This window comes from Sphingomonas sp. UV9 (assembly GCF_004101245.1).
Lineage (GTDB): Bacteria > Pseudomonadota > Alphaproteobacteria > Sphingomonadales > Sphingomonadaceae > Sphingomonas.
Window position 1 is genome coordinate 426,589 of sequence record NZ_SCIN01000001.1, and the last position, 230,686, is coordinate 657,274.

General features: G+C 66.1%; 210 protein-coding genes, 3 tRNA genes and 1 other annotated feature (3 of these 214 only partly in view). Of the genes, 94 read left to right on the forward strand and 119 right to left on the reverse strand.

Annotated features, from left to right (window positions below):
• A protein-coding gene (cysK, locus tag EQZ23_RS01665; RefSeq protein WP_128452740.1) for a cysteine synthase A crosses the window boundary here: on the reverse strand, positions 1-3 show its start. The gene continues 918 nt to the left of window position 1, outside the view; only the first 3 of its 921 coding nucleotides appear in the window; the start codon lies at positions 1-3; the stop codon falls past the left edge of the window.
• Positions 1-1,352: the 5' portion of an MFS transporter gene (locus EQZ23_RS01670; protein WP_128452741.1), read on the reverse strand. Its footprint begins 1 nt before the window's first position; the window shows 1,352 of its 1,353 coding nt (coding positions 1-1,352); it begins with the start codon at positions 1,350-1,352; its stop codon straddles the left edge of the window (only 2 of its three bases are visible, at positions 1-2). Before EQZ23_RS01670 ends, cysK begins: the two co-directional genes overlap by 4 nt.
• 220 nt (positions 1,353-1,572) lie before the next feature.
• Here EQZ23_RS01670 and pdhA point away from each other — a divergent pair, with 220 nt between their 5' ends.
• Positions 1,573-2,625, forward strand: coding sequence for a pyruvate dehydrogenase (acetyl-transferring) E1 component subunit alpha (gene pdhA / locus EQZ23_RS01675; RefSeq protein ID WP_240663116.1), 1,053 nt, complete (start codon positions 1,573-1,575; stop codon positions 2,623-2,625).
• A complete protein-coding gene (locus EQZ23_RS01680) occupies positions 2,625-4,061 on the forward strand; it encodes a pyruvate dehydrogenase complex E1 component subunit beta (RefSeq protein WP_128452742.1) in 1,437 nt (478 codons plus the stop codon). Before pdhA ends, EQZ23_RS01680 begins: the two co-directional genes overlap by 1 nt.
• Here the strand turns inward: EQZ23_RS01680 and EQZ23_RS01685 are convergent.
• From EQZ23_RS01685 to EQZ23_RS01695, 3 genes are all read right to left on the reverse strand, one after another.
• On the reverse strand, positions 4,058-4,672 hold the full coding sequence (locus EQZ23_RS01685) for a pilus assembly protein (RefSeq protein ID WP_240663118.1): 615 nt from the start codon (positions 4,670-4,672) through the stop codon (positions 4,058-4,060). The two genes, EQZ23_RS01680 and EQZ23_RS01685, sit on opposite strands and share 4 nt — an antisense overlap.
• Positions 4,673-4,734: 62 nt before the next feature.
• Complete coding sequence (locus tag EQZ23_RS01690; protein ID WP_240663120.1) at positions 4,735-5,286, reverse strand: TadE/TadG family type IV pilus assembly protein; 552 nt, start codon at positions 5,284-5,286, stop codon at positions 4,735-4,737.
• A 59-nt stretch (positions 5,287-5,345) separates the two neighbouring features.
• The gene (locus EQZ23_RS01695; protein ID WP_128452744.1) at positions 5,346-7,493 is read right to left on the reverse strand and encodes a pilus assembly protein; all 2,148 of its coding nucleotides are present in this window, start codon (positions 7,491-7,493) and stop codon (positions 5,346-5,348) included.
• Here EQZ23_RS01695 and EQZ23_RS01700 point away from each other — a divergent pair.
• Positions 7,492-8,163: a squalene/phytoene synthase family protein gene (locus tag EQZ23_RS01700; RefSeq protein WP_128452745.1), complete on the forward strand. Its 672-nt coding sequence runs from the start codon at positions 7,492-7,494 to the stop codon at positions 8,161-8,163. The genes EQZ23_RS01695 and EQZ23_RS01700 overlap by 2 nt on opposite strands.
• A 66-nt stretch (positions 8,164-8,229) precedes the next feature.
• The gene (locus EQZ23_RS01705; protein ID WP_128452746.1) at positions 8,230-8,700 is read left to right on the forward strand and encodes an EF-hand domain-containing protein; all 471 of its coding nucleotides are present in this window, start codon (positions 8,230-8,232) and stop codon (positions 8,698-8,700) included.
• On the opposite strand, the gene trmFO is transcribed toward EQZ23_RS01705, so the two are convergent.
• Positions 8,636-10,003 carry a methylenetetrahydrofolate--tRNA-(uracil(54)-C(5))-methyltransferase (FADH(2)-oxidizing) TrmFO gene (gene trmFO / locus EQZ23_RS01710; protein WP_128452747.1) on the reverse strand — a complete coding sequence of 456 codons (1,368 nt, stop codon included), beginning with the start codon at positions 10,001-10,003 and terminating at the stop codon, positions 8,636-8,638. The genes EQZ23_RS01705 and trmFO overlap by 65 nt on opposite strands.
• An 88-nt stretch (positions 10,004-10,091) precedes the next feature.
• Between trmFO and EQZ23_RS01715 the strand changes: the two genes are divergently transcribed.
• The 5 genes from EQZ23_RS01715 to EQZ23_RS01735 all read left to right on the forward strand — a co-directional run bounded on the left by EQZ23_RS01715 (position 10,092) and on the right by EQZ23_RS01735 (position 15,931).
• Entirely contained in the window at positions 10,092-10,523 is a 432-nt protein-coding gene (locus tag EQZ23_RS01715; RefSeq protein WP_128452748.1) for a DUF488 domain-containing protein, read from the forward strand.
• A 163-nt stretch (positions 10,524-10,686) separates the two neighbouring features.
• Positions 10,687-10,742 (forward strand) — a sequence feature (sul1 is cis-regulatory element that is thought to sense ions involved in sulfur or methionine metabolism; They are found in Alphaproteobacteria).
• A gap of 69 nt (positions 10,743-10,811) precedes the next feature.
• Positions 10,812-12,290: a SulP family inorganic anion transporter gene (locus EQZ23_RS01720; RefSeq protein ID WP_128452749.1), complete on the forward strand. Its 1,479-nt coding sequence runs from the start codon at positions 10,812-10,814 to the stop codon at positions 12,288-12,290.
• A gap of 70 nt (positions 12,291-12,360) precedes the next feature.
• Positions 12,361-13,287, forward strand: a complete 927-nt coding sequence (cysD, locus tag EQZ23_RS01725) for a sulfate adenylyltransferase subunit CysD (protein ID WP_128452750.1) — start codon at positions 12,361-12,363, stop codon at positions 13,285-13,287.
• A complete protein-coding gene (gene cysN / locus EQZ23_RS01730; RefSeq protein WP_128452751.1) occupies positions 13,287-15,200 on the forward strand; it encodes a sulfate adenylyltransferase subunit CysN in 1,914 nt (637 codons plus the stop codon). Before cysD ends, cysN begins: the two co-directional genes overlap by 1 nt.
• Complete coding sequence (locus EQZ23_RS01735; protein WP_128452752.1) at positions 15,197-15,931, forward strand: 3'(2'),5'-bisphosphate nucleotidase CysQ; 735 nt, start codon at positions 15,197-15,199, stop codon at positions 15,929-15,931. The genes cysN and EQZ23_RS01735 overlap by 4 nt, the downstream gene beginning before the upstream one ends.
• Positions 15,932-15,971: 40 nt before the next feature.
• On the opposite strand, the gene EQZ23_RS01740 is transcribed toward EQZ23_RS01735, so the two are convergent.
• From EQZ23_RS01740 to EQZ23_RS01780, 9 genes are all read right to left on the reverse strand, one after another.
• The gene (locus tag EQZ23_RS01740; RefSeq protein WP_128452753.1) at positions 15,972-16,307 is read right to left on the reverse strand and encodes a hypothetical protein; all 336 of its coding nucleotides are present in this window, start codon (positions 16,305-16,307) and stop codon (positions 15,972-15,974) included.
• An 11-nt stretch (positions 16,308-16,318) separates the two neighbouring features.
• Positions 16,319-17,755: a L,D-transpeptidase family protein gene (locus EQZ23_RS01745; RefSeq protein ID WP_128453537.1), complete on the reverse strand. Its 1,437-nt coding sequence runs from the start codon at positions 17,753-17,755 to the stop codon at positions 16,319-16,321.
• Between the two features lie 186 nt (positions 17,756-17,941).
• On the reverse strand, positions 17,942-18,757 hold the full coding sequence (locus EQZ23_RS01750; RefSeq protein WP_128452754.1) for an RNA methyltransferase: 816 nt from the start codon (positions 18,755-18,757) through the stop codon (positions 17,942-17,944).
• Positions 18,758-18,863: 106 nt separating this feature from the next.
• Complete coding sequence (locus EQZ23_RS01755; protein WP_128452755.1) at positions 18,864-19,139, reverse strand: HPr family phosphocarrier protein; 276 nt, start codon at positions 19,137-19,139, stop codon at positions 18,864-18,866.
• Positions 19,136-19,543 (reverse strand): PTS sugar transporter subunit IIA, encoded by a 408-nt coding sequence (locus tag EQZ23_RS01760; protein ID WP_128452756.1) that lies wholly within the window; start codon positions 19,541-19,543, stop codon positions 19,136-19,138. The genes EQZ23_RS01755 and EQZ23_RS01760 overlap by 4 nt, the downstream gene beginning before the upstream one ends.
• Positions 19,544-19,559: 16 nt before the next feature.
• On the reverse strand, positions 19,560-20,474 hold the full coding sequence (rapZ, locus tag EQZ23_RS01765) for an RNase adapter RapZ (RefSeq protein ID WP_128452757.1): 915 nt from the start codon (positions 20,472-20,474) through the stop codon (positions 19,560-19,562).
• Between the two features lie 10 nt (positions 20,475-20,484).
• The gene (locus EQZ23_RS01770) at positions 20,485-20,916 is read right to left on the reverse strand and encodes an aldolase (protein ID WP_128452758.1); all 432 of its coding nucleotides are present in this window, start codon (positions 20,914-20,916) and stop codon (positions 20,485-20,487) included.
• A gap of 9 nt (positions 20,917-20,925) precedes the next feature.
• Positions 20,926-22,509 (reverse strand): stimulus-sensing domain-containing protein, encoded by a 1,584-nt coding sequence (locus EQZ23_RS01775; protein ID WP_128452759.1) that lies wholly within the window; start codon positions 22,507-22,509, stop codon positions 20,926-20,928.
• Positions 22,478-23,185, reverse strand: coding sequence for a response regulator transcription factor (locus tag EQZ23_RS01780; RefSeq protein ID WP_128452760.1), 708 nt, complete (start codon positions 23,183-23,185; stop codon positions 22,478-22,480). Before EQZ23_RS01780 ends, EQZ23_RS01775 begins: the two co-directional genes overlap by 32 nt.
• Before the next feature lie 178 nt (positions 23,186-23,363).
• Between EQZ23_RS01780 and EQZ23_RS01785 the strand changes: the two genes are divergently transcribed.
• On the forward strand, positions 23,364-24,974 hold the full coding sequence (locus EQZ23_RS01785; protein ID WP_128452761.1) for a phosphoenolpyruvate carboxykinase: 1,611 nt from the start codon (positions 23,364-23,366) through the stop codon (positions 24,972-24,974).
• A gap of 160 nt (positions 24,975-25,134) precedes the next feature.
• On the opposite strand, the gene EQZ23_RS01790 is transcribed toward EQZ23_RS01785, so the two are convergent.
• A complete protein-coding gene (locus EQZ23_RS01790) occupies positions 25,135-25,572 on the reverse strand; it encodes an NfeD family protein (protein WP_128453538.1) in 438 nt (145 codons plus the stop codon).
• Positions 25,572-26,558, reverse strand: coding sequence for an SPFH domain-containing protein (locus EQZ23_RS01795; protein WP_128452762.1), 987 nt, complete (start codon positions 26,556-26,558; stop codon positions 25,572-25,574). Before EQZ23_RS01795 ends, EQZ23_RS01790 begins: the two co-directional genes overlap by 1 nt.
• A gap of 118 nt (positions 26,559-26,676) precedes the next feature.
• Here EQZ23_RS01795 and guaB point away from each other — a divergent pair, with 118 nt between their 5' ends.
• The 3 genes from guaB to EQZ23_RS01810 all read left to right on the forward strand — a co-directional run bounded on the left by guaB (position 26,677) and on the right by EQZ23_RS01810 (position 30,355).
• The gene (guaB, locus tag EQZ23_RS01800; RefSeq protein ID WP_128453539.1) at positions 26,677-28,134 is read left to right on the forward strand and encodes an IMP dehydrogenase; all 1,458 of its coding nucleotides are present in this window, start codon (positions 26,677-26,679) and stop codon (positions 28,132-28,134) included.
• Between the two features lie 470 nt (positions 28,135-28,604).
• Positions 28,605-29,798 carry an RsmB/NOP family class I SAM-dependent RNA methyltransferase gene (locus tag EQZ23_RS01805; RefSeq protein ID WP_128452763.1) on the forward strand — a complete coding sequence of 398 codons (1,194 nt, stop codon included), beginning with the start codon at positions 28,605-28,607 and terminating at the stop codon, positions 29,796-29,798.
• A gap of 56 nt (positions 29,799-29,854) precedes the next feature.
• Complete coding sequence (locus EQZ23_RS01810) at positions 29,855-30,355, forward strand: hypothetical protein (protein ID WP_128452764.1); 501 nt, start codon at positions 29,855-29,857, stop codon at positions 30,353-30,355.
• A gap of 121 nt (positions 30,356-30,476) precedes the next feature.
• Here EQZ23_RS01810 and rsmA read toward each other — a convergent pair whose 3' ends face one another.
• The 4 genes from rsmA to lptD all read right to left on the reverse strand — a co-directional run bounded on the left by rsmA (position 30,477) and on the right by lptD (position 36,115).
• Positions 30,477-31,304 (reverse strand): 16S rRNA (adenine(1518)-N(6)/adenine(1519)-N(6))-dimethyltransferase RsmA, encoded by an 828-nt coding sequence (gene rsmA, locus EQZ23_RS01815; protein WP_240663122.1) that lies wholly within the window; start codon positions 31,302-31,304, stop codon positions 30,477-30,479.
• The gene (pdxA, locus tag EQZ23_RS01820) at positions 31,301-32,311 is read right to left on the reverse strand and encodes a 4-hydroxythreonine-4-phosphate dehydrogenase PdxA (RefSeq protein ID WP_128452765.1); all 1,011 of its coding nucleotides are present in this window, start codon (positions 32,309-32,311) and stop codon (positions 31,301-31,303) included. The genes rsmA and pdxA overlap by 4 nt, the downstream gene beginning before the upstream one ends.
• Before the next feature lie 21 nt (positions 32,312-32,332).
• Positions 32,333-33,754 carry a peptidylprolyl isomerase gene (locus EQZ23_RS01825; RefSeq protein WP_240663124.1) on the reverse strand — a complete coding sequence of 474 codons (1,422 nt, stop codon included), beginning with the start codon at positions 33,752-33,754 and terminating at the stop codon, positions 32,333-32,335.
• Between the two features lie 93 nt (positions 33,755-33,847).
• Complete coding sequence (lptD, locus tag EQZ23_RS01830; protein ID WP_240663126.1) at positions 33,848-36,115, reverse strand: LPS assembly protein LptD; 2,268 nt, start codon at positions 36,113-36,115, stop codon at positions 33,848-33,850.
• Positions 36,116-36,295: 180 nt separating this feature from the next.
• On the opposite strand from lptD, the gene EQZ23_RS01835 reads away from it, so the two are divergent.
• The 4 genes from EQZ23_RS01835 to EQZ23_RS01850 all read left to right on the forward strand — a co-directional run bounded on the left by EQZ23_RS01835 (position 36,296) and on the right by EQZ23_RS01850 (position 39,351).
• Positions 36,296-37,771 carry a leucyl aminopeptidase gene (locus tag EQZ23_RS01835; protein WP_128452766.1) on the forward strand — a complete coding sequence of 492 codons (1,476 nt, stop codon included), beginning with the start codon at positions 36,296-36,298 and terminating at the stop codon, positions 37,769-37,771.
• Between the two features lie 120 nt (positions 37,772-37,891).
• Complete coding sequence (locus EQZ23_RS01840; protein WP_128452767.1) at positions 37,892-38,338, forward strand: DNA polymerase III subunit chi; 447 nt, start codon at positions 37,892-37,894, stop codon at positions 38,336-38,338.
• Between the two features lie 72 nt (positions 38,339-38,410).
• Positions 38,411-38,833: a nucleoside-diphosphate kinase gene (gene ndk, locus EQZ23_RS01845; RefSeq protein WP_128452768.1), complete on the forward strand. Its 423-nt coding sequence runs from the start codon at positions 38,411-38,413 to the stop codon at positions 38,831-38,833.
• Entirely contained in the window at positions 38,833-39,351 is a 519-nt protein-coding gene (locus EQZ23_RS01850) for a GNAT family N-acetyltransferase (RefSeq protein ID WP_128452769.1), read from the forward strand. Before ndk ends, EQZ23_RS01850 begins: the two co-directional genes overlap by 1 nt.
• Before the next feature lie 97 nt (positions 39,352-39,448).
• On the opposite strand, the gene EQZ23_RS01855 is transcribed toward EQZ23_RS01850, so the two are convergent.
• The 4 genes from EQZ23_RS01855 to purM are packed head-to-tail and all read right to left on the reverse strand — an operon-like array spanning position 39,449 to position 42,096.
• Positions 39,449-40,057: a hypothetical protein gene (locus EQZ23_RS01855; RefSeq protein WP_128452770.1), complete on the reverse strand. Its 609-nt coding sequence runs from the start codon at positions 40,055-40,057 to the stop codon at positions 39,449-39,451.
• Entirely contained in the window at positions 40,054-40,419 is a 366-nt protein-coding gene (locus EQZ23_RS01860; RefSeq protein WP_128452771.1) for an MmcQ/YjbR family DNA-binding protein, read from the reverse strand. Before EQZ23_RS01860 ends, EQZ23_RS01855 begins: the two co-directional genes overlap by 4 nt.
• A complete protein-coding gene (purN, locus tag EQZ23_RS01865; RefSeq protein WP_128452772.1) occupies positions 40,416-40,988 on the reverse strand; it encodes a phosphoribosylglycinamide formyltransferase in 573 nt (190 codons plus the stop codon). Before purN ends, EQZ23_RS01860 begins: the two co-directional genes overlap by 4 nt.
• Positions 40,981-42,096 (reverse strand): phosphoribosylformylglycinamidine cyclo-ligase, encoded by a 1,116-nt coding sequence (gene purM, locus EQZ23_RS01870; RefSeq protein ID WP_128452773.1) that lies wholly within the window; start codon positions 42,094-42,096, stop codon positions 40,981-40,983. The genes purN and purM overlap by 8 nt, the downstream gene beginning before the upstream one ends.
• Positions 42,097-42,160: 64 nt before the next feature.
• Here purM and EQZ23_RS01875 point away from each other — a divergent pair, with 64 nt between their 5' ends.
• The 4 genes from EQZ23_RS01875 to EQZ23_RS01890 are packed head-to-tail and all read left to right on the forward strand — an operon-like array spanning position 42,161 to position 47,751.
• A complete protein-coding gene (locus EQZ23_RS01875; RefSeq protein ID WP_128452774.1) occupies positions 42,161-43,405 on the forward strand; it encodes a heavy-metal-associated domain-containing protein in 1,245 nt (414 codons plus the stop codon).
• 11 nt (positions 43,406-43,416) lie between these two features.
• On the forward strand, positions 43,417-44,061 hold the full coding sequence (locus EQZ23_RS01880; RefSeq protein ID WP_128452775.1) for a DnaA/Hda family protein: 645 nt from the start codon (positions 43,417-43,419) through the stop codon (positions 44,059-44,061).
• A 16-nt stretch (positions 44,062-44,077) separates the two neighbouring features.
• Positions 44,078-46,243: an RNA degradosome polyphosphate kinase gene (locus EQZ23_RS01885; protein WP_128452776.1), complete on the forward strand. Its 2,166-nt coding sequence runs from the start codon at positions 44,078-44,080 to the stop codon at positions 46,241-46,243.
• 2 nt (positions 46,244-46,245) lie between these two features.
• Positions 46,246-47,751: a Ppx/GppA family phosphatase gene (locus EQZ23_RS01890; protein ID WP_128452777.1), complete on the forward strand. Its 1,506-nt coding sequence runs from the start codon at positions 46,246-46,248 to the stop codon at positions 47,749-47,751.
• A gap of 27 nt (positions 47,752-47,778) precedes the next feature.
• Here the strand turns inward: EQZ23_RS01890 and EQZ23_RS01895 are convergent, their stop codons facing one another.
• Both EQZ23_RS01895 and rnd read right to left on the reverse strand, forming a co-directional pair.
• The gene (locus EQZ23_RS01895; protein ID WP_128452778.1) at positions 47,779-48,075 is read right to left on the reverse strand and encodes an I78 family peptidase inhibitor; all 297 of its coding nucleotides are present in this window, start codon (positions 48,073-48,075) and stop codon (positions 47,779-47,781) included.
• Entirely contained in the window at positions 48,072-49,247 is a 1,176-nt protein-coding gene (rnd, locus tag EQZ23_RS01900) for a ribonuclease D (RefSeq protein ID WP_128452779.1), read from the reverse strand. Before rnd ends, EQZ23_RS01895 begins: the two co-directional genes overlap by 4 nt.
• 90 nt (positions 49,248-49,337) lie before the next feature.
• Between rnd and aspS the strand changes: the two genes are divergently transcribed.
• Together aspS and EQZ23_RS01910 are read left to right on the forward strand one after the other, a co-directional pair.
• Positions 49,338-51,161 (forward strand): aspartate--tRNA ligase, encoded by a 1,824-nt coding sequence (gene aspS / locus EQZ23_RS01905; protein ID WP_206364146.1) that lies wholly within the window; start codon positions 49,338-49,340, stop codon positions 51,159-51,161.
• Between the two features lie 79 nt (positions 51,162-51,240).
• On the forward strand, positions 51,241-52,017 hold the full coding sequence (locus tag EQZ23_RS01910; protein WP_128452781.1) for a polyphosphate kinase: 777 nt from the start codon (positions 51,241-51,243) through the stop codon (positions 52,015-52,017).
• 4 nt (positions 52,018-52,021) lie between these two features.
• On the opposite strand, the gene EQZ23_RS01915 is transcribed toward EQZ23_RS01910, so the two are convergent.
• Positions 52,022-52,663, reverse strand: coding sequence for a carbonic anhydrase (locus EQZ23_RS01915; RefSeq protein ID WP_240663128.1), 642 nt, complete (start codon positions 52,661-52,663; stop codon positions 52,022-52,024).
• Between the two features lie 178 nt (positions 52,664-52,841).
• On the opposite strand from EQZ23_RS01915, the gene lipA reads away from it, so the two are divergent.
• Complete coding sequence (lipA, locus tag EQZ23_RS01920; protein ID WP_128452782.1) at positions 52,842-53,768, forward strand: lipoyl synthase; 927 nt, start codon at positions 52,842-52,844, stop codon at positions 53,766-53,768.
• A complete protein-coding gene (locus EQZ23_RS01925; RefSeq protein ID WP_128452783.1) occupies positions 53,768-54,241 on the forward strand; it encodes a type II toxin-antitoxin system RatA family toxin in 474 nt (157 codons plus the stop codon). Before lipA ends, EQZ23_RS01925 begins: the two co-directional genes overlap by 1 nt.
• Here the strand turns inward: EQZ23_RS01925 and EQZ23_RS01930 are convergent.
• The 3 genes from EQZ23_RS01930 to EQZ23_RS01940 are packed head-to-tail and all read right to left on the reverse strand — an operon-like array spanning position 54,187 to position 56,374.
• The gene (locus EQZ23_RS01930) at positions 54,187-54,702 is read right to left on the reverse strand and encodes a CinA family protein (RefSeq protein WP_128452784.1); all 516 of its coding nucleotides are present in this window, start codon (positions 54,700-54,702) and stop codon (positions 54,187-54,189) included. The genes EQZ23_RS01925 and EQZ23_RS01930 overlap by 55 nt on opposite strands.
• Positions 54,702-55,226 (reverse strand): hypothetical protein, encoded by a 525-nt coding sequence (locus EQZ23_RS01935; protein ID WP_128452785.1) that lies wholly within the window; start codon positions 55,224-55,226, stop codon positions 54,702-54,704. Before EQZ23_RS01935 ends, EQZ23_RS01930 begins: the two co-directional genes overlap by 1 nt.
• Positions 55,223-56,374: a bifunctional 2-C-methyl-D-erythritol 4-phosphate cytidylyltransferase/2-C-methyl-D-erythritol 2,4-cyclodiphosphate synthase gene (locus EQZ23_RS01940; protein WP_128452786.1), complete on the reverse strand. Its 1,152-nt coding sequence runs from the start codon at positions 56,372-56,374 to the stop codon at positions 55,223-55,225. Before EQZ23_RS01940 ends, EQZ23_RS01935 begins: the two co-directional genes overlap by 4 nt.
• Positions 56,375-56,465: 91 nt before the next feature.
• Between EQZ23_RS01940 and dusB the strand changes: the two genes are divergently transcribed.
• The 7 genes from dusB (at position 56,466) to hflX (ending at position 65,620) form a co-directional block, all read left to right on the forward strand.
• A complete protein-coding gene (dusB, locus tag EQZ23_RS01945) occupies positions 56,466-57,464 on the forward strand; it encodes a tRNA dihydrouridine synthase DusB (RefSeq protein ID WP_128452787.1) in 999 nt (332 codons plus the stop codon).
• Positions 57,451-58,515: an ATP-binding protein gene (locus tag EQZ23_RS01950; protein ID WP_128452788.1), complete on the forward strand. Its 1,065-nt coding sequence runs from the start codon at positions 57,451-57,453 to the stop codon at positions 58,513-58,515. The genes dusB and EQZ23_RS01950 overlap by 14 nt, the downstream gene beginning before the upstream one ends.
• Positions 58,512-59,963 (forward strand): nitrogen regulation protein NR(I), encoded by a 1,452-nt coding sequence (gene ntrC / locus EQZ23_RS01955; RefSeq protein ID WP_128452789.1) that lies wholly within the window; start codon positions 58,512-58,514, stop codon positions 59,961-59,963. Before EQZ23_RS01950 ends, ntrC begins: the two co-directional genes overlap by 4 nt.
• A 52-nt stretch (positions 59,964-60,015) precedes the next feature.
• Positions 60,016-62,286: an ATP-binding protein gene (locus EQZ23_RS01960; RefSeq protein ID WP_128452790.1), complete on the forward strand. Its 2,271-nt coding sequence runs from the start codon at positions 60,016-60,018 to the stop codon at positions 62,284-62,286.
• Positions 62,287-62,290: 4 nt separating this feature from the next.
• Positions 62,291-63,667: a sigma-54 dependent transcriptional regulator gene (locus EQZ23_RS01965; protein WP_128452791.1), complete on the forward strand. Its 1,377-nt coding sequence runs from the start codon at positions 62,291-62,293 to the stop codon at positions 63,665-63,667.
• Between the two features lie 88 nt (positions 63,668-63,755).
• Positions 63,756-64,331, forward strand: coding sequence for an RNA chaperone Hfq (gene hfq, locus EQZ23_RS01970; RefSeq protein WP_128452792.1), 576 nt, complete (start codon positions 63,756-63,758; stop codon positions 64,329-64,331).
• The gene (gene hflX / locus EQZ23_RS01975; RefSeq protein ID WP_128452793.1) at positions 64,328-65,620 is read left to right on the forward strand and encodes a GTPase HflX; all 1,293 of its coding nucleotides are present in this window, start codon (positions 64,328-64,330) and stop codon (positions 65,618-65,620) included. Before hfq ends, hflX begins: the two co-directional genes overlap by 4 nt.
• Here the strand turns inward: hflX and mazG are convergent.
• From mazG to EQZ23_RS02015, 8 genes are all read right to left on the reverse strand, one after another.
• Complete coding sequence (gene mazG, locus EQZ23_RS01980) at positions 65,601-66,335, reverse strand: nucleoside triphosphate pyrophosphohydrolase (RefSeq protein WP_128452794.1); 735 nt, start codon at positions 66,333-66,335, stop codon at positions 65,601-65,603. The two genes, hflX and mazG, sit on opposite strands and share 20 nt — an antisense overlap.
• Before the next feature lie 69 nt (positions 66,336-66,404).
• The gene (locus tag EQZ23_RS01985; RefSeq protein WP_128452795.1) at positions 66,405-66,992 is read right to left on the reverse strand and encodes a TIGR02281 family clan AA aspartic protease; all 588 of its coding nucleotides are present in this window, start codon (positions 66,990-66,992) and stop codon (positions 66,405-66,407) included.
• A complete protein-coding gene (locus tag EQZ23_RS01990) occupies positions 66,989-67,753 on the reverse strand; it encodes an MBL fold metallo-hydrolase (protein WP_128452796.1) in 765 nt (254 codons plus the stop codon). The genes EQZ23_RS01985 and EQZ23_RS01990 overlap by 4 nt, the downstream gene beginning before the upstream one ends.
• Positions 67,750-68,544 carry a TatD family hydrolase gene (locus EQZ23_RS01995; RefSeq protein WP_128452797.1) on the reverse strand — a complete coding sequence of 265 codons (795 nt, stop codon included), beginning with the start codon at positions 68,542-68,544 and terminating at the stop codon, positions 67,750-67,752. The genes EQZ23_RS01990 and EQZ23_RS01995 overlap by 4 nt, the downstream gene beginning before the upstream one ends.
• The gene (gene metG, locus EQZ23_RS02000; protein WP_128452798.1) at positions 68,544-70,091 is read right to left on the reverse strand and encodes a methionine--tRNA ligase; all 1,548 of its coding nucleotides are present in this window, start codon (positions 70,089-70,091) and stop codon (positions 68,544-68,546) included. Before metG ends, EQZ23_RS01995 begins: the two co-directional genes overlap by 1 nt.
• A gap of 50 nt (positions 70,092-70,141) precedes the next feature.
• Positions 70,142-71,119: an AAA family ATPase gene (locus EQZ23_RS02005; RefSeq protein ID WP_128452799.1), complete on the reverse strand. Its 978-nt coding sequence runs from the start codon at positions 71,117-71,119 to the stop codon at positions 70,142-70,144.
• A 28-nt stretch (positions 71,120-71,147) separates the two neighbouring features.
• Complete coding sequence (locus EQZ23_RS02010; protein ID WP_128452800.1) at positions 71,148-72,311, reverse strand: D-alanyl-D-alanine carboxypeptidase family protein; 1,164 nt, start codon at positions 72,309-72,311, stop codon at positions 71,148-71,150.
• Between the two features lie 106 nt (positions 72,312-72,417).
• Positions 72,418-73,422, reverse strand: a complete 1,005-nt coding sequence (locus EQZ23_RS02015; protein ID WP_164913359.1) for a lytic murein transglycosylase — start codon at positions 73,420-73,422, stop codon at positions 72,418-72,420.
• Between the two features lie 219 nt (positions 73,423-73,641).
• Between EQZ23_RS02015 and EQZ23_RS02020 the strand changes: the two genes are divergently transcribed.
• Positions 73,642-73,718 (forward strand) — tRNA-Pro (locus tag EQZ23_RS02020).
• Between the two features lie 78 nt (positions 73,719-73,796).
• Here EQZ23_RS02020 and poxB read toward each other — a convergent pair.
• On the reverse strand, positions 73,797-75,545 hold the full coding sequence (gene poxB, locus EQZ23_RS02025; RefSeq protein ID WP_128452802.1) for a ubiquinone-dependent pyruvate dehydrogenase: 1,749 nt from the start codon (positions 75,543-75,545) through the stop codon (positions 73,797-73,799).
• Positions 75,546-75,992: 447 nt separating this feature from the next.
• On the opposite strand from poxB, the gene EQZ23_RS02030 reads away from it, so the two are divergent.
• A complete protein-coding gene (locus EQZ23_RS02030; protein WP_128452803.1) occupies positions 75,993-76,952 on the forward strand; it encodes a nitronate monooxygenase family protein in 960 nt (319 codons plus the stop codon).
• An 82-nt stretch (positions 76,953-77,034) separates the two neighbouring features.
• On the opposite strand, the gene EQZ23_RS02035 is transcribed toward EQZ23_RS02030, so the two are convergent.
• Entirely contained in the window at positions 77,035-77,496 is a 462-nt protein-coding gene (locus tag EQZ23_RS02035) for a DUF1465 family protein (RefSeq protein ID WP_164913360.1), read from the reverse strand.
• A gap of 110 nt (positions 77,497-77,606) precedes the next feature.
• A complete protein-coding gene (locus tag EQZ23_RS02040) occupies positions 77,607-77,804 on the reverse strand; it encodes a DUF465 domain-containing protein (protein WP_206364147.1) in 198 nt (65 codons plus the stop codon).
• Positions 77,805-78,030: 226 nt separating this feature from the next.
• Here EQZ23_RS02040 and EQZ23_RS02045 point away from each other — a divergent pair, with 226 nt between their 5' ends.
• On the forward strand, positions 78,031-78,186 hold the full coding sequence (locus EQZ23_RS02045) for a YdcH family protein (RefSeq protein ID WP_128452805.1): 156 nt from the start codon (positions 78,031-78,033) through the stop codon (positions 78,184-78,186).
• Between the two features lie 139 nt (positions 78,187-78,325).
• Here EQZ23_RS02045 and EQZ23_RS02050 read toward each other — a convergent pair whose 3' ends face one another.
• The 4 genes from EQZ23_RS02050 to EQZ23_RS02065 all read right to left on the reverse strand — a co-directional run bounded on the left by EQZ23_RS02050 (position 78,326) and on the right by EQZ23_RS02065 (position 81,092).
• Positions 78,326-78,640, reverse strand: a complete 315-nt coding sequence (locus EQZ23_RS02050; RefSeq protein ID WP_128452806.1) for a PilZ domain-containing protein — start codon at positions 78,638-78,640, stop codon at positions 78,326-78,328.
• A 173-nt stretch (positions 78,641-78,813) separates the two neighbouring features.
• The gene (gene dksA / locus EQZ23_RS02055; RefSeq protein WP_240663329.1) at positions 78,814-79,263 is read right to left on the reverse strand and encodes an RNA polymerase-binding protein DksA; all 450 of its coding nucleotides are present in this window, start codon (positions 79,261-79,263) and stop codon (positions 78,814-78,816) included.
• A gap of 1,015 nt (positions 79,264-80,278) precedes the next feature.
• Positions 80,279-80,560 (reverse strand): hypothetical protein, encoded by a 282-nt coding sequence (locus EQZ23_RS19715; protein ID WP_164913361.1) that lies wholly within the window; start codon positions 80,558-80,560, stop codon positions 80,279-80,281.
• 91 nt (positions 80,561-80,651) lie between these two features.
• On the reverse strand, positions 80,652-81,092 hold the full coding sequence (locus EQZ23_RS02065) for a host attachment family protein (RefSeq protein ID WP_128452809.1): 441 nt from the start codon (positions 81,090-81,092) through the stop codon (positions 80,652-80,654).
• Positions 81,093-81,204: 112 nt separating this feature from the next.
• Between EQZ23_RS02065 and serS the strand changes: the two genes are divergently transcribed.
• The 5 genes from serS (at position 81,205) to EQZ23_RS02090 (ending at position 86,209) form a co-directional block, all read left to right on the forward strand.
• Positions 81,205-82,482 (forward strand): serine--tRNA ligase, encoded by a 1,278-nt coding sequence (gene serS / locus EQZ23_RS02070; RefSeq protein ID WP_128452810.1) that lies wholly within the window; start codon positions 81,205-81,207, stop codon positions 82,480-82,482.
• Entirely contained in the window at positions 82,482-83,246 is a 765-nt protein-coding gene (gene surE / locus EQZ23_RS02075) for a 5'/3'-nucleotidase SurE (protein ID WP_128452811.1), read from the forward strand. The genes serS and surE overlap by 1 nt, the downstream gene beginning before the upstream one ends.
• Complete coding sequence (locus EQZ23_RS02080) at positions 83,246-84,400, forward strand: M23 family metallopeptidase (protein WP_240663134.1); 1,155 nt, start codon at positions 83,246-83,248, stop codon at positions 84,398-84,400. Before surE ends, EQZ23_RS02080 begins: the two co-directional genes overlap by 1 nt.
• 161 nt (positions 84,401-84,561) lie before the next feature.
• Positions 84,562-85,785, forward strand: a complete 1,224-nt coding sequence (gene tyrS / locus EQZ23_RS02085; RefSeq protein WP_128452812.1) for a tyrosine--tRNA ligase — start codon at positions 84,562-84,564, stop codon at positions 85,783-85,785.
• A gap of 106 nt (positions 85,786-85,891) precedes the next feature.
• Positions 85,892-86,209, forward strand: coding sequence for a PilZ domain-containing protein (locus EQZ23_RS02090; RefSeq protein WP_128452813.1), 318 nt, complete (start codon positions 85,892-85,894; stop codon positions 86,207-86,209).
• 2 nt (positions 86,210-86,211) lie between these two features.
• Here EQZ23_RS02090 and EQZ23_RS02095 read toward each other — a convergent pair whose 3' ends face one another.
• Both EQZ23_RS02095 and recG read right to left on the reverse strand, forming a co-directional pair.
• Complete coding sequence (locus EQZ23_RS02095; protein WP_128452814.1) at positions 86,212-86,652, reverse strand: DMT family transporter; 441 nt, start codon at positions 86,650-86,652, stop codon at positions 86,212-86,214.
• Positions 86,653-86,704: 52 nt separating this feature from the next.
• Positions 86,705-88,756 (reverse strand): ATP-dependent DNA helicase RecG, encoded by a 2,052-nt coding sequence (gene recG, locus EQZ23_RS02100; protein ID WP_128452815.1) that lies wholly within the window; start codon positions 88,754-88,756, stop codon positions 86,705-86,707.
• 72 nt (positions 88,757-88,828) lie between these two features.
• Here recG and EQZ23_RS02105 point away from each other — a divergent pair, with 72 nt between their 5' ends.
• Together EQZ23_RS02105 and mfd are read left to right on the forward strand one after the other, a co-directional pair.
• A complete protein-coding gene (locus tag EQZ23_RS02105; protein WP_056410591.1) occupies positions 88,829-89,095 on the forward strand; it encodes a succinate dehydrogenase assembly factor 2 in 267 nt (88 codons plus the stop codon).
• A gap of 120 nt (positions 89,096-89,215) precedes the next feature.
• A complete protein-coding gene (gene mfd, locus EQZ23_RS02110; RefSeq protein ID WP_128452816.1) occupies positions 89,216-92,686 on the forward strand; it encodes a transcription-repair coupling factor in 3,471 nt (1,156 codons plus the stop codon).
• A gap of 172 nt (positions 92,687-92,858) precedes the next feature.
• On the opposite strand, the gene EQZ23_RS02115 is transcribed toward mfd, so the two are convergent.
• The 4 genes from EQZ23_RS02115 to EQZ23_RS02130 form a co-directional block, all read right to left on the reverse strand.
• Positions 92,859-93,485, reverse strand: a complete 627-nt coding sequence (locus tag EQZ23_RS02115; RefSeq protein WP_128452817.1) for a hypothetical protein — start codon at positions 93,483-93,485, stop codon at positions 92,859-92,861.
• Between the two features lie 123 nt (positions 93,486-93,608).
• Positions 93,609-94,025 (reverse strand): secondary thiamine-phosphate synthase enzyme YjbQ, encoded by a 417-nt coding sequence (locus tag EQZ23_RS02120; RefSeq protein WP_128452818.1) that lies wholly within the window; start codon positions 94,023-94,025, stop codon positions 93,609-93,611.
• A 264-nt stretch (positions 94,026-94,289) separates the two neighbouring features.
• Positions 94,290-97,028, reverse strand: a complete 2,739-nt coding sequence (gene secA / locus EQZ23_RS02125; protein ID WP_128452819.1) for a preprotein translocase subunit SecA — start codon at positions 97,026-97,028, stop codon at positions 94,290-94,292.
• Between the two features lie 99 nt (positions 97,029-97,127).
• On the reverse strand, positions 97,128-97,379 hold the full coding sequence (locus EQZ23_RS02130) for a hypothetical protein (protein WP_128452820.1): 252 nt from the start codon (positions 97,377-97,379) through the stop codon (positions 97,128-97,130).
• A 129-nt stretch (positions 97,380-97,508) separates the two neighbouring features.
• Here EQZ23_RS02130 and argJ point away from each other — a divergent pair, with 129 nt between their 5' ends.
• The gene (gene argJ / locus EQZ23_RS02135) at positions 97,509-98,729 is read left to right on the forward strand and encodes a bifunctional glutamate N-acetyltransferase/amino-acid acetyltransferase ArgJ (RefSeq protein WP_128452821.1); all 1,221 of its coding nucleotides are present in this window, start codon (positions 97,509-97,511) and stop codon (positions 98,727-98,729) included.
• Here the strand turns inward: argJ and EQZ23_RS02140 are convergent, their stop codons facing one another.
• The 8 genes from EQZ23_RS02140 to EQZ23_RS02175 form a co-directional block, all read right to left on the reverse strand.
• A complete protein-coding gene (locus EQZ23_RS02140) occupies positions 98,730-99,014 on the reverse strand; it encodes a virulence factor (RefSeq protein ID WP_128452822.1) in 285 nt (94 codons plus the stop codon). It lies immediately after the preceding gene.
• A gap of 91 nt (positions 99,015-99,105) precedes the next feature.
• Positions 99,106-99,429, reverse strand: a complete 324-nt coding sequence (trxA, locus tag EQZ23_RS02145) for a thioredoxin TrxA (RefSeq protein WP_055877560.1) — start codon at positions 99,427-99,429, stop codon at positions 99,106-99,108.
• A gap of 64 nt (positions 99,430-99,493) precedes the next feature.
• A complete protein-coding gene (addA, locus tag EQZ23_RS02150) occupies positions 99,494-102,937 on the reverse strand; it encodes a double-strand break repair helicase AddA (protein WP_164913362.1) in 3,444 nt (1,147 codons plus the stop codon).
• Positions 102,921-105,899, reverse strand: coding sequence for a double-strand break repair protein AddB (gene addB / locus EQZ23_RS02155; protein ID WP_128452824.1), 2,979 nt, complete (start codon positions 105,897-105,899; stop codon positions 102,921-102,923). Before addB ends, addA begins: the two co-directional genes overlap by 17 nt.
• Positions 105,892-106,647: a nucleotidyltransferase family protein gene (locus tag EQZ23_RS02160; protein ID WP_240663138.1), complete on the reverse strand. Its 756-nt coding sequence runs from the start codon at positions 106,645-106,647 to the stop codon at positions 105,892-105,894. The genes addB and EQZ23_RS02160 overlap by 8 nt, the downstream gene beginning before the upstream one ends.
• Positions 106,644-107,624 carry a phosphotransferase gene (locus EQZ23_RS02165; protein ID WP_128453546.1) on the reverse strand — a complete coding sequence of 327 codons (981 nt, stop codon included), beginning with the start codon at positions 107,622-107,624 and terminating at the stop codon, positions 106,644-106,646. Before EQZ23_RS02165 ends, EQZ23_RS02160 begins: the two co-directional genes overlap by 4 nt.
• The gene (gene tsaE / locus EQZ23_RS02170; RefSeq protein ID WP_128452826.1) at positions 107,621-108,061 is read right to left on the reverse strand and encodes a tRNA (adenosine(37)-N6)-threonylcarbamoyltransferase complex ATPase subunit type 1 TsaE; all 441 of its coding nucleotides are present in this window, start codon (positions 108,059-108,061) and stop codon (positions 107,621-107,623) included. The genes EQZ23_RS02165 and tsaE overlap by 4 nt, the downstream gene beginning before the upstream one ends.
• 115 nt (positions 108,062-108,176) lie before the next feature.
• Positions 108,177-110,540: a PAS domain-containing sensor histidine kinase gene (locus EQZ23_RS02175; protein ID WP_128452827.1), complete on the reverse strand. Its 2,364-nt coding sequence runs from the start codon at positions 110,538-110,540 to the stop codon at positions 108,177-108,179.
• A gap of 315 nt (positions 110,541-110,855) precedes the next feature.
• On the opposite strand from EQZ23_RS02175, the gene EQZ23_RS02180 reads away from it, so the two are divergent.
• Together EQZ23_RS02180 and EQZ23_RS02185 are read left to right on the forward strand one after the other, a co-directional pair.
• A complete protein-coding gene (locus EQZ23_RS02180; RefSeq protein WP_128452828.1) occupies positions 110,856-113,870 on the forward strand; it encodes a TonB-dependent receptor in 3,015 nt (1,004 codons plus the stop codon).
• A gap of 124 nt (positions 113,871-113,994) precedes the next feature.
• Entirely contained in the window at positions 113,995-114,396 is a 402-nt protein-coding gene (locus EQZ23_RS02185; protein WP_128452829.1) for a hypothetical protein, read from the forward strand.
• A 78-nt stretch (positions 114,397-114,474) separates the two neighbouring features.
• On the opposite strand, the gene ahcY is transcribed toward EQZ23_RS02185, so the two are convergent.
• Both ahcY and EQZ23_RS02195 read right to left on the reverse strand, forming a co-directional pair.
• On the reverse strand, positions 114,475-115,908 hold the full coding sequence (gene ahcY / locus EQZ23_RS02190) for an adenosylhomocysteinase (protein ID WP_128452830.1): 1,434 nt from the start codon (positions 115,906-115,908) through the stop codon (positions 114,475-114,477).
• A 223-nt stretch (positions 115,909-116,131) separates the two neighbouring features.
• Entirely contained in the window at positions 116,132-116,692 is a 561-nt protein-coding gene (locus EQZ23_RS02195) for a YqgE/AlgH family protein (RefSeq protein ID WP_128452831.1), read from the reverse strand.
• Between the two features lie 107 nt (positions 116,693-116,799).
• On the opposite strand from EQZ23_RS02195, the gene EQZ23_RS02200 reads away from it, so the two are divergent.
• From EQZ23_RS02200 to EQZ23_RS02210, 3 genes are all read left to right on the forward strand, one after another.
• On the forward strand, positions 116,800-117,279 hold the full coding sequence (locus EQZ23_RS02200; RefSeq protein ID WP_128452832.1) for a peroxiredoxin: 480 nt from the start codon (positions 116,800-116,802) through the stop codon (positions 117,277-117,279).
• Positions 117,280-117,465: 186 nt separating this feature from the next.
• Positions 117,466-118,902, forward strand: a complete 1,437-nt coding sequence (locus EQZ23_RS02205) for an AMP nucleosidase (protein WP_128452833.1) — start codon at positions 117,466-117,468, stop codon at positions 118,900-118,902.
• Positions 118,903-118,979: 77 nt separating this feature from the next.
• Positions 118,980-119,519, forward strand: a complete 540-nt coding sequence (locus tag EQZ23_RS02210) for a hypothetical protein (RefSeq protein WP_128452834.1) — start codon at positions 118,980-118,982, stop codon at positions 119,517-119,519.
• 262 nt (positions 119,520-119,781) lie between these two features.
• Here EQZ23_RS02210 and EQZ23_RS02215 read toward each other — a convergent pair whose 3' ends face one another.
• The 6 genes from EQZ23_RS02215 to EQZ23_RS02240 form a co-directional block, all read right to left on the reverse strand.
• Positions 119,782-121,626: a M2 family metallopeptidase gene (locus tag EQZ23_RS02215; protein ID WP_128452835.1), complete on the reverse strand. Its 1,845-nt coding sequence runs from the start codon at positions 121,624-121,626 to the stop codon at positions 119,782-119,784.
• A 118-nt stretch (positions 121,627-121,744) separates the two neighbouring features.
• Complete coding sequence (locus tag EQZ23_RS02220) at positions 121,745-122,464, reverse strand: alpha/beta fold hydrolase (protein WP_240663331.1); 720 nt, start codon at positions 122,462-122,464, stop codon at positions 121,745-121,747.
• Between the two features lie 185 nt (positions 122,465-122,649).
• Positions 122,650-127,749 carry a YadA-like family protein gene (locus EQZ23_RS02225; RefSeq protein WP_164913363.1) on the reverse strand — a complete coding sequence of 1,700 codons (5,100 nt, stop codon included), beginning with the start codon at positions 127,747-127,749 and terminating at the stop codon, positions 122,650-122,652.
• Between the two features lie 551 nt (positions 127,750-128,300).
• Positions 128,301-129,326 carry an aspartate-semialdehyde dehydrogenase gene (locus EQZ23_RS02230; protein WP_128452838.1) on the reverse strand — a complete coding sequence of 342 codons (1,026 nt, stop codon included), beginning with the start codon at positions 129,324-129,326 and terminating at the stop codon, positions 128,301-128,303.
• A 323-nt stretch (positions 129,327-129,649) separates the two neighbouring features.
• The gene (locus EQZ23_RS02235) at positions 129,650-130,366 is read right to left on the reverse strand and encodes an MgtC/SapB family protein (protein ID WP_128452839.1); all 717 of its coding nucleotides are present in this window, start codon (positions 130,364-130,366) and stop codon (positions 129,650-129,652) included.
• Positions 130,367-130,372: 6 nt separating this feature from the next.
• Complete coding sequence (locus EQZ23_RS02240) at positions 130,373-132,694, reverse strand: S9 family peptidase (protein ID WP_128452840.1); 2,322 nt, start codon at positions 132,692-132,694, stop codon at positions 130,373-130,375.
• Between the two features lie 249 nt (positions 132,695-132,943).
• On the opposite strand from EQZ23_RS02240, the gene EQZ23_RS02245 reads away from it, so the two are divergent.
• From EQZ23_RS02245 to EQZ23_RS02275, 7 genes are all read left to right on the forward strand, one after another.
• Positions 132,944-133,624, forward strand: coding sequence for a hypothetical protein (locus EQZ23_RS02245; RefSeq protein ID WP_240663140.1), 681 nt, complete (start codon positions 132,944-132,946; stop codon positions 133,622-133,624).
• Between the two features lie 67 nt (positions 133,625-133,691).
• On the forward strand, positions 133,692-134,546 hold the full coding sequence (locus tag EQZ23_RS02250; protein ID WP_128452841.1) for a MoxR family ATPase: 855 nt from the start codon (positions 133,692-133,694) through the stop codon (positions 134,544-134,546).
• A 36-nt stretch (positions 134,547-134,582) separates the two neighbouring features.
• The gene (locus EQZ23_RS02255) at positions 134,583-136,046 is read left to right on the forward strand and encodes a hypothetical protein (RefSeq protein WP_128452842.1); all 1,464 of its coding nucleotides are present in this window, start codon (positions 134,583-134,585) and stop codon (positions 136,044-136,046) included.
• Between the two features lie 48 nt (positions 136,047-136,094).
• The gene (locus EQZ23_RS02260; protein WP_128452843.1) at positions 136,095-136,661 is read left to right on the forward strand and encodes a CHAP domain-containing protein; all 567 of its coding nucleotides are present in this window, start codon (positions 136,095-136,097) and stop codon (positions 136,659-136,661) included.
• 87 nt (positions 136,662-136,748) lie between these two features.
• A complete protein-coding gene (locus EQZ23_RS02265) occupies positions 136,749-138,662 on the forward strand; it encodes a CocE/NonD family hydrolase (RefSeq protein ID WP_128452844.1) in 1,914 nt (637 codons plus the stop codon).
• 12 nt (positions 138,663-138,674) lie between these two features.
• Positions 138,675-139,847 carry a VWA domain-containing protein gene (locus EQZ23_RS02270; protein WP_128452845.1) on the forward strand — a complete coding sequence of 391 codons (1,173 nt, stop codon included), beginning with the start codon at positions 138,675-138,677 and terminating at the stop codon, positions 139,845-139,847.
• A gap of 98 nt (positions 139,848-139,945) precedes the next feature.
• Complete coding sequence (locus EQZ23_RS02275) at positions 139,946-140,257, forward strand: hypothetical protein (protein WP_128452846.1); 312 nt, start codon at positions 139,946-139,948, stop codon at positions 140,255-140,257.
• 209 nt (positions 140,258-140,466) lie between these two features.
• Here the strand turns inward: EQZ23_RS02275 and EQZ23_RS02280 are convergent, their stop codons facing one another.
• Positions 140,467-141,555 (reverse strand): anhydro-N-acetylmuramic acid kinase, encoded by a 1,089-nt coding sequence (locus EQZ23_RS02280; protein WP_128452847.1) that lies wholly within the window; start codon positions 141,553-141,555, stop codon positions 140,467-140,469.
• A 95-nt stretch (positions 141,556-141,650) separates the two neighbouring features.
• On the opposite strand from EQZ23_RS02280, the gene rimO reads away from it, so the two are divergent.
• Entirely contained in the window at positions 141,651-143,003 is a 1,353-nt protein-coding gene (rimO, locus tag EQZ23_RS02285; protein WP_128452848.1) for a 30S ribosomal protein S12 methylthiotransferase RimO, read from the forward strand.
• Positions 143,004-143,098: 95 nt separating this feature from the next.
• Here rimO and EQZ23_RS02290 read toward each other — a convergent pair whose 3' ends face one another.
• Positions 143,099-143,245, reverse strand: coding sequence for a lmo0937 family membrane protein (locus EQZ23_RS02290; protein ID WP_128452849.1), 147 nt, complete (start codon positions 143,243-143,245; stop codon positions 143,099-143,101).
• A 162-nt stretch (positions 143,246-143,407) separates the two neighbouring features.
• Here EQZ23_RS02290 and EQZ23_RS02295 point away from each other — a divergent pair, with 162 nt between their 5' ends.
• Entirely contained in the window at positions 143,408-144,802 is a 1,395-nt protein-coding gene (locus EQZ23_RS02295; RefSeq protein WP_128452850.1) for a serine hydrolase domain-containing protein, read from the forward strand.
• Positions 144,799-146,187, forward strand: coding sequence for a leucyl aminopeptidase family protein (locus EQZ23_RS02300; RefSeq protein ID WP_128452851.1), 1,389 nt, complete (start codon positions 144,799-144,801; stop codon positions 146,185-146,187). Before EQZ23_RS02295 ends, EQZ23_RS02300 begins: the two co-directional genes overlap by 4 nt.
• Positions 146,188-146,294: 107 nt before the next feature.
• Here EQZ23_RS02300 and EQZ23_RS02305 read toward each other — a convergent pair whose 3' ends face one another.
• Complete coding sequence (locus EQZ23_RS02305; RefSeq protein ID WP_240663142.1) at positions 146,295-146,942, reverse strand: hypothetical protein; 648 nt, start codon at positions 146,940-146,942, stop codon at positions 146,295-146,297.
• Positions 146,943-147,118: 176 nt separating this feature from the next.
• Positions 147,119-147,862 carry a triose-phosphate isomerase gene (tpiA, locus tag EQZ23_RS02310; RefSeq protein WP_128452853.1) on the reverse strand — a complete coding sequence of 248 codons (744 nt, stop codon included), beginning with the start codon at positions 147,860-147,862 and terminating at the stop codon, positions 147,119-147,121.
• 173 nt (positions 147,863-148,035) lie between these two features.
• Between tpiA and EQZ23_RS02315 the strand changes: the two genes are divergently transcribed.
• Positions 148,036-149,985: a peptidylprolyl isomerase gene (locus EQZ23_RS02315; RefSeq protein ID WP_128452854.1), complete on the forward strand. Its 1,950-nt coding sequence runs from the start codon at positions 148,036-148,038 to the stop codon at positions 149,983-149,985.
• A gap of 7 nt (positions 149,986-149,992) precedes the next feature.
• The gene (gene trpE / locus EQZ23_RS02320) at positions 149,993-151,483 is read left to right on the forward strand and encodes an anthranilate synthase component I (RefSeq protein ID WP_128452855.1); all 1,491 of its coding nucleotides are present in this window, start codon (positions 149,993-149,995) and stop codon (positions 151,481-151,483) included.
• 78 nt (positions 151,484-151,561) lie between these two features.
• Here trpE and EQZ23_RS02325 read toward each other — a convergent pair whose 3' ends face one another.
• Positions 151,562-151,966 (reverse strand): hypothetical protein, encoded by a 405-nt coding sequence (locus EQZ23_RS02325; protein ID WP_128452856.1) that lies wholly within the window; start codon positions 151,964-151,966, stop codon positions 151,562-151,564.
• 213 nt (positions 151,967-152,179) lie between these two features.
• Between EQZ23_RS02325 and EQZ23_RS02330 the strand changes: the two genes are divergently transcribed.
• The 4 genes from EQZ23_RS02330 (at position 152,180) to moaC (ending at position 155,162) form a co-directional block, all read left to right on the forward strand.
• Positions 152,180-152,776 (forward strand): aminodeoxychorismate/anthranilate synthase component II, encoded by a 597-nt coding sequence (locus EQZ23_RS02330; protein ID WP_128452857.1) that lies wholly within the window; start codon positions 152,180-152,182, stop codon positions 152,774-152,776.
• 136 nt (positions 152,777-152,912) lie between these two features.
• Positions 152,913-153,905, forward strand: coding sequence for an anthranilate phosphoribosyltransferase (gene trpD / locus EQZ23_RS02335; protein WP_128452858.1), 993 nt, complete (start codon positions 152,913-152,915; stop codon positions 153,903-153,905).
• A 1-nt stretch (position 153,906) separates the two neighbouring features.
• Complete coding sequence (gene trpC, locus EQZ23_RS02340; RefSeq protein WP_128452859.1) at positions 153,907-154,698, forward strand: indole-3-glycerol phosphate synthase TrpC; 792 nt, start codon at positions 153,907-153,909, stop codon at positions 154,696-154,698.
• Positions 154,695-155,162: a cyclic pyranopterin monophosphate synthase MoaC gene (gene moaC, locus EQZ23_RS02345; RefSeq protein WP_128452860.1), complete on the forward strand. Its 468-nt coding sequence runs from the start codon at positions 154,695-154,697 to the stop codon at positions 155,160-155,162. Before trpC ends, moaC begins: the two co-directional genes overlap by 4 nt.
• Before the next feature lie 85 nt (positions 155,163-155,247).
• Here moaC and EQZ23_RS02350 read toward each other — a convergent pair whose 3' ends face one another.
• Positions 155,248-155,982: an energy transducer TonB gene (locus tag EQZ23_RS02350; RefSeq protein ID WP_128452861.1), complete on the reverse strand. Its 735-nt coding sequence runs from the start codon at positions 155,980-155,982 to the stop codon at positions 155,248-155,250.
• A gap of 461 nt (positions 155,983-156,443) precedes the next feature.
• Here EQZ23_RS02350 and EQZ23_RS02355 point away from each other — a divergent pair, with 461 nt between their 5' ends.
• Positions 156,444-157,628, forward strand: a complete 1,185-nt coding sequence (locus EQZ23_RS02355) for a molybdopterin molybdotransferase MoeA (RefSeq protein WP_128452862.1) — start codon at positions 156,444-156,446, stop codon at positions 157,626-157,628.
• A gap of 68 nt (positions 157,629-157,696) precedes the next feature.
• Complete coding sequence (gene lexA / locus EQZ23_RS02360; protein WP_128452863.1) at positions 157,697-158,371, forward strand: transcriptional repressor LexA; 675 nt, start codon at positions 157,697-157,699, stop codon at positions 158,369-158,371.
• 232 nt (positions 158,372-158,603) lie between these two features.
• Here lexA and EQZ23_RS02365 read toward each other — a convergent pair whose 3' ends face one another.
• Positions 158,604-160,706: a ComEC/Rec2 family competence protein gene (locus tag EQZ23_RS02365; RefSeq protein WP_240663333.1), complete on the reverse strand. Its 2,103-nt coding sequence runs from the start codon at positions 160,704-160,706 to the stop codon at positions 158,604-158,606.
• A gap of 183 nt (positions 160,707-160,889) precedes the next feature.
• Between EQZ23_RS02365 and gltX the strand changes: the two genes are divergently transcribed.
• The 3 genes from gltX to EQZ23_RS02380 are packed head-to-tail and all read left to right on the forward strand — an operon-like array spanning position 160,890 to position 163,832.
• Positions 160,890-162,320, forward strand: coding sequence for a glutamate--tRNA ligase (gene gltX, locus EQZ23_RS02370; RefSeq protein ID WP_240663143.1), 1,431 nt, complete (start codon positions 160,890-160,892; stop codon positions 162,318-162,320).
• A 25-nt stretch (positions 162,321-162,345) separates the two neighbouring features.
• A complete protein-coding gene (locus EQZ23_RS02375; RefSeq protein ID WP_128452864.1) occupies positions 162,346-163,629 on the forward strand; it encodes a citrate synthase in 1,284 nt (427 codons plus the stop codon).
• Complete coding sequence (locus EQZ23_RS02380; RefSeq protein ID WP_056478923.1) at positions 163,629-163,832, forward strand: hypothetical protein; 204 nt, start codon at positions 163,629-163,631, stop codon at positions 163,830-163,832. Before EQZ23_RS02375 ends, EQZ23_RS02380 begins: the two co-directional genes overlap by 1 nt.
• On the opposite strand, the gene EQZ23_RS02385 is transcribed toward EQZ23_RS02380, so the two are convergent.
• The 3 genes from EQZ23_RS02385 to EQZ23_RS02395 are packed head-to-tail and all read right to left on the reverse strand — an operon-like array spanning position 163,794 to position 167,493.
• Positions 163,794-165,185: a HAMP domain-containing sensor histidine kinase gene (locus EQZ23_RS02385; RefSeq protein ID WP_128452865.1), complete on the reverse strand. Its 1,392-nt coding sequence runs from the start codon at positions 165,183-165,185 to the stop codon at positions 163,794-163,796. The two genes, EQZ23_RS02380 and EQZ23_RS02385, sit on opposite strands and share 39 nt — an antisense overlap.
• Positions 165,182-166,276 (reverse strand): DUF2336 domain-containing protein, encoded by a 1,095-nt coding sequence (locus EQZ23_RS02390; protein ID WP_128452866.1) that lies wholly within the window; start codon positions 166,274-166,276, stop codon positions 165,182-165,184. The genes EQZ23_RS02385 and EQZ23_RS02390 overlap by 4 nt, the downstream gene beginning before the upstream one ends.
• Before the next feature lie 35 nt (positions 166,277-166,311).
• The gene (locus EQZ23_RS02395; RefSeq protein WP_128452867.1) at positions 166,312-167,493 is read right to left on the reverse strand and encodes a hypothetical protein; all 1,182 of its coding nucleotides are present in this window, start codon (positions 167,491-167,493) and stop codon (positions 166,312-166,314) included.
• Between the two features lie 371 nt (positions 167,494-167,864).
• On the opposite strand from EQZ23_RS02395, the gene EQZ23_RS02400 reads away from it, so the two are divergent.
• Positions 167,865-170,072: a hypothetical protein gene (locus tag EQZ23_RS02400; RefSeq protein ID WP_240663145.1), complete on the forward strand. Its 2,208-nt coding sequence runs from the start codon at positions 167,865-167,867 to the stop codon at positions 170,070-170,072.
• A gap of 12 nt (positions 170,073-170,084) precedes the next feature.
• Positions 170,085-170,867 carry an SDR family oxidoreductase gene (locus tag EQZ23_RS02405; protein ID WP_128452868.1) on the forward strand — a complete coding sequence of 261 codons (783 nt, stop codon included), beginning with the start codon at positions 170,085-170,087 and terminating at the stop codon, positions 170,865-170,867.
• 150 nt (positions 170,868-171,017) lie between these two features.
• On the opposite strand, the gene EQZ23_RS02410 is transcribed toward EQZ23_RS02405, so the two are convergent.
• From EQZ23_RS02410 to EQZ23_RS02535, 26 genes are all read right to left on the reverse strand, one after another.
• Positions 171,018-171,299, reverse strand: a complete 282-nt coding sequence (locus tag EQZ23_RS02410) for a DUF1467 family protein (RefSeq protein WP_128453551.1) — start codon at positions 171,297-171,299, stop codon at positions 171,018-171,020.
• A 5-nt stretch (positions 171,300-171,304) separates the two neighbouring features.
• Positions 171,305-172,942, reverse strand: coding sequence for a ribonuclease J (locus EQZ23_RS02415; protein WP_128452869.1), 1,638 nt, complete (start codon positions 172,940-172,942; stop codon positions 171,305-171,307).
• Positions 172,943-173,005: 63 nt separating this feature from the next.
• On the reverse strand, positions 173,006-173,782 hold the full coding sequence (locus EQZ23_RS02420; RefSeq protein ID WP_128452870.1) for a type III pantothenate kinase: 777 nt from the start codon (positions 173,780-173,782) through the stop codon (positions 173,006-173,008).
• Positions 173,783-173,854: 72 nt separating this feature from the next.
• Entirely contained in the window at positions 173,855-174,622 is a 768-nt protein-coding gene (locus EQZ23_RS02425) for a biotin--[acetyl-CoA-carboxylase] ligase (protein ID WP_206364148.1), read from the reverse strand.
• Positions 174,589-176,034: an NADH-quinone oxidoreductase subunit NuoN gene (nuoN, locus tag EQZ23_RS02430; protein ID WP_128452871.1), complete on the reverse strand. Its 1,446-nt coding sequence runs from the start codon at positions 176,032-176,034 to the stop codon at positions 174,589-174,591. The genes EQZ23_RS02425 and nuoN overlap by 34 nt, the downstream gene beginning before the upstream one ends.
• Positions 176,034-177,566, reverse strand: coding sequence for an NADH-quinone oxidoreductase subunit M (locus tag EQZ23_RS02435; RefSeq protein ID WP_128452872.1), 1,533 nt, complete (start codon positions 177,564-177,566; stop codon positions 176,034-176,036). Before EQZ23_RS02435 ends, nuoN begins: the two co-directional genes overlap by 1 nt.
• The gene (nuoL, locus tag EQZ23_RS02440) at positions 177,566-179,665 is read right to left on the reverse strand and encodes an NADH-quinone oxidoreductase subunit L (protein ID WP_128452873.1); all 2,100 of its coding nucleotides are present in this window, start codon (positions 179,663-179,665) and stop codon (positions 177,566-177,568) included. The genes EQZ23_RS02435 and nuoL overlap by 1 nt, the downstream gene beginning before the upstream one ends.
• Positions 179,666-179,670: 5 nt before the next feature.
• A complete protein-coding gene (gene nuoK, locus EQZ23_RS02445) occupies positions 179,671-179,973 on the reverse strand; it encodes an NADH-quinone oxidoreductase subunit NuoK (RefSeq protein WP_175518104.1) in 303 nt (100 codons plus the stop codon).
• A gap of 2 nt (positions 179,974-179,975) precedes the next feature.
• Positions 179,976-180,587, reverse strand: a complete 612-nt coding sequence (locus EQZ23_RS02450) for an NADH-quinone oxidoreductase subunit J (protein WP_128452874.1) — start codon at positions 180,585-180,587, stop codon at positions 179,976-179,978.
• Between the two features lie 119 nt (positions 180,588-180,706).
• Positions 180,707-181,192: an NADH-quinone oxidoreductase subunit NuoI gene (gene nuoI, locus EQZ23_RS02455; protein WP_031393837.1), complete on the reverse strand. Its 486-nt coding sequence runs from the start codon at positions 181,190-181,192 to the stop codon at positions 180,707-180,709.
• Positions 181,189-182,235, reverse strand: a complete 1,047-nt coding sequence (nuoH, locus tag EQZ23_RS02460; RefSeq protein WP_128452875.1) for an NADH-quinone oxidoreductase subunit NuoH — start codon at positions 182,233-182,235, stop codon at positions 181,189-181,191. Before nuoH ends, nuoI begins: the two co-directional genes overlap by 4 nt.
• Entirely contained in the window at positions 182,232-184,226 is a 1,995-nt protein-coding gene (gene nuoG, locus EQZ23_RS02465) for an NADH-quinone oxidoreductase subunit NuoG (protein WP_128452876.1), read from the reverse strand. The genes nuoH and nuoG overlap by 4 nt, the downstream gene beginning before the upstream one ends.
• On the reverse strand, positions 184,226-185,527 hold the full coding sequence (gene nuoF / locus EQZ23_RS02470) for an NADH-quinone oxidoreductase subunit NuoF (protein ID WP_056022289.1): 1,302 nt from the start codon (positions 185,525-185,527) through the stop codon (positions 184,226-184,228). Before nuoF ends, nuoG begins: the two co-directional genes overlap by 1 nt.
• The gene (locus EQZ23_RS02475) at positions 185,527-186,195 is read right to left on the reverse strand and encodes an NAD(P)H-dependent oxidoreductase subunit E (protein ID WP_128452877.1); all 669 of its coding nucleotides are present in this window, start codon (positions 186,193-186,195) and stop codon (positions 185,527-185,529) included. Before EQZ23_RS02475 ends, nuoF begins: the two co-directional genes overlap by 1 nt.
• A complete protein-coding gene (locus tag EQZ23_RS02480; protein WP_128452878.1) occupies positions 186,195-187,430 on the reverse strand; it encodes an NADH-quinone oxidoreductase subunit D in 1,236 nt (411 codons plus the stop codon). The genes EQZ23_RS02475 and EQZ23_RS02480 overlap by 1 nt, the downstream gene beginning before the upstream one ends.
• Positions 187,427-188,275, reverse strand: a complete 849-nt coding sequence (locus tag EQZ23_RS02485) for an NADH-quinone oxidoreductase subunit C (RefSeq protein ID WP_128452879.1) — start codon at positions 188,273-188,275, stop codon at positions 187,427-187,429. The genes EQZ23_RS02480 and EQZ23_RS02485 overlap by 4 nt, the downstream gene beginning before the upstream one ends.
• A complete protein-coding gene (locus EQZ23_RS02490; protein ID WP_056058310.1) occupies positions 188,272-188,820 on the reverse strand; it encodes an NADH-quinone oxidoreductase subunit B in 549 nt (182 codons plus the stop codon). Before EQZ23_RS02490 ends, EQZ23_RS02485 begins: the two co-directional genes overlap by 4 nt.
• Positions 188,811-189,185 (reverse strand): NADH-quinone oxidoreductase subunit A, encoded by a 375-nt coding sequence (locus tag EQZ23_RS02495; RefSeq protein WP_056048518.1) that lies wholly within the window; start codon positions 189,183-189,185, stop codon positions 188,811-188,813. The genes EQZ23_RS02490 and EQZ23_RS02495 overlap by 10 nt, the downstream gene beginning before the upstream one ends.
• Positions 189,186-189,542: 357 nt before the next feature.
• Positions 189,543-190,355: an inositol monophosphatase family protein gene (locus tag EQZ23_RS02500; RefSeq protein WP_128452880.1), complete on the reverse strand. Its 813-nt coding sequence runs from the start codon at positions 190,353-190,355 to the stop codon at positions 189,543-189,545.
• A gap of 128 nt (positions 190,356-190,483) precedes the next feature.
• On the reverse strand, positions 190,484-191,047 hold the full coding sequence (gene efp / locus EQZ23_RS02505) for an elongation factor P (RefSeq protein ID WP_128452881.1): 564 nt from the start codon (positions 191,045-191,047) through the stop codon (positions 190,484-190,486).
• A gap of 85 nt (positions 191,048-191,132) precedes the next feature.
• Positions 191,133-191,729 carry a M23 family metallopeptidase gene (locus EQZ23_RS02510; RefSeq protein WP_128452882.1) on the reverse strand — a complete coding sequence of 199 codons (597 nt, stop codon included), beginning with the start codon at positions 191,727-191,729 and terminating at the stop codon, positions 191,133-191,135.
• Positions 191,730-191,733: 4 nt separating this feature from the next.
• A complete protein-coding gene (locus EQZ23_RS02515; protein ID WP_128452883.1) occupies positions 191,734-192,744 on the reverse strand; it encodes a L,D-transpeptidase in 1,011 nt (336 codons plus the stop codon).
• Between the two features lie 76 nt (positions 192,745-192,820).
• Positions 192,821-193,510: a thiamine phosphate synthase gene (gene thiE, locus EQZ23_RS02520; RefSeq protein WP_128452884.1), complete on the reverse strand. Its 690-nt coding sequence runs from the start codon at positions 193,508-193,510 to the stop codon at positions 192,821-192,823.
• A gap of 74 nt (positions 193,511-193,584) precedes the next feature.
• Entirely contained in the window at positions 193,585-194,505 is a 921-nt protein-coding gene (locus EQZ23_RS02525) for a class I fructose-bisphosphate aldolase (RefSeq protein WP_128452885.1), read from the reverse strand.
• Between the two features lie 14 nt (positions 194,506-194,519).
• Positions 194,520-194,849: a type II toxin-antitoxin system PemK/MazF family toxin gene (locus tag EQZ23_RS02530; RefSeq protein ID WP_240663146.1), complete on the reverse strand. Its 330-nt coding sequence runs from the start codon at positions 194,847-194,849 to the stop codon at positions 194,520-194,522.
• Positions 194,846-195,076 (reverse strand): ribbon-helix-helix protein, CopG family, encoded by a 231-nt coding sequence (locus EQZ23_RS02535; RefSeq protein ID WP_128452886.1) that lies wholly within the window; start codon positions 195,074-195,076, stop codon positions 194,846-194,848. The genes EQZ23_RS02530 and EQZ23_RS02535 overlap by 4 nt, the downstream gene beginning before the upstream one ends.
• A gap of 153 nt (positions 195,077-195,229) precedes the next feature.
• Here EQZ23_RS02535 and EQZ23_RS02540 point away from each other — a divergent pair, with 153 nt between their 5' ends.
• Positions 195,230-195,703 (forward strand): TlpA disulfide reductase family protein, encoded by a 474-nt coding sequence (locus EQZ23_RS02540; RefSeq protein ID WP_240663334.1) that lies wholly within the window; start codon positions 195,230-195,232, stop codon positions 195,701-195,703.
• 14 nt (positions 195,704-195,717) lie between these two features.
• Here the strand turns inward: EQZ23_RS02540 and EQZ23_RS02545 are convergent, their stop codons facing one another.
• The 3 genes from EQZ23_RS02545 to gap all read right to left on the reverse strand — a co-directional run bounded on the left by EQZ23_RS02545 (position 195,718) and on the right by gap (position 198,519).
• Positions 195,718-196,908, reverse strand: coding sequence for a phosphoglycerate kinase (locus EQZ23_RS02545; RefSeq protein ID WP_128452888.1), 1,191 nt, complete (start codon positions 196,906-196,908; stop codon positions 195,718-195,720).
• Positions 196,905-197,315, reverse strand: a complete 411-nt coding sequence (locus tag EQZ23_RS02550; RefSeq protein ID WP_128453554.1) for an MOSC domain-containing protein — start codon at positions 197,313-197,315, stop codon at positions 196,905-196,907. The genes EQZ23_RS02545 and EQZ23_RS02550 overlap by 4 nt, the downstream gene beginning before the upstream one ends.
• 193 nt (positions 197,316-197,508) lie before the next feature.
• Entirely contained in the window at positions 197,509-198,519 is a 1,011-nt protein-coding gene (gene gap, locus EQZ23_RS02555; protein WP_128452889.1) for a type I glyceraldehyde-3-phosphate dehydrogenase, read from the reverse strand.
• Between the two features lie 144 nt (positions 198,520-198,663).
• Here gap and EQZ23_RS02560 point away from each other — a divergent pair, with 144 nt between their 5' ends.
• The 4 genes from EQZ23_RS02560 (at position 198,664) to EQZ23_RS02575 (ending at position 200,146) form a co-directional block, all read left to right on the forward strand.
• Entirely contained in the window at positions 198,664-198,912 is a 249-nt protein-coding gene (locus EQZ23_RS02560) for a hypothetical protein (RefSeq protein ID WP_206364187.1), read from the forward strand.
• Positions 198,912-199,220, forward strand: a complete 309-nt coding sequence (locus tag EQZ23_RS02565) for a cell division protein ZapA (RefSeq protein ID WP_128452890.1) — start codon at positions 198,912-198,914, stop codon at positions 199,218-199,220. Before EQZ23_RS02560 ends, EQZ23_RS02565 begins: the two co-directional genes overlap by 1 nt.
• Before the next feature lie 195 nt (positions 199,221-199,415).
• A complete protein-coding gene (locus EQZ23_RS02570; protein WP_128452891.1) occupies positions 199,416-199,949 on the forward strand; it encodes a 5-formyltetrahydrofolate cyclo-ligase in 534 nt (177 codons plus the stop codon).
• Positions 199,946-200,146 carry a DUF2842 domain-containing protein gene (locus EQZ23_RS02575; protein ID WP_128452892.1) on the forward strand — a complete coding sequence of 67 codons (201 nt, stop codon included), beginning with the start codon at positions 199,946-199,948 and terminating at the stop codon, positions 200,144-200,146. The genes EQZ23_RS02570 and EQZ23_RS02575 overlap by 4 nt, the downstream gene beginning before the upstream one ends.
• A 277-nt stretch (positions 200,147-200,423) precedes the next feature.
• Here the strand turns inward: EQZ23_RS02575 and EQZ23_RS02580 are convergent.
• From EQZ23_RS02580 to EQZ23_RS02595, 4 genes are all read right to left on the reverse strand, one after another.
• Positions 200,424-200,500 (reverse strand) — tRNA-Asp (locus EQZ23_RS02580).
• 99 nt (positions 200,501-200,599) lie between these two features.
• A tRNA-Asp gene (locus tag EQZ23_RS02585) sits at positions 200,600-200,676 on the reverse strand.
• 67 nt (positions 200,677-200,743) lie between these two features.
• Complete coding sequence (locus EQZ23_RS02590) at positions 200,744-201,892, reverse strand: AI-2E family transporter (RefSeq protein ID WP_128453556.1); 1,149 nt, start codon at positions 201,890-201,892, stop codon at positions 200,744-200,746.
• A 306-nt stretch (positions 201,893-202,198) separates the two neighbouring features.
• Positions 202,199-203,950 carry a class I adenylate-forming enzyme family protein gene (locus EQZ23_RS02595; protein WP_240663148.1) on the reverse strand — a complete coding sequence of 584 codons (1,752 nt, stop codon included), beginning with the start codon at positions 203,948-203,950 and terminating at the stop codon, positions 202,199-202,201.
• 148 nt (positions 203,951-204,098) lie between these two features.
• On the opposite strand from EQZ23_RS02595, the gene EQZ23_RS02600 reads away from it, so the two are divergent.
• From EQZ23_RS02600 to EQZ23_RS02625, 6 genes are all read left to right on the forward strand, one after another.
• The gene (locus EQZ23_RS02600; protein ID WP_128452893.1) at positions 204,099-205,319 is read left to right on the forward strand and encodes a serine hydrolase domain-containing protein; all 1,221 of its coding nucleotides are present in this window, start codon (positions 204,099-204,101) and stop codon (positions 205,317-205,319) included.
• Between the two features lie 106 nt (positions 205,320-205,425).
• The gene (locus EQZ23_RS02605) at positions 205,426-207,456 is read left to right on the forward strand and encodes a 3-hydroxyacyl-CoA dehydrogenase NAD-binding domain-containing protein (RefSeq protein WP_128452894.1); all 2,031 of its coding nucleotides are present in this window, start codon (positions 205,426-205,428) and stop codon (positions 207,454-207,456) included.
• Positions 207,457-207,493: 37 nt separating this feature from the next.
• Positions 207,494-208,798 (forward strand): amidase family protein, encoded by a 1,305-nt coding sequence (locus tag EQZ23_RS02610; protein ID WP_128452895.1) that lies wholly within the window; start codon positions 207,494-207,496, stop codon positions 208,796-208,798.
• A 4-nt stretch (positions 208,799-208,802) separates the two neighbouring features.
• Positions 208,803-209,984, forward strand: a complete 1,182-nt coding sequence (locus EQZ23_RS02615) for an acyl-CoA dehydrogenase family protein (RefSeq protein WP_128452896.1) — start codon at positions 208,803-208,805, stop codon at positions 209,982-209,984.
• Positions 209,985-210,100: 116 nt separating this feature from the next.
• Positions 210,101-211,228 (forward strand): acyl-CoA dehydrogenase, encoded by a 1,128-nt coding sequence (locus EQZ23_RS02620; protein WP_128452897.1) that lies wholly within the window; start codon positions 210,101-210,103, stop codon positions 211,226-211,228.
• Between the two features lie 73 nt (positions 211,229-211,301).
• A complete protein-coding gene (locus EQZ23_RS02625; protein WP_128452898.1) occupies positions 211,302-212,189 on the forward strand; it encodes an acyl-CoA thioesterase II in 888 nt (295 codons plus the stop codon).
• A 9-nt stretch (positions 212,190-212,198) separates the two neighbouring features.
• Here the strand turns inward: EQZ23_RS02625 and EQZ23_RS02630 are convergent, their stop codons facing one another.
• Positions 212,199-213,872: an amidohydrolase gene (locus EQZ23_RS02630; RefSeq protein ID WP_128453558.1), complete on the reverse strand. Its 1,674-nt coding sequence runs from the start codon at positions 213,870-213,872 to the stop codon at positions 212,199-212,201.
• Positions 213,873-213,880: 8 nt separating this feature from the next.
• Positions 213,881-214,735 carry an NAD(P)-dependent oxidoreductase gene (locus tag EQZ23_RS02635; RefSeq protein WP_128452899.1) on the reverse strand — a complete coding sequence of 285 codons (855 nt, stop codon included), beginning with the start codon at positions 214,733-214,735 and terminating at the stop codon, positions 213,881-213,883.
• Between the two features lie 56 nt (positions 214,736-214,791).
• Here EQZ23_RS02635 and EQZ23_RS02640 point away from each other — a divergent pair, with 56 nt between their 5' ends.
• Positions 214,792-216,051, forward strand: coding sequence for a threonine ammonia-lyase (locus EQZ23_RS02640; RefSeq protein WP_128452900.1), 1,260 nt, complete (start codon positions 214,792-214,794; stop codon positions 216,049-216,051).
• 141 nt (positions 216,052-216,192) lie between these two features.
• On the forward strand, positions 216,193-216,969 hold the full coding sequence (locus tag EQZ23_RS02645; RefSeq protein WP_128452901.1) for an arginyltransferase: 777 nt from the start codon (positions 216,193-216,195) through the stop codon (positions 216,967-216,969).
• Between the two features lie 76 nt (positions 216,970-217,045).
• On the opposite strand, the gene EQZ23_RS02650 is transcribed toward EQZ23_RS02645, so the two are convergent.
• The 4 genes from EQZ23_RS02650 to EQZ23_RS02665 all read right to left on the reverse strand — a co-directional run bounded on the left by EQZ23_RS02650 (position 217,046) and on the right by EQZ23_RS02665 (position 222,431).
• Positions 217,046-217,855 (reverse strand): transglutaminase family protein, encoded by an 810-nt coding sequence (locus EQZ23_RS02650; protein ID WP_128452902.1) that lies wholly within the window; start codon positions 217,853-217,855, stop codon positions 217,046-217,048.
• Positions 217,855-218,790, reverse strand: a complete 936-nt coding sequence (locus EQZ23_RS02655) for an alpha-E domain-containing protein (RefSeq protein ID WP_128452903.1) — start codon at positions 218,788-218,790, stop codon at positions 217,855-217,857. Before EQZ23_RS02655 ends, EQZ23_RS02650 begins: the two co-directional genes overlap by 1 nt.
• Positions 218,790-220,316, reverse strand: a complete 1,527-nt coding sequence (locus tag EQZ23_RS02660) for a circularly permuted type 2 ATP-grasp protein (protein ID WP_128452904.1) — start codon at positions 220,314-220,316, stop codon at positions 218,790-218,792. The genes EQZ23_RS02655 and EQZ23_RS02660 overlap by 1 nt, the downstream gene beginning before the upstream one ends.
• Before the next feature lie 75 nt (positions 220,317-220,391).
• A complete protein-coding gene (locus tag EQZ23_RS02665; RefSeq protein WP_128452905.1) occupies positions 220,392-222,431 on the reverse strand; it encodes a protein-disulfide reductase DsbD domain-containing protein in 2,040 nt (679 codons plus the stop codon).
• Between the two features lie 109 nt (positions 222,432-222,540).
• Here EQZ23_RS02665 and EQZ23_RS02670 point away from each other — a divergent pair, with 109 nt between their 5' ends.
• Positions 222,541-224,181, forward strand: coding sequence for an alkaline phosphatase family protein (locus EQZ23_RS02670; RefSeq protein ID WP_128453559.1), 1,641 nt, complete (start codon positions 222,541-222,543; stop codon positions 224,179-224,181).
• Between the two features lie 109 nt (positions 224,182-224,290).
• Here EQZ23_RS02670 and EQZ23_RS02675 read toward each other — a convergent pair whose 3' ends face one another.
• Positions 224,291-225,211 (reverse strand): right-handed parallel beta-helix repeat-containing protein, encoded by a 921-nt coding sequence (locus tag EQZ23_RS02675; RefSeq protein WP_128452906.1) that lies wholly within the window; start codon positions 225,209-225,211, stop codon positions 224,291-224,293.
• A 244-nt stretch (positions 225,212-225,455) separates the two neighbouring features.
• Here EQZ23_RS02675 and EQZ23_RS02680 point away from each other — a divergent pair, with 244 nt between their 5' ends.
• The gene (locus tag EQZ23_RS02680; protein WP_128452907.1) at positions 225,456-226,664 is read left to right on the forward strand and encodes a cation:proton antiporter; all 1,209 of its coding nucleotides are present in this window, start codon (positions 225,456-225,458) and stop codon (positions 226,662-226,664) included.
• Between the two features lie 143 nt (positions 226,665-226,807).
• On the opposite strand, the gene pspF is transcribed toward EQZ23_RS02680, so the two are convergent.
• Complete coding sequence (pspF, locus tag EQZ23_RS02685; protein ID WP_128452908.1) at positions 226,808-227,845, reverse strand: phage shock protein operon transcriptional activator; 1,038 nt, start codon at positions 227,843-227,845, stop codon at positions 226,808-226,810.
• Between the two features lie 172 nt (positions 227,846-228,017).
• On the opposite strand from pspF, the gene EQZ23_RS19720 reads away from it, so the two are divergent.
• The 8 genes in view from EQZ23_RS19720 to EQZ23_RS02720 are tightly spaced (at most 53 nt apart) and all read left to right on the forward strand, a layout consistent with a single transcriptional unit that may run on beyond the window.
• Positions 228,018-228,161: a hypothetical protein gene (locus tag EQZ23_RS19720; RefSeq protein WP_164913365.1), complete on the forward strand. Its 144-nt coding sequence runs from the start codon at positions 228,018-228,020 to the stop codon at positions 228,159-228,161.
• Between the two features lie 53 nt (positions 228,162-228,214).
• The gene (pspA, locus tag EQZ23_RS02690; protein WP_128452909.1) at positions 228,215-228,880 is read left to right on the forward strand and encodes a phage shock protein PspA; all 666 of its coding nucleotides are present in this window, start codon (positions 228,215-228,217) and stop codon (positions 228,878-228,880) included.
• 1 nt (position 228,881) lies between these two features.
• Positions 228,882-229,172, forward strand: a complete 291-nt coding sequence (gene pspB, locus EQZ23_RS02695) for an envelope stress response membrane protein PspB (RefSeq protein ID WP_128452910.1) — start codon at positions 228,882-228,884, stop codon at positions 229,170-229,172.
• Between the two features lies 1 nt (position 229,173).
• Positions 229,174-229,557, forward strand: a complete 384-nt coding sequence (gene pspC / locus EQZ23_RS02700) for an envelope stress response membrane protein PspC (RefSeq protein WP_128452911.1) — start codon at positions 229,174-229,176, stop codon at positions 229,555-229,557.
• A gap of 31 nt (positions 229,558-229,588) precedes the next feature.
• Positions 229,589-229,864 (forward strand): hypothetical protein, encoded by a 276-nt coding sequence (locus EQZ23_RS02705; protein WP_128452912.1) that lies wholly within the window; start codon positions 229,589-229,591, stop codon positions 229,862-229,864.
• Positions 229,865-229,876: 12 nt separating this feature from the next.
• Positions 229,877-230,188 (forward strand): hypothetical protein, encoded by a 312-nt coding sequence (locus EQZ23_RS02710; RefSeq protein WP_128452913.1) that lies wholly within the window; start codon positions 229,877-229,879, stop codon positions 230,186-230,188.
• A 35-nt stretch (positions 230,189-230,223) separates the two neighbouring features.
• Entirely contained in the window at positions 230,224-230,472 is a 249-nt protein-coding gene (locus tag EQZ23_RS02715; protein ID WP_128452914.1) for a hypothetical protein, read from the forward strand.
• Positions 230,473-230,483: 11 nt separating this feature from the next.
• A protein-coding gene (locus tag EQZ23_RS02720) for a hypothetical protein (protein WP_128452915.1) crosses the window boundary here: on the forward strand, positions 230,484-230,686 show its 5' portion. It continues 37 nt past the right edge of the window; only the first 203 of its 240 coding nucleotides appear in the window; its start codon is at positions 230,484-230,486; its stop codon lies beyond the right edge, outside the window.

Here is a 230,686-nt window from a genome sequence, read left to right on the forward strand (position 1 = left end):
CATGGCTTGGCTTCTCCGTGCTGAGGTTCGGTCTCAAGTATCTCGGGGGGATCAAAGGTCTTGGCGCGCCCAAGTTCCGGAAACAGTCGCGCCCAGCCGATCGTCACCACGATAGCACCGACGCCGCCGAACACCACAGCGCCGACCGGGCCGAGGACCGACGCCATCACGCCGCTCTCGAATTCGCCCAGCTCGTTGGAGGCCGAAATGGTAAGCTGCGACACCGCGCTGACCCGGCCGCGCATCGCGTCGGGGGTGTGCAACTGGATCAGCGACTGGCGCACATAGACCGAGATCATGTCCGCGCCCCCCGCGACGATCAGCGCGACCAGGCTGAGGATGAAGGCAGGCTGGACCGGGAAACCGGCGATGCTGCCGGGCTTCAGCCCAAGCAGATCGACGATCGGGGTGGCGACGCCGAAGGTGAGGATCGCAAGGCCGAACACGACGACCGCGATCAGCATCTTGATCCCGACATTGGTGCTCATCGGCCGGACCGAGAACCAGATCGCGGTCACCGCCGCACCGATCCCCATGCCCGCCGCGAGAATCCCGAGCCCCTGCGATCCGACATGCAGGATATCGCGCGAATACACCGGCAGCAGCGAGGTCGCGCCCGCCAGCAACACCGCGAACAGGTCGAGCGTGATCGTCGCCAGCACCAGCCGGTTACGGCGGACATAGGTGAAGCCCTCGATGATCCGGGCGAGCGGGCGGTGATCGGTCTGCGTCGCGGGCTGCGCCACCGGGCCGATCAGGAACATGAAGAACAGCGCGACGACGAACAGCAGCGTCGCGACGCCGTAGGCGACCTCGGGGTGGATCGCGTAGAGCAGCCCGCCGACGCTGGGGCCGGCAATCGTACCGACCTGCCACGCGATCGAACTCACCGCGATCGCCGTCGGCAGGACCGCGCGGGGGACCAGATTGGGGGCGAGCGCGGAATAGGCCGGCCCCGAAAACGCACGCGCGATGCCGAACGCGACTGCTGCGACGAACAGCACCCCGAGCGTGAGGTGGCCCGACCATGTCAGCAACCAGAGCGTGGCGGCCGTGAGAACGAGCAGCGTCGTCGTTCCCCGGACGATCCAGCGGCGATCGAAGCTGTCCGCGACGAGGCCGGTGATCGGGGTCAGCAGGAACAGCGGCACGAACTGCGCGAACCCGATCATGCCAAGCATGAACGCCGCCTCGCGGATATCCATCGTCTCGCGCGCAAGGTTGTAGACCTGCCACCCGATCACGATCGACATCGCACTGACCGCGATCGTACCCGTGAAGCGCGACAGCCAATAGGCGCGGAAATTGGCGATCCGAAGAGGATGCGGTTGCGGAGCGGTCTGGGAAGCCATTGCGCGCGGCTTTAGGCCGTGGCGAGAGGACAGGGCAACCGGAGCTTTGCTTGGGGTGGGGATAGCAAGGAAACGGCTGCCCCCTCCACCTCGTCATCCTGGCTTTCGTCAGAATGACGGGGCGGAGATCGGCCATACCCCAGACGGGAATTGATGTTCCGCCCCGTCCGCGCCTATAGGCTCCCTCAACTCCCCTACGGAAAACGAGGTTTCCCACATCGTGGCCAAGACCCCCCCACCAGTACGCGCCATCGCCGAACCGCCGATCACCAACCGTGAACGGCCGGCCGAACCGAAACCGTACGAGGCGTCGAAGGACGAACTGCTCGAAATGTATCGGCAGATGCTGCTGATCCGCCGTTTCGAGGAAAAAGCCGGCCAGCTCTATGGCTTGGGTCTGATTGGTGGCTTCTGCCATCTGTACATCGGCCAGGAAGCGGTCGCGGTCGGCCTTCAGTCCGCGCTTAACGGCGAGACCGATTCGGTCATCACCGGCTACCGCGATCACGGCCACATGCTCGCCTACGGGATCGACCCGAAGGCGATCATGGCCGAGCTGACCGGACGCAATTCGGGTATCTCGAAGGGCAAGGGCGGGTCGATGCACATGTTCTCGACCGAGCATAAATTCTACGGCGGCCACGGCATCGTCGGTGCGCAGGTGTCGCTCGGCACCGGCCTCGCGTTCAAGCATAAATATTCGAACGACGGCGGCATCTGCATGGCCTATTTCGGCGATGGCGCCGCGAACCAGGGCCAGGTGTACGAGAGCTTCAACATGGCCGAGCTGTGGAAGCTCCCGATCATCTTCGTGATCGAGAACAACCAATATGCGATGGGCACCAGCGTCAATCGCGCCTCGGCCGAGGACCAGCTGTACCGCCGCGGCGAGAGCTTCCGCATCCCCGGCATCCAGGTCGACGGCATGGACGTGCTGGCCTGCCGCGGTGCTGCCGAGGAGGCGCTCGCCTGGGTCCGCGCGGGCAAGGGTCCGGTCATCCTCGAGATGAAGACCTATCGCTATCGTGGCCACTCGATGTCCGATCCGGCCAAGTACCGGACGCGCGACGAGGTCCAGGCGGTGCGCGACAAGTCCGATCCGATCGATCACATGAAGAAGCTGCTCGACGCGCAGGGCGTGACCGAGGCGGATCTCAAGCCCCTTGAACAGGAAATCAGGAAAATCGTGAACGAAGCCGCCGATTTCGCCGAACAGACGCCCGAGCCGGATCCCGCCGAGCTCTACACCGATGTTCTGGTGGAGAAGTACTGATGGCGATCGAGATCAAGATGCCCGCGCTCTCCCCGACGATGGAAGAGGGCACGCTGACCAAGTGGCTCGTCAAGGAAGGCGATAGCGTCAAGTCCGGCGATATCCTCGCCGAGATCGAGACCGACAAGGCGACGATGGAATTCGAAGCGATCGACGAAGGCACGATCGGGTCGATCGCCGTCGCGGAGGGCACCGACAATGTGAAGGTCGGCACCGTCATCGCGACGATTCTCGAAGAGGGCGAGAGCGCCAGCGACGCCAAGGCTGCGAAGCCGGCCGAAGCACGCTCGGGCGACGCGGCCAACGCCGCGCCGAAGGAGACGCCGTCGGACGACAAGGCACCGCCAGTTCCCGAAGGGTCCTCGCCAGCGAAGGCCGAGAGCGGCACGCAGGCGCTCGTCGCATCGGCCGAGAAGGTCGGCATCTCCGACCCCGCGATCCCCGAGGGCACCGAGATGGTCAAGACGACCGTCCGCGAGGCGCTGCGTGATGCGATGGCCGAGGAAATGCGCGAGGACGACCGCGTCTTCGTGATGGGCGAGGAAGTCGCGCAGTATCAGGGCGCGTACAAGGTCACGCAAGGGCTGCTCGACGAGTTCGGCGAGCGTCGCGTGATCGACACGCCGATCACCGAATACGGCTTTGCCGGCATCGGTGCGGGCGCGGCGATGGGCGGCCTCCGCCCGATCGTCGAGTTCATGACCTTCAACTTCGCGTTGCAGGCGATCGACCACATCATCAATTCGGCCGCCAAGACCAACTACATGTCGGGTGGCCAGATGCGCTGCCCGATCGTGTTCCGCGGTCCCAACGGCGCCGCGTCGCGCGTCGGTGCGCAGCATTCGCACAACTTCGCGGCATGGTATGCGAGCGTCCCCGGCCTGATCGTGATCGCGCCCTATGATGCGGCGGATGCGAAGGGCCTGCTGAAGGCTGCGATCCGCACCGAGGATCCGGTCGTGTTCCTCGAGAACGAGCTGATGTACGGTCGCAGCTTCGACGTGCCAAAGCTCGACAACCACGTCCTGCCGATCGGCAAGGCGCGGATCGTCCGCGAGGGCAAGGACCTGACGATCGTCAGCTACTCGATCGGCGTCGGCATTTCCTTGGAAGCTGCCGAGAAGCTGGCAGGCGAGGGTATCGATGCGGAAGTCATCGATCTTCGCACGCTGCGCCCGCTCGACACCGAGACGGTGCTGAAGAGCCTTGCCAAGACCAACCGCATGATCATCGTCGAAGAGAATTGGGCGACCTGCTCGATCGCCTCTGAGATCGTGTCGGTGGTGATGGAGCACGGCTTCGACGATCTCGACGCCCCCGTGCTGCGCGTCGCCAACGAGGACGTGCCGATGCCCTATGCGGCCAATCTCGAAAAGCTGATGCTCGTCAACGTCGACAAGGTCGTCGCGGCGGCGAAGAAGGTTACCTACCGCTAGGTCGCTGACAGGTGGGCCGTGTCGCACAGACGCTGAGCACTGGCCGGAAGGCTTTTGGTGTTCGTCAGTGTCTGTTGCGCGCGGTCCCGAACGGTAAAGGCCTGGATGGCCGATAATTCCCGATCGGCCATGAAAGCTGACACGACAATAGGATGATAGGTGTACCTGACCTCTGCGAAGATCAGGGCACTATTGGGGACGGGTGTAATTTTTTGGCCGGCAGGTCCCATGCCGAAAAACAGTGAAGCATCGTTGGCGCCAGCACCCGCCAGGCCGTAGCTCGACGTGACGTTCTTGGCCCCGAAGCACCGTTGCCAGGTGATTTTGTTACCCGCTTTGGTGCCGGTCTGGCCATTGCCTTCCAGACTCGAGATAATCACGCGGCCATTCGCGCCAAACTCGATACCGCTACCCGCAAAACGAATACCGGCCATGATTTCGTTGACGTCCTGCTCGTCGATCGAACTGCGGACGCGACCGGCATTGTCCGAGGCCATCATCGCCAGTTGGTTCACCCGGAGCACGGTAATCGCAAGATTGGCGGTTTCGACCCCGGTCAGCGTGATTGTCAGCAGAACCGGCAATGCGAGGCAGAATTCGATCAGTGCCACGCCGGAGCGATCTCGGCAGAAGCGGCCGAATCCACCCGATACACGGTAGCCCGGAAGCGACGTCATGAGCATCGGATAATCACCGTTTGTTGACCATAGGGCTGGTTGCGTATCAGCGTCTTGGCGCCGATGGTCATCGTTGGAGACGCACCGAAAAGCGCGGCGACCGGAAAAAGCCGGGTGATCGTCACGGTTACATTGTAATAGACGATGTCGTCCGCCGCTCCCAAGCCGTCCGCACCGCCGGCGGTCGCGTCGTAACGCCCGTTGTTGTTGCGGTCCTCGTAACAGTCCGTGGAGTTGTAGGTCCCGACCGGTGCAGTATCCCCGGTGATCCGTTCACCGCCGCCGACGCTGGAGAAATTATAGTAGTTGGTCTTGAACACTTTGACGGCATCGGAGTCGGTCCGCTCCGGTGATGGCAGGATCGTACGTACTTCCTGTGTGATGGCGTCCGTTATCTGCGCACTGGTCATGCCGCCCACGGTCGCGCGGCGGGCGGCGCGCTCGACCGCGCCCGTCGTCAATGCGCGCAGGTACGCTTGATAGCCAAGGTCGAGCGATCCCATGATCAGAGTGAGAAACGGTATCATGATGATTGCAAACTCGACCACGGTAGCACCGTCGCTGGCACCGACTACGCTGCGGACAGTTCTCCTCGACCGGGTTGCGATCACGACGAGAGCCTCAGGCCGCCGATAGTCTGCGCGATTTTCTGAAACTCGATCCGGAGATTCGCCGAGTCCGTTGCGAGCGTCCAATGGGCCCTGTCGGTTGCACAGTCCTGAAGCTCCTGGGGCATCGCGGAAAGGCCGAACCCGACAACCCAGATCGTGAAGCCCTTGCCCTTCATGGCGTTACAGATGATGCTCGTGCGGCGTTTGTGGATCGCTTCGAGCCCCGCTTCGCTCGTGCTCGCAGGGGCGATCCTTCCTTCGAGATTGTTGATCCCCCACGGATCGTTGGCGTTCGGGCGGGTGTCGAGCGTACCGTCGGTCATGAAGACGATATGGCGCGAGACCTGGAACCCGCCCGGCGCGACCGTGTCGCTGTTGGTCGCCGAATAGATCCCGTCGGGCGAAAGAAAGCGCGCTCCCCAGATCAGTCCGATATCGTGATAGGTGCCGCCAACGGCGGTCAGCGAGTTGACGTACGTCATGAAGCTGGCCGAGGTTTTCGTCGTCGCGTTGAAGTCCGATTGATATTGCGTGAGCGGCGATGCTTCGCGTGGACACGCGGCGAAGCCCGACGCGATCCAGCCCGCATTTCGACCAAGCCAGTTCCCGCTCGAATCATACTGAACCGCGGGCAGGTACGGCTTCCACCGGGTCTGCGTATCGTACGGCACGAGATCGATCTTCAGATCGTCGGCGCCCGATGGCACGTCGAGCGAGGATGTCGCCGTGATCGTGTTGGTCGTTCGGGCTTCCTCGATGCACCCGCCCCACGTGATAGTGTCCGGCGTCGGAGTCGTGTAATTGTTGCCGTTACCATCGGGACCAAAGTTGATGTTCGGATTCGTATCTGGCGCATAGCCGGTGAAATACGCCGGATTTGCGGCGATACCATTCTGGACGACCTGGGAAACATCGAACGATACGGGCTTGTATTCCCACGCAACGAACTTTTGTTTCCACGTCACCGGACGCGTACTCGTACTCGTACTGGTCTTTGTTGAGGTTCCAACATCGTATTGAAGTCTGCACGCCAAGTTCGAATAAGCATAGCGATAGCGGCGTACGGTATTCGTTTGCGTTGTGGTATACACACGTGTCTGTGTCGTGTCAGGATACTGCACGGCTTCGTCTTGGACACCGGTAGCCCGCGGACCGGCGGAGGAACTTACGCCAGGAGCAGGACGGCCGGTGCAATTAAGAGTCAATCCATAACTGTTCGGATAGCCATCGTAATCTTGATTTAAATTATTCCAATTATTGTTGAATGTGATTGCGGTTTCGTTGGACCCTGTCGGGGTCTGACCGCTCTCCATGCCATAGTCTGATATATAATAGTTCGGAGAAAGCCGGGCGGCGCGCGATCTATACGTCCATTGCTCCGAGCCGGATCCGCCTACGATGAAGTTCGGGTTCAATGCGTAGATCAACTTCCCGACGTTGACATTGCTCGAATAGGGCATGAATCCATACCGCACCCGACCGGCGCCCGATGGGGTGCCAGGACCCAGTGCTGCGTAAAAATCGCCAACCGCCTGTTTCAGACCGGATATCTTGTTCTGCGTATCGCCAGCGGGCGTGTCCAGCATCGAACCCGTTACGTCGAGAACGAACATCACGTCGGTATTGGGAATGGAAAGCGTGGATTCGCACGTCACCGACATCGGGACGGTTGCGTAGCCGAAAAACTGCATGATCGTGGTCGGCATTACGATCGATGCGGTCCCGACAACCGTTCCAATCTTGGTGCCGCGCACATAATCCTTAACGATGTTGCTCGCCTGGTAAGTGCCGGTGGGAAAGTTGAAATCAAAGAAATTCCGCGCAATCACCTTTTCCGAGTCCGCCAGAACGTTCTGGTCCGCCATCGCCTTCCGGCCCGCCAGAGCGCCCGCGTCACACGCCTGCTGAAGCCGCGTGCGCGCCATGTAGAGGCGGCTCGCATCGATCGCACCGCCGATCATGGCAAGCATGGGGATGATGGCGACGGCTGAGATGATCAGCACATTGCCGCGTTCGTCTCGCGCAAGCCGTCGAAAGACAGACTGCGCTCCCCGCACGCTAACTGCTGTCACCCGCATCGCATCGATCCTGTTCAATCCCGTGGCCTTCCGCAGCGTGACGAGATAGATCCAGTGAACCCACATGATTAAAATCCCGTCTCCTTCAACAGCCCACGCCGAACAGGCTTTGGCTCTGACCTATGCCCCCGCGTCGGCGAAGCCGGCACTTGCCGCGTTGTTCGCGCTGGATCAGATGCTCGGCAAAATCGTGCGGACGACACGCGAGCCGATGGTTGGGCAGATGCGGTTGACCTGGTGGTATGAAGCTTTGCTGAAGCTTGACAAAGCCGCGCCGCCGGCGGAGCCGGTCCTGCAGGCGTTGTATGCAACGGTGGTTCCTGCCGGTGTTTCCGGGCCGGAGCTTGCCGCGATGATCGACGGGTGGGATGCCCTACTGGATCCACCGCTCGATGCGGTAGCGCTCGAGAGGTTTGCAGCCGAACGCGGCGAACGGTTGTTCGCTGCTGCGGCGCATCTTCTGGCCGTCGAGGATAGGCGGATCGCAGTGGCGGGGCGCGGCTGGGCTTTGGCCGACCTGTCGTTGCGGCTGAGCGACCCCGTGAGCCGTGCGGCGGCGCGGGAACGGGCGGCCATCGCGCTTGAGCAGGCTTTGACCGGGCGGTGGCCGTCCCGATCGCGGGCGCTTGGCGCGCTCGCAGTGTCAGCGCGGTTCGATGTCGTGCCCAGAGCGCTGCCGGAGGGTAGCCCGAAGCGGGTCGCGCGGTTGGCGTGGCACAGATTGACCGGATACTGACCAATCGGATGGGGATCGTCGCGTCCGAGGCCTAGCGTGCAGGCTAGAGCAACGGGGGCGGCGGCGATGTGGCGATATCTGGCGGGCGGTACGGCGGTGGTCGCGTTGATCGTCGCGGGGTTCATGTTCTTCAACAGCGACGCGCGGCCTGGACCGCTACTACCGCCGCAACCGGTCGCGCAGACCGGCGTGGCGGCGGTCGCCGGCGAACCGCTACCCGATGCCGCCCCCGAAGCGACCGACAGGACTCGCGAGCAGAAGCGCTTCGATCGCTACGACAAGGATCGCGATGCCAAGATCACGCGCGAGGAATATCTCGTCCAGCGGCGCAAGGCTTACGCGCGGCTCGACGTGGACGGCGACGGCACGCTGTCGTTCGACGAGTGGGCGGTGAAGGCGTCGACCAAGTTCGCGGACGCGGACCGTGACAAATCCGGCGCGATGACCGCGCCCGAATTCGCCACGACCGCGGTCAAGCGGAAGGGGCCAGCTCGGCTGAATTGTCCGCCGGTACAGCCTCCTGCCGAGGAAAGTTGAGCCACTCGGCCAGCGCTGCGCGACCGCGATCGGTGTACATCTTCTTGCGATCGGTCTTCTTGGTCCGGCCGGGGATCGGCGGGAACAGCCCGAAATTGACGTTCATCGGCTGATACGTCTCGGCCTCCGCACCGCCGGTGATGTGGCCGAGCAATGCGCCGAGCGCGGTCGCATAGGGTGGCGGGGTCAACGTCTTGCCGGTCAGTTCGGCCGCGGCGAACAACCCGGCGAGCATGCCGATCCCACAGCTCTCGATATAGCCCTCGCAGCCGGTGATCTGCCCGGCGAAGCGAATGTTCGGGCGGGACTTCAGTCGCAGCGTCTCGTCGAGCAGCTCTGGCGAGCGAATGAACGTGTTGCGGTGCAGCCCGCCCAACCGCGCGAACTCGGCATTCTCGAGGCCGGGGATGGTCCGGAACAGCCGCACCTGATCGGCGTGCTTGAGCTTGGTCTGGAAGCCGACGATGTTCCACAACGTGCCTTGCGCATTGTCCTGCCGAAGCTGGACGACCGCGTGCGGCCAGCGCCCGGTCTTGGGGTTGTCGAGCCCGACCGGTTTCATGGGGCCGTAGCGCAGCGTGTCGACGCCGCGTTCGGCCATCACCTCGATCGGCATGCAGCCGTCGAAATAGGGCGTATCCTTCTCCCAGTCCTTGAACGGGGTCTTCTCGCCGTCGACCAGACCCTGGTGGAAGGCGAGATACTGGTCCTTGTCCATCGGGCAGTTGATGTAATCCTTGCCCTCACCCTTGTCCCAGCGCGACGCGAACCAGGCCGTGTCCATGTCGATCGACTCGCGGTGGACGATCGGCGCAAGCGCATCGAAGAACGCCAGCGCCTCGCGACCGGTCTCCGCGCCGATCCCGGCGGCGAGCGAGGCGGCGGTGAGCGGGCCGGTGGCGATGATCGTCGGACCGTCGGGCAGCGCGTCGACACGTTCGCGGACCAGCGTGATGTTCGGGTGCTGGTCGATCGCCTCGGTCACGCTGTTCGAGAAATTGTCGCGGTCGACCGCGAGCGCCGAGCCGGCGGGCACGCGGTGGATGTCCGCCTGGCGCATGATGAGCGAGCCGAGCGTGCGCAGCTCCTGGTGGAGCAGGCCGACCGCGTTGCTCTCGGCATCGTCCGATCGGAAGCTGTTCGAGCAGACGAGTTCGGCGAGGCCGTCGGTCTGGTGCGCGGGCGTGACTTCGCCGCTGCCGCGCATTTCGGAGAGGCGGACTTTCAGGCCAGCTTCGGCGAGTTGCCAGGCGGCTTCGGAACCGGCGAGGCCGCCGCCGATAACATGGATATCATGGGTCATTCCTGTCAGATAGCGCGGGACGCCTGTCGTGTCAGCGCCTGTCGTGTCAGCGGTTGTGGAGTCAGGGGGGCAATCCCACTTCGTCCTGATGAAGATTTTCACGATTGGATATGAAGCCACCACGATGACGGATTTTCTCGCGGCGCTGACGCGTGCCGGCGTGGAGCGGGTGATCGACGTCCGCGCGCTCCCTTTGTCGCGGCGGCCGGGGTTTTCGAAGACCTCGCTCGCGGCGTCGCTGCGCGAGGCGGGGATCGATTACGTGCATCTGAAGGCGCTGGGCACGCCGAAGCGCGGGCGCGATGCGGCGAAGAAGGGCGATGTGGCGACCTTGACCGCGGTGTACGACGAGCAACTCGAGCTCCCCGAGGCGCAGGCGCAGGCGGCGATCATGCTGGGGCTGGCGGCGGAGAAGCCGAGCGCCTTGCTCTGCTACGAGCGCGATCCTTGTCACTGCCACCGAACCTTGTTGCTGCAGGCGGTAGGCGAGGGGGCCGAGGTGGTGGATCTGTTCACATAAGCCGTGCCCACCGTCGTCATCCTGACGAAAGTCGGGATCCAGAGTTACAGGACGCGTCGCTCTTGAGTCTGGATCCTGACTTCCGTCAGGATGACGGGCGGTTGGAGGAGCGTGCACTCAATGTTGCAATGCAGCACTCCCTACGCTAACGAACCCCCACTCGCTTGGACCCGGTGCAATTCCGGGTGGCTATTCCGGCCGCCGATCCGCCGGACAACGCACCGACGCCTTTGTTACAGAACCGCCCGCGCATTCGCCGCGGTTCTCGCGTCCTTTGCGGATACACATATGACATCACTTTCTCGTTACCGGGCCGAATGGTTCAGCGGCCCGACGGCTGCGCGCCGTGACGTTCTCGCAGGCATGGTGGGCACGTTCGCGCTGATTCCCGAAGTCATCGCCTTCTCCTTCGTCGCTGGAATCGATCCCGAGGTCGGCCTGTTCGCCTCCTTCGTGATCGGCATCGTTATCGCCTTTGCCGGCGGACGCCCGGCGATGATCTCCGGCGCGGCAGGCTCTGTCGCGCTGGTCGCCGCCGCACTCGTCCACGCATACGGCCTGCAGTATCTGCTCGTCGCGACGATCCTGGCCGGCGCACTCCAGATCGCGTTCGGGCTCGCCAAGCTCGACGTGCTGATGCGGTTCGTGTCGAAGTCGGTCCATGCCGGCTTCGTCAACGCGCTCGCGATCCTGATCTTCTCGGCGCAGGTGCCGCAGATGGTCGGGGTCAGTTGGCAGGCCTATGCGATGATCGCCGCCGGCCTCGCGATCATCTACCTCGTCCCGCGCATCTCCAGCGCGATCCCGTCGCCGCTGATCTGCATCGTCGTGCTGACCGCGGTCGCGATCTGGTTTCCGATGCCGCTGAAGACGGTCGGCGATCTCGGCCGCTTGCCTGATTCGCTGCCGTCCTTCGGTCTGCCTGACGTGCCGTTTACCTGGGATACGCTGCGGATCGTCGCGCCCTATGCGCTGGCGATGGCCGCGGTCGGCCTGCTCGAATCGATGATGACCGCCAATGTCGTCGACGAACTCACCGAGACGACCAGCTCGAAGGCGCGCGAGTGCACCGGTCTGGGCCTTGCCAACATCGCCGCGGGCGCGTTCGGGGGGATCGCCGGCTGCGGCATGATCGGCCAGACCGTCGGCAACGTCCGCTATGGCGGCACCGGCCGGCTGTCGACGATGGTCGCGGGCGTTTTCCTGCTCGTCGTGATGGTCCCGCTCAGGCCGTGGGTGGCGCAGGTGCCGGTCGCGGCGCTGGTCGCGATCATGATCATGGTGTCGATCAGCACCTTCTCCTGGGGCTCGCTGCGCGATCTCGCGCGCCATCCCAAGGTGTCGAGCGTGGTGATGGTCGCGACCGTCGTCGTCACCGTCGCGACGCACGACCTGTCGCTCGGCGTCGGCGTCGGCGTATTGCTCAGCGGCGTGTTCTTCGCGTGGAAGGTCACGCGGCTGATGGACGTCGCGATCGATCACGACGTGGCAAGCGACACGCGTATCTACCGGGTAAGCGGGCAGATATTCTTCGCCAGCGCCGACATCTTCGCCGACCGGTTCGACCTTCGCGAGACCGCACGCGCGGTCCGCATCGACCTGACCGCCGCGCATCTCTGGGACGTGACCGCAGTCGGCGCGCTGGAGGATGTGGTCGGTAAACTCCGTCGTCACGGCCGCGAGGTCGAGGTGATCGGCCTCAATACGGCAAGCGCCACGCTGGTCGATCGGCACGCGCCGCTGATGATGGATCGCGCCATAGGGTGATGCCGCATCTTGTCGGGGGGCGAGAAATACGATGCTGTATGCGTCGCCCCGACCGCCTACCTCTGGGGAGATGACGAACACTTCCCAGACCCCGCCCGTGTCGCTCACCCATCTCCAGCGGCTCGAGGCCGAGAGCATCCATATCCTGCGCGAGGTGGTCGCCGAGTGCGAGCGCCCGGTGATGCTGTACAGCGTCGGCAAGGATTCCGCGGTGATGCTCCATCTCGCGCGCAAAGCCTTCTACCCGTCGCCGCCGCCATTTCCGCTGCTGCACGTCGACACGACGTGGAAGTTCAAGGCGATGTACGAGCTGCGCGACCGGATGGCGGCGGAGAGCGGCATGGACCTGCTCGTCTACAAGAACCCCGAGGCCGAGGCGCGCGGGATCAACCCGTTCGACCATGGCGCGCTGCACACCGATATGTGGAAGACCGAGGGGCTGAAGCAGGCGCTCGACCTGCACGGCTTCGATGCGGCGTTCGGCGGCGCGCGGCGGGACGAGGAGAAGAGCCGCGCGAAGGAACGCGTCTTCTCGTTCCGCGCCGCGCATCACCGCTGGGATCCGAAGCAGCAGCGTCCCGAGCTTTGGAACCTCTACAACGCGCGCAAGGCGAAGGGCGAGAGCATCCGCATCTTCCCGATCTCGAACTGGACCGAGCTCGACGTCTGGCAATATATCCAGCTCGAGGACATCCCGATCGTCCCGCTTTATTTCGCCGCACCGCGCCCGACCGTCGAGCGCGACGGGATGCTGTTGATGGTCGACGACGATCGCTTCCGCCTTGAGCCCGGCGAGGTGCCGGTCGAACGCTCGATCCGCTTCCGCACGCTCGGCTGCTACCCGCTGACGGGCGCCGTCGAGAGCGAGGCAGCCAGCCTGTCCTCGGTGATCCAGGAAATGCTGCTGACCACCACCAGCGAACGCCAGGGCCGCGCGATCGATCGCGACGCGGGCTCGGCCAGCATGGAGAAGAAGAAGCAGGAGGGTTATTTCTGATGGCAACGCGCGTGCAAGACTCCGCCTATCAAGTGCAGGACATCATCGCCGAGGACATCGACGCCTATCTGCTCCAGCATCAGCATAAAAGCCTGTTGCGGTTCATCACCTGCGGGTCGGTCGATGACGGAAAGTCGACGCTTATCGGGCGGTTGCTGTACGATTCTAAGATGATCTTCGAGGATCAGCTCGCCGCATTGGAGAGCGATTCCAAGAAGGTCGGTACGCAAGGCGGCGAGATCGACTTCGCGCTGCTGGTCGACGGGCTGGCCGCCGAACGCGAGCAGGGCATCACGATTGACGTCGCCTATCGCTATTTCTCGACCGAGAAGCGCAAGTTCATCGTCGCCGATACGCCGGGGCACGAGCAATATACGCGCAACATGATCACCGGCGCGTCGACCGCCGATCTCGCGGTGATCCTGGTCGACGCGCGCAAGGGCATCCTCACGCAGACGAAGCGGCACAGCTATCTCGCGCATCTGATCGGCATCCGCCACCTCGTGCTGGCGGTCAACAAGATGGACCTCGTCGGCTATGATCAGGCGACTTACGATCGGATCGTCGCGGACTATGCGGCGTTTGCGGAGTCGATCGGGATTGCGGCGTTCACGCCGATGCCGATCTCGGGGTTCAAGGGCGACAACATCACGACGTCGAGCGCGCAGACGCCCTGGTATGACGGGCCGACGTTGATCGACCATCTCGACACGGTGACGCTCGACGTGAGCGAGGATCAGGCGGGCGCGTTCCGGATGCCGGTGCAGTGGGTCAATCGTCCGAACCTCGATTTCCGCGGATTCTCGGGGCTGGTCGCGAGCGGCTCGATCGCGCCGGGCGACCCCGTTCGCATCTTGCCGGGCGGGCGAACCTCGACGATCGCCCGCGTGGTGGCGTTCGGCGGGGATCTGGAGAAGGCCGTTGCCGGGCAATCGGTGACGCTGACGCTGGCGGACGAGATCGATTGTTCGCGCGGCGACGTCATCGTCGCCGCGGAGTCACCGCCCGAGGCCGCGGATCAGTTCGAAGCGACCGTCGTGTGGATGGCCGACGAGGAGATGCTGCCCGGACGTCCTTACTGGCTGAAGCTCGCGACGCAGACGGTGACGGCGACCATCCAGCAGCCGAAATACCAGATCAATGTCAACACGATGGAGCGGCTTGCTGCCAAGACGCTCGAGCTGAACGCGATCGGTGTCGCCAATCTGTCGACCGACCGGCCGCTGGTGTTCGAACCCTATGCGGACAATCGGCAGCTCGGCGGGTTCATCCTGGTCGACAAGATCACCAACGCCACGGTCGCGGCGGGGATGCTGCATTTCTCGCTCCGACGCGCGCAGAACGTCCACTGGCAGGCGACCGATATCGGCCGCGAGGCGCACGCCGCGCTGAAGAACCAGAAGGCAGCGGTGCTGTGGTTCACCGGCCTGTCGGGCGCTGGCAAGTCTACGATCGCCAATCTGGTCGAGATGAAGCTCGCGCGGATGAACCGGCACACCTTTCTGCTGGACGGCGACAATGTCCGTCACGGGCTGAACCGCGATTTGGGTTTCACCGATGCGGACCGGGTCGAGAATATCCGCCGTGTCGGCGAGGTCGCCAAGCTGATGACCGATGCCGGGCTGATCGTGATCACCGCGTTCATCTCGCCGTTCCGCGCGGAGCGCGAGATGGTGCGGCAGATGATCGCGCCGGGCGAGTTCATCGAGGTTCATATCGACACGCCGCTGGCGGAGGCCGAGCGGCGCGACGTGAAGGGGCTGTACGCGAAGGCGAGGGCAGGGAAGCTCGCCAACTTCACCGGGATCGACTCGCCCTATGAGGCGCCCGCCAACCCGGAGATCCGGATCGACACGACGGGCATGACCCCTGACGAAGCGGCCGACGCGATCGTAGCGATGCTGATCCCATGAGTGCGATGACCGACGGCGAACTCGCCGCGCATCTGGCCGAGACGGCGGGGCGATTGTTGCTCGAAGTACGGCGGTCTGGCGTGTTCTCGCCCGGGGCGCTCGGCAAGGCGGGCGACGAGACCGCGAACGCGTTCCTCGTCCACGCGCTCCGTGATGCGCGGCCCGACGACGGCCTGCTGTCCGAGGAGCGCAAATGCGACGGCACGCGAACGTCGATGTCGCGCGTGTGGATCGTCGATCCGGTCGACGGCACGCGCGAATATGGCGAGGGGCGCGACGATTGGGCGGTCCACGTCGCGCTCGCGATCGACGGCGTCGCGACGATCGGCGCGGTCGCGTTGCCGGGCTTGGGGCTCGTCCTGCGCTCGGATCGGCCAAGTTCGGTGCCGCCGCCGGGCGATCCCCTGCGGATGGTCGTCAGCCGGACGCGCCCCGCGCCCGAGGCCGTGAAGGTGGCCGAAGTGTTGGGCGCGACGTTGATCCCGATGGGGTCGGCGGGCGCGAAGGCGATGGCGGTGGTCCGTGGCGAGGCGGACATCTACCTCCACTCGGGCGGTCAGTATGAATGGGATTCCGCGGCCCCGGTCGCGGTCGCCGCAGCGTTCGGCCTGCATTGCAGCCGGATCGATGGCTCGCCGTTGGTGTACAATTGTCGGGATGTCTACATGCCCGACCTGCTGATCTGTCCGGTCGCGTTGCGCGATCAGGTAATGGCCGCGATGGCTGAATAACCGATCCTCCCCCTCGTGGGGAGGATCGTGAGGGTTTTCCTTATTGCTGCGGTTCGGCTTCGTTCTCGGTCGGGGCTTCGTCGCGGTTGACGCGGGACGTCATGCCCGTCGCATCGGCATCGTCCAGCATCTGCTCGTCCGGCGCGATCGGCTTTTCGCGCGGCGGCTCGACCACGGCCGGCGCTGGCGGCGGAGCCTCGACCGGCGCCGTCTCGACCGGGGCAGGGGCCGCCTCGGTCTCGGTCACGCCGGTATCCTCGACCATGTTGGTGTCCGTCGGCGACTGCTCGGGCTCAGAGCGCGAGCAACCGGCCAGCGCCATCGCGGCCAGCAGGCCACCGGCGATGGCGGTACGGGTGCGGGTGGAGATCGTCATAACAAATCCTCTCAGCGAGCGGCGATCGTCTGGCGTGCGGTGCGCGCCTCGATCTTGGAAGCGAGGATGCCGTCCCAATCATAGGGATCGGCACGGAAATTCATCTGGCCGCTGCCGCTGGCAAACGCGGTCCAGTAGAGCAGGTAGACCGACACCGGCTTGGTCAGGCGGGCGCGAACCGTATCGCCCTTGGCGACGGCGGCGTCCACCATTTCGGGCGTCCAGGCGGGGTCGCCCTTGAGCAGCAGGTCGGCAAGTTCGGCAGGCTTTTCAAGACGTACGCAGCCATGGCTCGAAAGCCGGCTGAAGCTCGCAAACTTTGCCCGGCTAGGCGTGTCGTGCAGATACACCGAATAATCATTGAGGAAATCGAACTTGAAGCGCCCCAGCGCGCTCTGGTCGCCAGCCTGCTGCTGCAGCCGCGTGCCGCCGATCACCTTGAAGCCATTCCGCTTGAAATAGCCGGGGTTGGCGCGCTCCTTCGGCCACAATTCCTTGGTGGCGATCGAGGTCGGCACGTTCCAGGGCGGGTTGATGACGATGCTGTGGATGGTCGACGACAGCATCGGTGTCTCGTCGCCCGGTCGCCCGGTCACCGCGCGCATCGACTGCACCGGCGTGTCGCCGTCGAACACGGTGAGCACGGCCGCGGCGATGTTTACCTGGATACGGTCGCGCGGCAGATCCTGCGGTAGCCAGCGCCAGCGCTCCATGTTCGCCATGATCTGGCGCACGCGATCCTTCGCCGACACGTTGAGCGCGCCGAGCGTCTGGGTCGACACGATGCCGCTGGGGTTGAGCCCATAACGACGCTGGGCACGACGGACCGCATCGAGCAGCGACGCGTCGAACGTGTCGCCGCTGGTCGAGACGTCCTTGTCCTCGACCGCGAGCCGCTTGCGGAGCGCGGTCACGCGCGGGCCGGTCGCGCCGAGCGTGAAGTCCGGCCCCGAGGCGAGCGGCGACCAACCACCGGCCGCGGCGATCGAACGGTAATTCTGAAGCCCCTTACGCAGCCCGTCATAGCCCGCATAGGGCGGCGGCAGCGACGCGAACCACGCCGCGATCCGGTCGAGCCGGACCGCATCCGCGAACGCCGGAGTCGGATCGTAGGCGGGCGGACGCAGGCCCCAGTCCCGCTGGAAATCGGCCTCGCTGAGACGGCCCGCATGGACCGCGCGTGCGTGATCGAGCGCAGCACGGACGAGTTCATCCTTGCTGGGCGCCGTGGTCGACGCTGTCGCGGCGGACTTGAGGCCCTGCGCGACGATATCGCCGTTGAGAAGCTTGTCGAGCACCGTCGCCTGCGCATCGCTCAGCATCGGCACGGTGATGACCGGCGGGGCGAGCATCGGCGCGGCCATGGGGCTCGTCGGCGCGACCGTCGGCGTCACCGGCGGGGGCGTAACCTGTTGAGCGGCCAGCGGCGTTGCCATCAGCAGTGGCATCGCGGCAGCCGTCGCGGCAACCGCGATCGCCGACCGGATCGTACCGGTCTTCACTCGTCCATCATCCAAACCGCGCGCCATACTCATCCTGTCTAACCGTATCTCGTCGATGCTTTCGCACGACGTAGCTCTCCCTTAGCTGAACCGGGCCCGCTAAGCATCGCCAATCGGGCTGAATTCGTCGGTTCAGGCTGACGCTGCGGATTTTTCCTGCCGGGCGAGCACTTCATACGCCATCACCGCGGTCGCGACCGCCGCGTTGAGGCTGTCCGCCTTGCCGAGCATCGGGATCTTGACCAGCACATCGCAGGCTTCGGCCATTTCGGGCGGCATGCCCTGCGCTTCGTTGCCGGTGAGCAGGAAGGTCGGGCCGACATAGGTCGCGGCGCGGTAATCGGTGTCGGTATCGAGGCTGAGCCCGACGAGCTGGCCGGGGCCGGTGCGCAGCCAGGCGTGGAACGGCGCCCACTCGGTCTTGACCACCGGGATCGTGAACAGCGCGCCCATGCTCGCGCGGACAGCCTCGACCGAGAACGGATCGACCGACTCGCCGATCAGGATCAGCCCGCCCGCGCCGACCGCATCGCCGGTGCGAAGGATCGTGCCGAGATTCCCCGGATCGCGCAGCCGTTCGGCGACCAGCCAGATGCCGGCACTGGTCCGGTCGAGATCATCAAGCGTGGCGTCGAACTCGTCGAACACGCCAACCACGGCTTGCGGGTTGTCCTTGCCGGACAGCTTCGAGAGGATATCCGGCGTGGTCTGGATCGACTCGCCGCCGGCCTCCTCAACGTCCATCGACAGCGCGTGGACGAGCGGATGGTTCGCGCTGGCGGCGGCGTAGAACAAAGTGCGCGGCAGGCGGCCGGTCTCGCGCGCTTCGGTCAGGATACGCAGTCCCTCGGCGAGGAACTGCTTGGCCGCACGCCGATGCCGCTTGTCGCGCAGGTCGCGGACATATTTGATCAGCGGGTTCGAAAAGGCGGTTATCTCGCGGGGCATCTAGCGCCCCTTCCGCTTGCGGGAGGGGTTGGGGGAGGGGTTTGTAAACACGCCGTCGCTCATGCCCTCCCCCGACCCCTCCCGCAAGCGGAAGGGGGGAAGAACGTCAATCCTCGCCGAACTTCGCCTCGACTAGGTCGGCCAGCGCCGCCACGGTATGCTCCGCGCCGTCGCCGCTCGCGCTGATCGTGATCGCGTCGCCCATCGCCGCGCCGAGCATCATCAGGCCCATGATCGAGGTACCGGTCACGTGATCCGATCCGTCCTTGGTCACGCGGACCTCGACACTATGCGTCGAGGCGAGCGTCACGAACTTGGCGCTGGCCCGGGCGTGTAGCCCGCGGCGGTTGGTGATCTGGACGGTGCGCGAGACCTCGCTCACGCCGCCGCCTCGCCAAGAACCTCGGACGCCACCGAGATATATTTGCGCCCCGCCTCGCGCGCGGCCGCGACCGCCGCGACGACGGTCATCGACTTGCGCGCAGACCCGAGCCGGATCAGCATCGGCAGGTTCATGCCGGCGATCACTTCGATCCGGCCGCGCTCCATCAGCGAAATGGCGAGATTGGACGGGGTGCCGCCGAACAGGTCGGTCAGCACGATCACGCCGCGCCCGACATCGACCTGCTGGATGGCCGCGGCGATATCGGCGCGTCGCTCCTCCATGTCGTCGTCGGGACCGATCGCGATCGGCGCGACGCGCTCCTGCGGGCCGACGACATGGATCATCGCGCGAACGAATTCCTCGGCCAATCGACCGTGCGTTACCAGAACAAGGCCGATCATATCAGGCGTTTCATACTCATAAGACGACCGGTGATCCCTCGAGCGCATCCTGCGGTGCGGCCCCCAGGTCGCGATGGTCGACACTGGGCGAAAAACCCGCTTCGCGCAACCGTCGGCCGATCCGTTCGGCGACATGAACCGACCGGTGTCTCCCTCCGGTACACCCGATCGCGACCGTCACGTACGACTTGCCTTCCGCCCTGTAGCGCGGAAGCAACAGCACCAGCAGCTCGTCGATCCGACTCACCGCGGCGTCGTAGGCGGGGTCGGCCATGATGTAGGCGGATACGTCGGCGTCGAGACCGGTACCGGGACGCAGCACCGCGTCCCAGTGCGGGTTGCGCAGGAAGCGCATGTCGAACACCAGGTCGGCGTTGCGCGGCAGGCCGCGCGCGAATCCGAACGAGCGGATCGACAGCGTCGGCTCGCCGAGCCGCTCGCCCGAGAAGTTGGCGCGGATCTGTTGCGCGAGCTCGTTCGCCGACATCTCGGTCGTGTCGATCAGCCGGTTCGCCCAGTCGCGCAGTGGCGCGAGCAGATCGCGCTCGCGGCCGATGCCGTCGATCGCGGGCCGGTCCAGCGCGAGCGGATGGCGCCGCCGCGTCTCGGAATAACGCCGCTCGAGTTCGGGAGCCGAACAATCGAGGAACAGCGTGCCGATCTCGAGACCGTGGCGATTCCGGAATTCGCGGATCCGGCGGACGATCCGCTCGGGGTCGAAATCGCGGGTGCGCGCGCCGATGCCGATCGCGAGCGGCTGCGAATCGTCGGGCGATCCTTCGGGCAGCGGCGCGTCGAGCAACCGGTCGAGCAACAGCAGCGGCAGGTTGTCGACGACCTCCCAGCCGAGATCCTCCAGTGTCTTGAGGACGGTCGACTTGCCCGCGCCGGACATGCCGGTCACGAGCAGGATATCCTTCGGCCGGGTCATGATCGCGGGGTCATTCTACAGTCTCCGGATTGCGCAATGCGAGTTCGACCTTGATCGGGGCGGACGCTTCGAAGGGGGCGACCGCGAACTGGCGGACCTCGATCCCGGCGATCTTCCGCAAACGGCGCTCGGGCATCCGCTCGATCGCGCCGTCGACGCGAACGAGCAGGCCGACCGGAACGTCGTCGACATGCGGCATGGCAAGCACGCCTATGCCGCGGACTTCGATCCGGCCGGCGATCGTCGTCGGCGCCCGCGCGAGCAGGATCTTGCCCGAGCGTAGCACCAGCGTCTGGTCATCGCTGACGAGCGTGGCGCCGCGGTCGATCAGGCGCAGCGCGAGGTCGGACTTGCCCGATCCCGACGCGCCCTCGATCATCACCGCCACACCGTCGATCGCGACCGTGGTGGCGTGGAGCCGGTCGGAGGAGGGGACTGCCACGTGCGGTCCTTACAACGGCACGTCGGCGAGCGGTAGTCGCACGACGAAGCGCGCACCGCTTATCCGGTCTTCGCGCGATTCGACGAAGATCGCGCCCTGGTGCCCGTCGACGATGGTCCGCGCGATCGCGAGGCCGAGCCCGGAATGCTGGCCGAACGTCTCGCTGTCGGGCCGGACCGAGTGGAAGCGCTTGAACACGTCCTCGCGGGCGTCCTCGGGAACGCCGGGTCCTTCATCCTCCACCCGGATCACCAATTCGTCGCGGTCGGGGATCGCCGAGATCGCGATCAGCCCGCGATCGGGGGAGAAGGACAGCGCGTTGTCGATCAAGTTCTCGAACACGCGTTCGAGCCGCGCGCCTTCGCCAAGCACGATCGTACGGTCTTCCGGATTGCGGTCGAACACGACGCGGATGCCGCGCTCGACCCCGCGTGCGTCGCGTTGCGCGACCAGCCCGTCGATCATCGCGGCGATATCGACCGGTTCGAATTTGGCGCGGCTGAGCTGCGCATCCAAGCGCGAGGCTTCGGAGATGTCCGACAGCAGCCGGTCGAGCCGGTGGACGTCGTCGCGAACGATCGCGAGCAACTGCGCCTGGAGCGCCGGGTCCTTCACGCGCGACAGGCCCTCGACCGCAGAGCGGAGCGAGGCGAGCGGGTTCTTCATCTCGTGCGTGACATCGGCGGCAAACGCCTCGGTCGCGTCGATCCGTGCTCTGAGCGCGAGGCTCATGTCCGAGAGCGCGCGCGCGAGCATGCCGAGTTCGTCGCGGCGCGAGGGGAGGCGGGGCACCACGACCTCCCGCGCCCGCCCGAGCCGCACGCGTACCGCCGCCCGCGCAAGGCGCCGGAGCGGCCGGACGATCGTCCGCGCGAGGAACAGCGACAGCAGGATCGAGACGATCGACACGCCGAGCAGCACCATGCTGAGCCGGAACCGCTCGATCCGCACCGTCCGGGTGATGTCGCGTGCGTTCACCGTGGTCATCACGACCCCGCCCGCGCGCAGCGGCACGGCGGCGGTGATGACCGGCGTGCGATCGGGCGCGCGCCAGACCGTCGTCGCAACCCGACGTCGAGCCTGTGCCGCGGCGACGTCGGGCCATTGCTGGCCCTCGTTTCGCTCGCGGTAGAGCGGTGGTCGCGGCGCCATCACGACGACGTCGATCGCCGCGTCGAGGAACCGTGCGATGACCTGGTCGCGGTCCTCCTTGTCGGGATCCTGCAAGATGAAATTGCGCAGGCCGAGCGTCCGGCTGTCGACGATCGTCCTGCCACCGCCGTCGAACAAACGGATGCGCGATCCGGTGTCCGAAGCCAGCCTCAGCACAAGCGGGTTGCGCTGCGTGGGATCGACCGAGGAAATCGCCTCGCCGATCAGCCGCGCCTCGCGTGCGGTCTGCGCGACGCGACTATCGACGATCCGGCTGCGGTAGGAATCCAGGTAGAAGAACCCGCCCGCCAGCAGCAGCAACGCGAAGATGTTGACCGCCAAAATACGCCGCGTGAGCGAAATCTGCCCCGACCAGCGCAACGTGAGATCGCGCCCGTCGATGCCGAGCTCATTCCTCAGAAAATCGATACCCGGCGCCATATAATGTCTCGATAGCATCGAACGCAGGGTCGACCTGCCGGAATTTGCGGCGCAGTCGCTTGATATGGCTGTCGATCGTGCGGTCGTCGACATAGATGTCGTCCTGATACGCCGCGTCCATCAACTGGTTGCGCGTCTTCACGATGCCGGGGCGTTGCGCAAGCGTCTCGAGGATCATGAACTCGGTCACCGTCAGCGTCACCGGCTCGCCGCCCCACAAGGTGCGGTGCCGCGCCGGATCCATGCTGAGCCGCCCGCGCGCGAGTGGCCCGGCGGCTTCGGCTTCGGTCTCCGTTCCGGGCGATTGGGTCAGTTCGGTACGGCGCAGTATCGCGCGGATGCGGGCAATCAGCAGCCGCTGCGAGAACGGCTTGGCGATATAGTCGTCGGCGCCCATCGCGAGGCCCAGCGCTTCGTCGAGTTCGTCGTCCTTGCTGGTGAGGAAGATCACCGGGATCTGGCTCTTCTCGCGCAAGCGGCGGAGCAGTTCGAGCCCATCCATCCGCGGCATCTTGATGTCGAAGATCGCGAGGTCGGGCGGGTTTTCGGTCAGCGCCTTCAGCGCCGTCTCGCCGTCCGAATAGACGCGCGTGACGAAACCCTCGGTCTGCAGCGCGATCGACACGGAGGTCAGGATGTTGCGGTCGTCGTCGACCAGCGCGATCGTTGCCGTCATTACTGGGTCGCTTGCCTCGGTCGTTGGCGTATCGGCCTAGGCCAATACGCGCTGGCACTCAACTAAGACCGTATCGGGACAGCGTCGTCGATCGGCGTATTTGACCCGTGGAAGGGCGCCCCGTACAGCCCGGCGCAACGACATACATACGTATGCGAAAAACATCTGGAGAGATGCCTTGTCCAACGAACGTATTCCGGCCGGCGGCCTAGCCGCGCAGGGTATAGAAACCCGCGCCACCCTGCATTGGAACCTAGTCACCGCGCAGCTCGTCGAAGCCGCGCTCGAACGCGGCGAGGGCACGCTGTCCGCCGACGGTCCATTGGTCGTCGAGACCGCGCCGCATACCGGCCGCTCGGCGCAGGACAAGTTCATCGTCCGCGACGCCGAGACCGAGACGACCGTATGGTGGGGCAAGAGCAACAAGGCGATGGAGCCCGCGCACTTCGCTGCGTTGAAGGAGGATTTCTTCGCCATCCTCGCGCAGAAGGACGAGCTGTTCGTGCAGGACCTGTTCGGCGGATCGCAGGCCGATCACCGCGTCAACGTCCGCGTCGTCACCGAACTCGCCTGGCACAATCTGTTCATTCGGACGATGCTGGTGCGGCCCGAACAGGCCGCGCTGAAGGAGTTCGTCGCGGATTACACGATCGTCGACCTGCCGAGCTTCCGCGCCGATCCCGCGCGACACGGCTGCCGCAGCGAGACGGTGATCGCGGTGAACTTTACCGACAAGCTGATCCTGATCGGCGGCACGAAGTACGCGGGTGAGATGAAGAAGTCGGTGTTCGGTTTGCTCAACTATCTCCTGCCCCCGACCGGCGTGATGCCGATGCACTGCTCGGCGAACATGGGCGCGAACGGCGATACTGCGGTGTTCTTCGGCCTGTCGGGCACCGGCAAGACGACGCTGAGCGCCGACGCCAGCCGCACGCTGATCGGCGACGACGAGCATGGCTGGTCCGACACCGCGGTCTTCAACTTCGAGGGCGGCTGCTACGCCAAGATGATCCGCCTCTCCGCCGACGCCGAGCCGGAGATCTTCGCGACGACCAAGCGGTTCGGGACGGTGCTCGAGAACGTCGTGATGGACCCGGCGACGCGGTTACTCGATCTCGACGACCACACGCTCGCCGAGAACAGCCGCGGCGCGTATCCGATCGACTTCATCCCGAATGCCTCGGCCGAGAATATGGGGCCGGTACCGCGCAACATCGTCATGCTGACGGCGGATGCGTACGGCGTTCTCCCGCCGATCGCCAAGCTGACGCCCGACCAGGCGATGTACCACTTCCTTTCGGGCTACACCGCACGCGTCGCTGGAACCGAGATCGGCGTGACCGAACCCGACGCGACCTTCTCGACGTGCTTCGGCGCGCCGTTCATGCCGCGGCATCCGTCGGTGTACGGCAATTTGCTGAAGGAGCGGATCGCCAAGGGCGGGGTCGATTGCTGGCTGGTCAACACCGGCTGGACCGGCGGCAAATACGGTGTCGGCAACCGCATGCCGATCAAGGCGACGCGCGCGTTGCTGAACGCGGCGCTCGACGGCAGCCTCAACGACGCCGAGTTCCGGACGGACCCGAACTTCGGGTTCGAGGTGCCGGTCAGCGTCCCCGGCGTCGACAGCGCCATCCTCGACCCACGCACGACCTGGGCCGACAAGGACGCCTACGACCAGACCGCGGCCAAGCTGGTCGATCTGTTCGTGGAAAACTTCGCGCAGTTCGCCGAGCATGTCGACGAGGGCGTGAGGCAGGCGGCGCCGCAGGTCAGGGAGACCGCCTAATCTGTGCAATCACTATCCGTCATGCCGGACCTGTTCCGGCATCCACGGTTCCGCATCATCGAGAGAGCTTGGTTCGCGGAACGGTCGACCCCGGAACAAGTCCGGGGTGACGGAGGGTAAGGACGGGCGCGCGCCTTCAGATGGAAGGCGCGCACCGGCATCAAAGCGCCTCCACCACGACTTCGCCATCCACAACCGCCGCAACCCGGACCCGCGCGCCGACCGCTGCATCAGCTCCGCGCGCCGGCCAGCTCCCGTCGCCGACCAGCACCCGGCCATGCCCGCCGGCAATTTCGGTTTCCACGACCACGACCTGTCCCACCAACCGCGCCGAGCGATCGTTCAACATCGGATCGCCCCCCTCGACGGGATAATCCCGGTACCAGCGCTTCCCGATCAGCACCGTTACCGCGCTCCACACAGCGAACGCGCCCAGTTGCGCCGCCACCGGCAAGTCCGGCAGCGCGAACACCACCACCCCGGTCACCGCCGCCGCGATCGCGAGGAACACCAGAAACACCCCCGGCACCGCAAGTTCGGCGATCCCGAGCAGCAGCGCCGCGATCAGCCACGTGCCAGCCGGGCCAATCGCGTCCATCACCCCTTCGGCACCTCGGTCGACTTCGACAACTCGAACGGCCCGCGCGGCGCAGGTTTGGCCGGCGGCGACGCGACCGCATCGCGCAACGCATCCTTCGCCAGCTCGCCAATCCCGCCCAGCGTCCCCATCAACTGCGTCGCCTCGACCGGGAACAGGATGGTCTTCGCGTTAGGAGAAGTCGCGAACTTCCCGATCGCCTCGACATATTTCTGCGCGATGAAATAGTTGATCGCCTGTGCGCCACCTTCCTCGATCGCCTGAGACACGGCGCGCGTCGCTGACGCCTCCGCCACCGCTGCCCGCTCGCGTGCCTCGGCGTCACGGAACGCCGACTCCTTGCGCCCCTCGGACTCGAGAATCCGCGCCTGCTTCTGCCCCTCGGCGCGCAGGATCTCCGACGCGCGCGAGCCCTCGGCATCGAGGATGTTCGCGCGCTTCTCGCGCTCGGCCTTCATCTGCCGCCCCATCGCGTTGACGATGTCGGCGGGCGGGCGGATGTCCTTGATCTCGACGCGGGTGATCTTCACGCCCCACGGTGTCGTCGCGTGATCGACGACGTTCAGCAACCGCGCGTTGATCTCGTCGCGCTTCGACAGCGTCTCGTCGAGATCCATCGACCCCATCACCGTGCGCAGGTTGGTCGTCGTGAGCTGCAACAGCGCCTGGTACAGGTCCGACACCTCGTACGCCGCCTTGGCCGAGTCGAGCACCTGGAAGAACACGACCCCGTCGGTCGAGATCATCGCATTGTCCTTGGTGATGATCTCCTGGCCGGGGATATCGATCACCTGCTCCATCATGTTCATCTTCCGCCCGACGCTGTAGAAAAACGCCGGGTAGAAATTGAAGCCGGGCCGCGCGACCGTGGTGAAGCGGCCAAAATGTTCGATCGTGTATTGATAGCCTTGGTGGACGACCTTGATGCTGGACATCAGGTAGAACAACACCAGCGCCAGCAGCAGCGCGGCAATGATCAGGCCCATCGAGAATCCCCCATTCGTGTATCGCCCCGCTATAGCACGTCGTGCGCTGGGGGGCCTAGCCGGATGCGCCCGCTTTGGTTACATGGCGCGCCACCCCAACCCCAGGATCGGCAGCTTCATGGATATCCGCCTCGGCCTCACCTTCGACGACGTCCTCCTGTATCCGGGGGAATCGGACGTGCTGCCCAGCCAGGCCGATACCCGCACGCAGCTGACGCGCGGCATCGCGCTCAACATCCCGATCCTGTCGTCCGCAATGGACACCGTCACCGAAGCGGACATGGCGATCGTCATGGCGCAGCTCGGCGGGATCGGCGTGCTCCACCGCAACCTGACCGTCGAGGAACAGGTCGTCGCCGTCCGTCAGGTCAAGCGCTTCGAATCGGGCATGGTGGTCAACCCGATCACGATCAAGCCGACCGCCACGCTCGGCGAGGCGCAGGCGCTGATGTCGGGTCACCGGATCAGCGGCATCCCGGTGGTAGAAGCGGACGGCAAGCTCGTCGGCATCCTCACCAACCGCGACGTGCGGTTCGCCGGCAACCCGCAACAGCCGGTCAGCGAGCTGATGACGCACGAGAATCTCGCCACCGTCTCGACCGAAGTCGGCAAGGAAGAGGCACGCCGCCTGCTGCACGCCCGTCGCATCGAGAAGCTGCTGGTCGTCGACAAGGACTATCGCTGCGTCGGCCTGATCACCGTCAAGGACATCGAGAAGGCGGTCATGTTCCCGGATGCGACCAAGGACGAAGCCGGCCGGCTTCGCGTCGCGGCAGCAACCACGGTCGGCGACAAGGGCTTCGACCGGACCGAGGCACTCGTCGACGCCGGCTGCGACTTGATCGTGATCGACACCGCACACGGCCACAACCGCGACGTCGGCCGCGCGGTCGAGCGCGTGAAGAAGCTCTCCAACTCGGTCCAGGTCGTCGCCGGCAACGTCGCCACCGCGGAAGCCACGCGCGCGCTGATCGGCGCGGGCGCGGACGGCATCAAGGTCGGTATCGGCCCCGGCTCGATCTGCACCACCCGCGTCGTCGCCGGCGTCGGCGTGCCGCAACTTACAGCGGTCATGGATTGCGCCGAGGCTGGCCACAAGGCGGGTGTGCCCGTCATCGCCGACGGCGGCATCCGCACCTCGGGCGACATGGCCAAGGCGCTTGCCGCCGGCGCCTCGACGGTAATGATCGGCTCGCTGCTCGCGGGCACCGACGAGGCCCCCGGCGAGACGTTCCTGTACCAGGGCCGCGCGTACAAGTCGTACCGCGGCATGGGCTCGGTCGGCGCGATGGGCCGCGGCTCGGCGGATCGCTATTTCCAGGGCGATATCAAGGATCAGCTCAAGCTCGTCCCCGAAGGCATCGAGGGCCAGGTCGCCTATAAGGGCCCGGCACGCGACGTCGTCCACCAGCTCGTCGGCGGCATCAAGGCGGCGATGGGGTATACCGGCTCGGCCACGATTTCCGACCTCCAGGCGCGCGCGGAGTTCGTCCAGATCACCGGTGCCGGGCTCATGGAGAGCCATGTCCACGACGTGACGATCACGCGGGAGGCCCCGAACTATCCGACTAGGTAAGGGCGACGGGGTTTTCAGTATAAACGTCATTCCCGCGGAGGCGGGAACCCATACGGGCTGGCGTCACGATAAAGATCGGACCGTCCGAGGATATGGATCCCCGCCTGCGCGGGGATGACTCCGGTGTTTTTTTGAAGCGGGACGTCCCCGTCATCCTCCGCATCTCATCCGTCATCCCCCCATCCGTCATCCCGGCGAAAGCCGGGACACATGGACACGGTGGACCCAGCGATAGCGAACTACCACCACCAACTCCGTAACCATGGGTCCCGGCGTTCGCCGGGATGACGTGGAGGGGAGGCGGGGGCGATCTAGACAAGGTGAGCGCAACCAAACGCCCGCTACCGACCCATCCCGCCCACTAACCCGAAATTATTCCCCTACCGCCCGCGCGACGGGCTAGGGGAGGGGATGATGACGAACACGATCTACCAAATCACCCGACCCCTCGCTCGTGCTGGAGCGGCAAAGTGACTCCCCCAGCCCGCACACAAGCCGCGATCGAGCTCCTCGACCAGATCATCGCCGCCGCCCGCGAGTCCGGCGCCGCCGCCGACACGCTGATCGCGCGCTACTTCGCCACCCGCCGCTACGCCGGCTCCAAGGACCGCCGCGCCGTCCGCGAACTCGTCTACGCCGCGATCCGCAAGGCCGGCGACCGTCCGGAGAACGGCCGCACCGCCATGCTCCTCGTCGCCGACGCCGATCCGGAGCTCGCCGCGACCTTCGACGGCTCGACCCACGCGCCAGCGCCGATCGAAAAGGACGAACCCCGCGCCCGCGCCGGCGTCGCCCCGCAGTGGCTGACCAAAGCCCTCCGCGCCTCCGGCCTCGACGGCGCCGCACTCACAGACCTCGCCGGCCGCGCCACGCTGGACCTGCGCGTCAACACGCTGATCTCGGACCGCGCGACCGTGCTCGCCGCGCTCCCCGAAGCCGAAGCCGAAGCCACCCCGCACGCGCCCGACGGCGTCCGCCTTCCCACCGGCACCAACGTCGAGGCGCTCCCGCTCTTCAACGAAGGCGCGCTCGAGGTGCAGGACGAGGGCAGCCAGATCGTCGGTCTGGCGATGCAGGCCAAGCCGGGCCAGCGGATCGTCGATCTCTGCGCTGGCGCCGGCGGCAAGACGCTCGCGCTCGCCGCGACGATGGCGAACGAGGGCGTGATCCTCGCCTGCGACACCGATCGCAACCGCCTGTCGCGCCTCGCCCCCCGCGCGACCCGCGCCGGCGCGACGATCGTCGAAAGCCGCCTGCTCAACCCGACGCGCGAGATCGAGGCGCTCAGCGAGTGGGCCGGTCGCGCCGACGGCGTGCTGGTCGACGCCCCCTGCTCGGGCACCGGCACATGGCGTCGCAACCCGGAAGCGCGCTGGCGGCTCACCCCCGACCGCGTCTCGCGGCTGCAATCGACGCAGCAGCAAGTGCTCTCGGTCGCCGCCACGCTCGTCAAGCCGGGCGGCGCGCTGGTCTACATCGTCTGCTCGCTGCTCGACGCCGAGGGCACCGACCAGGTGACGTGGTTCCTGAACGCGCATCCCGGCTGGACCACCGATGCCGTGTCGCTCCCGGCCGGCGCGAAGCACGGCCACGGCGTCCGCCTCGAACCCGGCCGCGACGGCACCGACGGCTTTTTTGTCGCGCGCCTCCGGGCCGCGTGCTAGCCAACCGCCCAACAGTCCGATTTGGGGCCCAACCTGTGACCCGCCTGGAGACGATCATGCGCTTTTCGTCCGTTGCCCTTGCCGCCGCGCTGACGGTCGTGTGCGTGTCGACATCGCTCAGCGGCCAGCGCCCCGACGCGCAGATCGACGCGCGCTCGATGCAGTTGCTTGCAGAGGGGCGCACGCTGATGACCGCGGGCAATCTCGACGGCGCGACGGACGTCCTGGAGACGTCGGTCGCGGTCGACCCGCGCAATCGCGGCGCGTTCCTGCTGCTCGCCAAGGTTGCCGAAACCCGTGACCTGCCCGGCAAGGCGATCCGCCTCTACCGCGAGGCGCTGTTGCTCGAGCCGAACGACGTCGCGGCGCTGAAGGGGCAGGGCGAGGCGCTCGTTGCCAAGGGCGCCGTCGTCCGCGCGAAGGACAACCTCGTCAAGATCCGCACGCTCTGCAAGGGCGCATGCCCCGAGGCCACGCAACTCTCGGCGGTGATCGCCAAGGGGCCTCCGATCACGACCGCACAGGTCGACAAGCCCACTGTTGCGGCGAAGGACTGACGCTTTTTGCATTGATCCTCCCCCGCCAGGGGGAGGTGGCAGCCGTCTTAGGCTGACGGAGGGGGAGGTAAGCGAAACCGCCGCTCCGTGTCCTCCCCCTGGCGGGGGATGATCGTCAAGTTCAGCCCACAGCCTTCGCCAGCGCGGTAAAATCCGCCACCGACAACGTCTCCGCCCGCCGCGTGGCCTCGACCCCGATCCGCTCCAGTGCATTGAGCGCGCCCGGTACGCCCTTCAGGCTCTGGCGCAGCATCTTGCGCCGCTGCCCGAACGCCGCCCCCGTCAGCCGCTCGAGCACCGCGAAGTTTACCCCCTCGGGCGCCTCGGTCGGCGTAAGGTGCACCACCGCCGACATCACCTTGGGCGGCGGCGTGAACGCCGACCGATGCACCGGCATCGCGATCCGCGCAGTCGAGCGCCACTGTGCCAGTACCGCGAGGCGCCCATAATGATCGTCGTTGGTCTTGGCGACGATCCGCTCGGCGACTTCCTTCTGGAACATCAGCGTGCACGACTGCCACCATGGCAGCCACGACGCCGACAGCCACCCGACCAGCAACGCGGTGCCAATGTTATAGGGCAGGTTCGACACGATATGCGGCTTGCCCTCGAACAGGCTGGGCGCGTCGATCTCCATCGCGTCACCCTCGATGACGCGCAGCATCCCCGGATACGCCTCGCCGAGCTCCGACAGCGCCGGGATACACCGCCGGTCGCGCTCGATCGCCGTCACCCGAGCACCCGCTGCGAGCAGCGCGCGGGTCAGGCCGCCAGGCCCGGGCCCGACCTCGAGCACTTCGGCATCGCGCAAATCGCCCGGCACCGCCGCGATCCGCTTCAGCAACTGCATGTCGAACAGGAAATTCTGGCCGAGCGCCTTGCTCGCGTTCAGCCCGTAGCGCGCGATCACCTCGCGCAGCGGGGGAAGCGCCGTTACCGCATCGCTCACGACTTGCAGGCTGCGGTTTGCGCGCGTCGGTCGGCCGCTTCGCCCGCCATAGCGATCGCCGCGATCATCGCGCCGGGTTCGGCCAGGTTCTTGCCCGCGATCGCAAACGCGGTGCCGTGGTCGGGCGAGGTCCGCACGATCGGCAGCCCCAGCGTCATGTTGACGCCCTCGTCGAAATGGATCGTCTTGAGCGGCACCAGCGCCTGGTCGTGATAGCAGCACATCACGACGTCATAGGTCGTGCGCGCCCGCGGGTGGAACATCGTGTCCGCGGCGAAGGGCCCGGTTGCGTCGATGCCTTCCTCGCGTAGGATCGCAATCGCCGGCGCGATGATCTCGATCTCCTCCCGCCCGAGCGCACCCTGTTCGCCCGCATGCGGATTGAACCCGGCAAAGGCGAGCCGCGGGTTTTCGATCCCGAAATTGCGCAACAGCCCGCGCGCCGTCGCGCGGCCCTTGGCGACGATCAGGTCGATCGTCAGCAGCGCGGAGACATCCTTCAAGGGCACGTGGGTCGTGATCGGCACGACCTTCAACGACGGGCCGGCCAGCATCATCACGGCATTGTCGCCCGCCACGCCGTAACGCTCGGCGACGAACTCGGTCTGCCCCGGATGACTGAAGCCGATCGCATATAGCTGCGACTTCGACACCGGCCCCGTCACCAGCGCGCGCGCCGCCCCGGTACGGACGAGCCCTACCGCCAGCTCGAGCGAATGCAGCGCACACCGCGCGCCATCGGCGTCGGGGTTTCCGGGAACGATCGTCCCGGCGGCGCCGATCGTCAGCACCGGCAGCGCATCGGCGAACGCCGTCGCGGCTTCGTTCATGTCCGCGACCCGCGCGATCGGGCCGGTCCAGACCCGCTCGATCGCGCGCGCATCGCCGACCGCCACGAACGGCGGCAGGCTATGCGTCACCCGTGCGTCCCATGCCTTGGCGATGATCTCGGGCCCGATCCCCGCAGGATCGCCCATCGATACCGCCAGCGGGTGGACGCGCGTCACGCCCCGATCACCATGTCGCGATCACCGATAGTCGACCACGGCATCGCGCCGCAGATCGCGCAGCTTCTGCTGGGCGCGCAGATTGACGCGCTGCTGTTCGAGCTGACCCTGGATCTGCTCCGAATTCGGCAGCGACCCGCCGGCCGCCTCGTCGCGACCGCACAGGACGAGCGCGCGCACACCCTGTTCCGCAGAACCGAACGGCGGCGTCGACTGACCGACCTGGAGCTTGAGCATGATTTCTTGCAGCTGTGGCGGCAGGTCGCGGATGCGGACCGTGTCGTTGTCGACCACTTCCGCGCCGATTCCGGCCGCGACCTTCTCGACGGTGCCGCAACCGCGCAATTCCTGCGTCGCCTTGGCGAATGCCTGGGCGCGCGCCGCCGCCTGCGCCTGGTTCGTGTTCGGCGGGAACTTCAACGTCAACTGCTTGAGGCTGAGCTTGGCATCGCGAGGATCGGCCGTCAGCACCTGGCGCTTGTCGGTCAGGTACAGGATCGAATAGCCGCCGGCGACCTCGATCGGACCTGCAACCTGGCCGACCTGCATCGTTGTCGCGGCTTCGGCCAAAGGAGGCGGCAGCGTCGCGGCGCGGATCCAGCCGAGATCACCGCCGACCGCACGGGTCGACGCTTCGGAGAACTGGCGCGCATAATATTCGAACGGCTGCGCGCCCTTCTGGATCTCCTGAAGGATCTGCTTGGCGTTGGTATAGACCTGCTGGCTGTTCGCCGGCGTCGCCGCGAGATAGATTTCCTTGAGGTTGAATTCGTCGGTACCCTTGGCCGCCTGGAGACGGTCGATGATCGACTTCACTTCCTCGTCGCCGACGTTGACGAACGGCTCGACGCGGCGTCGCAGATAGCGCTGCCATGCGAGCTCGCCCTCGATCTGGCGCTTCAGCGAGCGCTCTGACGACCCGGACTCGCGAAGATACACGCGCATCGCCTGGGGCGTGCGATTGAACCGCTTCGACACGCCGTCGTAGCTCTGCGTCAGCTCGGCGGGCGTGATCGTGATGTCGGCGGTCTTGGCCTCCTGGATCTGCAACGTCTCGTCGATCAGCTGGCGCAGCACCTGCAGCTTCAGCCGCTCGCGATCCTCGGGCGACAGTTTCGCCTCGTTCGCCATCGCCACCAACGCCACGCGCTGGTCGACGTCGGTACCGGTGATCACGGTGTCGTTGACGATCGCGGTCGGCTTGCGGACATTGGGGTCGAGCTTGCCGAAAATCTGGAGATTGGTCGGGATGTCGAGACCGGTATTGTCCGGCACGCTCTGGTCCTGGACCGTCTGGCCCGATCCGGCCTGACCCGGTGCGCCCTGTGGAGGAGCACTCTGTGGGGGAGCGCTCTGGGCGATCGCACTTGCCGCCAGCGCGGCCAGAACCACCGCACCGATCACACGGCTGCTACGCGCCGCCAGTCGAACATCATGCTTCAAGTGTCGGTATCCCATCATCGCACGCCGTACATCGCACCGTCATTGCCATGACGGCGCATATCCGGCGTTGCCCCAAAGTAGCTGAACGCGGGCTTAGCGGCCGAGGTTGGTGAAGGCCAGCGTCAACAGAAAGCTGTTCCCCTTCCGCGCGTCGCCGGTGTCGTTGTAGGTCCGCCGCCAGGTTCCGCCGAGACGCAGGCAGTCGTCCTCGTACTGGATGCCGATACGGTGGCGAATCGGCGTGAAGCCGTCGCTGCGGGACAACGGGTCTTCCGATGCGTTGGTCAGATCGACGACGCCCGAGCCGAACGCGGACCAGAACCGCGCGAACTGGACGCGGCCTGCCACGCGGGCCTCCTCGCGGTCGCGCAGATCCTCGATCGACGCGTCGATGTTGCGGTTGAGCTTCAGATAGCCGACCAGCACATAGGTCGCCCGCGAGCCGATCGTCGCGTCGACTTCGTTGCGGCGGATCGCAAAACCGTCCTTATCGAGTCGATAGCGGTGGACGATCGAGACGAAGTCGCGGAACCGAAGCTCGCTTCGCCCGACGATATCGGAGAACCGATCGCTCAGGCCGGTGCCATCGGGCAGGATGGTCGGACGCAGATCGAGGCGATAGCTCTGGCCGACATTGGTGGTGAAGCTGATGCCCGGCAGGTCGAGCGCCCATTCGCCACCATAGGTCATGCGCGACGAATCCTCGAACCGGTCATAGCCGGCGAACCGGTTGAGCGAGAAGAGATTGGTGTCGTCGAGATCGACCGCGCGCGAATCCTCGTTCGGCAAGGTGATGTTCGCGACTTTCGGCGCCGCGACGAACTGGACGCGCGGGGTGAAACGCTGCGTGCCGCCGAGGAAGGTGCCGATGAACGGCCATTTCACGTCGACCGCGACCGCGCCGATCGCGCGCTGATGAAAACCCTCCAACCCGCGATAGCTGATGTTGGTCGTCGCGAGCGTATCGTTGGTATTGTAAAGGTCGCCGCGCGCAAACGCGGTGAAGGTGACCTCCTGGCCCCAGTTGGTGAAGCGCCGCAGGTCCCATTGCAGGCTGGCAAACGCACGCTGCGTATCCTGGCCGTCGGTGCGCGTCAGCGCGAGCGTGTTCAACTGCAGCTGGAACCGGCCGCCGACCAGTCCGTCGTCGAAGCGTTTGCGATAATCGATTTCGGGCAACGCGATCGGCTGCTGGCCCTGGCTGTCGTTGACGCGCAACGTCTGCGCATACCAGCCGCTCAGCGAGAAATAGCTGCTGTCGTCGATCCGCTCCAGGCTGGCGGTGGTGCGCAGCCGGTCGTCGCGCGAGATGTCGTAGCGGCGCAGAAACGTCCGGTCGGTCGTCAGGCGCAGCGAACCGCTCGCGGTCCAGTTCGGGGACAGCTGATAGCGCGCCACGCCGTCGATATAGCCGCGGAATGCCATGCTCGTATCGGTCGGGTTGGCGGTCGTCAGGTCGTCGCTGCGCCGGCTCTCGGTCGCATAGGCGCGCACTTTAAACGCGCCCTTCGAATTGAGCGCGGAGTAATCGACCTGCGCCATCGGCAGCACGCTGCTGTAGATATGCGGGGTGATGACCAGCCCCTGGTTCGGGGCCAGCTTCCAATAATAGGGAATGCTGACTTCGACGCCGTTGACGCGGCTGTATCCGCCGTTCGGCGAGAGCAGCCCGCTGTCGCTGCCGCCACCGACCGGGTTGGAGAATTCGGGGAGCGGCAGGCTCGGCAGGCCGAACAGGTGCAGCCGCGCGCCCTTGTAGAAGATGCGCTTTCGCTCGGGGCGATAGGTGACTCGGACCGCCGTGATCTTCCACGTCGGTTCCTTCGGGCAACCCGCGGAATTGGTGACGCCGCACGGCGTATAGGCCGCGGTGCGCAGGTTGACCGTGCCGTCGGCGTCTCGCGTGCCCTGTTCCGCGGCGAGGCGCCCGCCCTGTTCGAGGACGACGAGCATGTTGTCGACCACGCCATCCTTCAGAGAATCGGTCAGGTTGATCTCGTCGCCGTACGCGATGTCGCCTTCGGGATTGGTCACCGCGATATTGCCGGTCGCGACGACCTTGCCGGTCTTGCGGTTCCACACGACCTTGTCGGCGCGTAGCCGGCTGCCCTGGCGGAACATGCGGACTTCACCGGTCGCAGTGACGATATCGGTGTTGGTGTTGTATTCCAGCGCGGTCGAGCTGAACTGCACCTGGTCTTCCGCGGGCGTCGCAGCCGACGCATTGGCGACCGGCGGGTCCTGTACCGGTGGCGCGACCGGACGGTTCTGGAAATCCTGAGCCTGCACGGGCGAGCTTGCCAGCCCGCACGCCAGCGCGAGCGAAACGGCACAACCCGTCAAAAGGTCGATACGCAACACGATCCGAACCAACCCCTTTGGCACTGGGCAGCCGTTTGCCGCCGTATCGCCCGCCTATCGCACCACCGGGGCTTCGCTGCAATCGCCGTGCGTCGGAGCGTACCCACCTTGCTTTGCCGGACCTGCGGCATCAACTTATGGGGTACGCACATCCGTTCAAAAGCTTCCCGAGGTTTCTTCATGCAGATCGTCTTCGCCCCGACCGTTCCCGCCAATGCCCCGATCCTCGCCATACCCGTTGCGAAGGACGGCGTGGCGAAGGTCACCTGGAGCGCGATCGGCGGCGATGTCGAGGCGATCGCGACCGGCGCGGCGACCGCGGCACGGTTCGCAGGCGAGGCCGGTTCGGTCGTCGAGCTGTTCGTGCCGGTCGACGGTGCGGTTCGCCAGGTCCTGCTCGTCGGCGTCGGCTGTGGCGAGACGGCCGACTGGGAGAAGGCTGGCGGCGCGATCACCGCGCGCCTGCTGACCTCGGGCGCGACGTCGGTCGTCGCCGATCTCTCCGCCGGTGCCACGCCAACCCCGAAGGCCGCCGCGCACTTCGCCGCCGCCGCCGCCCAGCGCGCATGGCGCTACGACACGTATCGCACCAAGCTCGCCGAGAAGTCGAAGCCAACGCTGACCGAGATCACCGTGGCCGGCGCCCCCGAGGGTATTGATGCGGCATGGGCCGAGCAGTTGGCCGTCACCGGTGGGCTCGACCTGACCCGCTGGCTCGTCACGTCCCCGCCCAACGTCGTCTATCCCGAGAGCTTCGTCGAGAAGGTGACCAAGGAGGTCGACGGCCTCGGGCTCGAGATCACCGTGCTCGACGAGGCGCAGATGACCGAGCTCGGCATGGGCTCGCTGCTCGGCGTCAGCCAGGGTTCGCGGCGTGAGGCGCGCATTCTCGCGCTCAAGTGGAACGGGGCAGGGGCCGATGCGCCGACCCTCGCGTTCGTCGGCAAGGGCGTGACGTTCGATTCGGGCGGCATCTCGATCAAGCCCGGCGCCGGCATGGAAGACATGAAGTGGGACATGGGCGGGGCAGGGGCCGTCGCCGGCGCGATGAAGGCGATCGCCGGGCGCAAGGCCAAGGCCAACGTCGTCGGCGTGATGGGTCTCGTCGAGAACATGCCCGATGGCGCCGCGCTGCGGCCGAGCGACGTCATCACCTCGATGTCGGGCCAGACGATCGAAGTGCTCAACACCGACGCCGAGGGTCGCCTCGTGCTCTGCGATTGCGTCACCTGGGTCCAGCAGGCGCACAAGCCGACCACGATCGTCGATCTCGCCACGCTGACCGGCGCGATGATCGTCGCGCTCGGCACCGAGAATGGCGGCATCTTCGCCAATGACGACGCGCTCGCCGACCAGCTGATCGCGGCGGGCAAGACCACCGGCGACACACTGTGGCGCTTCCCGCTGTCGCCGGCCTACGACAAGCTGATCGATTCGCCGATCGCCGACATGAAGAACGTCGGTCCCCGCGGCGCCGGCTCGATCACCGCGGCTCAGTTCATCAAGCGCTTCGTCGACGAGGGCGTGAAGTGGGCGCATCTCGACATCGCCGGCATGGTCTGGTCCGACAAGCCTGGTACCAACCACGACAAGGGTGCGACTGGCTACGGCGTGCGTCTGCTAGACCAGTTCGTCGCCGATAATTTCGAGGGGTAAGCCTGATCCCCTCCGTCACCCCGGACTTGTTCCGGGGTCTACCGTGCCGCATATCCTCACCCCGCTGATGTGCGGAACGGTGGATGCCGGAACAAGCCCGGCATGACGGAGCTCTGACGAATGCAGGTCGATTTCTACCATCTCACCACCCCGCTCGACCGCGTTCTCCCGCGCATCGCCGAGCGCGTCGTCCAGACCGGCGGCCGCCTGCTGATCGTCGCCGAACCCCAGGAGCAGCGCATCGCCCTCGATCGCCTGCTCTGGTCCTACGCCCCCGAGAGCTTCCTTCCCCACGCCCAGGCCGGCAGCAACGACGACTCTGCACAACCCATTCTAATCGCAGACGAAATACGCGAAGCGGCCCCCGCGAACGCGGCCCGCAACGTCGCCGTGGTAGACGGTCGTTGGCGTGACCTTATCCTAACCTTTGACCGCGGCTTCCACCTCTTCGACGACGAAGCGATCCAGGAAGCGCGCTTGGCTTGGAAGGCGCTGGCCGATCGCGACGGCGTCGAACGCCGCTACTGGAAACAGAACGACGCGGGGCGATGGGAGCAGGCCGCGTAGGTTGCTTTAACTGCGTCCCCCGCCTAAGCGCCGCGCATCCAACTACCGTCAACACAGGAGCCCGTGACCATCATGGCCGCGAACCGTACTTTTTCGATCATCAAGCCCGACGCAACCCGCCGCAACCTGACCGGTGCGGTCACCAAGATGCTCGAGGAAGCCGGCCTGCGCATCGTCGCTTCGAAGCGCATCCAGATGACCCGCGAGCAGGCCGAAGGCTTCTACGCGGTCCACAAGGAGCGTCCGTTCTTCGGCGAGCTCGTCTCGTTCATGATCTCGGGCCCGGTCGTCGTCCAGGTTCTCGAAGGCGAGAACGCGATGCAGCGCAACCGCGACATCATGGGCGCCACCAACCCCGCCAATGCCGACGCCGGCACGATCCGCAAGGAACTCGCCGAGTCGATCGAAGCCAACTCGGTTCACGGGTCGGATTCGGACGAGAACGCCGAGATCGAGATCGCCTATTTCTTCAAGCCCGAAGAAATCGTCGGCTGATGACCTGGCGGTTGCGACGGGCCGGGCCGGGCGATGCGCCCGCGCTGGCGCTCGTCGCATCCGCCTCGTTCCTGGATACCTATGCGAGCGTGCTCGCCGGTGCCGACATCATCGCGCACTGCACGACCAAAAACAGCATCGCCGTCTTCGAGACGTGGCTGGCCGATCCCGCGACGATCGTCACCCTCGCCGAATACGAGCCCGGCCACGCGCCGATCGGCTACACCGTGCTGACAGCACCGGACTTTCCAATCGAACCCGGCCCCGCGGACATCGAACTGCGCCGCATCTATCTGATGCAGCAGGCGCAAGGCTCGGGCTTTGGCGCCGCGTTGATGACCCGCGCGCTCGAAGACGCCGCGGCGGCAGACCGGACCCGAGTCCTGCTAGGCGTATGGGACCAGAACACCCGCGCCCGAGCCTTCTACGAACGGCAGGGCTTCAAGGTAATCGGCACCCGCCAGTTCACGGTCGGCACCACCCTCCACGACGACCCAGTCTACGCACGAGCGGTTTGAGCAGGGCAAGGCAACTCCTGCCCACTTGTTCTCCCGCGAAGGCGGGAGCCCAGGCTGGATCCCCGCCTTCGCGGGGAAACAAGCTGTAAAGCGCAACCTAGGCAGCCGGCTTTTCCTTCGCCCAGATAGCATCGAGCCTAGCCTGGTCCGCGCCACGCTGGCGAACGCGCAACCCCTGCAACGTCAATGACCGCCCGGAGAGGATCCCGCCGGCCTTCGTCTGCCAGATCACATCGTAAATCCCGCTTGCCGATCGCGTTGCATCGCCATCGGTATAGCGCACCGTGATGAACACCGGCAGCCGACCCGCCTGGTCGTCCGCGCCGCCATCGGTCGCCTTCAGCAACGCCTTCTCGAACCAGCTCCGCTGGATCTGATCGGTCAGCGCATCCTGTCGAGCGACGCCGAGGGCAGTCGGAAACGCGACGGTCGCATCGACGATCTCATGCTTCTCGTCGCGCAGGAGCATCAGCGACTCGCCATTTTCGGCCGCCACCGCGCGGATTTCGAAACGCTGGTCCTTCCGCGCCTCGCTAGCCCGCGCGCTCGCCTTCTCGGCATTGTCGGCGCTACGCTCGGACCAGTTGCTCCACAAGGTCAACGCCGCGATCAGCACGCCGGCAACGGCCAACACCTCGGCCAGCGTCACCCAGCGGCGGCGCGTCGCCGCAGCCTCGCGGCGTTCGGTCGGAGTCTCGCTGCTCATCGCCCGCCGGCTTCAAGCAGGCGGGCAGGGGCGGCCAGTTCCCAGCTGCGCGCGATCCGATCCTCGATCAGCGCCCAGTCAGGATCGCCGGTAAGCGTCATGCCGACCCATCCGGTAGCGCCGAGATAGGCGGGGCTGGAATAGACGGCGGGGTTTGCCTCGATCAGCATCGCCTGTTCGTCGCTGCCACCGGTCTTCACGCAGACTACGGTCAGCCCATCGCCGTGATGATCCTCGCGAAACTGCGCGAACTGCTTCTCGGCGACGAAGAAGGTGGGCTGGCCGTGCGAGATCTTTTCTTCGGTCTCGGGCAACGCAAGGGCCGCCGCACGGACGCGGTCGAGAGGGGACAGATCGGTCATCGCGTTACAAACTCCGCCAGCATCTTCGGGTACAGCGCATGTTCGGCAGCCAGCACGCGCTCCGCAAGCGCGTCCGCATCGTCATCGGCAAGGATCGGCACTTCCGCCTGCCCGAGCACCGCGCCGCCATCGAGTTCCTCGGTCACGACATGGACCGAGCACCCGCCGACCGCATCGCCCGCTGCGATCGCCCGACCATGCGTATCGAGCCCCTTGTACTTGGGCAGCAGCGACGGATGGATGTTGACGATCCGACCGCGCCAAGCGGCAACGAAGCCATCCGAAAGCAACCGCATATAGCCCGCCAGCGCGACGACCTCGACACCGGCCTCGCGCAAAGCCGCATCGATCGCCGTTTCATAGGCCGGCTTGCCGAGCCCCTTCGGCGACACCGCAAACGTCGCCAGCCCCTGCGACCGCGCCCAGTCGAGTCCCGCCGCATCCGGCTTGTCCGAGGCGACCAACGCGATCTCGTACGGACACTCCGCCGCGCGCGACGCGCCGACCAGAGCCATCATGTTCGATCCGCGCCCCGAGATCAGCACGCCGACGCGCGTCTTGTCAGCCATGCGTCGCGGTCCAGTTTTCGCGCGCGCTCCACGTACCGGCCGATCCACGGACGGTGCAGCCATGCGTTCCGGTCTCGATGCGCCCGATGGCGAACACCGTCTCGCTCGCCGCCTCCAGCGCTGCGGTTACCGCCTCGGCCTCGTCGGCGCTGACGATCACGACCATGCCGATCCCGCAGTTGAACGTGCGCGCCATCTCCTCCGGCTCGATCGCGCCCTGCGCCTGCAGGAACGCCATCAACCGCGACTGCTCCCACGCATCCGCATTGACCACCGCATGCATACCCTCGGGCAGCACGCGCGGGATATTCTCGAGCAGCCCGCCGCCGGTGATATGCGCCAGACCCTTGATCCGCCGCTCGCGCAGCAATGGCAGCAGGCTTGCGACATAGATGCGAGTCGGCGCCATCAGGTGATCGATCAGCAACCGGTCCTGGTCGAACAACGCCGGACGATCGAGCTTCCACCCGCGATCCGCGGCCAGCCGGCGAACCAGCGAGAAGCCGTTCGAATGCACCCCCGACGAGGCGAGCCCGAGCATCACGTCGCCCGCCGCGATCTCGCGTCCGGTCAGCACGTTGGTCCGCTCGACCGCGCCGACACAGAAGCCCGCCAGATCGTAATCGCCGTCCGCATACATGCCCGGCATCTCGGCAGTCTCGCCGCCGATCAGCGCGCAACCCGCGGTTTTGCAGCCTTCTGCGATCGAGGCGACGACACGCTCGGCGACTGCGGCATCAAGCTTCCCGCTCGCATAATAATCGAGGAAGAACAGTGGCTCCGCACCCTGCACGATCAGGTCGTTGACGCACATCGCAACCAGGTCGACGCCGACGCCTTCATGCCGATCCCATTCGATCGCGAGTTTCAGCTTGGTGCCGACGCCGTCGTTTGCGGCCACCAGCAACGGATCGACGAACCCGGCGGCCTTTAGGTCGAACATGCCCCCGAACCCGCCCAGATCGGCATCCGCCCCCGGCCGCCGCGTCGACCGTGCCAGCGGTGCGATGGCGCGCACCAGCGCGTTGCCCGCGGCGATCGAAACACCTGCCTGGGCGTAGGTGTAGGGGCCCGAAGCGGGGGCGGCGGAGTCTGGCGTATCGGTCATGATCGGTGCTGCTAGCCACATCGCGCTTGGATTTCCACGTCTGCTTCGCCAAAAGGCCCGCGTGATGCGTCTCCGTACCCTTCCCACCGCGCTTGCCGGCGCTGCTCTTTTACTGAGCGGGGGAGCCGTGCTCGCGCAGATCGAGGGCGGCAGCCGAGGCGCGGCACCCATCGACAGCGGTAGCGCGTACGAGGTCAGCGGCGTCACAGTAGACGTCGCGGGCAAGACCGCCGATGCCGCGCGGTACAGCGGCTGGCGGCTCGCGCAGCGCAAGGCGTGGGTGCAATTGTCCAACCGACTGGGCGGCGGCGGTGCCCTCGTCTCCGATGGGACGCTCGATTCGCTCGTCTCCGGAATCGTCGTCGAAAACGAACAGATCGGCCCGCAGCGCTACATCGCCAAGCTCGGCGTGCTGTTCGATCGTACCCGCGCCGGCTCGATTCTTGGCATCTCGACCTATGCCGATCGCTCGCAGCCGATGCTGACCATCCCGATCCAATATTCCGGCGGCGTCGGCCAGGCGTTTGAACAGAGCACGCAGTGGCAGCAGGCTTGGGCGCGCTATCGCACCGGCAACAGCAGCATCGATTACGTCCGCCCGTCCGGCTCCGGTCCCGACGCATTGTTGCTCAACGTCGGCCAGACTCAGCGGCCGGGTCGCGGCTGGTGGCGGACGATCCTCGACCAATATGGCGCGAGCGATGTGCTCATCCCGGTCGTGAAGCTGTATCGCCAATGGCCCGGCGGCCCGGTGATCGGCGTGTTCGAAGCGCGGCACGGCCCTGACAACGACCTGATCGGCCGCTTCACCCTGCGCGTCGGCACGCCTGACGGAATCCCGCAGTTGCTCGATACCGGTGTGAAGCGGATCGACGACCTGTACCAGCAGGCGCGTCGCAACGGCTCGCTCCGCGTCGACTACAGCCTGTCGCCGCCACCGACGCCCGAAGCCGCGGAAACCGATGACCTGCCGGCCGACGAGACCGCCGACGCCAATACCGCGGCGCTGACCGGCGGCGAGGGCATCTCGGTCACCGTCCAGTTCGACACGCCCGCCGCGACCGCGGTGTCGTCCACCGAGGCCGCGTTGCGCGCGATCCCCGGCGTCCGCTCGGCTGCGACGACCAGCCTCGCGCTCGGCGGCGTGTCGTTGATGCGCGTCGCCTATGACGGCGATCCTGCGGCGCTGAAGACCGCACTCGAAGCGCGCGGCTACCAGGTCTTCGGCTCGGGCCAGACGATCCGCATCCGCCGGGTTTCCCAACTTCTTCCGCCGGACCTTCCCGCGGATACCGTGACGACAGGGTGAGCGCGACCAAGATGACTCAAATCGCGCTGCCACTCGGGTGGCCGGCGGACCCTCGCGACGACGCCTTCCTGGTTACCCCTTCGAACGCCCGTGCGGTGCATACGCTCGAGCATACCGCGACCTGGCCCGTCATGACCGCCATCCTTACCGGCCCGCGCAAATCGGGTCGTAGCCTGCTGTCGCGCATCTTCGCCGCAAAAACCGGCGGGACGATCATCGACGATGCCGAGCGCGTGCCCGAGGCGCAGCTCTTCCACGCCTGGAACCGCGCGCAGGAGGAGCACAAGCCTCTCCTGATCGTCGCCGATGCAGCACCGCCCGAGTGGAAGGTGAAGCTTCCCGACCTGCGCTCGCGCCTTGCCGCCAGCCCGATCGCGGCGATCGGCGCGCCCGACGACGAACTCATGCGTCTGCTCCTCGCGCATCTGTTCGAGCGCCGCAGCCTCGATGCTCGGCCCGATCTGGTCGACTGGCTGGCCACCCGAATTGAGCGTAGTCATATTACCGTAACGCGAACCGTCGATGCGCTGGATCAGGAGGCGATGGAACGCCGCAAGCGCTTGTCCATTCCTCTGGCACGAACCACACTGACCGAGGCCGGACTGATCTTCCGTCCGCAATTCGCTCTCGACCTGCCGCTCCTGACGCCACCATAAGACCCCAAGAGGACCGATGAACCGTCCAGCGCATATCGTCCGCCAATCGGAGGACGACGACGATCCCATCGGCGCAGAGCCGAACGACCGGTTCTTCAACCGCGAACTCTCCTGGCTGGCGTTCAACCGCCGCGTGTTGGAAGAGGCGTGCAATCCCGCGCACCCGCTGCTGGAACGGCTGCGCTTCCTGTCGATCTCGGGCTCGAATCTCGACGAGTTCTTCATGGTCCGCGTCGCCGGCCTGAAGGGCCAGCAGACGCAGGACGTCGACCGGCGCTCGGCTGACGGCCTCACCGCAGGCCAGCAGCTGACCGCGATCGTCCGCGAAGCCGACGCGTTGATGGCTAGCCAGCAGGCCGTATGGGGCGATCTTCGCGTTTTGCTCGACGAAGCCGGATTGTTCGCGCTGCGTCGTGAAGCGATCGACGGCGAGGCCGACGAGTGGCTCGAAACGCATTTCCGCGACCAGATCTTCCCGATCCTGACCCCGCAGGCGCTCGACCCCGCGCACCCGTTCCCGTTCATCCCGAACCGCGGCCTGTCGGTAATCTTCGACCTCGTCCGCCGTTCGGATAACGAACCGGTGCGCGAGCTCGTCATGCTCCCGCATACGATGGCCCGCTTCGTCCGCCTGCCCGGCGAGCCGGCGCGCTATATCGCGATCGAGACGTTGCTCAAGCGGTTCGCACCCGTGTTGTTCCCCGGCTATGAGGTGCTCGCCGCCGCCAGCTTCCGCGTGCTGCGCGACAGCGACATGGAGATCGAGGAGGAGGCCGAGGATCTCGTCCGGTACTTCGCCAACGCGATCAAGCGCCGCCGCCGCGGCCGCGTGATCCGGCTCGAACTCGAAACCGGCATCCCCGACGTGCTCGCCGCCGTGCTCAAGGATGAACTCGGCGGCGCGGATGCGATCATCACCGAGAGCGGCAACCTGCTCGGCATCGTCGATCTCGACGGGCTGGTCGACGAGGATCGCCCTGACCTGAAATTCCCGCCGTTCACCCCGCGCTTCCCAGAGCGGATCCGCGAATTCGGCGGCGATTGCTTTGCGGCGATCAAGGCCAAGGACATCGTCGTCCACCACCCGTACGAGACATTCGAGGTGGTGCTCGCCTTCCTGAAGCAAGCCGCGAACGACCCGGATGTGGTGGCGATCAAGCAGACGCTTTACCGCGCCGGCAAGCAGCCAGCGGTCATCAACGCGCTGATCGCCGCCGCCGAGGCGGGCAAGTCCGTGACGGCCGTCGTCGAACTGAAGGCGCGGTTCGACGAAGAACAGAACATGGTCTGGGCCTCCGCGTTGGAGCGCGCAGGCGTGCAGGTGGTCTACGGCTTCATCGACTGGAAGACGCACGCAAAGGTCTCGCTGGTCGTCCGCCGCGAAGGCTCGGCATTCCGCACCTACTGCCATTTCGGCACCGGCAATTATCACCCGGTGACCGCCAAGATCTACACCGACATCAGCTTCTTCACCGCCGATGCCGCGGTCGGACGCGATGCGGCGCAGATGTTCAACTACATCACCGGCTACGTCGAACCGACCGACATGGCGCGCGTCAGCCTGTCGCCGCGTGACCTCCGCCAAAATTTGATGAACCTGATCGACATCGAGATCGCCAACGCCCGAGCCGGCAAGCCCGCCAGCGTCTGGGCGAAGATGAACTCGCTGGTCGACCCCGCGGTGATTGAAAAGCTGTACGAGGCGAGCGGGGCCGGGGTCGAGATCGACCTCATCATCCGCGGCATCTGCTGCCTGCGTCCCGGCGTGCCCGGCTTGTCCGAGACGATCCGCGTGAAGTCGGTGATCGGGCGGTTCCTCGAGCACAGCCGGATCTGGGCGTTCGGCAACGGCAAGGCTCTTCCCAACGATGGGGCGAAGCTCTTCATCTCGTCGGCCGACTGGATGCCGCGCAACTTCGATCGGCGCGTCGAATACATGCTGCCGATCCTCAATCCGACCGTCCACGACCAGATCCTCGATCAGGTCATGGTCGCGAACCTCATCGACAACGAGCAGAGCTGGGAGCTAGGCCCCGACGGCGAATACACCCGCGTCGATCCCGGCGACCGTCCGTTCAACCTGCATCGGTATTTCATGACCAACCCGTCGCTCTCCGGCCGTGGCGCCTCGCTCGCGACCAGCAACGCCGTGCCGACCCTGTCTCTGCGCCGCAAACGTTGAGCGTGACCAACATCCTGTTCGGCACCTCGAAACCCAAGGTCGAAACCGACGATCACCCACGGACGGGGATCATCGATATCGGCTCGAACTCGATCCGCCTGGTGGTCTATCAGGGGCCGCCGAGGTTGCCAGCGATCCGGTTCAACGAGAAGGTCCTCGCTGGGCTAGGTCGCGGACTGGCGGCTACGGGCGCAATCGAGAAGTCTGCGCTGAAGACAGCGCGGGTCGCGTTGGCGCGTTTCGCGGCCGTTGCGCGCGAGATGGAATGCTCAACCTTGCGCACCGTCGCCACGGCGGCGGTACGCGATGCGAAGAACGGCGGCGAACTTATTGCCACCGCTGAAAATCTCGGCCTGACGGTCGAAACGCTGTCGGGCGAACAGGAAGCGAGCGCCGCCGGCTATGGCGTGCTCTCCGCGATACCCGACGCGGAAGGCATCGTCGGCGATCTCGGCGGCGGCAGTCTGGAACTGGTCCGCGTCCGCCGCGGCAAGATCGAGGACCGCGTCTCGTTTCCGTTGGGCGTGCTGCGCATCGGCCCGATCCGGGCGAAGCGTGGCAAGGTGCTCGAACGCTATGTCGCGCGCCTGGTCCGCGACGCCGGCTGGACCGCCAAGGGGCAGGGGCTTCCGCTGTATCTCGTCGGCGGGTCGTGGCGCGCGCTCGCCCGGCTCGACATGGAGTTGTCGGACTATCCGCTGCCGATCATCCATCAATATCCGATGACTGCCGCGACGATCACGCGCCTCAGCCGGACAATACCGCAGCTCTCGAAACCTCGCCTCAAGGCGATCCCCGGACTTTCGTCCGGCCGCACCTCAACGCTGGCCGACGCGGCCGCGCTGCTCGGCGTGCTGATGCGCCAACTCGGCAGCAAGACGACTGTCGTGTCCGCCTATGGCCTCCGCGAAGGGCTGCTCTACGGCGACCTGGAACCCAAGACCCGCGCACTCGATCCGCTGATCGTCGCCGCGCGTGAAGAGGGGCGCCTGCTCGGCCGCTTTCCCGAACACGGCGACCTTCTCGATCGCTGGATAGCCCCGCTGTTCGTGACGGAGCCGCCGGCGCTGGCCCGCATCCGCCACACAGCGTGTCTCCTTGCCGACGTAGGCTGGCGCGCCAACCCCGAGTTCCGCGCCGAACGCGGGGTCGAGATCGCGCTCCACGGCAATTGGGTGGCGATCGACGCGCCGGGTCGCGCGATGCTGGCGCAGGCGCTCTACACGAGCCTTGGCGGCGAGCTCTCGGCGGCAGACCCTGTGGAGCGACTGGCATCCCCAGCAGCCGTTAAAACCGCGACCGCCTGGGGTCTCGCGATGCGCCTAGGCCAGCGCATGAGCGGCGGCCTCGCAGGACCGCTCAAGCGATCAAACCTTGCAGACGACGGGGTCGCGCTGACACTGACCCTACAGGCGGTTGATCGCGGCTTGTACGGCGAGGCTGTCGAACGCCGTCATGCTGCGCTAGCGACGGCACTTGGCCGCAAGGCACTACTCGCTTTGGTCTGACGTTCTCCCCCACCCGGGGGGAGGGCATCAGCCGCAGGCCAGCCGCTCGATACGCCCCTTCGAGTCGACATAGACGTTCAGCCGGTCGTCGCGGAAATCCTTCGTCGTCGCAGTGTTCGGTGCGATCCAGCGAAGCGTGCGTGAGCCCGATCGTGCCTGCATCACATCCGCCCGCGCATCGCTCGCGCGTTTCCCGACCAGATCGCCAAGCGAGTCCGCATTGCACGTTGCTCCGACCGGACCAGCAGCCGGCGCGTCGCCACGAAACTCGACCGGCGTACACGCCGCTGCCATCAGCAAACCCGCAACCACAACGATCCTCATGCGGCATCCTCAGTACGCGTCATCTTGAGCTTCCCGCCGATGACGGCGAATGCAAGCCGCCCTTCGACCAGGTCGAGCGCATCACGGCCGAACTGGTCGAACCGCCAGCCTTCGAGCATCGGCAACCCGGTCCGCACGCCCGCGGCCAGCGCCTCCAGCTCATCGGTCCGCGCCAGCAGTTTCGACGCGACATCAATGTCCCGCGAGCGGATCTTCAGGAGCAGCTTGAGGAGGTCGGCGACTAGCGAGCCTTCCTTGCCGAGCCCGGGCTTGCGATCGTCGCGGGGCGGCATCTCGTCGTCGCCCAATGGCTGCGATCCCTCGATCGCCGCCATAAGTCGACCACCGATGTCGTTGCCCGCCCAAGTCGCCGACAGCCCGCGGACCCGCGCGAGATCCGCCTGTTTCCGCGGCGGATGCCCCGCCATGTCGCCCAGCGTCTCGTCCTTGACGATCCGGCCGCGCGGCAGATCCTTCGCCTGCGCCTCCAGTTCCCGCCACCGTGCCAGCGCCTTCAAACGTCCGAGAACCTCGGGCTTGCGCCCAGAGATCCGCACGCGCTTCCACGCCAGATCGGGATCGTTCGCATAATTGGCGATGTCGCCGAGCCGCTCCATCTCCTGGTCGAGCCACACGCCGCGGCCGGTCTTGCGCAGCCGCTCGAGCATCTTGGGGAAGATCTTCGACAGATGCGTGACGTCGCCGATCGCATATTCGATCTGCCGCTCGTCGAGCGGGCGGCGGGCCCAGTCGGTGAAGCGCGCGCCCTTGTCGACCGCGATGCCGAGCCAGCTGTCGACGAGGTTCGAATAGCCGATCTGTTCGCCCTGGCCCAGCGCCATCGCCGCGACCTGCGTATCGAACAGCGGAAAGGGGGTCTTGCCCGTGAGGTTGTAGACGATCTCGATATCCTGCCCGCCGGCATGGACAACCTTGAGCACATCGTGATTCTCGACGAGCAGGTCGAGCAGCGGCTTCAGGTCGATGCCGGGCGCCATCGGATCGATCGCTGCGGCTTCCTTGTCGTCGGCGATCTGGATCAGGCAGAGCTCCGGGTAATAAGTGCTCTCGCGCATGAATTCGGTGTCGACGCACACATAGTCGGCGTCGGCCATGCGCGCGCAAAGATTGGCGAGCGTGGCACTGTCGGAGATAAGCGGGTGGATATGCATGGACCGTCCATAGCGAGCCTCGTCCGGGTTGACAAAGGCGGGTAGGAAAGGGAAGCGCGAGCTACCTGTTACCGTCCGAGAAGACCCATCATGCACGCCTATCGCACCCATAATTGCGCCGCCCTCCGCCCCGAACAGGTCGGCGAGGAGGTCCGTGTCTCGGGCTGGGTCCACAAGAAGCGCGATCATGGCGACCTCGTCTTCATCGATCTGCGCGATCATTACGGCATCACGCAGATTGTCACCGACGTGAGCGGCCCGGTCTTCAAGGTCATCGAGGGTCTGAAGAGCGAAAGCGTGGTGACGATCACCGGCAAGGTCACCGCACGCGCACCCGAAGCCGTGAACCCGAACCTGCCGACCGGCGGGATCGAGGTCCGCGCGACCGCCGCGACCGTCCAGTCGATGGCCGGCGAACTGCCGATGCCGGTCGCGGGCGAGGCCGAGTATCCCGAGGATATCCGCCTGCGCTATCGCTACCTCGACCTGCGTCGCGAACGGCTCCACGCCAACATCATGCTGCGCTCGAAGGTCATCACCTCGCTGCGCAACCGCATGAACGATCAGGGCTTCACCGAATTCCAGACGCCGATCCTGACCGCGTCGTCGCCCGAGGGCGCGCGCGACTATCTGGTGCCGAGCCGCGTGCATCCGGGCAAGTTCTACGCGCTGCCGCAGGCGCCGCAGATGTTCAAGCAGCTGCTGATGGTGGCGGGCTTCGACCGCTATTTCCAGATCGCACCGTGCTTCCGCGACGAGGACGCACGCGCCGATCGTTCGCCGGGTGAGTTCTACCAGCTTGATTTCGAAATGAGCTTCGTCACGCAGGACGACGTGTTCAACGCGATCGAGCCTGTCCTGCACGGCGTGTTCGAGGAGTTCGCTGACTGGCAGGGCAAGGGACGCCAGGTCTCGGCATTGCCGTTCAAGCGCATTCCCTACCGCGAATCGATGCTGAAATACGGCAGCGACAAGCCCGACCTGCGCAACCCGATCCTGATCCACGACGTCGGCCACCACTTCGTCGATTCGGGCTTCGGCCTGTTCGCCGGCATCGTCGCCGGCGGTGACGTGGTCCGCGCGATCCCCGCGCCGAACACCGCCGAGAAGAGCCGCAAGTTCTTCACGGACATGAACGACTGGGCCCGCGCCGAAGGCCATGCCGGCCTCGGCTACATCACGCAGAAGAATGGCGAGCTCGGCGGCCCGATCGCCAAGAACCACGGCGAGGAAGCGACCCGGAAGCTGATCGCCGAGATGGGCCTCGGTCCCAACGACGGCATCTTCTTCGCCGCCGGCAAGGAACTCCCTGCCGCCAAGCTCGCGGGTGCGGCACGCGCACGGATCGGTGCGGATCTCGGCCTGATCGACGAGAACCGCTTCGAATTCTGCTGGATCGTCGACTTCCCGATGTTCGAATATGACGAGGACGCCAAGAAGGTCGACTTCAGCCACAACCCGTTCTCGATGCCGCAGGGCGAGATGGACGCGCTGGAGAACAAGGATCCGCTCGATATCCTGGCGTACCAGTACGACATCGTCTGCAACGGCGTCGAACTGTCGTCGGGCGCGATCCGGAACCATCGTCCGGAGATCATGTACAAGGCGTTCGAGATCGCGGGCTACACGCAGGCCGATGTCGACACGAACTTTGCGGGCATGATCAACGCGTTCAAGGTCGGCGCACCGCCGCATGGCGGTTCGGCACCGGGGATCGACCGGATGGTCATGCTGCTCGCGGGCGAGCCTAACATCCGCGAGGTCGTGCTGTTCCCGATGAACCAGAAGGCTGAGGATCTGATGATGGGCGCGCCGAGCCCGGTCAGCCCGCGCCAGCTGAAGGAACTCAACATTCGCCTGACCGTCGACGGCCCGAAGGACGCAACGAAGGTGGTCGCCCCCACCGCCGGCTGACGCCTCCCTTCGAATAGGTCTTGCGCCCATGTCCCGTGTCGGGCGTTTATGTCCCGACACGGCCGACGGAGCGCACTGCATGACGATATATCTCGACGATTACGAAGCCGGCGACGAATATGACGGCAAGTACAAGCGCGACCTGAAAGAGCTGCAGAAGCGGCTCGAACGCATCCAGGTCGCGCATATCGTCGGCGGTACGCGCGCGATCGTGATGTTCGAGGGCTGGGATGCCGCTGGCAAGGGCGGCATCATCCAGCGCCTGTCCGCCGAATGGGACCCGCGCAACTACAAGGTCTGGCCGATCGCTGCGCCCACCGCAGACGAGAAGGCGCATCATTTCCTCTGGCGGTTCTGGAAACGCCTGCCCGCCAACGGTCATATCGCGGTGTTCGATCGCAGCTGGTACGGCCGCGTGCTGGTCGAGCGCGTCGAGGGGTTCGCCAGCGAGAGCGAGTGGCGCCACGGCTTTGACGAGATCAACGCGTTCGAGGCGCAGCAAGTCGAAAGCGGCGCGACTCTGATCAAGTTGTTCGTCCACACCACGCAGAAGGAACAGGACCGCCGCCTGAAGGCGCGGCTCGACGATCCGTGGAAGCATTGGAAGACCGGCCTCGACGATTATCACAACCGGTCGCGCCGCGCGGACTATCTGGAGGCGATGGCCGAGATGTTCGCGCGCACCGATACCGCGACCGCACCGTGGAGTGTCATCGACGGCAACAACAAAAAGGCGGCCCGGATCGCAGCGCTGACGCTGATCGCGGACCGCCTCGAAGCGAGCGTGTCGATGGTGCCGCCACCGCTCGACCCGAAGGTCAAGCGCGTGGCGGAGAAGGCGTTAGGCCTTGGCTGACCCGTTACGCTTTTGCTGACTTGGCCTCAGCTGATTCGGCTTGGATGAACTCGTCATCTGCGTTGAGCAGCAGCATCTGGCCCTTGTCGATGCCGAAATAGGCACCGCGGAGTGCCAGCGTACCAGCGGCCTCGGCCCTTCTGACGAACGGGAAGGTGCGCAGGTTGGCGATCGAGGTGCGGACGGACTCGAGTTCCATCTCGCGACCGGCTTCGTCACTGTCGCCGTACTTGGCGATGACCTTCTCGCGCGCGCCGTCGAGCAGGCTGACCCAGTCGGACACGAAGCCACCTGCGCCATGGTCGGCGTCGGCAAATGCCTGGGTCAGCGCGGCCTTGCAGCCGCCGCACTTCTCATGGCCCATCACGACGATCTCTTCGACCTTCAGCTGCGTGACGGCGAACTCGATGGCCGCCGACACGCCGTGATGGCCACCACCGGTTTCGTAGGGCGGGACCAGGTTGGCGACGTTGCGGACGACGAACACTTCGCCGGGCAGGGTGTCGAAGATCTGCGCGGGTTCGACGCGGCTGTCCGAGCAGGCGATGATCATCACCTTCGGGCTCTGGCCGTCCTGAAGCTCCTTCCAGCGCTCACGCTGCTCCTCCCAAGGACCGCCCTTGAAGCGGTGGTAGCCTTCGATCATTTCCGGAAAGTGAGTTGGCACGGTCAGCCTTTCATGGACGTTTGCACTGCAACATGACAAACTTGTCATGTTGCAACTGGTTCCCAATGAATTTTATCGTGATCGCCCACCGATTCCAATACGTCGTCACGATCCCCCGCCATTGTATGAACGTGAGGCCGGGGTTATCTGGCACGGCATGAACGATATGACCCCGATGGTTGCACCGGTGCGTGCGCGCAAGCCCGACTGGATCCGCGTCAAGGCGCCTACGTCCGCCGGGTTTGCCAAGACCCGCGAACTGATGCGCTCGAAAAGCCTCACGACCGTGTGCGAGGAGGCTGCATGCCCGAACATCGGCGAATGCTGGTCTAAAAAGCACGCAACCGTCATGATCCTCGGCGACACCTGCACGCGCGCCTGTGCGTTCTGCAACGTGAAGACCGGCATGCCGCGCGCGGTCGATCGGATGGAGCCGCAGAACGTCGCCGATGCGGCCGCGCAGATGGGTCTCAACCATATCGTCATCACCTCGGTCGATCGCGACGACCTGCCCGATGGCGGCGCCTCGCAGTTCGTGAAGGTGATCCAGGCGATCCGTGCGTCGAACCCGACCACGACGATCGAAATCCTGACTCCCGACTTCCGCAACAAGGCGCAGGCCGCGATCGAGTCGATCGTCGAGGCACGCCCCGACGTCTACAACCACAATCTCGAAACCGTCCCGCGGCTCTACCCGACGATCCGCCCCGGTGCGCGCTACTACGCGTCGCTCCGCCTGTTGGAGAGCGTCAAGAAGCACGATCCGTCGATCTTCACCAAGTCCGGCGTGATGCTCGGGCTCGGCGAGGAGCGTCTGGAGATCCATCAGGTTATGGACGACATGCGCTGTGCCGACATCGATTTCCTGACGATGGGCCAGTATCTCCAGCCAACGCCGCGCCATGCCAAGGTTGCCGAGTTCGTGCCGCCCAAGGCGTTCGACGCCTATGCCTCGATTGCGCGTGCCAAGGGCTTCATGCTCGTCGCGTCGTCACCGCTAACCCGATCCAGCTATCATGCCGGCGACGACTTCGCGCAGCTTCGCGCGAACCGCGATGCCAAGCTGGGCGTGACGCGCGGCTGATGCCGAAGCATTCCGAAACGCGTCACCTGCCGTATACGCCTGAGCAGATGTTCGACCTAGTGGCCGATGTCGGCCGCTATGCGGAGTTCCTACCCTGGGTCAGCGCGATGCGAGTGCGCTCGAACAGCGAAACGGAAACGCTGGCGGACATGATCGTCGGCTTCAAGGGCCTGCGCGAGACGTTCACCTCGCGGGTCGAGAAGGTGCGTCCGAGCGAGCTGACCGTAGACTATGTCGACGGCCCGCTAAAATATCTGCGCAACGAGTGGCATTTCCGCCCCGAGCCTCAGGGCTGTGCGGTCGATTTCACCGTCGACTTCGCGTTCAAGAACCGGATGTTCGAAATGATCGCCGGCCAGGTGTTCGGCGCCGCGCTCCGAAAGATGATCGGTGCGTTCGAGACGCGGGCGGCAGAGCTTTACGGTGCCGACGCCTCCGGCAGCAGCAAGTCGAGCGCGCACAACGCCGCCTGAAGGCGGATGCCGCCGCGGCCGAGATCGCCGAAATCCTTGCGGTCGGCATGAACGTCCGAAGGGTCACGACCCTTTTCGGCACGGCCGAACACGACCGTCCCAACCGGTTTCTTGAGTGACCCGCCGCCCGGCCCCGCAACGCCCGTGATCGCCACCGCGATATCGGCGCCCGACTGCTTCAATGCCGCCTGAGCCATGCTCCACGCCACCGCGATCGACACCGCACCGAACGTTTCGAGCACGTCCGAACTGATCTTCAGCACGCCGAGCTTCGCCGCGTTCGAATAGGTTACGAAGCCCACTTCGAAAACGTCCGAAGAACCGGGGATCTCGGTCAGCGCTGCGGCGACGAGCCCACCGGTGCAACTCTCGGCCACCGCGACGCGGCGCCCGATCGCGCGGTTCTGCTCGACGACTTTTCGCGCGGCGTCGACGAGTTCGGTGGGAAGGATCGTATCCATCAGCGAGTCTCCACCGAGCACAAGGGCAAGGACGCGACCGAGATAGCACCACCGCGCGCCTTTTGCGATTTGAGGTAGCGCAACGTCTCGACGACGATCCCGGCCGTATTGCGCGCCGGCAACGGTTCGAGCAGCGTGACGAGGCGGTCGATCGTCGCGCAATCGCGCAGCGCGATCCGCCCGACGATCTGAGGCACCAGCAACGTCGTCAGCAGTGGCCGGGCGAAATCCGAATCGAGCAGCCCGTCGACGGCTGGGTCGCTAAGCTTGACGATTGCCGCGCGGGCCGCCGGCCAGGCCCGCTCGGCCTCCGTCTCGTAGCGTCCGAGAAACGCGCTCGACTGTCGCCGGATGAGACTGGCTGCAGGCAACTGTGCCGCGCAAACGCGCCCCGTCTCACGAATGATGTCGGGCATCGCCACCAATGTCAGCGATTCGGCTTCGGGGCCGGTGATGCAACGCGGTTGTGCCACCGCCGGGCTGGCGAGCAAGGCGGTGGCGGCAAGCGCGGCGACGATCTTCATGCCGATGCTCCGGGAACCCGGACCGTCGCCACCGCCTGCGCCGCGATACCCTCGCCACGACCGGTGAAGCCGAGCCGTTCGGTGGTGGTCGCCTTGACGCTGACCCGGTCGAGCGAGAGCCCGAGCAGATCGGCAATCCGCGCGGTCATCGCCGTGCGGTGGGGACCGATCTTGGGGGCCTCGCACATGATCGTCAGGTCAACGAAATCGATTCGGCCGCGCTTGTCGGCGATCAGCTTTGCGGCGTGCTGGAGGAACTGCGCGGAGTCGGCGCCCTTCCACTGCGGGTCGCTCGGCGGGAAATGCGTGCCGATATCGCCCGCCGCGATCGTGCCGAGCAGTGCGTCGGTGAGCGCGTGGAGCGCGACATCCGCGTCGCTATGGCCCGACAGCCCCTTGTCGTGCGGGATCAGCACGCCGCCCAGCCACAGTTCTTCGCCGACTTCGAGCCGGTGCACGTCGAAACCCATTGCGGTGCGGGTTTCATACGCGACACGCGCTTCGGCGGCCGCGAAATCTTCGGGATGGGTAACTTTCTCGAGCATCGCCGAGCCCTGCACCAACGCGACGCCGACGCCAAGTCGCCGCACCATCTGCGCGTCGTCGGTGGCTTCTTCGTCAGCGGGCCAGACGGCGTGCGCGGCGCGTAACGCCTCGATGGAAAACGCCTGGGGGGTCTGAACCCGGTTGAGGTCCGCACGGGGCACGACATCCCCGAGCAGGACGCTGCCGTGGGCGAGCGTATCGATCACCGGGAGGACCGGGACGGCGGCGTCTCTCGTCTTGAGCGCGTCGACGAGCGAATCGATGACGGCTGCGGATAGGAAGGGGCGAGCGGCGTCGTGGATCAACACGTGCGTCGCGTCGCCAATCGCCGCGAGCCCGTTCGCGACCGACTCGCGGCGCGTCGCGCCACCGACGACGACCCGCGAGCCTTTACCCAGCGCACCGATCGCGAGCGGCTGCTGTCCTTCGGCCACGACGACAATGGTTTCGGCGATCGCGGGATGTGCCGCGAATGCATCAAAGGAATAGCCGATCATCGGTCGTCCTGCGATGCGCGCGAACTGCTTGGGAACCGATCCGCCGGCTCGCACGCCGGTTCCGGCGGCGACGATGATCGCGACGATACGCTGTGCTGATGCCATGCTCGCCACGTAGCGCGTCCCCCGCGCGCTCGCCAGCCTTGCCTGTAGAGGCAGGGTCGGGTAGGGGATTGCCTCTTTTTCAGGCACATCCATGCGCAGTTTATCCCCTATCCAGATCGGTCCCGTCCGGATCGAAAGCCCCGTGGTGCTCGCGCCGATGACGGGCGTCACCGACATGCCGTTCCGCACGCTCGTGCGACGCTATGGCTCGGGGCTCAACGTCACCGAGATGGTCGCAAGCCAGGCGGCGATCCGCGAGACGCGGCAGTCGTTGCAGAAGGCTGCGTGGGACCGTCTCGAGGAGCCGGTATCGATGCAGTTGATCGGCTGCACCCCGTACGAGATGGGCGAGGCGGCCAAGCTCAGCCAGGATCGCGGCGCGGCGATCATCGACATCAACATGGGCTGTCCGGTGCGCAAGGTCGTCAACGGCGATGCGGGCTCGGCGCTCATGCGCGACCTGAAGCTCGCCAGCGCAATCGTCGACGCGACCGTCAAGGCGGTGGACGTACCCGTGACGCTCAAGATGCGGATGGGCTGGTGCCATGACAGCCTCAATGCACCCGAGCTCGCGCGGATCGCCGAAGATCTCGGCGTAAAGCTGATCACCGTCCACGGCCGCACGCGCAACCAGATGTACAAGGGCAGTGCCGACTGGGGCTTCGTCCGCTCGGTCAAGGATGCAGTGTCGGTGCCGGTCATCGTCAACGGCGATATCTGCACGATAGAGGACGCGGAGGCGGCGATGGACCAGTCGGGCGCAGACGGGCTGATGATCGGCCGCGGCGCGTACGGCAAGCCCTGGGTGCTCGGGCAGGTGATGGAGTGGTTCGCCACCGGTCGCCGCATCGAGGATCCCTCGATCCCCGAACAATATGATGCGATCGCCGGGCATTACGAGGCGATGCTCGAACATTACGGGATCGAGACCGGCGTCAACATGGCGCGCAAGCATATCGGCTGGTACACCAAGGGGTTGCCCGGATCGGCTGAGTTCCGGAACAAGGTGAACCAGGTTCCCGATCCAAAGCAGGTCAAGGCGATGCTCGCCGAGTTCTACGCTCCCTGGCTCGACCTTGCAGCGGCGTGACGCCCAATCGCGAAGTCGGCCTGGTTTTGCCGAGCTGTTTTCGGCGCTGCCGGTCGCGGTCGTCGTCGTCGACCCGAACCACCGCGTCGCCCACGCCAATGCTCTCGCTGAGCAGCTGCTGAACCTCTCCGAGCGGCTGATGATCGGCCAACCGCTCGACGCGATCATTCCGCCGCCCGACGATCCGCGCAACCGTGACGGACACGGGCTGGCCGTCTATGACACGGAGATGTCGACCGCGCGGGGTGGCAAGATCCGCGTCGACTTCGCCGAGACGCAAATCGCCGACTATCCCGGTTGGCGCGCGATCACGCTGCATGCCGCAGCGACTTCGCGACGCCTGGGGCACTCGGCGGACCGCGCGGCGGGCGCCAGGGCGGCGGTCGGTGCTGCAGCGATGCTGGCGCACGAGATCAAGAACCCGCTGTCGGGCATTCGCGGTGCGGCACAATTGCTGGGTGCGGGCGAACTGACCACGCTAATCGTGACCGAGGTGGACCGGATCGCCGCGCTGATCGACCGGATGCAGGATTTTAGCGACACGCGTCCGCTGCCGCTCGAGAGCGAGAACATCTACCCGCTGCTTGGGCACGCGCGACGCCTTGCGCTCGCCGGGTTCGCGCGCGGAATCCCGATCGAGGAGCGCTTCGATCCTTCGCTCCCGCCTGCACAGATCAACCGCGATGCGCTGCTCCAGATCGTCATAAATCTTCTCAAGAACGCGCGAGAAGCCATTAGAAACGAACGCGAACCGCGGATCGTACTGACCACGGCCTACCGCCACGGCATCACCGTGAGTTCGGCGCCGGGCAAGCCGCGTCTGCCGTTGCCGATCGAGATCTGCGTATTCGACAATGGTCCGGGCGCGCCGGTCGATATCGCCGATCACCTGTTCGACCCGTTCGTCTCCGGCCGTCGCGAAGGGCAGGGGCTCGGTCTCGCGCTGGTCGACAAGCTCACGCGCGACATGGGCGGCATCGTCCAATATGCCCGCGAAGGGAATCCCGAGATGACCGTCCTCCGCCTGTTGCTGCCGAGAGCGGCGTCATGAGCACTGTCCTGGTCGTCGACGACGACGCCGCTATCCGGACCGTCGTTGCGCAGGCGCTTCGCCGTGCAGGGCATGACGTCGCCGTCGCCGACAGCCTGGCGCAACTCGAACGCGCGCTAGCGGCGTCGCTCCCCGATGTTCTCATTACCGACGTCATCCTTCCCGACGGCGACGGCATCGATCATGTCCGCAGCGTCTCGTCACGCTTTCCCTTGCTGCCGATCATCGTCCTGTCGGCGCAGAACACGCTGACGACGGCCGTCCGTGCTGCCGAAGTCGGCGCCTACGAATATTTGCCCAAGCCGTTCGACCTCGACGTGCTGACCCGCACGGTCGCCGGTGCGCTCGCGCGCGGCGGGATGATCAGCGAGGATGCGCTCCACGACGAGGACCGCGCGCTGCCGTTGATCGGGCGATCGGCGGCGATGCAGGATGTGTACCGGATCATCGCGCGGGTCGTCTCGAACGACCTGACCGTACTGATCTCGGGCGAATCGGGGACCGGCAAGGAACTCGTCGCGCGGGCGATCCACGATCTCGGGCCACGCAACGCGGCGCCGTTCGTGGCGATCAACATGGCCGCTATCCCGCGCGAACTGATCGAGGCCGAGCTGTTCGGGCATGAACGCGGTGCCTTCACCGGCGCAGCGGCGCGCAATGCCGGCCGGTTCGAACAGGCATCCGAGGGAACGCTGTTCCTCGACGAGATCGGCGACATGCCGATGGAGGCGCAGACCCGCTTGCTGCGCGTGCTTCAGTCGGGCGAGTTCACAAGCGTCGGCGGCGCGCGGACGATCCGCGTTGACGTCCGCATCGTCGCCGCCACCAATCGCGATCTCAACGCGCAGGTCGCCGCGGGGCATTTCCGGGAGGACCTGTTCTACCGCCTCAACGTGGTCCCGATCGCGCTGCCCGCGCTACGCGAGCGCCGCCAGGATATCGCATTGCTGGCGCGTCACTTTCTCGACCATGCCGCGATGCAGGGCCTGCCACGCCGACAGCTGGGCAGCGACGCGCTCACCGAACTCGGCGCGCACGACTGGCCTGGCAACGTCCGCGAGCTCGAAAACCTGATGCGCAGGCTCGCGGTGCTGGCGCGCGACGAAGTTATCGGTGCCGACGCGATCCGGGCGATGGTCGGCACGCAGGCGATCGTCGGCATGCCTGCCGATATCGAGATCGGCCAGGCCGTCCGGGCGATGATCGAGCGGATTGCGCGCGAAAACCCCGCCGCGCTCGACGATGGGACGCTGTACGACCGCATCATCGGCGAGGTCGAACGCCCGTTGATCGAGGCGATGCTGGCCCGCCACGGGCAGAACCAGCTGCGCGCCGCCCGCGCGATGGGGATCAACCGCAATACGCTGCGCAAACGCCTCGACACGCTCGGCATCGATATCGGCCAGGGCGGCGAATCCCAACGCCTTGAAGAGACCGAACGACCCTGAGTCTGTCATTATGTGGTTTCCTAGCAACGGTTGACGTTGTATCGGGGCAACGATGATCGCTTCCGCGACGCTACCTATGGATGAGGACGGCCCTGCACACCGGTTCGCGGTGACGCCTGCGGTCGAGGCGCTGGTTCTGGCGGTCGCCGTCGCGATCGGCGTCGCGAGCTATTTCATTATCACCGGTACCGACGCACCGCAGCGCCTGATCCCGCCGCCGCTGGTCGCGCTGCTGCTCGTTGCCAACCTCGTGCCCGGCATCGCCTTGCTGATGCTGCTCGGCCGGCGCGTGGCGATGCGGCGCGCGGCGCGGTCGCCTGTAGGCGGAGGTGGACGCCTCCATGTCCGCCTCGTCGCGCTGTTCTCGATCGTCGCCGCGGTACCGATGCTGCTGGTGACGATCTTCGCGTCGCTGCTGTTCCAGTACGGTGTCCAGTTCTGGTATTCCGACCAGGCGCGCGGAATGCTCGAGAACGCCACCGCGCTCGCGCAATCTTCCTATGCGCGCCAGCTCAGTCGCTGGGAGGAGGCGACCGTGACGATGGCCGCGGACATGTCGGGCTATCTGGAGGCAAAGTCGCTCCAGAGCCCCGATTTCTCCGGCTATTTCCTTCAGCAGGTCTATTATCGCAGCCTGTCCGAGGCGGCGCTGTTCAAGGTTACGCCGGACAACGAGATTCAGACCTTTGCGGTCGTCGACCCCTACAAGATCGATTTCGCACGCCAGGTGACGCCGCAATCGATCGCCCAACTCCGCGCCGGCAAGTCGGCGGTTGTCGCGGTCACTGGCGACCGGATCCAGACGATCACGCTCCTGCCCGGTTCCGACGAACTGTTCCTCTATGCCGGACGCGTCGAGGATACCAAGCTGCTCTCCGGCCAGACCGTCCGCGCGAACGAGGTGCTGACGAGCTACAGGTCGCTGCTGGCGCGCTCGCGCAGCCTCCAGTTGCGGTTCAACGCCGCGTTGCTGGTGATCTCGCTGCTGATCGTCGGGGTTGCCGTCTGGATCGCGCTCGCGGTAGCCGATCGCCTAGTCCGTCCGGTGGGCGAACTCGTTGACGCCGCGCGGCGCGTCGCAAGCGGCGACCTGACCGCGCGCGTCCCCGATCCGCGCAGCCGCGACGAAGTCGGAACGCTCGCCAACGCCTTCAACCAGATGACCGGGCAGCTCGAGGAACAGAATACCGAGCTCGTCACCGCCAATGGCCAGCTCGAAAACCGACGTGCGCTGATCGAGGCGGTGATGGCCGGCGTGTCGGCGGGCGTCGTCGCGACCGGGCGCGAGCGCACGATCACGATAGCCAATGATTCCGCGGTCACGCTGCTCGGGACCGATGCGGGCGGCCTCGTCGGACGCAAGCTAGTCGACGTCGCCCCCGAACTCGATGCGATGCTCGACGGGGGCGACCGCGAGGCGATCGTCGAGGTCGGGCAGGGCGGCGATGTCCGCACGCTGGCGGTCCGCATCGCCCGCCCGGCGACCGGGCCGATCCTCACCTTCGACGACATCACGCAGCAATTGCTCGATCAGCGCCGCGCGGCCTGGTCCGACGTCGCCCGGCGGATCGCGCACGAGATCAAGAATCCGCTGACACCAATCCAGCTCGCTGCCGAGCGTCTGCAACGACGCTATGGCGCAAAGGCCGAGATGCAGGACGGCACGTTCTCGCGACTTACCGACACGATCATCCGCCAAGTCGGCGATCTGCGCCGGATGGTCGACGAATTCTCGTCGTTCGCGCGCATGCCCAAGCCCGTCTTCCGCGAGGAGTCGTTGGTCGATGCCGCTCGCCAGGCGCTTTTCCTGCACGAGGTGGCGCATCCCGCGATCGGCTTCCACCTCGTCAACGACGACCCCGGCTTGGCGCTGGTCTGCGATCGTCGCCAGATCGGCCAGGCGCTCACGAACATCGTCAAGAACGCGGTCGAAGCCATTGAATCGCGAGGCGAACCCGGTGGATCGGTGACCATGACGCTTAGCCAGGAGCCGGGCCGGAGCGTGACGATCGCGGTCGCGGATACCGGCATCGGCCTGCCCGCCGACCGCGACCGGATCATGGAGCCCTATGTTACCACGCGGGCGCGCGGCACCGGCCTCGGGCTTGCCATCGTCAAGAAGATCATTGAGGAGCATTGCGGTACGATCGGTTTTTCCGACCGGCCGGGTGGCGGCACGCTCGTCAAGATGATCTTCGACACCAGGGCCCTGGCTGAACTCGACCAGGGGGGCCTGAACCAGGCGGAGCTCGACGCAAGAGGGCCGCTACCCGAGGGGGCAGGGGATGGCCAACTCGCCACCATGACTCGTAACCGGACATGATTTGATGGCGCTCGATATTCTCGTTGTGGACGACGAACGTGACATTCGCGAACTGGTCGCCGGCGTCCTCGAAGACGAAGGCTATGACACGCGCGACGCTGGCGACAGCGATTCCGCATTGGAGGCGATTGCCGCTCGGCGTCCGTCGCTCGTGCTGCTCGACGTCTGGCTGCAAGGCTCGCGGCTCGATGGGTTGGAACTGCTCGACGAGATCAAGCGTCGCGATCCGTCGATCCCGGTGCTGGTCATTTCGGGCCACGGCAACCTGGATACCGCGGTTGCGGCGATCCGGCGTGGCGCGTCCGACTTCATCGAGAAGCCGTTCGAGGCCGAGCGCCTGCTGCTCATGGTAGCGCGCGCGACTGAGACCGAACGGCTGCGGCGTGAAGTCGCGACCCTGCGCGCGACGGTCGGCCGCGAGACCGATCTGACCGGTAGTTCCGGCGCGATCAACGGCGTCCGTGCGACCCTAAAGCGCGTTGCGGCGACCGGCAGTCGCGTGCTCGTCATGGGCGGCGCGGGCGTCGGCAAGGAAGTCGCCGCACGGCTGCTTCACGGCTGGAGCCAGCGCACCGATGCCCCGTTTATCGTCGTCAGCGCAGCGCGGATGACGCCCGAGCGGGTCGACGAGGAACTGTTCGGGGTCGAGGAGGCGGGCGATCTGGTCCGCCCCGGCCTGTTCGAGCAGGCGCATGGCGGCACCTTGTTCCTCGACGAGATCGCCGACATGCCGATCACGACGCAGGCGAGGATCCTGCGCGCACTGACCGACCAGAGTTTCACACGGGTTGGCGGCACGCGGGTTGTGAAGGTCGACGTGCGTGTCGTTTCGGCGACGGCGCGCGACCTGGTGTTTGAGATTGCCGAGGGCCGGTTCCGCGAGGACCTGTATTACCGGCTCAATGTCGTTCCCGTGACGATCCCCCCGCTGTCCGATCGTCGCGAGGACATCCCGGCGCTGGTCCAGCATTTCATCGCGCATTACGCGTCCGAACGCCGCGTACCGACGCCGGAGATCGCCCCCGATGCGATGGTCGCGCTGCAATCCTATGACTGGCCCGGCAATGTCCGCCAGTTGCGCAACGTCGTCGAGCGGACGATCATCCTCGCGCCCGGCGACCGCATCGGCCGGATCGACATCGACCTGTTGCCCGCCGAAGTGCTTGGGGATCAGGGCGACATGGGCGCGGCGGGCGGCACCGCGATCATGGGATCGCCGCTGCGCGAGGCGAGAGAGACGTTCGAGCGGGAATATCTCCGCGTCCAGATCCGTCGCTTTTCGGGCAACATCTCGCGCACGGCCAGCTTCATCGGCATGGAGCGATCGGCACTCCACCGCAAACTCAAGCTACTCGGCATCACCGAAACACGCGACGAATAAGGCGCCGCAATTTCGCCGTCCTCTGGAACTATGGAGGCGTCGATCATAGATCACATTCTGCATCCGGTAACCGGGTGCATCTCCGACGCTGGGAAACAGCGCCTCGCGGGCAAAGTCCCGCCAAAAACAAAGGGTTATCCCATTGGCCGATAAACCAGGCTCGCTTCAGGACCTCTTCCTGAATGCACTCCGGCGCTCCAAGACGCCGGTTACGATGTTCCTCGTCAAGGGCGTGAAGCTCCAGGGCATCGTCACATGGTTCGATAATTTCTCCGTCTTGCTCCGCCGCGACGGCCAGTCTCAGCTGATCTACAAGCATGCGATCTCGACGATCATGCCCGCCGGACCGATGGATGTGTCGGCGATCGTAGATGGGGTTGGAGAAAACCAGAAGAAGCACCCGTTGTTGCAGGACATTTTCCTCAACGCGGTGCGGAAGTCCGAAGACAGCGTAACGATGTTCTTGATCAACGGCGTCATGCTGCAAGGCCAGATCGCCGGCTTCGACTTGTTTTGCATGCTGCTCCAGCGCGAGGGGATGGCACAGCTCGTCTACAAGCACGCGGTTTCGACGATCCAGCCGGCGCGCCCGCTGAACCTCGCCGAGGAACCCACCGATACGGATGATGCCGATGACGCAGACGATGCGGACCATGACGATTGAGTAGCGGCTTCGAACGCGATCGGGACGAGTTCACCCGCGGTACGCGTGCAATCGTGGTGTTGCCCGACCAGGGCGACGCGTCGCGCGACGTCGATGCTCGCCTCGAGGAAACCGCGGGCCTTGCCGCGGCGATCGGGGTCGAGGTGGTCGAGCGGATCGCCTACCGCGTCCGCCAGCCCAAGCCAGCGACCCTGATCGGCAGCGGTCAGGTCGAACTGCTCGCGACGCAGGTGCGGATGGAAGAGGCGGGGCTGGTCGTGTTCGACGCAAGCCTCAGCCCGGTCCAGCAGCGCAACCTCGAAAAGGCGCTCGAAACCAAGGTCATCGATCGCACCGGCCTGATTCTCGAAATCTTCGGCGAGCGTGCGGCGACCGCCGAGGGGCGCTTGCAGGTCGAGCTGGCGCATCTCGATTATCAGGCGGGCCGGCTGGTCCGCAGTTGGACCCATCTCGAACGCCAGCGGGGTGGCTTCGGCTTCCTCGGCGGTCCGGGCGAGACCCAGATCGAGGCGGATCGCCGGTTGATCCGCGACAGGATGGCCAGACTGAAGCGTGAGCTTGAGCAAGTCAGCCGGACGCGGGGTCTCCACCGTGAGCGTCGCCAGCGCGCGCCGTGGCCGGTGATCGCGCTTGTCGGCTATACCAATGCGGGTAAGTCGACGCTGTTCAACCGGCTCACCGGCGCGGACGTAATGGCGGAGGATCTGCTGTTCGCGACGCTGGATCCGACGCTGCGACAGATCCAGCTGCCCGGCATCGACAAGGCTATTCTGTCCGACACGGTGGGGTTCGTCTCGGACCTGCCGACGCAGTTGGTAGCGGCCTTCAAGGCGACGCTGGAGGAGGTCGTGTCCGCCGACCTGCTCGTCCACATCCGCGATATCGCGCATCCCGATACAGAGGCGCAGCGGACCGACGTCGAAACCGTGCTGGCGGAGATCGGCGTTGACGAGAACACGCCGCGGTTCGAGGTCTGGAACAAGCTCGATCTGCTCGATGCTGATACGCATGAGGAGGTCGCGGCACAGGCTGCGCACCGCGATGACGTCGTTGCGATTTCAGCACTGAGCGGGGAAGGGGTGGACGAACTGGTTCACCAAGTCGCCGCCAAGCTGACCGGCGCGCACCGTCGGTACAGCATCACGCTCGATGCCACCGATGGGGCAGGCGCGGCGTGGCTGCATGCGCACGGCGAGGTGCTCGGCAGCTTGGACGACGCACTCGAGACGACCTACGACGTCCGTCTGTCGGAAACCGACTATGACCGGTTTATCCGCCGCGACGTTTGATCGACTGCCACAGGGCTTCTTTCTGATCGAGCGTCATGGCGGCGAATGCATCGCCGCCAGACGTCTCGATTGCCCTGAAGCGTGCCTCGAACTTCGCGTTGCCCGCGCGTAACGCGGCTTCGGGATCGACGCCGAGATGGCGGGCCCAGTTCGTCACTGCAAACAGCAGGTCGCCGATCTCTTCTGCGACGGTGTCTGAGCCGGCTTCGCGAACCTCTTCGATTTCCTCGAAGACTTTCGCGAGCGGACCTTCCGCATCGGGCCAGTCGAACCCGGTGCGCGCGGCGCGTTTTTGGAGCTTCTCGGCCCGGGACAAGGCGGGCAGGCCGATCGCAACGCCGGCCAGCGCACTGGGATCGGACTTCTGTGCACGCTCGCCGGCCTTGATCGTTTCCCAGCCCGGCGAGGCCAAGGCATCGCCGAAGATGTGCGGGTGGCGGCGTTCCATCTTGTCGCTGATCGCGGTGACGACGTCGCTCAACTGGAACGCACCGGATTCCTCGGCGATACGGCTGTGGAACACGACCTGGAGCAAAAGGTCGCCAAGCTCGTCCTTGAGATCGGCAGGATCGTCGCGCGCGATCGCGTCGGCAACCTCATACGCTTCCTCGATCGTGTACGGCGCGATCGTCGACCAGGTCTGGACGCGGTCCCATTCGCATCCGTCGACCGGATCTCGCAACCGCGCCATGATGGCAGTGAGCCGTTCGATCATTGGGGACACCTGTGAATAGCCATCGATCTACTACGTGGCATAAGATCGATAATAGACATTATGTAAAATCTACGCCGGGATCGGCATCAGGATGAGCGTGGCATTCTCTACCCGCCACGACCCCAGCTTTGACAGAAAGTTCATGCCGATCACGTCGGTGTCACCGAATGACGGCGACGTGACAATCCCCAGGTCGGTCGCCGTGATCGCGCCGACCGTGACGCGCTTAGCCGTCGCGGTGCGTGCCATCACGTCGCCATTCGCGGTCGATATGATCACTGGAAACGGACTCTCGCCGCTATCCAGCCCGGCCGCCTTCGCAGTGGACGACGACAGCGCCGTCGTCGTCGCACCGCTGTCGATCAGCATCCGTCGTTTCACGCCGTCGATCTCGACATCGGCCCAGAAATGCCCGTCTTCGGCCATCCGGATCCGCGTTTCGGCGCCGCTGACCTGCTGGTCGGCAAAGATGGTAGTCAGCCCCGAGAACCGATCCCGCTGGCTCGCGATCAACAAGGCCATGACGAAGATCGCAATCCAGGCCGCAGCCATCTTCAGCACTGGTTTCAACGGCAATCGGCGCGCGACCAAGGCAGACAGCGGCAGGATCAGCATCACTGCGTACAGCGCGAACTGGGCTGCACGGTCACCGGTCATGCGGTCAGCACCAGCCCGTCATAGCCCGGTTGGACAGCGGCCGGCAGTTCACGGCGCAACGTGGCGTAGTCCATCGTGTTGTCCATGTGGATCAGCGCAGTCTGCTTGGGCTCGAGGCGTTCGGCCCAGCTTAGAACAGCCGGCAATTCCATATGCGTCGGGTGTGGCCGGCGACGGAGTGCATCGACGACCCAGATATCGAGATCCTGATACATGGTAACCATGTCATCGGTCATCACGTTGAAATCGGTCGCATATCCGATCGCTTGGCCGCCTGCTTCGAACCGCAGGCCGGCGGCGTGGATGCTGCCATGTGGCTGGTCGGTGACACGGATGTCGATCCCGCCGATCGTCAGCCGGTCCGGCAAGACCTCGGCCGCGACCGTCGGGGGATAGCCGGGGCGACCGTGAAAGGCATAGGTGAACCGCGCGTCCAGCGCTGCCAGTGTGAACGGCCGCGCATAGCCGCGGACCGGCGTTCCGGTCGCATGGAAGAGTTGCCGCACATCGTCGATGCCGTGACAGTGATCGGCATGGTCGTGCGTCCAGAGTATCGCGTCGACCCGGTCGATAGCGGCCGCCAACAACTGCTCTCGCATGTCCGGGCTGGTGTCGATCAGGATACGGGTCCCGTTATGCTCGACCAGAGCGGACGCACGCGTGCGACGGTTGCGCGGCTCAGTTGGGTCGCAGTCTCCCCAGTCGTTGCCGATCCGCGGCACGCCGGAGGATGTGCCGGAGCCGAGGATCGTGATCTTCATGCCGCGCCCGCGCCGGACGCTCGCGTCTTGGCGAACAGCGTATGGAAGTTTTCGGCCGTCCGGCGCGACAAGTCCTCGACGGCCTCGCCGCGCAGATCGGCGAGGAACTGCGCCGTATCGGCGACGAAGCCGGGTTCGCCGGTCTTGCCCCGATGCGGCACCGGCGCGAGGAACGGCGCGTCGGTTTCGATCAGCAATCGCTCGATCGGCAGGCGTGCTGCGGTCTCCTGCAAGTCACGCGCGTTCTTGAACGTCACGATCCCAGAGATCGAGATATAAAGCCCCATATCCAGCGCCTTGTCAGCGAAAGCTGCGCTTGCCGTGAAGCAGTGGATGACGCCGGGATAGGGCCCCTTCCCCATTTCTTCGGCCATGATCGCCGCGGTATCGTCCTCGGCATCGCGGGTGTGGACGACGATCGGCAGGCCGGTCTCGCGCGACGCGGCAATGTGCGCGCGAAAGCTCGCCTGCTGGCGGGCGCGATCGGAGGTGTCGCGGAAATAGTCGAGGCCGCTTTCGCCGAGGCCGACGACCCGGGGATGCCGTGCCCGCGCGATCAGCTTGGCCGCATCCACGTCGGGATAGGTATCCGCCTCGTTCGGATGGATCCCGATCGTCGCCCAGACATCCGGCTCGCGCTCGGCGGTGGCGACGATATCGTCCCACTCGCTCTCGCGCGTCGAGATGTTGAGCATCGCCGTCACACCGCGCGCGCGCGCGCGCTCGAGCACCGCCCGCTGGTCCTCGACGAGTCCCTTGTAATTCAGGTGGCAATGGCTGTCGGCGAGCATCAGGCCTCCGCAGGCAGTTCGAGACGCGGGAAGACGGGCGCTGGCGGTGCAATCCGGAAGTCGGAGGCGGCGATCCGGTCGTACCAGCCGTCGTCGTCGATCGCCGAGTGATCGCGTTCGGTCGCGCCGATCTGGTCGAGCACCTTCCCCGCGGACTCGGGAACGACCGGCAGGATCGCGATCGCGAGCATGCGGATCGCGCGGACCAGCGTGCGCAACACCGCATTCATCCGCGCGGGATCGGTCTTGCGCAGGGCCCAGGGCGCCTGCGCGTCGATATACTGGTTGCAGGCGAACACGCCGCGCATCCACGCCTCGATCCCTTGCGACAATGCGAGATCGTTGAAGCCGGCCTTGAACCCGGCACAGGCGACGACGACCTCCTCGATCAGTTCGCCGTCGGCATCCTGAACCGTACCGGCCGCGGGAAACTCGCCACCCAGATTCTTGGCGATGAACGACAATGTCCGCTGCGCAAGGTTGCCGAAGCTGTTCGCAAGCTCGGCGTTGACGCGAGTCACGATCGCCTCGGGCGAGTAGCTGCCGTCCTGGCCGAAGCTCACCTCGCGCAGGAAAAAATAACGCAGCGCATCGACGCCGAACGCATCGGCCAACGCCATCGGATCGACGACGTTGCCGACCGACTTCGACATCTTCTCGCCGCGCGTCAGGAGAAAACCGTGGCCGAACACGCTCTTGGGCAAGGGGATGCCGGCCGAGAGCAGGAACGCCGGCCAATAGACTGCGTGGAAACGGACGATGTCCTTGCCGATCAGATGGATATCCGCCGGCCAGTATTTCGCCTTGTCGCCGGTCATGTCGGGATAGCCGATCCCGGTCAGGTAATTTGTGAGCGCATCGACCCACACATACATGACGTGCCCGGGGCTGCCCGGCACCGGCACGCCCCAGTCGAAGCTGGTCCGCGATACCGACAGGTCTTTCAGCCCCCCCTCGACGAACCGCATCACCTCGTTGCGGCGGCTTTCGGGGCGGATGAAGTCGGGGTTGGCGGCGAAGAGATCGAGCAACGGCTGCTGATATTTGGACAGTCGGAAGAACCAGGTCTCCTCAGCGGTCCATTCGACCGGCGTGCCCTGCGGCGAGCGGCGATCGTCGCCCTCCCCGGTCAGTTCGGATTCGTCGTAGAACGCCTCGTCGCGGACCGAATACCAGCCCTCGTAGCGATCGAGATACAGGTCGCCCGCATCCGCCATCGCCTGCCAGATCGCGGCGCTCGCGGCATAATGATCCTCGTCCACGGTCCGGATGAAGCGGTCATACGAAATGCCAAGGCGGTCGGCCATCTCGTGGAAATATGACGACATTTCGTTGGAAAGATCGCGCACAGGCATGTCGCGGTCGCGCGCGGCCTGGACCATCTTGAGGCCATGTTCGTCGGTGCCGGTCTGGAACAGCACGTCGCGACCGGCCTGGCGCTGGAAGCGGGCGATCGCGTCGGCAGCGATCATCTCGTACGCATGGCCGATATGCGGACGGCCATTGGGATAGTGGATCGCGGTGGTGATGTAGAAAGGGTCGGCCATGCCGCGCTCCTAGAGCATCGCCCGGATCAGGTGAAGCCTGCGCAGCCCGATCACGGGCGTAATGTCGCGACGATCCCCGCCATTTCGAACACGGTCGCCTGCGCGTCGAGCGACAAACCGATCGCAGCGCCGGCCAGTTCGCGTGCCGCGGCGTGCGCGTCGAGTGCGGACCGCAGTGCTGGGCCCGACCGGGTCCGTGCGGCGTCGGCGATGAACGCGGGCGCGCGGTCGAGAAACGCTTCGTAGCGCGGTTGCGACGCCTTGAGTCCGAGTGCTTTCGCGAGCTTCAGCCGGCGTCCGTTATCGCGGTCGCCATCCTGCGCGATCGAAGCGATGGCATCGTCGATCGCGGCGATGTCGAGCCCGGCATAGCGAAGCGCGCGTCCGGGAGCGCCGTCGCTGGCACGAACCAGCGCGGCGACCTCACCCTCATCGGCATCGGGTTGCAGCGTCCGGATCGCGGTCCCGACCTCGTCGTCGGTAAGCGCCTCGAACCGCAACAGGCGACACCGCGAGCGGATCGTCGGCAGCAATCGTCCCGGCGCATGGCTGACGAGCAGGAATATCGTCCCCGCCGGCGGTTCCTCGAGGTTCTTGAGCAGCGCATTCGCCCCGCCCCGCTCCAGATCGTCGATCGCATCGATCACGACCACGCGGCGGGGGCTCATCGACGGCGTCGTGGCGAACAAGGGCTGCAACGTTCGGACCTGCGCGATCGAGATGCTGCGCGCGAGATCCTGGTCGGGCTTGTCGGCATCTTTGGGCAACCGGGCGAGCACGCGAAAATCTGGGTGCGACCCGGCCTCCACCAGCGACCGCGTCCGATTTCCCTCGGGAACCTCCAGTCCGGTCGACCCGCCATCGGGCTCGGCCGCATCCGCCAGCATCCGCATCGCCGCCAAGCGCGCGAAGCTTGCCTTGCCGACGCCCTGAGGCCCGGCGATCAGCCAGGCGTGATGCAGCGAACCGCCGCGCATCGCTGCCATAAAGGCCGCCTGTGCGGCAGTGTTGCCGATGATCGGCGTCATACCTGCAACGCCGTCGGCGCCGACATCATCAGCCGAAGAAGCCGGTCAGTCCTGCCCATGCGCGGCCGAAGAAACCGGCCTCGGCGACATCCTTCTCGGCGACAAGCGGCATGGTCTGCTGGAGGCCGTCCGACGTCGTCACGACGAGATCGGCGATATGCTGGCCTGCCTTGATCGGCGCCTTGATGGGGCCGTCATACACGACCTTCGCGGTGAGATTGGGCGTGGTGCCGGCGGGCAAAGTCACGGTCAACGCCTTGGGCGCAACGAGCCCAACCGACGACGAATCGCCGAGCTGGACCGAGGCAGTCTCGACCTTCTTGCCCTTGGCGACGATCGGCTTGGACTGCCAAGCCCGGAAGCCCCATTCCATGAAGCGCACGGATTCCTCGGCACGCTGGCCCGAACTCGTCAGGCCGGCAACGACCATCACCAGCCGGCGACCATTCTGCACGGCGGATCCGGTGAAGCCGTAGCCGGCCTCCTCGGTGTGACCAGTCTTCAGGCCATCGGCACCGGCGACGCGGCCGAGGATCGGATCGCGGTTCGCTTGGGTGATGGCGCTGCCGCCCATCGTCTTGCCCCAGGTGAAATCGCGCTTCGAATAGAATTGCTTGTAGAGATCGGGGTAGTTGGTGATCGTCGCCGCGGCGAGCTTGGCAAGATCATGCGCGGTGACATAGGTCACGCCGTTGTCGGGCCAGCCATTGGCGGTGCCGAAATGGCTGTCCTTGAGGCCGAGTTCGGCAGCCTTGCGGTTCATCCGCTCGGTGAACGCCTGCTCCGAACCCGAAATTCCCTCGGCAAGCACGATGCATGCATCGTTGCCCGACAGCGTGACGATCCCGTACAGGAGATTGGCGACGCTGACATTCTCACCCGATGACAGGAACATCGTCGAACCCGCTGCCGGGCCATGCCATTTCGCCCAGGTCTCGGGCCGCACCGTCATCATCTGGTCGAGCTTCAACTCGCCCTTCTTGACCATGTCGAACGCGACATAGACCGTCATCATCTTGGCGAGCGAGGCTGGCGGCATGCGGCGATCCGCGTCGCGCGCGAACAGCACCGCACCCGACGACAGGTCCTCCATATAGGCGATCGGCGCGGCTGTCTGAAACTGCGGGGCGGCGGCTATGGAAGGATGCGCCAGCGCGAGGGCGACAAGCGGTGCGACGATCAGCTTCTTCATGGGGTATTCCGTGAGCAAAAGGGAACTCGATCCGTGGGCAGGATGTGATGCATGTCATAGCCTGGACGAGCGACCACGTCACTCACCCGTTGCGGGCAAATTCCGCCTAGCGCTCGACCGCGTCGGCCAGCAGGCCAACCGACAACGCGTAGAAATTCGAGCAGTTGTAATCGAGGATCACGCGGTAGTTGCTGGTCAGCAGATAGGCGGTCGCCCCCTGCCCGTCCGGCTCGAGCAACGTCGCCATCACGCTGTCCGCGGGCAGGCTGCGACCCTGGGACGAGATCCCCAGCGCGCGCCATTCGGCGATCGTCCGCCAGCCGCTATGTCGCTCGAACACCCGCGGGCAGCGCGGCGAGACGAGCCGGTTGCGGACCTGGGACCGGTCCAACCCGGCGGGCACGTTGACCGCCACACCCCAGGGCTGACCAGCACGCCAGCCGGCATCGACGAAGTAATTGCCGATCGAGGCCAGCGTATCCGCCGGGCTGTTCCAGATGTCCGCGCGCCCGTCGCCATCGCCGTCGCGCGCCAACCGCAGATAGATCGACGGCAGGAATTGCGGATTGCCGGTGGCGCCAGCCCAACTCCCCTTCAGCTGGTCGCGCGTCACCCCGCGATCGAGCATCTTGAGACCGGCAATGAACTCTCCCGCGAACAGCGACCGGCGCCGCCCCTCGTAAGCGAGGCTGGCAAGCGACCGCAGCAGGTCGAAATTGCCGGTATAGCTGCCGTAGTTCGTCTCGTGCCCCCAGATCGCAACCATGATCGATTCAGGCACCCCGGTGGTCTGCTCGATCCGCTGCAACCGCGAGCGTTGCGCCTGGTAGGTCTGACGACCGCGCGCGATCCGCGCTGCGTCGACATGCTGGGCGCGGTAGGGTGCGAAGGCCGGGATCGCGCTGCTGCTGGTCGCGCCGGGCTGCTGCCGGTCGAGGTCGATGACGCGCTGGTTGAGCGTCAGTCCTGGAAACACCGCATCGGCCGTCCGCCTGCTCACACCGTCCGCCAGCGCCTGCTGACGAAGCGTCGTCATATAGGCCTGAAACCCTGCATCGTCCTGCGCCAGCGCCGGGCCGCTCCCAGCCAGCACGGCGCCGAAGCCGATCACGATCCTGCGCAGTCGCGCTGTTGCTGTCGATGTCCCGCCCATTGGCAGGCTCTGCCACAGACCCGCCACGATCGGAACCTCGCATCGTCGCGCCCACCGCACGCATGACCGTACGTAGGTTGCTGCGGATACTTGCACTGCGGAAGGATCGGCTTTTGCCGCACGGAACACGATGCCGCTTGCCATCCGGCGAAAGCAGCGGCTAAGGGCCGTCGCAGTCGGGGAGTGGCGCAGGCTGGTAGCGCACCTGGTTTGGGACCAGGGGGTCGCAGGTTCGAATCCTGTCTCCCCGACCATCGAGCGACGGACTGCGGAAGTCGATCCCGCCTCCGTCGCCGTCTCTCCTTATCTCAGCGTTTTTATTTGCTTGCTCGTCAGAACAGTCGCTTGAGCAGCCCGACATTCGTCTTGCCGAGTTCGATCACCTCGTCGCCGCGCCCGCTGATGATCGCCTTCGCCATATAGAGCGTAAAGCCTTTCATCTGTTCCAGGGTAATCTTGGGCGGCATCGACAGTTCGGTCCGCGCGGTGACTGCGTCGAGCAGTGCCGGGCCCGGATGCGCCAGCACCTCGCGGATACCCGCCTCGACCTCGCCCGGATCGGTGATCCGCACGCCGTGCAGCCCGATCGCGCGCGCCATCGCGGCGAAGTCTGGATTGTCGAGCGTGACGCCGGTCTCGATCAGGCCAGCCGCCTTCATCTCCATCTCGACGAAGCCAAGCGTGCCGTTGTTGAAAACGATGATCTTCACCGGCAGCCCGAGTTGGCGGACGGTCAGCAACTCGCCCATCAGCATCGCCAGACCGCCGTCGCCCGACAGGGTCACCACCTGCCGCGTCGGATAGGCCGCCTGCACGCCGATCGCCTGCGGCAAAGCGTTCGCCATCGAGCCGTGATTGAACGAACCGATCAAGCGGCGACGCCCGTTCATCTTCAGGTAGCGCGCCGCCCACACCGTGGGCGTGCCGACATCGCAGGCGAAGACCGCGTCGGCGGCTGCCTGCTCACTGAGGACGCGGGCGACGTGCTGCGGATGGATCACGCCACTGCCCGGCGTGCCATCGGCGAGATCGTCGAGGCCGTTGCGTGCGTCCGCATAATTCTCGCGTGCCGATTGCAGGAAGCTGCCGTCCCGCGCGCCGGTCAGTTTCGGCAGGAGTGCGGCGATTGTTGCACCGACATCACCGACCAAGCCGATATCGATCGCCGTCCGCCGCCCGAGATTTTCGGGCAGTAGATCGATCTGCGCGACCTTCGCCTTTTCGGGATAGAATTGGCGATAGGGAAAATCGGTGCCGAGCATCAGCAGCACGTCGCACGCCATCATCGCGTCGTAGCCGCTCGAAAAGCCGATCAGGCCCGTCATGCCGACGTCATAGGGATTGTCGTATTCGACGAACTCCTTGCCGCCGAGCGCATGAACGACCGGCGCCTGCAGCACTTCGGCGAGCTTCACCAGCTCGGCATGCGCGGTCCGGCACCCTCGCCCTGCCAGGATCGTCACCTTCTGTGCGCCGTTGAGCAGCGCCGCGAGGTCCGCGATCTGCGCCTCGCAGGGGACGGTCACCGGCCGCGACGGCAACAACGCGCCCGCCGATCGTGCGAGCGTGCCGGTGGTCGAGCGCAGCGCGACGTCGCCGGGCATTGCCACGACCGACACGCCGCGGTGACCGACCGCGGCGCGTATCGCGGTCTCCAGCGTCCGTGGCATCTGGTCGACGTCGGCGATCGTCTCGCAATACACGCTGCATTCGCGGAACAGCGTCTCGGGCCGCGTCTCCTGGAAATAATTCGATCCCACCTCCCCGCTCGGTACCTGCGCGGCGATCGCCAGCACCGGGACGCGCGTACGATGGCAGTCGTACAGGCCATTGATCAGATGCATGTTGCCGGGTCCGCACGACCCGGCGCAGACCGCGAGCTTGCCGGTCAGTTGCGCCTCCGCACCGGCGGCGAACGCAGCGGCTTCCTCGTTGCGGACATGGATCCATTCGATCCTGCCCTGGCGCCGCAAGCTGTCGGTCAGGCCGTTGAGACTGTCCCCGACGACCCCGTAGATCCGCTCGACACCCGCAAGATGCAGCGTTTCGGCGAACAGGTCGGCGATGATGGTCTTGGACATGGAACGGCTCCGCACGTGAAGGATTGGTCCCCTCGACCAGCGAGGTGGACGGGAGGCAAACGCATTTCGGTGCGATCCGGATGCACCGAACGCAGCCTAGGAACGGCGGCAGTCCAGTTCCGACCGCACGTCACCGCACCGCCATGTGGCAAAACCGCCCCCGTCTGGTCACCAGGACGCCTCCCCCGGCGATCAGCCACAGGGCTGGCACCGGCCGGCGCTGCTCGGTACGGGCAGTTCGCGGGCGATCAAGCGGATTGAAGTGCTGTGCGAGGCGCGTCGGGAAATATGATCTTGATGCGATCGGCTAGGTCCACTGCATCCTCCTCGACGACACCGCCGCCATGGACGCCCTCGCAGGCGCTCCGAAGTCGCTCCGAAGCGGGGTCCTTGCCGCGCGTTACGATACATCTAGCGGCCGTCGCGGAGTTGGGCTAGCAAACGCACATGACCGTACCCGCTATTCTAAAAAACCTGCGACTGCCCGTCATCGGGTCGCCGCTGTTCATCATCTCGGGTCCCGAACTGGTGATCGCGCAGTGCAAGGCGGGGATCGTCGGATCGTTCCCCGCGCTCAATGCCCGGCCCCAGGCGATGCTCGACGAATGGCTGCACCGGATCACCGAGGAACTGAGCGCCCACAACCGCGCGAACCCCGATCGCCCGGCCGCACCGTTCGCGGTGAACCAGATCGTCCACAAGTCCAACGACCGCCTCGAAAGCGATCTGGAGACCTGTGCGAAATGGCAGGTGCCGATCGTCATCACCTCGCTCGGTGCGCGCGAAGACCTGAACACCGCCGTACACGGCTGGGGCGGCATTACGCTGCACGACGTGATCGACGACCGCTTTGCGCGAAAGGCCATCGAAAAGGGTGCCGACGGCCTGATCGCGGTCGCAGCGGGCGCCGGTGGTCACGCCGGTCGCCTGTCTCCGTTCGCGATCGTCCAGGAGGTCCGCCAGTGGTTCGACGGTCCGCTCGCGCTGTCCGGGTCGATCGCGACCGGTGACGCGGTGCTGGCGGCGCAGGCGATGGGTGCGGATTTCGGCTATATCGGATCGCCGTTCATCGCGACCACCGAGGCCAATGCCGATCAGGCGTATAAGGACGGCATCGTCGCCGGCCGCGCGTCGGACATCGTATATTCGAACCTGTTCACCGGCGTGCACGGCAATTACCTTCGCGCCTCGATCGTTGCCGCGGGAATGGATCCCGACGCGCTGCCCGAGGGCGACCTGAAGACGATGGACTTCGGCGGCGGTAACGGATCCAAACCCAAGGCCTGGCGCGACATCTGGGGCTCCGGCCAGGGCATCGGCGCAGTTACCGAAATCGAGACGGTAGCCCTCCGCGTCGACCGGCTCGAGCGCGAGTATCGCGCGGCGAGGGCCCGTCTCGCGCTGTAGTTGCGGGGTAGTTTCGGGGTAGTTGCGGGCGGTACGCAGTCGGCAAAAACCGACCTCTGTCCATGATCGACGCTACGTACGCCTAGAATGCGATGGCGAGACGGTTCTGCATCGATAGCGCGGGGCTGACGATCATGCCCCGCGTATCCTGCGCCAGGTCCAGCCGGGCCACTCGCCGATGCAGCTCGATGCTCGCCTCGACCAACCGGCGAGCCTGAAGCGGGAGGACGTCGATCACCGCCTGATCCGTCACCGGCGCGTCGCCCAATCGCCGACGCGGATCCAGCGCGTCGCTTGCACGCAACTCCCCGGCCCGCACGGCGCGCTGCGTCAGGAACCACGCGATCACATGCATGAGCCGGGTCGTCACCTTGAGCGACTCGCAACTGAAACTGACACGGACCGGAGGATCCAGCTCCTCGCGGTCCGCCCGCCCCGCGTCGTCGAAATAGCTTCGCGCTTCGTCCGCCAGCAGCATCGCTTCGTTATAGAGCGCATCGATCAGGCGGTGCTGCATGCGCAATTCGTGGCTGGTCTGGGTCATCGTCAACGGCGATGCCACACAGACTCATCGTCCAACAGCGAGGTTAATGCACCGGTAACCGCGCAATGTCCCGGAATGCGTCATTTTCCTCGTCCGGCGGCAATATCGCGTCAGGCAATGATATCGGGAATCATCTGGTCCTCGATCATCGCGATCTCGTCGCGAAGACGCAGCTTGCGCTTTTTGAGGCGCGCAATCTGCAATTGATCGGGAATAGCGGTCGTCACCAGTGCTGCGATCGCATCGTCGAGATCGCGATGCTCGGTCCGCATTCCATCAAGTCGTACCCTGGCCTGTGCGTCGTCCACCTTGTCCCCCGGTTGATGCCGCTAACCTGACGCCGTCCTTAGCAAATGCGGCGCGGGGTGCGAGTGCTAAACCGCCACGGGCGTATCCGTATCGTGGCGACGACAGGTCGAACGGGTCGTCGCTGGAAAAGGCTCGATCATCGATATGATCCATTTCCGATGAAGACATTTCCGTGACTCGGTGGTTTACTCGGTCTCCCAACCCGAATGCAGGAGGTATCCCACCGTGCAGACGACGCATCAGACAGCTTTGGAGACCAAGCACGCCGTGCTGGATCGGCGAATCGCCGAGGAGGTTCACCGCCCCATGCCTGACACGACAGTGCTTGCGGGTCTCAAAAAACAGAAACTGCGTCTGAAGGAAGAGATCGTCAGTCTGTAACCGGATATCGGCCCCGCTCCCCGGCAGTGTTTCGGGGAGCAATTTTCGTGTTTCCCGAAATCCGGCAATGACCGCAGATTTGTGCTCGGGACTATAACCGCCCGACCCATACCCGATCGATCCGACTTTTTCCCGAGGTCTAGGCGTTACCAACCTTCGAGGGGTCGATCAGCGAATCGAGCGCGATTCCGATACGACCTTCGGTGCACCACGCGACTTTGCCGCCAACCTCTCCGACACCGTGCAACATGATCATGATCTGAGTCCCGACATCGGCGGCTTCGTCGAGTTCGATCATCAGGCCGCCAGCGGAGAGATTACGAACCCGCACTTCCCGAAGACCGGGTTCGCTATCGAGGCGAATTTGTGCCGTCAGCAACAAACTGTCGCGTGCACGCTGTCGGTTGCCGCCGTCGATATCGGCACCGCTGGAGCCTTGGCCGTGCCGCGTCATGGCGTGTCGTGCCCCGGCAAGTCCGTCGGACGATCGCGAACGCTAACACCGTGGTAAAAGCTGGCCATCCGCATCCTGTACCTCGCCCGTTCGTCGTACTGACAAGCCGTAAAGGCTGACCGGCGACATACAAGTCCGTAACGGCAGACCTCGGACAGCCGAGGCCTGACCCGTCAGTCCTCGCGCGATACCTTCTCGTTGCGCTCGTGCCGCTCCTGCGCTTCGACCGTCATCGTCGCGATCGGCCGGGCTTCGAGGCGCGCAAGGCTGATCGGCTCGCCCGTCACTTCGCAATAGCCATATTCGCCTTCGTCGATCCGCCGGATTGCCGCCTCGATCTTCGACACGAGCTTGCGCTGCCGGTCACGCGTGCGGAGTTCGATCGACCAGTCGGTTTCGCTCGAAGCGCGATCGGTAAGATCGGCTTCCCGCAAAGAGTCGACCTGGAGTTGCGAGAGCGTCTCCTGCGATTCCCGCAGGATGGCCTCCTTCCACGCTTGCAGCTTGCGGCGAAAATACGCCTGCTGCTTCAGGCTCATGAACGGTTCGTCGGGTTCGGGCCGATACCCGTCGGGCCCGCCGTCGTTCGCCGGGTCGCGATTGAAATTGCCGGTATCGTCCATACGATTCATCACGGTCGCCATACCACTCTCCCTCTGGCTCCGTCGGATCGACCTCGCCGATCTCCAGAAGCCGCCCCCAAATGGTGAAAGCGCCTATAGGCGTACGCCACGGCGACCACAAGCGACCGGTCTTGCGCATCTACCCCCGATTTCGACATTTTATAACACTACCACTAACTACCGTTTCACGCCTCCGCCTTATCCCTCGGTTCTTCAGTAGCGGATGACATGATCCACTTTCGCTCGACTTGTGTCCCAGCTCGGCACGTTAAGCTCGCTGCGGGTATCAACCGACATATAAATGGTCCATTTACCACTCTACACATGGTTAATCCGCTTGCGCTTAACGGAATGTTTTGCAGTTAGTCGGATAGCAGTAAACCAAGGCTGCAGGCGGGGATCCGGCAACACGAGAGTGCCGGCAACGAAAGAGTGACGATATGTCGGTGCGGATGGCTTTGGCCAAATTATGCGCGTGCGCGTGCGGAGGTGCTCTGATCGGCGGTGGTGCCGTGCACGTAGCCGAACGCCCAACGCGAACCGCCAACGCCAAGCGCGTGCTGGTCAAACGGGTCGCGCGTCCGCAGGTCGCAGCAGCCCGCCCCCGCGTTCGTCGCGTCACCACCACGACGCGTACTACCTGCGCGCCCACGATCGTGACGGTGGCCGGGGCGACTCCGGTCCCGGCACCGGTCGGAGAAGGATTCATCGGCGGCGGCGGTGCCGGCATCGCACCGGTCGTGGTGGGCGGCAGCGGCGGCTTTTTCGGCGGCGGACTGGGTGGTGGATTCGGCGGCGGCTTTGGCGGCGGCTTTGGGGGCAGTGGCGGATCGGGCGGCAGTATCGTGATCTCATCCACGTCGAGCGGTGGGTCGACGTCGGCTGGGGGCTCCAGCGGCAATGTTTCGTCGGCTTCGGGCGGCTCCAGTGGGGACGTGTCGTCCTCAGGCAGCAGCGCGTCTTCGGCATCCTCAGCCTCCTCGGCGTCATCCGCCAGCAGCGCGAGTTCGTCCGGCTATGGATCGAGCAGCAAGGGGTGGGGATCGAACGGCGGTTGGAACTCCAACGGTGGCTGGAGCTCCAACGGATCATCGGGCAGCTCGGCTTCATCGGGCAGTAGCGCCTCGAGTGGATCGAGTGCGAGTAGTGCCAGCAGCGCGAGCAGCGCGAGCAGCGCCAGTTCGAGTGGCAGCACGGGTTCGAGCGGAGGCCCGCCTGCGCCCGTCCCTGCGCCGCCGATGGTTCTGCTGTTTGGTGCGGCAGCGGCGGCGCTAGTCGCGCGCAAGCGTTTTGCCAAGTCGACCGCTATTGCCGCTTAAGCCCCGGAATACCGCATAGAAAAAGGCCCCGCCGGATATGCTCCGACGGGGCCTTTTCTGCATCGGGGATCAGGCGTTCTTGAGCGCCTTCTCAATGTCCTTGATCGGATGACCGGTCAGGTCCTTGTCGAGTTCGCCCTTCAGGCGATGACTGACTTCCTTGTGGTAATGCTTGCGCAGTTCCCCGAGCGTTTTGGGCGGCGCGACGATGATCAGCGACTCATAATCGTTCTGTAAGGCACCGGTCTTCAGGAAGTCGGCGGCGTCCGCGGCGAAGCGATCTTCCTCGATCTGGTGGAAGTCGGTCGGCTCAACCGAACTTTGCACACCACCCTGCGGAGACGAGGCGCGGCCGGCAGAATCGGTCGCTTGATCGCGAGTAGCCGGATTATCCTGCTCCTGCGCCTTTTCCACTACGAGGTTGGGAAATTCGTTATCGCCCTCGTTGCGCAGGAAGAGCATTTTCCGGCCGTCCGCGACGAGCACGACGGATTTGTGGGGAAGATGCATGCAGGTTCTCCTTTTGGCTGTGCATATGCGGGGTGAACGCGTCGCGTACCGAGGAGGTTGCGCCGGGTGCTCCGCCTTGCGTACGCCTCCGGCCGTCGGCATAGCCTCGGCCATGCACGACATTCGCCTGATCCGAGACGATCCCGCCGCCTTCGACGCCGCCCTCGCCAAGCGGGGAGTCGCTCCGCAATCCGCCTCGCTAGTGGCGCTGGACGAGCAGCGCCGCGCGACGATCGCGGAGTCGCAGAGCGCGCAAACGCGTCGCAACGAACTGTCGAAGGCGATCGGGCAGGCCAAGGCGCAGAAGGACGAGACCAAGGCCCAGGCGCTGATGGCCGAAGTCGCGAGTCTGAAGGAGGCGCTTCCCGACCTGGAAGCAACCGTCACCCGGCTCGATAGCGAGCTCGAAGCCGCGCTCGCGGCTATCCCCAACCTCCCCGCAGCCGACGTGTTGCAGGGTGGTGGCGAGAACGACAACGCGCTCGTCCACACCCGCGGCACGCCGACCAGCTTCGCGTTCGTCGCGCGCGAACACGACGCAATTGGCCCTGCGGTCGGTCTGGATTTCGAGACTGGCGCGGCGATGTCCGGCGCGCGGTTCACGTTGGTCCGCGGCCCCGCCGCCAAGCTGCAACGTGCGCTCGGTCAGTTCATGCTCGATCACGTCGCCGAGGCGGGCTTCGAGCAGGTCTCGCCTCCCCTGCTCGTTCGCGACGAGGCCGTGTTCGGCACCGGCCAGCTTCCGAAATTCTCGGAGGATCTGTTCCGCACCACAGATGGTCGCTGGCTGATCCCGACCGCCGAGGTGAGCCTCACCAATATCGTACGCGAGCAAATCCTCAGCGAAACCGAACTGCCGCTGCGCTTCACCGCGCTGACGCCGTGCTTCCGCTCCGAGGCGGGGGCCGCTGGACGCGATACGCGCGGCTATATCCGCCAGCATCAGTTCGATAAGGTCGAAATGGTCTCGATCGTCACGCCCGACATGTCCGAGGCCGAACACGAGCGCATGACCGCGTGCGCGGAGGGCGTGCTCGACGCGTTGCAGCTGCCGTTCAGGCGGATGCTCCTATGCACCGGCGACATGGGCTTCACCGCGGCGCGCACCTACGATCTCGAAGTCTGGCTGCCGGGCCAGGCGCGGTATCGCGAGATCAGCAGCGTCTCGACCTGCACCGATTTCCAGGCGCGCCGGATGAACGCGCGCTACCGCCCCGAGGGCGAGAAGGGCACGCGGTTCGTCCACACGCTTAACGGCTCGGCACTGGCGGTCGGCCGCACGCTGGTCGCGGTGTTGGAGAATTATCAGCAGGAGGACGGCTCGGTTGCCGTACCCGCCGTGCTCCAGCCGTATCTTGGCGGGCTGACCGTCCTGGAGCCGAAGCGCTGATGCGGATCCTGCTGACCAACGACGACGGCTATCATGCCCCCGGCCTCAAGGTGCTCGAGGCGATTGCACGCAAGCTGTCCGACGACGTCTGGATCGTCGCGCCCGCCGAGGAACAGTCGGGCGCCGGCCATTCGCTGACGTTGTCGCGACCGATCCGCGTGCGGAAACATGGCGAGCAGCGTTATGCGGTGGCGGGCACGCCGACCGACGCGGTGATGATGGCGCTCGCGAAAATCATGAAGGATAGCCCGCCCGACCTGATCCTGTCGGGCGTCAACCGCGGCGCCAACCTCGCCGAGGACGTGACCTATTCGGGCACCGTCTCCGCGGCGATGGAGGGCGCGCTGGGCGGCATCCGCTCGATCGCGCTGAGCCAGATCTACAGCCGCGAAGGCATGGGCGACAGCGTCCCGTTCGAGGCCGCCGCGGCATGGGGTGAACGCGTCCTCCGCCCCCTCCTCGATGCGCCGCTCGCGCCTCGGACGCTGGTCAACATCAACTTCCCGGCCGGTCCCGCCGATGCGGTGAAGGGCGTCCGCGTGGTCAGCCAGGGCCTGCGCGATTATGGCCGGTTGCAGATCGTCAGCAACACCGATCCGCGTGGGTATGAATATCACTGGTTCGCGCTCGGCCGGACCGTCGAGACGCCCGCGCACGCGACCGATCTCGAAGCGACGGCGGACGGGTTCGTTTCGGTCACCCCGCTGCATCTCGACCTGACGCATCGCGAATCGCTGGATATGCTCGCCCAGGCCTATCGTTGATGCGGCTCGGCGGTGTTCTGATGGCGGTGGCTTCGCTGCCGCTGCTCGGGCTCGCCGCGTGCATTCCGCAGGTCGAACGCCCCGCCGGCTATGGCCAGCCGGCCGCCGCCAGTCGTCCGCAACGTCCGTACCGCGAACCGCCAGTTGAGCGTGAGTATCCAGCGCCTCGGCCGGAGGAGCCGGCACCGCAGGACAGGACTGACGATCGCCGGGCGCGCGATACCGGCGAAGTGACCACCCTGCCCGCCCCGCGCCCGGCCTGGGAAGCGCGGCCGGTTCGCGCCGACGCAAAAACGATTCCCGACACGACCTATGTCGTCCAGCCCGGCGATACGCTAAGCCGGGTCGCCGATCGCAGCGGTGCGAGTCTCGAGGCAATCGCGCGCGCGAACGATCTCGAATCGCCCTACACTATCGAGACCGGCGAGCGGCTTAGGATCCCAGGCGGTCGCTATCATCAGGTTCGGCGCGGCGAGACGGGCATCGCGATCGCCCGCGCCTACGGCGTCGAATGGTCGCGGATCGTCGCGGCGAACGCGCTGGTCGAGCCCTACGTGCTGCGCGCGGACCAGCGCGTCCTGATCCCCGACGCGCCCGGCGGCGGCAGGCCTAGCGCCTCGGAACGCGCGCAGGCGTTCACGCTCGACATCGACGACATCCTGACCGGCGGCGAACCCGCGCTGGCCAGTAACCAGGCGCCCGCCAAACCGATCGCGACGCCACGCCGCGTACTGCCGTCGAACGCCGTGGTCACCGCGCCAAAGCGCCTCGCGAGCGGCGGCTTCCTTTGGCCTGTCGATGGCCGGGTCGTGAAGCGCTTCGGCCCCGGCGCGAGCGGCGAGCGCAACGACGGGATCAAGATCGCGGTACCGATCTCGACGCCGATCCACGCCGCAGCCGACGGCGTCGTCGCCTATGTCGGCGACGGCATTGCCGCGCTCGGCGGACTCGTCATTGTCAAGCATGGCGGCGGCTGGACCAGCGTTTACGGCCACGCGTCCAAACTGCTCGTCCAGCGCGGCCAGAGCGTGAAGCGCGGCCAGACGATCGCCTTGTCGGGCGACACCGGCTTCGCCGACCGGCCGGAGTTGCACTTCGAACTCCGCAAGGGCCGCACACCGGTCGATCCCTCTTCGCAATTGCCGCGAAGCTAGCACGCGGACCTTACCGGGATCCCGCCCCCACGTCATTCCAGCGAAAGCTGGGATATCCCCGTTCGAGCCCCAGCATCCGCCCCACAAAGATCCCAGCTTTCGCTGGGATGACGATCGGGGCCGGGATGACGGAGGAAGTGCCGCATGCTAGTCGCCCTCGCATGACCTACCAGTCCAACCTGCTCACTACGCTGACCTCGCGCGGCTATGTCCACCAGATGACCGACGCCCCCGCGCTCGATGCGCTTGCCGGCAAGCAGGTCGTGCCCGGCTATATCGGCTTCGACCCGACTGCGCCGTCGCTCCACGTCGGCAGCCTCGTCCAGATCATGCTGCTCCGCCGGCTCCAGCAAAGCGGCCACAAACCGATTGTGCTGATGGGCGGCGGCACCGGCAAGATCGGTGACCCCAGCTTCAAGGACGAAGCCCGGAAATTGCTCGGCGAGGACGGCATCAAGGCCAACGTCGCCTCGATCCGCCGTATCTTCGAGCGCTTCCTGACGTTCGGCGACGGTCCCACCGACGCCGTCATGCTCGACAATGCCGAGTGGCTCGACGCGCTCGAATACATCCCGTTCCTGCGCGATGTCGGCCAGCATTTCTCGGTCAACCGGATGCTGGCGTTCGATTCGGTTAAGCTCCGCCTCGACCGCGAACAGTCGCTGAGCTTCCTCGAATTCAACTACATGATCCTCCAGGCCTACGACTTCCTGGAGCTATCGCGACGCGCGGATTGCCGGCTGCAGATGGGCGGATCGGACCAATGGGGCAACATCGTCAACGGTATCGAACTGTCGCGACGGATGGATTCGACCGAAGTCTATGGCATCACCACGCCGCTGATCACGACCGCGGACGGCGCCAAGATGGGCAAGACCATGTCGGGCGCGGTCTGGCTACACGAGGATCAGCTGCCGCATTTCGATTACTGGCAGTTCTGGCGCAACACCGACGACCGCGACGTCGGGCGCTTCCTGCGCCTGTTCACCGACCTGCCGCTCGACGAGATCGCCCGGCTCGAAGCGCTGGAAGGCGCGGAGATTAACGCCGCCAAGATCGTGCTCGCCAACGAAGCGACCGCAATGTGTCGCGGCCGGTCTGCCGCCGAGCAGGCCGCCGAAACCGCGCGTAAGACATTCGAAGAAGGCGCGTCGGGCGACTCCCTGCCAAGTATCTCGGTGAATGGCGGCTCGATCGGGATCGTCGAGGCGCTGGTCGGGCTGGGCTTCGTAGCGTCCAACGGCGAAGCGCGGCGCAAGATTGCCGAGGGCGCGGTTCGGGTCGATGGCGAGGCCGTGAAGGACCCAAACGCCTCGATCGACGTCGCGTCGCCGGTCCGCTTGAGCCTCGGCAAGAAACGGCACGGGATGCTAACCCCCTCGTAATCCGCAGATTTTGTTGACGGAGAACGGAGCGTTAAGCATCCTCGTTCGCACGCGGTTCACCGCGAGACGATTAAGCCGGTGACCGTATAAAACCGGGGAACATCCGATGCGAAATTATGCCACGGCTGTTCGGGACCATCGCGGAGAGCCCCGCGACGAGGTGATGCATCGGACGCACGCGATCGACGGCGATGGCCGCAGCATGAGGCTGGTGCTGGTCAACATGTCGGCGAACGGACTGATGGCGCGCTGCGAAGGTGCGCCGGAAGCCGGCGGCCGGTTGCGGATCACGCTCCCTATCCTGGGCGGTATCGATGCCGTCGTGCGCTGGTCGCTGGGCGGGCGGATCGGCTGCGAGCTCGAAAAGACGATCCCGCTCGCCGACTATTACAGCATGCTGTCGATAATGGTCCGCGCCTGCTGAGGTCAGCCGCCGCGGACGAGCAGCACCCCGCCGATCACCAGCACGACACCCGCCACCCGCGCGAGACTGATCGGTTGCGCGGTGAGCCCGAGCAGGCCGAACCGGTCGAGCACCAGTGCGGTCACGAGCTGGCTCCCCACCGCGATCGTCAGCGCCGATGCAAGCCCCAATCGCGGCGTCGCATACGCGAGTGCTGCGACGAAGCACGCGCCATACAGACCTCCGAGCCACGCCCAGCCTGGCGCGCCCTTGAGCGTCGCGGGCATCGTCCGATCCGTCGCCGCCCAGATCGCAAACAGGACGGCAGTGCCGATCGCAAACGAGACGAGCGAAGCGAGCCATACCGAGCCCGACGTCTTCGCCAACGCGGCGTTGGTCGGCGGCTGAACCGCCAGCCCGACGCCGGCGAGCAGAACGATGAGGATCGGGAAAAGCGCGGGCATCCGCCGTCCGTGGCGGCGTGCGCCCGTGAATGCAACCGGCGAGACGCCGGCCTCACCCCGATCGCAGCAGCGCCACCCCGGCATCACGATCGAACAGATAGAGAGCGGTGCGGGCCGCTTGCCCTCTCGTTCCCTCCAACCCACCATCGCGGTCGATCAGCAGCCGCGCGTCGTCGTGCGCGCATTGCAGCAGGTCCGCCATCATCTCGGGCGTGGCTAAGCGGAACGCCATCTCGCCGGATTGCTTGGTGCCGAGCAGTTCGCCCGCACCGCGCAATCGCAGATCCTCCTCGGCAATCCGGAACCCGTCGTTGGTCTCGCGCATCAAAGCGAGTCGCGCGCGCGACGTTTCGCTGAGCGACGACCCGCGCATCAGCAGGCAGATCGACCGTCCGGTACCGCGCCCGACGCGTCCGCGAAGCTGGTGCAACTGCGCAAGGCCGAAGCGATCGGCGTGCTCGATCACGATCAGCGTGGCATTGGGCACGTCGACGCCGACCTCGATCACCGTCGTCGCGACCAGCACCGACGTGCGCGCGGCGGAGAATTCGCCCATCACTGCGTCCTTCTCGGCGGGCTTCATCCGACCATGGACCAGCGCCACCTTGTCCCCGAACCGGGTGCGCAGCACCTCCGCGCGCATCTCGGCCGCGGCGAGGTCGCTCTTCTCGCTTTCCTCGACCAGCGGGCACACCCAATAGGCCTGCCCCCCATCCGCCAGATGCCGGCCGAGCGCGTTGACCACGTCGTCGAGGCGATCCTCGGAGATTACCCGCGTCTCGATCGGCTGGCGGCCCGGCGGCATCTCGTCGAGGCGGCTGACGTCCATCTCGCCGTACTGCGCGAGCGTCAGCGTGCGCGGGATCGGCGTTGCGGTCATGGCTAGCAGATGCGGTGGCGCAACGCCTTTCGCCTGCAACGTCATGCGTTGCGCGACCCCGAAGCGGTGCTGCTCGTCGACCACGACAAGCCCTAGATCCTTGTAGCCGACCGCGTCCTGGAAGATCGCATGCGTGCCGATCAGGATATCGATCTCGCCGCTTGCCAGGGCCATCAGAGTCGCCTCGCGCACGCGGCCCTTGTCGCGACCGGTGAGCACGCCGATCTCGATCGGCAGGCCGGCGAGCGTCTTGCGCAGCGTCTCGTAATGCTGGCGCGCAAGGATTTCGGTCGGCGCGAGCATCGCCGCCTGCGCGCCCGCTTCGACCGCGATCAGCATCACCATCGCCGCGACCAACGTCTTGCCCGAGCCGACATCGCCCTGCAGCAGCCGCAGCATCGGCGCGGTCTGCCCGAGATCGCCCTCGATCTCGCCGACCGTCCGCGATTGCGCGCCGGTCAGCGTGTAGGGCAGCTTGAGCATGCCCCGCAGCCGCCCGTCGCCATGCAGCGCGCGCCCCCGCCGCTTGCGCGTGTCGGCGCGGACGAGCGTCATCGCGAGCTGGTTGGCGAACACCTCGTCATAGGCAAGCCGCTCGCGGGCCTTTGCGTCCGCGGGGTCGGCATGGATCCGCTCCAGCGATTCGAGCCAGCCCGGCCATTCGCGTTTCGCCTTCAGCCCCGGCTCGATCCACTCGGCCAGATCGGGCGCGCGCGCGACCGCCTGCGTCGTCAGCGCCGCCAACCGCCGCGAGGTGAGCCCCTCCGACAGCGGATAGATCGGCTCGCGCTCGCGAAGCTCCTCGTCCTGCTCGACGATGTCGGGATGGACGATCTGGAGGTCCTGGCCATATTCGTCGAGCCGCCCCGACACGCGCTTGGCCTCGCCGATCGGCAGCAGCTTCTTCGCCCAGCCCGAACTGCCGCCGAAGAAGACGAGGCTGACGATATTGCCGTGGATGTCGGCGGCCTGCACGCGCGTCGGGCCCCGGCCCGAACTCACGCGGTGCTCGCGCGCGGTCAGCGTGATCACGATGATCCGCCCGGCATCGCTCGCCATCAGCTCTGTGCGCGGCACCCGATCGACATAGCCGGTGGGCAGATGGAAGGCGACGTCGACGACGCGCGCAAGCCCGAGCCGGTCGAGCGGCTTGGCGAGCGCAGGCCCCACCCCTTTCAGGACGAGGGTTTCGGCGAACAGCGGATTGAGGATTTCGGGTCGCATGACTATCTGGCCTCTATAGCCCAGCCGACGCCCGCCGCCAGCGGTCGCCGGTCAATCGGCGTTGGAGATATCATGGACCACGAAACCCGCCTCAAGCGCCTGGGCTTCCGCAGCTCGCACCGCGGCACGCGCGAAGCCGACATGATGATCGGCGGCTTCTTCGAAACCTATGGCCGCACCTGGACGCCCGAGCAGCTCGACTGGTTCGAGGCGCTGCTAGAGGAGCAGGACGTCGACATCATGGGCTGGGCGATCGGCTCGATTCCGTGCCCGCCCGAATGGAACGGCCCGATGATGCAGGCCATGCGCGACATCAATTACGTCACGGTCGTGAAGTAACGCCGTACAGCACCTCCCCGGCGAAGGCCGGGGCCCAAATGGTGGGCGATCGTAATTGACCGCAGTCCGCCGTTACGACCACCTCTCCAATTGGACCCCGGCCTTCGCCGGGGAGGTAATATGCCAGATCTGAACACGATCCTCTCCGCGACGACCCCGCTGACGCTGTCGGGCGTGCCGTCGGGGTTCCAGCCGTCGCTGCTCGCCGATCTCGCGCGCGCCGCGAAGACGCGCGCGGTGTTCATCGCGCCCGACGATGCGGCGATGCGTGCGATCGCCTCGACCGCGGCATTCTTCGCGCCCGATCTCGAGGTGCTGAGCTTCCCCGCCTGGGATTGCCTCCCCTATGACCGCGCCTCGCCGACGCTGCGCGTCATGGCCGAGCGGGTCGCCGCGTTGCAGCGACTCCAAGGCAAGCCCAAGGGCCCGCAGCTGCTGCTGACCACGGCGAACGCCGCGACTCAGCGCGTCCTGACGCCGTTCCGCATCCGCCAGCTCATCGCGCGGCTCGCGCCCGGCGAGCGGATCGGTCGCGACAAGCTCGCAACGCTGCTCCAGGCGAACGGCTATGTCCGCACCGACACCGTCCACGACCAGGGCGAATATGCGGTGCGCGGCGGGATCGTCGACCTCTACCCGTCGGGCGAGGACCATGCGCTGCGCCTCGACTTCTTCGGCGACGAGATCGAGAGCGTCCGCACCTTCGACGCCGCCGACCAGCGCACCACCGGCCGGATCGACGGCTTCGTCCTGCTCCCCGCCTCCGAAGCCTTGCTCGACGAAGACTCGATCAAGCGCTTCCGCACGCGCTACCGCGACGCGTTCGGCGCGACCGCGACGGGCGATCCGATGTACCAGGCGATCTCCGAAGGCCGGCGGATCGCAGGCATGGAGCATTGGCTGCCGCTGTTCGAAGAGAAGATGGCGACGCTGTTCGACCATCTCGGCGCCGACGACGTCCTGGTCCGCGACAGCGGCGTCGCCGCGGCGGCGGAGAGCCGGCTCGAATCGATCGCCGACTATTACGAGAACCGCAAGCGCGCCGAGGCCGCGCAACCCGGCAGCTACCGTCCGATGCCCGCCAAGGCGCTCTATCTCGACGCGCAGGACTGGTCGGGCGCGACCGAGGCATTCGCCGCGCACATCACCTCGCCCTTCCACGAGCCGGAAAGCGCGACCGTGCTCGACTTCGCGGTAGACGGCCCGCGCGACTTCGGCCCCGAGCGCGCCGCGCAGGCGAACATCTACGAAGCCGTCGCCGATCATGTCGAGAAGCTGCGCAAGCAGGGCCGCAAGCCGATCCTCGCCAGCTATTCGATCGGCGCGCGCGAACGCTTGGGTAGTTTGCTCGCCGACCACGGGCTGAAGGGCGGCAAGCACGCCGAGACCTGGCAGGAGGCGCTCGGCGTCTCGGATACCGCCAAGAGCTTCGGCGTCGCGCTGATCGTCCTCCCGCTCGATCACGGCTTCACCGCGCCGGGCGTTGCCGTCCTCACCGAGCAGGACATGCTCGGCGACCGCCTCGTCCACCGCAAGAAGCGCAAGAAATCCGCCGACGCGTTCCTCGCCGAACTCGCCACGCTGACACCCGGCGATCTCGTCGTTCATACCGAACACGGCATCGGCCGCTACGAGGGGCTTACCTCGATCCCGGTCGGCCAAAGCCCGCACGACTGCGTCGCGCTGAGTTATGCCGGCGGCGACAAGCTCTACGTCCCGGTCGAGAATATCGACGTCCTCTCGCGCTACGGCTCGTCGGAAGAGGGCGCATCGCTCGACAAGCTCGGCGGCGAAGGCTGGCAGCGTCGCAAGTCGAAGATGAAGGAGCGGATCCGCGAGATCGCGGGCGAGCTCATCGCGACTGCCGCCGAACGCGCGCTGCATCCCGGCGACGTGCTCGAACCCGACGCCAGCGGCTATCCGAGCTTCGTCGACCGCTTCCCCTACGAGGAAACCGAGGATCAGGACCGCGCGATCGAGGACGTGCTGGGCGATCTTGCGGCGGGCAAACCGATGGACCGACTCGTCGTCGGCGATGTCGGCTTCGGCAAGACCGAGGTGGCCCTTCGCGCGGCATTCGTCGCGGCAATGGGCGGCAAACAGGTCGCGATCGTCTGCCCGACGACGCTGCTCGCGCGCCAGCACTACAACAACTTCGTCAGCCGGTTCGAAGGCTTCCCGATGAACATGGGCCGCCTCTCGCGGCTCGTCACCGCGAGCGAGGCGAAGGCGACCAAGGAGGGGCTGGCGAACGGCACGATCGACGTCGTGATCGGCACGCACGCGCTGCTCGCGAAGACGATCGATTTCAAGCGATTGGGCCTCGTCGTCGTCGACGAGGAACAGCGGTTCGGCGTGACGCACAAGGAGCGGCTGAAGGCGCTCCGGGCCGACGTCCACATGCTGACGCTGACCGCAACGCCGATCCCGCGGACATTGCAGATGGCGATGTCGGGCATCCGCGAGTTGTCGGTGATCCAGACCCCGCCGGTCGATCGCCTCGCGGTGCGGACCTACATCATGCCGTTCGATCCGGTCGTGCTGCGCGAGGCATTGCTGCGCGAGCATTACCGTGGCGGGCAGAGCTTCGTCGTCACGCCGCGCGTCGCCGACCTGCCCGAGATCGAGGAGTTCCTGCGCGAACAGGTGCCCGAGATCCGCTTTGTCGTCGCGCACGGCCAGATGTCGCCGACCGAGGTCGAGGAGCGCATGTCCGCCTTCTATGACAAGAAGTTCGAGGTGCTCGTCTCGACCACGATCATCGAGAGCGGGATCGATATCGCGTCCGCCAACACGATGATCGTCCACCGCGCCGACCGCTTCGGGCTCGCCCAGCTCTATCAGCTGCGCGGGCGTGTCGGCCGGTCGAAGACGCGCGCCTATGCGTATCTGGTGACGCCGCCCGAACGGCAGATGACCATCACCGCGGAAAAGCGCCTGAAAGTACTGTCCGATCTCGATTCGCTCGGCGCCGGGTTCCAGCTTGCCAGCCACGATCTCGATATCCGGGGGGCCGGCAACATGCTCGGCGACGAGCAGACCGGGCATATCAAGGAGGTCGGGTTCGAGCTCTACCAGGCGATGCTCGAGGAGGCGATCATGGACGCCAAGGCGGGCGGCATGACCTCGGGGCGCCCGCGCGATTTCTCGCCGCAGATCACGGTCGATGCGCCGATCCTCATCCCCGAGGACTATGTGCCCGATCTTGACCTGCGGATGGGGCTGTATCGTCGCCTCAACGATCTCGACGAGAGCCAGGAGATCGAGGCGTTCGCCGCCGAGATGATCGACCGCTTCGGGCCGCTGCCGGATGCGACCGAAAATTTGATCAAGGTCATCGAGATCAAGCTGAACGCCAAGAAGGCGTGCGTAGCGAAGATCGACGTCGGCCTGCGCGGCGTGTTGGTCTCGTTCCACAACGATACGCCGCCGAACATCGACAAGCTGCTGGCGTATGTCGAGCGGCTCAACGGCGTCGCGCGGCTGCGTCCGGACAGCAAGCTGGTGCTGCAACGCGCCTGGGGCGATCCGAAAGCGCGGCTGCACGGCGCGCTGCAATTGTCCAAGGGGCTGGCGAAGGCGGCGGGGTAACGCCGTTCGATCATTACGATCCCTATCGTTCTCCTGCGAACGCAGGAGCCCAGGGTCACGAACGCCGCCCCCTATAATCCTGGATTCCTGCGTTCGCAGGAAAACGGTAGCAATGAAAAAGCCCGGACTACCACTGGGGTAGCCCGGCCTTTTCGATGGTCAGAGGTACCACTTACTTCGGCAGCACGACGCTCGGCCCGATGCTGTCGACGACCTTGCGGGCGTCGAACGCGCGGATGTTGTCGCGCGGGATCGGGCCCTTGCGCATCACGATCTCGGCGGTCGCCTCGTAGCGATCGATCGTGCGGACATCGAAGTCGTTGCCCCAAGGGCCACCACCAAAGCCGCCATAGCCGCCGCCGAACCCGCCGCCGAAGCCACCATAGGGGCTCCAGTTGCGCCAGCCAAAGCCGCGGCCGTAATAGCGCCACGACGGACCCCAATAGCCGCCGAAGCCGCCGTAACCGAACCCGCCGCCGATCCCCGGCGTCGAGTAGGTGCGCGACTGGAGATTGGTATCGCGATCGGCCATCAGATAATAGTCAAAGCCGTTCTGCAGCGTCAGCTCGGCGGCGCGGAAGAACAGGTACCGCTCGACGGTGTCGCGCGACGTGACGCTGTTGCCGGCGAAGCTGACGAGGAAGCGGCCCGGTTCGATCTGGCGATCGCTATAGCCGGTGCGGCTGAACCCCTGCCCCGTCGCGGGCCGATACGTGGTTTCGGTCGCGCATCCGGCCAGCAGCAGCGCGCCCGTTGCGAGCGCTGCGAGTGCGACCTTGCGACCCGGTGTCTTGAACATGGTGTCGTCTCCGTTCGCGGCGAATGCGGCGAAACGCCGCTTATTAGCCGTCAGTTGTGGAACGGTTGATGAACGACATCGCTCCAATACGCCACCTGACTGGCGCATTTTTCATGATTCAGGTCAGTCGCCGATGACGTGCAGAGCCAGCGTCCGGCGATGCGGACGGCGGCGGTGCTCGAACAGATAGAGGCCCTGCCACGTACCGAGCGCCAGTCGACCAGCAATCAGCGGGATCGTGAGTTGCACCTGCGTCAGCGCGGTACGGAGGTGCGCCGGCATGTCGTCGGGGCCTTCGTCGTCGTGTTCGTACTCGCGCGACTCCGGCGCGATCCGTGCGAAATAGGCTTCGAGATCGGTGCGTACCTCAAGCGCAGCGTTCTCCTGGATCAGGAGCGAAGCGGAGGTGTGCTGGCAGAAGACCGTCAGCAGGCCTTCGGTGAGGTGCTGGTCGTGTGTCCAGCGGAGGATCGGTTGGGTTACGTCGACGAGACCCTGGCGGGTGGTATCGATCGTGAGCATCGTGGTGGCTTGGCGCATGCGTACCTAACGATCGGTCCGCAGGGTTGCTCCACGGTTCCCCCGCGAAGGCGGGGGCCCATGAGCCCCAAGCGGCATCTCCCGTTACCCTGGACTCCCGCCTCCGCGGGAGAACGGAGAGGCCAGCTTCCACTTACCACCCCGGCGGAGGCCGGGGACGAATTGGGGGACGTCCCTAACGACGGGTACGCTACGTTACGACGACCTCACCAATTGGGCCCCGGCCTTTCGCCGGGGGTGGCTAGAAGGCTCAGCCAGGCCCCCTCAAACCGCACCGTGGCACTGCTTATACTTGCGTCCCGACCCACACGGGCAAGGCGCATTGCGGCTCACCACACCCTCCCAGTTCGCCGGATCCTCGCCGATATCGGCCTCCTGCGGCTGTGGGATCTGCAACGGCGGCATCGTCGAGGTGATGTGGCCGCGCGTGCCGCCATCGAAATCGTTCGAATTGTCGTCGCCGGTGAAGGGGTCGAAATGCGTCGTGATGAAGTCCGGCAGCTCAGGCAGCCCGACCGGCGCCTGCATCTGGAACTGGGCATGCGCGATCGTCTTGGTCACGTCCTCGCGGATCGTCTCGAGCATCCGCTGGAACAGCGAGAACGCCTCCTGCTTATACTCGTTGATCGGCGTCTTCTGCGCATAGGCGCGCAGGTGGACCACCTGACGCAGCGCGTCGAGCGTCGCGAGATGCTCCTTCCAGTGATGATCGAGATTCTGGAGCAGGATCGACTTCTCGACCGACGTCCACGTCTCGGTATCGAGATCGGCGGACTTTTGCGCGACCGCCTCGTCGGCCATCGTGCGGATACGCTCTTCGAGAACCTCGGGATCGACCGACTCCTCGAGCAGCCACGCGTCGATCTGCGGCTCGAGGTTCAGCACCTCGGCGAGCCGCGTCTTCATCCCCGCGACGTCCCACTGCTCGGGGTACGAGTTGGGCGGGCACGCGTCGCCGACGATCACGTTGACCGTCTCCGCGCGCATGTCGGTCACCACGTCGCCGACCGTATCGGCATCCATGATGTCCGCGCGCTGCTCGTAGATGACCTTGCGCTGCTCGTTCATCACGTCGTCATATTCGACGACCTGCTTGCGGATGTCGTAGTTGCGCGCCTCCACCTTTTTCTGCGCGGTCTCGATCGCCTTGCTCAGCCACTTGCTGCCGATCGCCTCGCCGTCCTCGATGTTGTTGCGCATCATCTTGGCGAACAGCGTGTCCGGCCCGAAGATCCGCAGCAGATCGTCGTCGAGGCTGAGGTAGAAGCGCGACAGGCCGGGATCGCCCTGACGCCCCGAACGCCCGCGCAGCTGGTTGTCGATGCGCCGGCTCTCGTGCCGCTCGGTGCCGAGCACGAACAGACCGCCCGCGGCGAGCACCGCCTGCTTCTCCGCCTCGATCTCGATCGTGATTCGCGCCGCTTCGGTCTCGTATTCGGGCGTGCCCTCGACCAGCTCGGGATGCTCGTCGAGCATGCGGAATTCGAGGTTGCCGCCGAGTTTGATGTCGGTGCCGCGGCCCGCCATGTTGGTCGCGATCGTCACTGCGGACTTGCGCCCGGCCTGCGCAACGATGTGCGCCTCCATCTCGTGGAAGCGCGCGTTGAGCACCTTGTGATCGACCTTCTCGCCGACCAGGAACTCGCTCAACATCTCGGACTTCTCGATCGACACCGTGCCGACCAGCACCGGCTGGCCGAGATCGGCGTGATGCTTGATCTTCTTGGCGATCGCCGCGAACTTGTCGCGCGTATCCTTGTAGAACTCGTCCTCCTCGTCGACGCGCTTGACCGTGACGTTGGTCGGGATGCTGACGACGTTGATCTTGTAGATGTCGTAGAACTCGGCCGCCTCGGTCGCAGCCGTGCCGGTCATGCCGCCGATCTTGGGATACATGCGGAAATAGTTCTGGAACGTGATCGACGCCATCGTCTGGTTCTCGGGCTCGATCTGGACGCCTTCCTTGGCCTCGACCGCCTGGTGCAGGCCGTCCGACCAGCGCCGGCCGTCCATCATGCGACCGGTGAACTCGTCGATGATGATGACCTTGCCGTCCTTGACGATGTAGTCGATGTCCGACTTGAACATCACGATCGCGCGCAGTGCCTGGTTGAGGTGGTGGACGACCTGCGTGTTCTCGAAGTCGTACAGGTTCTGCCCCTCTAGCAGCCCCGCCGCCTCGAGCATCCGCTCGACCTTCTCGGTGCCGTCCTCGGTGAGGATGATCGTCTTCTGCTTCTCGTCCTTGTCGTAGTCGATCGGATCGAGCTGCTTAACGACCGCGTCGACCTGCATGTACAGCTCGGACTTGTCGTCGGTCGGGCCGGAGATGATCAAAGGCGTGCGTGCCTCATCGATCAGCACCGAATCGACCTCGTCGACCACCGCGAAGTTGAACGCACGCTGCGTCATCGCGCTGCGCTCGTACTTCATGTTGTCGCGCAGATAGTCGAAGCCGAACTCGTTGTTCGTGCCGTAGGTGATGTCGGCTGCGTAGGCGGCGCGACGGTCCTCGTCCGACAGGTTGGGGATGATGACGCCGATCGTCATGCCGAGGAAGGTGTAGACCTGCCCCATCCACTCGGCGTCGCGTGCCGCGAGGTAATCGTTGACGGTGACGACGTGGACGCCGTCGCCCGGCAGCGCGTTCAGATAGGTCGCGAGCGTGGCGACGAGCGTCTTGCCCTCACCCGTGCGCATCTCGGCGATCTCGCCGCGGTGGAGGACGATGCCGCCGACCATCTGGACGTCGTAATGGCGCTGGCCGAGCACGCGGTGCGCGGCCTCGCGGACCGTCGCGAACGCCTCGGGGAGAAGGGCATCGAGCTTCTCGCCGTCCGCCAGCCGCGCGCGGAACTTGACGGTCTGCGCGGAGAGCTCCTCGTCCGACATCGCCTGGAGCGCGGGCTCGAACGAGGCGATCTTGGCGAGGATCGGGTTGAGCGACTTGACGTAGCGGTCGTTGGACGAACCGAACATGGATTTGGCAAAGCCACCGAACATGGGCTGATTTCCTGAAATTATGGCGCGGCGGCACGCTGAGGCACGCACGCGGAAGGGATCACGCGGATCCAAAGGTTACGATATAGTCACACCTAGACGCTATTCGCGACGGCGATCGGTCCATAGCGGGAGCGCGACGACGGCGATGGTGCGCAGCGCATTGGCGACGGCGACCTCGGGTAGCGGCGCGAGGCTGGATACGGGCCTTATCAAGACCTTGGCAGGGGTTGCTGCCACCGACTGCGAGCATACGTTGCCCTGCGCGACAGCCTGTGCCGACTGGCCGCGCACGCCAGGCACCGCGCCGGTCAGCGCGGAGAGCAGGGCGGAGAGGAGCAGCAGCAGGTTCATGCGTCTTGGGCTTTATGCGAGCTTGCGCGATAAATCTACCGTTCGTCTCTCGGCAGCACCCGGCGGACGCGGGGACGCCGGGTCCGCGCATCATCTTGCCCGCCGGATTGCAGCGAGTATGAAGGAGGGATGCAGATCTCCCCGCTTGCCTTGCCCTTCCCCGATGCGCCTTCAATCGACGGCGTTGCCCTGCATGTCGCGCGCGCAGCGTACAAGACTTGGGACCGATGCGATCTGACGTTCGTGACTTTGGCGCCGGGTACGGTGGTCGCGGGCGTGCTGACGCAGAGCAAATGCCCCTCCCCCGAGGTCGAATGGTGCCGGGCTGCGCTGACGCTGGGTCAGGCCCGTGCGCTTGTCGTGAATGCCGGCAACTCGAATGCGTTCACCGGATCGCGTGGTCGCGCCGCGGTCGAGGCGATCGCCGCGCGGACTGCGGCGCATCTCGGCTGCCAGCCGTCCGACGTCTTCGTCGCCTCGACCGGCGTGATCGGCGTACCGCTGCCGATCGACAAGGCCGAAGCCGGGCTCGATGCCGCGTTCGCCGCCGCGCCGTGCGGCTGGGAGGACGCCGCCGCGACGATCATGACGACCGACACCTTCACCAAGGGCGCGGTGACGACGGCGGTGATCGGCGATCGGACCGTCACGCTCGTCGGGATCATCAAGGGCTCCGGGATGATCGCGCCGGACATGGCGACGATGCTCGGCTTCATCTTCACCGATGCCGCGGTCGAGCCGGAATTCCTGCAGGCGGCGCTGTCGAAGGCGAACGCGCCGAGCTTCTCGTGCATCACGGTCGACAGCGACACGTCGACCAGCGACACCGTGCTGGCCTTTGCGACCGGCAAGGCGGGGAATGCGCCGCTGGCGGACGAGGAGAGCGTGGGCGCGGATGCCTTCCAGGCGGCGATCAGCGATCTGTGTCATCAGCTGGCGATGCTCGTCATCCGCGACGGCGAAGGCGCGACCAAATTGATCGAGGTGCAGGTCACCGGCGCCGATAGCGATCGCAGCGCGCACCGGATCGCCAAGAGCATCGCCGACTCGCCGCTGGTAAAGACCGCGATTGCCGGCGAGGACGCCAATTGGGGGCGCGTGGTGATGGCTGTGGGCAAGGCTGGCGAGCCAGCGGAGCGCGATACGTTATCAATCCGGTTCGGGAATACGCAGGTCGCGGAGGGCGGTTTGGCGCTCAGCGGTTATGACGAGGCGCCGGTGTCAGCGCATCTCAAGGGTCAGGAAATCGAGATCGGCGTGGACTTGGCGCTAGGCGACGGCCGAGCGACTGTGTGGACCTGCGACCTGACGCATCGGTATATCTCGATCAACGCCGATTATCGGAGCTAACTACCGGAGCGCGAGCGAAAGATCGTTATTCTCTTCGATCCGCAACATGCGAATGTCGCTGACCGCTGGGCTGAACCAGGAATAGGTTCGGTTCAGTTCCTGGACGGCCAGAACGCAATCCACCGCCGAGATGTTCTCGTTGCCAAAATAGGTCGAGCCCTGTTGCCGCTCGAAACCGCGCTTGTTGAGGATATCGCCGACGTCGCGATAGCCGTTGCGCCACGACGAGTTGGGATACATCTGCTCGAGCATCGAAAAATCGAGATCGAATACGATCGCGTACATGCTACCACCCCGCTTTGCGGGGGACGTGCCCGCCCGATTGTGCCCCATCATCGTCATGACCATGATGTACCGCAATCAGGCGGGCATTGCATCAGGCCAGCTCACCCTCGAGCCAGGCCTTCAGCCGGCCCTTGGGCTCCGCGCCGACCTTCGTCGCCGCGGGGGCGCCGCCCTTGAACAGGATCATCGTCGGGATTCCGCGGACGCCGTACTTGCCCGGCGCATCGGGGTTCTCGTCGATGTTGAGCTTGGCGATCGTCACCTTCTCGCCCAGCTCCTCCGAAATCTCTTCGAGCGACGGCCCGATCATCTTGCACGGGCCGCACCATTCCGCCCAGAAATCGACGAGCACGGGGCCGTCGGCGTTCAGTACGTCCGCATCGAAGCTAGCATCGGTGATCTGCTTGGTCGCCATCGTGAATTCTCCTTGGTTGTTCTTAATCTAGGATCGCGCGTGCATCGGCTCAACCACCGGGACGCTAGCTTTGCTCCGCGGGTCGATAGCGCGGCTTGTGCTCGGCGAGCAGTTCGAGCGGTAACGCGATCAGCCGCGGACCGGCGGTATACAGCAACGCCGCCTCGACGGAGCGCCCGGGAAAGATCACGCGCAGCGCCTCGACATAGGCGGCGAGCTGCTTGACGTGATAGTCGGGCACGTCGGTCAGCGCATAGGGTGCGCGGCGCCCGGTCTTGAAGTCGATCACGCGGATCCGGTCCGCCTCGATCAGCAGGCGATCGACCGTGCCCGACACGACCATGCCGTTCGCGAGGGTCGCGGCAATCGGTGCTTCGGCGAGCGTATCCGCGCCGAACAGCTCGGCAAAGCGCGGATCGTCGAGCACGGCCATGACGCTGGCGACGATTTCCGATCGGGCGGCAGCGTCGTCGACACCACCGGCCTTGGCGAGCCAGCGATCCGCCGCCTGCGGCCGCTCGCCCGGCACGATCGCCGGCAGGCGTTCGAACAGCGCGTGGATCAGCCGCCCGCGTTCCGCCGCTAGCCGCATCGCGGGTGTCGGTGGTGGATCGGATACCGCGTCCTCGCCGAGCGCGGAGGGTGACAAGGGACGCGGTGGACGCGACTCGACCGGGGCGGGCTGGTGCGCCCACGCCGGCAGGTCCGCGCTGTCCACCTGTCGGATCGAAGTCGCAGGTTTCGCCAAGACCGCAGGCTGGGGCTCGACCCCGACGAACCGCCGTTCCTCGCCGCTGCCCTCCTCCGAAGGCGGAACGGAAAGCGCGGTCAGCGCACGGTCGGCCGCCGCGTACCAGCTATTCTCCGGGGGCACACCCTTGGCGCGCGGCCCGAGCGCACCGGCGATCACCAGCCGCTCTTCGGCGCGCGTGGCGGCGACGTAGAACAGCCGCCAATGCTCCTCGAGTTCGCGCTGCTCGGCCGCCGAGACGACCGCGTCGAGTGGCCCGCCGCGCTCGTTCGACCGCGGGCGGAACACGGGAATCGGCGCGGCGCCGGGCTCGGGCGCCCATTTCAGAATCGAGCGCGGCGCCGCCGACGGATCCGCGGTCGCATCCGCCAGGATCACCAACGGCGCCTGCAACCCCTTCGCGCCATGCGCCGTCATCACCCGCACCGCATCGAGCGGCGCGGACGGATCGCGGACGATCTCGACATCGCCGCGATCGAACCAGTCGAGGAAGCGCTGCAACGACGGCGTCGTCGTGCTCTCGAACGTCAGCGCGGCGTTGAGCAGCTCCTCGATCGGATCGCGCGCCTCGGTCCCGAGCCGCCGGATCAGCTTCCGGCGACCGTCGAGCGGCCCCGACAACAGCTCCTCGAGAAACTGATACGGCGTCGCGATGTCCGCCCGCGCGAGCATCGCCAGCAACGGCGCGAGCCGCGCAGGCGACTGCGTGCGTTGCAGGTGGCGCCAGAGCGGCCCCGCCTCACGCGGCGCCGCCGCCATCAGCTCGTCCTGCGTCCACCCGATCAACGGCGACACGAGCAGCGCCGCGACGCTCAGATCGTCCTCGGGCTGCAAGACGAAGCGGATCGTCGCGAGCAGATCCTGCACCGCCAGCGGCGCGTTCAGCCGCAGCCGGTCGACCCCCGCCACCGGCACGCCCTCGGCATAAAGCCGCGCGACGATCAGCGAGGCGAGGTCGCCGCGCCGCTTGACGAGGATCATCACGTCCTCGGGCCGGAGCCTGCGCCCCTTGCTCTCGAGCATCAGCCCCGTGTCGGGCGCGAGCCAGCGCTTCACAGCGCGCGCGATATCGCTGGCGAGTTTCCGCACCGCGTCGTCGACCCAGCCCTCCTCGTCGTCCTCGCTGCCGCCCGCCGACACCGGCGGCCACAACGTCACGGTCCCCGGCCCGGCCACCTCGCTGGCATGCCGCTCGACCTCGCCCGCGATGCCGAGACCCGGCTCGCCGATCGCGTCGATCGCGGCATCGACGAACTCCAGCACGGTCCGCGTCGACCGGAACGAATGCCGCAGCGACAACCGCGCGAGCGGCAGCCCCCGCTCCTCCTCGGGCCAGTCGTCGTCGCCCAGCGCCTCGGTTGCACGCCCGCCGAAATACTGCTCGGCCGCCTGGAAATTGAGCGGGTCGGTCCCCTGGAAGCCGAAGATCGCCTGCTTGTAATCGCCGACCGTGAACAGCGTCCGCGTCGATGGCGCGTAGATGCCGCGGCCGACGAAGAACTCGTCCGCCAGCGCGCGCACGATCCGCCATTGGTGGCCGTTGGTATCCTGCGCCTCGTCGATCAGCAGATGCTCGGTCGCCTGATCGAGCTTGTAACGCACCCATTCGCCGATCCCCGGCTGGTCGAGCAGCGCCACCGTCGTCGCGATCAGGTCGTCGAAATCGACGGCGCCCGCGCGACGTTTGGCGAGCGCGTAGGCTCGGGCATAATCGCGGCCCACCTCCAGCCCGTCGGCGAGCAGGTCGCAATAGGTTGCGCGCTGGACCATCGACAGGACGTCGGTGCAGGCCTCGCCCAGATCGCGCGCGAGGACTTCGTAGTCGGGTTCGGCATCGATCAGCTTCTTCGACGCCTTGCGCTGCGTGCCCGTGCCGGTCAGCACGATGCTGGCGAGATCGGACAAGGTCGCCGCGCGATCCTCGGAGTCGAGCCAGCGCTGCACGGTTGCCGCGGCGGCTTGCCCGGTGGCGGTGCCCCAGGCACGGTTTGCCGCCGCGATACGCGCGATCGCGTCGAGATCGAGCGCGTCGCACCATTCGGCGATCGCCTCGTCGATATCGCCCGAGGGCAGCCCGAGTTCGCGGCGAAGCCAGGGCTGGATGCCAACCGGGAGTGCCTCAAGAGCAGGCAGCGCGCGGGCGCAGGCGAGCAGGAACGCTTCCGCCCCGCCCTCGCCCATCCGCAGCGACAGACGGCCGACGATCTCGACCGGCCTTTCGCGGCCTTCGCGCTCGGCGTCGGACAGCATGCCGGCGAGCGCTTCGCGGGCGAGCCCCGCCTCTTCTCGGGCTTCGAGCGGGCGGAAGCCGGGCGTGAGGCCCGCTTCGACCGGGAACGCCGCGAGCAGTCCCTGACAAAAGCCGTGGATCGTCTGGATTCGCAAGCCGCCACCGGGCGCGTCGAGGACCTTGGCGAACAGCGTGCGCGCACGATCCTGCAACGCCTGCACCGGGCTCTCGCCGAGTGCGATCAGGTCCGCCGCCAGCGCCGGGGCGGGCATCCGCACCCAGGCTGCTAGCCGCCCATTGATCCGCTGCGCCATCTCGGCCGCGCCTGCCTTGGTGAAGGTCAGGCACAGGATCGCGCCGGGATCGACGCCGCGCAACAACAGCCGGAACACGCGCGCCGCCAGCACCTGCGTCTTGCCGGTGCCCGCCGATGCGGACAGCCAGACGTGCGACGCCGGGTTGCTGGCGTCGGCCTGCGCGCCCTTCAGCCGGGGCAGCGTGGCGAGGCCGTCAGCGCTCACGGCCATACCATTCGTCGCGGCGCATCAGCTGGTCATACTCGGCATAGGGGGCATATTCGGGGACAAGCTTGGCGGTGAACGCGGCGCTGCCGGTCAGCCATTCGCCCGCGACTTCGGTGAAGTTGTGCGCGGCGATTGACGTGAACTCGGCGGTGGGGATCTTGTCGCGCTTGCCTTCGGGATCGACCGGGCTGTCGATATAGCCGAACGCGTCGCGCTTCTTGCCGAGCGACCAATATTCGAACGCGCCTGCGGTGCCCGAGACGTCGGGGAACCCGCCGCGCTCGGCGATGAGCCCGAGCAGGCCGAGTTGCAGGCTGTACCCCGCACGGACCGCGGTCGGCGATGGCGGCTTGCCGGTCTTGTAGTCGATGACCGCGAGCCTTCCGTCGGGCAGCCGGTCGATCCGGTCGTAGCGGCCCGACAAGGTTACGCCAGCGATGTCGATCTTGCCCTTGCCCTCCGCACTCGCGACGGTGCGGCCATCCTCGCCTTGCGCGACGATCGCGCCGGCGATCCAGTCGATCGCCTCCAGCAACCGCGGTTGCCACAGCGCGCGCATCATCGGGTGGGTGCGCTCGTCGTCGAGCATCGCCTTCGCGCGCAGCCGCAGCGTGTCGACGGTGCAGCCGTCCTGCTTCCACCATTGCTCGAGAATGTCGTGCACCGCGGTGCCGCGCCACGCCGCGCTGGGGTCGGCATCGACCGGATCGAGTGGCATGAGCCCGAGCACGCGGCGCGCGTAGAAGGCGTAGGGGTCGGCCTTGAGGCGATCGACCTCGGTGACGGAGATCGCCTTGGGACGGAGCAAAGCCGGCGGCGACGGTGCGGGGCGGTCGGCGGGTTTGTGTTCACCCGGATCGTCGAGCGCGCGCGTCCAGCCTTCGAGCGCGGTGGCGCGTTCGAACCGATCGCCGGCCAGCGCCTGCAACCGCAGCCAGAGGCGCGACGCGAGCGCGGGCGACTTCGCATCGCGGCGCGCGCGGGTGACGACGGCGCGGGGGGCACCGAGCGCTTGTGCGAAATCATGCGCGGCCGTGCCGACGCGGCGTTCGAGGCCCGGCAGGCCGAGTTCCATGCGGATGCGCGGCGCGAGCCAGGGGTCGGGCGCGGGACGGCCCGGCCAGACGCCTTCGTTGAGGCCACCCAGCACCATCACGTCGGCGGTCTGCAACCGCGCCTCGATCAGGCCGTAGATCGCGAGCCGCGGATGACCACCCGGCGCGGGCCGTACCGCGACCTCGTCGAGCAAGGTCCGCAACAATTGCGGCAATTCGCGCGGATCGATCTCGGGCGGTCCGGCGGGCGCCTCCGCCTCCAGATCCGCGAGGAACTGCGCCGCCGCGCGTCCCGCCAGCCCCGACCAGAGATTGTCGCCACACAGGGTCTGCGCCGTCTCGCGCAGGCACGCGAGCACCGACGCGAGCGGTTGCGGCCCCTGGTCGAACGCACCCGCGAGCGGAGTGAGCAACGGCTGGACATCGGCCCACCACGTCGCCGCGGTGCCCTTGCGCTCCTCCAGATGCCCGGCGATCCCGTCGAGCCCCGCGGCCGGTCGCGGTCCGCGAAGCCGCCGGTCGAGCGCGCGCGCACCGTCTAGCCATTCGAGGCGTATGGGGCGTTCGGATGGTTTTTCGCTGGCACGAACAAGCGGATGCTTCAGCAACGCCAGCAACGCGAGCGGCGAGAAGCGCTGTGCCGCCGCCTCGGCCAGCGCCAGCAGCAACGTCCCCGGCGGCAGGATCGACAGAGGCCGCCCCGCGCTATCGTCGATGCCGATGCCCCAGCGCCCGAGATGCGCCGCCACCCGCCGCGCGAGCGCACGGTCCGGCGTGACCAGCGCCGCGGTCCGCTCCGGCGTTTCGAGCGCCTCGCGCAGGACAAGTGCAATCGCCTGCGCCTCCTCCGCCGGGGTCGCGAGTTCGGCGGCGGTCACGCCCTTCAACCGGCGATCCTCCGCGGCGATCTGCGTCCATTTGCCGGTGAAGTCGGCAGGTGCCAGCGCGTTGGCGATCGCCCGCCCGCGCGCGGCGTCGGCGTCATGCCCGCCGCCTTCGCGCCAGGTCTGCACCTCGCCGCGCGCGACGCCCATGCGTTGCAGCATCAGCTTGGCGTCGAACTGCGGATGCGTCTCGATCGAGCGGCGCGTGAGACCCGTCACCGGATGCGGATCATGCGGGCCGAGCGCGTCCCATTCCCCGTCCGGCAGCGCGAGGTCGAGCCCGGCGAACACCACCATCCCGTGCGGCATGTCGGCGATGCATCGCAGCAACCGCGCGACGGCCGGCGCAGAATCGGTCACGCCCGCGGCGCAGACGATCCCGGCCGGCGGCGTACTCCGCCACCGCTTGGCGAGCCGATCGAGCAACGCCGAGCGCCGCGTCGCGGCATCGATCCGCTCCAGTTGCGCAAGCTCGCCCGGCCAGCGTTGCAGCACGATCTCGAACGTCGCCAGCGCGCGCTGCCAATGCTCGGTCAGCTCGGGCCCTAGCTCGATTTCGCGCAACCGCGTCGGCGGCACTTCCTCGACCAGCAACTGATCGAGCGTCCGCGCCAGTTCGCCCGCCAGCCGCACGGCCTCGGCGGCATCGACCGGATGGCCTTCGCGCGCGCGCTCTTCGGACACCAGCCGCGCGAGGATCATGCGCCGCTGATACGGCGGCACAGCGGGCAGTGGCGGATCGACATCGTCCGCCGGATCGAGCGCCGCACCGACCGCCTCGCCCATCTCGGGATCGCCGAGCGGCACCAGCCTTGGCAGCACCAGCCCGCCGGCGCTCGCCCGCACGAACGCCTCGGTCACCGCCTTCACCGCGCGGTTGTTCGGCAGCACCACGAGCGCACGCGCCAGCGCCAACGGGTCGCGCCCCGCCTGCCGCATCAGCCCGGCGACGAGCGCATCCGCAAACGCGCGGTGCGCCGGGATCGTGTACAGCGTCGGGCGACCCGCCGTGGCGACGTCAGCCATCCGCGAGCATCGCCTCGGTCCTGGGAATCGCGGCGGGCGTGCCGACGTCGAACCACAGGCCCTGATGGACCTGCCCATAAGCGCGGCCCGCGGCGATCGCGCGGTCCCAGAACAGGTTGGTCGAGAACGGTCCCTCGGGCCAGTCCGCAATCAGCCGCGGATGGATCATCTGAATGCCGGTATAGGCGAACGGCGCGACCCGACCGGGCTTGCGCCGGCCGGTGATCCGCCCGGTCGGGTCGAGGTGGAAATCGCCCGTGCCACCGTGATTATGCGCGCGCGCCAGCGGCACCATCAGCAGCAGCGCATCCATCGTCGCATCGTCCCAGCGCGAGGCGAGCAGCTTGATCGCGTCGACCGGTCCGTCGATCCAGAGATTGTCGCTGTTGACCACCAGCACGGGCGCGTCGCCGAGCAGCGCGCGGGCATGGACGAGCCCGCCGCCCGTCTCCATCAGCTGCTTGCGTTCGTCGGAGATCACCACCTCGATCCCCGCGAACCGACCGGTGACGTGCGCCTCCAGCGTGTCAGCGAGATAATGGACGTTGACGACCGCACGCTTGATCCCCGCGGCCTGGAGCCGTTCGAAGACGTGGTCGATCAACGGCTTGCCCGCGACTTTGACAAGCGGCTTGGGACGCGTCGCGGTCAGCGGCCGCATCCGCTTGCCGAGGCCCGCGGCCATCACCATCGCCGTCTCGGGGACCACGCCGCGGGGCACCGGGCGGATCGTCTGCTGGCGGGTCAAGCGCCGCGCGCCATCGGATCGCCGCGCCGATCGGCGGGGATGTTCGCCGCGAACCATGTCGCCACCGGCGCCATCACCGGCTGCGCCAGATCGCGCTCCAGATACCTCCACACGCGCGGGCACATCGTCGCGTAATGCGGCTTTTCGTCGCGCTTCCACAGCCGCGTGAAGATGCCGAGGATCTTGGCGTTCCGCTGCGCGCCGAGCACGTGATACGCGTTCATGAAGTCTTCCCCAGCATCGAACCCAGCATCGGCCGCCGCCCGGTAGTGCGCGAGCATCGCCGCCTCGACCGCGGGATCGACGTCGCGCCGCGCATCCTGCAACAGCGACACGAGATCATAGGCCGGATGCCCCGCCAACGCGTCCTGAAAATCGAGCAGCCCGAGCGACCGTTCCGACCCGACCAGCATCAGGTTTTCGGCATGATAATCGCGCAAAACGGTGACCGGCGTCTCGGGAACGGCGTGATCGAACACCGCCTCCCACGCCGCATCCCAACCCGCGAGGTCAGGCGCGATGCCGACCGCCGGGCAGTACCATTCGACGAACAGCGCCGCCTCGCGCTTCAGCACCGCGCGATCATAGGGCGGGACCGGACCGGCGGGTTGCGTGCGCAACCGGACCAGCAGATCGATCGCCGGCATATATAACGACAGCTCGTCGGCGGGCGCGGCGTCGACCGCCTCGCGAAGGCGATCGTCACCGAAATCCTCCAGCAGCACGAGCCCGTGGGTCAGATCGCTCGCGAGGATCTCGGGCGCTGCAAACCCGTGCGCGACCAGCCACTGCGCGATCGCGATGAACGGCCGCGGATCCTCGTGCGGCGGGGGTGCATCCATCAGGATCGCCCGCTGATCGCCGAGTACGGCGCGGAAATAGCGCCGGAACGACGCGTCGCCCGCGACCGGGAGGATCTGCGCGCCTCCCCAGCCATGGGCGTCGAGGAAAGCGGCGGCGCCGGGCGGCGGGGTCATGTCTGCCATCGCGACCTCCAAGCTTCCGGCACGCCGATAGTCAAGCCGCGCGTGCCATCCGGCTCGATCGTCAGGCTCAGCCGAAGCGCATCGGGCCAATGATCGAGGCCTGCGCGCTCGGGCCATTCGACCAGCAGCAGCGAGTCATGGCGCGCGTCGTCGAGCGCGAGTTCCTCGATCTCGGCGGGGTCGTCGATCCGGTAGAGGTCGACGTGCATGACCGGGAAACGCACCTCGGGCGGCTCGTAGGGCTGGACGATCGCGAAGCTCGGCGACGGTGCTTCGCCGGCGAGACCGAGTGCTGCGAGGAGACCGCGCGCGACGCTGGTCTTGCCCGCGCCGAGCGTGCCCTGGAGGGTGATGACGTCGCCGGGTCGGACGAGTGTGGCGAGCATCGCCCCGAAGGCCTCGGTCGCGTGGGGATCGGCGAGCCTCACCACTCTCCGTCACCCCCGACTGGTTCCGGGGTCCACCCGTCCGCATTTTCTACGATCGGCGAGTGCGCGGAACAGTGGATGCCGGAACGAGCCCGGCATGACGGGGTTGCACGCCTCATCGCCGCGGCAGTTCGACGGTGATCAGCGTGCCCTCGCCCGGCTCGGACACCAGTTCGATCGTCCCGCCATGCGCCTCGACGAACTGTTTCGCGAGCGGCAACCCCAGCCCCAGCGCGCGGTCGCCGATCGGTTTCGCATCGACGAACCGGTCGAACGCATGCGCCACCGCCTCCGCATCCATCCCCGGGCCGTTGTCCGACACCACGATCCGCGCGGACGTCGCATTGCCATCGGTATGCAGCAGCACCCGCCCGCCATCCGGCGTCGCCGCGACCGCGTGGCGCAGCAGATGCTCGACGACCTCCTTCAACCGCTTCGGATTGCCGTTCACACGCCCGGTCGACCGAGCGACCTCCACCGCGAAATCCAGCTTGCGCCGCTTGGCAGACGGCAGGATCGTCTCCGCCGCCGCGCGTACGGTGTTTGCCAGATCGACATCGGTCCGGTCCGTCTCCGCGCGGTCGCTCTCCGCGCGTGTCAGGTCGAGCACGTCGTCGACCAGCAACCCGAGCCGCTCGACGGACTCGAGGATCGCCCCGACATAGCCCTCGGCCTGCGGTGTCATCGCGCCGGCATAGCCGCCGTGCAGCATCTCCGCGAACCCGCTGATCGAGGTCAGCGGCGTGCGCAGTTCGTAGCTCATGTTGGCGACGAACGCGGTCTTGACCTTGTCACTGGCCTCGAGCGCATCGGCCCGGTCGCGCAACGCCTGTTCGGCGCGGCGACTGTCGGTGATGTCGAGCATCGTGAACAGCGCGTTGCCGTCGGGCAGCGGCACGCCCGCGAACTCGAAATGCCGCCCGTCGGCGAACGCCACGCGCCCGCCGCGCTGCTGGCGCCCCACCGTTGCCGAGCGCACCAGATCGGGGATCAACGCCGAGCGACCAGGCGTCGCGAGCTTGGCACCAGCCGCCTCGGCAAACGAATCGACGCGCGGGTGCGAGGCGAGGAACTCTTCCTCCAGCCCCCACAGCGCACGGAACCGGTTGTTCCAGAGCTGCAACCGCCCATCTGCCGCGAACACGCCGAGCGCCTCGAACAGATTGTCGAACGTCGCCGTCCGCACGCGCAGCAACGTATCGCGCGCGCTGGCGAGTTGAACCTGCTCGGTGCGATCCTCGAAGATCAGCAACAGGCCGCCATCGGGAAGAGGCTGCGCGACGACGCGAAGATGCGTGCCACCGCGAAGATGCCAATTCTCCTCCATCGCGCCGCCACCTTGCGCGGCGCCGGTCTGCATGAACCAATCGCGGCGCTCGGCCTTCCAGCTTGGGAAGTCGCGGACTTCGGGGAGGCGGTTCGCTTCGCGCATCCGCTCGAGCACGCGGTCGAATTCGGGGCGATCGGCGAGCCATTCGCTGCGCATCGCGAACATCCGCCGGAACGGCTGGTTGCAGAATACGAGCGAGCGGTCGCCGCCGAACTGCGCGACGCCGGCCGACAGCCGGTCGAGCATCGCGCGCTGGGCTTCGGCAAAGCGCTTCGCCCCCGACCGCGCCTGTTCCAGTTCCTCGATATCGATCGCGAACCCGGCGACACCACCGCTCGACAGCGGCACGTCGTAGATCTGCAACGACCGCCGCGCGCCGTTGATCGTCGCAGGAAGGACCTGCTGATGCGGACGCCCCTGCTCGCGCGCGACCGCTGCACCGGCGAGGGGGCCGCCACGGCCAGATCCTTCGACCAGTTCCAGCCCGCGCGCTACCACATCGGCCGCATCGCGCCCCTCGACCGCATCGACGTACGCGCTGTTCACCATCGCCAGCCGCAGGTCGCTGGCGCGGTACCACATCGGCATCGGCGCCGCCTCGATCAGCCCGGTCAGCGATTCATACGCCTCGCCCAGCCGCGTCGTCTCGGCGCCGAGCCGGGCGATCTCCGCCTCGCTGTCGGTCGCGTCGAATGCCCAGAGCAGCACGGCGCCCGTCGCGCCCATCTCCCCGGACGCGCGGCCACCCCGGAACGTGATCGCCCGCGTCGAGCCCTGCAACCGCACCGACCGCACGAATACCCGCCCCGACCGCTGCGCCGCCGTAACGTCCGCGATCAACCGCGCGGCGTCGTCCGGCGATAGCCCCGCCCCCCCCGTAGCAAGTTCGGCCAGCGACCGCGGAGGCGTGTCCAGCCCGAGCCAGTCCGCCATCCGCTGCGTCATCTCGATCCGCCCGCCTGACCGGATCACCGTCACGATCGCTGGCGAGCCATCGAGGATCGTTCGCAATTGCGCGTTCGCCTCGATCGTCTCCGCCGCAGCGTTCCGTGCCCGTACGCCGAGATACAGCAGCACGCTTCCGACAACGACCAGTGCCAGCAAGAGGACACCGACGAGCACCGTCATCCCGAGCCCGAGCGTGATCATCGTGAAGCGGACGGGGTACTGAGCAAGATCATCGTTACCCGTCTAAGCGCGACGATGCCGATGGGGAAGACGGATGACAAAAACCTCCGGTCAATTGTCGTACCGCACGGATGCCTAATGCACCGCTTTCGACGGCCTGCCGAATATGTCTGCAACCTTGCCAGAGTGTTGCAAGGAAGAAACACCGCGCAATAATCGGTCGCGGCTCGCCGCAAGATCATGGCAGGACCCGTGTCCCAGCCTTAGGCAGCGGCGCCTTGACGAACGACAGCGCTCTTGTCGTTTCGCCCGAACCGCATGCCAGGACCTTAAAGAATGCAGACCTATCGCCGCCGTTTGCTCGCCACGACATTGTTCGTGGGTGCCGTTGCCCTCGCCGCCCCTGCGGTCGCTCAGGTCGCGCCGACCGAAGCGCCCGCTACCGACCCGATGGCATCGCAGCCGCCGGTCGATCAGACGGCCGCACAGTCTGCAGCCGATCCCGCTGCGCAGGCGACCGGCAGTGCCGCGCAGGGTGACGAACCCGCCGGCGATATCGTTGTCACCGGTTCGCGCATCTCGTCACCATCAGCCACCGCGGCATCGCCTTTGCAGTCGATCAGCGCCGACCTGATCCGCCAGTCCGGCGCGGTCAACGTGCAGGACGTCCTGCTGCAGAACCCGACGTTCGGCGCACCCGGCATCAGCCGCACCAACTCGAGCTTCGCGACCCAGTCGGCAGGCGTGGCCACCGTCAACCTGCGCAACCTGGGTGAGGATCGTACGCTCGTCCTGGTCAACGGTCGGCGATTCGTTTCGGGCGTTCCCGGTAGCAGCGCAGTCGATCTGAACGTGATTCCGGCGCAGTTCCTCGAGCGTACGGATATTCTGACCGGCGGCGCGTCGGCGGTCTATGGGTCCGACGCCGTCGCAGGCGTGGTCAACTTCATCTACAAGACCAAGTTCGATGGCGTGAACATCGATGCGCAGCAGGGCATCTCGCAATATGGCGATGGCTCCGACCGCCAGATCAACCTGCTCGCCGGCAAGAATTTCGCCGACGGCCGCGGCAACATCATGCTGTTCGGCGGCTATTCGAAGCAGGGCACCGTCCTGAAGAAGGACCGCTCGACCGAGGCGGGTTCGAGCGCCATCGATCGCACCAGCGCGTCGCTGACGCCGAACGATCCGGAAGTGCTGCTGTCGGGCTTTATCCCGGGTGGCCGTTTCTACGCTGGTGATCAAACGTTCAGCTACGGCACCGACAACACGCTCCGCAACTGCACCACAGTCAGCTGTGGTGGGTTCAACCGTTCGGACTCGCGCTACCTTGCCGTTCCGGTCGAGCGCTATCTTGCTGCCGGTCGTGCGAGCTATGAATTCTCCCCGGCCGCCAACGTCTTCATCGAAGGCAACTACGCCAAGACCAAGGCGCGCACCAATATCGAGGCGTTCCCGCTCAGCTCGGATCTGGTCAACATCGCTACCGGCGGTCAGGTGCCGATCCAGACGGTCGTCGGCGGCGCGACCCTCCGCAATCCGTATGTCCCCGATGCGATCTTCAACGCGGCGACCGACACCGACGGCGATGGGCTGAAGGACATCTACTTCGACCGCCGCTTGACCGATTTCGGCCCCCGCACGAGCAGCGCGACGCGCGACATGTTCCGCTTTGCCGGCGGCGTGAACGGCAAGTTCCTCGAAGATCGCTTCAACTACGAGGTCTATGGCATTTATGGTCAGACCATCGAGAACCAGACCGGCAACGGCCAGTATGACAGCACCAAGTTCAACCAGGCGCTGAACTCGTACCGCGATCCGGCAACCGGTCAGATCGTCTGCGCCGATCCGGCAGCACGCGCGGCCGGCTGCGTTCCCGCGAACATTTACGGCATCAACGCGCTTGCTCCAGCCGCCGACTACCTCGCGGTACCGACGTCGTTGCGCTCGAAGATCACGCAGACGGTCGCCGGTGCGAACGTGTCGGGCAAGCTGTTCTCGCTGTTCGGCGCCGACCCGGTCGGCTTCAGCGTCGGTACCGAATACCGCCGCGAAAGCAGCAGCAACACCTTCGATCTGCTCACCCAGCAGGGACTGAACGGCAATAACGCGCTGCCGTCGACGAGCGGCAATTTCGACCTGATCGAGGGCTTTGCCGAGACGATCGTTCCGCTGCTTCAGGACCGTCCGTTCTTCCATTCGCTGTCGGTTCGCGGCGCGGTCCGCGTATCGAACTATTCGACGGTCGGCACCACGGTCAGCTATAACTATGGCGGCGAGTGGGCACCGATCCAGGACGTCCGCTTCCGGGTGATGCAGGCGCGTTCGGTACGTGCGCCGAACGTCAACGAGCTGTTCCAGCCTGCCCAGCAGGATTTCCCGACCGGTCTTCAGGATCCCTGCGCAGGCGTGACGGCGACGACCGCCGGTACGCTTGGAACGCAGTGCCGTGGCGCAGCCGGGGTCGCCGCGAACATCGCCGCTAACGGTGCATTCGCGGTCAACCAGGCTGATCTCCAGGGCGTCACCAGCTTCGGCGGCGGCAACCCTGCGTTGCAGGAAGAAAAGGGCAATTCGTTCACGGCGGGGGTGGTCATCAACCCGCGATCGGTTGCTGGACTGCGCAACCTTGTCGTCAGCGTCGATTACTTCAACATCAAGATCGACGACGCGATCGTTACCACGCCGCTCCAGTTCATTCTGAACCAGTGCTACAACTCGGCGATCCAGCAATATTGTGATCTGGTCGTCCGTCGTCCGACCGTATCGGGCCCGAACAGTGCCGGTTCGCTCGACGAGGTCAACACGTCGCCGAGCAACAGCGGCGGCGCAAAGACTTCGGGTGTCGACGTCGCCGTCGATTGGCGCTCGAACCTGTCGTCGCTCGGCCTTGCCGGCGATCTCACGCTGCATGGCGCCTACACGCACCTGATCAGCGGCTACAACGTACCGTTGCCGGGCTCGGCTCGTGACTATTTCGCGGGTGAGGTCGGCACCGATATCGCGGCGCCTCGCGACAAGTTCAGCATCACCTCCGGCTATGATATTGCTGGCATTGGCCTGACGCTGACGGGTACGTGGTTGAGCCAGGCGAGCCTTGATGACCAGTTGACGGGCGTTCGCCCAGGCAGCGATCCGCAATACCGTGTGCGTCCGCAGTTCTACCTCGACTCCCAGATTCGTTTCCGTACCACCGACGGTTTCGAATTCTACGTCGGCGGCTCGAACCTGCTGAACAACAAGCCGCCGTTCATTGCCGATATCGGCGCAAGCGCAGGACAGGATACGAACACCTCGATCTATGATCCGCTCGGCCGTCGTTACTATGCAGGCGTTCGCATGTCGTTCTGAACGACCTTCACGATCGAACCTTATCGGGGGGCCGGAAACGGCTCCCCTTTTTTATTGCGCGGAGGGTAAGTAAGTCTGTCGCGTCCAATCGAGACTGGCGATCTCTGCCACGGGGGTATTGCAGATGAACTGGGTACCGGGAATTGCGACGATGGCGCTGGCGGCTGCGGGCCTGCCAACCGCTCAACCGGCCGCCGGCACGACCGATGTGTTGCGGGTGAAGGACGTGGGCCGATTGGTCCCAGTCAGGCCGGACTCCGAAATCCGGATCGCGTTGCCGTATGTTATCGGCTCAAACTATCGGTGGCAGATTTTGTCGGCAAAGCGCGTGACGCTCGCAGGCCCTATCGTGACGGGCGACGATCCCGATCGCTCGGTTGGCGCACCCGGGCTGCCCCAGGTTGCCTTTATCAAATTGCGCGCTCCGTCGAGCGGAACCGGTAGCGTTTTGCTGGGCGAGGTGCGTGACGGCGGCGGCGGTGTGGCACCCAACTCGTACCGCTTCCGCTTTCGCGTCGTCCCGTGACCAACGCTCGATAACAAAAAAAAGGCCGCGCCCACCGGATGGTGGACGCGGCCTTTCACGCAGCGATCGGGTGAACGATCAGTAGCGGTAATGATCCGGCTTGAACGGGCCTTCGACCGGCACACCGATGTAACCGGCCTGCTTTTCCGACAGCGTCGACAGCTTCACCCCGAGCTTCTCGAGGTGGAGCATCGCGACCTTCTCGTCGAGGTGCTTCGGCAGGACGTACACTTCGTTCTTGTAGTTCTCGCCCTTGGTCCAGAGCTCGATCTGCGCGAGCGTCTGGTTGGTGAACGATGCCGACATCACGAACGACGGGTGGCCGGTGGCGCAACCGAGGTTCACCAGACGACCCTTCGCCAGGATGATGATCTGCTTGCCGTCCGGGAACTTCACCAGGTCGGTGCCGGGCTTCACTTCGGTCCAGTCGTAGTTCGACAGCGCGGCGATCTGGATCTCCGAGTCGAAGTGACCGATGTTGCAGACGATCGACATCGGCTTCATCGCCTTCATGTGATCGGCGGTGATGACGTCGGCGTTGCCGGTCGCGGTGCAGAAGATGTCGGCGCGGCTGACGGCCTCTTCCATCGTCACGACCTCGAAGCCCTCCATCGCCGCCTGCAGCGCGCAGATCGGATCGACTTCGGTGACCATCACGCGCGCGCCGCCGTTGCGGAGCGACTGGGCCGAACCCTTGCCGACGTCACCGAAACCGGCGACGCAGGCGACCTTGCCGGCGAGCATGACGTCGGTCGCGCGACGGATCGCGTCGACCAGCGATTCCTTGCAGCCGTAGAGGTTGTCGAACTTCGACTTGGTCACCGAGTCGTTGACGTTGATCGCGGGGAACGGCAGCTCGCCCTTCTTGGCGATCTCGTACAGGCGGTGGACGCCGGTGGTGGTCTCTTCCGAGACGCCCTTCAGGTTCTTGACCGTCTCGGTGAGGTAGCCGGGGTTCTTCGCGACATACGCCTTCAGCGCACGCTGCATCTCGACCTCTTCCTCGTTCTCGGGCTCGGGCATCGTGTGGCCGGCTTCGAGCTTGGCGCCCCAGAGTGCGAACATCGTCGCGTCGCCGCCATCGTCGAGGATGATGTTCGAGGTCTGGCCCTCGATCTCACGGTCCCACGAGAAGATGTCGCCGACATAGTTCCAGTAATCCGCGAGGCTCTCGCCCTTGATCGCGAACACGGGAACGCCGGTCGCGGCGATCGCGGCGGCGGCATGGTCCTGCGTCGAGAAGATGTTGCACGTCGCCCAGCGGACGTCGGCGCCGAGCGCGGTGAGCGTCTCGATCAGCACCGCGGTCTGGATCGTCATGTGCAGCGACCCGGTGATGCGCGCGCCCTTCAACGGCTGCGATGCGCCGAATTCGGTGCGCAGCGACATCAGGCCGGGCATCTCGGTCTCGGCGATGTTGATCTCGGCGCGGCCGAAATCGGCGAGGCTGATGTCGGCAACGACATAGTCGGGCTTGCCGTCAGTTTTCTGGGGCGCGAGCGTGGTGGCCACGAGGATATCTCCTGGGAATAATCTTTGATCGGCGAGCCTCATGCCCGTGCCGGATGCCGTGCCCAATAGGCGATCGAAGGCTCCAAATCAAATATAAAGATATCTTTATATGTTGGGTTGGGCGCGCTGCTTACTCCTGTTCTCCTGCGAACGCAGGAGCCCAGGACCAAGCAGGACACCGATCTTTACCCTGGGCTCCTGCGTTCGCAGGAGAACGGAAGCATTATGCTCGCCCCGTCTCAGCCACCAGCAACCGGGGATCGACCCCAGCCTGCGCGAAGGCGTGCGTCCAGCGGTCGTCGGCATCGGTATCGAACAGCAGGCCGGTGTCGCCGACCACGTTGAACCAGCCCGGCCGCGAGAGCTCGCCCTCCAGCTGGCCGGCATCCCAGCCGGCATAGCCGAGCGCCACGACCCACTGCGACGGCCCCCGCCCCTCGGCGATCGCGCGGAGGACGTCGACCGTGCTCGACAGCTTCCACAACCCGGCGACATCGACGCTGTCCTGACCGCCCCAGTCGCTCGAATGGAGCACGAAGCCGCGGCGGGGCTCGACCGGGCCGCCGAAATGCACCGGCGCATTGGGGGCGTCGCCGCGTTCGATCTCGAACTGGGCGAGCAGGTCGTGGAAGCCGAGCCCGTCGAGCGTCGCGCCGAGGCCGATGCCGATCGCGCCATTCGCGTCATGGCTGCACATCGCGATCACCGCGCGTTCGAACCGCGGGTCGCTCATCCCGGGCATCGCGAGCAGGAATTGTCCGGAGAGAAAAGCCGTCTTGTCCATGCGTTGCAACATAGCGGCGCGGGCAGGCCGCCGCCACGCTTGAAATGTCCGAGCGGGCGTACGAGGTACGGACCGCCCGCGACCAACGCGGCGACAGGAGATTTCACATGACGATCAGCGTCGGCGACCGGCTTCCCACCACCAATCTCGTCAAGGCAACCGCAGACGGCCCCGACCAGGTCGATACCGACAGCTTCTTCAAGGGCCGCAAGGTTGCGCTGTTCGCGGTGCCCGGTGCGTTCACGCCGACCTGCTCGGCCAAGCACCTCCCCGGCTTCGTCGAGAAGGAAGCCGAGCTGAAGGCGAAGGGCATCGACGAGATCGCCTGCGTGTCGGTCAACGACGCGTTCGTGATGGGTGCATGGGGCAAGTCGGCGGGCGCCGGCGACATCACGATGCTGGCGGACGGCAATGGCGATTTCGCCAAGGCGGTCGGGCTGACGATGGACGGGTCGGGCTATGGCATGGGTCTTCGCAGCCAGCGCTACTCGATGATCGTCAACGACGGCGTCGTCGAGCAGCTGAACGTGGAAGCGCCCGGCGAGTTCAAGGTGAGTTCGGCCGAACATCTGCTCAGCGAGATCTGAACCTTTTGATCCTTCCCTGCCAGGGGGAGGTGGCAGCCATAGGCTGACAAAGGGGGAGGACGCGCAACGGTTGTTCCGTGCCCTCCCCCTCCGTCTGGCAAGCGTCAGACACCTCCCCCTGGCGGGGCAGGATACGAGGACGGGCGAAGTCTTGCCACCGTAACGATCGCCGCGTAACACTTGCCGATGACAATCGCATCCGACCTCGTCGCCGACCTCGACCGCCTCTACCGCGCTTCCGTCGAGCGCCTCCAATCCGCCATGAGCGCCTATATCGCCGACGGCACCGTGCCCGATCCGAGCGCGCGCACCGATGGCTCATTCGCGTATCCCGAAATCCGGCTCACCTATAAAGGCGGCGTCGATCGCCCCACCCCGCTCCGCTCGTTCGGCCGGCTGGTCACCGCGGGCGAATACCGCATCAGCGTCACCAAGCCCGCGATCTTCGCCGAATATCTGATCGAACAGCTGACTTTGCTGATCGAGGACTATGACGTCACCGTCGAGGCCGTCGAAGGGCGCCAGGAAATCCCGTTCCCCTACGTGATCGAGCCCGGCCACGCACTAAGCCTGGACGAGGTGTCCGCCACCGAATTGTCGCGCCACTTCCCCGCCACCGAGCTCGCGCATATCGGCGACGAAATCGCCGACGGCCTTTGGGTCGCGAACGACGAGGCGCGCCCGCTCGCGCTGTTCGACGGCCTGCGCACAGACTTCAGCCTTGCCCGCCTGCGCCACTATATGGGCACGCCCGCCGAGCACGCGCAGCGCTTCGTGCTGTTCACCAACTATCACCGCTATGTCGATGAATTCGTTCGCTGGGCCGGCACGCAGCTGGGTGAGGGTAGCCGCTTCACCAGCCTGTCGGGCGCGGGCGGGATCACGATCTCGTCGGGCGACGACATCGACAAGATCATCTCCGACAGCGCGTGGCGGCGGCACCAGATGCCCGCCTATCACCTGATGGCGGACGACCGCACCGGCATCACGCTCGTCAACATCGGCGTCGGGCCGTCGAACGCGAAGACGATCTGCGACCATCTCGCGGTCTTGCGCCCCGAGGCGTGGCTGATGATCGGCCATTGCGGCGGGCTGCGGCCGAGCCAGCGGATCGGCGACTATGTCCTCGCCCACGCCTATCTGCGCGACGATCACGTCCTCGACGACGTCCTTCCGCCCGAAATCCCGGTGCCGGCGATCGCCGAAGTGCAGGTCGCGATGGCCAAGGCCGCGGAAATCGTCTCGGGCCAGTCGGGCGAGGAACTCAAGCGCCGCCTGCGCACCGGTACGATCGTCACGACCGACGACCGCAACTGGGAACTGCGCTATTCGAAATCGGCGCTGCGCTTCTCTCTGTCGCGCGCGGTCGGCATCGACATGGAGTCCGCGACGATCGCCGCGCAAGGGTACCGGTTCCGCGTCCCCTACGGCACGTTGCTGTGCGTCTCGGACAAGCCGCTCCACGGCGAACTGAAGCTGCCCGGCCAGGCGAACCGCTTCTACGAACGCGCGATCAGCGAGCATCTGCGGATCGGGATCGAGACGTGCGAACAATTGCGGCTCGAGGGCGCCAAGCTCCACAGCCGCAAGCTCCGCGCGTTCGACGAGCCGCCGTTCCGGTAAGGCGTTCGGGGAAAAAACCGAGCGGATCGCGCGGGAATGCGTTACGCTTCCGGAATCATTGCTGAGGGAACATGACCGTGGCCGATACCGACACGCCCGATACGGAAGCAAAGAAGCCCGTCGTCCGCCGCCGCGCCCCGCGCAAGACGAGTGCGCCCAAGGCGGCTGCTGCGGCAGCGGCGTCCGTCAAGCCGGCCCCTGCCAAACCCGCTCGGGCCCCCAAGCCGGCATCAGCCAAGCCGTTGCCGTCCGCCAAGCCGGTCGCGGACAAGTCCGTGATTGCCGCGCCGTCGCGGTCCGCGGCGAAGCCTGCGCCCAAACCGCGCTCGACCAAACGCAGTACCCCTCACCCCGTGGCTGCACGCAAGACGGCGCCCCCCGCTACAGTCGCCAAGCCAGCGGAAAAGACCCGCGGCAAATGGGGCGCCGCCGCGATCTTCAGCGGTGTCGCGGTAGCCGGGGCGGCGGTCGGCGCGCTGCTGACGCTGCGAGGGAGTACGCCTAAGGCGCCGACACCGCTTAAGCCGAAGGGCAAGCATGCGCATCAGGCGGACGGAGCGGATTCGTCGAAGTCGTTCAACGCCGGCATCGCCGATCCGGGGACGGTTCCGGAATAAGCACAAATTGTGCCGCCACCGCGGCGAAGGCCGGGGCCCAATTGGGTGACGCTGCTAACGGCGCGATGCGCGTCGTTACTCGGGACGTTCCAACTGGGCCCCGGCCTTCGCCGGGGTGGTGCATCTTTTTAGTGTGGCCCACATTTCTACCGTTCCCCCGCGGAGGCGGGGGCCCGGCTGAACCTTGGGTGCGTTCGTAATCCTGGGCCCCCGCTTTCGCGGGGGGAACATGGAGTGGGGGAAATCAGGATCCCCCTCTCCGTCACCAGCCCGTCGGCTTGCCCTCGTTCTGCACGTCCAGCCACGTCTTCAGCGGCGCGAAATACTCGACCAGCGCGGCCCCTGACATCTCGCGGCTGCCGGTGAACACCTGCAACGCGTCCGGCCAGGGCTTGGACTGCCCCATGCTCAACATCGCGTTCAGCTTCGTGCCGACCGCCTTGTCGTCGTAGAACGAACAGCGATGCAGCGGCCCCTTCCAGCCCGACTGGTCGCACGCCGCCTTGTAGAACTGGAACTGCAACACCCGCGCCAGGAAGTAGCGCGTGTACGGCACCGCTGCAGGGATATGGTATTTGCCGCCCGCATCGAACTTGGTCTCGTCGCGCGCGACCGGCGGCTTGATGCCCTGATATTGCAGCCGCAACTGGTCCCATGCCGCCTGATAGCCGGTCGTCGGGATCTGACCCGAGAATACACCCCAGCGCCATTTGTCGATCAACAACCCGAACGGCAGGAACGCGACCTTGTCCATCGCCTGTCGCAGCAACAGCCCGATATCCTTGTCCGCACTCGGCACCTTCGCCTGATCGAGCAGGCCGATCTTCACCAGGTAATCCGGCGTGATCGACAGCGCGACGGTATCGCCGATCGCCTCATGGAAGCCGTCGTTCGCACCGTTCTTGTAGAGGAACGGCTGCGCCTTGTACGCGCGCTGATAGTAATTGTGGCCGAGCTCATGGTGGATCGTGACGAAATCGTCCGCATTGACCTTCGTGCACATCTTGATCCGGATATCGTCCTGGTTGTCGAGATCCCATGCCGAGGCATGGCAGATCACGTCGCGGTCCGCCGGCTTGGTGATCTGCGACCGCTTCCAGAACGTGTCCGGCAACGGTGCGAAGCCGAGCGAGGAATAGAACCCCTCGCCCTGCTTCACCATCTTGAGCGGATCATAGCCCTTGGCCTTCAGCAGTTCGCCAGTATCGTAGCCGACGTCGCCTGCGCCCTTGGGCGCGACGATGTCGTAGATATTGCCCCATTCCTGCGCCCACATATTGCCGAGCAGGTCGCTGCGGATCGGCCCGGTCTTGGCCTGCACCGCGTCGCCATATTTCTCGTTGAGCTTCCACCGCGTATAGGTGTGGAGCGCCATGTAGAGCGGCTCGACCTCTTTCCAGATCTTGTCGGTCAGCGCCGCGAACTGGTCGGGCGTCATATCGTAACCCGAACGCCACAACGCGCCGACGTCCTTGTAGCCGAGCTCGCGCGCGCCTTCGTTGGAGATCGCGGTCATCTTGGCATAGTCGCCGCGCATGGGTGCGCCGACCTTGTCGTTCCAGCTCGTCCACATCTCCTGGAGCTTCGCCGGATCGCGGCTCTCGCCCATCGCCGCTTCGATGTCGGAGCCGTTGATCGGCTTGCCGTCGAGCGTGCCCATGCCCTTGCCGTAGGACGACGACATCTTGGTGGTCAGCGTCGACAGTTCGTCGGATGCGCCCGCGCGCGTCGGGGCCGGCAGGGTCAGCCCGCCGCGCAGAAGATCGAGCTTGCGCCTGGTATCGAACGACAGACCCGGCAACGACGCATAGCGGGCCGCGCCGAGCGCGTACTTCACGCCGAGATCGGTCATCTCCGCGCCCGACTTCGCCGCGAGCGCATCGGTATCGTCGGTGATGTAGGTCGCGTTGACCCACGCCACGCGGCTGGCGTCGAGCGAGGCGGCCGCCAACGTCTTTTCGGCCTCGGCGACGAAGGCATCAGCCTGGGCGACGGTCGGCTTGCCGGTCGTGGCGGGTGGTGCGGTCTGAGCCTGTGCGGCGACGGGTACGGCGGCAGGCACGGCGATCGCGCACGCCAGCGCGACCAGAGAGACGGTACGGATCATGGATTTCCCCTGAATTATGCGCCCAGAGTGATGGCCCGCCGCCGCCCGGTCAACCCGGCTTGCATCTGATCCGTGCAATCCTCCCCCACCAGGGGGAGGATCGATCGACGAAGCCAAGTCAGGCGGCGAGGAAGTCCGCTATCGCCTGGCCCAGTTCAGGCTTCACCACCGCGCTCATATGGCCACCGGGCGTCTCGACATACGTCCCGTGCGGCAGCGCCGCAGCCAAGTCAGGCGCCGAGCCGTTATCCTGGTCCTCGCCACCGCACACGACCAGCGTCGGCTGCTGGATCGCCTTCACCGACTCCAGCGACGTGTCGGCGAACGTCTCGAGGATGCCCAGCAGTGCGACCGGATCGCCACCCGTCGTCTTCAGGAATGCCTCGGCCAGCCACTCCGGCGTACCCTGCACATGCTGCCCCAGGTTGGTCAGGATATTCCGGAAATGCCCGGCACGACGGGACGTCTGCGTGAGACCCTGCAGCCCCATGCCGGAAAAAATGACGCGCCGCGGTGTCGCGCCGGTCGCGAGCATGCGCGACGTCGTCCGCGCGCCGAGCGAATAGCCGCCAAGATCATAATCGGTCAGCCCGAGATGTGCGATCAACGCGTGCCCGTCCTTCGTCAGGGCATCCGCCGGATAGGCTTCGAGCCCGTGCGGCTTGTCGCTGTCCCCATGCGCACGCAGATCCGGCATGATCACACGGAATCCCTTCGCCGCAATCTTGGCGGCGTGGCCGTACCGGATCCAGTTGGTCTTCGCGTCGGAGAAATAGCCGTGGATCAGCACCACCGGCCGCGCGTCCTCAGTGCCGGGGCCGACCTCGCGCCACGCCAGCCGGGTGCCGTCGAAGCTCTCGAAATACCGGACTTCGGAAGATTGGGTCTCGCTCGGGGTGATGGCCACGGTCTCATCCTGCAATGGTGTCGCGGCCAGTTCGGAGCGCGAGTGCCGTCTGTCAACGCCCCCAAACGAAAACGGGCGACCCGAAGGCCGCCCGTCTCTCGGTCTTCAGCAACGGATCAGAACTGGTATCCGACCCCCCCCGAAGCACCGGCCCTGCCCTGCGAGTCATAGGTGCCGCTGAGCTTCACCACGGTGTGCCCGTCATTGAACGCCTTCGACATGCCGACTGCGACCGCAGATTGTCCGGCGTAGGTGCCGCCGCCGATCGCGACCATGCCCTTGCCCGCCTCATACGCCTGCGGCAGCCCGGCTGCGGCGAGAGCGCTCGATGTGCCGGCATAGCCGTCACGCCGCACCGAGCGGATGTCGAAGGCGAGCGCCGCAATCCGTCCGTCGGTGTAGCTGTTGGCCTGCGTCACCGCCGAATTGATGCCGGAGTTCAGCTGCCCGACATTGACCGCGTCGGTGGTCGACACGCCCGCCGCGACGTTGCTCAGCACGGTTGCCTGACCACCGGCGTTGAACGTCACGTTAGTGCGCGACGGACCGTACTGCACCGAGTTGCTGCCCAGCGCCAAGGCACTGTCCGCGGTACCCTGCGCGGTCGCGACCGCCTGGTTGGTCGTGTTGAGCTGGCCGCCATTGACCGCCTGCGTCGACCCCGCCGCGACCATCCCGGCGGCAACGTTGGCCAGCGTGACCGGTGCCGCCGCATTGCCACCCGCCAGTGTCACGGTGTTGGTCCGCGCGCCGGTCGTATCCGTGTCGTAGGACACCGCGTTCACCGCAGTGAGCGCCAAGGCATAGACCTGACCGCCATTCACCGCGTCGGTCGAGCCCGCCGCGATCGAACCGCCTGCGACGTTGTGCAGCCCAACCGGACCCGTAGCGGCACCGACGAGCGTCAGATCGTTGGTCCTGATCCCGCCGTTCGGCGTGGTGACGCTGCCGGGGTTCGAATATTGCACCGGCCCGGTGCCGCCATTGGCGACCTGGTTGCCCAGGTTGGTGATCGCGGTGGTGTTGTTGGCGACCTGGACGTTGGTTGCGTTGAGCTGCGATCCGTTGACCGCATCGGTCGATGTGGCGTTGACCGCGCCTGCCGCGACATTGGTGATCGTCGTGCCGCCCGCGCCGCCGAGCGTCACCGACGTCTGTGCGGCATTGTCGTAGCTCACGCTGTTCGCCGCCACCTGGCCGATCTGCCCACCCACGCCGGCCAGCGCATCGCCGACATTGGTGTAGGTCGTGCCGTTGATGACGTAGCTCGGGCCTGTGATCGCGCCGGTCGTGACGTTGTACGCCGCGCCGCCGCCGAGGCTCGTGACGAACGCGCTGCCCAGCGTGTTCGAGACACCGCGCAACTGCGCGACGTTGACCGCGTCGGTATCCTCGCTGCCGGCGCCGACGCCGGTGATCTGGCGTGTGCCGAGCGGTGCGAACAGCCCGGTGGCGGGATCGATATAGTCGGCGGTGCGGGCAACCGCGATCTCGCCGATCGAGGATTGCGCGCCGGTGACGCCGAACGCGGTGTAGCTGGCGACCCCACCGCGTAACGTCGAGGAGGCGCTGCCCAGCGCGACGCTGTTCTCGAGGTTGGCGATCGCCCCGGCGCCGAGCGCGGTCGAGGCGAAGGCGGTGGCCGACGAGAGCGTGCCGAGCGCGGACGAACCGAAGCCGGAGGCAATGGCACGTTCGCCGACGGCAAGCGTAAAGTCCGCCGTGGCCGACGCGGCCGTGCCGAGCGCCGTCGCGTTCAGGCCGCTCGCAACCGAGTTGCTACCGAACGCGGCGGCAAAATCGCCCGTGGCGGAGCTGGCGTTACCGACCACCAGCGTATTGATGCCGTTGGTCACGACGTCCGACCCGAAGGCGAGCGAGGCGTCGCCGTTCACCTGGTTCCGATTGCCGACGGCCACCGCGCCAAGACCGTTGATGACGTTGCTCGTGCCGATCGCGATCGTCCCGTTGCCGGTCGCCTGGTTGGTCTGGCCGATCGATACCGATCCATTGCCGGTGGCAAAGTTGGTGTCGCCCAGCGCCACCGCGCCGATCCCCGTTGCCTGGTTGTCGCGGCCAAGCGCGACCGCACCGTCGCCGGTCGCGATATTGGGATCGCCGATCGCCACCGCGCCGTCACCGGACGCGATATTGGCGAAACCGATCGACACCGCCCTGCCGGCGATCGTGCTGGATCCGTCGCCGATCGCCACCGATCCCGCGCTGGAGGCGACCGTGTTGCGTCCCGCGGCGATGGAACCATCGGCACTGGCGATGGCGTTCGGACCGATCGCCGTGGAGTCGGTGCCCATCGCCTGCGAATCCGCCATGACCGAAGTCGCGTTGAAATAGCGCAGATCGGCGCCCGTCGGCATGCCGCCGATCGATGTCTCGATCGCGGACACGGCACCCTGGACGCTGCCATAGGTCGTGCCGCCATAGAGGATGCCCGCGGTCACCGCGCCGGTGGCCGGATCGTAGATCGAGCTCCCGCCGAGTGCGGAGGCAACGCTGCTGCCCAGCCCGGACAGCTGCCCGCCATTGACCGCATCCAGGCTGCCGGCGCCAAGCCCACCCGCAGCCACGTTGGTGATGCGCTGCGCCACCCCACCACGGTTCGCATTGAACGCCTGAAGCGTGCTGTCGTACAGCAAGGCGTTCGCTTGAAGACCCGTGACGCTGGTATTGATGGTCGCGATGTTGGTGGTGTTGACGAAGACCGCATCGTTGGTGGCGCCGAGCTGTGCGCCGTTCACCGCATCGGTGCTGCCCGCGCCGAGCGCGCCGGCCGCGACGTTGCCGATCGTGACGGGTGCCGCACCGGTTCCGACGCCGCCCAAGGTCACGCGGGTCCTGCCGAGATCGTCATACTGGACCGCAAGCGCGGACAGGCCACCGACCTGCCCGGAAACGGTCGCGAGCTGTCCGCCATTCACCGCGTCGGTCGACCCGGTTGCCACGACGCCGTCGGCGACATTGTGCAGGCCCACCGGACCTGCCGCCACGCCGACGAGCGCGACGTCGTTGGTCGGTACGCCGCCGTTCGGCGTGGTCGGGGTCGCCGCGTTCGAATATTGCACCGCACCGATGCCACCATTGCTGATGTTGGTAGTCAGGTTGGTGAGCGCGGTGTTGGTGTTGGTGACGTTGGTGTTGGTCGCGAACAGCTGGCTGCCGTTCACTGCCTCTGCCGACGTCGCGCCGAGCGTGCCTGCGCCCACGTTGCCGAGCACCACCGGCGCGGCCCCTGCCCCGCCGAAGGTCACGCGCGACCGGCTCAGATCGTCATATTGCACCGCCAGACCGTTCAGCGTGCCGACCTGGCCGGAGACCAGCGCCAGCTGACCGCCGTTGACCGCGTCGGTCGAGCCGGTTGCAACCACCCCGTCGGCAACGTTGTGCAGCGCGACCGCACCCGCTGCGCCGCCGACCAGCGTCGCGTCGTTCGACGGCACGCCTCCGTTCGGCGTGGTCGGCGTTCCGGCGTTCGAATATTGCAGCGCACCGATCGCGCCGTTGGCGATGTTGGTCGTGAGGTTCGTCACATTGGTGTTGGTCGCGAACAACTGGCTGCCGTTGACCGCATCGGTCGAGGTCGCGCCGAGCGCGCCTGCCGCGACGTTGCCCAGGCCGACCGGGGCGGCGCCGACGCCGCCGAGCGAAACACGGGCGCGGGTCGCGTCGTCATACTGGACCGCCAGCGTATTCAGCGTGCCGACCTGATCGACCACCGTCGACAGCTGACCGCCGTTGACCGCGTCGGTCGAGCCGGTCGCCACGACACCGGCGGCGACATTGTGCAGCCCGACCGGCCCCGCGGCCGCACCGACCAGCGCGACATCGTTGCTTGGAATACCGCCATTGGGCACGGTCGGCGTCGCCGCGTTCGAATATTGCACCGCGCCGATGCCGCCATTGCTGATGTTGGTGGTGAGGGTGGTGAGCGCGGTGTTGGTGTTGGTGACGTTGGTGTTGGTCGCGAACAGCTGGCCGCCATTGACCGCGTCGGTCGACCCGGCCGCGACGACGCCGTTGGCGACATTGTGCAGCCCGACCGGCCCCGCCACCGCACCGACCAGTGCCGCGTCATTGGAGGGGACGCCGCCGTTGGGGACGGTCGGCGTCGCAGCGTCGGAATATTGCAGCGCGCCGATCGCGCCGTTGTTGATGTTCGTCGTCAGGTTGGTGACGTTGGTGTTGGTCGCCAGCAACTGGCTGCCGTTGACCGCATCGGTTGAAGCCGGGTCGAGCGCACCGGCCGCGACGTTGGTCAGGGCGACCGGGGGTACGCCGGGGCCGACGCCGCCGAGCGTCGCTTTGGCGCGCGTCGCGTCATCATATTGCACCGCCAACGTGGCGGCCGTTCCGATCTGCGCCTGCACGCCTGCGAGCTGGCCGACATTGACCGCGTCGGTAGCCGCCGAGCCTGCCGCGACGTTGGTGATCTGGCGTTCGCCGCCGACCGTACCGACCGAGACTTCGCCCGCCGAATTCTGCGGCACGGCGAGGCCGATCGCGGTGTAGCCAGCCTGTGGTCCACGTGCCGCCAGGCTGCCGGCGCCGAGCGCCACGCCGTTCGCGCCCGTGGCGCTGGCGCCTGTACCCAGCGCGACGGCACCGGTCGCATTGGCACCGACGCTCGAGTTCGTGCCGAGCGCGATCGCGCCGAGCGCGGTCGCGTCGGTCAACGCCGCGTTACCGAACGCGATCGAATTCGCCTCGCCCGCAAACGCTGCTGCGCCGGTCGCGCCCAGACCGGTGATCCGGTTGCCGCCGATGGCGATACCGGCCGGGTTCCGGAGCTCAAAACCATCCGCCTGCGAGACGCAGTTGGAATTGGGCCCAACCGCATTTCCGTTCACGTCGAGTACGCTCAACGTGATGTTGTCGCCATTGGCCGCAGAGGTCAGCAACCCGTCGACATCGATGGTCTGGGTCGTTGCCGGCAGCGCCGGGATCAACCCACCCACCAGTGGCAACAGGAGAATTCGATTCACGGTCGTCAGGATAGGATTGAGCGTATTCTCTATCGGGGTGACGACCCCGCCGATGACGGGGCGCATGATCTCGGTAACGACCGATTTCGGGAGGCTGACGCCGGAGCATACGCCGACGACGTTGGGTGGCGGAACGACCTGGGCGGCGGCCGGTTGCGATGCGAGCGTGGTCGCGGCGGCCAGCCCGATCAGCGATACGCCGCCGCGGATCTGCCGCATGATGCCGGTATCGCGGCGCGTCCTGACGGTTTCCTGCAGCCTGGCTGCGATCCCGCCCGAATTCTTTGTTTCCGACGCATTCCGATGAGCCGACGCGATAGACATGCCGATAACCTCCACTGACGACTGCGGTTGCAGCCAAACATTACCGGCTCCTGGTCGACTGCCGACCTAGTTACCGGAACGCATGAAGTCTCGACTCCCGACCACTAACAGTAAGTTACCCAGTAAAACGACATCGATCTGTATAGATCTCTCCTCCGCGGACATTCTATACTTATAATGGTTCTACTTTTAAGCCGATCAATCGACGATGCCGGATATTAACTATAGAATTAGAGCACGTACTGACGCGCCGCAGCGAACAATCGATCCAGAACGAGATTAGTCGCAAATCGGACTGATTATCGAAATGGATGGAACGGGCGGTGCGCGGGGGACGGAAAATTTAGCCTGGGCGCCAGATGACGAAAAACCGCGCCGCCATTTGGGATGGCGACGCGGTCATTCCGGTCGAAATGCTCGAAGCCGGGGCGAATCACCCCACCGCTTTACGCCTTTTGCAGATGCCGCCGCCCGAGAAGCTCGGCGATCTGCACCGCGTTCAGCGCGGCGCCCTTGCGGAGATTGTCGCTGACGCACCACAGGTTGATGCCGTTCTCGACGGTCGGATCCTCCCGGACGCGACTGATGAAGGTCGCGAACTCGCCGACGCACTCGATCGGCGTGATGTAGCCGCCGTCCTCGCGCTTATCGACCAGCATGATGCCGGGTGCCTCGCGCAGGATGTTCTGCGCTTCCTCGGCCGAGATCTCGTTCTCGAACTCGATGTTGATCGCTTCCGAATGGCCGACGAACACCGGCACGCGCACGCAGGTCGCAGTGACCTTGATCTTGCGGTCGAGGATCTTCTTGGTCTCGACGACCATTTTCCACTCTTCCTTGGTCGACCCGTCGTCGAGGAAGCTGTCGATGTGCGGGATCACGTTGAAGGCGATCTGCTTGGTGAACTTCTTGGCCTCGGCCGGATCGCCGACGAAGATGTTGCGGCTCTGCTCGAACAGCTCGTCCATGCCGGACTTGCCCGCGCCGGAGACCGACTGGTAGGTCGAGACGACGACGCGCTTGATCACCGCCGCATCGTGCAGTGGCTTCAAGGCGACGACCATCTGCGCGGTCGAGCAGTTCGGGTTGGCGATGATGTTGCGGACCTTGTAGCCGTCGATCGCCTCGGGGTTCACCTCTGGCACGATCAGCGGCACGTCGGGGTCCATCCGGTAGAGCGACGAATTGTCGATCACCACGCAACCGGCGGCGGCGGCGATCGGCGCATAGACCGCGGTGCCCTCGGAGCCGATCGCGAACAGCGCCATGTCCCAGCCATTCCAGTCAAAATGCTCGATGTTCGTGCATTTGATCTGCTTGCCGGTGTCGCCGTAATCGACCATCAACCCCTGGCTGCGCGACGACGCGACGCAGGCGATCTCGTCGGCGGGAAACTCGCGCTCCGCCAGGATATTGAGCATCTCGCGCCCGACATTGCCGGTCGCGCCTGCGACCACCACCCGATAACCCATGTCATAACTCCGATTGGACTTGGCCGCGCAGTACCGACGTTGCGCGGGCAGGTCCAACGGCTTTCAACTTGTTGCGCGGATAGCGGGGGTTGGGGCCGGGACTGCCGTCGCCCTCCCCCCTTGTTCCCCCGCGAAGGCGGGGGCCCAGTCTGGACCCCCGCCTTCGCGGGGAAACATCCTTTTACTGCACCACCCCGGCGGAGGCCGGGGCCCAATTGGAAAGGTCGCAGTAACGAAGCGCTGCGCTCAGTTAGCGCCGTCCCCCAATTGGGCCCCGGCCTCCGCCGGGGTGGTGTATGGTATTTGGTAATGGCAGCGCCCCCTCAGTCGTGCGTCCGCGCCTGCCACGTCGCATGCTCGATCCGGTGGACCTTCGCCAAGTGATCCGTAATCGCATCCAGCTCCTCCGACGGCACGTTCGTCGCCACCAGGGTCACCGCAATCTCGACCCGGCCCTCGCCGCGCTCCGTCACGTCGCGCTCCGCCACCTGCAAGTGCATCGCCTCGAGATGCTTCACCACCAGGTCGCCGATCGGCCCGGCATCCGCCGCCGCCGCGGTCACCATCACGCTGTAGGTGGCCTCAATCGTCCGCCCCTCGGTCGGTATCCGGTTGATCCCGTCGACCAGCGGCCGGAGCGCGGTGTTCGCCAGCAGCACGACGAAGGTCAGCAACCCCGCCTCCGCGATCATGTCGCTGCCCGCGCAAGACCCCACCGCCGCCGAGCACCAGAGCGTCGCCGCGGTGTTCAGGCCGCGGACGTTCATCCCCTCCTTCATGATCACGCCCGCGCCGAGGAAGCCGATCCCCGACACGACATTGGCGATGATCCGGATTGACTCGACGTCCCCGCCCAGCCGCTGCCCGAGATCGACGAACGCCGCCGATCCGAGCGCGACCAGCGTGTTCGTCCGCAATCCCGCCGTCCGCTGGCGATATTGCCGCTCCGCCCCGATCAGCGTTCCGAACACGAACGCGGCGGCATAGCTCACCGCCGTGTCGAGGAACGGCCAGAGGTGAAACGTCTCGACGAACCGCACCGGCGTTTACTTTACCGGCGCCGACGCCCCCTCGGCGGGAACCGGCTTGTCCTTCACCGTCCGGTCAAGGAAGTTCAGGATCGTCCCCCAGACATGCTCGCTGATCCCCGGCCCCGACACGCGGTGCGTATAGCCGGGGTAGAACATCATCTCGAACGGCGTCGCCGTCGCCTGCATCCGTGCGGCCACCTTGGTCGAATTGTCCAGGAACACATTGTCGTCCGCCATGCCGTGGATCAGCAGCAGCGGATCGACGATCCTGTTCGCCTCCTCGACCGCCGCCGACGTGGAATAGCTCGCCGGATCCTTCGCCGGATCGCCCAGATACCGCTCGGTATAATGCGTGTCGTACAGCTGCCAGTCGGTCACCGGCGCGCCCGAGACCGCCGCCGCATACACGCCCGGCGTCTTCTCCAGCATCTTCAGCGACATGTATCCGCCATAGGACCAGCCATAGGTCGCGATCTTGCTCGGCTCGACGAACGGCAGCGACTTCAGATAGTTCGCGCCCGACAGCTGGTCCTCGACCTCGACCGTGCCCATCGCATGATAGATCTGGTCCTCGAACGCCTTGCCGCGATTGTACGAGCCGCGATTGTCGATCTTGAAATAGATCCAGCCGCGATCGACCAGATATTGCGGCAATCCGCCCTGCCAGCCGCGCGTGACCTGCTGGCCGGTGCCGGGCCCGCCATAATGTTCGAAGAACACCGGGTATTTCTTGCCGGGCTCCAGCGGCGGTGTGATCATCTCGTAATAGAGCGTCATGCCGTTCTTGGCCTTCAGCGTCCCGAACTTGGTCTCCTGATGGCTCTGCAGATACGGGTAATAGGGATGCCCCTCGACCACCGCATTCTCGTTGATCCACGACAGCCGCTTGCCCGTCGCGTCCGCCAGATAGACCTGCGTCGGCTGTTTGGGGTTCGAGCGCGAGATGATGAACCGGCTCGCGGCCGCATCCATCGTCGCGCTGTTCCACCAGCCCGCCTCCGTCAGCTTGGTGATCACGTTCGGCTTGGCGACATCGACCGAATAGAGCTGCTGCTCGAGCACGTCGTCCTTGTTGCCGAGGAAGAACAGCCGTCCCTTGGCTTCATCGACCCCCACCAGATCGGTGACGACCCAGTCGCCCTTGGTCATCTGCGTCCACTTGCCCGACGCGAACCGGTAGAGATGCCCATAGCCGCTGCGCTCGGACCGCCAGATCATGCTGCCGTCCTTGAGCACGTGGTACGCATCGGACAGATTGAGCCAGCTCTTTACGCCCGATTTTTCGGTAAACAGGACTGTGGACTTGCCCGTCGCCGGATCGACGCGGAGCATCTCCAGCAGTTTCTGGTCGCGGCTCTGGCGCTGGACGAGGAGCATCCGGCCGTCCGGCGTCCAGTCGACGCGCGCGAGATAGATGTCGGGGTTGGTGCCGAGGTCGACCTTCACCTGCCCCGAGCCGTCGGGCTTCATGATATAGAGATCGACGAGCACGTTGGGCGTGCCGGCCGCCGGATAGCGCTGCTCGTACACCTTGGTCCCGGTCGCGCCGATCGACGCGCGCGTCGCGGTGTGGACGGGCGCCTCGTCGAACCGCTCGACCGCGACGTAGCGCTCGTCGGGCGACCACCAGTATCCGGTGCGGCGATCCATTTCCTCCTGCGCGACGAACTCCGCCTCGCCGAAATGCACGGTGCCGCCGCCGCCTGTCGTGACGGCGCGGGCGGCGCCACCCCCCAGTGGCTGGACGAAGACGTTCTGGTCGCGCACGAACGAGACGAAGCCACCCTTGGGGCTGACCACCGGGTTCAGTTCGCCGCCCGGCGTGTTGGTCAGCCGCGTCACCTTGCCGTCGAGGCTTGCCAGATACAGGTCGCCGTCGAGCGGCACGAGGATCGACTTGCCGTCGGGAGCCCAATCGTACGCGACGATGCCCTTCTGTCCGCCGATCCGCGCGCGCTCGCGCTGCATCTTCTCGGCTTCGGTCAGTTCGGCGCCGCTGCCGACCTTCTTCGAATCGACCAGCATGCGTGCCTGGCCGGTTGCGGTGTCGACCGCCCAGAGATCGAAACGCTCCTTCTCGTCGTCGCGGTTGCGCAAGCTCGTCAGCAGCGTGCCGTCCGGGGACAGCCGTACAGCGCGGGGCTGCGATCCCGACAGGTCCGGATTGCCGAACACGCGGGCCATCGTCAGGTCGCCGGGCTTGGCGGCCTCGACCGGCCTCACCGGGTCGGGCGCGGGCGTTGCTGCCACAGGACCGGGGGCGGGCGTCACCTGATCAGCAGCCATCGCGGCAGTTCCGACCGAAGCAAGCGCAAGCCCGAGCAACCATGTTCGCATCCTGTAGACTCCGTGGGATCACTCCGCCGGATAAAACCGCCGGCCCGAAGATGTTCGGTGGCGCGTTATCGCGACGGCATGCGACGACGTAAAGGGCGCATCGCAGCGCAAACCTTAACTTGGCTTGTCCCCGATCCGCGACCACCAGCGAATTACCCTGCCGTAAACCTCGTCTTTACGCGGTTCGTTTAAAGAGAAGGGCGAGAACATTTCCGTGGCGACCCTTCCACGGTGCAGCACATCTGGAGCATGATTATTTCGACCGTGGCACCCGAGGGCAATGGCCCAGTTGGCGAGCGCAGCGCCTGGCAGGCGCTCGTCCGGCTGGCCGAGGCCGACGGCAGCGCGGCACATCCCCATTATCGCCGCCTGATCGCTGGTGGCCAGCCACCGCGCAACCTGTCCGACGCGGTGCACGCGCTGTGTTCGGTACACGGCGACCATCCCGGCATGGTCGCCGATGTTTTGGCGCATGCGGCCCAGCCCGAAGCACAGGACTGGCTCGGCGCCGCTGCCAGCGGGTTCGTCGACGAACGGACCTATCTCGCGCTGCTCACCGCCGCTGTCGGCCCGCTGCCCTCGACACCCGGCCAGGCGGAAACCGAATCGGCGCTGGTCGGCGAACGCCACGCACTTGAAATGCTCGCACGATCCGACCGACGCGGCTGCGCGACCGGCGCGGTTGCGGCGCTGTTGCTCGATTGGGGTGCGATCCGGTTGATGCTCGGTGTCGCAGCAGAGCGGTTCGCCCTTGCCGTACCCGCACCGAACTTCCCATCGGACACCGAAATCGAGGCGCTGATAGCGGCGCTCGGCACTTCCCCGGCCACGCAGCGCGCCATCCTGTTCGGCGCGCAACAGCTGTTCGCGCAGCACCGCGGCCTGTGGTCGCTGCTCGAAGCCCGTGCGAGTGCCCGCGGCGACCTGTAACCTGCTTGCGCCAACCCGCGAACACCCTCTATCCATACCCGGTATTCAGAACCGGACGGGATATCGCATGAAGCGCTTCGAGGGCACCCAGAGCTACGTCGCGACCGACGATCTGAAGGTCGCGGTCAACGCCGCGGTCACGCTGCGCCGTCCGCTGCTGATCAAGGGCGAACCCGGCACCGGCAAGACCGTGCTCGCCTACGAGATCGCGAAAGCGCTCGGCGCGCCGCTGATCGAGTGGAACATCAAGTCGACCACCAAGGCGCAGCAGGGCCTCTACGAGTACGACGCAGTTGCCCGCCTCCGCGACGGCCAGCTCGGCGACGAACGCGTCCACGACATCGGCAACTATATCCGCAAGGGCAAGCTCTGGGAGGCGTTCACGCAACCCGCCCCGCCCGTCCTGCTGATCGACGAGATCGACAAGGCCGATATCGAGTTTCCCAACGACCTGTTGCAGGAACTCGATCGGATGGAATTCCACGTCTACGAGACCAAGGAAACCGTCCGCGCGGTCGAGCGCCCGATCGTCATCATCACCAGCAACAACGAGAAGGAACTGCCCGACGCGTTCCTCCGCCGCTGTTTCTTCCACTATATCAAGTTCCCCGATCGCGGGACGATGCAGGCGATCGTCGACGTCCACTTCCCCGGCATCCAGAAGATCCTCGTCAGCAAGGCAATGGACCTGTTCTACGACGTCCGCGACGTGCCTGGCCTGAAGAAGAAGCCGAGCACCTCCGAGCTGCTCGACTGGTTGAAGCTGCTGCTGCACGAGGACATGCCGCTCGAGGTGCTCCAGAACCGCGACCCGACCAAGGCGATCCCGCCGCTGCACGGCGCGCTGCTGAAGAACGAACAGGACGTGATGCTGTTCGAGCGCCTCGCGTTCATGGCGAAGCGGCAGAAGAACCAGGGGTAAGGACGCCCTTAACCATCGCACGGCATAGCGTCCGGGATGCTGGACACGTTGCCGCTCTCGCCGAAAACCCGCGCCCGGCAGGCCTCGGCGCTCGCCGTGATCGTCCTGTTGGGGTTCGGCCTGCGGATCTGGGGGGCGCGCGGCGGGCTGTGGGTGGACGAAGCGTGGTCCGCACAGTTCGTCGCGGAGACGGGGTCCGTCTGGGGAATATTCTGGCGGATCAACCACGACAACAACCACTATCTCAATAGTTTGTGGATCCTGCTGGTCGGTCCCCATGCGCCGCCCCTGCTGATCCGCACCCTCTCGATCGTAACCGGCACGGCGTCGATCGCGGTTGCCGCCGCAATCGGCTGGCGGCGCAGCGTGGCGACCGGGCTCATCGCAGCGACGCTCTTTGCGGTATCGCCGATCCTCGTCGCGTACGGGGCGGAAGCGCGTGGCTATGGCCCGATGCTCCTTGCGCTGCTCCTGTCGATTCTCGCAATCGATCGATGGCTCGACCGTGGCGAGGAACCGCCCCCCGCCTGGACGCTTGCCGCGCTGACCCTCGCGGGGATGCTCGCACAATTCACCTACGTCTTCGCGCTCGCCGCATTCGCCGGCTGGATCGTCATGGCCCGGGGCCGCCACGCTTCGATCGACGCCGCGGTTGCTACCGCGGCCCGCACGCTGGGGCCCTCGCTCGCCGTCCTTGCTCTCGTCGTCGCGTTCGTCATGGCCGCGGCGTCCGCCAGCATCACGGGCTTTCAAGCGGGCGGCTATCCGGACTTTGCACCAGCCGCGTTCGCCGACGTCCTTGCGGAAACCATCGCCTACACACTGGGCCTCGCGTGGCCCACCACGGCGGCGACGATCGTCACCACCCTGGTCGCGATCCTGGCGATGGCGCTGCGATCGCCCCCCGACCGGCGCGCCTTCTATCTGTTCGCGACGATCGCCTTCCCGCTTGTCCTTGGCATCGCGCTTTGGCGGATCGGCAATGCAGGCTTCGCACGCTATTATCTGGTCGCGGTCGTCGGGCTGCTGCTGCTGCTGGCAGACACCGCGGGCGCCGCGATCCGGCGGGGCGGTTGGCACAAGGTCGCGGCAATCGTCCTGGCCTTGGTCGTGGTTGGCGCAAGCCTCTACCGCGATGCCACGCTGGCGACGGCGGCGCGGGGTGATCCCGGTCTGGCGATCGCCGAAATGCGCACACGCCTCCCCCGCAGCGCGAGCGTCGTCGTCGATTCGATCCGCCCAGTCCCGGTTCTCGACATCGCAGCCCGCAGCACGGGATATCCGCTAACGATCCGCCAAGATTGCACCGACCCCACCGCGCCCGCCGCCTTCGCGTTCGTCGATCTCGACCCGAAAACACGCCCCGCCGCTGCCCTCGCGCGCTGCGCGAGCCGGTACGACTTCGTCCGCGCCGGTCGCCACCTTGCCTTGTCCGGCCTGGACTGGGCGCTCTACGCGCGCGCCGACCTGCCCGAAAAACGTGGCAGGCGCCTGCGTTAACCATAGGACGAAACCTGCCAGTCACCGTCCGTTTCGTATCCGGGAAGCATGAAGCGAATCCCCCGAGCGCTCCTCACTTTGGCTCTTGCCGCCGCTACGACGACCGGTGCCCAGGCCCGTTCACTGCTCGATTATGTCGGCCAGTGCGTACCGTTCGCGCGCGCCGCGTCGGGGATCCAGATCTACGGTGACGCCTGGACGTGGTGGGGGCAGGCGGACGGCAAGTACGAACGCACGCACAAGCCCAAGGAAGGCGCGGTGATCGTCTTCGCCAAGACGACCCGCCTGCCGATGGGGCATGTCGCGGTGGTCAGCCGGGTGGTCGAGAAGCGCGTCGTGATGCTGACGCATGCCAACTGGTCGCGCCAGAACGGCGAGCGTGGTCACGCCGAGCAGGACGTCACGCTGTTCGACGTGTCGCCGCGGAACGACTGGAGCGACGTGAAGGTCTGGTACAAGGACGTCGACGGGCTCGGCGGCGGGGTCTATCCGGTCTACGGCTTTATCTACGGCAAAGCGCATGCCGCGCCCGAACTCACCAGCCGCAACCCCGATTATGTCGGTGCGCTGATCGACGCCTACGTGCCGGTAAGCGGCGGCCCGATCGCGCGCTGACCCGTTATGCGCTGACCCGTCGGCGGGGATTGCCGCCACCCGCCAAACCGTGCCACCACCGTCTGCGAAAAGACGGTGAGGATGACGATGCGGTTCAAGGCTTTCACGACGATCACGCTGGCCTTGCTCGCGACCTCGGCCCCCTCCGCGATCGGGGCGCAAAAGGAAAAGGCCCCGCCCCCCGGCGGCGATATCCCCGCGAAGTTCGTCCCCGCCAACGCAAGCTTCGATTTCGAGCGCCGAGAGGTCGATATCCCGATGCGCGACGGCGTGACGCTCCACGCGGTCATCGTCCAGCGCAAGGGCCTCACCGACGCGCCGATCCTGCTCCAGCGCACGCCCTACAACGCCGAGAGCGTCGCCAGCCGCTCGTCGAGTTCCAGCGGCGCGATGACGCTGCGCGCGTCCGATTCGATGGTCTTCGACGCCGGCTATATCCGCGTGTTCGAGGACGTCCGCGGCAAGAACGGCTCGAACGGCGCCTATATCAACGAACGCCCGCTGATCGGCCCGCTCAACACAACCAAGGTCGACCACTCGACCGACGCCTACGACACGATCGACTGGCTGGTGAAGAACCTCAAGAACAGCAACGGCCGCGTCGGCATCATCGGCGGCAGCTATGACGGCATGATGGCGGCGATGGCGCTGGTGAACCCGCACCCCGCGCTGAAGGCCGCGGTGCCGATGAACCCGGTGATCAACACTTGGAAGGGCGACGACGACTTCCACGGCGGCGCCTTCCGCCAGATCGGCTACGACTATTATTACAGCCAGGACGCCGCCAAGGGTGAAGCCGGCGACCTGTGGCGCGACGCGTATGACGATTACGACACCTTCCTGCGCGCCGGGTCGGCCAGCGCATTCGTGAAGAGCCGCGGTCTGGAGCAGCTCCCCTTCGTCCGCCGCCTCCACGATCACCCGGCGTACGACGCGTTCTGGCAGGGCCAGGCGCTCGAGACGATCCTGCCCAAGCAGAAGCAGACCGTGCAGACGCTCTGGGTCGCCAGCCAATGGGATCAGGAGGATATCTACGGCGCGGTCGCGGCCTATGAGGCGGTGTCGAAGGTCGATCCCGACCACGTCAACCACCTCGCGCTCGGTCCCTGGGCACATGGCGGCGCGAACGGCGACGGCTCGACGCTGGGCGCGATCCGCTTCGATGCCGACACCGCGCTCTGGTTCCGCAAGAACGTCCTGCTGCCGTTCCTCGACGGCGCGCTGAAGACCGGCGGTACGCCCGCGCCGCTCGCCCCGGTTACCGCGTTCCAGACCGGCGCGAACCAGTGGCAGACGCTCGCCGGCTGGCCGAACTCCACGGACACGCAGAAGCTTTATTTCCAGCCCGCCAGCGGCCTCGCGGCCACCGCGCCCACGACGGACGGCCATGACGACTATATCTCTGACCCCGCCAAGCCGATCCCGTACCGCCTCCGCCCGATCCGCCCGACCTACGCGACCGGCTCGACCTGGCGGCAATGGCTGGTCGACGACCAGCGTCCGTTCTCCGATCGCACCGACGTCCTGACCTACCAGACACCGCCGCTGACCAGCCCGGTCGCGATCGCCGGCTCCCCCGTCGCGGACCTGATCGCCAGCACCACCGGCACCGACGGCGATTTCGTGGTGAAGCTGATCGACGTCTACCCCGCCGAATATTCCGACAAGCCCGAGATGGGTGGCTACCAGCTCGCCGTCTCGATGGACATTCTGCGCGGCCGCTACCGTGACAGCTTCGAGACGCCGACCCCGATCGTCGCCGGCCAGCCGACGCATTTCCGCGTGGTCCTGCCCAACGCCAACCACGTCTTCCTCCCCGGCCACCGCATCATGGTGCAGGTCCAGTCCAGCTGGTTCCCGCTCTACGACCGCAACCCGCAGACCTATGTCCCCAACATCTTCGACGCGAAGCCCGCCGACTATCGCAAGGCGACCATCAGCGTCTTCCACTCGGCCGCCCAGCCCAGCGCGATCGAACTGCCGATCGCCGCGGCCAAGTGAGGACGTAACCCCATGTTCCTGAACTTCCTCGACGAGCTCCGCAGCGCCGGAATTCCTGCCAGCCTCAAGGAGCACCTCATCCTGCTGGAGGCGCTCGACGCCGAGGTGATCGAGCGGACGCCGGAGGATTTCTACTATCTCTCCCGCGCGGTGTACGTGAAGGACGAGGGGCTGCTCGACAAGTTCGACCAGGTCTTCGCCAAGGTCTTTCGCGGCCTCGCCACGGGCACCGGTTCAGGAGAGATACCCGAGGATTGGCTCAAGGCGGTCGCCGAGAAATTCCTTAGCCCCGAGGAGATGGCGGCGATCAAGTCGCTCGGCTCGTGGGACGAGATCATGGATACGCTCAAGAAACGTCTCGAGGAGCAGAAGGAACGCCACCAGGGCGGCAACAAATGGGTCGGCACCGGCGGCACCAGCCCCTACGGCAATGGCGGCTACAACCCCGAAGGCGTCCGCATCGGCGGCGAAAGCACGCACAAGCGCGCGCTGAAGGTCTGGGACCAGCGCGAATTCCGCAATCTCGACAACACCAAGGAACTCGGCACCCGCAACATCAAGATCGCGCTGCGCCGCCTCCGCCGTTTCGCGCGCGAGGGCGCGGCGGACGAACTCGACATCGACGGCACGATCTCGGGCACCGCACGGCAGGGCTATCTCGACATCGTCATGCGCGCCGAACGCCGCAATGCGGTCAAGCTGCTGCTGTTCCTCGACGTCGGCGGGTCGATGGATCCGTTCGTGAAACTGTGCGAGGAACTGTTCTCCGCCGCGACCACCGAGTTCAAGAATCTCGAATTCTTCTACTTCCACAATTGCCCGTACGAGGGCGTGTGGAAGGACAATACACGCCGCTTCGCCGAGCGCACGCCGCTGTGGGACGTGCTCCACAAGTTCGGCCATGACTATAAACTGATCTTCGTCGGTGACGCGTCGATGAGCCCGTACGAGATCACGCATCCCGGCGGCTCGGTGGAGCATTTCAACGAGGAGCCGGGCGCGGTCTGGATGCAGCGCCTGACGAATACCTATCCGTCGGCGGCGTGGCTCAACCCGGTGCCCGAGGCGCAATGGGGCTATTCGCAATCGGTCCGGATCATCCGCGAGCTGATGACCGACCGGATGTACCCGCTGAGCCTTGCCGGGCTGGACGATGCGATGCGCGAGCTGACGCGGAAGCGATAGGCTAGCGACCGTAACGGAACCGTCATGGTTGCGATCGGTTTAACATCCATCATTCGCTGTCCAAGGAACGCTCTATGTCGTCCATCCCCAATTCCGCAATGCCCCACGCAAAAGTCCATCACGACGAGGACGATGCGCGCAAGACCGACGCGAAGACCACAACCAAGGCTGCGGGCGAGTGGGTCGATGAGGCAACGGATGCGGCCAAGGCCAAGTTCGCGACCGCTACCGACGCGGTAAAGGCACACCCGAAGACCGCGATCGCCGTCGGCGCCACGGTCATCGCCGGCATCGCCGCCGCCATCGCTGCGCCTGCTCTGCGCGCGAAGGACGACGACAAGAAGACGCCGGCGAAGAAGAAGTCTGCACCGAAGACGCCAGCGAAGCCCAAGGGTGGCAAGAGCGCCTAACGCGGTTTAGCGCGAAGGCTGGGGTTCGGGGTCAACCGGCAGCACGCCCGTGACCCTGGACTCTAGCGAACCACCTACCCCCCCGGCGAAGGCCGGGGCGGCATTGGGCTTAGAGGCATTTTCCCCAAAGCCATGTTCTCCCGCGAAGGCGGGAGCCCAGTCTGGGCTCCCGCCTTCGCGGGAGAACAAACTAGAAGATGCGGGCCGACCTAAGCCCGGTCCACCACCCCACCGACCATCGCCTCCGGCACGCCAGTCGTCCCCGGAAAGCTGATCGGCAGCCCCTTGAGCGTCCGAACCGCCATATAGGCGAACCCCTCGGCCTCCAGCGCATCGCCGTTCCACCCGAGCGCATCGGTAGGCTCGACCATCAGCCCGGTCCGCGCCGCGATCATCGCCAGCAGAGTCGGATTATGCCGACCACCCCCCGCGACCAGAAGTCGAACCGGCCGCGCCGGCAGATGCCGCAGCGCCTCCGCCACAGTCGCCGCCGTGAACGCGGTCAACGTCGCCGCCCCATCCGCCGCCGACAGTCCCCGCGCCGGCTGGATCGTAAAATCATTGCGATCGAGCGACTTGGGCGGTGGTGCATCGAAGAACGGGTGATCGAGCATCGCCGTCAGCACCGTCTCGTCGACCCGCCCCGACGCCGCCAGCGCACCGCCCGCGTCATAGCGCGCACCGGTTTCCGCCTCGACCCAACTATCGATCAACCCGTTCGCCGGCCCGGTATCGAACGCCACCAGCGCCTCAGCCCCGCCGGGAATGAAGGTGATGTTCCCCACCCCGCCAAGGTTCAGCACCGCGACCGGCCCCTCCAGCCCCGCCGCCAGCGCAGCATGATACACCGGCAGCAACGGCGCACCCTGTCCGCCCGCCGCCACATCCGCCGAACGAAAATCCGATACCGTCGTGATCCCCGTCGCGCGCGCGACCGCAGCGCCGTCGCCGATCTGCCACGTCCAGCGCCGATCCGGCCGATGCGCGATCGTCTGGCCGTGGAAGCCGATCACGTCGACCTCCGCCGCCGCGACGCCCGCATCCGCCAGCAATTTATGCACCGCGAACACATGAGTCCGCGTGACCAGGTCACCGGCCGCCATCACCGGCGGGCTCGCGCGCGGGCGTTCGAACGTCAGCGCCATCCGCGTCGCCTCGGCCAGTTCGGCGCGCGCCGCATCCGAATAGGGCTCACCGCGAAACGCGATCGGCCGCACGAACGCCTCGCCATCGGTCTCGATCAGCGCCGCGTCGATCCCGTCGAGCGACGTCCCCGACATCAGTCCAATGGCCAGCATTTTAGTTCCTTCCCGGGCACTCGGCCGGAGCCATGCCGGATCGCATTCCACCCGCCTAGAAAAAACCGAACTTTGCGCCTATGTGCGCGGGCTTCATGGCAACAACACTCCCCTCCCCGCCCAAGATCGGCATGGTCTCGCTCGGCTGTCCGAAGAACCTCGTCGATAGCGAGCGGATTCTCACGCAGCTGCGCGGCGACGGCTATCAGATGTCGCCGGATTATGCCGGCGCGGACATCGTGCTGGTCAACACCTGCGGCTTTCTCGATTCGGCGAAGGAGGAAAGCCTCGAGGCGATCGGCGAGGCGATCGCGGAGAATGGCCGCGTCATCGTCACCGGCTGCATGGGCAAGGAAGCCGACGCGATCCGCGAGCGCTTCCCGCAGGTCCTCGCGATCACCGGCGCGCACGAATATGAGCAGGTCGTCGGCGCGGTCCACGAAGCCGCCCCGATGCCGCCGTCCGCGTTCCTGAACCTGATCCCCGACGCCGGGCTGAAGCTGACGCCGCGCCACTACAGCTATCTGAAGATCTCGGAAGGCTGCAACCACCGCTGCTCGTTCTGCATCATCCCGAGCTTGCGCGGCGACCTCGTCAGCCGCCGCCCCGACGCGATCCTGCGCGAAGCCGAAAAGCTCGTCGAAGCGGGCACGAAGGAACTGCTGGTCATCAGCCAGGACACCTCGGCCTATGGCGTCGACCTGCGCCACGCCAGCTGGCCGGTGAAGACCGGCGGCCCGATGTCGCGCGGCGAATCGCGCGAGGTGCGCGCGCACATGACCGATCTGTCGCGTGAGCTCGGCAAGATCGCCCCCTGGGTGCGCCTGCATTACGTCTACCCCTATCCGCACGTCGATCACGTCATTCCGCTGATGGCGGAGGGTCTCGTGCTGCCGTATCTCGACATCCCGTTCCAGCATGCCGCGCCGTCGGTGCTGCGCCGGATGAAGCGCCCCGGCAACGATGCCAAGGTGCTCCAGCGCATCCACAAATGGCGTGAGATCGCGCCCGACATCACGATCCGCTCGACCTTCGTCGTCGGCTTCCCCGGCGAGACCGAGGAGGATTTCCAGTATCTGCTCGATTGGCTCGACGAAGCCCAGCTCGACCGAGTCGGCGCGTTCCGCTTCGAACCCGTCGAGGGCGCCGCAGCCAACGCGCTGCCCGATCATGTGCCCGAAGAGCTCAAGGAAGAGCGTTACGCCCGCATCATGGAAAAGACCGCGGCAATTTCGGCGGCCAAGCTGCAGGCTAAGATCGGTCGCACGCTCGACGTGATCATCGATGCGGTCGACGAGGAGGGCGCGACGGGCCGTTCGAAGGCCGATGCGCCCGAGATCGACGGCGAGGTCTTCCTGCGCGACGCCGGCCATCTGACGGTCGGCGATATCGTACCGGTCACGATCGAGGACGCCGACGACCACGATCTCTACGGTGTGCCGATCTAATCTCGCTTGCTGTTCTCCCGCGAAAGCGGGAGCCCAGGGTACCAAGCGATACCGCCTGTGTCCCTGGACTCCTGCGTTCGCAGGAGAACGCGGGTTCAGACGACGCTGCGTCCGGTGAACAGCTTCACCAGCACGACGATGACCGCGATCACCAGCAGGATATGGATGAGCCCGCCTGCGACATGGAAGGCGAACCCGGCCAGCCAAAGGATCAGCAGGATGACGGCGATGGTATACAGCATGGTTGAATCCCCTTGATAATTCAGGCTCCGGGCCCCGCAATGAAACGTCGCTGTGTTGATCCATGTTCCGTCAACATTTCTGCCATAGTCTAACCCCTTCAACCGCCACGCTATTAAAATCGCCACGTTGCGCGGACGTCCCGGTTCTGCTTCGTTGCGAGGATGTTGACCCGCCTTCTCGCCGTCGCGGCGCTCTCGTTGCCGATCCCGGCCATCGCACAATCGCTCACCCCCGCCGAGACTGCGCAGATCGACACGCTCGTCGCCGGCGCGCTCGGTGACACCGGCGTGCCCTCCGCCTCGATCGCGGTGGTGCGCGGCGGGCGGATCGTGTTCGCCAAGGCGTATGGCAAACCCTCCGAAACGATCGCGACGGCGGACCCGAAACTCCCCTACCAGATTGCCTCGATCTCCAAGCAGTTCACCGCCGCCGCGGTCCTGCTCCTCGAGGACGAGGGCAAGTTGAGCCTCGATGATACCGTGTCGAAATACATCCCCGGCATCACCGGCGGCGACCGCATCACGATCCGCCAGTTGCTCAGCCACACCTCGGGCCTGCAGGATTACTGGCCGCAGGATTACAGCTTCGCCGCGATGGCCAAGCCCGTCACGCCGCAGCAGATCGTCGATCGCTGGGCGAAGAAGCCGCTCGATTTCGCACCCGGCACGCAGTGGCAATATTCGAACACGGGCTATGTCGTCGCCGGGATGATCGTCGAGAAGGTATCCGGCCAACCGCTGCTCAGCTTCCTCCAGCAGCGCATCTTCAAGCCGCTCGATATCCGCGCGCTCGACCAGGACAAGGCGATCGGCAAGGCGTTCCCGCAAGGCTATGGCCGGTTCGCGCTCGGCCCCGTCCGCGCCGAGACGCCGAGCGCGCCCGGCTGGCTCTACGCCGCCGGCGAACTCTCGATGAGCGCGCAGGATCTCGCCAAATGGGACGTCGCGCGTCTCAATCGCACCACGCTCCCCGCCGACGACTGGGCCGCGCAGGAAACCCCCGTCAAGCTCGCCGACGGATCGAGCAACGGCTACGGCCTAGGCGTGTTCACCGGCAGCGCGGACGGCCGCCGCTATGTCGAGCATAGCGGCGAGGCGGTCGGCTTCCTGTCCGAAAACATCGTCTACCCCGACGACAAGGCCGCGATCGTCGTCCTCACCAACAGCTGGTTCAGCGATGCCGTCGGCCGCATTTCGAAAGGCGTCGCGAGGATCGTCCTGCCGCCCGCGACCGCCAGCGCCGAGGACACCGCAGCCCTCGCCCGCGCCCGCAGCGTCTACGACCAGCTCCGCACCGGCACGCTCGACCGCAAGGGCCTCACCGAAGACGCCAACTATTACTTCAAGCCCGTCGCGCTCGCCGACTACAAGTCGAGCCTCGGCGCGCTCGGTACACCCACCGCATTCGCACAAACCGGCAAGGCGCGCTTGCGCGGCGGCTTCGTCAACCGCACCTATCGCATAACCTATCCCGACCGCACGCTCTCGCTCAGCACCTATGCCGAGCCCGGCGCGACCGGCCGATACGAACAACTTTTGGTGGCACCCGCTTCATGACCGACTTCGCTTCGATGCTCCTGCCCGACCGCGGCCAGCCCGCGCGGACGATCCATGTCGTCCACCCCGACGCCTATGAAGGCTGGCTCGCCAAACAGGCGCAGCGCATCCGCACGACGGTCGCCGCGCACCGCCTGACCGGCAAGGCCGGGGACCGCGCGGTGCTGCCCGGCGACACCGCGGACGACTGGTCGATGCTGCTGGTCTGCAACGAGGCGCTGACCTCGCCGTGGCGGATCGCCTCGCTCGGCGCGTCATTGCCAGCCGGGACCTATCGTCTCGCGGAAGGCCCTGTCGGCGCCGCAGGGCTCGGCTGGATGCTCGCCCAGCATAGTTTCACCCGTTACGTGAAGCCCGACCCGGTCGGCGCCCGCGTACTCCTGACCGCCGACGCCGCGCATATCGACCAGACCGTGTGCCTCGCTGAAGCCACCGCGATGGTCCGCGATCTCGTCAACACCGGCGCGTCCGACATGGGCCCCGCCGACCTCGAGGCCGCCGCCGAGACGCTCGCCAAACGCCAAGGCGCGACCGTCACGGTCACGCGAGGCGATGCGCTCGCGACCGGCTACCCGATGATCCACGCGGTCGGCCAGGCCGCAAGCAAGGACCGCGCGCCCCGCCTGATCGAACTCGAATGGGGCGATCCGTCGCACCCGCGCATCGCACTGGTCGGCAAGGGTGTGACCTTCGACACCGGCGGGCTCGACATCAAGCCATCCGCCGGCATGCGGCTGATGAAGAAGGACATGGGCGGCGCCGCGCACGCGCTAGCACTCGCGAGCCTCGTAATGGCCGCGAAACTCCCGGTCCGCCTCCACCTGCTGATCCCCGCGGTCGAGAATGCGATCGCCAGCAACGCGTTCCGCCCCGGCGACGTGCTCGCGACGCGTAAAGGTCTGACGGTCGAGAACACCAACACCGATGCGGAGGGCCGCCTCGTCCTCGGCGATGCGCTGACCAAGGCGGGCGAGAGCAACCCCGCTCTGATCCTGGACTTCGCGACCCTCACCGGCGCTGCGCGTGTCGCGCTCGGTCCGGACCTGCCGCCGCTGTTCACCGACGACGAGACGCTCGCCGCGGACCTGCTCGCGGCCGGGATCGCGGAAGCCGACCAGATGTGGCGCTTGCCGCTGTGGAACGCCTATGACGAGATGCTGAAGTCGGACGTGGCCGACATGGTCAACGCGCCCGATGGCGGGTTCGCCGGCGCGGTGACGGCGGCGCTGTTCCTGCGCCGGTTCGTGCCGAAAAATACGGCCTGGGCACATCTCGATGTGTTCGCATGGCGCCCGTCGGCCAAGCCCGGGCGGCCCAAGGGTGGTGAAGCCTATGCCTTGAGGGCATCCTTGGCGATGTTGGCAAAGCGCTACCCTCGCCCCTGACCCGTCACCCCGGACGTGTTCCGGGATCCACCGTGCCACGAGATCTCAGTCCGCTGGTCGCGCGGCACGGTGGATGCCGGAACCAGCCCGGCATGACGGACGACATGTTACCCCGCAGCAAACTGCCCGAACGGCAGCATCTTGTCCGCTAGCGTTTTCGTCGCTTCCGTATCGCCCGCTCGGAGCGGCACGAGCACCGCGATCGCCGCGCGTCGCACGAAACCGTCGATAGCGGTCGGGGTCGGCGCCCTGCTGGCCGTCTCCAGCAGCGCCCGCCCGCGCGCATCCTTCGGGTCCAGTTCAAGCCGCAGCAAACCCGCCAGCCCCGCGAACATCGCACGGTTCCCGCCGAGCGCCACCGACCGGTCGAGCGCCTCGAACCCGGTCGACTTCTGCGCGCCGGCGACCGCACGCCCGACGAACCGCCCAAGCTTGGCGATCACCCCGACATGCCACGCGCCAAGCGCCGCCTGCGCCTCGGCATTGCGTGGAAAGCGCGCCACCAGCGCCTCATATTGTTTCCGCGCGGCGATCGCCTGCCCCCGATTGCCGAGTAGTTTCGCGCGATAGCCGTTCGCCATCGCCTGCATGATCGCGGCCTCCTGGTCGTTCGGCGACCGGCTCAGCGCCTGCCCCGCGCCCGCCGCCGCCTTGTCGATCCGTGCCAGCGCAACCCCACGATCGCGATCGACGAAGCCGGCCTGGGTCAGCAATTCGCGCGGCGTTTCCGCCCGCGCGGGGGCCGCGCATAGCACCGCACAGGCAGCGATCGAGGCACCTACGCATCCGGGAAACCATCTGGCCATATCAACCCTCGCACAAAAGCCGCGCCACGCCGACCAACGATCAGATCGCCCAATCGCCCCTTAAACCTAAGACCATAGGGTTTATCGCGACTTAACGCTGTTCGACCCAACCCTTCACAGCCTCGTCAAAGCGACGCCGCGGCCTCGATGATCGGCACGAACTTCTCCGCGGTCAGGCTCGCACCGCCGACCAGCGCGCCATCGACGTTCGGCGTCGCCAGGATCGCGGCCGCGTTCGCGCCGGTCACAGATCCACCATATAAGATCCGCACGCCCGCCGCGGCATCGCCGATCAGCATCCGCAGCTTCGCGCGCGCGATCGCGTGGATCGCCGCGATCTCGTCCAGCGTCGGCGTGCGCCCCGTCCCGATCGCCCAGCGCGGCTCGTACGCGAGCGTGAACCAGCTCCCGTCCGCATTGTCCGGCACCGACTTCTCGATCTGCGCCTGCACCACGCGCTCGGCACGGTCGGCGTCACGCTCGGCCTCGGTCTCGCCGCAGCACAGTATGACCTGCAAGCCCTGCCGCCGCGCCGCTGCCGCCTTTGCCCAGGCATCATGGCTCGTCTCATGCTGGTCCGAACGCCGCTCGGAATGGCCGACGATCGTGAACGACGCGCCGACCTCCTTGACCATCGCCGCCGACACGCAGCCGGTATGCGCACCCGACTCCGCCTCGTGCACGTCCTCCGCACCGATCGCGAGGCTCGGCACGCGCTCGGCTGCCGCCGCGATCAGCGTGAACGGCACCGCGACCGATACGTCGACGCCGGGTGCAGCACTCGCCGCCGCGGCAATCGCGTCGAGTTCGACGAGCATCGCCCGCGAACCGTTCATCTTCCAGTTTCCTGCTACCAGCTTGCGCCGCATCGCTATTCCCCCAAGCATTTTGCCTAGCGATAGCGCCACCCCCGGCGCGCACAACCCCCGCACGACGCGGGCTGGGCCCACCCGAGCCCGCACGACCTTGAAGCGCCCGACTTGAAGAGCCGCCCTCGCCCCCGTAAAGCAACCGCGTTCCCATCCCTGTCGATCGGCTGTCCATGCTCGCTTTCTTTCGTCGCCTTACCCATTCGAAGGTCGGCGTGGTCATCACCTTCATCGTGCTCGGTGTGATCGCACTCGCGTTTGCGGCCGGCGACATCACCGGGCTCAGCTCGATGACGGGCGGCGCAGGCATCACCGGCGGCGACGTCGCGAAGGTCGGCAAGGCCGAGGTCACCGAGAACGAACTCAAGACGCAGGTTCAGACCCAGCTCGAAGGTTTCCGCCAGGAACAGCCGACGCTCGACATGGCGACCTTCGTCAATCAGGGCGGGTTCGAAGGCACGCTCGACCGGATCATCTCCAGCATGGCGCTCGAGCAATTCGGCCGTGCACAGGGCATGGTCGTCAGCAAGCGCGCGGTCGACGGCCAGATCGCCAGCATCCCCGCCTTGCAGGGGCCGACCGGCAAGTTCGACGAGAATCTCTACCGCCAGGTGCTCGCCCAGCGCAAGCTGACCGACGCGCAGATCCGCAGCGACATCGTGCGCGACACTTACGCGCAGCAGCTCACCATCCCGAGCACCGGCGCAACCCAGGTCGCCAGCCAGCTCGCGCTGCCCTACGCGTCGCTGTTGCTCGAAAAGCGTACCGGCACGATCGGCTTCATCCCCGCCGCCGTGGTCCCCGCTGGCCCGACGCCGAGCGACGCCGACCTCGCCACCTTCTACAAGCGTAACGTCGCACGCTACACGGTGCCCGAGCGCCGCATCGTCCGCTACGCGGTCGTCACGCCCGATCAGGTCAAGGCGCAGGCCGTCCCGACCGACGCCGAGATCGCCCAGACCTATCAGCAGGATCGCGCGCGTTACGCAGCCACCGAAAAGCGGACCATCACGCAAGTCGTCGTCGCCGATCAGGCCGGTGCCAATGCGCTCGCCGCCAAGGTGAAGGCCGGCACCAGCCTCGCCGATGCCGCGCGTGCCGCCGGCCTCGAAGCCTCGACCCAGACCGGCGTCGAGAAGGCCGCCTATGCCGGCACGACGTCGGCACAGGTCGCCGACGCCGTGTTCGCCGCCGCTAGCGGCGCGGTGATTGGCCCGGTCCGTACGCAACTCGGCTGGACGGTCGCCAAGATCGACACGATCGAGAACGTCCCCGGTCGCACGCTCGATCAGGTGCGTGGCGAAATTGCCGCGACGCTCGCCACCCGGAAATCCGCCGAGGCGCTGTCCGCGATCCACGACAAGATCGACGATTCGCTGTCGGGCAACGCCACCTTCGACGAGGTGATCGCCGACCAGAAGATGAAGCCGGTCACCACGCCCGCGCTGATCGCGAACGGCGTCAACCCCGACGACGCGACCAGCAAGCCCGATCCGGCGATCGCGCCGCTCGTGGCCGCTGCGTTCCAGGCGGCGGAGGGCGATGGCCCGCAGCTCGTCCAGCTCGGCACCGATGGCGGGTTCGCCGTCGTTGCGCTCGGCCGCGTCGTTCCCGCAACGCCACGTCCGCTGGCACAGGTCCGCGACGCCGTGCTGCGCGACGTGACCGCCGAGCGAGCGCGTCAGGCGGCGCGGAAAGTTGCCGCCGATGTGCTCGCACGGATCAACAAGGGCATGCCGATCGCGCAGTCGCTGGCGCAGACCAAGCTGCAGATCCCGGCCCCGCGTCCGCTGACCGCCTCGCGCGCGCAGATCGCCGCCGATCCGCGCGGTGCGCCGCCCGCCCTCGCGCTGATGTTCAGCATGGCGCCGAACACCGCCAAGACGCTTGCTGCACCCGACGACAGTGGCTGGTTCGTCATCAAGCTCGACAGCATCGCCAGCGGCAACGCGGCCGGTAACGATGCGGCGATCAAGGCGGCGCGCGCCAATATCGGCCGCTCGGTCGGTCGCGAATATGTCGAACAGTTCGCCAAGGCGGTCCGTGCCGATGTCGGCGTGAAGACCGATTCGACCGCGCTCGCCCGCACCCGCGCCGACCTGCTCGGCCAGAGCGGCAACTGATCGTCGGATGACGCCACGTGAAGCCTTGGCCGAGGGGCGCCCCGCGCTCGTCTGGCGTCGTCAGGTCGCGGACACCGAGACACCGGTCGCCGCGGCATTGAAGCTCATCGAGCCGGGGCGTGGCGACTTCCTGCTCGAATCGGTCGAGGGCGGTGCGATCCGCGGCCGCCACAGCCTGATCGGGCTCGCCCCCGATTTGCTGTTCCGCGCGCAGGGCCATGCCGCCGAGATAAACCGGCACTGGGCGACCGACCGCGATGCGTTCGAGCCCTGCGCGCAGCCGACGCTCGACGCGCTGCGCACGCTGGTCGCCGAATGCCGGGCGGACGTTCCCGCCGAACTGCCGCGCGCGCTCGCCTGCCTCGTTGGCTATTTCGGCTATGAGACGATCGGACTGGTCGAGGATCTGCCGCAGCCGTCGGCCGACCCGCTCGGCCTGCCCGACATGATCTTCGTGCGGCCGACCGTCGTGCTGGTGTTCGATCGCCTGACCGACGCGCTGTACCTCGTCGCGCCCGCCTGGCCAGATCCGGCCCGCGAGGCCGAGGCGATCGTCACCGAGGCCGAAGACCGGCTCGACGCGATAGCGGCCAAGCTCGCCAGCACGCCCGTCCCCGCCCCGGTCCGCGCCGACGTCGCCGAGCCCGCCTATACGCCCGCGCTGCCCGAGGGCCGCTACGGCGAGATGGTCGCCACCGCGAAGGACTATATCCTCGCCGGCGATATCTTCCAGGTGGTGCTCGCCCAGCGCTTCAGCACGCCGTTCGCGCTGCCGCCGTTCGAGCTCTATCGCTCGCTGCGCCGGATTAACCCGTCGCCATTCCTCTACCACCTCGATTTGCCCGGCTTCGCGCTGATCGGTTCGAGCCCCGAAATTCTCGTCCGCGTTCGCGACGACGAGGTGACGATCCGGCCGATCGCCGGAACCCGGCCTCGCGGGAAGACCGCGGCCGAGGACGAATCGAACCGCGTCAGCCTGCTCGCCGACCCCAAGGAGCGCGCGGAGCACCTGATGCTGCTGGACCTTGGCCGCAACGATGTCGGCCGCGCCGCCTCACCCGGCAGCGTACGCGTGACCGACAGCTATGGCGTCGAGTTCTACAGCCACGTCATGCACATCGTCTCGAACGTTGTCGGCATGCTGTCCCCCGACAAGGACGCGCTCGACGCGCTGTTCGCCGGCTTCCCCGCCGGCACCGTTAGCGGCGCGCCGAAAGTCCGCGCCTGCCAGATCATCGCCGAACTGGAGCCCGAACGGCGCGGTGCCTATGCGGGCGGCGTCGGCTATTTCTCTCCCGACGGCTCGATGGACTCGTGCATCGTGCTCCGGACCGCGGTGGTGAAGGACGGCACGATCCACGTCCAGGCCGGTGCCGGCATCGTCGCCGACAGCATCCCCGAGTACGAACAACGCGAATGCGAAGCCAAGGCCGGCGCGATTCTGGCGGCGGCGCGGGAAGCGGTCAGCCGGGCCAGCGCTCCGGCCTTCGGTCAGTAACCCGCTACTAAAGAACACTGTTTCCCCGCGAAGGCGGGGACCCGGTCTGGGCTCCCGCCTTCGCGGGTGAACAAAGGCTTAGGGCGTGGTATTCGTCTCGCTGGCGGGCGCGCGACGCTCGGCCGCATAAGCCTGGTTACGCTGCATGAAGCAGCCCGACTGGCCGCCCGTCCCAACCGCCGAACACGTATCCGGCAACCCACCGGCAACCCGTCCGATCTGATCCATCGTCGCCGCACGGTTTACCCAGCTCTGGTTCTGGGCCGCCACCGGCTTGTCGTCGCGCAACGATTTCGGGATGCGATAGGGCTGGTCTAGCGTCGAACACACGACGATCTCGCCATCGCTCGACTTGGGGCATTTCTGGTCACCGGTCAGCGTGACGCTGCGAATGCGCTGGGGCGGGGTGTCGACCTGCGCATCTTGCGCATAAGCCATGCCGGGAAGTGCGATCAGTGCAGCGAGGACGACGGTACGTAACATCGGTGAGGCTCCTTTGAACGGATAACGTCCGTCACGCGGCATTGCTCCGCGCTGAATGATGCGCCGCCTGCGCGCTCGATATAGGGAGCGCCGCGGCAAACCACGACCACCCGGCGGCACAATTGCGACGATATACCGCACCCACTCCGGTTTGCGCCCCTGCTCGACGTGCTGCCATGTTGCACCGGGGCCCGCTTAGGCTATGGCGACGCCATGATCCTCGTCGTCGACAATTACGACAGCTTCACCTGGAACCTCGTCCATTACCTGATGGAACTGGGCGCCGAGGTGGAGGTCGTCCGCAACGATGCGATCTCCGCCGGACAGGCTCTGTCGTCCGGCGCGGACGCGTTCCTCATTTCCCCCGGGCCCTGCACGCCGACCGAGGCGGGCGTCAGCCTCGACCTCGTCGCCGCCTGCGCCGATGCCCGCAAGCCGTTGCTCGGCGTGTGCCTCGGCCACCAGGCGATCGGCCAGCATTTCGGCGGCAAGGTCGAGCGCGGTGGGCTGATGCACGGCAAGACCTCGCCCGTCCTGCACGACGACACCGGGCTCTACGCCGGCCTCCCCTCGCCGTTCACCGCGACGCGCTATCACTCGCTGATCGTCAACGCCGTCCCCGACACGCTGGTCGTCAATGCGACTGCGCAGGACGGCACGGTCATGGGCTTCCGCCACCAGACGCTGCCGATCCACGGCGTCCAGTTCCACCCCGAGAGCATCGCCACCGAACACGGCCACGCGATGCTGGCGAACTTCCTCAAGATGGCGGGTATCCCCGTAAAGCCCCGCGAAGGCCTTGAACTATGATCGCGACGGCCACCCCCCGTCACCCCGGACTAGTTCCGGGGTCCACCGTCCCGCACGCTCGCCGGCCGATGAATGCACGGAACCGTGGATGCCGGAACGAGTCCGGCATGACGGAGTACAGGACCGGATGGGCACGATGACCACGACGACCCTCCTCCCCGACCCAACCTCCCCCCTATCCCGCGAATCCGCCCGCGAAGCGTTCGCCGACATCCTCGACGCGCGCGCCAGCGACGACGCGATCGCCACCTTCCTCATCGACCTCGCGACCCGCGGCGAAACCAGCATCGAGATCGCCGAGGCCGCGCGCGCCCTCCGCAACCGGATGCTCCCGATCGACGCCCCCGCCGGCGCGATCGACGTCTGCGGCACCGGCGGCGACGGCCATCACACGTTGAACGTCTCGACCGCCGTCGCCCTCGTCGTCGCAGCCTGCGGAATCCCCGTCGCCAAGCACGGCAACCGCGCTGCCTCCAGCAAGGCCGGCGCCGCCGACACGCTGGAAGTCCTCGGCCTCGACATGGACCGCGCCGGCGCCACTGCCGAGGCGAGCCTCAACGACATCGGCATCGCCTTCCTGTTCGCTGCCAACCACCACCCGGCGATGAAGCGCATCACCCCGATCCGCCAACGCATCGGCAAGCGAACGATCTTCAACCTGATGGGCCCGCTCGCCAACCCGGCCGGCACCACCCGACAGCTCATCGGCATCGCGCGCCCCGATTACGTCGCGCTCTACGCCGACGCGCTCGAACAGCTCGGCACCGAAGCCGCGCTCGTGGTTTCGGGCGAAGAAGGCTTGGACGAACTCTCCGGCGCCGGCCCCAGCATCGTCGCCTCGGTCGGCAGAGTCACGCTGCCCGCGCGCGTACAACCCGAAGACGCCGGCCTCACCGCCCACGCGATCACCGACATCCGCGGCGGCGACGCAGGCCACAACGCCGACGCACTCCGCCGCCTGCTCAAGGGCGAGACCGGCGCCTACCGCGACGCAGTCCTCCTCAACGCCGCCGCCGCCCTGATGGTCGCCGGCATCGTCCCCAATCTTGTCGAGGGCGCAGCGAAAGCCGCCACCGCCCTCGACACCGGCAGCGCCGACGCGCTGCTCGCCCGCTGGATTGCCTACTGACATGACAATGCTCGACCGTATCCTCGAGACCAAGCGCGCCGAAGTCGCCGCGCGCAAGGCGACCATCAGCCTCGCCGATATCGACGCCGGCATCGCCCGCATGTCGAAACCACGCGGCTTCCGCGCCGCACTCGACGCCAAGCAAGGGTATGCGCTTGTCGCCGAGATCAAGAAGGCCAGCCCGTCGAAAGGCCTGATCCGCGCCGACTTCGACCCGCCGGCACACGCCCGCGCCTACGAGGCCGGCGGCGCCGCGTGCCTGTCGGTCCTCACCGACGAGAAGTGGTTCCAGGGCGCCGACGAGTATCTCGCCGCCGCGCGCGACGCCGTCTCGATCCCCGTCCTGCGCAAGGATTTCATGGTCGACCCGTGGCAGTCGACCGAGGCGCGTGCGATCGGCGCGGACTGCATCCTGATCATCGTCGCCGCGCTGGACGACGTGCAGATGGCCGAGATCGAATCGTCCGCGCTCGACTGCGGCATGGACGTGCTGGTCGAGGTCCATGACGCGCACGAAATGGAGCGCGCGCTGAAACTCAAGTCGCGGCTGATCGGCGTCAACAACCGCGACCTGCGCGACTTCACCGTCGACTTCAACCGCACCTACGAGCTTGTCAGCCGCGCGCCCAAGGACTGCACCTTCGTCGCCGAAAGCGGCCTGACGTCGCGCGCCGAACTCGACGCGATGGCCGAGCACGACATCCGCTGCTTCCTGATCGGCGAAGCGCTGATGCGCCAGGACGACGTCGAAGCCGCCACGCGCGTGCTGGTCGGCGAAATGGGGGTCGGATGACCGGCCTCACGCACATCGACGAAGCCGGCGCGGCGCGGATGGTCGACGTCGGCGGCAAGGCCGTGACCGCGCGCGAAGCCGTCGCCACCGGCCGCATCACGATGTCGGCCGAGGCCGCGACCGCGATCGGTGCCGGAACCGCCAAAAAGGGCGACGTCCTGGCGGTCGCCCGCGTCGCCGGCATCATGGCCGCCAAGCGCACCAGCGACCTGATTCCGCTCTGCCACCCGCTCCCGCTCACCAAGGTCGAGATCGACCTGGCGGTGGACGCAACCGGCGTCACCGCCACCGCGACCGCCTCGACCGAAGGCAAGACCGGCGTCGAGATGGAAGCGCTCACCGCGGCCACCGTCACGCTGCTGACGATCTACGACATGGCCAAGGCGATCGACAAGACGATGATCCTCTCGGATATCCGCGTCGTGGCGAAATCAGGCGGCAAATCCGGCACCTGGACCGCCTGAACCCAAGCCCTCTCCCCAACGGGGAGAGGGAAAGACGCCGCAGGCGGCGAGGGTGAGGGCACGGCCAGCAGACCCGAACGCAACCCTAGTCCATCGACCAATCATGGTTCTCGACAATGGTCGACTCCACCGGCCGCCCCGCCGCATCGAGCGACGGATCATAGCGAAACCGTTCTTCGATCAACCGGCACGTCAGGCCGTCCAGAACCCCGCTCCCGCTCGACCGCGTCACCCGGCAATGCGAAACGCGCCCGCTAACCTCGACGGTATAGCGCACCGACACGATTCCCCGCAGCCCCGTCTCCGCGGCATCGCTCGGAAAGTCCGAATCCTTCAACCGCCCCTTGCGCCACCGCGGCGGAGTCTCCTCGCCCCCGCCGCCATCGCCGTCGCCATACCCCCCGCTGCCGGTGCCATTCCCCTGCCCACCGCTCCCGGTCCCCGGCCCGCGCACAGGCGCCGCCCCCGCGGTCGCCTGCGCGCCGACGCCAGCCTTTTCGGCAACGACCACCGGCGGCGGAACCACGATCGGCACCACCGGCGGCGGCGCGACCAGCTCGGTCGCCTTGGATTTGAGATTGGGCGGCGACGCAGCCCCCTGCGGCTTGCGGCTCGGCGACGGCCGCGGCTTGACCGTCTCGACGGGCGGCGGCGGCGGCGGCGGCGGCGCCACCCCGAACACCTTGAGCGCCTCCCCGACCGCAGCCGGCATCGGCACCGCCAGCCCAAAGATCAGCGCATAGCCCAGCACCCCCGGCACCACGAATGCGCCGATCGCGGCGGCGACCCTGTCTTTCCTCGGCGGTTCGATCGCGATCATGATATTGATATGGTGCCCGTTTAATCCGCGACAACGGCCCCAGGGCGATGAACGGGCGCTGGCTGGGCATGGTCCGGCAGCCCCAAACACCACCCCGGCGAAGACCGGGGGTCCAATTGGGAAGGTCCAAGCGATAACGAGCGACGCCTCCCCAACCGTGTTTCCCCGCGCAGGCGGGGACCCAGCCTGGGCTCTCGCCTTCGCGGGAGAACAAGGGAGCGGTCCCTAACCTCTGATATCGATCTGGGCACGCAAAGCGCTTCCCCACCGCCCCCAAAGCAAACATCGACCTGTCCTACACGCCCAACCCATGGCAAGGCAGCCCGCATGCCGACGCACCCCGCCCCCCTCCTGCTCGAACCGACACCAGAGCGCCGAACCACACCCCCGAAAAACTGCTCCCAGCGTCTGCACTTTCTATACTTCACTCGCCAAACCCACGCAAAACCGGGCCTTCTCGCATGACCGACCTCGTCCCCGTCGCCGAAGCGCAAACCCGCCTGTTCGCCATGGCCCCCCGCGTCGCCACCGAGACCGTGCCCTTGCGCGAAGCCGCCGGGCGCTGGGCCGCAGACGACATCCTAGCCCGCCGCACGCAGCCCGCCGCCGACCTCTCGGCGATGGACGGCTACGCGATCCGCTTCGCCGACTTGCCCGGCCCGTGGCGCGTCATCGGCGAAAGCGCCGCCGGCCGCCCCTTCACGGGCACCGTCGCTAAAGGCGAGGCGACCCGCATCTTCACTGGCGCCGCAATCCCCGACGGCGCCGACACCGTGATGGTCCAGGAGGAAGCCGAACGCGATGGCGAGACGCTGATCCTGGCGGGCGAAGGCCCGCCCACCTTTGGCCGCAACACCCGCCGCAAGGGCCTCGACTTCACCACCGGCAGCCGCCTCATCGCCGCCGGCGACCGCCTCACGCCCGCGCGCATCGCCGTCGCTGCGACCGGCGGCCACGGCAGCCTCACCGTCAACCGCCGCGTCCGCGTCGCGGTGGCGGCGACCGGCGACGAACTCGTCCCCCCCGGCTCGGCCACCGACGGCGTCGCGCTGCCTGAATCCAACGGCATCATGCTCGCCGCGATGCTCGCCGACCTGCCTGTCGAAATCATCGACCTCGGCATCCTGCCCGACCGGCTCGACGTCCTGCGCGACGCGTTCGCGAGCGTCGAGGCGGACCTGCTCGTCACCACCGGCGGCGCGTCGGTCGGCGACCACGACCTTGTTCGCCCGGCGATCGCGGCGGCCGGCGGGACAATCGATTTCTGGCGGATCGCGCTGCGCCCCGGCAAGCCGATGATGGCCGGTCGGATCGGCGAGATGATGGTGCTCGGCCTGCCCGGCAACCCCGTCTCCGCGTTCGTCACCGCGACGCTCTTCGTGAAGCCCGTCGTCGCGTACATGGCCGGCGCGCGCGATCCACTTCCCCAGGCGACGCACGCGCTGCTCGGCGAAGACCTGCCCGCCAACAACCCGCGCACCGACTATCTGCGCGCCGAACTGCGCGACGGCCGCGCCTACGCGTCGACGATCCAGGACAGCTCGATGCTGCTCACCCTGGCGCGCTCGACCTGCCTGATCGTCCGCCCCGGCAATGCGCCGATCGCAAAGGCAGGCGAATCGGCGGAAATCCTCGTCATCGGGTGATCTGGCCGCTTGACGGCGTTAATTATGTTCCATAGAAGTTCCTCGTCTGTTCCGGACGGAGAACCGCCATGCTCACGCGCAAGCAGCACGAACTCGTGTGCTTCATCAACGATCGCCTCAACGATACCGGCGTCTCGCCGTCGTTCGAGGAGATGAAGGACGCGCTCGACCTCAAATCGAAATCCGGCGTCCACCGCCTGATCAGCGCGCTTGAGGAACGCAACTTCATCCGCCGCCTGCCAAACCGCGCGCGCGCACTCGAAGTGCTGCGGATGCCCGAGCGTCCGGAAAAGAAGACGCCCTCCAAGCCGTCGAACGTCAAGTCGGCCCCCGTCGCCGCGACGCCGCAGCCCGCCAACGACGTGATCGAGATCCCGCTGCACGGCCGCATCGCCGCCGGCGTCCCGATCGAGGCGTTCGAAGGCAGCACGATGCTCGCCGTCCCCGCTGCGCTTCTGGGATCGGGCGAACATTACGCGCTCGAAGTGTCGGGCGACTCGATGGTCGAAGCCGGCATCCTAGACGGCGATTATGCGCTCATCCGCCGCACCGAAACCGCGCGCGACGGGGAGATCGTCGTGGCGCTGATCGAGGACAGCGAGGCCACGCTGAAATACTTCCGCCGCGAAGGCGCGATGGTCCGCCTCGACCCCGCTAACCGCGCCTACGACCCGCAACGCTACGCCCCGGCCCAGGTCCGCGTGCAGGGCAAGCTTTCGGGCATCCTCCGACGCTACGACTGAGCCGCTGACGTCAACGAGAAATTACCGAGTCTCCGCGTGAGCGTCTTCGCTCGGCGCGTGGAACGACAGCAATTTTGTTCACACGAAGGCGCAAAGGCCCGAAGATGGCGTGTTTGGGTCGGCGTCTATCCGCCTTCCCATGCCGTCGGCACATTAGCATAATTCTATCGCTCATTCAGCCGACGGGGCGTCCCGAATGGCATCACTGTTTCGCCTTTGCGCTTTCGCGTGATCACTCTACTTTCTGGTGGCGTCGATCGGCGCGGAACGCGGGTGCGACGTCGTAGAATCGAGAATGGCGCGGTCTATACGGATGTGCGGTGCGCTGGATGACAGGTGGATCGCGCCAGGGGTGGCGGTCGCCAGCGTTCAGGACCGTTACGACGGTCCCGGTCCCCAAAGTGAGAGCGACGCCCCCTGTACGCCGAAGCACGCGGCGGTCCAGTATCAGCCACCGGGGTACGCAGCGTTTCGGCAGACCGCGTTCACTGACGACGACGTCGGCATTGCGACAGGCGGCCAACAGGTCGGAGATGGGGACCATGTACGCGCTGCGGGTCGCGAGAATTCGCCACATCCGTCCCCGTGCAACAATGTCGGTGACACACAGATCACGGCTGCACCGTGCATCGGGTTGGTCCGCCAGCAGAAGCGGCTCGCCCTCCACGCCGCCATTCTCGGCAAGCATGTCGCGCGTATAGTCGCCCGCCCGGTCGCGCAGCATCGCGAGCCCTGCGGCCGTTCGTACTACGACATGCCGACCGTCGCCCGTGATGAGGACATCGGGCGCAGGCGTCGTCAGTGCCCAGATCGCCCCGACCGCGAGCGGCACCATCCCGAGCCTTCGCCACCGCGTACGCCACAGCGCAATCCAAATCCCCCCGACGATCATCAGTGCGAACGCGGCCGTCGGCATTGCGGGCAAGGACCGCACCGAACCTGGCGCGTCGGCGACGATATGCGCAAGCCACAGCAACGCATCGAGTGATCGCTGCACCAGCCACCAGATCGGCGCACCCAGGCCGCCGGTGTCCAAGAGCAGCGCCAGTACCTCCAAAGGCATCACGACGAACGTCGTCAGCGGAATCGCGACGATGTTGGCGAACGCGCCGTACAACCCGGCTTTATGGAAGTGATACACGGCGATCGGCATCAGCGCGAATTCGACCAGCAGTCCGGTTAGCAACAACGACGCCACGCCACGCGCCAGCTTGCGCCCTCGCCCCTCGTCGTGCGGGCCGAAGAAAGTGCGGATCACGGGATGTTCGTGCAGCGCCATGATCGCGGTGATCGCCGCGAACGACAGCTGGAAGCTCGGTCCTGCTGCCGACTCGGGCAAAACCAGCATGACGCACGCAGCACCCGCCGCCACGAGCCGCAACGTCATCGCTTCGCGCCCCATTGCCAGCGCTGCCAGCACGAGCAGCGCGGCCACGCAGGAGCGGATCGTCGGAACCTGGCTGCCGGTCAGCAGCGTATAGCCGATTGCCGCTGCCGCCCCGGCCAGCGCCGCGATCAACGGCAACCGCGCATGCAAAGCCAGCCACGGACTGAGCGCCAGCAGTCGCAGCACGATCAGCATCGTCGCGGCCACCGCAGCCGTGATGTGCAGCCCGCTTACTGACAGCAGATGCGCGAGTCCCGCCCGCCGCATCGCTTCCGAATCCGCCTCGCTGATCGCGCCGACGTCGCCGGTCGCAAGCGCGGCGGCGATACCGCCTGCGCTGCCGTCAAGGCGCGACACGATGTGGTGCGACAGCGCGACGCGGATGCCGGCGCCCGATCCGCTCGGCGTCGTGACCATGACGGGTGCGAAGCCGCGGCCCGTCGCGCCGATTCCGCCGAACCACGCGACGCGGGCGAAGTCGTAGGCGCCCGGCACCGCGGGGAGAGGCGGCGGCATCAGCCGCGCCCGCAACTGGATGACCGCCCCCGTCCCCAACAGCGGCGGTGCATCCCTCTCGGCCAGATTGACGCGGACGCGGTACGGCAAGGCGACCGGCTGCCCGTCGGTTTCCACACCCTTGCCCACCGGCAGCACCGTCAGCCGGACCAGTTTCCGCGCCACCAGCGGCTCGATCGCCTCGACCTTGGCCGAGAAGCTTGCGATCGTCGGGCCACCCAGCACCGGCCGCGCCACCCATTCCGACCGCGCCCAGATCAGCCCCAGCCCCAATGCCGTCGTCAGCAACCCGATCGCCAGCGCCCGCGCCGCTCGCCCGCCCTGTCCCACGGCCAGACAGGCCAGCCCGCTAGCCACGAGCAGAAGCATCGCAAGGCACCACGCGGCTGCGTCCGGCAGCGCGAACCACAATGCGATCCCGCCGCCCAGCATCACCGGCAGCCACAACACCAGTTGGTCGCGCTCCGCCTCCAGCCAGCGCTCGACCGCCAGGCCCGTGCCCGCCCCCCATGACGGTACGCCTATTTGTCGCCGCCAAGGACGCATGCTAGGGGCGGCGACGGCTGTTCCGGCCATCGTTTCTCCATCGTTTCTTCAGTCTGGGAGCACCCGCGGTTGGGCGCAATATCTGATACGGGCACCGCCAACTCGGCCGCACCCGTCGTTACCCGTTTCGCTCCGTCGCCGACGGGGTTCCTGCATCTTGGCGGCGCGCGCACCGCGCTGTTCAACTGGCTGTTCGCAAAGGCGAACGGGGGCAAGTTCCTGCTGCGGATCGAGGATACCGACCGGGTCCGCTCGACCCAGCCGGCGATCGACGCGATCATCGACGGGATGCGCTGGCTCGGGCTCGACTGGGACGGCGACGTCGTCATGCAGTTCGCCGGCGCCGACCGCCACGCGCAGGTCGCGCACGAGATGGTCGCCAGCGGCCACGCCTATCGCTGCTACATGACCGCCGAGGAAATCGCCGCGATGCGCGCCGAGGCGCAGGCCGCGAACAAACCGCTCCGCATCCGCAGCCCGTGGCGCGATCGCCCGGCGAGCGAGGCCCCCGATCTTCCCCATGTCGTCCGCCTGCGCGCGCCGCAGGAGGGTGCCGTCACCATCGAGGACCGCGTCCAGGGCGCCGTCACGGTCCGCAACGAAGAGATTGACGACCTCGTCCTGCTCCGTTCGGACGGCACGCCGACCTACATGCTCGCGGTCGTCGTCGACGATCACGACATGGGTGTCACGCACGTCATCCGTGGCGACGATCATCTCAACAACGCGTTCCGCCAGTTGCCGATCTACCGTGCGATGGGCTGGCCCGAGCCGATCTACGCGCACATCCCGCTGATCCACGGCCCCGATGGCGCCAAGCTGTCGAAGCGTCACGGCGCGGTCGGCATTGAGGCCTACCGCGACGAGATGGGCATCCTGCCCGAGGCGTTCGACAATTACCTGCTCCGCCTCGGCTGGGGCCACGGCGACGACGAGATCATCAGCCGCGAGCAGGCGGTCGAATGGTTCGACCTGTCGGGCGTCGGCAAGTCGCCCTCGCGCTTCGACCTCAAGAAGCTGGAAAATCTCAACGGGCATTACATCCGCGAAGCCGACGACGCGCGGCTGGCACAGCTTGCCGCCGATCGCCTGGGTCACGGTTTGCCCGACGGCGGATTGGAGCTTCTGACTCGCGCGATGCCGGTCCTGAAGCCACGTGCAGCGAACCTGAACGAACTGGCCGAGGGCTCGAATTTCCTGTTCAGCCAGCGCCCGCTTGCGATGGATGACGCCGCAGCGAGCCTTTTGCAGGGTGAAGCGAGTGCGATTTTGACGAATGCGCATGCCGAACTTGACGCGCTCGACAAGTGGGATACGGAAGCGCTCGAAGGCGCGGTACGGCGCGTGGCCGAAGCACGAGGCGTAAAACTCGGGCAGGTCGCACAGCCCCTTCGCGCCGCGCTGACCGGTCGCAAGACGTCGCCGGGAATATTCGATGTGCTCGACCTGCTCGGGCGTGACGAGAGCCTCGGTCGGATCGCCGACCGGATGGCAGACTGATAAGATTTCGAGGAAGGATACAAGCATGAGCGAGACCGCAAACCTCAAGGTCGACGGCAAGGATTTCGATTACCCGGTCATGTCCGGAACGGTCGGCCCCGATGTCATCGATATCCGCAAGCTGTACGCGCAGACCGACAACTTCACTTATGATCCGGGTTTCACGTCGACCGCGTCGTGCCAGTCGAAGCTGACCTATATCGACGGCGACGCCGGCACATTGCTGCACCGCGGCTACACGATCGGTGAACTGGCCGAGCAGTCGAACTTCATGGAAGTCGCCTATCTGCTGCTCAACGGCGAACTGCCAAGCGCGGACGAGCTGGCGAATTTCTCGAACACGATCACCCGCCACACGATGGTGCACGAGCAGCTCGCGCAGTTCTTCCGCGGCTTCCGTCGCGATGCGCATCCGATGGCGATCCTGTGCGGTGTCGTCGGCGCGCTATCGGCCTTCTATCACGATTCGACCGACATCCACGATCCGGCACAGCGCGTCATCGCGTCGCACCGCCTGATCGCCAAGATGCCGACGATCGCCGCGATGGCGTACAAGTACAGCGTCGGCCAGCCGTTCGTCTATCCGGACAACACGCTGAGCTACACCGGCAATTTCCTGCAGATGACGTTCGGCGTGCCGGCCGAGAAGTACGTCGTGAACCCGATCGTCGAAAAGGCGATGGACCGCATCTTCATCCTCCACGCCGATCACGAGCAGAACGCGTCGACCTCGACCGTCCGGCTCGCCGGCTCGTCGGGTGCCAACCCGTTCGCGTGCATCGCGGCCGGCATTGCCTGCCTGTGGGGTCCCGCGCATGGCGGCGCGAACGAAGCCGCGCTCAACATGCTGCATGAGATCGGTACCGTCGACCGCATCCCCGAGTACATCGCGCGCGCCAAGGACAAGAACGATCCCTTCCGCCTGATGGGCTTCGGTCACCGCGTCTACAAGAACTACGATCCGCGCGCGGCCGTCATGCAGACAACCGTCAAGGAAGTGCTCGGCGAGCTGGGCGTCACCGACCCCGTGTTCGACGTCGCGATCGAACTCGAGCGTCTCGCGCTCAGCGATCCGTACTTCATCGAGAAGAAGCTGTTCCCGAACGTCGATTTCTACTCGGGCGTCATCCTGTCGGCGATCGGCTTCCCGACCTCGATGTTCACCGTCCTCTTCGCGCTTGCCCGCACCGTCGGCTGGGTCGCGCAGTGGAACGAGATGATCACCGATCCCGACCAGAAGATCGGCCGTCCGCGCCAGCTGTACAGCGGCCCGACTGCGCGCGACTACGTCCCGATGGCGTCGCGCTAATGACGACGCTCCGGCCGATCCTGATGGTCGTCGGCGTGCTCTGCGCGCTGATGGGTCTGCTCTGGATCGGCCAGGGGCTCGGATACGTCCATTGGCCGCAGTCGAGCTTCATGCTCGACCAGCGGCCATGGGCGGATCGCGGCGCATTCCTCGCCGCGTTCGGTTTAGCGCTGATCCTGGTGGCGCGCCGGATCCGCCGGTAACGTCAACACGAACCGCGCGCCTTGACCGGGCGCGCTTTCAACCGTGAGATCCCCCTGCATCGCCCGCGCCAGCCGCCGCGCGATATACAGGCCGAGCCCGTTGCCGCCGGCCTCCGACGGATCGACCCGCTCGAACTTTTCGAAAATCCGTACCTGATCCTCGGGGGCGACACCCTTGCCCTTGTCCGCCACCACGACAACCGCGTCGCTTTCGGTACGTGTCACGGTGACGATCACCTGTGCGCCACGCGGCGAATAGCGCACCGCGTTGCCGACCAGATTGACGAGGATCTGCAACACGCGCCGGAAATCGCCAAGCGCCGCGACGCGCATGTCGACCGGCGGTCGCGCGATCGTGACATCGGCATTGGCCGCGCGGACCGACAGCAACCCCGCTGCGCGACGCGTGACATCGGCAAGGTCGATCGGCTCGGGTAGCAGCGTGAAATCCGGCCGCTCGACCGCCTGGAGATCGACAAGATCATCGACCAGTTCGAGCAGATGGCGCCCGGCGCTGGCGATATCCGCCGCGTAATCGGCGTAGTCGCCCTGCACCGGGCCATCCGCCTGCGCATTGATGCTGTCGGCGTTGGCGACGATCCGCGCGAGAGGAATGCGCAACGCCTTGTCGAGCCCGCTCGTGAAGGTCGGCGAGAGCGTCGCGGTTTCGGCCGGTGGGGCGACGTCTTCGACGACCATCCGCGCCGTGCCGACGAAGCCTGCGAAATCCCCCGAGGCGTCATGACGCACGGTCGCGGTCAACGTCACCGCCCGCCCCGAACTCCGCAACCGCGCCGGTTGCGCCGTCATCGGCCGTCGACGTGCCAGCGAATCGAGTATCGGCAACGTCCCGTCCGCTCCGGCATCGAGCGCGAACATCGCCGTCAGCGGCTGACCGAGCAACGCGAACGCGTCGAAGCCATGCTTCGGCCCCGCATCCAGCGTCACGAACGTCAGCCGCAACGCCGCGTCGGTTTCCCACCGCCAATCGGTGTCGCTGCCGAGAAAGATTTCGTGCGTATCGGGCGAAGGTCGGGCCGGGCGCCACGCGGCGATTTCGCGCCAGCCGCTCACCGTCAGCCGGACATTCTCGCCGTCCGGCTGCGCGCGCACCCAGAGGTCCACATCGGTCTCGTCGTCCGCAACCACCACGCCACGCGACACGACGATGCCGAGCCGCCGCGCCAGCCGGGCGATGGTCGCCAGCTGCGGGACGGCGAGCGGCGCGCCGCGCATACCGCCGGCACGCTGGTTGAGCGCGATCAGCGCCGGGTCCGCAAATGCCAGCGATCCGTCGGGCGCGACGATGGCATGCGCGATCGGGCTCTCGGTCGATGGATCGAACAGACTCATCGCCGTTCCGTACGCGCCAGTGCGCGCAACGCCATCCGAAAATCGCGGTTCAGCGCAAGCGGCGCGACCGACGCGCGCGCATCCTCCACGCCGATCGAGACGATCGCGTCGAGCGCGTCGGCGAACTGTTCGATGTCGCGCCGCGGATCCGCCTCGGACAGAGCAAGGCCGATCCTGGCGATCGTCGGCCGATCCATGTCGAGGGCGCGCAAGGCCAGCCAGAGCCGGTCGCCCTCGGGGTCCAGCGTGATCGCCCGCGCCTGATCGAATGCGATGCCCAGCGCATGCGCCAGCACCGCGACGAACAAGGAAAGCCGCCGGTCGCCGATCGACTCGACCAGCACCGCCGGCAACTCATTGGGGCGCGCATCGAGCGCCGCCGCCAGCCGTGTCGCCACCGCATCGGGCCGCTCGCCCTCGTCATGCGCCGCCAGACCGCGCTGTGCCGCGTCGGCGATCGCGCGATCGCTCTCGCGGGTCGCCGACGTCAAGCCGTCACGGATCGCCGCGGCCACCCACCAGACCAGTCGGTGATGCAGTTCGGCGGGCAGTTCGCTGCCTCCGACCATAGCCTGCTCGTTCGCCACCCGCCGCCGGCTTTCGGCCGCGAGCAACGCCGAGGCTGCCGAGGCCACGACGCTGTCGGGCACACCGGCCAGTCGCACGAGCAGGCTTGCCTCGTCGGGTTCGGCCACCTCGACCGGCAGCGCGGCCGCGATCAGATCGTGGCGGACGCGCGCGATCAGTTCGTCCATCAGGTCTTCGTCACGCAGCAGGCCCGCGCGTGTGAGGCGTTGCAGGACGGTGCCTACCCCCGCCTTCAGGATCGCCTCGCCTGCCTGCGTCGCACCGACACCGGCCAGCAACCGCGCCGCATGCCGCCGGATATCCCATTCGATCGACCCGACGATCGCACAGAGAACCTGTGCCAGCATCAGCCGCGTGCGATCGTCGATCCGTGCGTCCGCATCGAGGAAAAAGTCGGCGATCGTGCCGGCCAGCCGAGTCTCGGCGCGCAGGCGCGCAGCCTCGCCTCGCTGCACTGGATCATAGGACGGCATAGCGTCTTGCATCGTTGGGCCGACCGACATGATCCCGTGCTTAGCCCCCGGTCGTTAAGGTACGCCTAAGGCGCGCGACGCAATCGTTCGATTGCCGCCGCCAGCGTAGCGGTCGCGTAGACCGCCGTCACGCCCAGTCCGAATACCGGAAAGCCGATCAACGCGAACACAGCGACCACCAGCAGATAGGCCGCCGGGCTGCCCCACCACAGCCGTCGTTCGCGCTCGAGTATCGCGCGCTCGGCCAGTCCACCGATCGCGACCGTCGCGGTGCCGATCGCCAGCGCGGTATTGTCGCCCGCATAGCCGCTGACGAAGAACGCGAAGACGAGAATCGCCGCTGCGACGACGCCTGCGATCGCGAGCGTCTGCCAGCGCGCCATCGGTGCCTCGTCGCGAAGGCCGCTCAACACCGAGCCGAGCGCCAGCGCGATACAGCCGACCAACGCTACCACCAGCCCGATCGACGACAGCCCGACGCCTATCGTGACCAGCCCGGCGACGCCCAGCGCCAGCCCGGCCGCACCGACGGTCGTCCCCGCTGCGCCACGATCGACCAGCAGCGGCAATGCCAGCCGCGCGATCGGCGCGAGCACGAAGCGATCGAACCAGCCGCGCCGCCCCGACACGATCGTCATCAGCACGGCGCGCCCGCGCTCCTCCAGCGTCCGCGCCTGCCGCTCGATCCCGTGCCCGCCGCGCACCGCGTCGGTCGGGAGCAGGACATGGATCGCGCGCGACTGCACCGCCAACCGCAGCAGCGACGACTGGAGGTCGTAATCCTGTGGCAACGCGGCCACCTCGGCGATCCGGCTCGAACTCAGCCGCGCGACACCGGCCCATGCCATCTGCCCGCCGACGCGCTCGAACCCGGGCCCCGCATCGCCTTCCGGCACGACGAGCAGGCAATCGCCCTCCTCGTCCGCCATCGCCTTGACGATCGCCTCGGTGGTGACCAGTCCGTCGCCCAGCATCAGCACGCGCGCGAGCGGATGGAGTTTCTCGACCGCCTCGGTCGCGGAGCGCACCGTATCGACGCTCACGCCGCGCCGGCCGATGCGATTGATCGCGCCGAGCAGTTCGGGAGTCATCCGCGCGACGACGACGATCACCTGCGACACCCCCGCCGCGATCAGCAACCGCGCCTGGTACTCGATAAGCGTGACGCCACTGAACGGCAGGGTCGCGGCCAGACGATCGGGACGATCGTCGGCGTCGTGTATTGCAAATAATAGACCGGCAAGCATCGCAGGCTGTTAGGCGGTACACGCCGTCCTGCAAAGCCCGCGTTCGGCCAAACCACCCCGCATCATGGTTCGGTTCGACGTTACGGGCGATAAACTCTCCGGCCGAGAGGACTAAACCCTCCGCCTTGCGGCGAATTAATTGCACGTACCGACAGCCGCTCCTGTCGATGCCGCCACGATCATACGCTGTGTCGCCCCGCTTACCGGACGGATGTTCGCCGAACCGTCGCATCATCCGTTTTGTCGGGCGGCAATCCATGATACTTCCGATGTTCATGAACGGGGGTTCGTCAATGATCGGGTTTCGCGCGTCGGCAGGCAATGCCCATCCCATTCGCGCGGATATCGTGATGGATCCGGTGATAGAAGATATGTCCGACGCCGTCACCGAGCCGACTTTCGACGAGGTCGATCAAGACCCTGTGCGCGAACGCGGACCTCTTTACGCCGGTATCGCAGTCGGTGTCGTGATCGTATGGCTCGCCGCCATGCTCTGGCTTGCACGTGGTTCGCTGGCGACGATCGAACCGGTCGTGCTCGTCCAGTTCATCGCCGCTCTTTGTGTCGTCCCCGCGCTCGTCGGCATCGTCTGGCTGCTCGCGATGCGCACCAGCCGTACCGAGGCGCACCGCTTCGGTGTCACCGCCCAAGCCATGCGCGACGAAGCCGCCAGCCTGGAACGGACGGTCGCCGCACTGTCGAACACGATCGACGCCAACCGCGCACAGCTCGCCGAGCAGCTCGACACGCTCATGACGATGGGCAGCGGCGCGACCGAACAGCTCGCGGCGATCGGTCGCGGCATGGTGTCCGAAATCGACCAGGCCGCGGCGCACGCGCGTAATCTCGCCACCTCGACCGCGGGTGCGCAGACCAGCCTGGGGGTCCTGATCGCCACCCTCCCCCGCGCCCAGGCGGACATCGACGATGTCGCCAAGCGCCTCGAACGCACCGGTCTGTCGGCCAGCGAACACGCAGCCGCGCTCGACGCGCAGATCGTCGCGCTCGCCGAACGCGGCCGCGATGCCGACACGATGGCGAGCGGCGCCGCGCAACGCCTCGCCGCGCACATCGTCCGCATGGAGGCGACCAGCCAGACCGCGGGCGCGCACCTCGAATCGGTGACCGACGGCATGTCCGGCGCGGTCGATGCGCTGCTCAACCGGACCGCCGACGCGGTCGACGAGGCGCGCAAGGGTATTGCCGCACAGGGCGACGCGATGCTGGCGATGGTCGGCGCGAACCAGGCCGCGCTCGACAGCGCCGCGCGCGACAGCGCCGAAGCGCTCGCCCGCCGCATCGCCACCGTCGAGGACGCGATCGAACGCGTCGCGATCCGCCTCGACCTGCAACGCAACGCCGGCGACCGGATCGTCGACGACCTCCACACCGGACTCGGCGAAGTCGAGGCACGGATCGAGGCGCTCCACCGCCACGGCACCGAACGCACCCAGGGCCTCGCCGCCTCGATCAGCGCGCTCGGCGGCTCGGCCGATGCGATGACCGAAGCGTTGCGCAGCGGCGACGAGATGGCGCACCGGACCATCACCACGACCGAAACGCTGCTGGTCGCGCTCGACGCGGCCGCGCGTGAGATCGACGAGACGATGCCCGAGGCGCTGGGGCGGCTCGATTCGCACGTCCTCGCCAGCAAGAACATCGTCGTCTCGGCGCGGCCCGAGCTGCTCGCGCTGGTCACTGCTGCGGAGAGCACACACGACGCGATCGAGGCGATCGCCGGCGTCATCGGCGAACAGCGCCAGGTGCTCGATACGCTGTCGACCGATCTGCTCAACACGCTCAATACCGGCCGCGCTAAGGCCGATGCGCTCGGCCAGATGGTCGACGAGGCGATCGGCCGGACGCAGCATTTCGCCGAGGACGCCGCGCCGCAGCTGATCGAAGCGCTGCATCGCGTCCGCGAAACCGCCGCGGTCGCGGCCGACAAGGCACGCGAGACGCTGTCGAAGGTCATTCCGGAAGCCGCAGCCGCGCTCGGCGCGGCCAGCGCCGACGCGATGCGCCGCGCAACCAACGACACGGTAGAGCGACAGGTCAAGGCGCTCACCGACGCCACCGACGCAGCCGTCGAGGCCGCGACTGGCGCGACCGAACGCCTTGCGCGCGAAGTCGAGGCGATCGTCGGCCAGACCGCGATCGTCGACACGCGGATCGAAGAGGCGCGCGCCGAACGCGACGATGCCGACCGGGACACCTTCGCCCGCCGCGTCTCGCTGCTGATCGAATCGCTCAACTCGGCCTCGATCGACATCACCAAGGCGATCGCCCCGGAAATCTCCGACAGCGCCTGGGGGGCGTACCTCAAGGGCGACCGCGGCGTCTTCACGCGCCGCGCAGTGCGGATACTCGATGCGAGCGAAGTGCGCGAGATCGCCGGTCTTTATGATAACGACGAAGCGTTCCGCGAGATGGTCAACCGGTACATTCACGACTTCGAATCGATGCTTCGGGCGATCCTGACGCAGCGCGACGGCTCGCCGCTCGGGGTGACCTTGCTGTCGTCGGACATGGGCAAGCTGTACGTCGCACTCGCTCAGGCGATCGAGCGGCTGCGCTGAGGCGGCAAGCTGGTGACGCAAAGATTGAACACCAAGATCTGCGTCGTCACCGGCGCAGCGCGAGGCATAGGCCGCGCGATCGCCGAGCGCTTCCATAACGAAGGCGCTGTCGTCATCGTCACGGATATCGACGAAACCGCAGGCGCGGCAACGGCCTCCGCGATCGGATGCCGGTTCGAAAAGCTCGACGTCCGCGAGGAAGCCGATTGGCAGCGGCTGGCGAAGCGCGTTCCGGTCGCGGACGTGGTCGTCAATAATGCCGGGGTGACCGGCTTCGAGCACGGCATGGTCGCGCACGATCCCGAACATGCAAGCTTGGCGGACTGGCGCGCGGTTCATGCGGTCAACCTCGACGGCACGTTCCTCGGCAGTCGCTATGCGATCGGCGCGATGAAGGCCGCGGGGACCGGGTCGATCATCAACATCTCGTCGCGGTCCGGGCTGGTCGGCATTCCCCTCGCCGCGGCCTATGCGTCATCGAAGGCGGCGATCCGTAACCACAGCAAGACGGTGGCGCTGTACTGCGCGCAACAAGGGTGGAAGATCCGCTGCAACTCGGTGCATCCCGCGGCGATCCTGACGCCGATCTGGGAACCGATGCTCGGGACTGGGCCTGACCGCGAGGAGCGGATGCAGGCGTTGGTGGCCGACACGCCGCTCAAACGCTTCGGCATGCCGGACGAGGTCGCCGCGATCGCGGTGATGCTCGCGTCGGACGAGGCGACGTATATCACCGGGACCGAGATCAATATCGATGGTGGGCTCCTGGCCGGCTCGGCTGCATCGCCGGGGTGATACTCCCCTGATCCTCCCCCGCAAGGGGGAGGTGGCACCGAAGGTGACGGAGGGGGCGGACACGAAGCAGAGGTTTGCGCCTACCGCCCCCTCCGTCTGGCAAGTGCCAGCCACCTCCCCCTGGCGGGGGAGGATTAATCGGATCGCCGCTCAGCGCGTGACCATGTTCCCGCGGTCGAACAGGTCGACGCTCTGCGGCGTGATCCAGCCGTAGCTGTAGTTCAGCTGGAACAGCACGAACAGTACGGTTGCCACCACGGTCACCCGCCACGCCGTGCGCCCCGAGTGAAACTCGTCAGGGGCGCTTTCAGCCTGGCCGGGGACGAGATCGCCCCCGGCCTCGCGTGTCGTGCGGACGCCAAACGGCAGGACCAGGAACACCGAGAACGCCCAGAACAGGACGTAGATCGCGAGTGCCGAGGTCCAGCGCATGTCCATCAGCCTTCGATCAGCAGCACGTCGACGATCGGCTGCTTGCCGGTCCAGCGCTTGGCGACCTTGCGCACCGCGAGACGGATCTGCTCGCGCATCTTGTCGCTATCGCGCTTGCCGCCACGCACCGTATCGGCCGCCGCCTGGACCGCATCGGCGATGAACGCCGCGCGATCTTCCTCGACCGGCACGCCCTGCACGCGAACCTGCGGCTGGCCGACCATCCGGCCGTCCCTGCCCAGTGCAACGCCGACCGAGATCTGGCCGTTGATTGCCAGCTTGCGGCGCTCGTTGAGCGTCGCGCCCTCCGCCGGCAGGATCACGTCGCCGTCGAGCACGAGCCGCCCGACCGTCGCGTTGCCGATCTTGACCGGGCCCTTGGGTGCCAGACGAACGATGTCGCCATTGCTCTGCACCAGCGCGCGTGGGATCCCCTGTTCGAGACCGAAGCGGGCATGCTCCATCATGTGGCGCATCTCGCCGTGCGTTGGGATCAGCACGTCGGGCCGCAGCCAGTCATACATCTGCGCGAGCTCGGGCTGGCCGGGATGTCCCGAGACATGCACATGCGCCTGACGCTCGGTGATCATGCGGATGCCGCGCGCTGCCAGCGTGTTCTGGATGCGCCCGATCTGGACCTCGTTGCCCGGGATCTGCTTCGAGGAGAAGATCACCGTGTCGTCAGCCTCGAGCGAGATCGTGTGGCTGCCATTGGCGACGCGCGCCAACGCCGCGCGCTCCTCGCCCTGCCCGCCGGTGGCGATGATCAGCACCTTGTTCTTCGGCAGGCGCATCGCTTCGTCGGGGCTGATCGTGTCGGGGAAATCCTTCAGATAGCCCGTCGCACGCGCTACCTTGATGATCCGGTCGAGCGAACGGCCGGTCACACACAACTTGCGCCCGGTTTCCTTGGCGACTTCGCCGAACGTGTGCAGCCGCGCCGCGTTCGACGCGAAGCTGGTGATCATCACGCGGCCCTTGGCCTTGCTGACCTCCTCGAACAGGCCCTTGCGGACCGTGCTCTCGCTACCCGACGCGGTCGAGTTGAAGATGTTGGTCGAATCGCAGACCAGGACATCGACGCCCTTGTCGCCGATCGCCATGAAGCCCTCGGGCTTGGTCGGGTTGCCGATCACCGGGTTGGCATCGAGCTTCCAGTCGCCGGTGTGGAACACACGGCCGTACGGCGTGTCGATCAGCAGCGCGTTCGCTTCCGGAATCGAATGCGACATCTCGACGAAGGTGAAGCCGAACGGCCCGAGCTGGAAGTTGCCGCCCATCGGGATCATCTTGAGCTTCACGCGATTGGCGATTCCCTCTTCCTCGAGCTTGCCGCGGATCAGCCCCATCGTGAACGGCGTCGCGTAGATCGGCACGCCGAGGTCTTCGGCGAGATACGGCAGCGAGCCGATATGATCCTCATGGCCGTGCGTGATCACGATGCCGAGCAGATCGTCGATCCGGTCCTCGATAAAGGACAGGTCGGGCAGGATCACGTCGACGCCGGGATATTGCGGATCGGCGAAGGTGATGCCGAGATCGACCATCACCCACTTGCCCTGGCAGCCGTACAGATTGACGTTCATGCCGATTTCGCCGGAGCCACCCAGGCCACAGAAAAGCAGTTCGTTCTTCGGAGTCATTGATTACTTTCAGTATTGCATAAGAATGTGGCCCGCAGGCCGGTCGGCGCGAGCCAAATGGCCCTAGATATGGTGACGATCCCACATCATCGCCAGCCCCTGGATCGTCAGGTCGGCTTCGATGACGTCGAACACGTCGGTCTGTTTCTCGAATAACGTGGCGAGGCCGCCGGTGGCGACGACCTTTACCGGGCGGCCGATCTCGGCCTTCATGCGCGCGACCAGCCCCTCGATCATCGCGACATAGCCCCAATAGATGCCGATATGCATCTGCGAGACGGTGTTGAGCCCGATCACGCTGATATCGGTCGGTGCCTCGATTGCGATCCGCGGCAGCTTGGCGGCGGCGGTGACGAGCGCGTCGAGCGACAGGTTGATCCCCGGCGCGATGATACCGCCCTTGTACGCGCCACTATAGTCGACGACGTCGAAGGTGGTCGCGGTGCCGAAATCGATCACGATCAGGTCGCCGGGATGCAGCGCGTGCGCGGCGATCGTATTGACCGCGCGGTCGGCACCGAGCGAGGCCGGCTCGTCGACATCGATCGCGATGCCCCATTCGATCGGCGCCTGCCCAGCGATCAACGCTTGCGTGTTGAAATATTTCGACGCGAGAACCTGAAGGTTGTGAAGCGCCCGCGGGACGACGGTCGCGACGATTACGCCCTTTACCGCCGAGCGATCGTGCCCGCCGAGCTGCATCAGCTGGCTGAGCCACACCGCATATTCGTCCGCCGTCCGTCGGGGGTCCGTCGCGATCCGCCAGCGCGCGACGATCTCGCCGCCGTCGACCAGCGCGAACACGACATTGGTATTGCCGGCATCGATGGCGAGCAGCATGCGGGGACCTTCAACCTTTCCGTTCACGGCGTGCATAGTCGAGACGGGACGAAATGGCGAATAGTGGCTCGGTCACAGTAAAAACACGTCCGCGGCGTGGATGACGCGGCGCTCGCCCGACGCTACGCGCAGGATCAGCGCGCCGTCCGCGTCCAGCCCGACGAACAGGCCGTCGATGCCGTTGCCGTCGGGAAGCCGCGCGGTGAGTGCCGTGCCGGCGGGGTGCGCGCAGTCGATCCAGCGATCGCGAACCGGCGCGATGCCCTCGGCCCGCCAACGGCCGAGCCAGCGCGTGAAACTGTCGGCGAGGATGTCGAGGAACATCGCCGGGTCGACCACCACGCCGTGCGTCGCCAAGTCGGTCGTCGCACGGTCGGGAAGGTCTGGATGATGCGCGATGTTGACGCCGTACCCGATGACCACCGCATCGCCGGTCCGCTCGAGCAGGATGCCCGAGAGCTTGGCGTCGCCGAGCAGCAAGTCGTTCGGCCATTTCAGCACGAGCGTCGCACCAGCATCGGTCGTACCCTGGCAGATCCCCGCGACGAGGAACGTCGACACGGTTTCCTGCAACGCCACCGCCGCGACCAGCGCGAGGCTCGCCGGCTGCGGATCGCTCGGCCGGAGCCTGACGAGCGTGCTGGCGTAGAGGTTACCCTCTGGCGACGACCAATCCCGGCCTAGCCGCCCCCGCCCCGCCGTCTGCCGGATCGCACGCAGCCAAAGGCCATCTTCGGCACCGCTACGGGCTAGCTCCAGCAGGTCGGCGTTGGTCGATCCTGTTTCCGCGACGGTACGGATAATGCTCAGAACAGCGCCCGTGCAGCCGTCATCGTCCATGCCCCGATCACCGGGATCAGGAGATACCCTGCCGGCGACACGAAGATCGCGGCAACGGCGATGAGCCCGCCTTCGACCTTGCTCTCCATCGGCGCGAACGCAGGCGCCGGATCATCGAAGTACATCGTCTTGACGACACGCAGATAGTAATAGGCGCCGATCACCGAGGCGGCGATGCCGACCACCGCCAGCGGGAACAGCCCGGCATCGACTGCCGCACTGAACACTGCGAACTTCGCGTAGAAGCCGAACAGCGGCGGAATGCCGGCAAGGCTGAACATGAAGATCGCGAGCGCGGCGGCCAGCGCAGGCCGCGTCCGCGACATACCGGCGAGGCTGTCGATCGTCTCGACCGGCTGACCGTCGTCACCGCGCATCTGCAACACGACCAGGAACGAACCCAGCGTCATCGCGACGTAGATCGTCATGTACATCAGCACGCCCGACACGCCTTCCGGCGTCCCTGCGGCAAGGCCGATCAGCGCGAAGCCGACATTGTTGATAGACGAATAGGCGAGCAGCCGCTTGACGTTGCTCTGACCGATCGCTGCGACCGCACCGAGGATGATCGAGGCGAGTGCCGCGAAGATCACGATCTGACGCCACTGGTCGGTCGCCGGGCCCATCGCATCGACCGCGACACGCACGGCCATCGCCATCGCCGCGACCTTGGGGGCCGACGCGAAGAATGCGGTGACCGGGGTCGGTGCGCCCTCGTACACGTCGGGCGTCCACATGTGGAACGGCACTGCGCTGATCTTGAACGCGAGCCCTGCGAACACGAACACGAGACCGAACAACAAGCCCAGCGACTTGGTGCCCGCATAGGCGTCGGCGATCCCTGAGAACAACGTCGTACCGCTGAACCCGTAGACCAGCGAGATGCCGTACAGCAGGATGCCGCTGGCAAGCGCGCCGAGCACGAAATACTTCAGGCCCGCTTCGGCCGACCGCCCGTCACGCCGCATGAAGCTGGCGAGAACATAGGCGGCAAGGCTCTGGAGCTCGAGACCGACATACAGCGTCAGCATGTCGCTGGCCGAAACCATCATGCCCATGCCGCATGCCGACAACAGGATCAGAACCGGATATTCCGGCTTCAGATCGTCCCCATGCGAGCGCGCGAAGAAGCTAGGGGCCATCACGATCGCGACTGCCGAGGCAATGTAGATCAGCACCTTGGCGAACGCACCGAACGCATCGGCACGGTACAGCCCGTCGAACGCATAGCCGCCCGACGATGCCGGACCGACCAGCGCGATCCCTGCGCCTACCAAGACGAACACGGATGCGATCGACACGGCGCGCGTGGACTTGTCCCCGCCCCATGCCGAGACGAGCATCAGGGCGATCGCACCCAACGCCAGCACCAGCTCAGGCAGCGTCATTGCGATGTTAGCGGCGTAATCCATCAGTGTGCCTCCCCGTGCGCGGCGTCATGCACGGTGGCGGGCTTCCCCGCAGTTGGGTTCGAATCGCTGGCGGGCTTGGCGCGGTCGACGCGGGCGAGCAGCACCGTCACGTCCTTGCGCATCGGGGCCAGGAAGCTCTCCGGATACACGCCCATCCACAGCACGACGGCGGCGATCGGAGCGAGCAACCAGAATTCGCGTGCCGACAGATCGACCATGCCGCGAACCTCGTCCGACTTGATCTCACCGAACACCACACGACGATACAGGTACAGCATGTACGCAGCGCCGAGGATGATGCTGGTCGTGCAGAGCAACGCCGTCCAGGTCGAGACCTGATAGGTGCCCATCAGCGACAGGAACTCAGCGACGAAGCCGCTGGTGCCCGGCAGCCCGATCGACGCCATCGTGAAGAACAGGAACAGGATCGCATAACGCGGCATATTGATCGCGAGGCCACCATAACGCGAGATCTCGCGGGTATGGAGCTGATCGTAGATCACGCCGACGCACAGGAACAACGCACCCGATACCAAGCCGTGGCTCAGCATCATGATCATCGCGCCTTCGATGCCCTGCCGGTTGAACGCGAACAGACCGATCGTGACGATCGCCATATGCGCGACCGACGAATAGGCGATCAGCTTCTTCATGTCCGACTGCACGAGCGCGACGAGGCTCGTGTAGATCACCGCGATCGCCGACAGGCCGAAGATCAGCCAGGTCAGTTGGCCGGACGCTTCGGGGAACATCGGCAGCAGGAAGCGCAGGAAGCCGTATCCGCCGAGCTTCAGCAGCACGCCCGCAAGGATGACAGACCCTGCGGTCGGCGCCTGCACGTGCGCGTCGGGCAGCCAGGTGTGGACCGGCCACATCGGCATCTTGACCGCGAACGATGCGAAGAACGCCAGCCACAGCCATGTCTGCACATGCGCCGGGAAGTCGTAGTTCAGCAGCGCCGGGATGCTGGTCGTGCCCGCGGTCTTCGCCATGTACAGCATCGCGATGAACATCAGGACCGAGCCGAGCAGCGTGTACAGGAAGAACTTGTACGACGCGTAGATCCGGTTCGCCCCGCCCCAGATGCCGATGATGAGGTACATCGGGATCAGGCCGGCTTCGAAGAACACGTAGAACAGGAACAGATCCTGCGCCGCGAACGTGCCGATCATCAGCACTTCGGTGAACAGGAACGCCGCCATGTATTCCGGCACGCGCGTCGTGATCGAGCGCCAGCTGGCGCCGATGCAGATCGGCATCAGGAACACGCTGAGCATGATCAGCATCAGCGCGAAGCCGTCGATGCCAAGCGACCAGCCGAACGGGCCGAAGATGCCCGGGGCATGCTCGACGAACTGCCACTGCGCGCCGCCGATATCGTAATTCATCCACAGCATGATGCCGAGCACGAAGTCGATCAGCGTCGCCGCCAGCGCGAGCATCCGCGCCGTGTTCGCCGAAACGAACAAGCACGCGACGGCCGCGATCATCGGGACCGCGATCAGGACGGAGAGGATAGGAAAGCCGGTCATCAATAGAGTCCGATCGCCCAGGTGACGGCTGCGGTCAGGCCGATCAGCATGACAAAGGCATAGGTGTAGAGATATCCCGTCTGGAAGCGGCCAGCGACGCGCGCGCCGATCTGGACCAGCCATGCCGACCCGTCGGGGCCGAACCGGTTGATCGTCTTCTCGTCGCCGCGGTGCCACAGGAAGCGGCCGATCGCGAAGGCGGGGCGGACGAAGATCAGGTCGTACAGCTCGTCGAAATACCACTTATGCAGCAGGAAGTCGTAGAGCACGCCGAACTGTTCGACGACCTTGGCCGGGAAGGACGGGTTCTTGATATAGGCGTACCAGGCGGTCAGCAGCCCGAGCAGCATCGCGATCGTCGCCGACAGCTTGATGAGCAGCGGCACGCCGTGCATCTCGTGCATCAGATGTTCACGGAACGCGAGCGCGCCCTTCCAGAACTCTTCGCCCGAAGCGGGCTCGATGAAGTATCCGTGGAACACGAAACCAGCCAGCACCGCACCGATCGAAAGGACGATCAGCGGGATCAGCATCGGCAGCGGGCTTTCATGCGGGTGATACCCGCCATCGCCTTCCGCCGGAGCATGTGCCGCGTCGTGATGATCGTGCGGCGCATGCCCTGCGTCCTCGGCCTTGGCCGGGTTCGCATGATGATCGTCCGCATGATGCGCATCGCCGTGATGGCCGTGCGCGTCGTGGAGCGCATGCTGGATATGCTCCGATGCGGCCCAGCGCGGCTTGCCCCAGAAGGTGAGGAACATCACGCGCCACGAATAGAAGCTGGTCAGCAACGCGACGAGCACGCCGACGAACCACACGCCCGGCTGACCCGCGGCCCAGCTCGCCTCGATGATCGGATCCTTCGAATGGAAGCCTGCGAAACCGAACGCGGTGTTGCCGAAGATGCCGGGGATGCCGACGCCGGTGATCGCGAGCGTACCCGCCATCATGCCCCAGAACGTCACCGGGATCTTCTTACGCAGCCCGCCATAATAACGCATGTCCTGCTCGTGGTGCATCGCATGGATCACCGAACCGGCACCCAGGAACAGCAGCGCCTTGAAGAAGGCGTGCGTGAACAGGTGGAACATCGCCGCGCCATAGGCGCCGACGCCGGCGGCGAAGAACATGTAGCCGAGCTGCGAACAGGTCGAATACGCGATCACGCGCTTGATGTCGGTCTGGACGAGCCCGCACGTGGCCGCGAACAGGCAGGTCGCGGCACCGACCGAGGTGACCACGGTCAGCGCGACCGGGCTCATCTCGAACATCGGCGACAGGCGGCACACCATGAAGACGCCCGCGGTGACCATCGTCGCCGCGTGGATCAGCGCCGACACCGGGGTCGGGCCTTCCATCGCGTCCGGCAACCACGTGTGCAGCCCGAGCTGCGCCGACTTGCCCATCGCGCCGACGAACAGCAGCAGGCAGAGCACCGTCATCGTGTCGAAGCGGTAGCCGAGGAACCCTAGCGTCGCGCCGGCCATGCCGGGCGCAGCGGCCAGGATCTCGGGGATCGAGACCGTGCCGAACACCAGGAACGTGCCGAAGATGCCGAGCATGAAGCCCAGATCGCCGACGCGGTTGACGACGAACGCCTTGATCGCCGCCGCGCTGGCCGAAGGCTTGCGGAACCAGAAGCCGATCAGGAGGTAGGACGCGAGCCCCACGCCTTCCCAGCCGAAGAACATCTGGACGAGGTTGTTCGCGGTCACGAGCATCAGCATCGCGAAGGTGAAAAGCGACAGATACGCAAAGAAGCGCGGCTGGTCGGGATCCTCGTCCATATAGCCCCAGCTATACAGATGGACGAGCGCCGAGACCGACGTGACGACGACGAGCATCACCGCGGTCAGCGCATCGACGCGCAGCGACCACGCGACGTTCATGTCGCCGGAATGGATGAAGTCGAGCAGCGGCGCGACGGTCGCGGTACTCGTGCCCGCCATGAAGCCGAGGAAGATCGGCCACGACAACGCACACGAACCGAACAACGCGGCCGTGGTGACGATTTTCGCCAGCACGTTGCCGATCGCGCGATTGCCGAACCCGGCAACGATCGCGGCCAGTAATGGCAGGAAGACGATAAGCTGGATCAACCGTATTACCCCTTCATCCGGTTGACGTCGTCGACCGCGATGGTGCCGCGACCGCGGAAATAGATGACGAGAATGGCAAGCCCGATCGCGGCTTCACCCGCGGCGACCGTCAGCACGAACATTGCGAACACCTGTCCGACCAGATCGTGGAGGAACGCCGAGAACGCGACGAGATTGATGTTCACCGCCAGCAGGATCAGCTCGATCGCCATCAGGATGACGATGAGGTTCTTGCGGTTCAGGAAGATGCCGAGCACCCCCATCGTGAACAGGATCGCCGCGACGACCAGATAATGGACGAGACCGATCGTCACAGTTCGACTCCCTGCCCGACGACCGGGCTTGTGTTGCGCGTGGCATCCTGCGGACGCCGCGCGTTCTGGCGGCTGATGTTCTGCGCCTTGACGCCGCCACGCTGGCGGTGGGTCAGCACGATCGCCCCGATCATCGCGACGAGCAGGACGAGCCCTGCCCCCTCGAATACGAACAGATAGCGCGTGTAGAGCAGGTTACCGATCGCCTGGATGTTAGGCACGGTATCGTCGATCGGGGCTGCCCGACGTGCGAGCTGGATCGGCCCGGTGCTCCAGGCACCGATCGCGATCATCACCTCGGCGGCGAGCGCCACGGCGAGCGCGAGACCGATCCCGAAATATCGCGCGACGCCAGCGCGCATCTCGGTGAAGTCGATGTCGAGCATCATGACCACGAACAGGAACAGCACCGCGACCGCGCCGACATAGACGATGACGAGCAGCATCGCGATGAACTCGGCACCGACCAGGATCATCAGGCCGGCCGCGTTGAAGAACGCGAGGATCAGCCACATCACCGAATGGACCGGGTTGCGCGACGCGATCGTCAGCGCACCGCTGAGCACCACGACGAACGCGAAGAGGTAGAAGGCTAAGGCCTGGATCACAGCATCACCGTCACCCCAGCGAAAGCTGGGGTCTTTGCGTTGGTGGGCGCGCCCGCGTGGCACGAGATCCCAGCCTGGGCTGGGACGACGGAGGTAATCTGTATCATCGTCCGGCGCGCTTAACGGTACGGCGCATCGGCGGCAAGGTTCGCCGCGATCGCGCTTTCCCAACGATCGCCATTATCGAGCAGCTTCGACTTGTCGTAGATCAGCTCTTCACGCGTCTCGGTCGAAAATTCATAGTTCGGACCCTCGACGATCGCATCGACCGGGCACGCCTCGGCACACAGGCCGCAATAGATGCACTTGGTCATGTCGATGTCGTAGCGCGTCGTGCGGCGCGAACCGTCGTCGCGCGGCTCGGCCTCGATCGTGATCGCCTGAGCCGGACACACCGCCTCGCACAGCTTGCACGCGATGCACCGCTCTTCACCATTGGGATAGCGACGCAGCGCATGCTCGCCGCGGAACCGCGGGCTGACCGGGTTGCGCTCGTACGGATAGTTGATCGTCGCCTTTTCCTTGAAGAAATAGCGAAGCGTCAACGCGTGCGCCTTCACGAACTCCCACAGGGTGAACGACTTGATGATCTGAGCAACGCTCATGAACCCACTCCAACACGCATCAGCATCAACACGCCCGACACGAGGAAAACCCAGAACAGCGAGACGGGCAGGAAAATCTTCCAGCCGAGCCGCATCAGCTGATCATAGCGATAGCGCGGCACGGTCGCCTTCACCCAGCTGAACAGGAAGAAGAAGAACAGGATCTTGGCGAACAGCCAGATGATCCCCGGCACGTAATACAGCGGCGCCCAGTCGACCGGAGGCAGCCAGCCACCCCAGAACAACGTCGCGTTGAGCGCGCACATCAGCAGCACGTTGGCATATTCGCCGAGCCAGAACAGCGCGAACGACATCGACGAATATTCAGTCTGGTACCCGGCGACGAGCTCACTCTCCGCCTCGGTCAGATCGAACGGCGCACGCTGCGTCTCGGCCAGCGAGGAGATGAAGAACATCACCGCCATCGGGAACATCAGCGGGTTCAGGATATACCCGTTGAAGAACCAGACGTGCGACTTCTGCGCCATCACGATCGCCGACAGGTTGAAGCTGCCGGTCCACAGCACGACCGAAATCAGGATGAAGCCGATCGCGACTTCATACGACACCATCTGCGCGGCCGCACGCAGCGCTGAGTAGAACGGATATTTCGAGTTCGACGCCCAGCCCGACAGGATGATCCCGTACACGCCGAGCGACGAGGCCGCGAGCACGTAAAGCAGGCCGACATTGATGTCCGCGAGCACGACGCCGACGCCGAACGGCACCACCGCCCAGACGATCAGCGCGACCGTGAAGGTGATGATCGGTGCCAGCAGGAACAGTGCCCGGTTGGCGGCGGCCGGAACAATCGTCTCCTGCAGGAACACCTTCAGACCGTCGGCAAAGCTCTGCAGCAGGCCGAACGGCCCGACGACGTTGGGGCCGCGACGCAGCGCCATCGCCGCCCAAATCTTACGATCGGCATAGATGATCATCGCGACTGCCAGCATCAGCGGCAGCGCGATCACGAGGATGTCGATGATCGTCGCGAGGAAGAACGCCCAGTCGTAACCGAGCGAGGATTCGAACCAGGAGATCATTCGGCTGCCTCCGCAAAATCTTCTCCGTGGAGAAGTTCAGCCGAGCAGCGCTGCATCGTCGGCGACGCACGGCAGATCGCGTTGGTCAGGTAGAAGTCCTTGATCGGATAGCCGGCCAGAACCCCCTCACCCGCACCGTCGAGCGATGGCGGGTTCCATTCGAACGTCGCGAGCGCCTGGTGACGCAACGCGGGAACAGCAGCGAACATCTCTTCGCGCAGCCCCTCGAAGCTGTCGAACGGCAGCGTGTGGCCGAGCGTGTCGGACAGCGCGCGGAAGATCGACCAGTCGTCGCGCGCATCACCGGGGGCGAACACCGCGCGCTCGCCGCGCTGGACGCGACCCTCGAGGTTGACCCAAGTTCCCGACTTCTCGGCATAGGTCACGCCCGGCAGGATGACGTCGGCCGCAGCCGCGCCCTTGTCGCCATGATGACCCACGAACACCTTGAAGCCCGCAAACTGGCTGAAATCGACCTCGTCGGCGCCGAGGAAGAAGCCGAGCTTGGCCCCCATCACGTCGGCGATGCCGCCCGTCTGCGCATAACCGAGCATCAGTCCGCCCATCCGCGACGCCGCCATATGAACGACGTTGAAGCCGTTCCAGCCGTCCTTCACGAGACCAAGCGTGTCGACAAGCTTCAGCGCAGCCGCGTGGCCGCCCTTCAGCGCGCCGCCACCGACGATCACCATCGGGCGTTCTGCTTTCGCGAAAGCCTCGGTCACCGCGTCCGGCAGATTGCCGAGCAGTGCCAGATCGTCGCCGAGCCACTCGACCTTGTACGTCAGGTCCGTCTCCGGCCCGATCGCGAAGACCTTCGCGCCCTTCTTGATCGCTTTCCGCACCCGCGTGTTCACCAGCGGCGCTTCCCAGCGCAGGTTGGTGCCCACCAGCAGGATCGCGTCCGCGCGCTCGGTGCCCGCGATCGTCGTGTTGAAATTGACCGCAGCGATGCTCGACGCGTCATAGGCCATGCCGGTCTGGCGGCCTTCGAGCATCGTCGAACCCATCTTCGCGACCAGCGCCTTGGCGGCGTACATCGTCTCGCAATCGACCAGGTCGCCTGCGACCGCGGCCACGCTCGACCCGGCATCAACCGCCTTGATCGCCGCGAAGGCCTCGTCCCAGGTCGCCGGAACCAGCTTGCCGTTCACGCGGACATAGGGCTTGTCGAGACGACGACGCACGAGACCGTCGATCGCGTGGCGCGTCTTGTCGGTCGCCCACTCCTCGTTCACGTCCTCGTTGATCCGCGGCACGCAGCGCAGCACCTGGCGACCGCGGCTGTCGAGCCGGACGTTTGTGCCAACCGCGTCCATGACGTCGATCGTCAGCGTCTTGCGCAGTTCCCACGGACGCGCCTCGAACGCGTAGGGCTTCGAGGTCAGCGCGCCGACCGGGCACAGATCGACGACATTGCCCGATAGCTCGCTCTTGACCGCATTCTCGAGATACGAGGTGATCTGCATGTCCTCGCCGCGGAAGATCGCACCGATCTCCTCGACGCCAGACACCTCCTCGGCAAAGCGGATGCAGCGCGTGCACTGGATGCAGCGGGTCATGACCGTCTTCACGATCGGACCCATATACTTCTCGGTGACCGCGCGCTTATTCTCGTCATAGCGCGAATGGCCGCGGCCATAGGCGACCGACTGGTCCTGCAGATCGCACTCGCCGCCCTGATCGCAGATCGGACAATCGAGCGGATGGTTGATCAGCAGGAATTCCATGATGCCCTCGCGGGCATTCTTCACCATCGGCGAATTTGTGAAGATTTCCTGCTTGTCCGCCGCCGGCAACGCGCACGACGCCTGCGGCTTGGGCGGACCCGGCTTCACCTCGACCAGGCACATCCGGCAATTGCCGGCGATGCTCAGGCGCTCGTGATAACAGAAGCGCGGGATCTCCTTGCCGGCAAGCTCACACGCCTGCAGCACGGTGGCACCCTGCGGCACCTCAATCTCTACGCCATCGACTTTGACTGTAGGCATTACTCTGCGGCTTCCATCATCGGCGCGGTGTCGCCACCACGCTCACGGATACGGCGTTCCATCTCGGGGCGGAAATGCTTGATCAGGCCCTGGATCGGCCAGGCTGCGGCATCGCCAAGCGCGCAGATCGAATGACCCTCGACCTGCTTGGTGACCTGCTGGAGCATATCGATCTCGGACAGCTCGGCGTCGCCGGTGCGCATCCGCTCCATCACGCGCCACATCCAGCCGGTGCCCTCGCGGCACGGCGTGCACTGGCCGCAGCTCTCATGCTTGTAGAAGTACGAGATGCGGCTGATCGCGCGGACGATGTCGGTCGACTTGTCCATGACGATGATCGCCGCGGTGCCGAGGCCCGAGCCGACCGCCTTGAGGCCGTCGAAATCCATCGCGCAGTCCATGATCTGCGCGGCGGGGACCAGCGGCACCGAGGAGCCGCCCGGGATCACTGCGAGCAGATTGTCCCAACCGCCACGGATACCGCCGCAATGCGTCTCGATCAGGTCGCGGAACGAGATGCTCATCTCTTCCTCGACGACGCAGGGCTTGTTCACATGACCGCTGATCTGGAACAGCTTCGTGCCGCGGTTGTTCTCCGCGCCGAAGCTGGAGAACCAGGCCGCACCGCGCCGCAGGATCGTCGGCGCAACCGCGATCGATTCGACGTTGTTGACCGTCGTCGGGCAGCCATAGAGCCCCGCACCCGCCGGGAACGGGGGTTTCAGGCGCGGCTGGCCTTTCTTGCCCTCGAGGCTTTCGAGCATCGCGGTCTCTTCGCCGCAGATATAAGCGCCCGCGCCGCGGTGGACGAACACGTCGAAGTCATAGCCCGACCCGCACGCATTCTTGCCGATGAAGCCGCGATCATACGCCTCGGCGACCGCCGCGAACAGCGTCTCGGCCTCGCGGATATACTCCCCGCGGATGTAGATGTACGCGGCGCGCGCACGCATCGCGAACCCGGCGATCAGCGCACCCTCGATCAGCTTGTGCGGATCGTGGCGGATGATCTCGCGGTCCTTGCAGCTGCCAGGCTCCGATTCATCGGCGTTGATGACGAGGAAGTTCGGCCGGTCGGGCTTCGGCTCCTTGGGCATGAACGACCATTTCGTGCCGGTCGGGAACCCTGCCCCGCCGCGACCGCGCAAGCCGCTCGCCTTCATCACGTCGATGATCGCGTCCTGGCCGAGCGCCATCAGGTCCTTGGTATTGTCCCAATCGCCGCGCATGATCGCTGCGTCGACGTTCCACGGCTGGAAGCCGTAGACGTTGGTAAAGATGCGGTCCTTGTCGGCGAGCATCAGGCCCACTCCCCCCGGTAATCGTGGTTCGCGTCGACCATCGCCTTGAGCGAGGTCGGGCCGCCTTCGGGGCAGCTCGCGCGGCGGCCGAACTGCGGCCCCGGCGTCGGCGTGCCGCCATTGGCGAGCGCCTCGAGGATCTCGGTCGTCTTGTCGTAATCGAGATCTTCGAAGTTATCGTCGTTGATCTGCACCATCGGCGCATTCGCACACGTGCCCAGGCACTCGACCTCGGTCAGCGTGAACATGCCGTCGGGGGTCGTGCCACCCTTGACGAGGCCGCGGTTCTTGCACGCCGCCAGCACATCGTCCGACCCGCGCAGCATGCACGGCGTCGTGCCGCAGACCTGCACGTGATAGCGACCGACCGGCGCCAGATTGAACATCGTGTAGAAGGTCACGACCTCGTACACGCGCATATACGGCACACCGATCGCCCGCGCGACGAACTCGATCACCGGCACCGGCAACCAACCCTGCGTCTGCGTTTCCGCACCGACCTGACGCTGCGCCAGATCGAGCAACGGGATCGATGCCGACTGTTCGCGACCCTTGGGGTAGCGCCCGAGGATCTCGTTCGCCTTCACCTGGTTCTCGTCCGTCCAGGCGAACGAACCCCAGCGTGCGCGGGTCTCGGCCTCGTCGGGGATTTTCGGAGCTTCAGCCATTAGCGGTCACATTCACCAAAAACGATATCCATCGCGCCGAGGATCGCGGTCGTATCCGCCAGCATGTGACCCTTCGCCATGAAGTCGAATGCCTGCAGATGCGAGAACGCGGTCGGGCGAATCTTGCAGCGATACGGCTTGTTGCTGCCGTCGGCGACCAAGTACACGCCGAACTCGCCCTTGGGGCTTTCGGTCGCGACATAGACATCGCCGGCGGGCACATGGAAGCCCTCGGTATACAGCTTGAAGTGGTGGATCAGCGCTTCCATCGACTGCTTCATCTCGGCGCGCTTAGGCGGCACGACCTTGCGGTCGAGCGACGCGATCGGACCCTCCGGCATCTCGGCCAGGCACTGCTTCATGATCCGTGCGGACTGACGCACTTCCTCGACGCGCACCATGAACCGGTCATAGCAATCGCCGCGCGTGCCGACCGGCACCTCGAAGTCCATCTTGGCATAGACGTCATAGGGCTGCGACTTGCGCAGATCCCAGGCGATGCCCGAACCCCGGATCATCGGACCCGAAAAGCCCCACTTGATCGCGTCGTCACGGCTGACGACCGCGATATCGACGTTGCGCTGCTTGAAGATGCGGTTGTCCGCGACGAGCGAGATCGCATCCTCGAACAGCCGCGGCAGGCGCGTGTCGAGCCAGTCGCCGATGTCGGCGAGCAGCTTGAGCGGTGCATCCTGGTGCACGCCACCGGGACGGAAATAGTTGGAATGCATGCGCGCGCCCGAGACGCGCTCGAAGAAGTTCATGCAGTCTTCGCGGATCTCGAACAGCCACAGGTTGGGCGTCATCGCGCCGACGTCCATGACGTGGCTGCCGAGATTCAGCATGTGGTTCGAGATGCGCGTCAGCTCGGCGAAGAACACCCGCAGATACTGCGCGCGCTCAGGCACTTCGAGGTCGAGCAGCTTCTCGACCGCCAAGACCCAGCTATGCTCCATGCACAGGGGCGAGCAGTAATCGAGGCGATCGAAATACGGCAGCGCCTGCGTATAGGTCTTGTACTCGATCAGCTTCTCGGTGCCGCGGTGAAGCAAGCCGACATGCGGATCGACGCGCTCGACGATCTCGCCATCGAGCTCCATGACGAGGCGCAACACGCCGTGCGCCGCGGGATGCTGCGGACCGAAATTGATCGTGTAGTTCTGGATCGTGACGTCGCCGGTCGTCGGATCGGCAGCGTCGGCTTCACCGAGAAGCTCTTCGACATACAGACTCACTGGTTCTGTCCTCCACCCTTGGTCGGAATGACATCCGACTCCACGGGCTTGTCCTGCTTTTGATTGCCCGGATCGGGCTCGCCAGCACCGCTTTGCCCGGTGTGCTGAACATCCTTCTTGGCATAGGGCTCGCTGGGAGCGCTCGGCACCTTGGCCGGCGTCTGCGCAGCGTCCGCTTTGGCGATCGCATCGGCCGACAACGGCGTCTGCGCGCCCTTCGCCTGCGGCAACGCGCCCTTCTCGTCACCCGGAAGCACGTATTCCGCGCCCTCCCACGGGCTCATGAAATCGAACGTCCGGAAATCCTGCGCCAACTGAACCGGCTCGTACACGACGCGCTTCGCTTCTTCCGAATAGCGCAGTTCGACATAGCCGGTGAGCGGAAAGTCCTTACGCTGCGGATGGCCGCGGAAACCGTAATCGGTCAGGATGCGACGCAAGTCAGGGTTGCCGCTGAACAGCACGCCGTACATGTCGTACACTTCACGCTCGAGCCAGCCGGCGACCGGCCAGATGCTCGTCACCGACGGTACCGGCTTTTCCTCGTCGGTCGCGACGTGCACCCGCAACCGGTGGTTCCGCGTCAGCGACAACATGCAATAGACGACCTCGAACCGCTCCGGCCGATCGGGATAGTCGACGCCGGCGATCTCCATGAGCTGCTGATAGGCAAGCCCCGGCGTATCGCGCAGCGCGATCATCGCGTCGTAAAGGTCTTCGCGACGAACGTGCAGCGCGACCTCACCGACATGGTCGACCGCGTCGAGCAACATGCCGCCGAGCGCCGCGCGGGCACTGTCGATCACGCCGTCGTTCGACGTGTACGCTGGTGCGGGAGCCCTCAACGCTCGATGCTCCCGGACCGCCGGATCTTCCGCTGCAACTGCATGATGCCGTAGAGCAGCGCCTCGGCCGTCGGTGGGCACCCGGGGACGTAGATGTCCACCGGCACGATCCGGTCGCAACCGCGAACGACGCTGTAGCTATAATGATAATAGCCGCCGCCGTTCGCGCACGACCCCATCGAGATCACGTATTTCGGCTCGGACATCTGGTCGTAGACCTTGCGCAGCGCCGGGGCCATCTTGTTGCACAGCGTGCCGGCAACGATCATCACGTCCGACTGGCGCGGGCTCGCCCGCGGCGCGGCGCCGAAGCGCTCGAGATCGTAGCGCGGCATGTTGACGTGGATCATCTCGACCGCACAGCATGCGAGCCCGAACGTCATCCACCACAGCGAGCCGGTACGGGCCCACTGGAACAGCTCCTCGGTCGACGTGACCAGGAAACCCTTGTCGGTGAGCTCACCGTTCAAACCGTCGAAAAAGCCCTGGTCGGGTGGCACCAGCGAACTGGGCGAACCGGGTGCGGGCTGAAGCTCTACTCCCAATCGAGTGCTCCCTTCTTCCATGCGTAGACGAGGCCAAGGGCCAATTCGCCGATAAAAATCATCATCGAGATCCACGCGGTCCAGCCGAGCGTGAAGACCGAGACGGCCCAGGGATACAGGAACGCGGCCTCGAGATCGAAGATGATGAAGAGGATGGCGATCAGGTAGAAGCGAACGTCGAACTGGCTGCGCGGATCTTCGAATGCGGGGAAGCCGCACTCGTATTCGCTGAGCTTTTCCGGCGTAGGCTTATGCGAACCCGTGAGGCGCGAGACAGCCATCGGCAGGAACACGAACGTGCTCGACAATGCGATGGCGATCCCGAGGAACAGGAGGATCGGAAGATAGTGCGACAGGTCGACCAAATTGCTTCTCGCAAGTGCGAACGGAACGGGGCCGCTTTAGGCCGAAGGGCGAAACGGGGCAAGGCTGCGACGATGTGAGAATAACTCGCAACAGGGGAGTCGCGGGAGGATAAGCGGCCGGCGGTAACTTGTGTCACCGCAGCCTATGCCAGCGTGGACCCCCGTCTACGCGGGGATGGCACTGTGGCAATGGCATAATCATACCAAGCCTAACCACCCCGTCTTCCCATCACACCAACGCCCGTCACCCCAGCAAAAGCTGGGGTATCAAGATTGGCGAGCGGGGCGAAAGCCACGCGGATACCCCAGCTTTTGCTGGGGTGACGGAAGTGGCTGGGGTAACGAACGTGGTGAAGCTTACCGAAGCGCGCCGGCAACCAGCTTATGCAGCCGCGAATGCAGCGCATCGTTCGCCGCGAGGAACTCGTTGCGCTCCATCGCGCGGTCGCCACCGCGGAAGTCGGTGACGAAGCCGCCGGCTTCCTTCACCAGCAACATCCCCGCCGCGACGTCCCACGGCTTCAGGTTCGATTCCCAGAACCCGTCGAACCGACCGGCCGCAAGCCAAGCCAGATCGAGCGCCGCTGCACCGTTGCGACGAATACCCGCAACCTCCGGCGCGACCGCGCCGAAAATCCGGCTCCATTGCGCGAAATCGCCATGCCCCAGGAACGGGATGCCCGTCGCGATGAGCGAGTCGGCCAGATCGCGACGCGACGACACGCGCAGTCGCTGGTCGGTCAACCACGCACCACGACCACGCTCGGCCCAGAAGCTCTCGTCGGTCAGCGGCTGGTACACCAGCGCGGTGGTCACCTCGCGCTTACCGTTCGGCATCGGCTCCTCGACCGCGATCGAGATGCAGAAATGCGGGATACCGTGAAGGAAGTTGGTGGTGCCATCGAGCGGATCGACGATGAAGCGCGGCTTGTTGGGATCGCCGGCGACCTCGCCGCGCTCCTCCATCAGCATGCCCCAGTCGGGACGCGCGTGCGAAAGCTCTTCGAAGATCGTCTGCTCGGCGCGCTGGTCGGCCTGGCTGACGAAGTCGGCCGGCCCCTTGCGGCTGACCTGCAGCTGCTGGACCTCGTTGAAGTCGCGGCGCAGGCGGGGAGCCGCCTTGCGGGCCGCGCGCTCGATGACGGTCATGATGCCGGAATGGGATGCCATGGTCTTCTACTCCCCCCTCCCGCTAGCGGGAGGGGTCGGGGGTGGGCGCGCGCCATCGACGTCGCGCAACGTGGAGGGCGGGTGCCCACCCCCCAGCCCCCTCCCGCCAGCGGGAGGGGGAGCCTTAATTAGTCCGCGCGCCGGACGTAGGTCTGCTCATACACATCGACCACGATCCGCGTACCCGCGCCGATATGCGGCGGCACCATCACGCGGACGCCGTTCTCGAGCACCGCGGGCTTGTACGACGACGACGCGGTCTGGCCCTTCACGACGGCATCCGCCTCGACGATCAGCGCCTCGATCGTGTCGGGCAGCTGGACCGAGATCGGCCGCTCTTCCCAGAGCTCCATCACCACGTCCATGCCGTCCTGCAGGAACGCCGCAGCGTCGCCCAGGATGTCGGCATCGAGCGAGATCTGCTCGTAATTGACCTTGTCCATGAAGGTCAGCATGTCGCCGTCGCGGAACAGGAACTGGAAATCGACAGTTTCGAGCCGCACCTTCTCGACGCTCTCGGCGGAGCGGAAACGGATGTTGTTCTTGCGACCGTCGATCAGGTTCTTCAGCTCGACCTGCATATAGGCGCCGCCCTTGCCGGGCTGGGTGTGCTGAATCTTGACGGCGCGCCAGATGCCGCCCTCATATTCAAGGATGTTGCCGGGACGAATCTCGACCGCGTTGATCTTCATGACCGATTCCTGCTGGAAAGAGCTAGGGGCCGTCCGCGAAGCGTAACCCAGAAACCTGGCCCGCGGAAACCCGAAGCGGCGGGCTTTAGCGGGGCGACCGGCTTCCGGCAAGCAGCGGGTACGGGTTGACGTTCTCCCCCTCATACCAGCGCTGGCCGGGCTGCATCCGGGTCAGGCCGAAATGAAGATGGTAGTTGCCCGCCCCCGCATCGCCGGTATCGCCGACATAGCCGAGCACATCGCCGGTCTTTACCGGCATCCCTTCCCGCAACCCCGCCGCATATCCGGCGAGATGCGCGTAATAATAGGTCCAGCGCCGGTCCGGCGAACGGACATAGAGCGTGATGCCGCCGAGCCCGCTCTGAAACAGCTTCTCGATCCGCCCCGGCGCAGCCGCGACGACCGGCGTGCCACCGGGCGCCATGATGTCGGTGCCGTGATGCCCCCGCATCCCGCCGCCGCGCTCGTCGTTCCAGCTATCGGCGATCGCCTTTCGCGGAACGCCGGATACCGGAACGGCCAGCTCCCCCGTCGGGGCGGGAACGGCAACTGCCTCGACGGCCGCCGCTGGCTTCCGCCATGGCACGCGCCGCTCGCCGCCGCTGCCGAACGACAGCATCGACGCGAACCCGCCGACCACCACCAGGATCAGCGCGAGAATGACCCAGAACGTACGCGTCATCGCCTTACGCCTGGAAGACCGCCTTGGTCCCCGGCTTGATCATCATCGACAGCCGCGCCGCATCCCAGTTGGTCAGGCGAATACAGCCATGGCTCTCGGCACGCCCGATCGTCTCTGGGTTCGGCGTGCCGTGGATCCCGTAATGCTCCTTCGACAGGTCCATCCAGACCACGCCGACCGGACCGTTCGGGCCGGGAGGCAGCATCTCCTTCTGCTGGCCCTTCTTGGCATCCCAGAACAGCGCCGGGTTGAAGTGGAACTTCGGATTGTAATCGGACCCCTTGATCGTCCACGTGCCGAGCGGCAGCGGATCATGGCTCGACCCCATCGTCGCGGAGAACTGCGCGATCAGCTTGTCGTTCGCATCCATCACGCGGAGCACGCCATCGGACTTGTCGACGACGACATGATCGGCCTGCGGCTGCTTCGCATCGACGTTCAGCATGGTGAGCGTCGCCCGCCATTCCGGGGTAAATTTCGCGTCATAGGCGCGCGACGTGGGCAGCGCGTTCGGGAACACGACCTTGGTTCCCGGCGTCAGCATCGTGGTCGGGGAATTCAGCGCCATGATGACAGCGGGCGTGGTGTGGAACATCTCGCCCAGCTTCTCCATCACCGAACGATAGCCCAGCGTCGGGAGTTCGGCCTGCTTGGCGGGATCCTTCGGTAGCGGATTGATGTAGGGCCCCGCAAGCATCTGCGGCGTCAACGCGATCGTCACGGTCGGCCGCGCCGCGCGGTACGGATACAGCGCCTGCAACGTCCGCGCGTCGGGCTTGCCGGTGATCGGCAGGCCCTTGGCTTCCTGAAACCCCTTCAGCGCCGCGACCAGCGACTGCCCGCCGCGCCCATCGAGCACGCCCGGCCCGAAGCCGAGATGGTCGAGGATCACCTGGACGTGGAGGATATCGCGATCGATCGGGACGGTCTTGATCGGCGGCGTCTGCGCCAGTGCTGGTGACACCAAACCGAACAGGCTCGCCGCAAGAACCGAAGCCTTCACAAATTTCGCCATGCCCATCATCCCAAACCGTTACGCTTCTGCATCAAACGGTCGGGGAGACGGTTGTTTCCAACGGTTCGGCGCGTTCTCAGCGCTTGGCGAGAACCTCGCCGAACGCCTTGACCGCAGCGACCTCGTCGCCGCCCCAGACGGCGTGCGATACGGCGATGAAATCAGCGCCCGCCGCGACCAGTGGCGCAGCGTTCTCCGGCGTGATGCCGCCGATCGCGACGCAGGGAATCTCGAACAGCGTCGACCACCACGACAGCGTTACCGGCTCGGCGCTATGCGTCGCGACCTTCGTCGTAGTGGGATAGAAGGCGCCGAACGCGACATAATCGGCCCCGGCCTCGCCCGCTTCCATCGCCAGATGACGGCTGCCATGACAGCTCACGCCGATCTGCGCATTGGGGCCGAGCTGCGCCCGAGCCTCGCGCGGATCGCCATCGTCCTGCCCGAGATGGACGCCGTCCGCGTCGAGACGCTTGGCCAGCCCGATATCGTCGTTGACGATGAACGCCACGTCGTGGTCCGCGCAGATTTTCCGCAGCGGCTCGCCAAGCGCAGCGGCAGCATGCTGATCGATGTCCTTAACCCGGAACTGGAACGCCGCGACCGGCCCGGCGCCGAGCGCCCGGTCAAGACGCTCGGGAAAGTCGCCCCCGACGTCCAGCGGCGACACCAGGTACAATTGGCAAGCCGGCCGGCGCATGTCGCGGCGGAAATTCTCGGCAAAGTTCGGGTCGAGCGGGCCCAGCGGATCTTCGAATTCGGTCATGTCCGCCCCCTAGCCGCTCGTACCGCGCCCGTCACCCCGCCGCGTAGCAGGGTGACGAGCACGCAGAACGGCGCTTATTCCTCGTTCTTGTAGATCCGGATGATTCGATCGAGCATCGCCAGTGCCTCGTCGCGCGGACGCTGGAAGGTGTTGCGGCCGATGATCGAGCCGTTGCCGCCGCCGTCGCGAATGTCGCGCGCATCCTGGAACACCGCGTCCTCGCCCTTCGACGCGCCGCCGGAGAAGACGTTGATGCGGCGTCCGGCAAAGCTCGACTGAACGACGTGCTTCACGCGGTCCGACTGCTTCGACCAATCGGTGTTCGCGTAGAGCGGCTTGGCTTCCTTCTGCTCGATATGCGCGGTCGGCAACTTGGTCTTGATGATGTGCGCGCCGAGCAGCGCCGCCATGTGCGCGGCATAGGCACCCACGTCCAAAGCGAGTTCGCCGTCCTTGGTCAGCTCGCCGCCACGCGGATACGACCAGATCACCGTCGCGATGCCGACCGATTTCGCCTCTTCGCTCAGCTCACGGATTTCCTCGACGAGATCGAAGAACTGGTCCGCACCCGGATAGATCGTAAAGCCGATCGCGGCCGAACCGAGCCGCACCGCGTCCGACACGGTCGCTGTCACCGCCTGGTCGATCGTGGTCGCCCAGCTGTTCGAGCTGTTGCACTTCAGGATCGTCGGGATCTGCCCCGCGAACGTATCCGCCCCCGCCTCGAGCATCCCGAGCGGCGCCGCATAGGCACTCAGCCCAGCGTCGATCGCGAGCTGGTAATGATAATGCGGGTCGTACGCCGCCGGGTTGACCGAGAAGCTGCGCGCCGGGCCATGCTCGAAGCCCTGGTCGACCGGCAGGATCACCAGCTTGCCGGTGCCGCCGAGCTTCCCCTGCATCAGGATGCGCGCGAGGTTCGCCTTTACCGCAGAACTGGTGGCTTCGTACTTGTCGAGAATCGTCTTGATCTGCGGAGTGATCGTGGAGGTCATGCTGATGTCCTGTCTTAGAGTTCGAGCCAGCGGCGCAGCGCGTCGTCGACCCTGGTCATGGTGGTGATGGGGATCGTACCGATGATTTTTACGATTTCGTTGCGGTCGAGCGTCTCGAGCTTGTCGACCTGGATCTCGCTATCGCGATCGAGGCCGGTTTCAGGGGAGGCTTCGAGCGACACGCGAAAGAGATTGGTGTCGCTCATCACGCTTGTCAGCGGACACAATGAGATTGTCGCGTGATCGGAAAACACGTCCGACTGGACGACCAGAAACGGTCGTGGCTTCTGGGCGGCGGCACGCTTGCTCACGCCGACTACGATCATGCCGCGTTCGATTTTCATGAGGACCGCGTCGCTATAAGGAAATCCCAGTCCTCATCCTTCGCCTCGCGATCCTGCTTGGCGGCTGCGAGCGACTGCCGCTTCGCTTCCGCCAGAAACGCCTCGTCGTGGCGCTCGACATAGCGCCGGACAGCCTCGCGCGCGATGTCGCTCTTGCTCCGCCCTTGCGTGCGCGCAACCGATGCCAGCCGTTCTTCGAGTTCGCTATCGAGCCTGACGCCGAGCATCGGAACCTCCGTTTAACACGTTAAACATAGGCTCGTCGGCGGCGGCGATCAACCCCTGCCCGCGGTGGCGCTGCAGAGATTGACGCAGCATCGCGCGAAGCAGAGGATATCGGAAACACGGCGGGCCGGGCAATGCGATTAATAGTAGGCGGGATGATCGCGGGTGCGCTGCTGTTGGCGACAGCCGCGACGGCCGCGATCAAGGTCAGCGATCAGGCGCCGGACTATGAACTGACGTTGATCGACGGCACGAAAATACGCAGCGCGGACCTGCGCGGACAGGTCGTCGTCCTGAATTTCTGGGCGACGTGGTGCGGACCGTGCAAGGCGGAACTGCCGTTGCTCGACAATTATTACCGGCTTCGCAAGGATCACGGACTGCGCGTTTTCGCGATCGCCACGGAGGACTCGCTCCCCGCGTTCCGGCTGAAACCCCTGTTCGCCGCGATGGCGATCCCGTCGGCGCGGCGGATCAAGGGCAAGTTCGTGGTGATGGGCGCGCTGCCGACCAACTACATCATCGATCGCGCCGGGGTCGTCCGCTATGCGAAGGCCGGCGCGTTCGACCTCGACGATCTGAACCGGATATTGGTGCCGATGCTTAGAGAACCGGCACCCACCGCTTAGCGAGTCCCCACGTCCTAGCGAGTCAGCGCCGCGACGCCGGGAAGGTCCTTGCCTTCCATCCACTCCAGGAACGCGCCGCCCGCGGTCGAGACGAAGGTGAACGCGTCGGCGACCCCCGCATGGTTGAGCGCGGCAACCGTATCGCCGCCACCGGCGACCGACACGAGCGAGCCGCCTTCGGTGAGGGCTGCGGCCGTCTTGGCAAGCGCGACGGTGGCCTTGTCGAACGGCGGCGTCTCGAACGCGCCGAGCGGGCCGTTCCACACGAGCGTACGGCAGTTCTTGAGCACGTCGCCGAGCGACTCGACCGCAGCCGGGCCGACGTCGAGGATCATCTCGTCGGCGGCGACCTCATGCACGTTGACGGTCCGCGTTACGGGGTTCGGCTTGAATTCCTTGGCGACCACCACGTCGTACGGCAGGTGAACGGTGCAGTTGGCCTTGTCCGCGGCTTCCATGATCTGTTCGCAAACGCTCGCAAGCTCATGCTCGCACAGGCTTTTGCCGACATCGACGCCGCGCGCCGCGAGGAAGGTGTTGGCCATGCCGCCGCCGATGATCAGGTGATCGACCTTGGTCACGAGATGCCGCAGCACGTCGAGCTTCGACGACACCTTGGCGCCACCCACGACCGCGGCAACCGGATGCTCGGGCGCGCCCAGTGCCTTCTGGAGCGCATCGAGTTCGGCCTCCATCGCGCGGCCGGCAAACGCTGGGAGGACATGCGCGAGCCCCTCGGTCGACGCATGCGCACGGTGCGCGGCGGAGAATGCGTCGTTGACGTACAGGTCGCCGAGGCGGGCAAAGCGTTGCACCACCGCCGGGTCGTTCTTCTCTTCACCGCTAAAGAACCGCGTGTTCTCCAGCACCGCGATATCACCGGGTTCGAGCATGGCGACCGCATCGTCCGCGCCCTCCCAATCGACATACCGGACTTCACGGCCGAGCACGCCGCTATACGGCTTCACCACCTGCGACAGCGACAAGTCCGGGCTCGGCACGCCCTTGGGGCGACCGAAATGGGCGAGGACGAGAACGATTGCACCCTTGTCAGCGAGTTCGCCGACCGTCGCGACCGTCGCGCGCAGGCGGGTGTCGTCAGTGACGTGACCCTCCGCCATCGGCACGTTCAGGTCTTCGCGGACGAGCACCCGCTTGCCGCGAACGTCGCCCATATCATCCAGCGTCTTGAATGGCTTGCTCATGGTTCTTGGATCCTGATCTCATCACCGACGGCAATGATGCCGCCCATCAAAACTCGGGTACACGCCCCGCCGCGCCAGTCCGGCGTGAGCGCGGCGAACAATCCTGGCGCCAGCGCGTCCATGCGGTCGCACGGATCGGTGTGGCGCGTCACTTCGAGCACCACGTCCGCACCGATGCGGAGTCGCGTGCCGGGTATCTGGGGGAGATCGAAGCCGTCGACCAGCAGGTTCGCGCGGCGGTCTTGCCAGGGGAGATCGGCACCGACCTCCGCCATCGCCGCAGCCCAGTCGCCGCGTTCGAGCAACGTGACCTGCCGCCGCCCCTTGCCGCCGGGCTTCACACGACCGCGGAAATCACCGTCGAGGCCAGCCTCGATGGTGATGCCGATCCGATCGAGGACCTCCATCGGTCCCTTCGCACGCGCATGGCGCGCGATGCCGGCGATCGTGCCAACCAGTTTTACGGCCTTAGCCTGGGCCACCGCCCCCTCCCCGTTCGTGTCGAGCGCAGTCGAGACACCATCTGTCACGGTAGGCGACTTCTCGACTTCGCTCGAAGCGAACGGAAGGGGGGAGTGGGACCGCATTCTCGCTTTAGGCTTAAATGAACTTCGCCATCGCGGTCGCGGTATCGACCATGCGGTTCGAGAAGCCCCATTCGTTATCGTACCAGCTGACGACGCGGACCAGCTTGCCGTCGATCACCGCGGTCTCCAAGCTGTCGATCGTCGACGACGCCGGGGTATGCTGGAGATCGATCGAGACGAGCGGCTCGTCCGACCAGTCAAGCACGCCGACCAGCGGGCCGCTCTCGGACGCAGCCTTGAGCACCGCGTTCACCTCTTCGCGCGTCGTGTCGCGCGACGGGGTGAAGGTCAGGTCGATCAGCGACACGTCCGGCACGGGGACGCGGATTGCCGAACCGTCGAGCTTGCCCTTGAGCTCAGGCAGCACTTCCGAGACGGCACGCGCCGCGCCGGTGGTCGTCGGAATCATCGACATCGCCGCAGCCCGCGCGCGACGCAGGTCCGGATGGATCTGGTCGAGGATCTTCTGGTCGTTGGTATAGGCGTGAATCGTCGTCATCAGTCCGCGCTCGATGCCGATCGCATCGTTCAGCACCTTGGCGACCGGCGCGAGGCAGTTGGTGGTGCACGACGCGTTCGAGACGATCGTGTGCTCGGCGGTCAGCTTGTCGTGGTTGACGCCGTAGACGACGGTCAGATCGACGCCCTTGCCTGGTGCCGAGATCAGCACCTTCTTCGCGCCCGCATCGAGATGCTTCTGGCAGCTCGCCTTGTCGGTGAAGAAGCCGGTGCACTCAAGGACGATGTCGACGCCCAGTTCCTTGTGCGGCAGATTCGCAGGATCGCGCTCGGCAGTGACGCGGATGCGCTTGCCGTCGACGACCAGCTCGTTGCCCTCGGCCGAGACCTCGCCCGGATACTTGCCATGGACGCTGTCGCGCTTGAACAGCCAGGCGTTCGACTTGGCGTCGCCGAGATCGTTGATCGCGACGAGTTCGAGTGCGCCGTTCGACTGTTCGAGTACCGCGCGGGCGACGAGACGGCCGATGCGCCCGAAACCGTTGATCGCAACCTTGACCGTCATTGCCGTATCTCCGCTAACGCCCGCGAGTCCGTTCCGGGCGCGCTGCCTTTGCGGGGCGGTGGGGCGCCCTGTCAACACCGTGGATCGCGGATCGCGGCGGCGAAACCGGCTTGTCGCACACCCCGGCCATGCTATCTCGACTGCATGCCAGATACTCCAGACACGATATCCGATACGACGTCCGCTACGACATCTCACAGCACCGCCGACGGGACGGCGGATACGGCGGCGGTCGACCGCATCGACGCCGCGATCGCGCGCATCGAAGCCGCGATCACGGCCCGCGCCCGTAGTGGCGACGCCCTTGCCAAACGCCACGCCGCGCTGAAAGCACGCATGGCCGAAGCCGTCGCAGCGCTGGACGATGTCATCACCCGCGGGAGCCCCAACTAATGGCACAGGTCATGCTCGATATTGGCGGCCGGCCGCATGCCGTCGCCTGCCGTGACGGCGAAGAGTCGCGTGTCCGCCTACTCGGAGCGATGCTGGCCGAGCGCTGGCCGATCGCGGACCGTGCCGCAGGCGGCCTTAGTGCCGAGCGGGCGATGCTGTTCGTGGCGCTGATGCTCGCCGACGACCTCGACGAAGCCGCGCACCGACCACCCGAAGGCTCGGCCGTCAGCGAAATCGCGCTGACCCGGATCGCAGATCGTCTTGAAGGGCTCGCGGAAGCCCTTGAGCTAAGCCCCCCGAGCGCCTAGATTGATGGCGGCGGGTTCTGCCCGGTACGAGCCTTTATTATCCCTGAGGCTATTCATCATCCATAGGGGGCTGTCCCTGTTAGGATCCTGGTCCGAAGCATATGGTCCCCACCTGACGTACCGTGCGTCAGTGGATAACCCGGCACACGGCCATGGTGGGCCCGCCACACCACCATATTGCGAGGTCGCCCGCTCATGACCGACAAGAGCGCGCTGAGAGCCTCGCTGCGTGCCGCCCGCGAAGCGCACCCGCCCGCCACCATCCCGGTCCCGTCTGCGTTTCTGGCGCGGCTTACGTCCGGATTGACGGTCGCCTCCTATGTGCCGTTCGGAGGCGAGGCGGACCCCTCGCCTTTCGCGCGCGCCGCCGTCGATGCGGGTTGCGTGATCGCCCTGCCCCACGTCGTCCGCCGGTCGCTGCCGATGCGGTTCCTGTCATGGGAAACCGAGGCGGCGCTGATCGCCGGACCGTTTGGGCTTCACCAACCCGCCGAGGACGCGGCCGAACTCGAGCCGGACATCATCCTGACGCCGCTCGTCGGCTTCGATCGGCGCGGCAACCGAATCGGCCAAGGGGCCGGCTATTACGACCGCGCGTTCCTTGCGCACCCGAACGCCTGGCGCGTCGGCATTGCACTATCGGTACAGCAGGTGGATGATCTGGCCCCGGATCCGTGGGACGTCCCGCTCCACGCCATCGCCACCGAACTCGAATGGATCGCCTTATGACGCCAACCTGGCGCAAACCCGTCGGGATGCTCGGCATCCTGTTCCTGATCCTGGTGTGGTGCGTGGCCATCGTGAGTTTGTCGAACATCGTCGGCAACTGGCACTGGTTGGCGCAGCTGGTGTTCTACCTGTTCACAGGCCTGATCTGGATCGCGCCGTTGAAGCCGGTGCTGCGGTGGATGGAGATAGGGCGGTAAAGGGCCCTCCACCCTCTTAATTCCAAGCCTACCCGCCACCACTGCCGTTCGTCCTGAGCAGCCGTCGAGAAGTCGCCGCAGGCGGCGTATCGAGACGGCGTATCGAAGGACAGGTGCGCGCGCGCGGAACCCATGCTTCGATACGAGCCCTCGATACGCTCCTTACGGAGCTACTCGGTCTCTACTCAGTACGAACGGAAGGGGAAGCATGCAGTCAGCGAAACCTGGCGCATATGACTTACATAAATTTTCTGAAGGGTCTCGGCCACCCATAGGGTGGCGCGAGTGACGGGACTCGAACCCGCGACCTCCGGCGTGACAGGCCGGCGCTCTAACCAACTGAGCTACACCCGCATTCCCAATGACGAACCCTAGCGCCCCAAAGGACACAGCGGAAGGCTCGTCAAAACCTTTAACCCTGCCTCGAACCATCTACCCGATCAGGGCAAACGATGGCGCGAGTGACGGGACTCGAACCCGCGACCTCCGGCGTGACAGGCCGGCGCTCTAACCAACTGAGCTACACCCGCTGAAACAGCGTGGAGGCGGCAACTAGGCGAGGGTTCGAATACCGTCAACCCCCATTCAGCCACAGTTTCAGCCCCCCGTTTCGCGCTGTTGCTCGGGCGGGTCGCCGCGCCGGCGATTTCGGCCGGCTTTCGGCTGCACCAGCGTCCCGTGCTCGAACAGGAACCCGGCGATATCGGGCTTACCAGCCGCCCCCAGCACCGTCTGGATGATGATCAGCAGCGGCACCGCCAGCAACGCGCCCGACGTGCCCCACACCCATCCCCAGAAGCTCAGCGAGATCAGGATCAGCAAGGGGCTGATCGTCAGGCGGTGCCCGACCACGAACGGCGTGATCGCGTTCGCCTCGACCAGATGCAGCCCGTACATCAGCGCCGGCGGCAGCATCGCCATCCAGATGTCGGAGAACGTCATCAACCCGCCCAGCGCGAGCAGGAACGCACCGATCACCGGCCCGAAATACGGGATGTAATTGAGCAGCGCGACGATCCCGCCCCACATCGCCGGATAGGGCATACCGATAAACCACAGCGCCACGCCGGTAACGATCCCCAGCACGATGTTGATCAGCGTGATCGTGCCGAGATATGCCGACACGTCGTCGACGATGTCCTGGATCACCCGCGCCGTCGCCATCGCCCCGTCGAAGCTGGTCCGCCCGGTGATCGTCTGGCGCCGCATCCGCGTCCAGCCCGACAGGAAGAAGAACACGATCAGCACGCCGAAGAGGAACTGGACGATCACCGCCGGTGCCGACGTCGCGGCGAGTTCGAGGATAGAACCCGGCGCGGCGACCCCTGCGGTTGCCGGCTGCTTGATCGGCGTCGACGCGACCTGACGCAGCGTCTTGTTCACGTATTTCTCGAGGCTCGAATACAAATCGAGCAACGGCGCGAGATTGTTCTGGATCCGGTCCAGCCTGGTCGGCAACAACCGGAAGAAATCGGTCGCCGGCACGAGGATCGCGGCGATCGCGATGTTCGCGGCGATCAGGAAAACGAGGATGCACAGGATCGCAGCGAGCGGCGACGGCACGTGGCGCCGCTCCAGCCATTCGAGCACCGGCACGAGCGCAACCGAAATCACGAGCGCGATGGTGAGCGGGAGGAAGAACTCGGCGCCGGATTTCAGCGCGAACGGGATCGCGAGGATCAGGCCGACACCGGCCGTCAGCGTCAACGCCGCCAGCAGCCGGTCGCGGCGCTGCGCGATCCGCATCGCATCCTCGACCCCCACGGCGATCGGCAGCCCGAATGCGCTTTCGGCCGGCGGACCTTCCGCAATGGCCCCGTCCCCGCCTTCCGGCTGGTTCGATTCCTGGCGAAGTCCCTCGTCCGTCATGGCAATTCCTTTGCCACCCCCATCCCGTAATCGCGCGCCGCTTACAAGCGGTGCGCTGCGCGAGCGTGATGGAATTCGCCGAAACGAACGCGGCATGTCTCGATCATGTCGTGATCCGGAGACCCGCGCTCTGCGTCATCCTGACGAAAATCAGGATGACGCAGAAGAAATTATTGCCCATTTCTAAGCCACCACCCCCACCCGGTCCGCGAACAGCACCTGCAGGTCCTTTTTCAGGATCTTCCCGTTCGCGTTCCTCGGCAACGTCTCGTGCACGAAGCGAACCGCGACTGGCGTCTTGAATGCCGCCAGATGCTGCCGCACCCAACCCTGCAGCTCCGCCTCGGTTGTCACGGCCCCCGGCGCGAGATGCACGACGGCCGCCGGTTCTTCGCCGAGAATTCGGTGCGGGATGCCGATCAGCGCCGCGTCGGTCACGGCGGGGTGCGCGTAGAGGACGTTCTCCACCTCGCTCGAATAGATGTTCTCGCCGCCGCGGATGATCATGTCCTTGGCGCGGTCGACGATGTAGCAGAACCCCTCCTCGTCGAGCCGCGCGAGGTCGCCCGTGCGCACCCAGCCGTCGATGAACGTCGCCGCACTCGCCTCGGGCTTGTTCCAGTATCCCTTCACGATCATCGGCCCGCGCGCCCATAATTCGCCGACCTCGCCCGTCGGCAATTCGGTCACGCCGTCGTCCGCGACGATCTTCAGATCGGCCGACGCCACCGGTGGCCCGGCGCTCGTAGGCCGGTTGAGATAGTCCTCGCCGCCATGATGCGTGACGGTCGCCATCGTCTCGGTCATGCCCCAGCCATTGCCCGGCATCGCGCCGAACTCGGCATGGATGCGCTTCACCAGCTCAGGCGCCGCGGGAGCGCCACCGTACGCGATCGATTCGAGCGACGAGAGGTCATACTTGTCGCGATCGGGATGCTCCAGCAGCTGCCACGCGATCGTCGGCACACCGCCCGTCACGTTCACCTTCTCGCGCTCGATAATCTCCATCGCGCGGATCGTGTCCCATTTGCGCATGAAGATCATCGTGCTGCCGGTCGCGATCACGCCCATCATCCCCGCCGAGCAGGCGGTGACGTGAAACAGCGGGATCACGGTCAACGTCACGCGCGGCGTCGGCTCGGGCGGTGCCTCACCGCGTCGCATGAACGAGCGCGCCGACGAATAGCCGCCCGACAGGATGTTCGACATCATGTTGCGGTGCGTCCCCAGCGCCCCCTTCGGCGCGCCGGTGGTCCCGCTGGTGTAGAAGATCGTTGCGTCGTCGTCGGGCGCGATCGTCGCTTCGGGCAGGCCGATATCAGGCAACGCGGCCCAGTCGTGCGGCGGCCCGATCACGTCCTCCAACCGCGTGACGATCCCGGTCAGCGGCTCGGCGGCGCGCACGACGAACACATGCTCCAGCGCCGGCAGCGTCTCGTACGCCGCTTCCAGCCGGTGATGCCGCTCGTCATCCGTGATCAGCACGCGTGCGCCTGAATCGGCGAGGCCGTATTCCATCTCAGCGCCGGTCCACCACGCGTTGAGTGGCACCATGATCGCGCCGATGCTCGCCCCCGCAAAGAATGCGACCGGCCATTCGGGCAGGTTGCGCATCGCCAGCGCAACGCGGTCGCCGGAGCCGATCCCCATCTCGCGCAACCGGTGCGCCAGCACCGCGATCGCGCGGAAATTCGCCTCATAAGTGACGCGCTCGTCCTCATACGCCGTGAACACCCGCTCGCCATGCGCGCGCGCGGCCTCGGCCAGCCACCGCAGCGACGGCGGCGCGTTCTTCCATATGCGCGTCTCGATGCCGTCGATCGTCAGCGTCTCCATCTCGAATTTCGCACCGGGCGCGGTCAGCAATCGTTCCGCATCGGCGAGCGACGTCGCCGGCCAGGAGGGATCGAGTGCGATGATCGGTTCGCTTGCCAAGGCCGGTTGACTCCAGAGTTGAATTTCGGGTTTGGCTTATCGCCTGTTCGAAGACAGGTTATAGTTGATTCCTGCCGCACTCAAGGCAATAGAGGCGACAAGTTCGAACTAGGGGTATGGAGAAGGTCATGGCGGGAACGGTCGAATCATGAAAATCGCCAAGCCCGCCGCGCATGGCTTCGATGCGAGCCGGTTGGCGGCGATCGATACCCTGCTCCAGACCCGCTACGTCGATTCGGGCAAGCTCCCCAACGCGCAGTTGCTGATCGCGCGCGACGGCGAGATCGTCCATTTCTCGCACGCCGGCGCCGCGCGCGAAGGCGGCAAGGCGGTCGATGAAAAGTCGTTGTTCCGGATCGCGTCGATGACCAAGCCGATCACCTCGGTCGCGTTCATGATGCTGGTCGAGCAGGGCCTCGTCGCGGTCGACACCCCGGTCCATCATGTCCTGCCCGAGTTCAAGGACATCGCGGTCTATAATGGCGGTGGTGGCGGCGTGCCGTTCGTCACCAAGCCGACCGCCGAGCCGATGCGGATGGTTGACCTGCTTCGCCACACATCGGGGCTTACCTACAGCTTCCAGAACCGCTCGAACGTCGACGCGGCCTACCGCGACGGCAAGATCGAGAGTTGGCACGGCGGCCATGATCTCGACGGCTTCGTCGCCGCGCTAGCGAAGATCCCGCTGGAATTCTCGCCCGGCACCGCGTGGAACTACTCGGTCGCGACCGACGTGCTCGGCGCGGTCGTCCAACGCGTGTCCGGGCTCCCGCTCGACCAGTTCTTCAAGGAGCGCATCTTCGTGCCGTTGAAGATGGACGACACCTTTTTCCAGGTCCCCGCCGACAAGCTCGACCGCCTGACCGATTGCTACACGCTCGTCGCCGGAAAAGGCCGCGTGATGTACGATCGCGGCGCGGACAGCGCGTGGAGCCGCATGCCGAAGCTCGTCTCGGGCGGTGGCGGACTCGTGTCGACCGCGCTCGATTATCACCGGTTCAACACCATGCTGCTGAACGGCGGCGAACTGGACGGCGCGCGCATCCTTGGGCGCAAGACGCTCGACCTGATGACGCAGAATCACCTGCCCGGAAAATCCGATCTCGCGACGATGTCGAAATCGCTGTTCAGCGAGGCGTCGAACGCGGGCACGGGCTTCGGGCTCGGGTTCGCGATCACCGACGACGTCGCCAAGACGATGGTGCCGGGATCGAAAGGCGAGTTCTACTGGGGCGGGATGTTCTCGACGGCGTTCTTCGTCGATCCCGTCGAGCGAATCTCGATGGTGTTCATGACGCAGCTTTCGCCGAGCAGTTTCTATCCCATCCGCCGCGAGCTGAAGACGATGATCTACGCCGCGATGACCTGATCCACCGCCGTCCAAATATTCCGTCACCCCAGCGAACGCTGGGGTCTCCCCGTTACGAGGAGATGCCAGCGTCCACTGGCATGACGTTCAAACCGCAGGAGATTGTATGACCTCACCGATCCGCACCGAACGCCATGACGACATCCTCGTCATCATCTCGAACAATCCGCCCGTCAACGCGCTCGGCGCCGCCGTCCGCCAGGGCCTCGAAGCCGCGATCAAGGACGGCATCGCCGACGACAGCATCGCCGCGATGGTGATCCGCTGCGATGGCCGCACGTTCTTCGCGGGCGCTGACATCACCGAATTCGGCAAGGAAATGGTCGAGCCCGGCCTGCCCACCGTCGTCGACATGATCGAGGCCTCCTCGAAGCCGGTCGTCGCCGCGATCCACGGCACCGCGCTCGGCGGCGGATGCGAAGTCACGCTCGGCTGCCACTACCGCGTCGCCGTCCCGTCCGCGAAGATCGGCACCCCCGAAGTGAAGCTCGGCCTGCTCCCCGGTGCTGGCGGTACGCAGCGGATTCCCCGCATCGCCGGCGTGAAGCTCGCGCTGGAAATGACCGCCAAGGGCGATCCGATCTCGGCAAAGAAAGCGCTCGATGCCGGCCTGATCGACAAGATCGTCGGCGAGGACAGCCTCGAGGCAGATGCCGTCGCCTTCGCCCGCGAGATCGCGACCAAGCGCCCCCTGCCCCGCGCGTCCGAGAAGACAGCACAGGCCGACCCCGATGCGGTCGCGGCGTTCAACAAGGAAAACGCGCGTCGTTTCCGTGGCTTCGAGGCGCCTCTTGCCAACATTGCTTGCATCGAAAAGGCCGCGGACGGCTCCAGCTTCGCAGACGGCATCGCGTTCGAGCGCCAGCAATTCATGAAGCTCATGATGGGCAACCAGTCCGCCGCGCAACGCCACATCTTCTTCGCCGAACGCCAGGCCGCCAAGATTGACGACGTCCCCGCAGACACCAAGCTGCGCGAAATCAAGCGTGTCGGCGTGATCGGCGCAGGCACGATGGGCGGCGGCATCTCGATGAACTTCCTGTCGGCCGGCATCCCCGTCACGATCGTCGAGATGCAGCAGGACGCGCTCGACCGCGGCACTGGCGTCGTCCGCAAGAATTACGAGGCGACCGCCGCCAAGGGCCGGATCAAGCCCGAGCAAGTCGAACAGGCGATGGGCGCCCTGAAGCCGACGCTCGACTTCGCCGATCTCGCCGAATGCGACCTCATCATCGAGGCGGTGTACGAGACGATGGAGGTGAAGAAGGAGATTTTCACCAAGCTCGACGCGATCGCCAAGCCCGGCGCGATCCTCGCGTCGAACACCTCCTATCTCGACATCGACGCGATCGCGGCGTGCACGAAGCGGCCGCAGGACGTCGTCGGGATGCACTTCTTCTCGCCCGCCAACGTGATGAAATTGCTGGAGGTGGTCCGCGGCGACAAGACCGCGGACGACGTGCTGGCGACCGTCATGGCGCTCGCCAAGAAGATCAAGAAGGTCGCGGTCGTGGCCGGCGTTACCTATGGCTTCATCGGCAACCGCATGCTGATGCCGCGCCAGGTCGAGGCGACCAAGCTACTGCTGGAAGGCGCGAGCCCCGAGCAGATCGACAAGGTCCATGTCGCGTTCGGCATGCCGATGGGGCCGTTCCAGATGAGCGACCTCGCCGGCGTCGACATCGGCTGGCACCGCGACCCGAGCCGGATCGAGAATATCCGTGACGCGCTCGCCGCGGAAAACCGCTGGGGTCAGAAGACCAAGGCCGGCTTCTACGATTACGACGAGAAGCGCACCCCCTCGAACAGCCCGCGCGTCACGCAGATCATCGACGATTTCCGCGCCAAGTCGGGCGTGACGCCGCGCGAGATCAGCGACGAGGAGATCGTCGTCCGCACGCTCTACACGATGGTCAACGAAGGCGCGCTGATCCTCGAAGAGGGCAAGGCTCAGCGCGCGTCCGACGTCGATGTGGTCTGGATCTACGGCTATGGCTGGCCCGTCTACCGCGGCGGCCCGATGTTCTGGGCGCAGTCGGAAGGCCTGGCGAAGGTCGTCGCGGGGCTGGAGAAATACGGCTTCCCCGTCGCCAAGTCGCTGAAGGACGCAGCCGCATCGGGTGGCCGACTGAAGTGACCGCACGCCGCGCCACCTCCCAGGCGATCGCACGCTGATGGAGCGGTCCGCGCTTCAGACCGCGGCGGCGATCCGTGCGGGCGAGACGACCGCGCTCGCCGAATGCGACGCGGCGATCGCGCGGATCGAGGCGCGCGACGGTGCGATCAACGCCGTCGTCGTCCGCGATTTCGCGCGGGCGAGGGAGGCGGCGCGCGCGCTGGATGCGGAAGGTCCGGGTAACCGGCCGCTGTTCGGCGTGCCGATGACGGTCAAGGAATCGTTCGACGTCGCCGGCCTGCCGACCAGCTGGGGCGTCGGCGTCCACCGCGCGAACATCGTCGACCGCGATGCGGTGGCCGTGACCCGACTAAAGGCGGCGGGGGCGGTCATCCTCGGCAAGACCAACGTGCCCGTGCGGCTGAGCGACTGGCAGGCGGACAACCCGATCCACGGCCGCACCAACCATCCGCTCGACCCGACCCTCACCCCCGGCGGATCGTCGGGCGGTGCCGCCGCAGCGCTCGCGTCCGGCATGGTGCCGCTCGAACTCGGCTCGGACATCGGCGGCTCGATCCGCGTGCCCGCGGCGTTCTGCGGCGTCTGGGGCCACAAGCCGACCTATGCCGCGCTGTCCGACATCGGCCACCGTGTCCCCGGCACCGATGGGGCGAGCGCCGTCCTCGGCGTGATCGGACCGCTTGCGCGCAACCCGGAGGATCTAGCCGCAGCGCTCGATATCCTCGCCGACACCGCCTTGCCGCGCGCGACCCTCGATCTCGAGCGGCCGCGCATCCTGCTGCTCACCGCGCATCCCTCGGCGCGCGTCGATTCGTCGATCGTCGGTGCGATCGAGCGCGTCGGCGAATCACTCACTGCCGCCGGTGCCGCCGTTTCCCGCAAGCCCCCGCCGATCGACCTCGCCGCGCAACACACCGATTACATGCGGATGCTGGGCATCGCGATGACCCGCGGCGGGCCATCGCGCGACGGCAAGGTCGCGACGCTGTCGCACTGGTTCGACCTGCTCGATTCGCAGGCGCGGATGCAGCGGGCATGGAACACGCTGTTCGAAGAGTTCGACGCGGTGATCGCGCCCGCCAGCGGCGTGAACGCCTTCCCGCACATTGCCGAGCGCAATGTCGCGCGACGCACGTTGTCGATCGACGGCGACGACACCCCGTTCGGCGTCCAGTTCGCTTGGGCGGGTCTCGCCACCTTCCCCAATCTGCCCGCGACCAGCGTGCCCGTCGGAACCGACCCGCGCGGCCTGCCGATCGGCGTGCAGGTCATCACCAACCGTTACCGCGACCACGACGCGATCGCCGTCGCCGCGCTCGCCCACCGATTAAGCAGGAGCTGATCCGATGTCCGACCTCGACACTTTCCGGTCCGAAACCCGCGCCTGGCTCGCGGAAAACTGCCCGCCCGAGATGCGCAAGCCGGTGCGCTCGGAGGACGATGTCTGCTGGGGCGGGCGCCAGTTCAAGCCATCGTCTCCGGCGCAAAAGGACTGGCTCGACACGATGGCCGCCAAGGGCTGGACCGTCCCCGACTGGCCTAAGGCCTATGGCGGCGGCGGGCTGTCGCCGGCCGAAACCAAGATCCTGCGCGAAGAAATGACGGCAATAAAGGCGCGCAACCCGCTCAACTCGTTCGGGATCTCGATGCTCGGACCGGCGCTGCTGAAATACGGTACCGAGGAGCAGAAGCTCGATCACCTGACCAAGATCGCGCGCGGCGAGATCCGCTGGTGCCAGGGCTATTCCGAGCCGAATGCGGGCTCCGACCTTGCGGGACTCGCCACCTCGGCAGAGGACAAGGGCGACCATTATCTCGTCAACGGGCAGAAGGTGTGGACGTCCTACGCCGACAAGGCCGACTGGATCTTCTGTCTCGTCCGTACCGACAAGACGAGCAAGCAGGGCGGGATCAGCTTCGTGCTGTTCGACATGGCCTCGCCCGGCGTGTCGACCAAGCCGATCCTGCTGATCAGCGGCAATTCGCCGTTCTGCGAGACGTTCTTCGACAATGTCGCGGTGCCCAAGATCAACCGCGTGTACGAGGAGAACAAGGGCTGGGACGTCGCGAAATATCTGCTCGGGCATGAGCGTGAGATGATCTCCGGCATGGGGCTGGCGTCGAGCGGCGGCAATCCGTTGATCGACGGCGCGATCGCCACCGTCGGGCTCGGGCATGACGGCCGGCTCGCGGATCCGTTGCTGCGCGCGTCGATCGCGGTGTTCGAGGTGCGCGCGAAGGCGTTCGGGGCGATGTCCGAGCGGTTCATCGACGAGCTCAAGGCCGGCAGGGCGCACCCCGCGCAGCCGAGCATGATGAAATATTACGGCACCGAGCTGAACAAGTCGCGGTACGAACTGATGATGGCGGCGGGCGGTTCGGACGCGCTCGAATGGGACAGCGAGCGCTCGCGCGGCGGTGCGATCCCACGATCGTGGCTGCGCACCAAGGCGAACTCGATCGAGGGCGGGACGAGCGAGATCCAGCTCAACATCATCGCCAAGCGCATCCTCGAACTGCCGGCCTGACCACACACGCTCCGTCACCCCGGGCTCGTTCCGGGGTCCACTCATCCACCAGCGCGTCGGAAACGAGGCGCGGTGGACCCCGGAACAAGTCCGGGGTGACGAACAGGATTTGATCGATGCCACTCTACCTAGACGACGACCAGACCGTCCTGCAGGACACGATCCGCGATTTCGTCGCCGAACACGCGCCCGTCAGCCACATGCGGTCCTTGCGCGACGCCGACGACGCAACCGGTTTCTCGCGCGACCTGTGGAAGCAGTTCGCGGAAATGGGCTTCACCGGCGTCCTGATCGGCGAAGACCAGGGCGGGCTCGGGCTCGGCCATGTCGAAGCGGGCGTGGTGCTCGAGGAAATCGGCCGCAACCTGTCCCCCTCCCCGTTCCTCTCCACCGCGGTCGCCGCCGTCGAGGCGCTGAAGGGTACAGGCCTGGCCGAACGCTGGTTCCCCGGCATCATCGCCGGCGACACCGTGGCGGCACTCGCGATCGACGAAGCCGCCAAGCACCGCGACACCGTGGCGATGAAGGCCGAACGCTCGGGCAACGGCTTCAAGCTGACCGGCGCCAAGCGCTTCGTCACGCACGGCCACACCGCCGACCTGATCATCGTCACCGCCCGCACCGCCGGATCTGACGACGACAAGGACGGCATCACGCTGTTCGCAGTGCCGAAGGACGTCGCCGGGCTGACCGCGACCGCCGAACGCCTCGCCGACGCGAGCCTCGCCGCCCGCCTCGAGTTCGACGGCGTCGAGGTCGATGCGGATGCGGTGATCGGCGAAGTCGACGCGGGCCGCACCCCGCTCGACCGCCTCCTGCGCGCAGGCCGGACCGGCGCGGCGGCGGAACTGCTCGGCGTCGGCGGCGGCGCGATGGATATGACGGTCGGCTATATGAAGCAGCGCAAGCAGTTCGGCACGCTGATCGGCAGCTTCCAGGCACTCCAGCACCGCGCCGCGCATCTGTATTCGGAAATGGAAGTCGCCCGCGCTGCGGTCCTCAAGGCGCAACAGCTGCTCGACCAGAACAGCGACCGCGCCGACGAAGCCGTCTCGGTGGCCAAGGCGATGACTGCGCTGGCGACGACGCTCAGCGTCCAGGAGGGCATACAGATGCACGGCGGCATCGGCATGACCGACGAATACGACATCGGTTTCTACATGAAGCGCGCGCGCGTGCTCGCCGAGATGTTCGGCGATGCGAATTTCCACGCGGATCGGCTGGCCATCGCCGCAGGGTATTGACCGTGGGGTGTACCCCCGCGAAGGCGGGGGCCCAGTCTGGGCGTCCGCCTTCGCGGGTGAACATGGAGGTCCGATGCCTGCTGAAAATGCCGAAGTAACGCCCGAAGCGCTCGCCCAAGGTCTCGTCGACCTCCTCGAAATCGAGGAAGTCGACACCGATCTCTATGTCGGCAAGCGCCAGCCCGGCGGCGTCGGTCGCGTGTTCGGTGGCCAGGTCATCGCGCAAGCCCTGCAAGCCGCGCAGCGTTCGACCGAAGCCCCCAAGGCCGCGCACTCGCTCCACGCCTATTTCATGCGCCCCGGCAACGAGGACTATCCGATCGTCTACCGCGTCGTCCGCGATTTCGAGGGCCGCAGCTTTGCCACCCGCCGCGTGATCGCGATGCAGAAGGGCCAGCCGATCCTCAACATGGCGGCCTCGTTCCAGATGCCGGAAGAGGGCCTGCACCACCAGCACGCGATGCCCGACGTGCCCGCGCCCGAAACCCTGCGTTCCGACCGCGACCTGCGGCTCGAGAATATCGACGGCATCCCCGAGAAATTCCGCGCGCATATGCTGCGGTGGCGGCCGATCGAGGTGCGTCCGGTCAACCCGCGCAGCTGGATCGATCCCGTCCCGCAGGAGCCGCACTACGCCAATTGGTTCCGCCTGGTCGCGCCGATCGGCGACGATCCGGCGATGCACCGCGCGGTTCTTGCCTACGCGTCGGACATGGCACTGCTCGGCACCGCGCTGCTGCCGCACGGCAAGAACTGGATCACGCCGGGGCTACAGACCGCCAGCCTCGACCATTCGCTCTGGCTGCACGAGGATTTCCGCGCCGACGACTGGCTGCTCTACGCGTGCGACAGCCCGTGGTCGGGCCACGCCCGCGGCTTCAACCGCGGCAAGATCTTCGCGCGAGACGGTCGCCTCGTCGCCAGCGTGGCGCAGGAAGGGCTGATCCGGATGCGCCAGTAACCCGCGCGGTTACTTGCGCACCCAGACCTTCTCGCCGCCGATCCACGTCTCCTGCACGACGGTGGCGCGCAGGTCGGTCGGCGACGCCATCGTCGGATCACGGTCGACGATGATGAAGTCCGCACGCTGCCCCGGCGCGAGTGCACCGAATTGCTTCTCGGCAAACCCGGCATACGCGGCCGCACCCGTCATCGCCCACCACGCCTGTTCGCGCGTGACCAGTTCCTGCGGCTGCCACCCGCCCTGCGGTTGCCCCTCGGCATCCTGCCGCGTGAACGCTGCCGCCCAGGTCGCGAACGGATCGGGCTTCTCGACCGGGAAGTCCGTGCCGAACGCAAGCTTCGCGCCGTTGGTCAGCATCGATTTCCAAGCGTAGGCGCCCGCCAGCCGGTTCGGCCCGAGCCGCGCCTCGGCCATCGTCCGGTCGCTGGTCGCATGCGTCGGCTGCATCGAGGCGATCGTGCCGAACTTGCCGAACCGCGGCAGGTCGACCGGATCGACGACCTGCGCATGCTCGATCCGCCAGCGGCGATCACCGGTATAGGTCTCGCTCTCGACCTGGATCGCGTCGAGCACCATCTGGTTGGCCTTGTCGCCGATCGCATGGACCGCGACCTGATAGCCGTCCATCGCCGCCCGGCTCATCTGGTTCTGGAGCTGGTCGTCGGTCACGAAACCGAGCCCCGACTGGCCGGGCGCATCGGCATAGGGCTTCAACAGCCACGCGCCGCGCGAACCGAGCGCGCCGTCGGCGTACAGCTTCACGCCGCCCATCCGCAGGCGGTCGTTGTACAGCCACGGCGTCGGCCCCTTGCCGCCGATCCGGCTCGCGGTCTCGACGCCCAGCGCATAGCTCATGATCCGGACACGAAGCCCGCCGATATCCGCCATCCGGCGATAGGTCAGCCAGTCGTCGAGCGTGGTGCCCATGTCGGCGACCGCGGTGACGCCGTAGCGCAGCAGGATGCTCTGCGCGGTCAGGAAGGCGGCATCGCGCTCCTTGGGGAGCGGCTGCGGGACGACCTTCTCGATCAACGCCTGCGCGCCATCGACGAACACGCCCGCGGGCGCGCCGCCGGTCTTCTCGATGCGACCACCTGCCGGAGATACGGTCGCGCCGGTGACGCCGGCCTCGCGCATGGCCTCGCGGTTCGCCCAACCGGCATGACCGTCGGCACGCGACAGCCAGATCGGGTGCCCGCCCGATACCGAGTCGAGATCAGCGGCGGTCGGGAAGCGACCCAGCCCCCAGGCCTCCTGGTTCCAGCCGCGCCCGATCACCCACTTCCGGTCGGGATTGGCGGCGACATACGCCGCGATCCTCGATTTCGCCTCTTCGAGCGACTTGGTCATCGACAGGTCGAGCGAGAGCGCGCCGAAACCCATCTCGATCACATGGCCATGCGCATCGACAAAGCCCGGCAGCACCGTCTTGCCGCCCATGTCGATCCGCCAGTCGTACAGCGGCTTGCCGGCGTTCTTCTTCAATTCCTTGCGGCTGAGCTTGGGCGCTTCCTCGCCGGGCGGCACGAGCCGCGTGACGCGACCGTCCTTGTCGATCAGGATCGCCTTGAAGTGGATCACGCGACCGCCATCGGCGACGGTGATCCCGTTGACGTTGTCGACGATTCCGTCGGCCAGTGCGGGGGTCGAGAGCAGCGCGATCGCGGCTGCGGAAAGCATCAGACGCATCACTTCGGCAATCTCCGTACCAGCGCGCTCGTATCCTGGCGCGCGCCACCCATCGCCTGCACATCGGCGTAGAATTGATCCACCAGCGCGGCGACCGGCAGCACCGCACCGTTGCGCCGCGCCTCGTCCAGCGCCAGCCCGAGATCCTTGCGCATCCAGTCGACCGCGAACCCGAAGTCGAACTCCTCCTTCGCCATCGTCGGCCAGCGATTGACCATCTGCCAGCTCTGCGCCGCGCCGCCCGAGATCGCCTCGAGCACCTTGTCGAGATCGAGCCCCGCCACCTGCGCAAACCGGATCGCTTCGGCGACCCCCTGGATCACCCCGGCGATCGCGATCTGGTTGCACATCTTGGTGGTCTGGCCAGCGCCGGCCTCGCCGACATGGACGATCCGCGCCGCATAGGCCTGCATGAACGGTTCGGCCTTCGCCATCGCCTCGGCCGAGCCGCCGCACATGATCGAGAGCTTGCCGTTCTCCGCGCCCGCCTGGCCGCCCGATACCGGCGCGTCGACCACCAAGGCCCGCTCGCCGGCCAACCGCCGCGCGATCGAGGCGGAAACGGTGGTGTGATCGACGAACACCGCGTCGTCGCGTATCGCCGCGAACGCACCGTCCTCGCCTAAAGTGACCAGGGCCAGATCGTCGTCATTCCCGACGCACGCGAACACCGCCTCGGCATCCTTGGCCGCCGCGGCCGGCGTGTCCGCGACCGAGCCGCCATATTTATCGGCCCACGCCAACGCCTTGGCCTGCGTCCGGTTATAGACCGTGACGTCGTGCCCTGCCGCGACGAGATGCCCCGCCATCGGCGCGCCCATGACGCCGGTTCCGATGAATGCCAGTTTTGCCATAGCCCCGCGCATAAGCGGTGTTCCCCCGTTGCGCCAGATGGTCTAGCGGGGCGATCATGGCTACCCAGGCTGCCGTAGCGGCGCTCACCCTTCCCGTGTCTCTCGACGACGTCCACGCCGCGCATGCACGCATTCGCGAGTCGATCGTCCGCACGCCGACGCTGATCAGCCGCACGCTCAGCCAGATGACCGGCGCCACGGTGTATCTGAAGTTCGAGAACCTCCAGTTTACCGCGGCGTACAAGGAACGCGGCGCGCTCAACACGCTGTTGCAACTGTCGCCGGAAGCCTGTGCGAAGGGGGTCATCGCCGCCTCGGCCGGCAATCATGCGCAAGGCCTCGCCTTTCACGCCAACCGGCTCGGCATTCCCGCGACGATCGTGATGCCGATCAACACGCCCACCGTGAAGGTCATGCAGACCGAAGGCCACGGCGCCAACGTCGTGTTGCACGGCGAGACGTTCGACGCGGCCTATGCGCATGCCCGGATCCTCGAGGGCGAGTGCGGCTTCACCTTCGTCCACCCGTTCGACGACCCGCGCGTCATCGCCGGCCAGGGTACGGTCGCGATCGAGATGCTCGAAGACGTGCCGCAGATCGACACGCTGGTGATCCCGATCGGCGGCGGCGGCCTGATCTCGGGCATGTCGACGGTCGCGAAGGCCACAAGCCAGCAGCCCGGCGGGCACCCGATCGAGATCGTCGGGGTCCAGGCCGAGCTGTTCCCGTCAATGTACAACCGCATCAACGGCACGGACATGCCATGTGCGGGCGATACGCTCGCCGAGGGCATCGCGGTCAAGGAGCCGGGCGCGATCACGTCGAAGATCGTCGCCAGCCTGGTCGACGAGATCCTGCTGGTCAGCGAACGCAGCCTCGAGGAATCGGTCAGCCTGCTGCTCCAGATCGAGAAGACCGTGGTCGAGGGGGCCGGTGCCGCAGGGCTCGCCGCATTACTCTCGCACCCGGGGCGGTTCGCGGGAAAGACCGTCGGCATCGTGCTGTGCGGCGGCAATATCGACACGCGCCTGCTTGCCAACGTGCTGCTCCGCGATCTCGCACGCTCGGGCCGTCTCGCACGGCTGCGCATCCGCTTGCAGGACAAGCCCGGCGCGCTGTTCCACGTCGCGCGCATCTTCGACCAGGAGCGCGTCAACATCATCGAGATCTATCACCAGCGCGTCTTCACGACGCTGCCGGCGAAAGGCCTGATCACCGACATCGAATGCGAACTTCGCGACCGCGCGCATCTCGACCGGCTGGTGGGCGCACTCCGCGCCGGTGGGTATGAGACGTCGACCGTCGAACTCGCCTGATCATCAGGGCTATAATCCTGGCGGCGCGGTAATTTACGCCGTTAACGCTGTATCGTGGTAAACCCGCTTTTCAGTAGCGTGTGATACGACCATATGTCGAAAACGCGGCTCCCCGCGCCTGCCTGAAGGACATTTGGTTCGGTGACTGCGCCTTTTCGTTTTCCGCGCTTCTTCGTCACGAGTCCGTCCCCGTGCCCCTATCTGCCGGGCCGGCAGGAGCGCAAGGTGTTCACCGAACTGACCGGGCCGCATGCCGGCGAGCTGAACGACGCGCTCGGGCGGATCGGCTTTCGTCGCAGCCAGGGCGTGGCGTATCGGCCGTCCTGCGCGGGTTGTACGGCCTGTGTGTCGGTCCGGATCGTCGCGGGCGAGTTCGTGCGCAATACGACGCAGCGCAAGTTGCTGCGACGGCACGGCGATATCGAGATCACCGCCTGCAAGGCCTGGGCCACGGACGAGCAGTTCCAGTTGCTCCGGCGCTATCTCGGCGCGCGCCATCCGGGCGGCGGCATGGCGGGCATGGACGAGGACGACTATGCCGACATGATCGAGCATTCGCCGGTCAATTCGCTGATCGTCGAATATCGCGAGCCCGGCGAGAACGGCGCGCAGGGGCGGCTGATCGGCGCGTGCCTGACCGACCGCCAGGCTGACGGGTTGTCGATGGTCTACAGCTTCTTCGCCGCCGACGATGCGAGCCGGCCGGGGCTCGGCAATTTCATCATCCTCGACCACATCCTCCGAGCGCGCGATGCCGGACTGCCGTTCGTCTATCTCGGCTATTGGGTGAAGGGCTCCCCGCGGATGGAGTACAAGACGCGGTACCGGCCGCTGGAGGTGTTGGGTCCGGCTGGATGGCGGCGGCTGACGGAGGCGGATCTGGTGACGCAAGCGGAACGCGTTGCGGCACTGGCGTAATCTGCTTCTTGTTCTCCCGTGAGGGCGGGAGCCCAGACTGGGTCTCCGCCTCCTCGGGGAAACAAATCCTCAGCGCTCAATCCTCGCGCTGCACCACGACATCGACGTCCAGCTCTTCGCCACCCTCGCCCAGCCGCGACCCCGCAACCGGGGCCGCTCCCGCTGCATCGAGCGCCATCGCCACGCGGACGTAATGCTCCTCGGGCGACATGCCGGTGCACGGGTCGAACCCGATCCACCCCAACCCGTCGACATACGCCTCGGCCCAGCCATGCGGCGTCGGGAAGTGGACGACCTCGTGATCATTGTGATGATAGCCCGACACGTATCGCGCCGGCGCCCCAAGCGACCGTGCGGCGACCGCGAACATCTGCGCCATGTCGCGCGGCGTCGCGGTCTCCTTGGTGAACGCGCCCGCTGCCGTCAGCCCCGGCGCCGGCCGCCCCGCATCGAACGTGAACCGCCCGTGAAACGCCCGGTTGAGGCGGTGCAGCGCCCCGACCCGATCACGTGCGCCGACCGCCGCGTCGGCCGCGAACGCGGCAATCGCCGGATCGAACGCGGTCGCCTCGGTCGAGCGCAGGTACAGCGCCGGCGGCAACGTCTCGTGCACGCCGTGGAGCACACCGTCCGAATGGCTGGTCAGCACCTCACCCTTTACTGTGATCTCGATCCCGTCGACCGGTCCTTCGGCGTACAGCATCGTTACCGCATTGCCGAAGCCGTCGCGCCCCGGCCGCAACCGCGCGTCGCAATCGACGTCGATCCGCCACGATGCGACCGTCTGGTCGTGCGTATTCTCGGGCGTCAGCCGTAGCATCTGCACCAGCCGGCCTTGTGGCTGGGTGAAGCGGTAGATCGTGTGATGATCGATCGACAGCCGCATTATTGAAACTTGAACTGGCGGCCGATCGCGCTGTGGAGCAGCGCATTTTCGGCAATGAAGGCTTGCAGATACTGATGCAGACCGGAAGCGATAACCTCGCCCGATCGCGTCTTGGCCATTCGCGATGCGCGCATCCGTGCCATCCTGTCCGCCTCCCCATGGTTGCCCGTGCGCTTTGCCAGCAGATTGAGCACGTCAACCGTTTCCTCGACCGACGCCGCCAGACTGCGCGGCAATTCCGCGCGCGCCAGCAGCAGGTCGATCACATCGGCAGGACGCAGCCCCTCATTGTACAGCCAGCGGTAGGCGGTAACGGCGGAGACGGTCTGGAGAATCGTCGTCCACTGGTCGCGGTCGATCGCACCGCCGAGCCGTTCGCCTTCGGGCAACAAGATATGGTATTTAACGTCGAGCAGCCGCGCCGTGTTGTCCGCGCGCTCGACCGCCTGGCCTAGCCGGATGAACCACGTCGTCTGGTTGCGCAGCATCCGGTGCACCGCGCCCTCGAACCCGCGCGTCTCCGTTTTCACCGCCTCGACCAGGTTCATCTGGTCGGTCGTGCCGCGCGGCGTCGTCCGGTTCTCGAACAACAGCCATGCGCGGTTGATCGCGGTCCATGCCTCGCGGGTCAGCGCGGTGCGGACCGCTTTGGCATTGTTACGCGCCATGTCGAGGCAGCGGACGATCGATCCGGGATGGCTCGAGTCGAGCGTCAGAAAGCGCACGACCTGGGTCTGGGTCATCTCCGCACCCAGCGCCGCGAACGGTTCCTCGGTCTCGGTGACGGCGAGCGCCGACGCCCAAGCCGCCTCTCCTGCCGGCTGCGACGAAAGCACGTCGAGACGAACGGTGGCCTCGACCAATCTGGCGATAAAGTCGGCACGCTCGAAATAGCGACCCAACCAATAGAGCGACGATGCGGTACGCGATAGCATCAGGTGTTCGCTCCTGGCGACGGCAGGATCGTACCCAGCGTTTGCGACATGCCGCCCATCGTCTGCGTCATCCCGCCCGCTCCCATCCGCTGCGACTGGTCCTTCATGAGGACGAAACTATCCTTGGTCCCGCCGCCCTGGCTGGAGTTGACCACCAACGACCCTTCCTTGAGCGCGACGCGGGTGAGGCCGCCGGGCACGACCTGCACGCCCTTCGACCCGCTCAGCACGAACGGACGAAAATCGACGTGGCGCGGGCTGAGTCCACCATCGGCCATCGTCGGCACGGTCGACAGCGCCAGCGTCGGCTGCGCGATGTAGCGATGCGGCTCGGCGATCAGCGCGGCGCGGAAATCCTCGATCTCCTGTTTCGACGCGGTCGGGCCAACGAGCATGCCGTAACCGCCCGATCCGTCGACCAACTTCACGACCACGTCTTCGAGATTATCGAGCACGTACTTCAACGCCTGCGGCTCGCGGCAACGCCACGTCTCGACGTTGCGCAACTTGCACTCGCCCCCTGAGTAGAACTTCACGATGTCGGGCATGTAGCTGTAGATCGCCTTGTCGTCGGCGATGCCATTGCCCGGCGCATTCATGATCGCGACGTTGCCGGCCGCATAGGCTGCGATCAGCCCCGGGACGCCGAGTGCTGAATCGGGGCGGAACACGAGCGGGTCGAGATAATCGTCGTCGATACGGCGATAGATGACGTCGACCCTCACACGCCCGGCGATCGTCCGCATCCATACGATATCGTCATCGACCACCAGATCGGCCGCCTCAACGAGTTCGATCCCCATCGAGTCGGCGAGGAAACTGTGCTCGTAATAAGCCGAGTTATAGTGGCCGGGTGTGAGAAGCACGCAGGTTGGGTTCGAACCCGTACCGTGCGGCGCGACCGACTTCATCGTCTCGAGCAGCAGATCCGGATAGCTGTCTACCGCCGCCACGCGAAATTCGCGGAACAGTTCGGGACACAGCCGGAGCATCGCCTCTCGGTTCTCGAGCATGTAGCTGACACCCGACGGTGTCCGCGCGTTGTCCTCGAGCACGAAGAAGTCGTCGGGGCCGGTGCGGACCAGATCGATACCGCAGATATGCGCCCAGACGCCGTGCGGCGGGCGGATACCCGCGATTTCGGGGCGGAACTGCGCGTTGCCGAGCACGAGATCCTCGGGGAGGATGCCCTCCTTCAGGATGCGACGCTCGCCATAGATGTCGTTGAGAAACGCGTTGATCGCGTCGACCCGCTGGACCAGCCCTTCGGACAGCCGCGTCCATTCGTCATGCAAGAAAACGCGCGGGACGATGTCGAACGGAATAATCCGCTCGGCCGCCTCGTTCTCGCCATAGACCGCGAAGGTGATGCCAAGCTGCCGAAACGTCGTCTCGGCGGCTTCCTGCCGGCGACGCAATTCGGCGTCGGGCGTGTCCTCGATCCACGTGCCGAGAGCGGCCAGTTCGGGACGGGCGGTCGTATCGCCCGGAGTCCCCATGATTTCGTCGAACGCTTGTTTCCCCATCGAAATGGTCAATCCCCCATCAAGCGTTGCGGTTCCATGCTGCAACGCTTCGCTGCGCTGCACAAGGCCGGAATGTCAGGCACCCAAGCCTTCGAGCAACCCCGGCGTCAGGACTTGGGGAAGCACGGTCGGCTCGGCGGCGCCGGGCGCATAATAGAGGTACAGCGGCACGCCCGCCCGGTTGTGGGCCTGGATGAAGCGGCCCATCACCGGGTCGCCGTCGGTCCAGTCGCCGATCAAGGCCGCGACCTTGTTCTTGGCGAACGCGTCGCGCACGCCGGCCGTGTCGATCGCTGCCTTCTCGTTGACCTTGCACGTCAGGCACCAGTCGGCGGTGAAGTACACGAACACGGGGCGCTTTTCGGCACGCAGCGACGCGAGCTTTGCTTCGGTGAACGCCTCATCGCCAGTCGTCGCAACCTTCGCCGACGCCGGCGGCGCCTGCGCGATCAGCACCGCGCTGCCGACGAACACGACGAGCAGCAGGGCCTGCGCAACGACGCCGAACGCCTTGCCCTTGCGCTGCCGCGAGCCGCCGACCCAGAGTACCGCGCCGATCGCCAGCACCGCGACCAGCGCGAGCGTCAGCGTGTCCACCCCGGTCTGGCGCCCGAGTACCCAGCCGAGCGCAATCGCGGTCAGGAACATCGGTACCGACAGGATATGGCGGAACGTCTCCATCCATACGCCGGGCTTCGGCAACCACCGCCGCCACGCGGGGATGAAGCCGATAGCCAAGAACGGCAGCGACAGCCCGATCCCCAGCCCACCGAACACGGCAAGCGCCGCCGGCCACGGCAGCACCAGCGCCGCACCGAGCGCCGCGCCCATGAACGGCCCGGTGCACGGCGTGGCGATGAACGCCGCCAGCGCACCGGTCGCGAAGGCACCACTCGCGCCGCTCTCGCCCGCAAAACGCGGGGTCGGGACCTCGAAAAGCCCAGCAAGGTTGAACGCGATCGCCGTGCTCAGAAGGAGCAGGACGACGATCGCCGCCGGATGCTGCAACTGGAATGCCCAGCCAACCGCGGAGCCACCGGCGCGCAGCGCGAGGATCGCCGCACCGAGCCCGAGGCATACCAGCACGACGCCCGCAGTATAGGCCAGCGCCTCGCCCCGCGCGTCCTTCTCGCTCGCACCGCCCCGCGCGAGACTGAGTGCCTTGAGGCTGAGGATCGGGAACACGCACGGCATGATGTTGAGGATCAGCCCGCCCAGAACCGCGCCTGCGAACGCGATCAGCGCGGTCAGCCAGATGCTTTCGCTGGATGGCGACGCCGATCCACTATCGGCCACCACGCCGGGCGTTGCCGAGACGCCGAGCCCCTGCCCCTCGCCGATCCGCAGCACGCCCTCGATCGGCCCGCCGGCCTTCGCATTAGCCGCGACCTTGGTCGTGATCGTCAGCCGATCGCCGTCGCGCGTCACGCTCTGCGCCGCGCCATTCTCGATCATGCCGGTCGTGACCGGGAAGAAATACGCCTTGTCGACCTTGGCACCCGCCGGGAACGGCACCGCGATCCGCATCATGCCGTTGCTCGCAGCGTAGGTCGCGCCGGCATCGAGCGGCTTGGGGATCGCCTGTCGCCACCCGGCGAACGCGGCGACCTGCGACGGGGTGCCGTCACCGATCGTCAGATCGAGCGAGAGCGCCTGTTCCTCGGGCACGCAGATCGTCGCCGAGCACACCAGATAGCTCGTCTTCAACCGGATCGGGAATTTCGTCCCCGCCGCCAGCCCCGCCGGGATCTGGATCGTCACGAGCGGCGCATAGGGCGCCTCGTAGACATAGTTCATGAGGCCGGCGATCAGCAGCGTCGTCGGCACCGGCCATTCGGGCTCGCCCGCCTTCGCGCCCGCCGGCAAGGTCCAGTCGAACGTCGCGGGGAATCCTGCATCGCCGGGATTGCGCCAATAGCCGTGCCAGCCCTTTTCGGGCGTCGTCGCCAGCGCGAGCGTCAGCGGCGCGCCGGCCTTGGGGGAATCGCTTTCCGCAACGAGGCGCATCGAGAGATGCTGACTCGATCCATTCAGCGATTCCGCCGAGGCCGGGTTTGCGATGGGCAGGCCAAATGCCAGCAACAGCGTCATAAAGACGCAACGTAAACTGCGCATGGCGATCCTTGTGTCGTTCATCGCCCGCAGCCATAGCCGGGCCGACGCCGCATTGCATCTCAAAGCCGCGCCGCCCGACGTTCGGCCGCCGCTTGGTAAAGGACTGTTCGTGAAAGCACTTATCGCCGCACTGCTTCTGAGCTCGGCCGCATCGGTATCCGCCCAGACGGCACCGGCGCCCGCTACGCCCCCCGTTGCAGCGCCGACGACTCCGCCGAAACTGATCGTCGCGATCTCGGTCGACCAGTTCGCCGCCGATCTGTTCCAGCAATATCGCAATCATTATACCGGCGGCTTCACCCGGCTGCTGAACGGCGCGGTGTTCCCGAGCGGCTATCAGAGCCATGCCGCGACCGAAACGTGCCCCGGCCACTCGACGATCCTGACCGGCATGCGGCCTGCGCATACCGGCATCATCGCCAACAACTGGATCGACCAGCGCGCCGGACGGCCCGACAAGATTGTCTATTGCTCGGAGGACGAGCGCGTCGCGGGCAGCACGCACGACAGCTACACCGTGTCGGACATGCATCTGAAGGTGCCGACGCTGGGCGAGATGATGAAGGCGCGCGATCCGCGGACGCGCTCGGTCTCGGTCGCGGGCAAGGATCGCGCGGCGGTGATGATGGGCGGCCACAAGGTCGACGAGCTCTGGTGGTGGGACGGCAAGACCTATGTCTCCTATGCGGGCCGCGCGGTGCCGCCGGCGGTGCAGCGCACGCGCGACGCGGTCGCCGCGCTGATCGCCAAGCCACAGGAAGCGCTGCCGCTGCCCGGCTATTGCGCGGGCGTGAACCATCCGATCGTGATCGCGGGCAAGACCTACGGCCAGGGCCGCTTCGAGCGCGCGGCGGGCGACGCCAAGGGCTTCCGCGTTTCGCCGGCGTCGGATGCGGCGGTGTTCGCGATGGCGGCGGCGCTTGTCCAGGACATGAAGCTCGGCAAGGGGCCGCAGACCGACATCATCGATATCGGCGCGTCGGCGACCGACTATATCGGCCACACCTACGGCACGCAGGGATCCGAGATGTGCATCCAGATGGCTGAGCTCGACAAGACGCTCGGCGATTTCTTCAACGTGATGGACGAGACCGGCGTCGACTACGAAGTCGTGCTGACCGCGGATCACGGCGCGCACGACGCGACCGAACGCCAGCAGCAGCGCGCGATGCCGATGGAGGCGCATATGGACGAGAATGTGCTCGCCAAGCAGGTCGGCACGGCCATCGCCAAGGATCTCGGGCTCTCGGGTAGCGTCCTGCTCGGGACCGAGGGCGACGTCTACATCGACGACACGCTGCCGGAAAAGACCCGCGCGAAAGTGCTTGCCGAGGCACTGCGCCGCTATCGCGCGCTGCCGCAGATCGCGGGTGCCTATTCGGCAGCCGAGATCATGGCAATGCCGATGGCCAAGAGCCCGCCCGAGACCTGGACGCTGATCGAGCGCGCCCGCGCGTCGTTCTATCCCGAGCGGTCGGGCCAACTGGTGGTGCTGCTCAAGCCGCGCGTGACGACGATCGTGTCGCCGGCGGGCGGCTATGTCGAGACACATGGCTCGCCGTGGGATTACGATCGCCGCGTGCCGATCCTGTTCTGGCGCAAGGGGATGTCGGGGTTCGAACAGCCATTGTCGGTGGAGACTGTGGATATCGTGCCGACCTTGGCGGCGACGATCGGGTTGCCGGTATCAGGACTGGACGGGCGGTGTCTCGACTTGGATCCAAGTACTGCGAGCACCTGTCCAAGCTGAGTTCGGGCCGCACTGTTCCGGAGAACACCCTTCCACCGTCATCCTGCGAACGCTGGGGGTGACGGCGGAAGGTAGGAACGCCGCTCGAACGCCGCCCCCCCCTTACCGATCACCGCGTCTCGAACGCCCTCAACCCAGCCCCAAGCCGGTTCGCGCCGATCGCCAGCTTGTCGTGGCTGTAATCCGCGACGAATGCGGGGCTGGTCGTATCACCCGGTGATAGCCGCGCATCGTTCGCCTCGATCCGCAATCCGGTAGAACGATACGTCTTTGCCTCAGCGGCGACGACGATCAGCCCGCTATGGTTCTCCTTGTGTGTCCCCTGCACGAACGTGTTGCGTGCGATCAGGCCGGTGCCGCCGTCGGACAGGTCGATCATGTAGTTGCTCTTGCGCCCGCCCGTATCGTCGAAGCTGTTGTCCGTGATCGTGACGACCGGGCTGCGCACCTTGACGTAATGCCCGCCGGTACCGCGCTCGAACCGCGAATTGGTCACCGTCACGTTGCCGTCGTTGGCGAGGTAGATCGCATGCGAACAGCCCGGCGACACGTCGCACTGGCCGAGCCCGGAAAAGGTCGAGCGATCGATCGTGATCCGCTTGGTCGTGGGTCCGCCGCCCAAAATACCTTCCTGGCTGTTCAGGAACATCGAGTTCGTCACCGCGAGGTTGCCCATCTCGATCCGGATCCCCGCGCCATTGCCGTCGCCGACGCTGTAGCCACGGAAGACGATGCCATCGACCGCCGAGCCGAGCCCGCGCAGGACGAACGCCGCCTTGCCCTCGCACGCGACGCTCTCGAAGATCGCGGTGCCCGGTTGCACCGCCTTGAACGTGATATGCCCGCCTGCCTGCACCGCGCATTGCCGGTAGGTGCCCGGCGCGATCAGAATCGTCGCCGTCCCCTGCTGGATCGACGACACCGCCTCCTGCAGCGAACTGAACCCGCGGCCGTTGACGGTGAAGGGCGCAGTGGTCTGTGCCAGCGACGGTACGGACAGCAGCGTCAGCGCAAGCAACGATCGTTTCATGATAAATCCCCTCGCGGTGTCGGTGCGTGCGCACCGCAGGCCCCGTGTCGCTTGCGAATACCATCGCTGGCCGGCGCTCCCAACGGTCCCCGGCACGGTGCCTGTCCCGGAATGGCGCAAGGGCGGCGGATCGATCACCCACTCCAGCCGGGCAGCATCGTATATTGCCGCATATCGCGGCGCGGCATAATACCGCTATCGCAACGAAGCCGGCGGGGGGACCGATCGGCGCCGGGGGGATCACATGCACGCCATGACGCCGACGGAGGTCTTCCTCCTTGCGATGCTCGTTATCTTCACGGTGCCGTATCTGGTGTGGCGGCTGGGGCGGACCGATTACTGGGCACCGCTAGTGGTAGTGCAGATCGTCGGCGGCATCCTGCTCGGGCCGGGCGTGCTCGGGGCGGCGTATCCCGCCTATTATGCGACGATCTTCACGCCAGCGACGATGGGATCGCTCAACGGCATCGCGTGGTGGGCGGTGATGATGTTCGTGTGGGTCGCCGGCATCGAACTCGACCTCGGCGAGGCATGGAAGCGGCGCGGCGAAACCGGCGTCACCGCAGGGCTAGCGCTAGCGGTTCCGCTGGTCGCCGGGAGCGTCGCCGCGGCGCTGATGTTGCGCTACCCCGGTTGGCGCGGACCGGACGGCGCGACGTGGCAGGTGGTGCTCGGCATCGGCATGGCCTGCGCCGTCACCGCGCTCCCCATCCTGGTGCTGTTCCTCGAAAAGCTCGACGTGCTGCGCGAGCCGATCGGCCAGCGCATTCTTCGCTATGCCAGCCTCGACGACATCGCGATCTGGGGCGTGCTCGCGCTGATCCTGCTCGATTGGGAGCGCGTCGGGCGGCAGGGCGGCTTCCTCGTCGGTTTCGCGATCGCAACGCTGTTTGTGCGCCGGTTGATGGCGCGGATCGAGGAGCGCGACCGCTGGTATGCGAGCCTCATCTGGCTGGCCGGATGCGGGTTCGCCGCGGACTGGGCGGGGCTGCACTTCATGGTCGGCGCGTTCCTGTCGGGTGCGGTGCTCGATGCGAAATGGTTCACGACCGCGAAAATGGACCAGTTTCGCCACTTCGTGCTGCTTGCGGTGATGCCGGTGTTCTTCCTGTCGACGGGGCTGAAGACGCAGTGGGCGGTCGGCGGGTTCGCCGTTTTCGGGGCTGCAGCGTTGCTGCTGGTCGCGTCGGTCGGCGGTAAGCTCGCGGGCGTTCACGCTGCCGGGCGGATCCTGAAGTGGCGTCCGGGCGAGGCGTCGGCGATCGGCTGGCTGCTCCAGACCAAGGCGCTGATCATGATCATCTTCGTCAACATCCTGCTGGATAAGAAGATCATCACCAACGAGACCTTCACCGCGCTGTTGTTGATGGCGCTGGCGAGCACGATGCTGACCGTGCCGATGGTCGCACCGAAGCTGAAGAAGCTGGCGGCGCTGCTCGGGAAGAGCGGCTGATCCCCCTCCCGCGATCCTCCCCCGCCAGGGGGAGGTGGCTGGCGCTTGCCAGACGGAGGGGGAGGATAGGTATTAACCGGTGTTCCGCGCCCTCCCCCTCCGTCGCCTTCGGCGCCACCTCCCCCTGGCGGGGGAGGATTGCCTCAACCTCCCGCGTTGAGCAGTTCGTGGCGCTTCAGGGCGTGGCGAAGTTGGTCGTAGCTCAGCCCCAGAGCCTCGGCCGTAGCGCGTTGGTTGAAGCGATGCTCGGCAAGCGCCCGCGACAGTAGGTCGCGTTCGAACCGCGACACACGCGACTTGAAGTCCGAAGGCCCCTCCTCGCACGCCACGACCGGATCCTCGCCGTCCTCGACCTCCACCACCGGGGGAGCAACCGCGGCCGGTTTCGGCGCCCCCGAAGCGCCCGGCCGATGCGGCGACTGGAACGGGTCGATCTCGATCGCGTCAATCGGCCCCGCCTGCTCCCAGCGATACACTGCGCGCTCGACGACGTTGCGCAGTTCGCGCACATTCCCTGGCCAGGAATACGCAATCAGCGCATCCATCGCGGCCGGCCCGAACCCTTCCCAGCGCTCGCGCCCAAGTTCGGAGGCCATCCGCCGGCCAAAATGCTCAGCCAGCACCACCACGTCCCCGGTCCGCGCGCGCAACGGCGGCAACGTCACCACCTCGAACGACAACCGGTCGAGCAGATCGGCGCGGAATTCGTGCCGCATCACCTTGTCGGGCAGATGCTCGTTGGTCGCCGCGACGATCCGCACGTCGACTCGCATCGGCCGCGACGAACCGATCCGGGTGATCTCGCCATACTCGACCGCGCGCAACAGCCGATCCTGCGCGGCCATCGACAGCGTGCCGAGTTCGTCGAGGAACAGCGTGCCGCCATCGGCCTCCTCGAACCGCCCGACCCGTGCCTTGGTCGCACCGGTGAAGGCGCCTGCCTCATGCCCGAACAGTTCCGCCTCGATCAGCGTCTCGGGCAGCGCCGCGCAGTTCATGATGACCAGCGCCTGGTCCCACCGCGGCGACAGGCGGTGGAGGCGCTCGGCGACCAGTTCCTTGCCCGTGCCGCGCTCGCCGATGACCAGCACCGGACGGTCCAAAGCCGCCGCCCGCGACGCGCGTTCGAGCGCTGCCATGAACGTGCCGGACTCGCCGATGACCTGTGTCGTTCGCTCCATGGCGAAGATGTGGCGCGAATTCCCAACTCTTGGCAAGCTTACGCCACCGCCCGAACACCCGAAATCGCGCAAATCGTTGCAATTACGCCATTCTCAAAACTGGCACGACAGATGCAGTGCTTGAGGCAACCCGCCGAATAGCGGAACCAACCAACCTCAAAGGGGACCCACCATGTTCAATACCAACATCGCCCGCACCGTCGCCGCAACCCTCTGCACCATCGTCGTCAGCGCGACCTGCGTGCTCGGCGCGGTCGGCCCCGCCATCGCAACCAATGCAGCCCCTATCGCGGCAACCACCGCAATCGTGGCATAAGACCCCGACGGGCTCACCGAGAGCCTCGGGCCGACCCCTAGAGTAGGATTTACATGGGCATCTTTTCCCGCACCCGCGATATCGTCGCCGCCAACTTCGCCGATCTCATCGAGAAGGCCGAAGATCCGTCGAAGATGATCCGCATGATCATCCTCGAGATGGAGGAAACGCTGGTCGAGGTTCGCGCCTCCGCCGCGCGCACCATCGCCGACCAGAAGGAGATGCGCCGCCATATCTCGAAACTGGAGCAGCTTCAGGACAACTGGACCGAGAAGGCCGAACTGGCGCTGAGCAAGGACCGCGAGGACCTCGCCAAGGCTGCCCTGGTCGAGCGCCAGAAGGCGTTCGACATGGCCGAGCAGCTGAAGGCCGAGGTCGGCGTGCTCGACGATGCGCTCCGGGCATCGGAAGAGGACATCGCCAAGCTCCAGACCAAGCTCCGCGAGGCGCGCACCAAGCAGAACGCGGTGCAGACCCGGCTCGAGAGCGCAAACAACCGCACCCGGCTGCGCGAGATGTACAACGGGCCGAAGACGCACGAGGCGTTCAGCCGCTTCGACATCCTCGACCGCCGCGTCGACGAAGCCGAGGGCCGCGCGGATGCGATGGGGCTCGGCGTCGTCAAGACGCTCGAAGAGGAAATCGCCGAGTTGCAGAGCGACGACAAGGTCAACGCCCAGCTCGCCGCGCTCAAAGCGCGCATGAAGAAGGACGATTGAGATGGACGACTTTATTTCCGTCGGCGTGCCCGTCGTCTCGATCTTCATCGGCCTGCCCTGGGTGATCCTGCACTACATCACCAAGTGGAAGCAGGCGCCGCGGATTACCGAGGAAGACGAGCGGTTGCTCGACGAGATGCAGATGCTCGCCCGCCGCCTCGAGGACCGCGTGATGACCATCGAACGGATCATCGCCGCCGACAATCCCGACTGGAAGCCGGGCCTCGGCACAACGCAGTCGCCTTATCTGTCGGACCACCAGTCCGACCGCCCCCTGGATCGGAGGAACTGACATGTCCGGCAGCCGCACACAGTTTTACCTCGATAAACAAAACGCCAAGTGGAAGGGCGTCTGCGCCGGGATCTCCGACTATACCGGGATCGACGTGCTCTTCGTCCGCGTCGCGATGGTCGTGCTCACGCTCGCCGGCGGCTTTCCCTGGACGCTGATCGCCTATTGGATGGTCGCCTGGATGGGGCATGCCAAGCCGATCGGTCTGTACGAGACGCCCGACGATGCGAAGTTCTGGCAGGGCGTGCGATCGAACCCGAAGCGCTCGACGGCCGAGGTCCGCAGCAAGTTCCGCGACATCGACCGCCGCCTTGCCGACATCGAGACGCACTACACCAGCCGCTCAAGCAACAGCCTCGCGGCAGAGATCGACAGCCTGCGCTGAGACGCAGCGTCGATCAAAAGGGGGAAAGACCATGCCACCGGAAGTCGGATTTATCTTCGGCCTGTTATTCGGGACCATCGGAACACTGCTGATCCAGGCATTCGGCCGCCGCAAAGCCCGGGTCGCGGTCAAGGCCGCGAACCTGGATGCGGAACGCAGCATCAAGCTGCTCGACAGCGAGAACGAGCGCCGTACTGGCCAGATCGATCGCCTGCAGGAGCGCATCCAGGTGCTCGAACGGATCACGACCGATCCCGCCGAGCGCACCGCACGCGAAATCGAGGCGCTTCGCCTCCAACCGAATTGAGAGGATAGTAGGATGGGATGGGGTGGACCTGGGTTCGTGCTGGCGATCATCGCGATCACGACCATCGGCTGGATCGCGAACAACTGGATCCGTACCAAGCACGGTTATCCGCCGAGCGACGACTGGGGCAACACGATGAACTGGACCGGCGCGCAGAAGCAGGACCCGGCCAGCGAACGGAAGGTCGAGTTGCTCAGCAGCGAGAACGAGCGGCTGACCGGTAAGGTCTCCCGTCTCGAGGAGCGTATCGCGGTCCTCGAACGCATCGCCACCGATCCCGCCGAGCGCACCGCGCGCGAGATCGACGCCCTTCGCGACCGCTGAGCGGACGCTGAAACTCTATCACGGGAGATAAAGTCATGAATGGTGGACAGGTGATGGTCGTGATGATCGTCCTGATCGTGATGATCGCCGGCATCGTCAAATCGCGCCACAAGAGCGCGCGGCACGGCGAGCCGCAGTCGCTGATGAACGATCCCGAAGCCGCGCGGCTGCGCGACGAGGTCAAGCAGATGAAGGAGCGCATCCAGGTGCTGGAGCGCGTGATCACCGACAACCACAAGAGCGTCGATCTCGACCGAGAGATCGAGCGGCTCCGCGACCGCTAAAGGAGGCGGACATGATCGAACCGAACGTCTATATCACTTTGGCGCTGGCGAGCCTTGCGGGGCTGGCGATGATCGTCGCCGGTGGACTGGCCGGATGGCGCGGATGGCTCTCGCTGCGGCGGATGGAACTGGGACAGATGCACGATGGCGGCATGCCGGTTTCCGTCTCGACCGGATCGCGGATCGAGATCGCCGATCTCAAGGAGCGCATCAA

Bases quoted from the DNA above. Each gene is read 5' to 3' on its own strand.
- EQZ23_RS01680 (WP_128452742.1), top strand. From the start codon at position 2,625: ATGGCGATCGAGATCAAGATGCCCGCGCTCTCCCCGACGATGGAAGAG.
- EQZ23_RS01700 (WP_128452745.1), top strand. From the start codon at position 7,492: ATGATTAAAATCCCGTCTCCTTCAACAGCCCACGCCGAACAGGCTTTG.
- EQZ23_RS01695 (WP_128452744.1), bottom strand. From the start codon at position 7,493: ATGTGGGTTCACTGGATCTATCTCGTCACGCTGCGGAAGGCCACGGGA.
- EQZ23_RS01705 (WP_128452746.1), top strand. From the start codon at position 8,230: ATGTGGCGATATCTGGCGGGCGGTACGGCGGTGGTCGCGTTGATCGTC.
- trmFO (WP_128452747.1), bottom strand. From the start codon at position 10,003: ATGACCCATGATATCCATGTTATCGGCGGCGGCCTCGCCGGTTCCGAA.
- EQZ23_RS01715 (WP_128452748.1), top strand. From the start codon at position 10,092: ATGAAGATTTTCACGATTGGATATGAAGCCACCACGATGACGGATTTT.
- EQZ23_RS01720 (WP_128452749.1), top strand. From the start codon at position 10,812: ATGACATCACTTTCTCGTTACCGGGCCGAATGGTTCAGCGGCCCGACG.
- cysD (WP_128452750.1), top strand. From the start codon at position 12,361: ATGACGAACACTTCCCAGACCCCGCCCGTGTCGCTCACCCATCTCCAG.
- cysN (WP_128452751.1), top strand. From the start codon at position 13,287: ATGGCAACGCGCGTGCAAGACTCCGCCTATCAAGTGCAGGACATCATC.
- EQZ23_RS01735 (WP_128452752.1), top strand. From the start codon at position 15,197: ATGAGTGCGATGACCGACGGCGAACTCGCCGCGCATCTGGCCGAGACG.
- EQZ23_RS01740 (WP_128452753.1), bottom strand. From the start codon at position 16,307: ATGACGATCTCCACCCGCACCCGTACCGCCATCGCCGGTGGCCTGCTG.
- EQZ23_RS01745 (WP_128453537.1), bottom strand. From the start codon at position 17,755: ATGCCACTGCTGATGGCAACGCCGCTGGCCGCTCAACAGGTTACGCCC.
- EQZ23_RS01750 (WP_128452754.1), bottom strand. From the start codon at position 18,757: ATGCCCCGCGAGATAACCGCCTTTTCGAACCCGCTGATCAAATATGTC.
- EQZ23_RS01760 (WP_128452756.1), bottom strand. From the start codon at position 19,543: ATGATCGGCCTTGTTCTGGTAACGCACGGTCGATTGGCCGAGGAATTC.
- rapZ (WP_128452757.1), bottom strand. From the start codon at position 20,474: ATGACCCGGCCGAAGGATATCCTGCTCGTGACCGGCATGTCCGGCGCG.
- EQZ23_RS01775 (WP_128452759.1), bottom strand. From the start codon at position 22,509: ATGGCGCCGGGTATCGATTTTCTGAGGAATGAGCTCGGCATCGACGGG.
- EQZ23_RS01780 (WP_128452760.1), bottom strand. From the start codon at position 23,185: ATGACGGCAACGATCGCGCTGGTCGACGACGACCGCAACATCCTGACC.
- EQZ23_RS01790 (WP_128453538.1), bottom strand. From the start codon at position 25,572: ATGGACGCGATTGGCCCGGCTGGCACGTGGCTGATCGCGGCGCTGCTG.
- EQZ23_RS01795 (WP_128452762.1), bottom strand. From the start codon at position 26,558: ATGGGCCTGATCATTGCCGCGCTGCTGCTGGCGCTGGTGTTGTTCTAC.
- guaB (WP_128453539.1), top strand. From the start codon at position 26,677: ATGGATATCCGCCTCGGCCTCACCTTCGACGACGTCCTCCTGTATCCG.
- EQZ23_RS01810 (WP_128452764.1), top strand. From the start codon at position 29,855: ATGCGCTTTTCGTCCGTTGCCCTTGCCGCCGCGCTGACGGTCGTGTGC.
- EQZ23_RS01835 (WP_128452766.1), top strand. From the start codon at position 36,296: ATGCAGATCGTCTTCGCCCCGACCGTTCCCGCCAATGCCCCGATCCTC.
- EQZ23_RS01840 (WP_128452767.1), top strand. From the start codon at position 37,892: ATGCAGGTCGATTTCTACCATCTCACCACCCCGCTCGACCGCGTTCTC.
- ndk (WP_128452768.1), top strand. From the start codon at position 38,411: ATGGCCGCGAACCGTACTTTTTCGATCATCAAGCCCGACGCAACCCGC.
- EQZ23_RS01850 (WP_128452769.1), top strand. From the start codon at position 38,833: ATGACCTGGCGGTTGCGACGGGCCGGGCCGGGCGATGCGCCCGCGCTG.
- EQZ23_RS01855 (WP_128452770.1), bottom strand. From the start codon at position 40,057: ATGAGCAGCGAGACTCCGACCGAACGCCGCGAGGCTGCGGCGACGCGC.
- EQZ23_RS01860 (WP_128452771.1), bottom strand. From the start codon at position 40,419: ATGACCGATCTGTCCCCTCTCGACCGCGTCCGTGCGGCGGCCCTTGCG.
- purN (WP_128452772.1), bottom strand. From the start codon at position 40,988: ATGGCTGACAAGACGCGCGTCGGCGTGCTGATCTCGGGGCGCGGATCG.
- purM (WP_128452773.1), bottom strand. From the start codon at position 42,096: ATGACCGATACGCCAGACTCCGCCGCCCCCGCTTCGGGCCCCTACACC.
- EQZ23_RS01875 (WP_128452774.1), top strand. From the start codon at position 42,161: ATGCGTCTCCGTACCCTTCCCACCGCGCTTGCCGGCGCTGCTCTTTTA.
- EQZ23_RS01880 (WP_128452775.1), top strand. From the start codon at position 43,417: ATGACTCAAATCGCGCTGCCACTCGGGTGGCCGGCGGACCCTCGCGAC.
- EQZ23_RS01885 (WP_128452776.1), top strand. From the start codon at position 44,078: ATGAACCGTCCAGCGCATATCGTCCGCCAATCGGAGGACGACGACGAT.
- EQZ23_RS01895 (WP_128452778.1), bottom strand. From the start codon at position 48,075: ATGAGGATCGTTGTGGTTGCGGGTTTGCTGATGGCAGCGGCGTGTACG.
- rnd (WP_128452779.1), bottom strand. From the start codon at position 49,247: ATGCATATCCACCCGCTTATCTCCGACAGTGCCACGCTCGCCAATCTT.
- aspS (WP_206364146.1), top strand. From the start codon at position 49,338: ATGCACGCCTATCGCACCCATAATTGCGCCGCCCTCCGCCCCGAACAG.
- EQZ23_RS01910 (WP_128452781.1), top strand. From the start codon at position 51,241: ATGACGATATATCTCGACGATTACGAAGCCGGCGACGAATATGACGGC.
- EQZ23_RS01915 (WP_240663128.1), bottom strand. From the start codon at position 52,663: ATGATCGAAGGCTACCACCGCTTCAAGGGCGGTCCTTGGGAGGAGCAG.
- lipA (WP_128452782.1), top strand. From the start codon at position 52,842: ATGAACGATATGACCCCGATGGTTGCACCGGTGCGTGCGCGCAAGCCC.
- EQZ23_RS01925 (WP_128452783.1), top strand. From the start codon at position 53,768: ATGCCGAAGCATTCCGAAACGCGTCACCTGCCGTATACGCCTGAGCAG.
- EQZ23_RS01930 (WP_128452784.1), bottom strand. From the start codon at position 54,702: ATGGATACGATCCTTCCCACCGAACTCGTCGACGCCGCGCGAAAAGTC.
- EQZ23_RS01935 (WP_128452785.1), bottom strand. From the start codon at position 55,226: ATGAAGATCGTCGCCGCGCTTGCCGCCACCGCCTTGCTCGCCAGCCCG.
- EQZ23_RS01940 (WP_128452786.1), bottom strand. From the start codon at position 56,374: ATGGCATCAGCACAGCGTATCGTCGCGATCATCGTCGCCGCCGGAACC.
- dusB (WP_128452787.1), top strand. From the start codon at position 56,466: ATGCGCAGTTTATCCCCTATCCAGATCGGTCCCGTCCGGATCGAAAGC.
- ntrC (WP_128452789.1), top strand. From the start codon at position 58,512: ATGAGCACTGTCCTGGTCGTCGACGACGACGCCGCTATCCGGACCGTC.
- EQZ23_RS01960 (WP_128452790.1), top strand. From the start codon at position 60,016: ATGATCGCTTCCGCGACGCTACCTATGGATGAGGACGGCCCTGCACAC.
- EQZ23_RS01965 (WP_128452791.1), top strand. From the start codon at position 62,291: ATGGCGCTCGATATTCTCGTTGTGGACGACGAACGTGACATTCGCGAA.
- mazG (WP_128452794.1), bottom strand. From the start codon at position 66,335: ATGATCGAACGGCTCACTGCCATCATGGCGCGGTTGCGAGATCCGGTC.
- EQZ23_RS01985 (WP_128452795.1), bottom strand. From the start codon at position 66,992: ATGACCGGTGACCGTGCAGCCCAGTTCGCGCTGTACGCAGTGATGCTG.
- EQZ23_RS01990 (WP_128452796.1), bottom strand. From the start codon at position 67,753: ATGAAGATCACGATCCTCGGCTCCGGCACATCCTCCGGCGTGCCGCGG.
- EQZ23_RS01995 (WP_128452797.1), bottom strand. From the start codon at position 68,544: ATGCTCGCCGACAGCCATTGCCACCTGAATTACAAGGGACTCGTCGAG.
- metG (WP_128452798.1), bottom strand. From the start codon at position 70,091: ATGGCCGACCCTTTCTACATCACCACCGCGATCCACTATCCCAATGGC.
- EQZ23_RS02005 (WP_128452799.1), bottom strand. From the start codon at position 71,119: ATGACGCCGATCATCGGCAACACTGCCGCACAGGCGGCCTTTATGGCA.
- EQZ23_RS02010 (WP_128452800.1), bottom strand. From the start codon at position 72,311: ATGAAGAAGCTGATCGTCGCACCGCTTGTCGCCCTCGCGCTGGCGCAT.
- poxB (WP_128452802.1), bottom strand. From the start codon at position 75,545: ATGTCCAAGACCATCATCGCCGACCTGTTCGCCGAAACGCTGCATCTT.
- EQZ23_RS02030 (WP_128452803.1), top strand. From the start codon at position 75,993: ATGACCGTACCCGCTATTCTAAAAAACCTGCGACTGCCCGTCATCGGG.
- EQZ23_RS02035 (WP_164913360.1), bottom strand. From the start codon at position 77,496: ATGACCCAGACCAGCCACGAATTGCGCATGCAGCACCGCCTGATCGAT.
- EQZ23_RS02050 (WP_128452806.1), bottom strand. From the start codon at position 78,640: ATGACGCGGCACGGCCAAGGCTCCAGCGGTGCCGATATCGACGGCGGC.
- dksA (WP_240663329.1), bottom strand. From the start codon at position 79,263: ATGGACGATACCGGCAATTTCAATCGCGACCCGGCGAACGACGGCGGG.
- EQZ23_RS02065 (WP_128452809.1), bottom strand. From the start codon at position 81,092: ATGCATCTTCCCCACAAATCCGTCGTGCTCGTCGCGGACGGCCGGAAA.
- serS (WP_128452810.1), top strand. From the start codon at position 81,205: ATGCACGACATTCGCCTGATCCGAGACGATCCCGCCGCCTTCGACGCC.
- surE (WP_128452811.1), top strand. From the start codon at position 82,482: ATGCGGATCCTGCTGACCAACGACGACGGCTATCATGCCCCCGGCCTC.
- EQZ23_RS02080 (WP_240663134.1), top strand. From the start codon at position 83,246: ATGCGGCTCGGCGGTGTTCTGATGGCGGTGGCTTCGCTGCCGCTGCTC.
- tyrS (WP_128452812.1), top strand. From the start codon at position 84,562: ATGACCTACCAGTCCAACCTGCTCACTACGCTGACCTCGCGCGGCTAT.
- EQZ23_RS02090 (WP_128452813.1), top strand. From the start codon at position 85,892: ATGCGAAATTATGCCACGGCTGTTCGGGACCATCGCGGAGAGCCCCGC.
- EQZ23_RS02095 (WP_128452814.1), bottom strand. From the start codon at position 86,652: ATGCCCGCGCTTTTCCCGATCCTCATCGTTCTGCTCGCCGGCGTCGGG.
- recG (WP_128452815.1), bottom strand. From the start codon at position 88,756: ATGCGACCCGAAATCCTCAATCCGCTGTTCGCCGAAACCCTCGTCCTG.
- EQZ23_RS02105 (WP_056410591.1), top strand. From the start codon at position 88,829: ATGGACCACGAAACCCGCCTCAAGCGCCTGGGCTTCCGCAGCTCGCAC.
- mfd (WP_128452816.1), top strand. From the start codon at position 89,216: ATGCCAGATCTGAACACGATCCTCTCCGCGACGACCCCGCTGACGCTG.
- EQZ23_RS02115 (WP_128452817.1), bottom strand. From the start codon at position 93,485: ATGTTCAAGACACCGGGTCGCAAGGTCGCACTCGCAGCGCTCGCAACG.
- EQZ23_RS02120 (WP_128452818.1), bottom strand. From the start codon at position 94,025: ATGCGCCAAGCCACCACGATGCTCACGATCGATACCACCCGCCAGGGT.
- secA (WP_128452819.1), bottom strand. From the start codon at position 97,028: ATGTTCGGTGGCTTTGCCAAATCCATGTTCGGTTCGTCCAACGACCGC.
- EQZ23_RS02130 (WP_128452820.1), bottom strand. From the start codon at position 97,379: ATGAACCTGCTGCTGCTCCTCTCCGCCCTGCTCTCCGCGCTGACCGGC.
- argJ (WP_128452821.1), top strand. From the start codon at position 97,509: ATGCAGATCTCCCCGCTTGCCTTGCCCTTCCCCGATGCGCCTTCAATC.
- EQZ23_RS02140 (WP_128452822.1), bottom strand. From the start codon at position 99,014: ATGTACGCGATCGTATTCGATCTCGATTTTTCGATGCTCGAGCAGATG.
- trxA (WP_055877560.1), bottom strand. From the start codon at position 99,429: ATGGCGACCAAGCAGATCACCGATGCTAGCTTCGATGCGGACGTACTG.
- addA (WP_164913362.1), bottom strand. From the start codon at position 102,937: ATGGCCGTGAGCGCTGACGGCCTCGCCACGCTGCCCCGGCTGAAGGGC.
- addB (WP_128452824.1), bottom strand. From the start codon at position 105,899: ATGGCTGACGTCGCCACGGCGGGTCGCCCGACGCTGTACACGATCCCG.
- EQZ23_RS02165 (WP_128453546.1), bottom strand. From the start codon at position 107,624: ATGACCCCGCCGCCCGGCGCCGCCGCTTTCCTCGACGCCCATGGCTGG.
- EQZ23_RS02175 (WP_128452827.1), bottom strand. From the start codon at position 110,540: ATGATCACGCTCGGGCTCGGGATGACGGTGCTCGTCGGTGTCCTCTTG.
- EQZ23_RS02180 (WP_128452828.1), top strand. From the start codon at position 110,856: ATGCAGACCTATCGCCGCCGTTTGCTCGCCACGACATTGTTCGTGGGT.
- EQZ23_RS02185 (WP_128452829.1), top strand. From the start codon at position 113,995: ATGAACTGGGTACCGGGAATTGCGACGATGGCGCTGGCGGCTGCGGGC.
- EQZ23_RS02195 (WP_128452831.1), bottom strand. From the start codon at position 116,692: ATGGACAAGACGGCTTTTCTCTCCGGACAATTCCTGCTCGCGATGCCC.
- EQZ23_RS02200 (WP_128452832.1), top strand. From the start codon at position 116,800: ATGACGATCAGCGTCGGCGACCGGCTTCCCACCACCAATCTCGTCAAG.
- EQZ23_RS02205 (WP_128452833.1), top strand. From the start codon at position 117,466: ATGACAATCGCATCCGACCTCGTCGCCGACCTCGACCGCCTCTACCGC.
- EQZ23_RS02215 (WP_128452835.1), bottom strand. From the start codon at position 121,626: ATGATCCGTACCGTCTCTCTGGTCGCGCTGGCGTGCGCGATCGCCGTG.
- EQZ23_RS02225 (WP_164913363.1), bottom strand. From the start codon at position 127,749: ATGCGGCAGATCCGCGGCGGCGTATCGCTGATCGGGCTGGCCGCCGCG.
- EQZ23_RS02230 (WP_128452838.1), bottom strand. From the start codon at position 129,326: ATGGGTTATCGGGTGGTGGTCGCAGGCGCGACCGGCAATGTCGGGCGC.
- EQZ23_RS02240 (WP_128452840.1), bottom strand. From the start codon at position 132,694: ATGCGAACATGGTTGCTCGGGCTTGCGCTTGCTTCGGTCGGAACTGCC.
- EQZ23_RS02245 (WP_240663140.1), top strand. From the start codon at position 132,944: ATGATTATTTCGACCGTGGCACCCGAGGGCAATGGCCCAGTTGGCGAG.
- EQZ23_RS02250 (WP_128452841.1), top strand. From the start codon at position 133,692: ATGAAGCGCTTCGAGGGCACCCAGAGCTACGTCGCGACCGACGATCTG.
- EQZ23_RS02255 (WP_128452842.1), top strand. From the start codon at position 134,583: ATGCTGGACACGTTGCCGCTCTCGCCGAAAACCCGCGCCCGGCAGGCC.
- EQZ23_RS02260 (WP_128452843.1), top strand. From the start codon at position 136,095: ATGAAGCGAATCCCCCGAGCGCTCCTCACTTTGGCTCTTGCCGCCGCT.
- EQZ23_RS02265 (WP_128452844.1), top strand. From the start codon at position 136,749: ATGCGGTTCAAGGCTTTCACGACGATCACGCTGGCCTTGCTCGCGACC.
- EQZ23_RS02270 (WP_128452845.1), top strand. From the start codon at position 138,675: ATGTTCCTGAACTTCCTCGACGAGCTCCGCAGCGCCGGAATTCCTGCC.
- EQZ23_RS02275 (WP_128452846.1), top strand. From the start codon at position 139,946: ATGCCCCACGCAAAAGTCCATCACGACGAGGACGATGCGCGCAAGACC.
- EQZ23_RS02280 (WP_128452847.1), bottom strand. From the start codon at position 141,555: ATGCTGGCCATTGGACTGATGTCGGGGACGTCGCTCGACGGGATCGAC.
- rimO (WP_128452848.1), top strand. From the start codon at position 141,651: ATGGCAACAACACTCCCCTCCCCGCCCAAGATCGGCATGGTCTCGCTC.
- EQZ23_RS02290 (WP_128452849.1), bottom strand. From the start codon at position 143,245: ATGCTGTATACCATCGCCGTCATCCTGCTGATCCTTTGGCTGGCCGGG.
- EQZ23_RS02295 (WP_128452850.1), top strand. From the start codon at position 143,408: ATGTTGACCCGCCTTCTCGCCGTCGCGGCGCTCTCGTTGCCGATCCCG.
- EQZ23_RS02300 (WP_128452851.1), top strand. From the start codon at position 144,799: ATGACCGACTTCGCTTCGATGCTCCTGCCCGACCGCGGCCAGCCCGCG.
- tpiA (WP_128452853.1), bottom strand. From the start codon at position 147,862: ATGCGGCGCAAGCTGGTAGCAGGAAACTGGAAGATGAACGGTTCGCGG.
- EQZ23_RS02315 (WP_128452854.1), top strand. From the start codon at position 148,036: ATGCTCGCTTTCTTTCGTCGCCTTACCCATTCGAAGGTCGGCGTGGTC.
- trpE (WP_128452855.1), top strand. From the start codon at position 149,993: ATGACGCCACGTGAAGCCTTGGCCGAGGGGCGCCCCGCGCTCGTCTGG.
- EQZ23_RS02325 (WP_128452856.1), bottom strand. From the start codon at position 151,966: ATGTTACGTACCGTCGTCCTCGCTGCACTGATCGCACTTCCCGGCATG.
- EQZ23_RS02330 (WP_128452857.1), top strand. From the start codon at position 152,180: ATGATCCTCGTCGTCGACAATTACGACAGCTTCACCTGGAACCTCGTC.
- trpD (WP_128452858.1), top strand. From the start codon at position 152,913: ATGACCACGACGACCCTCCTCCCCGACCCAACCTCCCCCCTATCCCGC.
- trpC (WP_128452859.1), top strand. From the start codon at position 153,907: ATGACAATGCTCGACCGTATCCTCGAGACCAAGCGCGCCGAAGTCGCC.
- moaC (WP_128452860.1), top strand. From the start codon at position 154,695: ATGACCGGCCTCACGCACATCGACGAAGCCGGCGCGGCGCGGATGGTC.
- EQZ23_RS02350 (WP_128452861.1), bottom strand. From the start codon at position 155,982: ATGATCGCGATCGAACCGCCGAGGAAAGACAGGGTCGCCGCCGCGATC.
- EQZ23_RS02355 (WP_128452862.1), top strand. From the start codon at position 156,444: ATGACCGACCTCGTCCCCGTCGCCGAAGCGCAAACCCGCCTGTTCGCC.
- lexA (WP_128452863.1), top strand. From the start codon at position 157,697: ATGCTCACGCGCAAGCAGCACGAACTCGTGTGCTTCATCAACGATCGC.
- EQZ23_RS02365 (WP_240663333.1), bottom strand. From the start codon at position 160,706: ATGCTGGGCGGCGGGATCGCATTGTGGTTCGCGCTGCCGGACGCAGCC.
- EQZ23_RS02375 (WP_128452864.1), top strand. From the start codon at position 162,346: ATGAGCGAGACCGCAAACCTCAAGGTCGACGGCAAGGATTTCGATTAC.
- EQZ23_RS02380 (WP_056478923.1), top strand. From the start codon at position 163,629: ATGACGACGCTCCGGCCGATCCTGATGGTCGTCGGCGTGCTCTGCGCG.
- EQZ23_RS02385 (WP_128452865.1), bottom strand. From the start codon at position 165,185: ATGAGTCTGTTCGATCCATCGACCGAGAGCCCGATCGCGCATGCCATC.
- EQZ23_RS02390 (WP_128452866.1), bottom strand. From the start codon at position 166,276: ATGTCGGTCGGCCCAACGATGCAAGACGCTATGCCGTCCTATGATCCA.
- EQZ23_RS02395 (WP_128452867.1), bottom strand. From the start codon at position 167,493: ATGCTTGCCGGTCTATTATTTGCAATACACGACGCCGACGATCGTCCC.
- EQZ23_RS02400 (WP_240663145.1), top strand. From the start codon at position 167,865: ATGTCCGACGCCGTCACCGAGCCGACTTTCGACGAGGTCGATCAAGAC.
- EQZ23_RS02410 (WP_128453551.1), bottom strand. From the start codon at position 171,299: ATGCGCTGGACCTCGGCACTCGCGATCTACGTCCTGTTCTGGGCGTTC.
- EQZ23_RS02415 (WP_128452869.1), bottom strand. From the start codon at position 172,942: ATGACTCCGAAGAACGAACTGCTTTTCTGTGGCCTGGGTGGCTCCGGC.
- EQZ23_RS02420 (WP_128452870.1), bottom strand. From the start codon at position 173,782: ATGCTGCTCGCCATCGATGCCGGCAATACCAATGTCGTGTTCGCGCTG.
- EQZ23_RS02425 (WP_206364148.1), bottom strand. From the start codon at position 174,622: ATGGACGATGACGGCTGCACGGGCGCTGTTCTGAGCATTATCCGTACC.
- nuoN (WP_128452871.1), bottom strand. From the start codon at position 176,034: ATGGATTACGCCGCTAACATCGCAATGACGCTGCCTGAGCTGGTGCTG.
- EQZ23_RS02435 (WP_128452872.1), bottom strand. From the start codon at position 177,566: ATGACCGGCTTTCCTATCCTCTCCGTCCTGATCGCGGTCCCGATGATC.
- nuoI (WP_031393837.1), bottom strand. From the start codon at position 181,192: ATGAGCGTTGCTCAGATCATCAAGTCGTTCACCCTGTGGGAGTTCGTG.
- nuoH (WP_128452875.1), bottom strand. From the start codon at position 182,235: ATGATCTCCTGGTTCGAATCCTCGCTCGGTTACGACTGGGCGTTCTTC.
- nuoG (WP_128452876.1), bottom strand. From the start codon at position 184,226: ATGCCTACAGTCAAAGTCGATGGCGTAGAGATTGAGGTGCCGCAGGGT.
- nuoF (WP_056022289.1), bottom strand. From the start codon at position 185,527: ATGCTCGCCGACAAGGACCGCATCTTTACCAACGTCTACGGCTTCCAG.
- EQZ23_RS02475 (WP_128452877.1), bottom strand. From the start codon at position 186,195: ATGGCTGAAGCTCCGAAAATCCCCGACGAGGCCGAGACCCGCGCACGC.
- EQZ23_RS02500 (WP_128452880.1), bottom strand. From the start codon at position 190,355: ATGGCATCCCATTCCGGCATCATGACCGTCATCGAGCGCGCGGCCCGC.
- efp (WP_128452881.1), bottom strand. From the start codon at position 191,047: ATGAAGATCAACGCGGTCGAGATTCGTCCCGGCAACATCCTTGAATAT.
- EQZ23_RS02510 (WP_128452882.1), bottom strand. From the start codon at position 191,729: ATGACGCGTACGTTCTGGGTCATTCTCGCGCTGATCCTGGTGGTGGTC.
- EQZ23_RS02515 (WP_128452883.1), bottom strand. From the start codon at position 192,744: ATGGCGAAATTTGTGAAGGCTTCGGTTCTTGCGGCGAGCCTGTTCGGT.
- thiE (WP_128452884.1), bottom strand. From the start codon at position 193,510: ATGACCGAATTCGAAGATCCGCTGGGCCCGCTCGACCCGAACTTTGCC.
- EQZ23_RS02525 (WP_128452885.1), bottom strand. From the start codon at position 194,505: ATGACCTCCACGATCACTCCGCAGATCAAGACGATTCTCGACAAGTAC.
- EQZ23_RS02530 (WP_240663146.1), bottom strand. From the start codon at position 194,849: ATGAAAATCGAACGCGGCATGATCGTAGTCGGCGTGAGCAAGCGTGCC.
- EQZ23_RS02535 (WP_128452886.1), bottom strand. From the start codon at position 195,076: ATGCTCGGCGTCAGGCTCGATAGCGAACTCGAAGAACGGCTGGCATCG.
- EQZ23_RS02540 (WP_240663334.1), top strand. From the start codon at position 195,230: ATGATCGCGGGTGCGCTGCTGTTGGCGACAGCCGCGACGGCCGCGATC.
- EQZ23_RS02545 (WP_128452888.1), bottom strand. From the start codon at position 196,908: ATGAGCAAGCCATTCAAGACGCTGGATGATATGGGCGACGTTCGCGGC.
- EQZ23_RS02550 (WP_128453554.1), bottom strand. From the start codon at position 197,315: ATGGAGGTCCTCGATCGGATCGGCATCACCATCGAGGCTGGCCTCGAC.
- gap (WP_128452889.1), bottom strand. From the start codon at position 198,519: ATGACGGTCAAGGTTGCGATCAACGGTTTCGGGCGCATCGGCCGTCTC.
- EQZ23_RS02560 (WP_206364187.1), top strand. From the start codon at position 198,664: ATGCCAGATACTCCAGACACGATATCCGATACGACGTCCGCTACGACA.
- EQZ23_RS02565 (WP_128452890.1), top strand. From the start codon at position 198,912: ATGGCACAGGTCATGCTCGATATTGGCGGCCGGCCGCATGCCGTCGCC.
- EQZ23_RS02570 (WP_128452891.1), top strand. From the start codon at position 199,416: ATGACCGACAAGAGCGCGCTGAGAGCCTCGCTGCGTGCCGCCCGCGAA.
- EQZ23_RS02575 (WP_128452892.1), top strand. From the start codon at position 199,946: ATGACGCCAACCTGGCGCAAACCCGTCGGGATGCTCGGCATCCTGTTC.
- EQZ23_RS02590 (WP_128453556.1), bottom strand. From the start codon at position 201,892: ATGCGGATCGCGCAGCGCCGCGACCGGCTGCTGGCGGCGTTGACGCTG.
- EQZ23_RS02600 (WP_128452893.1), top strand. From the start codon at position 204,099: ATGAAAATCGCCAAGCCCGCCGCGCATGGCTTCGATGCGAGCCGGTTG.
- EQZ23_RS02605 (WP_128452894.1), top strand. From the start codon at position 205,426: ATGACCTCACCGATCCGCACCGAACGCCATGACGACATCCTCGTCATC.
- EQZ23_RS02610 (WP_128452895.1), top strand. From the start codon at position 207,494: ATGGAGCGGTCCGCGCTTCAGACCGCGGCGGCGATCCGTGCGGGCGAG.
- EQZ23_RS02615 (WP_128452896.1), top strand. From the start codon at position 208,803: ATGTCCGACCTCGACACTTTCCGGTCCGAAACCCGCGCCTGGCTCGCG.
- EQZ23_RS02620 (WP_128452897.1), top strand. From the start codon at position 210,101: ATGCCACTCTACCTAGACGACGACCAGACCGTCCTGCAGGACACGATC.
- EQZ23_RS02625 (WP_128452898.1), top strand. From the start codon at position 211,302: ATGCCTGCTGAAAATGCCGAAGTAACGCCCGAAGCGCTCGCCCAAGGT.
- EQZ23_RS02630 (WP_128453558.1), bottom strand. From the start codon at position 213,872: ATGCTTTCCGCAGCCGCGATCGCGCTGCTCTCGACCCCCGCACTGGCC.
- EQZ23_RS02635 (WP_128452899.1), bottom strand. From the start codon at position 214,735: ATGGCAAAACTGGCATTCATCGGAACCGGCGTCATGGGCGCGCCGATG.
- EQZ23_RS02640 (WP_128452900.1), top strand. From the start codon at position 214,792: ATGGCTACCCAGGCTGCCGTAGCGGCGCTCACCCTTCCCGTGTCTCTC.
- EQZ23_RS02650 (WP_128452902.1), bottom strand. From the start codon at position 217,855: ATGCGGCTGTCGATCGATCATCACACGATCTACCGCTTCACCCAGCCA.
- EQZ23_RS02655 (WP_128452903.1), bottom strand. From the start codon at position 218,790: ATGCTATCGCGTACCGCATCGTCGCTCTATTGGTTGGGTCGCTATTTC.
- EQZ23_RS02660 (WP_128452904.1), bottom strand. From the start codon at position 220,316: ATGGGGAAACAAGCGTTCGACGAAATCATGGGGACTCCGGGCGATACG.
- EQZ23_RS02665 (WP_128452905.1), bottom strand. From the start codon at position 222,431: ATGCGCAGTTTACGTTGCGTCTTTATGACGCTGTTGCTGGCATTTGGC.
- EQZ23_RS02675 (WP_128452906.1), bottom strand. From the start codon at position 225,211: ATGAAACGATCGTTGCTTGCGCTGACGCTGCTGTCCGTACCGTCGCTG.
- EQZ23_RS02680 (WP_128452907.1), top strand. From the start codon at position 225,456: ATGCACGCCATGACGCCGACGGAGGTCTTCCTCCTTGCGATGCTCGTT.
- pspF (WP_128452908.1), bottom strand. From the start codon at position 227,845: ATGGAGCGAACGACACAGGTCATCGGCGAGTCCGGCACGTTCATGGCA.
- EQZ23_RS19720 (WP_164913365.1), top strand. From the start codon at position 228,018: ATGTTCAATACCAACATCGCCCGCACCGTCGCCGCAACCCTCTGCACC.
- pspA (WP_128452909.1), top strand. From the start codon at position 228,215: ATGGGCATCTTTTCCCGCACCCGCGATATCGTCGCCGCCAACTTCGCC.
- pspB (WP_128452910.1), top strand. From the start codon at position 228,882: ATGGACGACTTTATTTCCGTCGGCGTGCCCGTCGTCTCGATCTTCATC.
- pspC (WP_128452911.1), top strand. From the start codon at position 229,174: ATGTCCGGCAGCCGCACACAGTTTTACCTCGATAAACAAAACGCCAAG.
- EQZ23_RS02705 (WP_128452912.1), top strand. From the start codon at position 229,589: ATGCCACCGGAAGTCGGATTTATCTTCGGCCTGTTATTCGGGACCATC.
- EQZ23_RS02710 (WP_128452913.1), top strand. From the start codon at position 229,877: ATGGGATGGGGTGGACCTGGGTTCGTGCTGGCGATCATCGCGATCACG.
- EQZ23_RS02715 (WP_128452914.1), top strand. From the start codon at position 230,224: ATGAATGGTGGACAGGTGATGGTCGTGATGATCGTCCTGATCGTGATG.